The organism is Nocardiopsis sp. NPDC050513, assembly GCF_044457925.1.
GTDB lineage: Bacteria > Actinomycetota > Actinomycetes > Streptosporangiales > Streptosporangiaceae > Nocardiopsis.
On sequence record NZ_JBITHK010000002.1, the window covers coordinates 435,870 to 599,498 of the forward strand.

The 163,629-nt window shown below is 72.1% G+C and carries 130 protein-coding genes, 2 tRNA genes and 1 riboswitch; of the genes, 58 read left to right on the plus strand and 74 right to left on the minus strand.

Features of this window, described 5'->3' with window-relative positions; genetic code table 11:
- Window positions 1-203 precede the first annotated feature (203 nt).
- The gene (locus tag ACIBFB_RS04525) at window positions 204-1,379 is read right to left on the minus strand and encodes a pyridoxal-phosphate-dependent aminotransferase family protein (protein ID WP_397226130.1); all 1,176 of its coding nucleotides are present in this window, start codon (window positions 1,377-1,379) and stop codon (window positions 204-206) included.
- Between the two features lie 190 nt (window positions 1,380-1,569).
- Between ACIBFB_RS04525 and ACIBFB_RS04530 the strand changes: the two genes are divergently transcribed.
- Entirely contained in the window at window positions 1,570-4,491 is a 2,922-nt protein-coding gene (locus tag ACIBFB_RS04530; protein ID WP_397226132.1) for an FAD-binding and (Fe-S)-binding domain-containing protein, read from the plus strand.
- Between the two features lie 353 nt (window positions 4,492-4,844).
- Window positions 4,845-6,941 (plus strand): acyltransferase family protein, encoded by a 2,097-nt coding sequence (locus ACIBFB_RS04535; RefSeq protein ID WP_397226134.1) that lies wholly within the window; start codon window positions 4,845-4,847, stop codon window positions 6,939-6,941.
- 18 nt (window positions 6,942-6,959) lie between these two features.
- On the opposite strand, the gene ACIBFB_RS04540 is transcribed toward ACIBFB_RS04535, so the two are convergent.
- The 4 genes from ACIBFB_RS04540 to ACIBFB_RS04555 form a co-directional block, all read right to left on the minus strand.
- Entirely contained in the window at window positions 6,960-7,979 is a 1,020-nt protein-coding gene (locus tag ACIBFB_RS04540; RefSeq protein WP_397226136.1) for a hypothetical protein, read from the minus strand.
- Window positions 7,980-8,147: 168 nt separating this feature from the next.
- Window positions 8,148-8,570, minus strand: coding sequence for a VOC family protein (locus ACIBFB_RS04545; RefSeq protein ID WP_397226138.1), 423 nt, complete (start codon window positions 8,568-8,570; stop codon window positions 8,148-8,150).
- Window positions 8,571-8,706: 136 nt separating this feature from the next.
- A complete protein-coding gene (locus ACIBFB_RS04550; protein WP_397226140.1) occupies window positions 8,707-9,084 on the minus strand; it encodes a YkvA family protein in 378 nt (125 codons plus the stop codon).
- 92 nt (window positions 9,085-9,176) lie between these two features.
- Window positions 9,177-10,682 carry an MFS transporter gene (locus ACIBFB_RS04555; RefSeq protein ID WP_397226143.1) on the minus strand — a complete coding sequence of 502 codons (1,506 nt, stop codon included), beginning with the start codon at window positions 10,680-10,682 and terminating at the stop codon, window positions 9,177-9,179.
- Between the two features lie 87 nt (window positions 10,683-10,769).
- Here ACIBFB_RS04555 and ACIBFB_RS04560 point away from each other — a divergent pair, with 87 nt between their 5' ends.
- The 9 genes from ACIBFB_RS04560 (at window position 10,770) to ACIBFB_RS04600 (ending at window position 19,230) form a co-directional block, all read left to right on the plus strand.
- Window positions 10,770-11,165, plus strand: a complete 396-nt coding sequence (locus ACIBFB_RS04560; protein ID WP_397226145.1) for a MarR family winged helix-turn-helix transcriptional regulator — start codon at window positions 10,770-10,772, stop codon at window positions 11,163-11,165.
- 488 nt (window positions 11,166-11,653) lie between these two features.
- Window positions 11,654-12,646, plus strand: coding sequence for a hypothetical protein (locus tag ACIBFB_RS04565; RefSeq protein ID WP_397226147.1), 993 nt, complete (start codon window positions 11,654-11,656; stop codon window positions 12,644-12,646).
- 57 nt (window positions 12,647-12,703) lie between these two features.
- Entirely contained in the window at window positions 12,704-13,480 is a 777-nt protein-coding gene (gene cpaB, locus ACIBFB_RS04570; RefSeq protein ID WP_397226149.1) for a Flp pilus assembly protein CpaB, read from the plus strand.
- A gap of 3 nt (window positions 13,481-13,483) precedes the next feature.
- Window positions 13,484-14,899: a CpaE family protein gene (locus tag ACIBFB_RS04575; RefSeq protein ID WP_397226151.1), complete on the plus strand. Its 1,416-nt coding sequence runs from the start codon at window positions 13,484-13,486 to the stop codon at window positions 14,897-14,899.
- Window positions 14,900-15,173: 274 nt separating this feature from the next.
- The gene (locus tag ACIBFB_RS04580; RefSeq protein WP_397226153.1) at window positions 15,174-15,530 is read left to right on the plus strand and encodes a pilus assembly protein; all 357 of its coding nucleotides are present in this window, start codon (window positions 15,174-15,176) and stop codon (window positions 15,528-15,530) included.
- A complete protein-coding gene (locus ACIBFB_RS04585; RefSeq protein ID WP_397226155.1) occupies window positions 15,527-15,928 on the plus strand; it encodes a TadE/TadG family type IV pilus assembly protein in 402 nt (133 codons plus the stop codon). The genes ACIBFB_RS04580 and ACIBFB_RS04585 overlap by 4 nt, the downstream gene beginning before the upstream one ends.
- A 60-nt stretch (window positions 15,929-15,988) precedes the next feature.
- Complete coding sequence (locus tag ACIBFB_RS04590; RefSeq protein ID WP_397226157.1) at window positions 15,989-17,314, plus strand: CpaF family protein; 1,326 nt, start codon at window positions 15,989-15,991, stop codon at window positions 17,312-17,314.
- A 58-nt stretch (window positions 17,315-17,372) separates the two neighbouring features.
- Complete coding sequence (locus tag ACIBFB_RS04595; RefSeq protein WP_397226159.1) at window positions 17,373-18,305, plus strand: type II secretion system F family protein; 933 nt, start codon at window positions 17,373-17,375, stop codon at window positions 18,303-18,305.
- A gap of 13 nt (window positions 18,306-18,318) precedes the next feature.
- Window positions 18,319-19,230 (plus strand): type II secretion system F family protein, encoded by a 912-nt coding sequence (locus tag ACIBFB_RS04600; RefSeq protein ID WP_397226161.1) that lies wholly within the window; start codon window positions 18,319-18,321, stop codon window positions 19,228-19,230.
- Window positions 19,231-19,287: 57 nt separating this feature from the next.
- On the opposite strand, the gene ACIBFB_RS04605 is transcribed toward ACIBFB_RS04600, so the two are convergent.
- A complete protein-coding gene (locus tag ACIBFB_RS04605; RefSeq protein ID WP_397226163.1) occupies window positions 19,288-20,205 on the minus strand; it encodes a nitroreductase/quinone reductase family protein in 918 nt (305 codons plus the stop codon).
- 455 nt (window positions 20,206-20,660) lie between these two features.
- Here ACIBFB_RS04605 and ACIBFB_RS04610 point away from each other — a divergent pair, with 455 nt between their 5' ends.
- The gene (locus ACIBFB_RS04610) at window positions 20,661-21,836 is read left to right on the plus strand and encodes a DUF418 domain-containing protein (RefSeq protein WP_397226165.1); all 1,176 of its coding nucleotides are present in this window, start codon (window positions 20,661-20,663) and stop codon (window positions 21,834-21,836) included.
- Window positions 21,837-21,891: 55 nt separating this feature from the next.
- On the opposite strand, the gene ACIBFB_RS04615 is transcribed toward ACIBFB_RS04610, so the two are convergent.
- The gene (locus ACIBFB_RS04615; RefSeq protein WP_397226167.1) at window positions 21,892-23,370 is read right to left on the minus strand and encodes a sodium/glutamate symporter; all 1,479 of its coding nucleotides are present in this window, start codon (window positions 23,368-23,370) and stop codon (window positions 21,892-21,894) included.
- A gap of 457 nt (window positions 23,371-23,827) precedes the next feature.
- Between ACIBFB_RS04615 and ACIBFB_RS04620 the strand changes: the two genes are divergently transcribed.
- Window positions 23,828-24,532, plus strand: a complete 705-nt coding sequence (locus ACIBFB_RS04620; protein ID WP_397226169.1) for a hypothetical protein — start codon at window positions 23,828-23,830, stop codon at window positions 24,530-24,532.
- Here the strand turns inward: ACIBFB_RS04620 and ACIBFB_RS04625 are convergent.
- Window positions 24,517-24,855 (minus strand): ArsR/SmtB family transcription factor, encoded by a 339-nt coding sequence (locus tag ACIBFB_RS04625; RefSeq protein WP_397226171.1) that lies wholly within the window; start codon window positions 24,853-24,855, stop codon window positions 24,517-24,519. The two genes, ACIBFB_RS04620 and ACIBFB_RS04625, sit on opposite strands and share 16 nt — an antisense overlap.
- 189 nt (window positions 24,856-25,044) lie before the next feature.
- Between ACIBFB_RS04625 and ACIBFB_RS04630 the strand changes: the two genes are divergently transcribed.
- Window positions 25,045-26,058 carry an LLM class flavin-dependent oxidoreductase gene (locus tag ACIBFB_RS04630; protein WP_397226173.1) on the plus strand — a complete coding sequence of 338 codons (1,014 nt, stop codon included), beginning with the start codon at window positions 25,045-25,047 and terminating at the stop codon, window positions 26,056-26,058.
- Between the two features lie 43 nt (window positions 26,059-26,101).
- Here ACIBFB_RS04630 and ACIBFB_RS04635 read toward each other — a convergent pair whose 3' ends face one another.
- Complete coding sequence (locus tag ACIBFB_RS04635) at window positions 26,102-27,250, minus strand: TIGR04222 domain-containing membrane protein (protein WP_397226175.1); 1,149 nt, start codon at window positions 27,248-27,250, stop codon at window positions 26,102-26,104.
- Window positions 27,251-27,798: 548 nt separating this feature from the next.
- On the opposite strand from ACIBFB_RS04635, the gene ACIBFB_RS04640 reads away from it, so the two are divergent.
- The 8 genes from ACIBFB_RS04640 (at window position 27,799) to ACIBFB_RS04675 (ending at window position 36,756) form a co-directional block, all read left to right on the plus strand.
- Window positions 27,799-27,963, plus strand: a complete 165-nt coding sequence (locus tag ACIBFB_RS04640) for a hypothetical protein (protein WP_397226177.1) — start codon at window positions 27,799-27,801, stop codon at window positions 27,961-27,963.
- A gap of 109 nt (window positions 27,964-28,072) precedes the next feature.
- Window positions 28,073-29,065, plus strand: a complete 993-nt coding sequence (locus tag ACIBFB_RS04645; protein WP_397226179.1) for an OmpA family protein — start codon at window positions 28,073-28,075, stop codon at window positions 29,063-29,065.
- Window positions 29,066-29,082: 17 nt separating this feature from the next.
- Entirely contained in the window at window positions 29,083-29,604 is a 522-nt protein-coding gene (locus ACIBFB_RS04650; protein ID WP_397226181.1) for a hypothetical protein, read from the plus strand.
- Between the two features lie 41 nt (window positions 29,605-29,645).
- Window positions 29,646-30,320, plus strand: coding sequence for a hypothetical protein (locus tag ACIBFB_RS04655; RefSeq protein ID WP_397226183.1), 675 nt, complete (start codon window positions 29,646-29,648; stop codon window positions 30,318-30,320).
- A gap of 270 nt (window positions 30,321-30,590) precedes the next feature.
- Window positions 30,591-33,011, plus strand: coding sequence for a glycosyltransferase (locus tag ACIBFB_RS04660; protein WP_397226437.1), 2,421 nt, complete (start codon window positions 30,591-30,593; stop codon window positions 33,009-33,011).
- A gap of 233 nt (window positions 33,012-33,244) precedes the next feature.
- Window positions 33,245-34,342, plus strand: coding sequence for a pilus assembly protein TadG-related protein (locus tag ACIBFB_RS04665; protein ID WP_397226185.1), 1,098 nt, complete (start codon window positions 33,245-33,247; stop codon window positions 34,340-34,342).
- A gap of 66 nt (window positions 34,343-34,408) precedes the next feature.
- A complete protein-coding gene (locus tag ACIBFB_RS04670) occupies window positions 34,409-35,281 on the plus strand; it encodes an endonuclease domain-containing protein (RefSeq protein WP_397226187.1) in 873 nt (290 codons plus the stop codon).
- Window positions 35,282-35,829: 548 nt separating this feature from the next.
- Window positions 35,830-36,756 (plus strand): hypothetical protein, encoded by a 927-nt coding sequence (locus ACIBFB_RS04675; protein WP_397226189.1) that lies wholly within the window; start codon window positions 35,830-35,832, stop codon window positions 36,754-36,756.
- 108 nt (window positions 36,757-36,864) lie between these two features.
- Here ACIBFB_RS04675 and ACIBFB_RS04680 read toward each other — a convergent pair whose 3' ends face one another.
- The 6 genes from ACIBFB_RS04680 to ACIBFB_RS04705 form a co-directional block, all read right to left on the minus strand.
- Window positions 36,865-37,926 (minus strand): polysaccharide lyase family 1 protein, encoded by a 1,062-nt coding sequence (locus ACIBFB_RS04680; RefSeq protein ID WP_397226191.1) that lies wholly within the window; start codon window positions 37,924-37,926, stop codon window positions 36,865-36,867.
- Window positions 37,927-38,273: 347 nt separating this feature from the next.
- Window positions 38,274-40,001: an ABC transporter family substrate-binding protein gene (locus tag ACIBFB_RS04685; RefSeq protein WP_397226193.1), complete on the minus strand. Its 1,728-nt coding sequence runs from the start codon at window positions 39,999-40,001 to the stop codon at window positions 38,274-38,276.
- A gap of 71 nt (window positions 40,002-40,072) precedes the next feature.
- On the minus strand, window positions 40,073-42,274 hold the full coding sequence (locus ACIBFB_RS04690; protein ID WP_397226195.1) for a dipeptide ABC transporter ATP-binding protein: 2,202 nt from the start codon (window positions 42,272-42,274) through the stop codon (window positions 40,073-40,075).
- Between the two features lie 16 nt (window positions 42,275-42,290).
- Entirely contained in the window at window positions 42,291-43,202 is a 912-nt protein-coding gene (locus tag ACIBFB_RS04695) for an ABC transporter permease (RefSeq protein WP_397226197.1), read from the minus strand.
- A gap of 79 nt (window positions 43,203-43,281) precedes the next feature.
- Window positions 43,282-44,262, minus strand: a complete 981-nt coding sequence (locus tag ACIBFB_RS04700; protein ID WP_397226199.1) for an ABC transporter permease — start codon at window positions 44,260-44,262, stop codon at window positions 43,282-43,284.
- Window positions 44,263-44,839: 577 nt separating this feature from the next.
- Entirely contained in the window at window positions 44,840-46,642 is a 1,803-nt protein-coding gene (locus ACIBFB_RS04705; protein ID WP_397226201.1) for a family 2 glycosyl transferase, read from the minus strand.
- Between the two features lie 679 nt (window positions 46,643-47,321).
- Here ACIBFB_RS04705 and ACIBFB_RS04710 point away from each other — a divergent pair.
- Window positions 47,322-47,771: an ATP-binding protein gene (locus ACIBFB_RS04710; RefSeq protein ID WP_397226203.1), complete on the plus strand. Its 450-nt coding sequence runs from the start codon at window positions 47,322-47,324 to the stop codon at window positions 47,769-47,771.
- A gap of 64 nt (window positions 47,772-47,835) precedes the next feature.
- Here the strand turns inward: ACIBFB_RS04710 and ACIBFB_RS04715 are convergent, their stop codons facing one another.
- The 3 genes from ACIBFB_RS04715 to ACIBFB_RS04725 all read right to left on the minus strand — a co-directional run bounded on the left by ACIBFB_RS04715 (window position 47,836) and on the right by ACIBFB_RS04725 (window position 52,325).
- Entirely contained in the window at window positions 47,836-47,994 is a 159-nt protein-coding gene (locus ACIBFB_RS04715; protein ID WP_397226205.1) for a hypothetical protein, read from the minus strand.
- A gap of 175 nt (window positions 47,995-48,169) precedes the next feature.
- The gene (locus ACIBFB_RS04720; protein WP_397226207.1) at window positions 48,170-51,412 is read right to left on the minus strand and encodes an efflux RND transporter permease subunit; all 3,243 of its coding nucleotides are present in this window, start codon (window positions 51,410-51,412) and stop codon (window positions 48,170-48,172) included.
- 580 nt (window positions 51,413-51,992) lie between these two features.
- Entirely contained in the window at window positions 51,993-52,325 is a 333-nt protein-coding gene (locus ACIBFB_RS04725) for an ArsR/SmtB family transcription factor (RefSeq protein ID WP_397226209.1), read from the minus strand.
- A gap of 118 nt (window positions 52,326-52,443) precedes the next feature.
- On the opposite strand from ACIBFB_RS04725, the gene ACIBFB_RS04730 reads away from it, so the two are divergent.
- The 5 genes from ACIBFB_RS04730 (at window position 52,444) to ACIBFB_RS04750 (ending at window position 57,361) form a co-directional block, all read left to right on the plus strand.
- A complete protein-coding gene (locus tag ACIBFB_RS04730; RefSeq protein ID WP_397226211.1) occupies window positions 52,444-53,361 on the plus strand; it encodes a cation diffusion facilitator family transporter in 918 nt (305 codons plus the stop codon).
- Between the two features lie 106 nt (window positions 53,362-53,467).
- Window positions 53,468-54,937 carry a TrkH family potassium uptake protein gene (locus tag ACIBFB_RS04735; RefSeq protein ID WP_397226213.1) on the plus strand — a complete coding sequence of 490 codons (1,470 nt, stop codon included), beginning with the start codon at window positions 53,468-53,470 and terminating at the stop codon, window positions 54,935-54,937.
- A 34-nt stretch (window positions 54,938-54,971) separates the two neighbouring features.
- The gene (locus ACIBFB_RS04740; protein ID WP_397226215.1) at window positions 54,972-55,643 is read left to right on the plus strand and encodes a potassium channel family protein; all 672 of its coding nucleotides are present in this window, start codon (window positions 54,972-54,974) and stop codon (window positions 55,641-55,643) included.
- Window positions 55,644-55,744: 101 nt separating this feature from the next.
- Window positions 55,745-56,812 carry a metal ABC transporter substrate-binding protein gene (locus ACIBFB_RS04745; protein ID WP_397226217.1) on the plus strand — a complete coding sequence of 356 codons (1,068 nt, stop codon included), beginning with the start codon at window positions 55,745-55,747 and terminating at the stop codon, window positions 56,810-56,812.
- Between the two features lie 315 nt (window positions 56,813-57,127).
- The gene (locus tag ACIBFB_RS04750) at window positions 57,128-57,361 is read left to right on the plus strand and encodes a DUF397 domain-containing protein (protein ID WP_358571008.1); all 234 of its coding nucleotides are present in this window, start codon (window positions 57,128-57,130) and stop codon (window positions 57,359-57,361) included.
- 207 nt (window positions 57,362-57,568) lie between these two features.
- Here ACIBFB_RS04750 and ACIBFB_RS04755 read toward each other — a convergent pair whose 3' ends face one another.
- Together ACIBFB_RS04755 and ACIBFB_RS04760 are read right to left on the minus strand one after the other, a co-directional pair.
- The gene (locus ACIBFB_RS04755) at window positions 57,569-58,411 is read right to left on the minus strand and encodes a helix-turn-helix domain-containing protein (protein WP_397226220.1); all 843 of its coding nucleotides are present in this window, start codon (window positions 58,409-58,411) and stop codon (window positions 57,569-57,571) included.
- A 260-nt stretch (window positions 58,412-58,671) separates the two neighbouring features.
- Entirely contained in the window at window positions 58,672-59,169 is a 498-nt protein-coding gene (locus ACIBFB_RS04760; protein WP_397226222.1) for an ATP-binding protein, read from the minus strand.
- Between the two features lie 345 nt (window positions 59,170-59,514).
- Here ACIBFB_RS04760 and ACIBFB_RS04765 point away from each other — a divergent pair, with 345 nt between their 5' ends.
- Complete coding sequence (locus ACIBFB_RS04765; RefSeq protein WP_397226224.1) at window positions 59,515-60,273, plus strand: SDR family oxidoreductase; 759 nt, start codon at window positions 59,515-59,517, stop codon at window positions 60,271-60,273.
- A 41-nt stretch (window positions 60,274-60,314) separates the two neighbouring features.
- On the opposite strand, the gene ACIBFB_RS04770 is transcribed toward ACIBFB_RS04765, so the two are convergent.
- The 4 genes from ACIBFB_RS04770 to ACIBFB_RS04785 all read right to left on the minus strand — a co-directional run bounded on the left by ACIBFB_RS04770 (window position 60,315) and on the right by ACIBFB_RS04785 (window position 62,338).
- Window positions 60,315-60,623, minus strand: a complete 309-nt coding sequence (locus ACIBFB_RS04770; RefSeq protein WP_397226226.1) for a helix-turn-helix domain-containing protein — start codon at window positions 60,621-60,623, stop codon at window positions 60,315-60,317.
- Window positions 60,623-60,988 carry a type II toxin-antitoxin system RelE/ParE family toxin gene (locus tag ACIBFB_RS04775; RefSeq protein WP_397226228.1) on the minus strand — a complete coding sequence of 122 codons (366 nt, stop codon included), beginning with the start codon at window positions 60,986-60,988 and terminating at the stop codon, window positions 60,623-60,625. The genes ACIBFB_RS04770 and ACIBFB_RS04775 overlap by 1 nt, the downstream gene beginning before the upstream one ends.
- 218 nt (window positions 60,989-61,206) lie before the next feature.
- Window positions 61,207-61,359 carry a hypothetical protein gene (locus ACIBFB_RS04780; protein WP_397226230.1) on the minus strand — a complete coding sequence of 51 codons (153 nt, stop codon included), beginning with the start codon at window positions 61,357-61,359 and terminating at the stop codon, window positions 61,207-61,209.
- A 67-nt stretch (window positions 61,360-61,426) separates the two neighbouring features.
- Window positions 61,427-62,338 (minus strand): serine hydrolase, encoded by a 912-nt coding sequence (locus ACIBFB_RS04785; protein ID WP_397226232.1) that lies wholly within the window; start codon window positions 62,336-62,338, stop codon window positions 61,427-61,429.
- Between ACIBFB_RS04785 and ACIBFB_RS04790 the strand changes: the two genes are divergently transcribed.
- On the plus strand, window positions 62,337-62,480 hold the full coding sequence (locus ACIBFB_RS04790; RefSeq protein WP_397226234.1) for a hypothetical protein: 144 nt from the start codon (window positions 62,337-62,339) through the stop codon (window positions 62,478-62,480). The two genes, ACIBFB_RS04785 and ACIBFB_RS04790, sit on opposite strands and share 2 nt — an antisense overlap.
- 29 nt (window positions 62,481-62,509) lie before the next feature.
- Here the strand turns inward: ACIBFB_RS04790 and ACIBFB_RS04795 are convergent, their stop codons facing one another.
- From ACIBFB_RS04795 to ACIBFB_RS04805, 3 genes are read right to left on the minus strand one after another with little or no spacing between them, the layout of a single operon-like run.
- Complete coding sequence (locus tag ACIBFB_RS04795) at window positions 62,510-63,148, minus strand: energy-coupling factor transporter transmembrane component T family protein (RefSeq protein ID WP_397226236.1); 639 nt, start codon at window positions 63,146-63,148, stop codon at window positions 62,510-62,512.
- Window positions 63,145-63,834: an energy-coupling factor ABC transporter ATP-binding protein gene (locus tag ACIBFB_RS04800; RefSeq protein WP_397226238.1), complete on the minus strand. Its 690-nt coding sequence runs from the start codon at window positions 63,832-63,834 to the stop codon at window positions 63,145-63,147. Before ACIBFB_RS04800 ends, ACIBFB_RS04795 begins: the two co-directional genes overlap by 4 nt.
- On the minus strand, window positions 63,834-64,448 hold the full coding sequence (locus tag ACIBFB_RS04805; protein WP_397226240.1) for a biotin transporter BioY: 615 nt from the start codon (window positions 64,446-64,448) through the stop codon (window positions 63,834-63,836). The genes ACIBFB_RS04800 and ACIBFB_RS04805 overlap by 1 nt, the downstream gene beginning before the upstream one ends.
- Window positions 64,449-64,683: 235 nt before the next feature.
- Between ACIBFB_RS04805 and ACIBFB_RS04810 the strand changes: the two genes are divergently transcribed.
- Window positions 64,684-64,815 carry a hypothetical protein gene (locus tag ACIBFB_RS04810; RefSeq protein WP_397226242.1) on the plus strand — a complete coding sequence of 44 codons (132 nt, stop codon included), beginning with the start codon at window positions 64,684-64,686 and terminating at the stop codon, window positions 64,813-64,815.
- Window positions 64,816-64,884: 69 nt separating this feature from the next.
- Here the strand turns inward: ACIBFB_RS04810 and ACIBFB_RS04815 are convergent, their stop codons facing one another.
- The 4 genes from ACIBFB_RS04815 to ACIBFB_RS04830 all read right to left on the minus strand — a co-directional run bounded on the left by ACIBFB_RS04815 (window position 64,885) and on the right by ACIBFB_RS04830 (window position 69,851).
- Window positions 64,885-66,549 carry a glycoside hydrolase family 13 protein gene (locus ACIBFB_RS04815; protein WP_397226244.1) on the minus strand — a complete coding sequence of 555 codons (1,665 nt, stop codon included), beginning with the start codon at window positions 66,547-66,549 and terminating at the stop codon, window positions 64,885-64,887.
- Window positions 66,550-66,578: 29 nt separating this feature from the next.
- Window positions 66,579-67,355 (minus strand): carbohydrate ABC transporter permease, encoded by a 777-nt coding sequence (locus tag ACIBFB_RS04820; protein WP_397226246.1) that lies wholly within the window; start codon window positions 67,353-67,355, stop codon window positions 66,579-66,581.
- Between the two features lie 161 nt (window positions 67,356-67,516).
- Entirely contained in the window at window positions 67,517-68,533 is a 1,017-nt protein-coding gene (locus ACIBFB_RS04825; RefSeq protein ID WP_397226249.1) for a carbohydrate ABC transporter permease, read from the minus strand.
- A 28-nt stretch (window positions 68,534-68,561) separates the two neighbouring features.
- On the minus strand, window positions 68,562-69,851 hold the full coding sequence (locus ACIBFB_RS04830; RefSeq protein WP_397226251.1) for an ABC transporter substrate-binding protein: 1,290 nt from the start codon (window positions 69,849-69,851) through the stop codon (window positions 68,562-68,564).
- 318 nt (window positions 69,852-70,169) lie between these two features.
- Between ACIBFB_RS04830 and ACIBFB_RS04835 the strand changes: the two genes are divergently transcribed.
- Entirely contained in the window at window positions 70,170-71,237 is a 1,068-nt protein-coding gene (locus tag ACIBFB_RS04835) for a LacI family DNA-binding transcriptional regulator (protein WP_397226253.1), read from the plus strand.
- Here the strand turns inward: ACIBFB_RS04835 and ACIBFB_RS04840 are convergent.
- A complete protein-coding gene (locus ACIBFB_RS04840) occupies window positions 71,212-72,375 on the minus strand; it encodes a lactonase family protein (RefSeq protein WP_397226255.1) in 1,164 nt (387 codons plus the stop codon). The two genes, ACIBFB_RS04835 and ACIBFB_RS04840, sit on opposite strands and share 26 nt — an antisense overlap.
- 67 nt (window positions 72,376-72,442) lie before the next feature.
- A complete protein-coding gene (hrpA, locus tag ACIBFB_RS04845) occupies window positions 72,443-76,390 on the minus strand; it encodes an ATP-dependent RNA helicase HrpA (protein ID WP_397226257.1) in 3,948 nt (1,315 codons plus the stop codon).
- Window positions 76,391-76,717: 327 nt separating this feature from the next.
- Here hrpA and ACIBFB_RS04850 point away from each other — a divergent pair, with 327 nt between their 5' ends.
- Window positions 76,718-77,293: a TetR/AcrR family transcriptional regulator gene (locus tag ACIBFB_RS04850; protein ID WP_397226259.1), complete on the plus strand. Its 576-nt coding sequence runs from the start codon at window positions 76,718-76,720 to the stop codon at window positions 77,291-77,293.
- Between the two features lie 92 nt (window positions 77,294-77,385).
- Entirely contained in the window at window positions 77,386-77,757 is a 372-nt protein-coding gene (locus tag ACIBFB_RS04855; RefSeq protein WP_397226261.1) for a cupin domain-containing protein, read from the plus strand.
- On the opposite strand, the gene ACIBFB_RS04860 is transcribed toward ACIBFB_RS04855, so the two are convergent.
- Entirely contained in the window at window positions 77,738-78,706 is a 969-nt protein-coding gene (locus ACIBFB_RS04860; protein ID WP_397226263.1) for a helix-turn-helix domain-containing protein, read from the minus strand. The genes ACIBFB_RS04855 and ACIBFB_RS04860 overlap by 20 nt on opposite strands.
- A gap of 173 nt (window positions 78,707-78,879) precedes the next feature.
- Between ACIBFB_RS04860 and ACIBFB_RS04865 the strand changes: the two genes are divergently transcribed.
- Window positions 78,880-79,920 carry an NAD(P)-dependent alcohol dehydrogenase gene (locus ACIBFB_RS04865; RefSeq protein ID WP_397226265.1) on the plus strand — a complete coding sequence of 347 codons (1,041 nt, stop codon included), beginning with the start codon at window positions 78,880-78,882 and terminating at the stop codon, window positions 79,918-79,920.
- Here the strand turns inward: ACIBFB_RS04865 and ACIBFB_RS04870 are convergent.
- From ACIBFB_RS04870 to ACIBFB_RS04935, 14 genes are all read right to left on the minus strand, one after another.
- A complete protein-coding gene (locus ACIBFB_RS04870; protein WP_397226267.1) occupies window positions 79,887-87,032 on the minus strand; it encodes an SDR family NAD(P)-dependent oxidoreductase in 7,146 nt (2,381 codons plus the stop codon). The two genes, ACIBFB_RS04865 and ACIBFB_RS04870, sit on opposite strands and share 34 nt — an antisense overlap.
- Window positions 87,033-87,123: 91 nt before the next feature.
- Window positions 87,124-91,884, minus strand: a complete 4,761-nt coding sequence (locus ACIBFB_RS04875; RefSeq protein WP_397226269.1) for a type I polyketide synthase — start codon at window positions 91,882-91,884, stop codon at window positions 87,124-87,126.
- Window positions 91,871-99,895, minus strand: a complete 8,025-nt coding sequence (locus ACIBFB_RS04880) for a type I polyketide synthase (protein ID WP_397226271.1) — start codon at window positions 99,893-99,895, stop codon at window positions 91,871-91,873. The genes ACIBFB_RS04875 and ACIBFB_RS04880 overlap by 14 nt, the downstream gene beginning before the upstream one ends.
- 529 nt (window positions 99,896-100,424) lie before the next feature.
- Window positions 100,425-101,690, minus strand: a complete 1,266-nt coding sequence (locus ACIBFB_RS04885) for a styrene monooxygenase/indole monooxygenase family protein (protein ID WP_397226273.1) — start codon at window positions 101,688-101,690, stop codon at window positions 100,425-100,427.
- A gap of 63 nt (window positions 101,691-101,753) precedes the next feature.
- Entirely contained in the window at window positions 101,754-102,311 is a 558-nt protein-coding gene (locus ACIBFB_RS04890; RefSeq protein ID WP_397226275.1) for a GTP-binding protein, read from the minus strand.
- A gap of 22 nt (window positions 102,312-102,333) precedes the next feature.
- Window positions 102,334-102,693: a DUF742 domain-containing protein gene (locus ACIBFB_RS04895; RefSeq protein ID WP_397226277.1), complete on the minus strand. Its 360-nt coding sequence runs from the start codon at window positions 102,691-102,693 to the stop codon at window positions 102,334-102,336.
- 52 nt (window positions 102,694-102,745) lie between these two features.
- On the minus strand, window positions 102,746-103,171 hold the full coding sequence (locus ACIBFB_RS04900; protein WP_397226279.1) for a roadblock/LC7 domain-containing protein: 426 nt from the start codon (window positions 103,169-103,171) through the stop codon (window positions 102,746-102,748).
- 87 nt (window positions 103,172-103,258) lie between these two features.
- Entirely contained in the window at window positions 103,259-106,387 is a 3,129-nt protein-coding gene (locus ACIBFB_RS04905; protein ID WP_397226281.1) for an ATP-binding protein, read from the minus strand.
- A 700-nt stretch (window positions 106,388-107,087) separates the two neighbouring features.
- Window positions 107,088-108,896, minus strand: a complete 1,809-nt coding sequence (locus ACIBFB_RS04910; protein WP_397226283.1) for an ABC transporter substrate-binding protein — start codon at window positions 108,894-108,896, stop codon at window positions 107,088-107,090.
- Window positions 108,893-109,081 carry a hypothetical protein gene (locus tag ACIBFB_RS04915; protein ID WP_397226285.1) on the minus strand — a complete coding sequence of 63 codons (189 nt, stop codon included), beginning with the start codon at window positions 109,079-109,081 and terminating at the stop codon, window positions 108,893-108,895. Before ACIBFB_RS04915 ends, ACIBFB_RS04910 begins: the two co-directional genes overlap by 4 nt.
- Window positions 109,082-109,085: 4 nt before the next feature.
- Window positions 109,086-110,048, minus strand: a complete 963-nt coding sequence (locus ACIBFB_RS04920) for an ABC transporter ATP-binding protein (RefSeq protein ID WP_397226439.1) — start codon at window positions 110,046-110,048, stop codon at window positions 109,086-109,088.
- Window positions 110,049-110,181: 133 nt separating this feature from the next.
- Window positions 110,182-111,246, minus strand: a complete 1,065-nt coding sequence (locus ACIBFB_RS04925; RefSeq protein ID WP_397226287.1) for an ABC transporter ATP-binding protein — start codon at window positions 111,244-111,246, stop codon at window positions 110,182-110,184.
- Window positions 111,247-111,251: 5 nt separating this feature from the next.
- A complete protein-coding gene (locus ACIBFB_RS04930) occupies window positions 111,252-112,133 on the minus strand; it encodes an ABC transporter permease (RefSeq protein ID WP_397226289.1) in 882 nt (293 codons plus the stop codon).
- A 38-nt stretch (window positions 112,134-112,171) separates the two neighbouring features.
- Window positions 112,172-113,260 carry an ABC transporter permease gene (locus ACIBFB_RS04935; protein WP_397226291.1) on the minus strand — a complete coding sequence of 363 codons (1,089 nt, stop codon included), beginning with the start codon at window positions 113,258-113,260 and terminating at the stop codon, window positions 112,172-112,174.
- Between the two features lie 235 nt (window positions 113,261-113,495).
- Here ACIBFB_RS04935 and ACIBFB_RS04940 point away from each other — a divergent pair, with 235 nt between their 5' ends.
- The gene (locus ACIBFB_RS04940) at window positions 113,496-113,663 is read left to right on the plus strand and encodes a hypothetical protein (RefSeq protein ID WP_397226293.1); all 168 of its coding nucleotides are present in this window, start codon (window positions 113,496-113,498) and stop codon (window positions 113,661-113,663) included.
- Window positions 113,664-113,730: 67 nt separating this feature from the next.
- Here the strand turns inward: ACIBFB_RS04940 and ACIBFB_RS04945 are convergent, their stop codons facing one another.
- The 7 genes from ACIBFB_RS04945 to ACIBFB_RS04975 all read right to left on the minus strand — a co-directional run bounded on the left by ACIBFB_RS04945 (window position 113,731) and on the right by ACIBFB_RS04975 (window position 118,962).
- Window positions 113,731-114,324, minus strand: coding sequence for a septum formation family protein (locus tag ACIBFB_RS04945; RefSeq protein WP_397226295.1), 594 nt, complete (start codon window positions 114,322-114,324; stop codon window positions 113,731-113,733).
- A 207-nt stretch (window positions 114,325-114,531) separates the two neighbouring features.
- Window positions 114,532-115,110, minus strand: a complete 579-nt coding sequence (locus tag ACIBFB_RS04950) for a septum formation family protein (protein ID WP_397226297.1) — start codon at window positions 115,108-115,110, stop codon at window positions 114,532-114,534.
- A 267-nt stretch (window positions 115,111-115,377) separates the two neighbouring features.
- Window positions 115,378-115,860 carry a septum formation family protein gene (locus ACIBFB_RS04955; RefSeq protein ID WP_397226299.1) on the minus strand — a complete coding sequence of 161 codons (483 nt, stop codon included), beginning with the start codon at window positions 115,858-115,860 and terminating at the stop codon, window positions 115,378-115,380.
- Between the two features lie 435 nt (window positions 115,861-116,295).
- Window positions 116,296-116,368: transfer RNA gene (locus tag ACIBFB_RS04960), tRNA-Lys, on the minus strand.
- Between the two features lie 213 nt (window positions 116,369-116,581).
- Window positions 116,582-116,654: transfer RNA gene (locus ACIBFB_RS04965), tRNA-Lys, on the minus strand.
- A 180-nt stretch (window positions 116,655-116,834) separates the two neighbouring features.
- Window positions 116,835-117,020 carry a hypothetical protein gene (locus ACIBFB_RS04970; RefSeq protein ID WP_397226301.1) on the minus strand — a complete coding sequence of 62 codons (186 nt, stop codon included), beginning with the start codon at window positions 117,018-117,020 and terminating at the stop codon, window positions 116,835-116,837.
- A 127-nt stretch (window positions 117,021-117,147) separates the two neighbouring features.
- On the minus strand, window positions 117,148-118,962 hold the full coding sequence (locus ACIBFB_RS04975) for a BTAD domain-containing putative transcriptional regulator (RefSeq protein ID WP_397226303.1): 1,815 nt from the start codon (window positions 118,960-118,962) through the stop codon (window positions 117,148-117,150).
- A gap of 199 nt (window positions 118,963-119,161) precedes the next feature.
- Here ACIBFB_RS04975 and ACIBFB_RS04980 point away from each other — a divergent pair, with 199 nt between their 5' ends.
- Window positions 119,162-120,142 carry a MurR/RpiR family transcriptional regulator gene (locus ACIBFB_RS04980; protein WP_397226305.1) on the plus strand — a complete coding sequence of 327 codons (981 nt, stop codon included), beginning with the start codon at window positions 119,162-119,164 and terminating at the stop codon, window positions 120,140-120,142.
- 89 nt (window positions 120,143-120,231) lie between these two features.
- On the plus strand, window positions 120,232-121,212 hold the full coding sequence (locus ACIBFB_RS04985; RefSeq protein ID WP_397226308.1) for an N-acetylmuramic acid 6-phosphate etherase: 981 nt from the start codon (window positions 120,232-120,234) through the stop codon (window positions 121,210-121,212).
- A 54-nt stretch (window positions 121,213-121,266) separates the two neighbouring features.
- Here the strand turns inward: ACIBFB_RS04985 and ACIBFB_RS04990 are convergent, their stop codons facing one another.
- A complete protein-coding gene (locus ACIBFB_RS04990; RefSeq protein ID WP_397226310.1) occupies window positions 121,267-122,823 on the minus strand; it encodes a DUF885 family protein in 1,557 nt (518 codons plus the stop codon).
- A 114-nt stretch (window positions 122,824-122,937) separates the two neighbouring features.
- Between ACIBFB_RS04990 and ACIBFB_RS04995 the strand changes: the two genes are divergently transcribed.
- Window positions 122,938-123,702, plus strand: a complete 765-nt coding sequence (locus ACIBFB_RS04995) for a vancomycin high temperature exclusion protein (protein ID WP_397226312.1) — start codon at window positions 122,938-122,940, stop codon at window positions 123,700-123,702.
- A 14-nt stretch (window positions 123,703-123,716) separates the two neighbouring features.
- Here the strand turns inward: ACIBFB_RS04995 and ACIBFB_RS05000 are convergent, their stop codons facing one another.
- A complete protein-coding gene (locus tag ACIBFB_RS05000; protein ID WP_397226441.1) occupies window positions 123,717-125,147 on the minus strand; it encodes a hypothetical protein in 1,431 nt (476 codons plus the stop codon).
- Between the two features lie 110 nt (window positions 125,148-125,257).
- Window positions 125,258-125,863 (minus strand): vancomycin high temperature exclusion protein, encoded by a 606-nt coding sequence (locus ACIBFB_RS05005; protein ID WP_397226314.1) that lies wholly within the window; start codon window positions 125,861-125,863, stop codon window positions 125,258-125,260.
- Between the two features lie 1,010 nt (window positions 125,864-126,873).
- On the opposite strand from ACIBFB_RS05005, the gene ACIBFB_RS05010 reads away from it, so the two are divergent.
- On the plus strand, window positions 126,874-128,688 hold the full coding sequence (locus ACIBFB_RS05010; RefSeq protein WP_397226316.1) for a UvrD-helicase domain-containing protein: 1,815 nt from the start codon (window positions 126,874-126,876) through the stop codon (window positions 128,686-128,688).
- 88 nt (window positions 128,689-128,776) lie between these two features.
- Here ACIBFB_RS05010 and ACIBFB_RS05015 read toward each other — a convergent pair whose 3' ends face one another.
- Window positions 128,777-130,030 (minus strand): DUF6114 domain-containing protein, encoded by a 1,254-nt coding sequence (locus ACIBFB_RS05015; protein WP_397226318.1) that lies wholly within the window; start codon window positions 130,028-130,030, stop codon window positions 128,777-128,779.
- Between the two features lie 4 nt (window positions 130,031-130,034).
- Entirely contained in the window at window positions 130,035-130,682 is a 648-nt protein-coding gene (locus tag ACIBFB_RS05020) for a DUF6230 family protein (RefSeq protein ID WP_397226320.1), read from the minus strand.
- 213 nt (window positions 130,683-130,895) lie between these two features.
- On the opposite strand from ACIBFB_RS05020, the gene ACIBFB_RS05025 reads away from it, so the two are divergent.
- Window positions 130,896-132,758, plus strand: a complete 1,863-nt coding sequence (locus tag ACIBFB_RS05025) for a GMC oxidoreductase (RefSeq protein ID WP_397226322.1) — start codon at window positions 130,896-130,898, stop codon at window positions 132,756-132,758.
- A 35-nt stretch (window positions 132,759-132,793) separates the two neighbouring features.
- Here the strand turns inward: ACIBFB_RS05025 and ACIBFB_RS05030 are convergent, their stop codons facing one another.
- A complete protein-coding gene (locus tag ACIBFB_RS05030) occupies window positions 132,794-133,585 on the minus strand; it encodes a MerR family transcriptional regulator (RefSeq protein ID WP_397226324.1) in 792 nt (263 codons plus the stop codon).
- A 172-nt stretch (window positions 133,586-133,757) separates the two neighbouring features.
- On the opposite strand from ACIBFB_RS05030, the gene ACIBFB_RS05035 reads away from it, so the two are divergent.
- The 5 genes from ACIBFB_RS05035 to ACIBFB_RS05055 all read left to right on the plus strand — a co-directional run bounded on the left by ACIBFB_RS05035 (window position 133,758) and on the right by ACIBFB_RS05055 (window position 138,414).
- The gene (locus ACIBFB_RS05035; protein WP_397226326.1) at window positions 133,758-134,627 is read left to right on the plus strand and encodes an SDR family NAD(P)-dependent oxidoreductase; all 870 of its coding nucleotides are present in this window, start codon (window positions 133,758-133,760) and stop codon (window positions 134,625-134,627) included.
- The gene (locus ACIBFB_RS05040) at window positions 134,624-135,538 is read left to right on the plus strand and encodes a diiron oxygenase (RefSeq protein ID WP_397226328.1); all 915 of its coding nucleotides are present in this window, start codon (window positions 134,624-134,626) and stop codon (window positions 135,536-135,538) included. Before ACIBFB_RS05035 ends, ACIBFB_RS05040 begins: the two co-directional genes overlap by 4 nt.
- Before the next feature lie 134 nt (window positions 135,539-135,672).
- A complete protein-coding gene (locus ACIBFB_RS05045; protein WP_397226330.1) occupies window positions 135,673-137,172 on the plus strand; it encodes a flavin-containing monooxygenase in 1,500 nt (499 codons plus the stop codon).
- Window positions 137,169-137,486, plus strand: a complete 318-nt coding sequence (locus ACIBFB_RS05050) for a DUF4873 domain-containing protein (RefSeq protein ID WP_397226332.1) — start codon at window positions 137,169-137,171, stop codon at window positions 137,484-137,486. Before ACIBFB_RS05045 ends, ACIBFB_RS05050 begins: the two co-directional genes overlap by 4 nt.
- Window positions 137,487-137,514: 28 nt before the next feature.
- Complete coding sequence (locus ACIBFB_RS05055; RefSeq protein WP_397226334.1) at window positions 137,515-138,414, plus strand: alpha/beta fold hydrolase; 900 nt, start codon at window positions 137,515-137,517, stop codon at window positions 138,412-138,414.
- Window positions 138,415-138,465: 51 nt separating this feature from the next.
- Here the strand turns inward: ACIBFB_RS05055 and ACIBFB_RS05060 are convergent, their stop codons facing one another.
- A complete protein-coding gene (locus ACIBFB_RS05060) occupies window positions 138,466-139,302 on the minus strand; it encodes an alpha/beta fold hydrolase (protein ID WP_397226336.1) in 837 nt (278 codons plus the stop codon).
- A gap of 120 nt (window positions 139,303-139,422) precedes the next feature.
- Between ACIBFB_RS05060 and ACIBFB_RS05065 the strand changes: the two genes are divergently transcribed.
- Window positions 139,423-140,031, plus strand: coding sequence for a TetR/AcrR family transcriptional regulator (locus ACIBFB_RS05065; RefSeq protein ID WP_397226338.1), 609 nt, complete (start codon window positions 139,423-139,425; stop codon window positions 140,029-140,031).
- A gap of 17 nt (window positions 140,032-140,048) precedes the next feature.
- Here the strand turns inward: ACIBFB_RS05065 and ACIBFB_RS05070 are convergent, their stop codons facing one another.
- Window positions 140,049-141,410 carry a four-carbon acid sugar kinase family protein gene (locus tag ACIBFB_RS05070; RefSeq protein ID WP_397226340.1) on the minus strand — a complete coding sequence of 454 codons (1,362 nt, stop codon included), beginning with the start codon at window positions 141,408-141,410 and terminating at the stop codon, window positions 140,049-140,051.
- Between the two features lie 140 nt (window positions 141,411-141,550).
- On the opposite strand from ACIBFB_RS05070, the gene ACIBFB_RS05075 reads away from it, so the two are divergent.
- Window positions 141,551-142,177: a TetR/AcrR family transcriptional regulator gene (locus tag ACIBFB_RS05075; RefSeq protein ID WP_397226342.1), complete on the plus strand. Its 627-nt coding sequence runs from the start codon at window positions 141,551-141,553 to the stop codon at window positions 142,175-142,177.
- A 7-nt stretch (window positions 142,178-142,184) separates the two neighbouring features.
- Here the strand turns inward: ACIBFB_RS05075 and ACIBFB_RS05080 are convergent, their stop codons facing one another.
- From ACIBFB_RS05080 to ACIBFB_RS05105, 6 genes are all read right to left on the minus strand, one after another.
- Window positions 142,185-143,285 carry a Gfo/Idh/MocA family oxidoreductase gene (locus ACIBFB_RS05080; RefSeq protein ID WP_397226344.1) on the minus strand — a complete coding sequence of 367 codons (1,101 nt, stop codon included), beginning with the start codon at window positions 143,283-143,285 and terminating at the stop codon, window positions 142,185-142,187.
- 68 nt (window positions 143,286-143,353) lie between these two features.
- Window positions 143,354-144,289, minus strand: a complete 936-nt coding sequence (locus ACIBFB_RS05085) for a fructosamine kinase family protein (RefSeq protein WP_397226346.1) — start codon at window positions 144,287-144,289, stop codon at window positions 143,354-143,356.
- Between the two features lie 5 nt (window positions 144,290-144,294).
- A complete protein-coding gene (locus ACIBFB_RS05090; RefSeq protein WP_397226349.1) occupies window positions 144,295-144,822 on the minus strand; it encodes a low molecular weight protein-tyrosine-phosphatase in 528 nt (175 codons plus the stop codon).
- A 139-nt stretch (window positions 144,823-144,961) separates the two neighbouring features.
- Window positions 144,962-145,396, minus strand: a complete 435-nt coding sequence (locus tag ACIBFB_RS05095; protein WP_075925808.1) for a response regulator — start codon at window positions 145,394-145,396, stop codon at window positions 144,962-144,964.
- Window positions 145,397-145,426: 30 nt separating this feature from the next.
- Window positions 145,427-147,334, minus strand: a complete 1,908-nt coding sequence (locus ACIBFB_RS05100) for an ATP-binding protein (protein ID WP_397226351.1) — start codon at window positions 147,332-147,334, stop codon at window positions 145,427-145,429.
- Window positions 147,331-148,605 (minus strand): PP2C family protein-serine/threonine phosphatase, encoded by a 1,275-nt coding sequence (locus tag ACIBFB_RS05105; RefSeq protein WP_397226354.1) that lies wholly within the window; start codon window positions 148,603-148,605, stop codon window positions 147,331-147,333. The genes ACIBFB_RS05100 and ACIBFB_RS05105 overlap by 4 nt, the downstream gene beginning before the upstream one ends.
- 447 nt (window positions 148,606-149,052) lie before the next feature.
- Here ACIBFB_RS05105 and ACIBFB_RS05110 point away from each other — a divergent pair, with 447 nt between their 5' ends.
- The 3 genes from ACIBFB_RS05110 to ACIBFB_RS05120 all read left to right on the plus strand — a co-directional run bounded on the left by ACIBFB_RS05110 (window position 149,053) and on the right by ACIBFB_RS05120 (window position 151,000).
- A complete protein-coding gene (locus tag ACIBFB_RS05110; protein WP_397226356.1) occupies window positions 149,053-149,739 on the plus strand; it encodes a heme oxygenase (biliverdin-producing) in 687 nt (228 codons plus the stop codon).
- Between the two features lie 143 nt (window positions 149,740-149,882).
- The gene (locus tag ACIBFB_RS05115) at window positions 149,883-150,551 is read left to right on the plus strand and encodes a TetR/AcrR family transcriptional regulator (protein ID WP_397226359.1); all 669 of its coding nucleotides are present in this window, start codon (window positions 149,883-149,885) and stop codon (window positions 150,549-150,551) included.
- Window positions 150,552-150,694: 143 nt separating this feature from the next.
- Window positions 150,695-151,000, plus strand: coding sequence for a hypothetical protein (locus tag ACIBFB_RS05120; RefSeq protein WP_397226361.1), 306 nt, complete (start codon window positions 150,695-150,697; stop codon window positions 150,998-151,000).
- On the opposite strand, the gene ACIBFB_RS05125 is transcribed toward ACIBFB_RS05120, so the two are convergent.
- Window positions 150,981-151,895 carry a PolC-type DNA polymerase III gene (locus tag ACIBFB_RS05125; protein WP_397226363.1) on the minus strand — a complete coding sequence of 305 codons (915 nt, stop codon included), beginning with the start codon at window positions 151,893-151,895 and terminating at the stop codon, window positions 150,981-150,983. The two genes, ACIBFB_RS05120 and ACIBFB_RS05125, sit on opposite strands and share 20 nt — an antisense overlap.
- A gap of 234 nt (window positions 151,896-152,129) precedes the next feature.
- Between ACIBFB_RS05125 and ACIBFB_RS05130 the strand changes: the two genes are divergently transcribed.
- Window positions 152,130-153,110, plus strand: coding sequence for an asparaginase (locus ACIBFB_RS05130; RefSeq protein WP_397226365.1), 981 nt, complete (start codon window positions 152,130-152,132; stop codon window positions 153,108-153,110).
- A 56-nt stretch (window positions 153,111-153,166) separates the two neighbouring features.
- Window positions 153,167-154,432: an NAD(P)/FAD-dependent oxidoreductase gene (locus ACIBFB_RS05135; protein WP_397226367.1), complete on the plus strand. Its 1,266-nt coding sequence runs from the start codon at window positions 153,167-153,169 to the stop codon at window positions 154,430-154,432.
- Here ACIBFB_RS05135 and ACIBFB_RS05140 read toward each other — a convergent pair.
- The 3 genes from ACIBFB_RS05140 to ACIBFB_RS05150 form a co-directional block, all read right to left on the minus strand.
- A complete protein-coding gene (locus tag ACIBFB_RS05140) occupies window positions 154,416-154,607 on the minus strand; it encodes a ferredoxin (RefSeq protein WP_397226369.1) in 192 nt (63 codons plus the stop codon). The genes ACIBFB_RS05135 and ACIBFB_RS05140 overlap by 17 nt on opposite strands.
- Before the next feature lie 113 nt (window positions 154,608-154,720).
- A complete protein-coding gene (pip, locus tag ACIBFB_RS05145; RefSeq protein WP_397226371.1) occupies window positions 154,721-155,677 on the minus strand; it encodes a prolyl aminopeptidase in 957 nt (318 codons plus the stop codon).
- An 83-nt stretch (window positions 155,678-155,760) separates the two neighbouring features.
- Window positions 155,761-156,657 (minus strand): DUF4429 domain-containing protein, encoded by an 897-nt coding sequence (locus tag ACIBFB_RS05150; RefSeq protein ID WP_397226373.1) that lies wholly within the window; start codon window positions 156,655-156,657, stop codon window positions 155,761-155,763.
- A 151-nt stretch (window positions 156,658-156,808) separates the two neighbouring features.
- On the opposite strand from ACIBFB_RS05150, the gene ACIBFB_RS05155 reads away from it, so the two are divergent.
- Both ACIBFB_RS05155 and ACIBFB_RS05160 read left to right on the plus strand, forming a co-directional pair.
- Window positions 156,809-158,527, plus strand: coding sequence for an AMP-binding protein (locus ACIBFB_RS05155; protein WP_397226375.1), 1,719 nt, complete (start codon window positions 156,809-156,811; stop codon window positions 158,525-158,527).
- 202 nt (window positions 158,528-158,729) lie between these two features.
- Complete coding sequence (locus tag ACIBFB_RS05160; RefSeq protein ID WP_397226377.1) at window positions 158,730-159,791, plus strand: 3-deoxy-7-phosphoheptulonate synthase; 1,062 nt, start codon at window positions 158,730-158,732, stop codon at window positions 159,789-159,791.
- A 170-nt stretch (window positions 159,792-159,961) separates the two neighbouring features.
- On the opposite strand, the gene ACIBFB_RS05165 is transcribed toward ACIBFB_RS05160, so the two are convergent.
- Window positions 159,962-160,894 (minus strand): penicillin-binding transpeptidase domain-containing protein, encoded by a 933-nt coding sequence (locus ACIBFB_RS05165; protein ID WP_397226379.1) that lies wholly within the window; start codon window positions 160,892-160,894, stop codon window positions 159,962-159,964.
- A 147-nt stretch (window positions 160,895-161,041) separates the two neighbouring features.
- Window positions 161,042-161,143: riboswitch (glycine riboswitch) on the plus strand.
- A gap of 142 nt (window positions 161,144-161,285) precedes the next feature.
- On the opposite strand from ACIBFB_RS05165, the gene gcvT reads away from it, so the two are divergent.
- From gcvT to ACIBFB_RS05180, 3 genes are all read left to right on the plus strand, one after another.
- Entirely contained in the window at window positions 161,286-162,401 is a 1,116-nt protein-coding gene (gcvT, locus tag ACIBFB_RS05170; RefSeq protein ID WP_397226381.1) for a glycine cleavage system aminomethyltransferase GcvT, read from the plus strand.
- A 152-nt stretch (window positions 162,402-162,553) separates the two neighbouring features.
- Window positions 162,554-162,931: a glycine cleavage system protein GcvH gene (gene gcvH / locus ACIBFB_RS05175; RefSeq protein WP_397226383.1), complete on the plus strand. Its 378-nt coding sequence runs from the start codon at window positions 162,554-162,556 to the stop codon at window positions 162,929-162,931.
- Between the two features lie 7 nt (window positions 162,932-162,938).
- Window positions 162,939-163,629 (plus strand): serine hydroxymethyltransferase (locus ACIBFB_RS05180; protein WP_397226386.1); only part of this gene is annotated, 691 nt, incomplete at its 3' end.

A 163,629-nucleotide genomic window follows, 5' to 3' on the forward strand; every position in this document is an offset into this window, starting at 1 on the left:
GCGGGGCCGCGCGCGGGGGGGGGGCGGGGCGGGGCGGGGCGCGCGCCCCCCCCCCCCCCCCCCCCCCCCCCCCCCCCCCCCCCCCCCACGCCTCCTTACCGCTCCCTCGACAGGCCCGGGACCCCGGCCCGCGTGTCCGACGACGCCCTCACGCATCGACCGGGGGCGCCCCCGCGGCCCCGGACGCCGACGGCTCACCGCTCTCAGGCGGTGCGGGGCGCGGTGTCGGCCAGGTACTCGATGGCGACCGACGTGCCGCCGGGCTTGTGGGGGACGCCCGCCATCCGCAGGCCGGCCTCCACACCGCCCAGGGTTCCCAGAAGGGTGAGGTCGTTGAGGTCCCCCAGGTGCCCGATGCGGAACACACGGTCGCTGAGCTTGGTCAGTCCGGCGCCCAGGGACATGTCGAACGCGTCCAGGACCACGTTCCGGAAGGCGTCGGCGCTGTGTCCGTCGGGCATCAGCACGGCGGTGAGGACCGGGCTGTGCTCCTCGGGGACTCGGCAGAGCACCTCCAGGTCCCAGGCCTCCACCGCCCGCCGGGTCGCCTCGGCGTGCCGCTGGTGCCGCGCGAAGACGTTGTCGAGCCCCTCCTCGTGCAGCATGGCCACGGCCTCGCGCAACCCGTAGAGCAGGTTGGTCGGAGGTGTGTAGGGGAAGAAGCCGCCGGCGTTCGCGGCGATGATCGGCTCCCAGTCCCAGTACGCGCGGCGCAGCTGGGCGGACTCGGCCGCCTCACGCGCCTTGGCGCTGATCGCGTTGAAGGACAGGCCGGGCGGGAGCATCAGCCCCTTCTGGGAGCAACCGACGGTGACGTCCACGCCCCAGGCGTCGTGCGCGTACTCGGCGGACCCGAGCGAGGAGATGGTGTCCACGAGCAGCAGCGCCGGGTGCTGGGCCCGGTCCATGGCGGCGCGGATCTGCGGGATCCGGCTCGTCACGCCGGTGGAGGTCTCGTTGTGCACCACGGCGACGGCCTTGATCGTGTGGCCGACGTCGGCCCTGAGGTGCTCCTCCACGACCGCCGGGTCGACGCCGCTGCGCCAGTCGCCGGGCACGAAGGTGACGTCCAGGCCGACGTCCCGGGCCAGGCGTGCCCACAGGGTGCCGAAGTGGCCGGTCTCGAACATCAGCACGCGGTCACCGGGCGAGAGGGTGTTGACCAGGGCCGCCTCCCAGGCGCCGGTCCCCGAGGCGGGGTAGATGACCGCGTCGGCCTCGGTCCGCACCACCGACTTCAGGCCGTCGATGACCTCGCGTCCCAGTCGGGCGAACTCCGGTCCGCGGTGGTCGATGGTGGGGAAGCTGATCGCGTTGAGCACCCGGTCGGGAACGTTCGTCGGACCGGGGATCTGGAGGAAGTGACGTCCGCTGGTCATGGTGATCCACTCAGCTTTCGCATGTCGAAAGAATCTTGTCGATATACGGAATTGTTCGCTCCCCGCTCGCCCGTGTCAAGCATGTCAACGTACGAATCCACATTTCGCATAGCGGATACTTGCTACTGCACTGTGGAATCATCTAGGGTCCGTGTTATCTGGCACACACCTTGACTCTGGGAGGCCGACCGTGGCCGCGACATCGCAGGTGAACACCGGAGAGCGTGGAGCCCGCAAGGAGCTCGAACACGCGCTCGGCAAGGTGGTCGGCGGGGAGATCCGCTTCGACGCGTACACACGCCACATGTTCGCCACCGACGCGAGCATGTACCAGATCACCCCCGTGGGAGTGGTCTTCCCCCGGGACGCCGACGACGTCGTGGCGGTCGTGGAGACCGCCCGCGAGCACGGCGTCCCGGTGCTGCCCCGGGGGGCCGGCACCAGCCACTGTGGCCAGACCGTCGGCAAGGCCGTCGTCCTGGACTTCTCCCGCCACATGAACAAGGTGGTCGAGCTGCGCCCCGAGGAGGGGTACGCACGCGTCCAACCCGGCCTGGTCCAGGACGAGCTCAACCAGGCGGCGGCTCCGCACGGGCTGTTCTTCGCCCCGGACACCTCGACGAGCAACCGGGCCACCCTCGGCGGGATGATCGGCAACAACTCCTGCGGATCCCGCTCGGCCGCCTACGGGATGACCATCGACCACGTGCGCTCGCTGCGCACCGTTCTGGCCGACGGGACCCTGACCGCCTTCGGCGTGGCCGACGACCGGGAGATCGCCGCCGCGGCCACCCGGCCCGGGATCGAGGGCGCCATCTACCGGGAGCTCCCGGGGATCGTCGACGGCTGCCGCGACGCGCTCGCCCGTCAGCCCCAGACCTTCTGGCGGCGGGCCGGGGGCTACCGCCTCGACCGGCTGGCCGAGGGCCCCTTCGACCTCGCCAGGTTCGTGGTCGGCTCCGAGGGCACCCTGTCCGTGCTGACCGAGGCCGAGGTCACGCTCACGACCAAGCCCGCGGCCACCGTGATGGTGGTCGGGCACTTCGCCTCCACCGAGGCGGCGATCGGCGCCACCGACGCGGCCATGGCCGCCGGCGCCGCCGCGATCGAACTCGTGGACAACTTCATCCTGGACCTGGCGCGGCGCTCACCCGAGCACTCCCACCTGATGCGCCGCCTGGAGGGCGAGCCGTCGGCGCTGCTGTTCGCCGAGTTCTACGCCTCCGACCTGGCGGAGGCCGACGCCGGGGCGGCCGCCCTGCGCAAGCTCTGGCGGTCCGAGGGGCACGGCTACGCCGCCGTCCAGGCGACCACCGCGGCCGAGCAGAAACCGTTCCGCGCCCTGCGCAAGGCGGGACTGGGCCTGCTGATGGCGGCAGGCAAGCCCTCCGAGCGCTCCGTCGCCTTCGTCGAGGACACCGCGGTACCGCCGGAGCACCTCGCGGAGTACACCCAGCGCTTCGCCGCCGTCCTGGACCGGCACGGGCTGCGCGCGGGGTTCTACGGCCACGCCTCCGCGGGTTGCCTGCACGTCCGGCCCTTCATGGACCTGAGCCGGCCCGACCAGGTCGAGACCATGCGAGCCGTCGCCGAGGAGATCTGCGAACTCGCCCTGTCCTACGGCGGCGTCAACTCCAGCGAGCACGGCGACGGTCTGGCCCGCAGCGAGTTCAACCGCAGGATCTTCGGTGACGAGGTCTACGAGGCGATGCGCGCGGTCAAGCGCCTCTTCGATCCCGAGAACCTGATGAACCCGGGCAAGGTCGTGGACGCGCCGCCGATGACGGAGAACCTGCGCGCGCCCCAGCAACGGACACCGCTGCCCCTGGTCACCCACTTCGACTTCTCCGCGACCGGCGGGATGCACGCCTCCGCGGACCGGTGCGGCCGGATCGGCGCCTGCCGCAAGCCCGCGGAGTCCGGCGGGGTGATGTGCCCGTCGTTCATGGCCACCCGCGACGAGGAGCACTCCACACGCGGGCGCGCCAACACCCTGGCCAAGGCCCTGTCCTCGAACGACCCGCGGGCCGCCCTGGCGGACGAGCGGGTCCAGGAGGTCCTGGACCTGTGCCTGGAGTGCAAGGCGTGCAAGAGCGAGTGCCCCATGTCCGTGGACATGGCCACGTTCAAGAGCGAGTCCCTGTCCGCCCACTACGAGCAGCACGGGACGCCCCTCCGCGCGCGGATCTTCGGCGGGATCCGCACACTCAACACCCTGGGATCGTGGGCCGCCCCGCTGTCCAACCTCCCCGGTCGCATCGCTCCGCTGCGCGCCCTCGCGCAGAGCGTGGTGGGGATCGACCGCAGGAGACCGCTGCCGCAGTTCAGGCGCCGCAACCTCGTCCGATGGTTCCGTCGGCACACACCCGCGACGTCCGCGGGCTCCGCCGGGGAGGTGATCTTCCTGGCCGACTCCTTCACCAGCTTCACCGAGCCGCACATCGGCGCCGCGGCGATCGAACTGCTCGAGCACGCCGGGTACCGGGTGCGCATGGAGCCGGACCTGTGCTGCGGGCGGTCCAAGATCTCCAAGGGACTGCTCGACAGCGCCAAGAAGGACGCCTCCCGCCTGGTCGCCCGTCTGGCCGACGACGCCGCGCGGGGAACCGCCATCGTCGGATGCGAGCCCTCGTGCGTGACCACCCTCATGGACGAGCACCCGCAACTCCTGCGGGACGAACGCGCCTCGGTCGTCGGCGGCCGGGCCGCCCTGGTCGAGGACCTCCTCGCCGACGCCCTCGACGACGGGCGGCTGCGCGTGCGCGAGGACGCCGAACCGGTCGGTGACCTGCTGTTCCACGGGCACTGCCACCAGAAGGCGGTGACCGGCACCGCCTCGACCGTGCGCCTGCTGCGGCACCTGCCCGGCGTCGACCTCACCGAGCTGGACGCCGGCTGCTGCGGCATGGCCGGGTCGTTCGGCTTCGAGACGGAGCACTACGACCTGTCCCTGAAGATCGGCGGGCAGCGGTTGTTCCCCGCCATCGAGGCCGCGCCCGAGGCGGCGGTCTGCGCCACCGGCGTCTCCTGCCGCCAGCAGATCGCGCAGGGGACCGGGCGCACCGCCCGGCACCCGGTCGAACTCCTCCACGAGGCGGTGTTCGGCCGCTGAGAGGGGCCTGAGCCGCGTCCCCGAGGAGGGGGAGGAAGGGCCGTGTGCGCGAGCATCGCCAGTGTCGCGCGCCATCCTCCTCGGGGACGCACCCCTTTCCCCGAGCGCCTCCCGGGCGATCAGCGCCGTTCTCACCCGAGACGCCGGTCCACCGCGGCAGGCTCCCGCGGGCCTTCCGCGCAGGGCGCGGCCCGGCGGGATCGGGTCGCCGCTGGGACGCGGGGTCCGCTCGGACACGCCGGGGGAAGGGAACACGGCGCCTGGGAGACCACGGGATGAACTCCGGGCTGAGGTTGCGCCAACGGCCCACTTGTCGGCCTTGTCCACCCTCCAGGCAACGGCAACATAACGGAATGCGCCCGAATCTCGTGTGGCGTGCGACGCCACCAACGACCCCCCGACCGGGAGACGGAGCCGAACACCCGCATTCCGCGTCCCGGGGCGACCGCCGGTTCCGCCCCGAGGTGCAGGGACTGCGCGCCGTGGCCGTGCTGCTGGTCCTCGTCTACCACCTGGACCCGCGACTGCTCCCGGGCGGCTACGTCGGCGTCGACGTGTTCTTCGTGATCTCCGGCTTCCTCATCACCTCGCTCCTTCTCCGCGAGGCCACGGAGCACGGCCGCGTGGGACTGCGCCGCTTCTACGTGCGGCGCGTGCGGCGGCTCCTGCCCGCCTCGACCGTGGTACTGGTGGCCACGGGCGCCGCCGCGCTCGTCCTCCTCCCCGTCACCCGTCTGACCGACACCGCGTGGCAGCTGGTGGCCTCCGCCGCCTACGTCGAGAACCTCTACCTGGCCGACCAGGCCGTGGACTACCTGGCCGCCGAGACGCCGCCCAGCCCGGTGCAGCACTTCTGGTCGCTGTCGGTGGAGGAGCAGTTCTACGTCGTCTGGCCGTTGCTGTTCATGGTGTGGGCGCTGGCCAGGCGGCGGCTGCGCGCCTCCACGGGACTGCTGGCCGCGATCCTCGGCGCACTGTTCGTCCTGTCCCTGGCGACGTCGGTCCTGCTGGCCCTGGAGGGGACCGCGGCGGCCTACTTCCTTCCCACGACCCGGGCCTGGGAGCTGGCGGCCGGAGGACTGCTCGCGGTCGCCCTGGCCAGAGGGAGCCTTCCGGTCCGGCTGCGGCTTCCGCTGGGCTGGCTGGGCCTGGTCGCGATCGCGGCGGCCGCCGCGTTCTACGACGAGGGCACGGTCTTCCCCGGGTGGGCCGCGGCCCTGCCCGTCCTCGGAGCGGTGGCCGTGATCGCCGCCGAGGACTCCCCCGGTCTGCCCGCCGCGTCGGCGGTGCTGGGGACGGCCCCTGCCAGGTTCGTCGGCGACATCTCCTACTCGCTGTACCTGTGGCACTGGCCGCTCATCATCCTCACCCTCGCGGTGACCGGGCGCGAACGGTTGGGCGTGCTCGACGTCGTGCTCGTCGCCGCGCTGTCCCTGCTGCTGGCGTGGGGGACGAAGGTCTGGGTGGAGGACCCGGTACGCGAGCGCGGCCTGGTCCCGGACGGGCGCAGGGCGCTCGCCGTCGCCCTGGCCGGCCTGCTGGCGGTGAGCGCCGTGGCCGCGGTGGGTCTGGTGCGCGTGGAGCGCTCCGGTTCGGTGTCCTTCGACCCCGACGTGCACACGGGTCCGGCCGGGATCGACCGGTCGTCGCCCTCGTCCGGCGCACTGATGTACCCGGCGCCGCTGGACGCCGCCGAGGACCTGCCCGCGGTCTACGACGACGGCTGCCAGGCCTCCCAGGACGCGACGTCACCGGACGCCTCGTGCGTGTACGGCGTCGAGGACGCCGAGCGGACGGTCGCGGTCGTGGGCGACTCGCACAGCGCCCAGTGGATCCCGGCCCTGGAGGAACTGGCGCTGGAGCGGGACTGGCGGCTCGTCGTCTTCACCAAGTCCGCGTGCGCGTTCACGGACACGATGACCGCCCAGGGGGATTCGGGTCCGTACGAGGAGTGCCGGACGTGGAACCGCGCGGTCGTCGAGGAGCTGCTCGACCTGCGTCCCGACCTGGTGTTCACCAGCTCGTCCGCCATGGCCGACCCGGCCGAGGACGTGTCCGGCAGGGACGCGGAGGCCCTGATGGCCGAGGGCATGAGCCGGTTGTGGGACCGGGTGGGCGAGACGGGGATCGACGTGGTCATGATCCGCGACACCCCCCGCACGCGGGAGGACGTCCTCGAGTGTCTGGCGGCCAACGTGGACGATGTGTCCCAGTGCGACCAGTCCGAGGACGAGGCGCTGCGGCTCCCCGACCCCCAGGAGACGGCCGTCCGGATGATCGACGGCGACGCCGCCCTCATCGACCTCAGCGACCGCTTCTGCGCGCGGGGCACGTGCCCGGCCGTGGTCGGGAACGTGGTCGTCTACCGGGACTCCCACCACATGACAGGAACGTACTCCCGGATGCTCAGCACGGTCCTGGGCGAGCGGGTGGACGCGGCGCTGGGCTGAGGCGGGCGGCGGGCCGCACTATCCCGGACCGGGCGGACCGTGCGGGTCGCCGTCGACCTCCGCGACCTCGGGGAACAGGCCGCGCAGACGGCTCGCGACCTGTGTGAACCCTCTCTGTTCGAGGACGCGCACCTGGTCCCGTGCGAAGGCCGTGCGCCCGCCCGCGTCCGGCGCGGAGTCGATGAGACCGCGGAGGATGGCCACCTGGACGTCCTGTTCGGCGGCGTGGGAGCCCGTGCGTTCCTCGGCCGGCCACCAGTAGCTCTCGTATCCCTCGCCGTCGACGTCGCTGCCCGGCCCGGGCGGCAGGGACGCGTCGGGGCCGTCGAAGGGCGTGAGCTCCTCGAAGTCGGGGTCGTCGCCGGTCGGACCGGGCTCGGCGCGGCCCGGCGACGGTATCGGCGGGGGCAGCAGCGCGGAGAGGTCCTCCTCGGCGTCGCGGATCGCCTCCCGCAACGCGCGGTCCTTGCGCAGGGCCGCCATGCCGCGCAGACGCCCGGCGTCCTCGTCCGGCAGGCGCAGGCGCACGTCCTCCGCCCACACGACGATTCCGGCGCCGGTGACCGCCCGCTCGACGGCGAGCAGCGCCCCCAGTTCGGCCTCGGCCAGGCCGTGGTCGACGGGGTCGACGCCCCGGGCGAGTTCGGCCGCCCTGGTCACGACGGCGTGCACGGCCGGACCCGCCGGGTTGCGCAGCCGCAGGTCCACGTGGCCCTCCCAACGCCAGTGCACCACCGCGGAGAAGTCGAGACGGTGGTCCTCGGCGGCGCACGCCAGCGCGACCGTGCGCACCCGGGTGCCCGTCGACCGCGCGTCCTCCGCCCCCGGGGACATCCGTCCGTGGGCGTCGGCGCCGTCCGTGCCCGCCTCGCCGGGCACGTCCGCGCCCGCCGGGGGACCCGCCAGGACGGCGACGGCCAGGAGGACCGCCGGTACCCACAGCACGGCCCACACGGGTGGGAGGAGGTACACGGCGCAGGGGACGGCGAGGGTGGCCGCGGCGACCGCCATGACACGCGGACGGAGGACGGGGGACACGTGGTGCGTCTCCTCTCGCGGTGCGGCGCCGGGAAGCGGGGCCGCACCGAAGGGATCGGTGCGGTACCGCCTCACGACAGTGTGCCCGAGTCGGCGAGTGGTGGGGCACGAAACGCCCCTGAGCGACCGCGGCGATGTCGCCGCGGGTCGCACACGCGCCCGTGACCGTCAGTCCTCCGTGAAGCCGTTGTCCTTGAGCCACTGGGGGTCGGGGGCGACCGCCTGGAGGATCTCCACGTGGATCCCCTCGGGACCTGCGACCTGGAAACGGCGCTGCCCCCAGGGCTCGGTGACCAGGTCGAGGACGAACTCCGCTCCGGCCTCGCGCAGCCGCGCCGCCTCGGCGTCCACGTCCGGGACGAGGAAGGCCAGGAGCGCACCGGCGGCGTGCTGGCCGCGCAGACCCTCGGGCGAGGACGCGTGGCCCCGGTCGACGAAGTCCAGGGACAGGTTCTTGTGCTGTGCGTGCTGGGTGCTGACGTACCAGCCGATGTCGACGCCGACCTCGAAGCCGATGTGCTCGGCGAACCAGTCGGCGCAGGCGCGCGGGTCGTCGCAGAACAGGGCGGTGCCGACGAGTTCGATGTTCACGGGGCCTCCAGGGGTCGCCTCTTTTCACTACGATCAAAGTACTACATCAATAGTTGATCGGCAACGGCGAACCCCTCCCGACGCGAACGCGCCCGAGGGGAGCGGAGTCCCCTCGGGCGCGCGGTGGTCGGTCGGCTCAGTGGCTCGTGGCCGCCTGCGGGTTGGCGCGGTGGAACGCCTGCTGGGCCTCGTTGTCCCGCTCCCAGCGGACGAAGCGCTCGCTCTCGCCGAGCAGCATCGTGGTCAGCCAGACCGCGACACCGACGTCGTCGGCCACTCCGATCACCGGGATCATCAGCTCGGGCAGGAAGTCGATCGGGGAGATGACGTACAGGAACAGGGCCAGCATCCCCGCCAGCTTGGCGCCGCTCAGTTCGGGGTACCGGCCGCTGAGCCTGGCCCCGACCATTCTCGGAACCGCACCGGCCCGCCTCCACACGGAGATGCGGCTGTCGGTGTTCTGGATGACCTGCCAGGCGGCCGCTCCGGCCGCGGCGCGGTTTTCCTTGCGCATCGCTCGTCTCCTCCGGCAAGGGGGCTTCTCACGATATGACGCGAACCTCGACCGATTCGTTCCCCGTGACCCCGACCACGAACCCCTGGCCCTCAGACGCCCGCCGTCTGCGGCTCCGGTTCCTCGGTCTCCACGACCGACGCCGGCCGGGACGCCTGGCGCCGGGCACGCCGCCCGAACATCGGGGACACGGCGACCAGCACACCGGCCAGGGCCACCGAGGTGACGAAGATCAGGCCGGGCTGGAACTGATCGAGCATCTGGGCGGCTCCGCCGCCGGTGCCCTCGCCGGTCGCGTGGTCCACCGCGATGATGGCGGTCGTGACGGCGAGGACGAGCGCTCCGCCTACCTGGGCCGAGGTCTGCACGAGTCCGGCGGCCAGCCCCTGCTCGTCGTCCGCTACACCCGCGGTGGCCTGCACGTTGATCGCGGGGAAGGCCAGCGCGAAGCCGACGCCGAGCAGCAGCGCGGTCGGCAGGAGCATCGGCAGGTAGGAGAACTCGGCCTCGACCCGCAGGAACAGCAGGTAGCCGACGGACAGGGCGACCAGGCCTCCGACGATGAGCACGGGGGTGCCGAAGCGGTCGATGAGGCGGTCGGCGAACGGCGCGCTGAAGGCGACGAGCAGCCCGGCGGGAAGCAGGGACAGCGCCATCTGGAGCGGGCTCTGCTGCAGGGCCTGCTGGAGGAAGAGCGTCAGCAGGAACTGGAAGCTGATGAAGGAGCCCATCAGCGCCACCGCGCCGACGTTGGCGCGGACGAGCGTGCCGCTGCGCAGGATGCCGAGGCGGACCAGGGGGAAGCGGACCCGGCGCTCGACCCACACGAACAGGGACAGCAGTGCCGCGACGCCGGCGAACGACGCCAGGGTGATCGGGTGCGCCCATCCGGTCTCGGGCGCGGTGACCACGGTGTACACGAGCAGCAGCATGGTCGCGGTGAGGGTGGCCGCGCCCACGAGGTCGTAGCCGCCGCGGGCGCCGGGGCGGTCCTTGGGGATGAGGGCGAACCCGGCGACCAGGGCCAGCAGGGCGAAGGGGGCCCCGAAGAAGAACGTCCAGCGCCAGCCGAGGGACATGAGCAGTCCGCCGAACAGCAGACCGGAGGAGAAGCCGCTCGCGCCGAAGACGGTGTAGACGGACAGGGCGCGGTTGCGCTGACGGCCCTCGGCGAAGGTCGTGGTGAGGATGGACAACCCGGTGGGAGCGGTGAAGGCGGCCGCGATGCCCTTGACGAACCGGCTGGCGACGAGCAGGGCGCCGCTGTCCACCAGGCCCCCGATGACGGAGGCGAGGGCGAAGACGCCCAGGGCGACGAGGAACACCCTGCGGCGGCCGAGGAGGTCGGCCGTGCGGCCGCCGAGCAGGAGGAAGCCGCCGAAGCCGAGGACGTAGCCGCTGATCACCCACTGGAGAGTGGCGGTGGACAGGCCGAGTTCGGTCCCGATGGAGGGAAGCGCCACGGCGACCATCGAGACGTCGAGGCCGTCGAGGAAGAGGGCGAGCGAGAGGACGATGAGCAGCGCCCACAGCCGGGGCGACCACCGTTCGTCGTCCCGTGTGGTTCGGGAGGTGCTGCGGGTCTGTGGAGAGGTCATGCGCCGAAACATTACATGCACACGCATCTAATGTCTACGCATTAAATGTCCTTGCATAAAGTGTCACCGCGTGTTAGGATCCCGACCATGCCCCTGACACCGGACGGCGATCTGTGTGAGCGGTGGCGGCAGCTGATGGCCCGCTACCACGACGTCTCGTGCGCGCTGGAGCGGGCACTGAACCAACAGCACGACCTGGGGGTCAGCGAGTTCGAGGCACTCGACCTCCTCGTCAAATCCCCCCTGGGCAAGCAGTTCGTCCACGAACTCCGCGCGGGCATGCACCTGAGCCAGAGCGCGCTCTCCCGCACCGTCGCCCGCCTGGAGAAGCGCGGCCTGGTCGCCCGGGCGATGTGCACCGACGACCGGCGCGCGGTGTGCGTCACACCCACCGAGGAGGGCCGCCGCGTCCACGCCGAGGCCTCCCCCACGCACGCGGCCGTCCTCGCCGAACACCTCGGCGAACTCCAGCCACTGGCGTAACATCCGCCTCCACGGCCGCACCCACGGTGGGCGGTGTGGGAGCGGAGTTGTCCACAGTTCGCGGTAGGCCGTTGAGAGGGCCACCGACGTGCGGCATCCTCGAAGGTGAACCTTCTCCGACCTCCACACCGCCAGGATCCGCCCCGCGCGGGCCCACCCCGTGAACAGTTAGCGGCCGCCCACGCTCTTGTCTACGCTGTGGCCACATGCGGTCACCCCGCGTGTGGCTCGCGGCGGCACACGACCCCATCAGCCACGACGCGATCCACATCGGCCAGCGACGGAGCACCGTCCACCGACCGACGCCCCTCCGACATCCTCCCTCCCGTCTCCGGACCCGCCGCCGCCCCGGTTCCCACGGACCGGAACGCGAGGGCTCCCCCACCCGCCCACACATTCGTTACGATGCGACCGAGTGGCACCTTCGGCGCGGGACGCCGCTCCCGTCCCGAAAGACCCACATGCGCAGAACCAATGGAGCTTGCCCCGTGTCCCATGCCCCACCTCGGTCGACCACGACCGTCGCCCTGTTGGCGGACATCCCGAGTACGGGCCACGTGGGCGAGGTCCAGGCACGACGGTTCCCGATGCACGGCGACGGCATCGGCGAGCGCAGCGCGGCGTTCGTCGACTTCGCCCGCGAGGAGGTCACGGCGGGCCGCAAGGTCGTCGCGCTCCTGCCCGCCTGGCAGTCCGCGGACGCCGAGCGGGCGGTCAACTTCGCCCGCGCGTCCCTGCGCACCGACCACGTCGCCGGGGTCACCGTCGACCTCTCTCCCCTCGCGCTGTCCCTGGTCGCCGACCAGCTCGCCTACCTCGCCCCCTACCTCCCTCCGGGGATGGTCGCCGCGCTCTGCGAGGAGCTGCCCCGGCACGTGCTGGCCGGGGCGTGGCTGCGCACGGTCGCGGGCCTGTCCGCCATCCCCACGTCCTTACGGCAGCACGTGGGGTCCTTCGCCCCGTCGGTGTCCTTCCTCGCCTACTGCGCTCCCACCCCCCAGGTAGGACGCCTACGCCCCGCCGACATCGCGGGCAGTCTCCCCTTCCGGCCCGTCCCGCCGGTCCAGCTGCTGTACTCCACCCCCGACCCCGGTATCACCGGAGTCTTCGACGACCACCTCCCCCAGGCCATCCAGCCGGTGGCCACCCGGTCCCTGCCCGCCCAACCGCTCGGCCCCGCCTACTGGGGCACCGGCAAGTACGTCGAGTTCGTCGCGTTGAGCGCCCACCCGCAGGCCCTTGCCTACGCGGCCAGCGCGATCCGCGCCAGCGCCTGCTCGTGGTGCGGCGAACCCATGGCCGCGGAGCGCTGCCCCTTCTGCTCCGCGACCGCGGCCCGTGTCCCCTCGCCCCAGACCTCCCCCGGGCCCTCCGCCCCGCACGCGCACCACGCCCCGCCGCCGGAGGACCCGACCACCGGTGAGCCCGCGCCCGAGGGCCGGGCGCCCCAACCCGACGCCCCGCGCACCTACTCCCGCTAGCGGCCTCCCCCACACGCGCGGACCGCCCACGACCACACAGGAAACGGAACGACCTCTATGAACCCCCGGCAGCGACGAGGTGTCCTCCTCATGATCGTGGCGGCGATCGGCGCCGTCGCCGTGTTCGCCTCCGTGTTCACCTACCTCACCTCCCAACAGGAGCGGCTGGGCGAGACCGCGACCGTGCTGCGGCTGGCGGAGGACGTGGACGCCTACCAGCCGATCGGCGAGGACTCCGTCGAACGTGTCCAGGTGCCCCGCGTCTACTTCGATCCGGAGGTCTTCATCACCGACCTCAGCGAGATCGAGACCCCCTCCGACCAGCAACTGGTCGCGGCCTCGTTCATGGAGGCGGGCGTCTACCTCCAGCGCGGCATGGTCATGCCCCAGCCGACCCTGACCACGGGCGAGCGCGAGATCGCCATCATGGTCGACGCCGAGACGGGCGTGGCGGGCAAGGTCCAGCGCGGCTCCATCGTGGACATCTACGGCACGTTCGAGGCTCGCGACCACGGGGAGGCGTGCGCGGTGCGCGTCATCACCGAGGTCGAGGTCCTCGACATCGGCGAGCTGCGCACCCAGGAGAACGCCGCCGGCGGCGTCGCCGGGGTCGTCCCGGTGACCTTCCGGCTGGAACCCCAGGACGCGCTCCAACTCGCCTACGCCGAGGACTTCTCGGCCAAGCTGCGCCTGGCCCTGGTCAGCCCCGACGGCGGTGGCTCACCGGGCGAAGCCGAGTTCTGCAGCGGCGACTTCGCCGACATCGTCGGCACCCGGGAGCAGGAGGACGACACCACCACGACGGACCAGCGGCGCGCGCCGCGGGGGGAGTAGACGTTGAGCTTCCGAGTCCTGGCCGGGATGCCCAACTCCGAGGCGGAGATGGTCCTGGCCGCACGCTTCGAGGAACTGGGCACCGCCCAACTGGTGGCCACCCGGCCCACCACGTCCGCTCTGATGGACGCGGCCGGCGAGTTCCCCGAACTCGACGTCGTGCTGGTCCACCAGGACCTGGGCCCGGCGCCGGTGTTCGACGCGATACGGGACCTGTCCCACCGCCACCCCCAGCTGGCGATCCTGCTCGTGTCCACCACCATGGACCCCGACACGTTCACCGGCGCCATGGAGGCCGGAGCGCGCGGCGTGCTCTCCGAGGACGCCGGCATCGCCGAGCTGGAGTCCCGCGTGGCCAAGGCCGCCGAGTGGTCGCGGACGCTCCGCCGGCACCTGGAGTCGGCCTCCCTCGACCTGCCCGCCTCGGGCGTGCGCGGCCGCATCGTCACGGTCAGCGGAGCCAAGGGCGGGGTGGGCACGACCACGTGCGCGGTGCACCTGGCGATGGCCGCCGCAGGAGCGGGGCGGGTGGTCTGCCTGGTCGACCTCGACCTCCAGACCGGTGACCTGCCCGCGTTCCTCAATCTGCGGCACCGGCGCTCGATCAGCGACCTGGTGGACGCCGGGGACGACATCAGCCCGGGCATGCTGGCGGAGACCCTGTACGTCGACCCGCGCGGCCCGCACGTGCTGCTCGCTCCCGAGCACGGGGAGCGCGGCGAGGACGTCGACGCCCGGGCCACCCGACGGATCCTGTCGGCTCTGCGCTCCCGCTACGAGCTGGTGATCGTGGACTGCGGGTCGACCATGAACGAGGCCACGGCCATGGCGGTGGAGTTGGCCGACACCGCCGTGGTCGCCGTCACCCCGGACGTCCCGGCGATGCGCGGCGCCCAGCGACTGATGGCGATGTGGGACCGCCTGCAGATCCGCACCCAGGACTCCGTGTTCTCCCTCGTCACCCGGCACAGCCGTAGGAACGAGGTGCAGCCGGACTTCCTGCGGCAGATCATGGGCACGCGGGTCCTGCGCACCCCCGTCCCGGCCAACTACCGCGCGCTGGAACCGGGCGAGAACAACGGCGACCCGACCAAGGTCACCGACGAGGCGCTGCGCAAGGCCTTCGCGCGCCTGGCCGGGGAACTGAACCTGCTCAACGCGCCCGACCAAGGCGCCGGCGGCAAGGGCACGGTTCCCGCCGTCCAGCCCGGCGGTGTGGGAGCCGCCGCGCGTTCGGCGGCCACCCCCCGGAACGGCTCCCCGTCCACGCGCGACGTGTCCGGCTTCCTCAACGCCGCCACGCCCGAGAGCGCGCACTCCTCGTCCGACGGACACCCGGGAGCACCGCCGGGAACGTCGGGGAACGGCTACCGACCCAGCTCCGGGGTGCCCGGAGGATCAGGTGGGTTCCGTGCGTGACCGGTCCGCGGCCCGTCGGGGCCGGCGTCGGGAGCCCGCCGACCGCCCCCCGCGGAACCACTCGTTCGGCCACCGAGGCCGCCTACGGGCACAGGCCCGTGCGCTGCCGTCCGAAGGCTCGGAGGGCCGCGGGGGCGGGTGCCGAACGCATGCCGTCGCGCCACCATGCCGCGGCGCGGACGGCCGCGGAGGCGGCTGTCGCACGGATGCCGGTGCGCCTCCTCGCCACGGCGCGGACGGTCGCCCGCACCGTGGCGATCGCGGCGGCGTCATCGTGGAGTTCGCCGCCGTCGTGCCGTTCCTCATGCTGGCCCTGGCCCTGGTGTGGCAGGTGCTGCTGCTCGGGATCACCTCCATGTACGCCTCACACGGCGCGGCCGAGGCCGCCCGCCAGGCGGCGGTGACCCCCGACGACCTCGAACGCATCGACGCGGAGGCCCGACGGCGGGTCCAGTCCCCGTGGAACGGGGAGGACGTGCTCACCGTGGCCGTCGTCGAGCGGGACGGCGCCCGGTACGCCCAGGTCACCATGGCGATGCCGGTGTTCCTGCCGGGGACGGACGGGCCTTGGGACATCACCGCCGAGTCCCAGGTCGTCACCGAGGTCGAGCCCATGGGGGTGACACCGTGAACCGGGCGTCCGCGCGGGCACAGCGACTCCTGCTCGGGGGCCGCCCCCTCCGCGACTCCGACCGGGGAGGACCGCTCCTGGAGTTCGCCGCGATGTTCCCGATCCTCCTCCTGGTCTGCGTCATGGCGATCGAGGCCTTCCTCGCCTTCGTCGCGGTCGAGCGTCTGGAGTCGGCGGCCCGTGCCGGGGCACGCGTGGCCGGCGCCGAACAGTTGGCCGGGGCCGAACAGGCGGCCCGCTCGGCGCTGCCGACGTGGCTGGACGACGCGACGATCACGAGCGGCACCAACGACAGCGACGGTTACTACGTGGAGGTCTCGCACCCGGTCCCGATCGTGTTCTCGTCCGTGGGGTTCGACCTGATGCTCACCCGCCGCGTGGACATGCCCCATGTCTGACTCGAACCCGGCACGCGGCTTCCCCGTCGCACGGGACCCCCAGGGAAGGAGTGGAGAGCCATGGGTCTGAAGGACCGGCTCGAGGAGGACCGCGCCAACGAGGGGCGCGGCGACCGCGGGAGCGTGACGCACTGGCGGCGGCGCCTGCTCGAGGAGATCAACCTCGAGGACCTCACCCGCCTGACCCTGGCGCAGCGCCGCGTGCGGCTGGAGAAGGTCGTCGGACACATCCTCTCCCGCGAGGGGCCGGTGCTGTCCGACCGCGAGCGGTCGCTGCTCATCCGGCGGGTGGTCGACGAGGCGCTCGGGCTGGGCGTGCTCGAACCGCTGCTGGCCGACGAGACCGTGACCGAGATCATGGTCAACGGCCCGGACCACGTGTTCATCGAGCGCGGGGGCAGGATGCAGCGGGTCGACGCCGCGTTCAACGGCGAGGAGCAGCTGTACCAGACCATCGACCGGATCGTCTCCCTGGTCAACCGGAGGGTGGACGAGTCCTCTCCGATGGTGGACGCGCGTCTGCCCACCGGCGAGCGGGTGAACGTCATCATCCCTCCGTTGTCGCTCTCCGGCCCCATCCTGACCATCCGCCGGTTCCCCAAGCCCTACCCCATCGACGAACTGGTCCGGATGGGGAGCCTGGACGCGGCCACCGGCATCCTGCTGTCCGCGATGGTCCGGGCGCGGTTCAACATCGTGGTGTCGGGGGGCACCGGAACCGGCAAGACCACCTTCCTCAACGCCATGTCGGCGTTCGTGCCGACCAGCGAGCGCATCGTCACCATCGAGGACTCGGCCGAACTCCAGCTGATGCAGGACCACGTCGTGCGTCTGGAGTCGCGTCCGGCCAACATCGAGGGCAGGGGCGAGATCAGCATCCGCGACCTGGTCCGCAACGCGCTGCGGATGCGACCGGACCGGATCATCGTGGGCGAGGTGCGCGGCGCGGAGACCATCGACATGCTCCAGGCGATGAACACCGGCCACGACGGGTCGCTGGTCACCGTGCACGCCAACTCCGCCGACGACGCGATCCACCGCCTCCAGACCCTGGCGACCCTGGGTGAGGGTCTGGTCCCCTACGACGCGATCCGCGACCAGATCAACAACGCCGTGGACGCCATCGTGCATCTGGGCCGGTGGCCGGACGGATCGCGCCGGGTCAACGAGGTGTCCGTGGTCTCCTCCCGTAGGCGCGAGGAGTTCCGGCTGGACACCGTCATGAAGTTCGAGGCGCTGCCGATGGCCGCCAACCGGGCGGTCGAGGGCGATTTCCGGCACCTGCCGCTGCCCCGGCACGTCGCCGGGCGGATCTACCAGGTGGGCGAGAGCGTCCCGGCAGCGTTCGGCGTGGTACCCGACGACCGTCCCCGAGGTGAGCGGTGAGCCGCCCCGCGCTGCCCGACCGGGCACGCGCGTCCCGTCCACTCCGAAGGGAGCCCCGGTGACCTGGCAGTTCCTGGCCATTCTCGGTGGCCTGGTCGTCGTGCTCGCACTGGCGCTGTGGGCGCTGTGGGAGTTCGTGGCCAGCGCCGAGACACGCCGGCTGATCGCCGCGCGCAGCGCGCTGGCCCAGGCCGAGTACGAGGCGTCGACGCTGTCGGCACGGTTGGATCTGGCGATCCACCGCACCCAGTGGGGCGCCCGGCTGTACCGGCGGATCAACCGCTCCGGCGCGCAGGTGCGGCTGTCGACCTTCGTGGTCGCCCTCGTGGGGGGTTCGCTGCTCGCCGTGATCGTGGTCTGGCAGGTGCTGGCCCCCGTTCTGGGGCTGCTCGCCGCGGGCGGGGTGGCCTTCCTGTTCTTCTCCTACCTGAACCGGGCCGAGGCCAAGCGGCGCGAGGAGTTCACCGCGCAGCTGCCGGACGTGGCGCGGGTGCTGGGCAACGCCACCTCGGCGGGGCTGGCGCTGCCGACCGCGGTGTCGATGGCCGCCGAGGAGCTGGACGGCCCCGCGGGTGAGGAGCTGGGCCGTATGGCCGAGTCGATGAAGGTGGGCGCGAGCTTCGAGGAGGCGGTCGCCGAGCTGCGCGAGCGGATGCCGTCGCGGGAGCTCGGGGTGCTGCTGTCGACGCTGGTCGTGGCGTCCCGCTCCGGTGGCTCCCTGGTCACAGCGCTGCGCAACATCTCCAGCACGTTGGAGAACCGCAAGGAGACGCGGCGCGAGGTGCAGACCATCCTCAGCGAGACGACGAGCACCGTCTGGGCGCTGGGGTTCATGTCGGTGGGTGCCCTGTTCATGATCAACGCCATCGAACCCGGCATCCTGCGGACGATGACCACCTCCGCCTCGGGGGTGGCCGTGCTGCTGGTGGTGGCCGCTCTGTACGCCGTGGGCTTCCTCCTGGTCGCCCGGATCACCAGATTCGACCTGTAGAGGGGCCTGTCCGATGAGTGGCGTGTACTCCCTGGTGCCCTTCGCCGCGGCGCTGGCGTCGACGCTGGTGGCGCTGACGGCCTGCTACGGCGCGTACCTCACGCTGTCCCGCACCAGAGTCCGGGTGGACGACCCCACCGCGCTGCCACCGCGCACCCGGTCGGACCGGACGTTCGTGCTGCACCGGATCACCGAGGCGATCGGGCGGCCGTTCTCGCGCTCGGTCCTGGCCTCGCTGGGTGAGCGGCGGCGCGCGTCGATCAACGAGCGCATCGACGCGGCGGGCCGTCCCGAGGGCCTCACGGCGGAACGCTACGTTCGGCGCAAGATCGGCGAAGTGGCGCTGTACGGCGGACTCGGCCTGCTGATGCTGGTGTCGGGCAACGCCCTCATGGCCGTGATCGTGTTGGCGTTCGCCGGGTTGACCGACCTCAACCTGTATCTGGAGGGCCAGGAGCGCTCGGACCGGGTGCAGTCCCAGCTACCGGACTTCCTGGACGTGCTCGCGGTCACGGTCAGCGCGGGCATGTCCTTCCGCGCCGCGGTGGCGCGGGTGGCCGAGTCGATGCCGGGTGTGCTGTCCGACGAGTTCTCGCTGGCGCTCCAGCAGATGGAGCTGGGCACCTCGCGCCGGGAGGCGTTCGAGGCCCTGCGCAAACGCAACCGCAACGAATCGCTGAGCAAGTTCGTGACCGCGATCCAGCAGGCGGAGGAGCTGGGCGCACCGCTCAGCGACACCTTGGTGGACATCAGCCAGGACATGCGCCGGGCCGACGCCCAGTACATGCGGCGCAAGGCCCAGCGGATGAACCCCAGGGTGACGATGGTGACCGCGGTGACGCTGTTGCCGGGCCTGCTGATCCTCGTCGTGGGGTCCATGTTCCTGGGCACCGAGGTCGACCTCGGAGCGATCCTCGGCGGGTGACCGCGTCTTCCGCGCGGGAGTCGCGCGGAGGACGCGGTCACCGGGCCCTGCCCCGGCTTATCCCCGGGCGGGGGCCGGCGGCGGGAACGGGATGGCCGCCAGGGTCGGGAAGAGCTCGGACTCCTCGTAGTCCAGGTGCGCCTCCAGCTCCCCGGCCATCCGGTCCAGGTCGGCGCGGAACCGCACGGGATCGGCCGTGGACAGGTCCCCGAGCAGTGACTCCAGCTCTCCTCGGAGCCGTTCGACCGTACGGTGCTCGGCGCGCAGCCGCTCCAGAGTCTCCTTCAGCCCGGGGTCGTTCCGCTCCAGGTGGGGGAACACCGTCTCCTCACCGTCGTGGTGGAAACGCAGGGATTCGCAGAAGGCCAGGCAGTGCTGGCGCAGCTGGAGGCTGAGCCCCGGCGTCGCCGGCCCCCCGTTCGCCCGGTCGGCCAGGTACGCCCCGGCCTCGGTCCTCACGTGGGCGAGTTGGGAGCGCAGCCAGGTGTGCACCTCGACGAGTTTGTCGGCGAGGGTGGCCGCCTCGCCGTCGACGAACGGGCGTTCCAGGACCACGACCGGGATCACACGGTCCGTTCCGGCCTGGTAGTCGCCGTAGCCGGGCACCCGGGCGACGATCTCGGCGAACGCCCGGTCCCGTTCCCGCCCCTCCAGGGGCACGGCCACGACACCGAACTCCTCGGTGCCCAGTTCCACGCGCACCATCGGGTGGGCGAGCACGTTGTGGTACCAGTCGGGATGGCGGTCGGCTCCGGCCGCCGAGGCGACGACGAGCAGGCGGTCGCCGAGACGCACGTATCCCAGCGGGGTGGTGTGCTCGCGACCGGAGTGTGCGCCGACGGTGGTGAGGAGCAGCAGATCGCCGCCCTCGAACATGCCGCCGACCCGGCCGCCGCCCGCGCGGAACTCCTCCACGACGGGAACGTTGAAGTCGCTGACGTGGGGTTCGGTTCGGACAAGGGGGTTCTGTGACATACGGATCTCCTTCGACGATGGTGGTGTGGGGCGACCATCCCCGAAGGCGCACGCGGCGGCGCCGGGCTCGCGGGGGGCGGGCGGGGCCGTCCACGGCCGGAGCGCGCGGCGGGTCCGGGTGGCGGCGCCAGGGATCCGGGCGTGCCGGTGACGGTTCGGGGAGGTCGCGAAGGTCGACGTCATGGGCGTGGCGATGGCCTACGCCGACGGGACGGACCTCAGACGTCAAACGCGCTGTGTGCTCTGCTCACGGCTGGCTCCCCAGAACTCAAGGCGCCTCCATACCGCCCGACCGGCCCACTTCTCGTGGTCGGGGGCACGCGGCACCGCGGGCAGCCTACCGGAGGCGGAGGGGTGGGGCCAGCCCCACCGGAATCCGACCGCCCAGCGGGATGGGATGCCGTCGCTGCGCTCCGTAGCGTTCCCCGGGAACGGTTCGAGCGGAAGGACGACACATGGACCGCACCCCTCCGGACGTCCGGACGGCACCCCCACCGACCCGCGCGCTCGCCCCCGACCTGGCCCGGGGGTTCATGCTGTTGTTCATCGCGTTGGCGAACGCCCAGTTCTTCCTGACCGGCTCCGACCTGGTGCGGTCGGCCGCCGACCAGGCGGTGGCGCTCGTGCAGGGTCTGGCGGTGAACGCACGGGCGATCCCCCTCTTCGCGTTCGTGTTCGGGTACGGCATGACGCAGATCCTGGCCCGGGTGCGCGGCGGCGGTGGCGGCTGGGTCCAGGCGCGGGTCCTGCTGCGGCGGCGCGGCTGGGTGATGCTGGCGATCGGTTGCGCGCACGCCGCCCTGTTCCTGCCCGTGGACATCGTCGGAACGTACGGACTGACGGCGCTCGTCTTCGTCGGGATGCTCCGGGTGAGGGACTCTGTCCTCCTCTGGACCGCGGGACTGGTCGCCGCCCTCTCGACCGCCGCCACGGCGATGTTGGCCCTCCTGGTGTCGTCGGGCGGAGAGGGAACGTCGGTCGCTCCCCCGTCCCTGACCCAGGAATCGTTCTGGATCGCCGCCGGTGATCGGGTCCAGGAGTGGCTGCTCTACACACCGGTCACGATGCTGCTGGACACCCTGCCGATGGTCCTGGTCGGCATGTGGGCGGCGCGGCGCCGCGTGCTGGAGGAGCCCGGCGCACACCTCGGCGCGTTGGCGCGCACGGCCGCGGCCGGGCTCGGGACCGCGGTGGCCGTCGGGCTCCCGGACACCCTGGTGACCGCACGGCTGCTCCCGGCTCCGTCGCCGGTCACCACGGTGGTGTTCGCGGTGGCCCATGACGCCGCCGGTTGGGCCGGCGGGCTGGGGTGGGCGTCCGTGATCGCCCTGGTCGCGTGGCGGATCGGCGAGCGGCGCGGCCCGGTCGTGTCCGCCGTGGCCGCCGTCGGCCAGCGCTCACTCACCTGCTACCTGCTCCAGTCCGTGGCGTTCACGCTCGTGTTCGCGCCCTACGGTCTGGGCCTGGGCGCGACGCTGAACTACACGGGAGCCGCGGTGGTGGCCGTCGGCACGTGGCTCGGAACCGTGGTCCTGGCGGGGGCACTGCACCGGTCGGGCTGGCGGGGTCCGGCCGAGGTGCTGCTCCGGCGTCTCGTCTACGCGCGGACCGCGCACGTCCCGAGTCGATGATCGAACGGGTGCGGCACTCCCGCGGGCGCCGCACCCGTGGCGCCGGGGCCCTGAGCTAGGACGCCGTCCCGGTGGCTGCCTCAGGGGCCCGTGCGGCCTCACGGCGGCGCTTCCGGAGAACCACGAGGCCGACGTAGAGGCCGGCCAGCATGACGACGCCCATGAAGGCGAGCATGCCCAACGCGCCCACCTGCGGGCTGACGATCAACGGGATCGCCGCCGCGGTGATCAGACCACCGCCGAAGAACGGCTCGAAGATCAGCTGCTTGTAGCCGAACGCCGGGTAGGCGGGGGTGCGCATCTCCGGGTCCACCACGCGCATGAGCACGAGCCCGGTCGCGGTGACGCCGAGCGACTGGCCGAACTCGCCGATGCCCCGCTCGAACCAGTGGGTGGGCATCATCCGCGGGGCCAGCACCAGGAAGGCGAACAGGCACCACAGCAGACCGGCGACCGTGAGCAGGGCGAAGGCGAGGAAGTTCTCGGCGATGGCGCTGAGCGAGAGCGTGGCCATGGCCGCGATGACGAGGATGTCGAGGGACAGCCCCTGGATCCGTTCGATCGTGTGGTGGTCGACGATGTCGTCGCGGTCGAACCGGTCGATGAACAGCTGGAGCACGATGCCGCCGATCATCGCCATCGGGAAGAGCGGAACGTAGGCCATGATCTCGATCCGCTCCGCCCACAGGGCCTGTTCCAGGGCTTGCAGGCCCATGAGGAGCAGTTGGCCGATGAGCACGGCGAGGGCGACGAGGCCGAAGTGCAGGGTGAGGGGGTCCATGGAGGACGGGTGGATCGTCATGACCGATCCTGAGGTGCGCTTGTCCCGCTCGACCAGACCGGCCTGCTCGTTGCCGGTCCTCTTGGCGTCCGCGCTGATCACGGTGGTCTTGCCGCGCCGGACGCCCCAGTTGATCAGGACGATGCCGACGATGATGCCGGACAGGAGGCCGACCGTCGCCATGCCCAGGGCGAGGTCCTGGCCCTCGGCCCAGCCGACCTCCGCGAAGGTGTTCCCGAGCCCGGCCGCGGTGCCGTGTCCGCCGATGAAGCCGATCTCGATCAGCGCTCCGGCGACCGCGGGCACGTCGAGGAAGGGCACGAGGACCAGCAGGGCGAGCGCGATGCCGATGACGTACTGGCCGCTGGCGACGGTGATCCCGAAGGCGAGGTTGGGACCGGCGAGACTGGCCGCCTCACGCAGCCGGGGCATGCGTTTGCCCAGGAAGAGCCCGGCGAAGACCACGGAGATCAGCAGTCCGGGCAGGGACGACCACACCGCCGTCACGTCGACGCCGAACAGCCCGCCTTCGGCCGCCCGCTCCGTGAGGCCGACCGCGACGCCGCGGTCGGCGAGCAGCCCCATGAGACGCCCGAAGACGTCCGGACCGAGGAGCAGAGCGATGCCGCCGCCGATGATCGACCCGGGAAGGTAGAGCCTCTGCGTCAGCTTCCACGTGACCCGGACGAGTTTCGAGACCAGCAGCAGCACCCCCAGCAGGAGGAGTGCGAGGCCAACGGTGCCAGGGGACATCTCTACCTCTCATGGTTGCACGTGCCGCGCGAGGGCGTGGGAGTCCGACGCCTCCGCACGGAACGGAAGACGGGTCGGCGCGAGGCCCGCGGGGAGACGACGATCGCATGCGGGGTGACAGGGTCACGGCGAACGCCCGGGGCAGCCTATACGCCGTGACCATATGGTGAGCACAGAGTGAACATACCGTCGAATATCGGCACCGAGTACCGAAAGCGGTCCACCACGGGACTCCGACCGCGGACGGGCCGGTGCGGGGCCCGGCGAGCGGGCGTCGGTTGTGGCGGGTCTCACGGGGGAGGGCGGCGGCCACGCCGGCGATCGTGGCGAATCGGCCCCGCGCCCGCCCCCTCCTTCCGCATAATGGCGAACGTACGTGGAACCGCGGCGGTCCTCCCCCGGCGGGGCCGTGCACCGCGCCCCGGACCGGCCCGCCCGCACCACGAGAGGAGCGCGCGTGAGGAGAGTCACGTCGGACCGGACGGGTGTGGACGAACACGGAATCATCACGCACGAGGGCGTGCCCTTCACCGGTGAGTCGGTCTGTACCGGCGCGGACGGCCGGCTGGAGGAACTGGTCACCTATCTCGACGGACGCGAGCACGGGCCGTGGCTGGAGTGGTACCCGGACGGCACGCCGCGCGCGCAGGGTGAGTGCGACCACGAGCGCGGGGTGGTCAACCTGTGGCGTGAGTGGCACGCGAGCGGTCGGATCTCGCTGGAGGAGGTCCGCACCCCCGAGGGGCGCCTGGCCACCAGCCGGGAGTGGGACGAGGAGGGCTCCCTGGTCCGGGACTCGTTCTCCGCCCGCTCGCCCGGCGGTGTGGCCAGGGTGCCCCGCGGCGACCTGGACCAGGGACCGGACGGTGTGCTCCTCGCTGGCGTCCCGTTCACCGGCGAGGCGTTCGCGACCGACGCCTCCGGACTGGTCGTGGCCCTGACGTGCTACGTCGACGGCGCGGAGCGGGGCCCGCGGTACACCTGGCATCCCAACGGCCTGATCCGGTCCGAGGAGCACGTGCACGCGGGGTCGGCGGTCAGCGGGCGGCGGCGCTGGGAGCCCGATGGGCGGCGCGTGTCCGAGGGGGAGTCCGACGGCCCGGCGGACCCGGACCCGCGGCGGGACCGGTACTCGACCGGCACTCCTCACGGCGCTCGGTAGTCGCCGCTCCACGCGTCCCGGCAGGCGAGGACACACTCCAGCAACCCGGGGAACCTGCCCTCCAGCTCCTCGTCCCGCAACGAGACGAAGCACCGCGTGCCCTCGGTCCGGCTCTGGACGACCCCGGCGTTGCGCAGGATCTTCAGGTGATGGCTCAACGTCGACTGGGCGATCGGCAGGTCGATGTCCTTCCACGCCCGTTCGCCCTCCATCGCCGCGAGCATGCGCACGATCCGCAGGCGGGTCGGCTCCGCGAGCGCTGACAGGACCGTGACCAGCTCCACGTCCTCGACGGCGGGATGCGTGTGCTCCCTGGGGGCCAAGGCACACCTCCTCGTGCTGGCCCGGCGGCGGCCGGACGGGATTTGGAACGCGGTCAGGGATGAGTGTAGCTTCGATATTCGATATTCGTCGAACATCGAACGTGCACGCCCGTCGAGCTCGGACCGCAGGGTCCCCCTCCCGGGCGCCCGCCGCGGGAACCGCTCGTTCGCCGGGGGAAGGGGCCCACCATGTCCAGAGTCGCGCTGTCCGTGCTCGACCACGCAACGATCGTCGAGGGCTCCGACCCCGGGAACTCGCTGCGCTCCGCCCGGGAACTCGCCCAACACCTGGAGACCTGGGGGTACACCCGCTTCTGGCTGTCCGAGCACCACAACATGCGCGCCATCGCGAGCGCGGCCACCTCGGTCGCACTCGGGTTCATCGCCGAGGGCACGTCCACGATCCGCGTCGGTGCGGGCGGGGTCATGCTCCCCAACCACTCCCCGTTGGTGATCGCCGAGCAGTTCGGAACCCTGGAGTCCCTGTACCCCGGGCGGATCGACCTCGGCCTGGGCCGGGCTCCGGGAACCGACCCCCGCACCATGCGCGCGCTGCGACGTGACCGGACCGCCTCGTCGACCTTCCCCGACGACGTCCAGGAGCTGCGCGCCTACTTCGAACCGGCCGAGCCGGGCCAGCCCGTCCGAGCGGTCCCGGGCGAGGGGTTGCGCGTGCCGCTGTGGATCCTGGGCTCGAGCCTCTTCGGCGCCCAGCTCGCCGCGCAGCTCGGCCTGCCCTACGCGTTCGCGTCGCACTTCGCGCCGGACGCCCTGTACGACGCGCTCAAGGCCTACCGGACGGACTTCTGTCCCTCCGAGCAGGCGCGTGAGCCGTACGCGATGGCGGGGGTGAACGTGGTCGTCGCCGACACCGACGCGGAGGCCCGGCGCCTGTTCACCTCGATGCAGCAGCAGTTCCTCGGCATCGTGCGCGGCGACCGCGGCCTGCTCCGCCCGCCGGTGGAGAGCCTGGACACGCTCTGGCGACCGGGCGAGAAGGAACGCGTCGACGGGACTCTGCGCTACTCGTTCGTGGGATCACCGGAGACCGTGCGCGCGGGACTGGAGCGGTTCCTGTCCGACACCGGGGTGGACGAACTGATGGTGTCGACGATGATCCACGACCCGAAGGCGCGACTGCGGTCCTACGAGGCGCTGGCGGACATGTTCGACCTGGAGGGGCCCGCCGTGGACCTGGCCTGACCGGAGGGGCGGGCGCGGGCGATCGGTCCGAGGGGGAAACGGATCAGTCGCCCCCGCCGCCTCCCCCGCCGTCGCCGCCACCGCCGCCACTGTCACCACCGCCGAAGCCGCCCCAACCGCCGCCACCGCCGTCACCCCCGGATCCGAACCCGCCGCCACCACCGGAACCGGTCTCGAATCCGCCTCCCCATCCGTCGCCGGAGGAGGAGCCGCCCGCCGAGCTCGACGACCCCTGGCACAGTTCCGCGAACGAGCACAGAACGTGGAGGTCGTAGGTCTGCGAGGACGCGTCCGCGCTCACGGTCGGGACAGCGTCGCCGGAGGAGGACCGGTCGGCCGCGGGGCGCTTCAGGCTGGTCCGCGCGCGGCCCGGGGACGAGGTCGCCGCGCGCAGGGAACGGAATCCGGTGACGGCGGTGTGCCGCAGCGCACGGTCGCGGCTCATCGCGCCCGAGGCCGTGTAGCGCCGCCGCGCCTCCGCCGCCACCGCGGTCCCGGCCGGTGTGGTGGTCGACGGGTTCGCCCCTCCGGTCGCGGCGACCACGACTCGGACGGCGAGCGCGCCGCCGACGGCGCCCATGCAGCCGACGGCCGTCAACCAGGCCACACCCAGCGTGGCCGCGGAGCCGAGGACCAGGAGGACGACGGCGAGGGTGAAGGCGCCGCCGATGACCACGTTGGCGGAGCGCGCTCTCCGTCTCCTGTGCGCGAGGAGCTCGCGGATCTCGGGCGAGTCCACGATGAGGCCGCGTCGCACGAGGCCGTCGCGGAGACCGTCGACGGCGCGACCGGTGACCACGCGACGGACCATCTCGCGCGCGCCGACCCCCACACGGTCCCGGAAGGCCCTGAGGATGGCGCGCCGGAGCGGATCCTTCTCACTGAGGTAGCTCTGTCGGGGACCGACGAGCGTGAAGAATCCGCCCGCCGACTGCTGCCGCACGCGCCCGCTGAGGAAGGCGTCCGTGACCGCGACCTCCGCCGCGCGGACGGCTCCCCCCAGGAGGTAGCCGAGTTCGGCGGGTGTGAGTTCGTCCGGGTCGGGCGGCGTTCCGGGGCCCGGACCGCGCCTGATCGCCGATCTGATCGCGGCACGGCTGCGCAGGACGGCCACGAGGGGGGATCCCCCGACGACCGCACCCGCGACGACGGCCGCCGCCGCCATCAGGAAGAGTTCGACACCGTCAACCACGTCACTGCCTTCCTCACCCGGAACGGGCCCACCGCGGGGGGCGGGAGCCAGCCAGGACATCCAACACCATGAACGTGGTCGTGCCCACGGGTGGGGTGGTTGCTCACCCCCGGCCATGGCGTTCGGCGAGACCGCGTGCGATCATGGTCACCCGCTGAGCACTCATCGTCACCCCGAACGGCAGGAACGTGATCGAGTCCCGACACGCGCACCGGCGCGCCACCAGGCGTCACCCGGCCTGTGGACGGTGTGTGCCCGTGGCTGGCCGGGGGAATCATGAAGCTACGTGGCCACATCCGGCCAGGGGACGCGCCCGCTCCCGGTCATGTGCCGGATAGTGGGACCGGGTGAGTGAGCATCCCCCACGCTCGAACCCCCGGTGGCCCCGCGCGAGCCGTCGTTCCCCGACCAGCAAGAGACCACGCCGACGTGGTGCAGAAGACCCTCTCCCCCTAGGAGCCACCTCCATGAGCAGTCTGACGAAGCTCTGGGTAGTCCTCAGTACCCGAGCCTCCCCATCCCCCCGGAGGGACGACCGGGGAGGCGGAATGGTCGAGTACGCCGCCATCATCATCCTCGTCGCGGCGATCGCGTTCGCGGTGTACCAGTTGGGACTCGCGGAGAGCATCAGCGGTGGGATTCGAGGGGCGATCGACGGGGTTCTCCGGGGTCCCTCCGAGGTGGTCAGCCCTCAAGTTCCCGCAGCGGAATGAGGTAGCTGAAGGATTCAGGGAATCGCACTCTCAGAAAACCAGAGAATTGCAAGAAAGAGACACCCCTCCAGCAGGGACGAAAACGCGGAGACGCGAACTCGCCGCGTCCATGGCAGTCGTCGCTCTTCTTCTCACCGCTGGCTGCGTGGTCAGCCCGGAGTCATCCAACTCCCCAGATGAAGACCTCCCGAGGCAATCCGGCAACACTGACGGCAACTCCACGGATTCCCAAATCGAGAGCGAGGTCGAGATCCTCGCCAGCAGCTCGACTTCCTCCACCGCAATCGGCGCCGACTACCAGATCGACATCCACGCTCTCGAAAGAGTTGGCAACAGCCTAATTCGTCTCAAAATCGGGGTCACCAACAACTCGACCTCCAGCTATTTTCTCCAGGATGGGTTAAGCGACTTCAACAACCCCTACACAGCGAACAGAATCACTCTCCTCGATCCAACAAACCAGACGAGGCATCTGAGCATAAACCAGGCCGATGGCTCATGTTTCTGCTCTTCTCTCGAGGAGAACATCCCTGCCGGCGGCACCGCGGACATGTGGGTGATCTTCCCTGAACCACCACCCAACGTCGAGCTGATGACCGTTACAACTCCCCTCACGCCACCAATACTCGATGTCCCCGTGACTGAGTCCACTGAATCGGTGGAGAACTCCGACCTCGCAGATCCGGAGATCATCCCTCTGACCACGATCTCCGACAACATTGAGGACAGCACAGCCCGCACTGAGAGCAACGAGGAGGTCAGCATCATCCTGGCCTCTGATGTCCTCTTCGAGAGCGGGAGCGCCGACCTGAACTCCGATGCCCTCGAGATCCTCGAACAGGTCGCGATCGAGATCGATGACGCGAGCTCCGCAGCTGTCAACATCGACGGATACGCAGACAACACCGGGAATGAATCCGTTAACGTCCCGCTGTCACAGGAACGCGCAGAGGCCGTTGAAGATCAGCTCGTAGACCTTGTCTCGAGAGACGGGGTTTCTTTCGAGGTTGCAGGTCATGGTTCCGCTGAACCCATCGCAGACAATGACACCGATGAAGGACGCGAAAGAAACCGTCGGGTTACGGTCACCTTCGCCAAGTAAAGGAGGTCGCAACAAGCATGAGCCATCGCCGACTTTGGACCTTCTCACTGGCAATCATCGTTGCCCTCTCGACGTCAACTGGCATCAGTGCCGCGCATCCGACGCCACGGACCGGAGATCTCGAGTCCCTCGGAACCTCCCAGAGCAGTGCACCAGTTTCATCCAGCTTGGCAGCCGAAGTCCACCAGGTGGAGCGCGATGAAACCGGATCATTTCTCTCCGTAACCTGGAGCATCGAGAACATCGGCAATGGGCAAGAAGGAATTGCGTGGCTCCGAGACGGAGCATACTTGTATGATGGTCAGGGTTTTTCCGGTGTCAGCACACTAGACCCCGCGGAGGGGACGAGATATCACCCCGTCATGGACGGCACCGGATCCTGCCTCTGCTCGGGGGAGAGAAACAACGAATTCATCGCGGCGCTGAACCCTGGCGAACAGGTCGCCTACTGGTCGCTCTTCTCGGTTCCCGCCGACCTCGAGACAGTGACGGTGGAGATCCCGAACTTCGATCCGATCGAGGACGTCCCCATCTCCTGACCCCCTTCCCCACGGCTCCCACCCCACGACTGGAGACGGCGTTGCCCACCCCCCACGGCCCCGCGCTCGGGGACACCCGGCGGCCCACCCCCACCAGACCGCCCAGGCGCTCCGGTGACCGCAACGGCCCACCGCGTGTGCGGAGCCGTCTGCGTGCCCTCCTCCGTGCGGCGCGCCCGCCGCACGGACCCGGCGGCGATCGGGGAGCCGCGTTCGTGGAGGTCGCGGCGGTCACCCTCCTGGTCGCGGCGATCATCCTCGCCGTCTACCAGCTGGAGCTGAGCCGGACCTTCAACGAGTCCGTCCGGCAGATGGTGTGTCTCGTCGAGGGTCCCGGCTGCGGTGGCGCGACCTGGGTGGAGGACCAACGCCCGGAGGAACCGAGCCAGTACGAGTGGACCGGCGACTCCTCCAACTCCGTCGACAACCAGGCGATCGGCCTGAGCCAGGCCGAGGGCCGGGGGTGGACCGGCCAGGAGTGGGACTGCCTGGACAACCTGTGGTCCAACGTCTCCGGTTGGGACCACACGTTCGTCCACCCCGACACCGGCGCCGTCGGCGTCCCCGGGTTCCTCGCCGGTCAGCACGGCGCGATGCCGCCGGAGTTCGCCGAGAGCGCGTCCGCGCAGATCGCGTGGGGCATCGACCACATCGACCAGGCCCACGGGACCCCCTGCAACGCGTGGAGCTACTGGCAGGGCACCGGCTCGTACTGACACCGGCCGCGCGTCCCACCTCGTGCCCCTCGTGTCACGCGCCTCCGCCGCCATGGTGAGAGTGGCGTGAAAGGGCCGCAAAGGGCCCACAGTGCCCGGCAAACCTTTCGGCACGACTGCCGAAAACACTTATTTCGCCACAAATACCCCCATAACCTGAACTTTCACCCGCCCGTCGACCGCGGTCGGGTCCTGTTCACGCTGTCCATGGAAGCGGCCGACACCGCCACGGCGGAGAACGGTGGGGACACGGAGACCTCGGGGGAAGCGGTGAAGATCGCCTATCTGATCAACGACATGTACGGCATCGGCGGCACCGTCCGCACGGTCGCCAACCAGGCGGCGGCGCTGTCCGTGCGGCACGAGGTCGAGATCGTCTCGGTGTTCCGGCACCGCGCCGAACCCGTGCTCCCGGTCCCGGCCCAGGTGCGCCTGCGGCCCCTCGTCGACGTGCGCCAGCACTCCGGCGCCACGGGAGTCGGCGGGCGTCCGCTGTACGAGGGATCGGAGAGGGCCGGGCTGCCGCCGTTGCTGTTCCCCCCGGAGGACGCCCGCGGAGCCACGCACAGCCGTCTCACCGACGACCGGCTCGAGGAGTTCCTCGCCACCACCGACGCCGACGTCGTGGTGGGCACCCGCCCCGGACTCAACGTCGCGATCGCCCGTGCGGCCCCCTCGCACGTCGTCAAGGTCGGCCAGGAGCACCTGACCTACGAACAGCACTCGCTTCCGCTGCGCCGGGTCATGGAGCTCGCGTACCCGAGCCTGGACGCGTTCGTGACCGTCACCGAGGCCGACGCGCGCACCTACCTCGCCCACATGCCGCTTCCCGGAGTGGAGATCCTGTCCATCCCCAACGCCGTGCCCGCCCCGCACTTCACCGCCGACGGCCACGACTCGCGCACGATCGTCGCCGCGGGCCGGCTGGCCCCCAGCAAGCGCCACGACCTGCTGGTGCAGGCCTTCTCCATGGTGTGCGACGATTTTCCCGGCTGGACGCTGCGCATCTACGGGCGCGGCGGTCTGCGCGACACCCTGGTCCGGCTCGTGGGTTCGTTGGGCCTGCAGGACCGGGTGTGGCTGATGGGACCGCACCCGAGGGTCGAGGAGGCGTGGGCCCAGGGGGCTTTCGCCGCGGCGACCTCCAGCGAGGAGCCGTTCGGGATGACGATCGTCGAGGCGATGCGGTCCGGGCTTCCGGTCGTGAGCACCGACTGCCCGCACGGTCCGGCGGCCATCATCCGCCACGGCGAGGACGGGATCCTGGTGCCGAACAAGTCCGTCCAGGGCATCGCGCAGGGCCTGGCGGAGCTCATGGCCGACGACGGGCTGCGCGACCGGATGTCGCGCGCCGCGCTGGCCGACTCGGTCCGGTTCGATCCGGCCAACGTGGTGCGTGAGCACGAACGCCTGTTCGCCCACCTGTCCGGGGAGCGGCTGCCCGCCGCGTCCCTGGTGCCCGCGTCCCGCCCCGAGCCCCCCGCCGCGTGCCGTGTGCGGGCGTCCTCGGCGGACGGGCGGGCGGTGCTGTCCTTCCACCACCCGCCGGAGCAGCTCGTGTTGGAGCGGCCCGGCGAACGCGTGACGCTGGCCCCCGACGAGGACGGGAACGTCGTGGTGGACGCCGACGCGGACCGCCTGGCGGCGTCCACCTGGGACGTACTCCGCGTGGACGGCGGGAAGGAGGCGCCGATCCTCGAGCTGGAGATCCGCCAGGACGGGTACCCGGTGTCCGCCGGTGACGTCGAACGCCCGTGCCTGGTGCTCCCCGACCGGTCGTCGAGGGGACGGCTCGTCCTCCATGTGCGGCGGGCGGCGCGGCACGCCGAGGTCGAGCACGTGGAGGTCGCCGACGGGCTGATCACCGTGCAGGGAAGGGTCGTCGGACGCAGGGGGGCGGACGCCCGGGCCCGGCTCGCGGTGCGCAACCGGGCGGCGCCCAGGATCCTGCGCGAGTTCTCGGCCCCGGTGGCGGCCGACGGGCACTTCACCGGTGTCATCGACCCGGAGACGGTGGTACGCGGGAGGCACGGCGAGTCGGAGAAGTGGGAGCTGCGCCTGGTCCTGTCGGACGGGTCCGAGCACACGGTGGGGCGCCACCTGACGGGTGTGGCGGGCTACCGGAGGATCATCGGGTACCCCGCGCACCACGTGGCGGCCCGTCGCGGCTACGGCTCCCGGGTACGGCCCTACTACACGGTCAACGACCGCCTGGGGCTGCGCACGTCGCCCGCGGCGCCGACCCTGGGCGTGGACGAGGTCCGGGTGCGGCCGGCGGGACGCCGCCGGGACCGGTTGCGGTTCGACGTCCGCCTGGACACGTCGCCTCCCGAGGGCATGGAGTACGCGGTGGAGGTCGTGCGCGGCACCGACGCGGGCCAGCGGTTCCCTCTGTACGAGACGGCCTCCTCGTCCGGGGCCAGGCTCGTCGGGAGCCTGCCGCTGTTGGACCGTGCCGAGTACGGCGCGGCGTCGGTGTACCGGGCCGTCTGGCAGCTCAGGCTGCTGATGGGTCCGCCAGGAGCGCTGGGACGCGTGGGGGCGCGGTCGGTTCCGCAGCGGACCGCGCGCCGCTGGTACCGCGGACCGTTCGTCCGCTCGGCGACCGTAGGGCCCCAAGGCGGCGGAGACCTCACCGTCACCGTGGCCGACGTGCACGTCATGGAGGCGGTCAACCGCCGTCTGCGCTGAGCGGCCGCCCGTCCGCCCCCCGGGCCGCCGCTCGGCGCGGGGGCGGACGGGCGTGCGCGCACCCCCCGTGCCCGTACGGGACGGTTCACGGCTGTCCACAGACCCTACCGATCACGGACAGGGGTGGATAAGCTACGCGGGAGGACCGCCCACCCCCGGGGCGCCTCCGCAACCGAACCGCCCCGGTCTCACCGCGCCCGCGGTGCGGGACCCCTCCCCCACGGAAACCAGTCATGCGACTGCGACGGACCTCCCCCAGCGCGGCGCCCCCCGTGCGACGCTCCCGCCACCTCCAGGGCCGTGATGACCGCGGTCAGGCCAACATCCTGCTCATCTTCGGCCTCACACTGGCCCTGCTCGCCCTGACCGTGCTGTTCGTGCGGGTCGGCGCCGCCAACGACTCGCGCTCCCAGACCCAGACCGCCGCGGACGCGGCGGCGCTCGCGGCCGCCAGCGCGCTCCAGGACGCCGCGGCCGAGGACCTCCTGGCGGGTGAGTACCCGATGCCGTGGTTCGACGAGGAGATCGCCGAGGCTCGCGCCGACGAGTACGCGCGTGCCAACGGGGCCGTGCTCACCGACATCCGGGCCAGCGACAACTCCATGGGGCGCAGCGGCAACATCATCCGGGTGGAGGTGCGCGGCGCCCTGTGCCAACGGGAGTTGGAGGAGGACGGCTCCAGGGCGTGGAACGACGTGGTGTGCGACGGCTCGGAGGAGGAGGCCGAGACGACCGCGGGCAACGCCGCCGCCGTCGCGATCGTCGAGCCGCCCTACGAGTGCTCCCGGGACGGCGGTGGGGTCTCGTGCGGAGGGAACTCCCCGGGGGACATCGACGAGGCCCGGGCCCTGATCGACGTCCACCTCGTCGACCAGGAGGGCCAGTTCAGGTTCGACCCCACCATCGCCTACTCCGGAGGAGCCATCGTGGACTGCCCCTCGCTGGGCCAACTGCATCCGACCATGTGCGCCGTGCACGAGACGCTCCAGGAGGAGTTCGGCGGCTTCTACCTGACGGCGGGGGGCAGGCGCAACGAGCCCGGCAGCGACCACGGCCAGGGAATGGCGGTCGACTACATGATGGCCGGGCTCGGCTCGACGCCCACACCCGAGATGCACGCCTCGGCGGTCACGGTGATCGACTGGGTCATCCAGAACGCTCGGGCCCTCGGGGTCAAGGGACTCATCTACGACCACCACATCTGGAACGCCTCGCGGGACCCGGTGGGACCGTGGGAGCAGGTCAGGCGGTTCCACCAGGACACGGGGAACAACACCCAGGACCACGTCGACCACATCCACCTGGCCGCGGGTCCGGGGCGCATGCTCTGAGGCCCGTTCGTCCACAGGTTCGAATGGGGTCTTGTCCGCCACGGACACACCCCGGAACCTGGAGGTATGACACGACGTGATGAGCCCCTCCCCGACCGTTCCCTCCTCCTGCGCACCCTCCGCTGTGTCCTGGGGCTGATCTCCGCGGACGCGGTGACCTGCGATGTCACGGCCGCCTACGTGTGGGGGGTCGACCTCCTTCCGAGCGGGGCCAGGGTCACCGGGTCCCGCCTGCACGTGGCCGTGCCCCAGGGCGTCGCGGAGGTCGGACGCCAGGCCGTCATCCCCCACCGGGAACTGGTCCCGGTCGGGGACCGCGGCCTGGTGGACGGCGTCAGGATCACCACGCCGGTCCGCACCGCCTGCGACGTCGCGGCCCGCGCACCCTCGCTGTTCGTGGCCACGGCGCGGCTGGACGCCTTCCTCACGCGTGGTCTGGTCGGCCGCGCCGAGCTGCGCGAGGCCGTGCGCCGCCCCAGACCCCGGGTACATCGCGACCGCCTCCTATCGGCGTTCCGACTGTGTTCCGAGCGCAGCCAATCCCCCGCGGAGACCTTCCTCCGGGTGCTCCTGGGCCTGGCCCGGTTGCCCGCCGCGACGCCGCAGTGCCCGGTCCCGACCGTCGAGGGGACGTTCCGCGCCGACCTGGGCTGGCCCGAGTACCGGGTGGCCCTGGAGTACGACAGCGCCGAGCACCACTCCGACCGGACCGCCCTGCTCCAGGACGAGTGGCGGTACGCGGTGATGCGCGACCAGGGCTGGCGGGTGCTCTCGGTCCGCGCCCACGACCTGCGCCGGTGCCCGGACGGCCTGCTCTGCCGGATCGCGGGTGAACTCGCCGCGCGCGGTTGGCGCTGCACGGAGGAGCAGAGACGTCACGTCCAACGGACCATCCGCCGGTACGGGCGCAGGTCCCCGCCCCTGTTCGAGGGAGGGTGATTCCGTGCGGCGCGCACGGCCCGGCGACAGTCCGGCCCGTGCGTCCGGTGCAGGCCTCCGGCCGCGGACACCCGGCACGGCCGGGCACCGAGCGTTCCCGTCCGGTGGTCGAGGGTGCGTCCCGCACCCGTGCTCCGCCGACCACGGCTCAGGACGGCTGGCCGAAATCCCGGACCGAAACGCGGCCACAATCGGCCAGAACCCCGACACCGAGAGCGATCGACCACCGGGGGTGACGGCCGGACCCGTGCCGACCCGGAGGCGGACCAGGGGCTCGGACGTGCACGGAAACGCCACGGGAGCGTGTCCGGACCCGTATCTTCGGAGTTCTCGGTCGCCTACCCAGAGCTCGCCCCGGTCACGGAACGTCGCGTTTCGCGGCAGCGGGAGGTCTCCCCATCCGTGCCACCATCGAACAGAACAACGGGTCACCACATCGAACACCACGTACACACGACCCCGGCGTCAGGCGACGACGGTCCGCAGCAACCCCCCGCGGCCGCACCGGCCGTTCACCGAACCGCAGAAACGAGGCCGAGCCCGTGTCGATGTCGATACCGGACACCTCACCCGTCGAGGACGTTCCAGAGCAGGAACCGCCCCCGGCCGGGGCGCGCCCGAACTGGTGGGTGTCCCTGGCCGTGGTCCTGGTGTGCCTCGCGGTGGTGGCGACCGGTTGGGTGGTCACCAAGCTCGCCGTGGGCGACGGGGCGCGTCCCCGCGACCTCGCCGACGGCTCGGGACCCGTGACCGTCGCGTCGGCGCCGTCCGTCGAGGGCGTGGACCCCGAGGAGGCCGCTGCCTTCGTCGGTGTGTCCGCGGACCTCGTGGAGAGCGCGTCCACGTTCCGGATCACCTTCTCCGTGTACGAGATCGAGGACGCGGGGCGGCCGGGCGACGGGGATGCCGCGGAGGAGGACGAGGCGGGGAGCCCCGCGTCCGGCTCGGATCCCGGCGCCGACGTGGCCGAGTCCCCCCTGGGCGAGGGGCACGTGGCCTACGACACCGGGAAGAACCCGAAGTTCGAGCACGTCTTCCGCACCCCGGACGGCGCGCGGGTCGACCGCTACCAGATGAGCGCCGGCCAGCTGGTGATGACCGCGGACGTCGGGGTGCCCGGTCTGGTCGTCCTGGATCCGGCCGACGAGGCCGACCGCTACCTGTGTTCCAGCGAGTTCGCCACCGCTCACCTGCGCGCGGTGCTGTCCACCTCCACCGACCTCGCGTTCGTCGGGCGCGAGCGGGTGGTGCTGAACGGCGCGGAGGAGACGGTCACCCACGACTCCTATCTGTACACCGGCACCTTCACCTCCCTGCGGGGCGGCTATGACACCGCGACGGGCGACAACACGCTCACCTCGGTGGCGGGTACGGAGTTCAGCCTGTGGATCGACGAGCTGGGGTACCCGCGAAGACTCGTCCTGCGGTCAGGGGACGGGATCGGTGAGACCCACGAGTTCCACTCGTTCGGCTGACAGTCCGCACCGGTACGGCCCTCGGGCCCCGAGCGTTCGACGGACACCCCGCACGGCCTGCGTCACCGCGGCGGGCCGGGACCCCGGCGACGCACGCGTTCGCCCCCGTCAGCCGACGCCCGCGCCTTCGACCACCAGATCGGGGACGGTGACGGTGTCGTCCGGCTCGTACGCGTAGGGCGGATCCGGCACCTCACCGCGCAGTTCGGGCTGTTCGGAGTCCACGAGCAGGTTGTCCCTGGTGACCAGGTTGCCGGGCTCCTCTCCCCCGCTCGACGCCGACAGGGTCGTGCCCTCGAAGTAGTTGCCCTCCACCAGGACGTTGGCGTCGAGGAGCGAGGTCACCCCCTGCCCACCGTCACGGAAGTAGTTGTTGAACACGTGCACGTGTTCGGCGTTGCGGGCGCGCGGGTTCCGGGCGGAGGTTCCGTCGAAGAAGTTGTGGTGCAGCGTGACGCGGAGCGCCCCCCGTTCGTCGTCCTCGCTCCCGATGTCCACGGCCGCCTCCGCGTCGCGGAAGTGGTTCCAGGACAGCGTGACGTGGTCGGCCCCTCCGGTGAGCGACACCAGCGCGTCTCCGCCGCCGTCCGTGAAGGTGGAGTTGTCCACCCACACGTGCCGGGCCCCGCCCGAAACGGTGACGGCGGTCCCGTCGACGGCCATCTCCAGGTTGGACAGGACGACGTTGGCGGACCCGTCGACGACCAGTCGCCCGCCGGTGAGCTCGGCGCCTCCGTCGACGCCGACGAGTGTCTTGTCCGAACCGACCCGCATCGGTCCGTCCAGGTCGATCTCCCCGGTCACCTCGATCGTCAGGGGTTCCTCGACCGTGAGGAGATCGGCGAGTTCGTCCGCGTCGGAGGCGGTGACCGTCTCTCCGTCGGCGCCCCCGGTGACGCCCGGCAGCCCGTCGCCGCCCGCGGCCAGGGGCTGGGCGGCCCAGCCCACGGCGGTGCGGACCGGTTCCGCCTCCGCGGTCTCCCGCGGTGAGCTGGACTCGTCCGCCTCGCCGGTCCCGGGCGCTCCGGACGCGGACTCGCCGGCGTCCGCGTCCGCGCCGACGGGGGGTTCGGAGGCGTCCTGGGCGGGCTCCTCGTCGCTCGCGCAGGAGGTGAGCACAGCGCACATCAGCGCCGCCGCACACGCGGCGGCCAAGGGGTGAAGTCTCATCGAGGGCTTTCCAACGAACGGAACCGGGGGGTGTCTCGGACGTGAAGAGACTGTCACAGCCAGCCCGGGAGTCCCAACCCGAGGGCCCCTTGGGCTTGGAAGCACGAGGTCGGCACCGGGCACCGCCCGGCGGGCCGGTGCCGTTCGGAGCACACCCCCGCCCCACACGGGCCCGCACCACCGCCTGGTGTCTGCCGGGTCCGACTCCGCGCGCCCGCGACACCCCACCCGCGCCAGAAGCCGCACACCGCCGCCGGGCGCCCGGTCGGCTCTCACACGACGGCGGGCGCCGACCCCCTCGCGGGGGCCGGCGCCCGGGTGTTCACCGTGTCTCGTCGGTCACGTGCCTACTCGGCGGCCCAGCCGATGTCCTCGTACACGTAGCCGGAGGCCAGACCGAACTCGCCCCAGTTGTGCAGGGTCTCGTCCAGGACGTACAGCCCGGGACGCTCGAACATGGGGATGGTCAGGACCTCCTCCCAGATGGCGGCGTCGAGCTCGTTGGCGATCTCGGCGTAGCGGTCCGGGTCGGTCGCGGCCTGGAGCTCGCCGAACATCTCGTTGATCTCCGGGGTGGAGTGGAAGCTGAGGTTGTTGCCCCAGTCCGCGTCCTCGCCCTCACCGCTCACCGGGCCGCCGTAGTTGCCCGAGGCGTCACCGGCGTAGGGGTTGGAGCCGACGAGCACGAAGGTGGCCAGCTCGTAGTTGCCGGGAACGATGTACTCGGGGAACAGGGCGTTGCCCGGCACCTGCTGGACGTCGACCTCGACGCCGATCTCGGCGAGCATCTCGCGGCCGATGTCGGCCTCGTTCTGCGCCAGGGTGAAGTCGTCGGAGGCGACCCAGGTCAGCGTCAGCGTGTCGCCGTCCTCGTTGGTGCGGTACTCCGCGCCCTCCTCCAGGGTCCACCCGGCCTCGTCCAGCAGCTCGCGGGCGCGGTCGGGGTCGTAGCCGCCGAGCTCACCGCTGTTGTCCTCGAAGCCGTACTGGGTCGACCGGAGCAGTCGGTTGACCTGGCCGGTGATCGGCCACTCGATCGGGCCGAGCGCGGCCTCGGCGAGCGTGTTGGTGTTGATGCCCAGAGCCAGTGCCTGGCGGACGCGCACGTCCTCCAGCTCCGGGCTGCCCGCGTTGACCGAGACGAAGCGGTGGCCGTGGTTGACGGCGCGGGTGAAGTAGGCGCCGTTGCCCTCGCGGTCGCGCAGCAGTTCGTAGCCCGCGGCGTCGTAGCCCAGGTAGAAGCCGTCGATCTCACCGTTGTCGAAGGCGGTCGGCGCGGCGTCGATCGCCATGGAGTCGAAGATGATCCGGTCCAGCTTGGCGGGCTCGCCCCACCAGTCCTCGTTCCGGTTCACGGTGATGCGCTCGGTGGTGGCGTCGAACTCCACGTCGCCGAACGGGCCCGCGGTGACCGGGTAGTCGTTGAAGTAGCCCTCCTCGAAGAGCTCCTCGTCCTCCATGTACTCCGCCGGGTACAGCGGGGAGAACAGGGACGGCCACTCCGCGTAGGGCTCGGAGAAGACCAGGGTGAACGAGTACTCGTCGTCACCCTCCACGAACTCCTCAACCAGCTCGTACCCCGTGGTGGAACCGAGCTCGAACTCACCCTCGCGCTCGCCCGACCAGGTGAGGTACTGGGCCTCGTAGTCGGCCGAGGTGATCGGCTCGCCGTCGGACCACACCGCGTCCGGGTTCAGCTCGTAGGTGACCTCGAGGCCGTCCTCGCTGACCTGGGCGTCCTGGACGAACTCGGCGATCGGCTCGGGCAGACCCTCGGCGTCCCATCGGAACGCGTTCGGCAGAACGGCGGCGGAGATCCGGCGCACGTCGGCCAGGTTGCCCTGGGTGTGCGCCATGTTGTGCTGCTCGTAGTACCCGCTGATGGCCCAGACGAAGTCGCCGCCGTCCTCCAGGTCCTCTCTGGGGGCGGGGTTGAGGTCCTGGGCGGGCAGTGCCGCCAGCTCCTCCTGGGCCTGCTCGGTGTCGTTCTCGTCGTCGCCGCCTCCGCTGCACGCGCTGGCGACCATCACCAGGGCGGCGACGGGGGCGAGATAACGCGCCTTCCCGATTCGCATGGGGATCTTCCTCTCAGGGGTGATAGGGCCAGCGCGCGGGGCGGCGCTGGCCGTGCCGTGTCGGACCGTCGTCAGACGACCTGCCGCCCCTCGGCGAAGTGGCAGGCAGCACCCTGGTCGCCACCGTTGGTGGGCAGGATCTGCGGCTCGACCGTCATGCACTGCTCCCGTTCGTTCGCGGAGAGAGCGATGAACTTCTGGCACCTGGTCCGGAACCTGCAACCCGAAGGAGGGTTGGCGGGGCTGGGCAGGTCTCCGTCCAAGACGATGTGCGTGCGTGCCCGTTCCTTCTCCGGGTCGGGGATGGGGATGGCGGACAGCAGCGCCTGGGTGTAGGGGTGCGAGGGCCGGGTGTAGATCGAGTGCGTGTCGCCGATCTCCACGATCCGGCCCAGGTACATGACGGCGACCCGGTCGGCGATGTGCCGCACCACGGACAGGTCGTGCGCCACGAACAGGTAGGCCAGACCGAGCCGGGCCTGGAGCTCCTCCAGGAGATTCACCACGCCCGCCTGGATGGACACGTCCAGGGCGGAGACCGGCTCGTCCAGGACCAGGAGCTTGGGCTCCAGGGCCAGGGCGCGGGCGATGCCGATGCGCTGGCGCTGGCCGCCGGAGAACTCGGCGGGGAAGCGCGTGGCGTGCTCGGTGTTGAGTCCGACCAGGTCGATGAGTTCGAACACCCGCCGGGTGACCTCGGAGGGCGACCTGCCGTGCGTGCGCAGCGGCTCGGCGATGATGTCGAACACCGGCATGCGCGGGTCGAGCGAGCTCATCGGGTCCTGGAACACGATCTGCATGTCCCGCCGCAGGGCGAACCGGGTGGACCGGCTCAGTCCGGCCGTGTTCCGGCCCATGACCTCGATCGTGCCGCCCTGGGGGCGCTCCAGCCCCATGATCTCCATGAGGGTGGAGGACTTGCCGCAGCCCGACTCGCCGACCAGGGCGAGGGTCTCGCCCTCGCGGATGTCGAAGTCGATCCCGTCGACGGCGTAGACCGTGCCCACACGGCGCCGGAACACGGTGCCCTTGGTGAGCGGGTGGTGCTTGGTCAGACCTTCGACGCGCAGCATCTCGGCCCGGTCGTCGCGGCGCACGGAGGAGACCGGGGTGTCGGGGATCTCCGGCACCGGGTAGATGTCCCGGGCCGTCCACGCGTTCTCGGCGATCTCGCCCGAACGCACGCACGCCGACCGCTGTACCCCGGTGTCGTGGACGCCCTCCGCGGCGGGGGCCGGCGTTCCGGCGTGGACGGCTCGGATGACCTCCGCGGAGGGCTGGTCGCCGATCGGCAGCAGGTCGGGCTCGGCGAGCTCGCACTCGGGCTGGGCGATCGGGCACCGGGGCGCGAAGGGGCAGCCCGGCGGCAGGTCCGACAGGGACGGCGGGGTCCCCTTGATCGGGACGAGCGCGCCCTGACGGTCGAGGTCCATCCGCGGCACGGCGCCCAGGAGGCCCATGGTGTACGGCATCCGGCTGCCGTAGTAGATCTCGTCGACCGTGCCCATCTCCACCGGGCGGCCCGCGTACATGACCAGGACGCGGTCGACGAACCCGGCGACGACGCCCAGGTCGTGCGTGATCATCACGATGGCCGCGCCGGTCTCCCGCTGGGCCGTGCGCAGCAGTTCCAGGATCTGCGCCTGGATGGTGACGTCCAGGGCGGTCGTGGGCTCGTCGCAGATGATCACGTCGGGGTCGTTGGCCATCGCCATGGCGATCATGACGCGCTGGCGCATGCCTCCGGAGAACTCGTGCGGGAACGAGCGGTACCGCTGCTCGGGGTTGGGGATGCCGACGAGTTCGAGGAGTTCGACCGCCCGTGCCCTCGCCTTGTCCTTGGACGTCCTGGGGTCGTGGACCAGCACGGCCTCGGCGAGCTGGTCGCCGACCGTGTACACGGGCGTGAGGCCGGACAGCGGGTCCTGGAAGACCATGGAGATGACCCGGCCGCGCTTGCGCGCCATGAGCCGGTCGTCCAGGCCCAGGATCTCCTCGCCGTGCAGGCGGACCGACCCGGTGATCCTCGCGTGGTCGGGCAGCAGCCCCATCGCGGCCATGGAGGACACGGACTTGCCGGAGCCGGACTCGCCGACGATGCCCAGCACCTCGCCGCGGCGGATCGCGTAGCTGACGCCGCGGACGGCGTACACGTCGGGGTTGTTGTTCAGGCCCGGGAAGGTGACGGTGAGGTCGGTGACCTCCAGGACGGGGGCGTCGTCGCCGCGCCCGGCGCTCGTGGCGTCGGTGGTCGTCACGGTGTCGGTGCTCATGTGCTCTCGTCTCCCCCTAGGACCGGCGCGACTTGGACGACGGGTCGAGGGCGTCGCGCAGCCCGTCCCCGATCATGTTCACGGCCAGCACCATCACGACCAGCAGCAGCGCGGGGAACGCGAACATCCACCAGGCGGTGGTGGCGAACCGCGAACCGGCGGCGATCACGACGCCGAGGCTGACGTCGGGCGCCTGGACGCCCAGGCCGAAGTAGCTGAGCGCGGTCTCCCCGATGATCGCGGCGCTGACCATGATCGTGGCGTCCGCGATGAGCAGGGAGGACATGTTCGGCAGGATGTGGCGCAGGATGATCCGGTGCGGGGGGACGCCCATGAATCGGGCCGCGTGGATGTACTCGCGTTCGCGCAGCGAGATGGTCATGCCCCGGACCATCTTGGAGGTGACCATCCAGCTGAACACCGCCAGGAGGATGACCAGGACGAACCAGCCGCCGTTGCCCGCGAAGTGGGTGGACAGGATGGCGAGGATGACGAAGTTGGGCAGGACCAGGGCCAGGTCCGCGACCCACATCAGGCCCTTGTCGACGAGACCGCCGAAGTAGCCCGCGAAGGAGCCGACCAGGGCGGCGAACCCGGTCGTGAGCACGGCGACGAGCAGACCGATCAGCAGGGACTTGCGCAGACCGGCCGTGGTCCGGGTGAAGATGTCCTGGCCCGTCTCGTTGGTCCCCATCCAGTGCTCGGGGGACGGCGCGCTGAGCATGTCGGTGAAGTCGCGCTCGCCGACCTCCCATCCGCTGAGCAGCGGGCCGACGAAGGCGAACAGCGCGAGGAGCGCGAGCAGGACGAGGCCGACGATGACGCGCCGGGTCCCGAGGAGCTGGCGGCCCAGGTCCTTGAGCCGGTTGGGGGCCGGGGGCACGGTCGGCGCCTCCAGGGGCTCCTTGCTGACGTGGGTCGTGCTCATGGCGTGGTCTCCAGCAGGGATGCCGCGTGGGTGCGGGGTGGTACGTGGCTGATGGGCGTGTGCGGGGTCGGTGGCACGGTCACACCCGCACCCTCGGGTCGAGCCAGGCGTAGAGGATGTCCGAGAGGAAGGACGCCGCCATGATCGTGATCGCCATGAACCAGGAGACGGCCGCCACGACGTGGACGTCCTGGCTGAAGATGGAGTCGATCAGCCAGGCGCCCATGCCGTGCCAGCCGTAGATCTTCTCGGTGAAGGTCGCACCGGACACCAGGGCGCCGAAGGTGAACGTGAAGTAGGTGATGGTGGGGATCAGCGCGGTGCGCAGGGCGTGCTTGAACAGGGCCGCTCTGCGGGTGAGCCCCTTGGCCATCGCCGTGCGGACGAAGTCGGAGCCGAGCACGTCCAGCATCATGTTCCGCTGGTACCGGGCGAAGGCGGCGAACAGCGCGACCGCCAGCACGAACGTGGGCAGGATCGCGTGGTGGATCCGGTTGAGCAGCAGCTCCCACCCGTTGCCCTGGAAGCCCGCCGAATACTCGCCGGAGTAGCGCAGCAGCTGGAACCCGAGGAGGTCGTTGACGCCGTTGGCCCCGACCTGCACGGCGAGCGCGATCACGACGGTGGGCACCGACAGCACGAAGAACGCGGCCGCCGTCGACGCCTTGTCGAACCTGCGGTACTGGCGGACGGCGGCGTAGGCGCCCACGGCGATGCCGACGGCGCTGCCGAGGATGGTGGCGACGGTGATCAGGCGCAGGGTGACCCCGGCCTTCATCCACATCTCCTCGGTGACGTCACCGCCCTGGATGGTCTGGCCGAAGTCTCCGACGACGACACCGCTCATCCAGGTGACGTAGCGCTGGGCGATGGGCGTCTGGTCGTTGAGGTTGAGCGCGTCGAGCTGGGCGTTGACCGCCTCCGGGGAGGGCGGTGGCTGCATCTGCTCGAAGTAGCCGCGCGGATACAGGTTGGTGGCCGCCAGGAGGTAGGCGAAACTCGTCGCGAGAAAGATCAACACGACGTAGTTCAGCAGCCGCCTGGCCAGGAACTTGCCCAAAACTATCTCCGAACCTCACACCGAGCCCGGCGCTCGTCACCAGTTCCGCCGTTGACCACCGGGGTGTCCGCGGCACCGGGGGCGCGCCGCTCGGGTGGGTCCCACCGTCAAGCGTTCGCGATCCCGGGACCACGGGCGAGGTAACACCCAGTGACCGGCGAAACACGCTTCTTTCCGATTCACGGTCCGTGACCGGAATGTCAAGAGTCTGCGGGATCGCTAGACACTCGGAGGTCACCACTCCATCAAGAAAAGACAACGGTGCCCCCTTGGGTGGCAACCACGAACCGAATTGTCAAGGCTTGTACCCACAGTAGGAGACACACGGCGCAACGCCACCATGCACCACACTGACCTGCGAAAACTTCCTCCTACCCCAGGGGGCGGACGGCGCCGACCCCCCGTATCGGCCAAACTTCACAAAACAGTGCAATGACGAAAAAAGCGCGAAAAATCTCCGAAACATGCACGTCACAGGCACCGCCCGGCACGCACCACAGGCACTGCGGGCACCCCAGGGAGCGTCACTAATCGCGCTTATACCGCAACCGAATCCCGTGACTGAGAGTAGCCATAGTTAACGACTACTAACGAGCGAGAGCGACTTCTCCTTCATGTTCGGGGCCCCACCCGAGCGGCCGGCCGAGGGCCGCACCGCCACCGCCCGCACGCCCGGCGTCAGGGGAGCCGACGAACCCGACCGCGCCACGCCCCACCAGGCGCCCAGGGCACGGGCGGCGTCCCCGGCCACCGCCAGGGCGGTCCAGCCCACCGGGTCCACCAGGGCCACCCCGCGGCCCCGGTGCCAGGCCCCCAGGTGCGGCAGCGTCAGCACCGCGCCCGCGGCCGCCGCGATCCACCGCGCGCGCCCGGACGGGCCCGCGGCCCGGAGGGTCCGGAGACCCGCGTCGGACGAGGAGGACGGGGACACCGTCCGGCTCACCGGTGTCGGCCCCGTCCCGGGCCCCGGCCCGCGGAACGCGACCGCGCCCGCCCCGACCGCCACCGCCGCCAGCACCGGCCACCACGTCCCCCGCACCCACCGCCCGCCCACCCTGGCCGTGTGCGCCAGGTCGCGCGCGGCCAGCCGCAGCGCCTCGGGCAGCGTTCCCGGCGACACCCGGGACAGCCTCCAGGCCGTGTCCGCCGCCCCCAGCGCGACCGCGCCCGCGGCCAGCGCCGGATGTCCGGCCGCGACCAGCGCGAGCCCGACCGCGCTCGGCCACGGAAGGTCCGGTCCGGCCGCGCGCGTGTGCCGGCTCCGCGCGAGCGGACCGGCCGCCGCGCCGCGCGCGAAGCACGCGCGCAGGTACCCGCCCAGGTCCGTGACCGGGGGGTTCCACACCCGCGACCTGGGTTCGTAGCGCACCGACCACCCGTCCTCCGCCAGCCGCCAGAGCGCGTCGGTCTCGGCTCCCGCGCCCGGACCGGGGTCGAGGCGCCCGACGGCCGCCCGGCGCAGGACCAGGGTGTTCACCGGGTTGAGGGGGTCGGCCCCGGTGTGCTCGTTGGCCGTGCCCGGCAGCCCCGGTCCACCCGTTCCGCGGCCCCACGGCAGGACCGGGGCCGGGTCGGCCCCGCGGTCGGCCCCGGCCCGGTCGGCGGCGACGGCGGCGATCGTCATCTCCCCGTACGAGGGGGCGTTCGGGCGCGCGGTCAGCACGCGGGGCAGGACGGCCGCCACACCAGGGTCGGCGAAGTGGCCCAGCGCCGTCTCCAGCCAACCGGGCCCGGGGCGCGCACCCGCCACCAGCAACGCCAGGAGCGGCGCGGAGCACGCGTCGAGCGCGGCGGCCCGGGCCTCCGCTCCCCCGGGAGGGCCCGGGACGACCCGGGCGCCACGGGCGCGCGCGACCCACGCGCACGCACCGGTCGCGCCGACCACGACGGGGCGCAGCGCGGGGTGGTCGGCGGCGAGGTCGTCCAGGGTCCGGGCCAGGCCCGCGGATCCGGCCTGGCCGACGACGGCCACCTCCACCGTGCCCGGCTCGACGGGGACGGCGTCGCGCTCGGGTCGCGGATGGGCGAGTCCGGAGTCGACCAGGCGCCGCGCGAGCAGACGTTCGGCGCGGCCGGCGGGCGAGGCCCCGCTCGACCAGCGGATCAGCGCGCTGGCCTGGTCGGTCGTGAGGCGGACGGCGCGCGGGGGACATCCGCCCACCAGGACCGTGCCCTCGTCGAAGAGGCGGACGGCGCGATCGATCTCGACACCCAGGCCGGGAGGCAGCGGGGACGGCCGGGGATTCCGCGCCGCGGGCGTCCGCCGGGGGCGACCCGCCTCCGCGCGGAGCCGCACCTGGGCGCTGGAGGGTGACGCGGAGGGGTGGGGCTCGAGCCGGAGGCCCTCGTTCGAGGGCGGTGGGGGGCGACGGAAGGCCATGCGACATACCCTGTCGCTTCGGACATACAGGGCGCAAGACCGCGCGAAGCGCCAGAATTCAGACGAGCTTCATCGAATCGTTACTCAACCCCGCGCGTCCCATCAGTCACGAAACGCTGTCGTCGCCCATCCGAGATCCTCGTCACGACCTGACCGGAACCCCCCTTTTTCCAGTTCAGAGCTGGATATCCTGTCCAGGCCAGGCCGACCGGGTTTCGGGGGAGGTACAGAGCGTATGCTGAGCGCGAATACGCCCTCCAGTGTCGTAGGGCACATCCCTCACCAGATATGACCATCCATCACGGGCCACCCCTCGGCCCCACCCTCTCCCAGCGGGGAGCCGCACGGCTCCTCCCACCGCACTCGCCGATCCCCGCACACCGCGCGCCCCGTGGCACCAGACCACTTCCCTCCCTGACCCAGGGGGCACCGATCCGTGTGTCCATTCCGCGCCGTGACCCGCCTCGTCGGGCATGGACGCCACGAGGGCCCGGCGCACCTTGCCCCGCCCGCCGCGCACACACGTCATCGGGAAGTGAAACCCACCATGTGTGACATCGCAGCCCAGGGTCCCCTGGTCATCCGACACGCCCTCGGCCCGGGGGCCGTTCCCCCACCGCCGGACCCGTTTCCCAGCTCGCCCCCCATGTCCCGTCCGTCCCAACGTCCGGCGAAAACCATGGAAGAGCCCACCCCGACCAGTACCTCCACCGCCACGAGACCGGTCAGACGCCGGTTCCCGGGTCTGCCGAGCCAGATCGCCTACGCACGCCGATTCGTCGCGCGCCAGCTCTCGGCCTGCCCTGAGCTGACCACGGCGACCCTGCTCACCAGCGAGCTCGCCACCAACGCCATCACCCACAGCGCGTCCGGCCGCGCGACGGGGAAGTTCGAGGTCTGCGTCCGCCAGGCGCCCGGCTGGGCCCGGGTCGAGGTGCGCGACCTGGGCAATCTCTCCGAGTCGCCGCAGCCCCAGCACCGGGACCCCTACGACACCGAAGAACACGGTCGGGGCCTGGATCTGGTCGAGGCGCTCTCCAGCGCGTGGGGCACCGAGCCCCGCGGCGACGGAATGGGGCGCAGGGTGTGGTTCGAGTTGGTGTGGGAGCGCGACGGCGACCCGCTCTGAGTCCGGGACGAGGGTCCCCGACGGTCTCGGCGGTACGCCGCCGCGCCTGGTCCGTGCGTCGCCGTCACTCCGTCGTGGGCGCGTCCGCGCCGCCCGTGTCGGAGGCCACGGGCAGGCGGAAGCGTTCGTACAGTCGTCGGGCGTAGTCCTTGGCCTCCTGGGACGGTTCCTCGCCCAGCTCGTCGCGGACCAGGTCGTCGAGGCTCTTGTTCGATTCGTCCATGTGACGCAGACTGCCTGGAGTGCCCGGAGAGCACAAATCAACGCCCCGGTGACCATGTGAAACACCCGCACGGCACACCGCCCGACGGACCGCCGCGACGGCGAGGGGGCGCCCCGCACCGTGTGCGGAACGCCCCCACCCGACGGGCTCCGGTCACCCGGAAGGGCCGGCGCCGTCAGCGTCCGACGGGCTCGCCCGTGGGCTCGGCCGAACCGCTGGTTCCGTTCGGCCCGGAAGCCCCGTTCATCGCCGGTACGGACCGGTCGACGCCGTCGGTGCCCCGCTTGGCGTGACGGCGCTCCCGACGGGCCGCCCGCCTGCGCGCGCGCCGCTCCTTGCCCGCCTCGACCAGCTGGTAGAGCACGGGGACCAGGATGAGCGTCAGCAGGGTGGACGAGACCAGGCCGCCGATCACCACGATCGCGACCGGGCCGGAGACGAACGCCCCGCCGCCGGTGAGACCGGTGGCCAGCGGCACGAGCGCCGCGATGGTGCCCGCCGCCGTCATGAGGATCGGCCGCAGGCGGTGCCGGGTGCCCTCGACGATCGCCTCGCCCAGCGGCATGCCGTTGGCCCTGTTCTGGTTGATCAGGTCCATGAGCACGATGGCGTTGGTGATCACCACGCCGATGAGCATGAGCATGCCGATCATGGCCGCCGCGCCGAGCGGGGTGCCGGTCAGCATGAGCAGGCCCAGCGAACCGGTCGCCGCGAAGGGCACCGACACCAGCAGCAGGAGCGGCTGGATCAGGCTCTTGAACGTCGCCACCATGATCAGGTAGCAGATGACGATCGCGGCGAGCAGCGCCATGGCCAGCTGGAGGAGGCCCTCCGTCTGGTCCTCGCTGACCCCGGCCAGCGTGGCGGTGGCGCCGGAGGGCAGGTCGAGCCCGTCCAGGGCCTGGCCGATCTCGGCGCTCACCGCGCCCAGGTCCGAGGCGGTCGGGCTGGCCGACACCGTGGTGCTGGTCACGCCGTCGATCCGGGTCAGCTCCGGAGGCTGCACGACCTCCTCCACGTCGGCGACGCGGTCCAGGCCCACCTCCTGCCCGGTGGGCGTGGTGAGGGTCAGGTCCTCCAGCTCCTCACGGGACTCCGGTGCCTCGTCGACCAGCACGACCACGTCGCGCCGGACGTCGTCGACGGTCGCGGTGCCCGCGCGCTGGCCGTTGAAGGCCGCGGCGACGGCCTGGCCGACCGCCGCCTCGCTCAGGCCCAGTTCGGCCGCCTCCTCGGCGTCGACGTGCACCTCCAGCGCCGTCTGGGAGGCGGACACGCCGTTGACGACGTCGTCGGCGCCGTCGATGCCGCGCAAGGCGTCCTCCACCATGCCCGCCGCCTCGGACAGGGCCTCCTGGTCCTCGGCCGTGACCCGGACCTCCAGGGCCGATCCGCCCATGCCTCCCGAGGCGTCGAGCCGGGGCTCGTACGCGGTGTCGAGGGCGGCGAACTCGTCCCGCAGCACCTCGCGGTTGCGCAGCTGGTCGGTGTCCGGGTCGGCGGTGATGGTGTAGCTGATCCGGTCGGCGCCGGCGGCCATCATCGGGTTGCCGCTGCCGCCGACGCTGACCTGGTAGTCGTCCACCCACGCCATGCCCTCGAGCAGGTCCTCGACCTTGGCGGCCTCGGTGTCGGCGGTCGCCAGGGAGGTGCCGGGCTCCAGGTCCTGCACCGCCATGTAGGTGTTCTGCTCCGCCTCGCCGAGCCAGTCCGTCTCCATGGTGGTCGCCATGACCACCGTGCCGCCGAAGACGAAGGTCGCGCCCGCCAGGACGACGGCGGTGGCGCTCCTCCGCCTGGTGGTGATCCACCGGATGATCGGGACGTACGCCCGCTGGAGCGGCGAACGCAGCTCGGCCCGGCTCTGTCGGCGCTCGATCTCCTCCTGCGTGGCGTCGCCGACCTCCTTGGGCCGCATGAACCAGTAGCACAGGACCGGGGTGAGGGTCAGCGCGACCAGCAGCGAGGCACCGAGCGCGATCGAGCTGGTCACGGCGAACGGCGTGAAGATCTCGCCGACCTCGCCGCCGACGAAGGCCATCGGCAGGAACACGGCGATGGTGGCGAACGAGGAGGACGCCACGGCGGTGGCGACCTCGCGGACGCCGTCCCGGACCGCCGCCATGCGCTCCTTGCCGTAGCCCATGTGGCGGCGGATGTTCTCCAGGACCACGATCGAGTCGTCGACCACCCGGCCGATCGCGATGGTCAGGGCCGCCAGGGTCAGCATGTTCAGGGTGAAGCCGAACGCCTGCATGCCCAGGAAGGTGGCCAGGATCGACACCGGGATCGACACCGCGACCACGAGCGTGGAGCGGATCGACAGGAGGAAGACCAGGATCACGACGACCGCCGCGACCAGGCCGAAACCGCCCGCCTCGAACATGTCGGCGATCGACTCGTTGATGAACGGAGCCTGGTCGAAGACGGGGGTGATGCTGATGTCGTCCCCGAGCAGGTCGGCCTGGTCGTCCAGGACCGACTCCACACCCTCCGAGATGTCGACGGTGTTGCCGTCGGGGGTGGCCATGACCATGAGCATGACGGCCGGTTCGCCGTTCACGCGGGAGATCTCGCTGGACTCCCGCGGGACCAGCGCCACGTCGGCGACCTCGGACAGCCGGACCGGCTCGGCCGCGGCGACCGGGGCGCCGGGCATCGCGGCACCGCTCTGGGCGGGCCGGATCCACACGTCCTCGATCTGTTCGAGGCTGGTGCGCTGCTCGCCTGTGGTGACGCTGAGCGTACGGTCGTCCTCGTCGATCGTGCCGCCGGCCTGGAGCAGACCGCTGCCCTCCAGCGCCTGGGCGATGTCCTGCGCGGTGAGGCCGGCCGACTCCAGGTCGTCCTCGTCCGGGGTGATCTCGACCCGCTCCTCCCCGACTCCCATGAGGACGGCGGAGCGCACCCCGGAGACCGACTCGATCTCCGGGATGAGGACGGTCTCCACGGTGGAGGCCATGTCCCGCTGTTCCAGGGTGTCGCTGCTGACCGCGAGGACCTGCGCGGGCAGCATGCTCGAGCCCATGGACGAGACGCTGGTGTCCACGCCCTCGGGCAGGAAGCCCTCCACCTGGTCGATCGCGACCTGGGTCTCGCGGACGAGTGCGGCCTGCTCGATCCCGTAGTCGAACTCGGCCTGGATCGTCGCGGTGCCGGTGCCGCTGGTGGACGTGACGGCGGTGATTCCCTCGACGCCCTGGACGGCCTGCTCCAGGGTTTCGGTGACCTGGCCCTCCACGACCTGGGGCGTGGCCCCCTCGTAGGTCGCGGTGACCGTGACCATCGGCAGCGAGAACTCGGGGAAGAGCTCGCGCTTGGCGCTCACGGCGGCGAGCGCGCCGAAGACCATGACCGCGAGGGTGATGAGGAGGATGAGCGCCCGGTTCCCGAGGGAGACGTTCGACAGGCGGTTCACGTGTGCGTCCCTTCCGTTCCGTGGGCCGGGGTCCCCGTGGGGGGTCGACCCGCGGCACGGATCGTTGTCGCCGATCTGGACATGAGGGGTTGTCGCTCCTAGTTCGCTGCCGTGTGGTGGTCTGGTCGCCCCGCCTGGCCGCGCGGGCGCACACCGATGACACCGGCCGTTCGGGCCGGTCGCCGGGTGTCACGGGGGTCGTGGTGGTCTTCCGAGGGCGGGCCCGGTGTTCGGGCTTCCGCGTCCGTCGGGCGCACCACTCACCATACGTCGCGTTATATCGGGACTTACGCTTCCCCGGCCCACTTCAGGGATCTCTCAGGGAGACGTCAGCCTTACGTCAGGGTCGGCACACGACCAAAGTCGGGGACGCCGTACGGCGGTCGGAGTACCGCGGGCCGACGTGGGTCCCCACGGACCGCACCGTGCCGCCGGAGTGCGGCGGGCGGTTCACCGGGGATGCACGGACCACCGGAACGGGGCCCGTGGGACCACCGCGGGCCCGGGTCCGGACGGGGCCGGGAAGACACGCGAGGACGCCCCTCCCCGCGCGTGGGCACGGCGCGGTGCCCCCCGCGGCTCAGGCCACGGAGGACCGCTCGTCGACCGGCGCGTGCGGCTGCGTCGTCCCCCACACGACACGGAGCAGGTCGTCCAGGGCGTGCGCGAGGGAGGCGTCGACCAGTTCGTAGCTGACCTGGCGCCCCCGGGCCTGGGTGCGGACCAGGCCGCAGTCGCGCAGGCACGCCAGGTGGTTGGAGACGTTCTGGCGGGTGAGCCCGAGCTGGTCGGCCAGGCCCGCCGGATAGTTGGGGCCGTCCAGGAGGGCCAGCAGCAGGCGGCAGCGGGTGGGGTCGGACAGGGCGCGCCCCAGGCGGTGGATGGCGGACAGGCGCTGCTCGGAGGTCAACATGAAAATCATTGTACATAGGTTGCTGTATAGACAGTTCCGACTGTATAAACAGTGGTGACTGAATCATGTGCCGGCGCCGGGACGGAGCCGGGACACGTCCGTCCGAGAGGGGTGCGCGATGGGTGCCGGACACGGGCACGGGCACGGCACGACGACCGCCGGGGCGGCCCACAGCAGGCGGTTGGCGCTCGCGCTGGGGCTGATGCTCGCCGTCGCCGTCATCCAGGTGGGCGGCGCCCTCGTCAGCGGCAGCCTCGCGCTCCTCGCCGACGCCGGGCACACCGCCACCGACTCCTTCGGGGTGGCTCTGGCCCTGGCCGCCGTGTGGCTCGCCGCCCGGCCCGCCACCACCAGGCGGACCTTCGGCTTCCAGCGCGCCGAGATCCTCGCCGCCGCCGTCAACGCGCTCGCGCTCTTCGCCCTGTGCGGCTTCATCGTCATCGAGGCGGTCGACCGGCTGCGGTCACCGGCCGAGGTGTCCGGCCCCGGAGTCGTGCTCGTGGCCGGTGTCGGCCTGGTCGCCAACGTCGTCGCGCTGCTCGTCCTGCGCTCGGGGGCCGAGGAGAGCCTCAACGTCCGGGGCGCCTACGTCGAGGTGATGAGCGACGCCCTGGCCTCGGTCGGCGTCATCGTGGGCGGCGTCGTGCTCTGGATGACCGGGTGGAGCCGCATCGACACGCTCATCTCCCTCGCCATCGCCGCCATCATCGTCCCCCGCGCGTGGTCGCTGCTCAAGGACGCCGTGCACATCCTGCTGGAGGCCACCCCGCGCGGGATGGACCTCGGCGAGGTCCGCGAACACCTGCTCGGCCACCCCTCCGTCGTCGACGTCCACGACCTGCACGCGTGGACCATCACCTCGGGCGTGCCCGTGATGTCGGCGCACGTGGTGGTGGACGAGGAACGGCTCCGGGACAGCGGGCGGATGCTCGACGAACTCCACGCCTGCCTGACCGGACACTTCGACGTGGAGCACTCGACCCTGCAGCTGGAGCCGCCCGGCCACGCCGACCACGAAGGCGCCAGACACGCCTGAGCACCGACGACGACCCGCGTTCCGTGACGCGTTCGGTCCGGACCTGATGGCAGAATCGTTCAGGTCCGGACAAGGCGTATGTGGAAACTCGGGTGGAAACGGGATCATGGGGTGGGTTCCCGATGGGGCGCGCGCGAACGCCGCGCAGACGGCCAGCGCGACCCGGCGGCTCCTGGGCCGTGTCCTGAGCCGGATCCCCCTGGGCGCGCGCCGCCCCTCCTCCGACCAGCGCTCGCCCTACCGGCCGCGCACAGCATGGGGCAAGCCCGCCCGCGCCTTCCTGTTGATGTTCGTGGCCGCCGACCTTCTGGGCGCCGGTCTGCTGATGACGCCCGCGGCCTCGACCGACGGTGAGGGGCTGGACTTCGTCGCGGCGGTCTTCACCTCGACCAGCGCGCTCGCCGTGTGCGGCCTGTCGGTGATCTCGATCGGCGGTCAGCTGTCCGTCTTCGGCCAGTCGGTGGTCCTCGTGCTGATCCAGGTCGGCGGCATCGGCATCATGACCCTGGCCTCCCTGCTCGGCTCCGCGCTCGTACAGCGGTTCAGCCTGCGCATGCAGCTCAACGTGCAGGCCGAGAACCGGGCACTGGCGGTCGGGGACGTCCGCGGGATCGTCAGCCGCGTGGCGCTGGTCTGCCTGGTGATCGAGGCGGGGACGTTCGCGGTCGTCATGCCCGCCATGTGGCTCGGGCACGGCATGGGCTTCGGCGAGGCCGCCTACTCGGCCTTCTTCCACTCGGTGTCGGCGTTCAACAACGCCGGTCTGTCCCTGTACGACGACAGCCTCACGCGCTTCTCCGGGGACGCGGTCATCCTCGGCGCCGTGGCCGTGGCCGTCGTCCTCGGCGGCATCGGCTTCCCCGTGCTCCTGGAACTGCACCGCCACTGGCGCGTCCCGAAGCACTGGAGCCTGCACACCCGGCTGACCATCGTCACGAGTTCCCTCCTGTTCGGGGTCTCGGCGGTCCTCGTGATCGCGATGGAGTGGGGCAACCCGGACACCCTGGGCGGTCTGCACTGGTGGGCGCGGATCACCGACGGATTCTTCCACGGGGTCATGCCGCGCAGCGGCGGTTTCAACGTCACCGACACCGGGGCGATGAACGACTCCACGCTCCTGCTCACCATCATGATGATGTTCGTGGGCAACGGAAGCGCCGGAACGGCGGGCGGCATCAAGGTCGCCACACTGGCGGTGCTCTTCCTCGTGCTGTGGTCGGAGGTGCGCGCGCACGACCGGGTCCACGTCTACGGCCGGCGCCTCCCCTCGGACATCATCCGGCAGGCCCTGAGCCTGACCTTCCTGTCCATGACGGTGGTGGCGGTGACGACCGTGTTCTTCCTGCACACCACCGCGTTCACCTTCATGGAGACCCTGTTCGAGGTGGTCTCGGCCGTGGGCGTGGTCGGTCTGTCGATGGGGATCACTCCCGAGCTGCCGCCGTGGGCCCAACTGCTGCTGGTCGTGCTGATGATCGCGGGACGCATCGGTCCGGTCACGTTCGTCACCGCCATCGCCTTCCGGGAGCGCAAGCGCCGCTACGACCTGGCCGAGGGCCGGACGATGATCGGTTGAACACCCGTACACGTAGTCACCGGAGGAAGGCCCCGTGCCGTACACCAAGAAGGAATCCGACAAACGCATCCTGGTCATCGGCCTGGGCCGGTTCGGCAGCTCCATGGCACTGGAGCTGGTCAACCACGGCTGGGAGGTGCTGGGGATGGACTCCAGCCCTCGCCTGGTGCAGATGTTCGCCGACGCGCTGACGCACACCGTCATCGCGGACGCCACCGACGACGAGGCGCTCCGGCAGATCGGCGCCGCGCAGTTCACCCACGCGGTCGTCGCGATCGGCTCGCACCTGGAGGAGAGCATCCTCGCCACGTCGCAGCTGGTCGACCTCGGCGTTCCCGACATCTGGGCCAAGGCGGTCAGCCGTCGGCACGGCCGCATCCTCGAACAGGTCGGAGCGCACCACGTGGTCCTGCCCGAGCACGACATGGGCGAGCGGGTCGCGCACCTGGTGTCGGGGCGGATGCTGGACTACGTCGAGTTGGAGGAGGGGTTCTCCCTCGGCAAGACGAAGGCGCCCAAGGAGCTCATCGGCAGGCCCCTGGCCGAGACCAGGGTCCGCCAGAAGTACGGGATCACGGTGGTGTCGGTCAAGCACCGGGGCGCGGCGTTCACCTACGCCAGCCGGGAGACCGTACTGAGCAAGGGGGACGTGATCGTGGTCGCGGGCCGCACCGAGGACGTGGAGCGGTTCGCCGAGGCGGACTGACGGGACGGGCGCGCCGCCGCACGTCGGGGACCGCCGGATCGGGATCTTCCTCACCACGGAGACAAATTGACAACCGTTTTCATTGTCCTCATGATGGTCCCATGCGAACTGGGACAACCGTGCGGGCCGCAGCCCTCGGCGCCGCGACACTCATGATGATCACCGCGTGCGGCGGCGGCGAGGGCGGGGCCGACGGCACGGAGGACGCCGGGCTGAGCCTCGTCACCGGCGTCTACCCCCTGGAGTGGCTCGCCGAGCAGGTCGGCGGCGACCGCGTCTCCGTCACCCAGCTCACCGAGCCCGGCAGCGAACCCCACGACCTCGAACTGACCGGCCGCCAGGTCGGCGAGGTCAGCGAGGCGGACGTCGCCTTCTACGTCTCGGGTCTCCAGCCCGCCGTCGACGAGGCCGTCGAACAGGAGGCGGCGGACGCCGCGCTCGACGTCGCCGACGTGGTCGAACTCCACGCCGTCGGGGACGGCGGAGGACACGACCACGAGGGCGAGGAGGAGCACGCCCACGAGGAGGAGGGACACGAGGACGGGGCCCACTCCGAGGAGGACGCACACGAGGAGGAGGGGCACTCCGAGGAGGAGGGGCACTCCGAGGAGGAGGGGCACGAGGAGGGCGACGGGCACGACCACGGCGACCTCGACCCCCACTTCTGGCTCGACGTCGACCTGATGGCGGAGGCCGCCCACGCCCTCGCGGACCGGATGGGCGAACTCGACCCGGACGGCGCACAGGCCTACGAGGACAACGCCGAGGCCGTCACCGCCGAACTGGAGGCGATCGGCCAGGAGTACGACTCGGGTCTCGCCGAGTGCGCGAGCCGCGAGGTGGTCGTCGGGCACACCGCGTTCTCCTACCTCACCGAGGCCCACGGCCTGGAGCAGATCGGCGTCAGCGGCGTCGACCCCGACACCGAACCCTCTCCCTCGCAGATCGCGGCGATCACGGACATCGTCTCCGAGCGCGGTGTCACGACGGTGTTCACCGAGCCGCTGATGCCCGCCGCGACCGCGGAGACCATCGCCGCGGAGACCGGCGCCGAGGTGGCGGTCCTCGACCCGCTCGAGGGCGTGACCGACCAGTCCCCCGGTGACGACTACCCGTCGATCATGCGGGGCAACCTCGCCGCGCTGACCACGGCCCTGGACTGCGGCTGACCGAACAGGACCATCTCCCTCCCCCTCCCGAGCCCCACCGGCCCCCCTGCCGGTGGGGCTCACCCGTCCGCGCGCTCCCCTGCTCGGGAAACGCCCCTTCGTCCGCGTGCTCTGTCGTCTTGTCGGGGCGTTTGTCCGGCCCCCCGTCGCTCCGCGGCGGGGGGCCGATTACATGGCGCTTACATCGCGCGAAAGCCCGGGACAAGTGGCCGCCGTCACGCTAGTCTTGTGAATCGCGACAGTGCTGATGCACGTGCATATGTCAGTGCATCAGCACGGCACTTCCCCTCAAGCGACAAAGGAGCAGCAGAGCACATGACCGCACACAACGGCATCACCGCGACCGAGCTCACCGGTGTGGCCTGGCAGAAGGCGAAGCGCAGCAACTCCCAGGGCGCCTGCGTGGAGATGGCACGGCTGGGCGACGGCTCGATCGCCGTGCGCAACTCCCGCTTCCCGTCCGGGCCCGCGCTGGTCTACACCCAGGAGGAGATCGACTGCCTCATCCTGGGCGCCAAGGACGGTGACTTCGACAACCTGCTGAGCTGACGTCCGAACGATCCGACGGCACGGTCCGGACTTCCCTTCGGACGGCCGTCCACCCGAGCGGCCGCGCCGGGACTCTCTCACCCTGGTCGGGCGGCCGCGACACCTGGGGGCTCCGCCGTCGTGACGGAGCCCCCAGGACCGCCGGGTCGGCGCGCGACCCGCGCCGGATCAGGGCACGCGCGTGTCCCCCGGTCGAACGCGTGGACCTCAGTCCCTCTCCAGGTCCGCCAGCATCTCCTCGAGCATCTCCAGCGTCTCGTCCGGCGTGGCCGCCGCGACGCTCAGCCTGGTCATCGCCTTGGTGTAGGCCTCAACCACGCTGCGGCGGTCGACGATCTCACCGTCGGTCAGCTGTTCCAGGTAGAGCAGGTCCGCGAGCTCGAAGTCGGAGTAGCGCAGGAGGGTGAACGACCCCGCCTCGGCGGCGTGCGCGCCCACCTCGAAGGGGACGATCTGGAGGGTGATGTTGTCGTAGTCCCGGCAGAACTCGATCAGCCGCCGGATCTGCCCGCGCATGATCTCCCGGCCGCGCGTCTTGCCGCCGATGGGCCGACGGACGGCCGCCTCGTCGAGGATGACCCACATGCGCATGTCCTTGTCGCGGTCGAGCCGCTGCTGTCTGCGCAGTCTGGCCTCGATCCGCTGCTCGGTGACCATGTCGGTCTCGACGCCGCCGGAGATGATCTCGCGCGCGTACTCCTCGGTCTGGAGCAGACCGGGCACGAACTGGGACTCGTAGATCCGGATGTGGTCGGCGGCCTCCTCGAATCCGACGTAGCGGACGAACCACTTGTGCAGGGAGTCGCCGTACTCCTTCCACCAGCCCGGCTTGTTCGATTCACGGGCCACTTCGAGGAATTGCCTGACGACCTTACGGTCGGTGACCCCGTACATCTTGAGGAGGTCCTCGATATCCCGGAGCTTGAAACCGACCCGGCCGAGTTCCATCCGGCTGATCTTGGACGCGGACGCGCGAATCCGGTTGCCCGCGTCCTCGCGGGTGATACCACGCTGTTCGCGGTACTGCCGAAGCTCGTGCCCGAGGAGCATGCGACGCACGGTGGGGCCACTCCCCTTGCGCAATCGAGCGATATCCACCTTCGCCGCCTCTCTGTCATTCCCCGAACAAGGGTATCCTGACCGATCGGACACCTTTGCCGCGCGGCCAGGACACCACACGTACACGATATAGCCAATGCGTCCGTACGCACGGAGCCACATCCGGTCACCGGACCGCCACGGAGCCCCTCGACCGGTCGCGGGCACGGAGGGCGGCGGGGCCGGTCGTCCACCGGGCCCCGGGGCGCGCCTCACACGAATTGCGCCCAAACGAACTTTCCGCTGGGAGGTGTCGGAATCACTCCCCACTCTCGCGCGAAAGCACTCACCAGTGCAAGCCCCCGCCCACCTTCGAGGGTCAGGTCCGGCTGCCTTCTGCGCGGCCACCGTTCTCCGCCGTCGCGAACCGCGCAGATGAATTCGCGGCCGCTGCGCATCAGGGAGAGCTGAATACCGCCCTCGCCGCTCCTGGCCACCGGCAGCGGCGCGCCGTGGCGGACCGCATTGGTGACCAATTCGGAAACGACGACCGAGACATCGTCGGACAAGTACCCCATCTCCCATTCGCGGAGAAGGGCCCCGGATATCTCCCGTGCGGCGCCCACCGCGTCCGGCCGGGGCTCGAAGGCCCACGTGACGGCGTCGTGGCGGTCACCGCACACGGGCGTGTTCCACCGGCTGGAACCGTGCTTCAGGACTCTGAACCACCAGCCGCCGGCCGGTTCCGCCACCGCCTCCGCACATTCCATGCCTTCCACTCCTCCCCGGCGCCCGTGCCCCGAACACGTCCCTGCCGTCGTACGCTTTCGGAAAACGACGAGAAGTCCGCGCTCCGCGTTGAGGATCGGCGCGACGACCCCTCAGCGCGTGCCACTGCACGGTTCGAATGCACGTGCACCCTGGCCTTGGAGGCAATCGTAGGCCAAGGCATGACAATGTGCAGGGAAACCGGGACACCCATCGTGCACGAGGATTACGGCGCACGTCAGGGGGCCGCGGAGAACTTCCGTATTCACCACCCCGGCGACCTACCGACCGGTAGGCATGACGGTAGGATTCCCCCGCGCCCACCCGTGAACCTTGGAGGTAACACCATGTCCCCCACACCCCGTGTGGCCATCGTGACCGGCGCGGCCCGAGGAATCGGCGCCGCCACCGCCGAGCGGTTGGCGCGAGAGGGCCGGGCCGTGGCCGTGCTGGACCTGAAGGAGACCGACGCCCAGGAGGTCGTGGACCGGATCACGGCCGAGGGAGGTCGGGCGGTCGCGGTCGGCTGCGACGTGTCCGACGCCGACCAGGTGGCGGCCGCAGTCGACACGGTCGCCGAGCGGCTGGGCCCGCCGCAGATCCTGGTGAACAACGCCGGGGTCCTCCGCGACAACCTGCTGTTCAAGATGTCGGTGGAGGACTGGGACACCGTGATGAACGTGCACCTGCGGGGCGCGTTCCTCATGAGCCGGGCCGCCCAGGCGCACATGACCGAACACGGCTGGGGCCGGATCGTCAACCTGTCCAGCTCCTCCGCGCAGGGCAACCGCGGGCAGGCCAACTACTCCGCGGCCAAGGCGGGCCTCCAGGGGTTCACCAAGACCCTCGCCATCGAGCTGGGCAAGTTCGGCGTCACGTGCAACGCGGTCGCGCCGGGGTTCGTCGAGACGGACATGACACGGGCGACCGCCGAGCGGATCGGCGTCGACTACGCGGCCATGAAGGAGTTCAAGGCCGCCGAGATCCCGGTGCGGCGCGTGGGCGTGCCGGAGGACATCGCCAACACGATCGCCTTCCTCACGGGTGAGGGCGCGGGCTTCGTGTCCGGTCAGGTCATCTACGTCGCGGGCGGCCCGCTCGACTGACAGCCGTGCGGGAGGGCGCCTGAGGCGCCCTCCCGCGCCGTTCAGGCGGCGTGCGGCTCGAACCACACCGAGTCGATGTCGTGCCCGGCCGTCAGCCGGACATCCGCGTCGAGCGCTGCCGCGAGTCGGCGCAGCAGGTCGACCGTCGGTGCTGTCCCGCCTTCCTCGATGCACTCGATCTCGTCAGTAATCATGGCCGCCCGTTCAGCCAGCTCGTCCACGGAGAGCCCCAGAGCCGTCCGCCGGTCGTAGAGTGCCTTACCGAAGGCTAGGGCCTCCCGAATCGCGATCCGCTCCGGGTCTTCGGGCCGAGGATCCGGACGCACCCAACGCGTGTGGTAACCAGCCATCACACCCGCCTCTCGTAGCTCTCAACGACCGGCCCGTCATGCTCGTTCGCGCAGATCTTCTGCGCCCGAACCGCCCTGTCGATCTGCCGTTGATCATGCTGCTTCGTTTTGCGGAAGACCGTGAGCAGCACGATCCTGCCGTCGGGTCTGCACCAGTACGTTACACGGGCGGCCACTCCTCGCAAGCGAACGCGTAGCTCCCATACCGGCCCCTCCAGATGGTCTGACCAGGGGCCACCCAGTCCACTTCCTCGCTCGGCCAGCATCCCGGCGACCTCGTCCACGCGTTTGAAGTCACTGTCGCTCAGACTGTCAAGCCAGTCACGTACCTCTGGCTCCATCTCGAAGTCGTGCAGTTCACGCACTCTGGGCTCCCACCTTGTCAGAACTGCGCCAACAGTAGTGTCCCATCACCCACGGTGACATGCGTTTCGCGGGATCTCCGGGCCCACCGGGGTCAGCTCAGAGAAGTCCGAGGGCGGTAGGAAACACCGCGGTTCCAGGTCAGTACATAGCGCGCAACCAGCGGTCCGCTCGACTGACAGCCGGGCGGGAGGGCGCCTGAGGCGCCCTCCCGCACCGTTCAGGCGGCGTGCGGCTCGAACCACACCGAGTCGATGTCGTGCCCGGCCGTCAGCCGGACATCCGCGTCGAGCGCTGCCGCGAGTCGGCGCAGCAGGTCGACCGTCGGTGCGGTCCCGCCTTCCTCGATGCACGCGATCCCGTCGGTGGTCATGGCTGGCCGCCGATCGTACGGTGCCCTGCCGAAGGCCGGGGCCTCTCGGACCGCGATCCGCTCCGGGTCATCGGACCGAGGTTCCGGACGCACCCGGCGCGTGCCCTCCGGGGGCCTCGATCTCCCCGATCACGACGGACACCAGTTCCTCGACCATGCCCACACCCGAGACGTAGTCGGGGTGGTCGTCGGAGAGCACGGCGACCAGGTACTCCCGGTCCGGGCCGACCACGTAGCCCACGCTGTTGATGTTCCACAGGCCGCCGTTGCTCCGGCGCGGGACCCAGCCGTTCTTCAGGCCCACGGTGTCCACCGGACCGGCCGCGGCGCTGACCCCCCACGCCTGTTCGGGGGCGACCGACTCCATCAGGGCGCGCACGTAGGCGCGGTCCGCCTCCGACAGAGGGCTGTCGTCGGTGTACAGGGCGCGCAGCAGGCGGATCTGGTCGGAGGCGGTGGTGAGCGTGGCTCCCCACCTCCCGCGCGGATGCGGTTCGGTTCCGGTGAATCCGAGCCTCCGGGCGCCCCGCTCGAAGCCCTCGGTGAAGCCGGCGCGCAGGTAGAGGCCGTCGGTGACCACGTTGTCGCTGTAGCGGATCATCCGCTCGGCCTGGGCGCGCTCAGCGGCGGTCAGGTCACGCCCCTCCTCGGCGGCGCGCAGGAGCAGCAGGGTGAGGACGGTCAGCTTGACCGTGCTGGCCGTGTAGAAGGGGTCCTGCGGCGCGTGGCTGAACGTGGTGCCCGTGCGCAGGTCCTGCACGGCGATGCCGCAGCGCACACCGCGGTCCTCGATGACCGCCGCGACCCGCGCCGCGAGCTCGTCCTTCCGCTCCGGCGTGAGCACGGAGCCGCCCGCGGGGTGTTCGCCGTCCTGGGGCTCGGGCGCGGTCAGCACAGGGGGAGCGTCTCCCACCGCGACACCCACCGGGCCGGGGTTCCCGCGCACGGCCGAGCCCGCCCCGGGCAGGACGAGGGCCATGGCCACAGCCACCGTGACCGCCGCGAGCGCGCGCGGCCAGGTGCGCGAGTCGGCAAAAGAACGCCGCGGCACGCTATCACCGGTCCGTGAGCGGGTGGATTGGGCTGTTTTGCCCATTATCAACCCACAGACCGGAATCTGATCCAGCCGATATGCAATCGGAATGGCCGATTACGGACCTTTTCCGGACGTTCCTTCCCGTGGACCGTGCGTCTCCTCGTCGATACCGCGGGCCACGAGGGCCTCGCCGGTCGCGTCGGCCATCCGCAGCAGCTGGACGATCACCGGCACCACGAGCAGGTAGGGGCGCCCGGACAGGCCCCGGGCCTGGTACCCCTCCCGGGCGGACCGCCAGGCCACCTGGACCATCGGCACGGAGCGGACGGTCAGGGCGAGGACCAGGGCGACGCGGTCGGGGTTGACCCCCACACGGGCCAGGGGCCGGGCCGTGCGCTCGAAGAGGTCGAGCATGGCGTGCACCCGTGTGGTCAGCGTGACGGCGTTGGCCAGCAGCACGAGCGCGGCCAGCTGCGCGCAGAGCCGCAGGGCCGTCTGCCAGTCCCCGAACAGGGTCTGGAAGACCCCGATGACCAGAAGGAACGGCCACAGGACGCGCAGTGCGCCCAAGGCGTGGCGCGGGGGGAGGCCGACCGCCGGATACAGGACGAGGGCAGCGGCCAGGACGCCCACCGCGAGCCAGTGGTGGGAGGCGACGATCAGGGCGACGCCGACCAGCAGCAGGACCAGCAGTTTGGGCCCGGCCGGGACCCGGTGCAGCGGCCCCGCCCCCGGCACGTAGAGGCCGATCACCGGTCGGCCCCCTCGACCATGCGGTCGGTGTAGAACGTGACCGCCGCATCGGGGGCGCCGTCGAAGACCACGCGGCCGTCGTCGATCACCAGGACGCGGTCGAAGTCCGCGAGCAGGTCCAGGTCGTGGGTGAAGAGGACGACCTGTTGGTCGAGGCCGTCCAGCGTGCGGTGCACCATACGGGTGTTGCGCAGGTCGAGCAGGGTGGTGGGCTCGTCGCAGACCAGCACGTCGGGTTCGGTGACCAGGACCGACGCCAGGGCCAGGAGCTGCTTCTGGCCTCCCGAGAGCAGGTGCCCGGGGTGGTCCCGGTGCCCGTCCAGGCCGAACCGCTTCAGGATCCGGTCGACCCGGCGGGCGGTCTCGTCGGCGCCCAGCCGCAGGGCGCGCAGCCCGATCTCCACGTCCTCGACGACGGTCGGCATGATGATCTGGTGCGCCGCGTCGGAGAAGACGAACCCGACCCTGCGGCGGATCCGCCTGGCGTGGCGCCGGGTGTCCCACTCCCCCAGCGACACCGTGCCCCGGTCCGGGACGACGAGGCCGTTGAGGGTCCGGGCCAGCGTGGACTTGCCGGACCCGTTGGCCCCGATCACGCCGATGCGGTGCTCGGCGAGATCGAGGGTGACGTCGCGCAGCACGGCGCGGCCGTCGTAGGAGTGGGACACCCCCTCCAGGCAGAGCATCAGGCGGCCTCGTCGGGGAGCGGGCGTCCGGCGGGCGGGATCGGGTAGGCGCGGTACACGGTGGCCGCGATCAGGGCGGTGACCACGGCCTTGGCCGCGTCACCGGGCAGGAAGGCGAGCATCGAGTACCCGGCGGCGAGGACGCCGTCGCCGAGGACCACGGCCATCCACGGCACGCCGATCGCGTAGATGACGAGGATGCCGCCGACCAGGTTGATCCCCAGGCCCTTGACGAAGGAGTACCTGCCGCCGCGGACCATGAGGTCGGTGAGCACGCCGATCACCAGGGCGGCGAAGATCCAGCTGACGATGAAGCCCGCGGAGGGTCCGGCCAGGACGGCCAGACCGCCGCGGCCGCCCGCGAAGAGGGGGAGCCCGGCGAGGCCGAGCGCCAGGAAGGCGGCGACGGCGAGGGTGCCGCGCTTCCAGCCGAGGAGGCTGGGGGCGAGCATGATGCCGAGGGTCTGGAGGGTGATCGGCACGGGGGAGAAGGGGATGGGGATCGCCACGGCGACGCTCAGCGCCGCGATGAGGGCGGCGAAGACGGCGATGAGCGACAGGTCGCGGGCGGTGAGGCCCTTGTAGCGAACGCGGGCGGTCGTCGGGGTGGACATTGGGGACTTCCTCGGGGAGATGTCGGGGGTGGACCAGACACCATTGTCCGTTATGTCCATTACGCCGAGGTAGACCGGGACACACAGAACGGCACGCCCCGGTGTTGTGGGAGTCCGCCTGAGACGCGCGTCACTCCGCGCGGGAGGCGGAGTCCGTGCGGAGGGAGGTCAGCAGGGCGGTCCAGTCGGCTCCCGGAAGGGTCAGGTGGCCGAATGCTGCCGGGGCCTCGCACTGGTGAACGCGCTCGCCGCGCGCTGCGGGCGCTCCCGGTCGGTGTTCGGCTCCGGCGTGTTCTTCGAGCTGTGTCGGGACGTCCCCGAACTCCTGTCCCCCGTGGTTCCGCTTCCCCTGCCGCGCCAGCCCTGACGTGCTCGGCCCCGTCACCGGCGCGGCCCGCCGCCGACGGGGACCGTCGGCGGCGGGCCGCGTCAGGCGTCACACCAGGCGCAGCCACACCGCCGCGTCCGTGGGGAGCAGGCCGTCCTCGACCGGCTCACTGGCCAGGACCACGTCGGCATCCCCGGGCAGCGGGTACGGCGCGTCCGCGAAGTTGACCACGCACCGCACGCCCTCGCCCCGGTCGAAGGAGAGGACCCCTTCCGGTGAGGAGGTCCAGGACATCTCCGCCGAGACCAGGCCCGGCTCACTCCGGCGCACGCGCAGCGCCTCCCGGTACAGGTTCAGCATCGAGTCCGACCGTGCGGCCTCAGCCTCGGCGGTCAGCTCGCGCCAGGCCGCCGGTTGGGGCAGCCACGGCTCCGCGCCGCCGAATCCGAACGGCGGCTCCTCCCCCGCCCAGGGCAGCGGCACGCGACACCCGTCGCGGCCGGGGTCGGTGTGCCCCGACCGCTCCCACGTGGGGTCCTGGAGCACCTCGGGCGGCAGGTCCTCGACCTCCCACAGCCCCAGTTCCTCGCCCTGGTAGAGGTAGACGCTTCCGGGCAGGGCCAACGACAGCAGCGCGGCGGCCCGCGCCCGGCGGGTGCCCGACTCCAGGTCGACCGGGACGTCCGAGACCAGTCCCAGGTTCTTGTTCTGGGCGTGGAGGGGGCGGCCGAAGCGCGAGACGTGGCGCACCACGTCGTGATTGGACAGTACCCACGTCACCGGGGCGCCGATCGGACTCAGGGCCGCGAAGGAGTCGTCGATCGCCCCGCGCATGGCCTTGGCCTCCCAGGACGCCTCCAGGAAGTGGAAGTTGAACGCGGTGTGCAGCTCGTCGGGGCGCAGGTAGCGCGCCAGGCGCTCGGGACTGGGCACCCACGCCTCGGCGGCGAAAACCCGGTCCCCGTCGTACTCGTCGGCGATCGCGCGCCAGGCCCGGTAGATCTCGTGCACGCCGTCGCGGTCGGCGTGGGGGTGCTCGGCCCCGTCCCGGGTCAGATGCTGGTCGTGCTCGTGCCGGGGGAAGTCGGGCAGGTCGGGGTGCTTGACCAGACCGTGCGCGACGTCGATGCGGAACCCGTCCACGCCCTTGTCGAACCAGAAGCGCAGGATCGACTCGAACTCGGCGCGCACCTCCGGGTGCTCCCAGTTCAGGTCCGGCTGCTCGGGAGCGAACAGGTGCAGGTACCACTGGCCCGGCGTGCCGTCGGCATTGGTGGTGCGCGTCCAGGCCGGACCGCCGAAGGCCGCGCGCCAGTCGTTGGGCGGCTGGTCCCCGCCGGGGCCCTTGCCGTCGCGGAACAGGAACCGCTCGCGCGCGGGCGAGCCGGGGGCCGCCGCGAGCGCCTCCTGGAACCAGGCGTGCTGGTCGGAGACGTGGTTGGGCACGATGTCGAGGATGACGCGGATGCCGTGGTCGTGCGCCTCGGCGATGAACTCGATCCCCTCCTCCAGGGTGCCCAGGACGGGATCGATCCGGCGGAAATCGGCGACGTCGTAGCCGCCGTCGGCCATGGGCGACAGGTACCAGGGGTTGATCCATACGGCGTCCACGCCCAGGTCGCGTAGGTAGGGCAGGCGTGCGCGCAGTCCGGCGACGTCACCGACCCCGTCGCCGTTCCCGTCCGCGAAGCTCCGGATGTAGATCTGGTAGACGGCGGCGGTACGCCACCACTCACCGCCTCCGGCGGGGCGGGGCGCGAGGATGTCGGTCATGGAGGCTCCGTTTCGGTGGGTCTGGGACGTCATTTGACCGCCCCGGCGGTCAGTCCGTCGACGATCCTGCGCTGGAAGAACAGCACCAGGAGAACCAACGGGATCGTGACGATCACGCCGGCGGCCATCTGGGTGCCGAACGGCGTCTCGAACTGGGTCGCGCCCGTGAACCGGGACAGCGCGACGGGCGCGGTCTGCATCGCGGCGTCGTTGGTCATGGTCAGCGCGATGAGGAACTCGTTCCACGCGGCGATGAAGGTGATGATCGCCGTGGTGAAGATGCCCGGCGCCGCCAACGGCAGGATGACCTTGCGGAACGCCTGCCCCTGGGTGCAGCCGTCCATCATGGCCGCCTCCTCCAGCGCCATGGGCATCTGGCGGAAGAACGCCGTGAGGATCCACACCGCCAGCGGCAGCGCGAACGACATGCTGGGGACGATCATCGCCTGGTAGGTGTTGATCCACCCGATGTCGGCGAAGAGCCGCAGCAGCGGGACCACGAGGGAGACCACGGGGAACATCGACGTGGCGATGATCGTGGTCAGCACCAGGCGTTTGAACGGGAAGTTGAGCCGAGCCACCGCGTAGGCGGTGAGGATCGCGATGAACAGGGCGCACGCCGTCGTGATACCTGCGACGACGATGCTGTTCAGCAGCGCGCGTCCGAACCCCATCTGCGGGTCGACCACCGCGACGTAGTTCTCGGCGGACACCACCGACGGCAGCGGCGAGTTCTCGAAGATGTCGGAGGTGCGGCGCAGGCTGGAGACGACCATCCAGTAGAAGGGCGCCAGGCAGAACACCACGATGCCCAGGATTCCGATCGAGGTCAGCCACTCGGAGGGCCGGTACCGGCGGCGCCGGACCGAGGACCGTGGGTCATCCGTGCGACGCGTACCCCCCTGGGGCCGCCGCGGGTGCGCCGGTGCCTCGGACGCTCGTGCCTGTCTGGAGGCGGTGGCCGGGTTCATCGGGCGTCCCCCTTGGCGGTGCGGTGCAGCAGTCGGGCACCGAGCGGACGGCGCGGCCGCTCCTTGGCGCCGTCCTCGCCGACGACGTCGGCGCCGAGCAGTTTGACGAAGGTGAAGGCGATCAGGAAGACGAGCAGGAAGAGGAGCACCGCATAGGCCGAGGCCGGTCCGAAACGCACGTTGGCGGCCTCGTCCTGGGCCAACATCGACAGTGTCTCCACCGAGCTCTTGCGGGGTCCGATGAGGACGTAGGGCATGTCGAACATGCGCATGGTGTCCAGGACACGGAAGAGGACGGCGACCAGGAGCGCGGGGCGGACCATGGGCAGGGTGATGTGCCAGAACCGCGCCCAGGCCGAGGCCCCGTCCACCCTGGCCGCCTCGTACACCTCCCCCGGGATCATCTGCAGTCCGGCCAGGACCAGCAGCCCGATGAAGGGCGAGGTCTTCCACACCTCTGCGATGATGACGGCCATCTGGGCCTGGACACCCTCGGCGGTCCACAGGACCTGTCCCGGTAGCAGGGCGTTGGCGACGCCGTCCGCGTTGAAGATCCATCGCCACAGCAGCGCGGCCACCGCCGTGGGGACCGCCCAGGGGATGAGGATGCTGGCCCTGACCACGGCTCGACCGCGCAGCGCCCTGGCCATGACCAGCGCCATCAGCACACCCAGGACGGTCTCCAGGGACACGGCGGTCACGGTGAAGAAGAGGGTGTTGGCGAACGCGTTCCAGAAGCGGGCGCCGTTCTCGGTGAAGACGGCCAGGTAGTTCTCCAGGCCGACGAACGGGTCGGTGTCGCTGACGAAGCCGGTGTCGGGGTCCAGGCCCGGCGCGCCGTACAGCGATTGCCGTACGGCGGACAGGGCCGGATAGAGGACGACGACGGCCAGAACGATGAACGTGGGCGCGGTCAGCAGGGCGCCGAGGGAGCCTGAGCTCCACGTGCGCCGATGGGCGCGCGCGTCTTGGGAACGCGGTCGTGGCCCGGGGCGGGTCTGTGTCTGTGCCATGGGTGGTCCCTTGTCGGATCCGCGCCGGTCAGGACGTGAGGCCTTCGAGGCGGGCCTGGAGGTCGCTCAGGGCCTGCTCGGCGGTCTTGTCACCGGTGAGGGCGGCGTAGGCCTCGTCCTGGATGGCGGCGGTGGTGTCGCCGTAGCGGACCACGCGCGGGCGCGGCACCCCGTTGAGGATGGACTCCCTCAGGACGGGCAGGTACGGGTACTCCTCGACCAGTGAGGGGTCGTCGTACAGGTGCGCGTAGGCGGGGGCGAGGGAGGCCTCACGGAGCGCACGCAGCTGCTTCTCCTCGCTGGTGAAGTACTCGATGAAGTCCAGGGCGGTCGCCCTGTTCTCGGCGAAGGCGGAGACGGCGAGGTTGTGACCGCCCAGGCTGGAGGTGCCGGGGCCGTTCAGGCCCGGCAGGGGGGCCACGTCGAAGAGCCCGGCGACCTCGCTGGATCCGTCCTCGGCATTGGCCAGGGCGTACTGGTAGGGCCACTGGCGGTGGAAGACGAGTTCGCCGTCCTGGAAGGCCTGACGGCCCTGCTCCTCCTGGTAGGTGACGGCCTCGCGGGGGATGAGCCCGTCGTCGAAGGCACCGACGAGGAAGTCCAGTCCCTCACGGGCCTCGGGCGAGTCCACGGTCACCGTGCCGCCCTCGTCCACGATCGAGCCCCCGGCCGAGCCCACGGCCTCGGCGAAGTTGACGGTGAGGCCCTCGTACTTCTCGAACTGGCCCGCGTAGCAGGACATGTCCGCGGCCTCGGGGAGGGCCAGAACGGCCTCGCAGACCGCCGTCATCTCCGCCCAGGTCTCGGGCGGACCGTCGATCCCGGCGGCCTCCAGCAGGTCGGTGCGGTAGTAGAGCATCGCTCCGTCGGAACTCTCGGGAACCGAGAACAGGCGCCCCTGGTACTCGCCCGTGGCCACGACGGGCTCCATCATGGCGTCGAGGTCGAAGCGGTCACGGGGCAGCTCGTCGATCCACCCGTTGGCGGCGAACTCCGCCGTCCACACCACGTCCACCGAGAGCACGGTGAAGGTGTCGGCCTGGGTCTGGGCGTTCTGGATCATCTGCTGACGCTGGGCGTCGGGCTGCTCGGGCAGCTCGATGAAGGTGACCTGCTCGTCAGGGTGGTCCTGGTTCCAGTCGTCGATGATGAGCGGGACGAGACCGGTGGAGTCGGCTCCCGCGACGTAGGTGATGGGGCCGCGCCCCTCGAAGCCGTCCGGACCCGAGGCCTCGCCGTCGGTGGCGCAGGAGGTCGTCACCACGACCAGGGTCGAGGCCAGTGCCGCGCCCGTCAGGGCTCTCTTGGGGCTCTTCATGTCGTCACTCCTCGTGGAGTCGGCGGAGGGGAACGTGGTCGGGTGGCACGGCCCTGTCGGCCATGCCTCCCCAGCGCCGCCTGACAACGTTGTCTCGGCGCGTCGGAGGACGGGGGTGGATCGCCCCTGGATCCCAACCTGAACTTCGCCACGCGCCCACCTGGGGGAACGCCGGGCGAAGCTTTAGCTAAATCGAATTAGCATGAGTATGTGCGACACGTCACTCCACTGTCAACAGGTAACTTGCCAGTAATGACCTTGACGCAATCGGGATCCGGGGCCAGCCTGGACGCTTCCAGCCCCTGAAGGAAGCCACGCATGCCCAAGCGACGCGTCACCCTCGCCCAGGTGGCCGAGGAAGCGGGCGTCTCCTCCACCACCGCCTCGTTCGTGCTCTCCGGACGCACGGACATGCGGATCTCCGTCGACGCGCAACGGCGCGTCCGCGAGGCGGCCGACCGCCTGCGCTACCGCCCCAACCTCACCGCGCGGGGCCTGCGCACCAACGTCACGCACACGCTCGGCCTGGTCTCGGACACCATCGCGACCAGCCAGTTCACCGGTGAGATCATCCAGGGGGCCGTGGACGAGGCGACCGCGCACCAGCGCATGTTGTTCGTGGGCGAGACCCAGGGGAACCTCGACCTGGAGTCGCGGCTGATCCAGGAACTGCTCGACCGGCAGGTGGACGGCTTCGTCTACGCGGTCATGGGCCCGCGCCCCTGCGCTCCACCCGACCTGCTGCGGACCCGTCCCACCGTCCTGTTGCAGTGCATCGCCGACTCCTTCGACGTCCCCAACGTCATGCCCGACGACGTGGGGGCCGGGCGCGAGGCCGCGCTCGCCCTCATGGCCGCGGGCCACCGCGAGGGCGTCTACGCCGTCGGAGCCCACCACCGAAGTGAGCGGCTGCCCGAGGGCATTCCGGCGGGCCGGGCGCGCATGCGGGGTGTGGAGGAGGTCCTCGATGAGTACGGCGTCCGTCTCGCCGGGACCTTCCAGTGCCGATGGGAGCCCGCCGAGAGCTACGAGGCGGTGAGCTCGCTCCTGGACTCCGGCATCCGGCCGCGCGCGCTGATCTGCGCCAACGACCGCGTGGCCATGGGCGCCTACCAGGCATTGCAGGGCCGGGGTCTACGAATCCCCGAGGACACCTCCGTGGTGTCCTTCGACGACTCCGACCTCGCCGTCTGGCTGCGCCCGGCCCTGAGTTCGGTGGACCTGCCCTACTACGAGATGGGCCGACTGGCGGTCCGGCTCCTGGTGGACCCCGACCGGAAGGCGGGGGTCCACCAGGTACCCATGCGGATGGTGGCGCGCGACTCCGTGGCCCCGCCCGCAGGCCGGACCGACCCGGCGGCTACTCGCTCCGGCGGACGCGCTTGATCGGCACTGGAAGCACGCAGACCGGGTCGGGCACCGCCATGCGGTGACCCGTGTCGTCGGGCACGCCGGTGTCGGGGTCGATCCGCAGGGCGAGCAGGCAGTCCCCGTTCTGCGCGGCGACGACGACGTGGTCGGGATCGCCGTGGTGACCCCGTACGACGGCGAAGTGGCGGGGCCACGCGCCGACGGGTGTGTCGGCCAGGTGCTCCAGGCGGGCCCCGGCGTCGCGGACGGCGAAGGTGGACAGCACGTCCGCGCCCCGGTTGGCCACGTACACGCGATCGTGGTGCACGGCGATCTCGGCGGGGAAGTTGGTCCCGGCGGCCTCGTGCGCGGTGGCGGGGACCGAGCCCACGTGCTCACCCTTGTCCGAGGTGTGGTCCCACCGCACGACGTGCACGCGCGAGTCCAGCTCACCGGTGACGTACAGGTGGGCGACGAACTCGTCCGCCCGGTACACGGCGGCGTGGCGGGGCCCCGCCCCCGACGGCAGCGCGACCACGGAGGGTGAGCCCTGCCCCGGGTGGAGCCGGCGTGGACCGCGGTCGAGCGGCGCCGCCGCCATCGCGGACCGGTGGACGCGCAGTTCGTCGGTACCGAGGTCGGCCACCAGCCAGGTGGTGACGACCTCGTGCTGCTCCAGCAGGGTCAGGGCGGTGGCGCTGTGCGCGTGCGGCCCGTCCTGGCGGTCGGCGACCGGCCCGGCGCCGGTGTGCCCGAACCGCGCGGTGCGCTCGCCCAGGGAGCCGTCCCGGGCCAGGCCGTGGAAGGTCACGACCCCGTCGAGGTAGTTGCTCACCGCGAGTTCCGAACGCGTGGCGCGCACGTGGCACGGCGCACCCCCGCCGGACGGCACGGAGCCGAGTTCGGTGAGCGTCGCGTCCCCCGACACGCGGAAGGCGGTGACCGTTCCCTCGACACGCTCGTTGACCGCGTACACCGCGTACCCCTCGGCGCCCTCGCCCGTGGTGTTGAGCGCCAGGAAGGAGGGCCCTGGGGTGCGGGCGGCGGTACCGCCGTCGGTCATCTCCCCGGTGGCGGGGTCGAACCAGACCCGGTGGATGCCCTCGCCCCGGCCGGGCGGGTCGGAGTCGGGCGTGTAGGTGCCCACGAAGAGGAGACGCCGCCGCTGGTCCACCGAGCAACCTCGTTTCGTCGATTCGGGAGCATGCTACCTTCCATTGGAAAGATTGTTTCCAGTGAGGTCAGGAACGGCCCGCCTTGACCGCCTCCACGGCCTTCATGATCCGCTTGTCCGAGACCGGGTAGGCGGTCCGGAGCTCCTGGGCGAACAGGCTGACCCGGTACTCCTCCAGCATCCAGCGCAGCTCGACCACGTCCGCGTCGGCCGCCCGCCCCGCCGGGAGCGCGCCGACCGCCGTGCGCACGGCCTGGCGCATCTGCTCGACCTTGGACATGTTCACCTGGTCGCGGCGCGGGTTGTCGGGCAGCTTGGTCAGCCGGTACTCCACGCCCCGCAGGTAGCGGTGCAGGTCGTCGACGCGGGACACGCCCGTGCGGGTGACGAACCCGTCCAGGACCAGGTCGCCGAGCTGCCCCTGCACGTCGTTGAGCGACGGCAGCACGGCGAGGGACGTGGTGCCCTTGACCTTCTTGGACACCGTGCGCCACAGCACGAGCACACGGGCCACCCGGCCGAGGAGGTCGGCGAGGGTGTCCCCCAGGTCGGCGCGGACCCGGTCGGCGAGCGTGCCGAAGTCGTCCGCGTTCCAGACCGGGCCGCCCTCGCGGGCGAGCAGGTGGTCGACGGCGGCGGACTCGCAGTCGGCCATGAGCTTCCTGACCGACCCGTGCGGGTTGTCCGCGAGGGCGAGCTTGTCCGGGTTGTTCAGGCCCTTGCTCACCACGGGCGCCGGGGAGGGGACGGTGAGCAGGAGGAGTCTGCGGGTGCCCGCCCACATGGCGGCGCGCTGCTCGGCCCGGGTGTCGAAGATCCGCACGGCCACGCTGTCGCCCTCGTCCACCAGGGCCGGATACCCCTTGACCTGCGGGCCGAGCGCCTTGCGTTCCAGGGTCCGCTCCAGCGGACCGAAGTCCCAGGAGGTGATCCCCTTCTTCTCCACGCCCTTGGCCTCGGCCGAGATCGCCTCGCGGAGACGGGGTTTGAGCTTGGCGCGCAGCCGCTCCAGGTCCTTGTCCTCGGCCAGCGACCGGTTTTTCCCGTCCACCGCGCGGAAGGTGATGCGCAGGTGGTCGGGGACCCTGTCCAGATCGAAGGCGCTCGCGGGCACCTTCTCCCCCGCCATGCGGGTGAGTTCGGCGGCCAGGGCGTCCAGGAGCGTGCCCTGGTGGGGGACCAGCCCGGCGAGCGCCCGGGCGGCGTTGTCCGGGACCGGCACGAAGTTGCGGCGCAGGGGCTTGGGCAGGGAACGGATCAGCGCGGTGACCAGGTCGTCGCGCAGACCGGGGATCTGCCAGTCGAACCCGTCGGCCTCGACCTGGTTGAGCACCTTGAGCGGGATGTGCGCGGTGACGCCGTCGGCGGCGCTGCCCGGCTCGAACTGGTAGGTCAGCGGGAACGTGAACGGGCCCTGGCGCCACACGTCGGGGTAGTCGTCCTCGCTGACGTCGCCCGCCCCGTCGTTGATCAGCTCGTCGCGGGTGAAGTCGAGCAGCGCGGGGTCGGTGCGGCGCTCCTGCTTCCACCAGGAGTCGAAGTGCGCGGCGGAGACGACGGTCTCCGGGACGCGGCGGTCGTAGAAGGCGAACAGGGCCTCGTCGTCGACGACGATGTCGCGCCGGCGGGCGCGGTGTTCGAGGTCCTCGACCTCCTCCAGGAGCTTGCGGTTGTCGTGGAAGAAGTGGTGGCGGGTGTCCCAGTCCCCCTCGACGAGCGCCCGCCGGATGAACAGCTCACGCGAGAGCGCCGGGTCGATCCGCCCGTACTGCACCTTGCGCTGCACGACGATCGGCACGCCGTAGAGGGTGACGCGCTCGAACGCCATCACCGCGCCGCGCTTGCGCTCCCAGTGCGGCTCGCTGTGGTGGCGCTTGACGATGTCCCCGGCGAGCTCCTCCGCCCACTCCGGTTCGATCCTGCCGACCATCCGCCCCCAGAGCTTGGAGGTCTCCACGAGCTCGGCGGCCATGACGAAGCGCGGCTGCTTCTTGAACAGCGACGACCCCGGGAAGATCGCGAACCGCGCCCCGCGCCCGCCCAGGTACTCGTGCTTGTCGGGGTCCTTGAGACCGATGTGCGACAGCAGCCCCGCCAGCAGCGACATGTGCACGGAGCGGGTGTCGACGGCGTCCTCCGGGAGCCGGGGCACCTCGACGTCCATGGACCGCAGCACCTGCTTGAGCTGTCCGTGGATGTCCTGCCACTCGCGGACGCGCAGGTAGTTGAGGAACTCCTCGCGGCACAGCTTGCGGAACTGGTTGCCCGACAGCTCCCGCTGCCGCTCGCGCAGGTACCGCCAGAGGTTGAGGAAGGCCAGGAAGTCCGACTCCTTGTCGGCGAACCTGGCGTGCGCGGCCTGCGCCTGCTGCTGCTTGTCGGTGGGCCGCTCGCGCGGGTCCTGGATGGACAGCGCCGACGTGATCACCAGGACCTCGGCCAGGCAGCCGCGTTCCTCGGCCTCCAGGACCATGCGGCCCAGACGGGGGTCGATCGGCAGCTGGGCGAGGCGGCGGCCCATGGGGGTGAGGCGGCGTCTGCTCCCGGAGGGGTCCGGATGGAGGGCGCCGAGTTCGGTGAGGAGGTTGACGCCGTCCTTGATCTGGCGGTGGTCGGGTCCGTCGACGAACGGGAACGCGGCCACGTCGCCCAGACCGAGCGCGGCCATCTGCAGGATGACCGAGGCGAGGTTGGTGCGCAGGATCTCGGGGTCGGTGTACTCGGGGCGGGAGAGGAAGTCCTCCTCCGAGTACAGCCGGATGCAGATGCCCTCGGACACGCGGCCGCAGCGGCCCTTGCGCTGGTTGGCCGACGCCTGGGAGACCGCCTCGATCGGCAGCCGCTGCACCTTGGTGCGATGGCTGTACCTGGAGATGCGGGCGGTTCCGGGGTCGATGACGTACTTGATGCCGGGAACGGTCAGCGACGTCTCGGCGACGTTGGTGGCCAGCACGATCCGGCGCCCGCGGTGGGAGGCCCACACGCGTTTCTGCTCGGCCACCGACAGGCGCGCGTAGAGCGGGAGGACCTCGGTGCCGGGGAGCCTCTTCCTCTCCAGGGCCTCGGCGGTGTCGCGGATCTCGCGTTCGCCGCTGAGGAAGACGAGCACGTCGCCGGGGTCCTCGCGGCTCAGCTCGTCGACGGCGTCGAGGATCGCCTGGGTCTGGTCGCGGTCGGTCCCGCCGCCCGGGTTCCTCTCCTCGGGGTCGAGGATCTCGTCGGAGATCGGCCGGTAGCGGACCTCGACGGGGTAGGTGCGGCCGGAGACCTCGACGATGGGGGCGTCGTCGAAGTGGCGGGAGAAGCGTTCGGGGTCGATGGTCGCCGAGGTGATGACGACCTTGAGGTCGGGGCGCTTGGGCAGCAGCTGCCTGAGGTACCCCAGGAGGAAGTCGATGTTGAGGCTGCGCTCGTGGGCCTCGTCGATGATGAGCGTGTCGTAGGCGCGCAGCATCCGGTCGTGCTGGATCTCGGCGAGCAGGATGCCGTCGGTCATCAGCTTGACCAGCGTGCTGTCGCCGGAGGAGTCGGTGAAGCGCACCTTGTAGCCGACGGTCTCGCCGAGCGGGGTGCCGACCTCGTCCGCGATGCGTTCGGCGACCGTGCGCGCGGCGAGGCGGCGCGGTTGGGTGTGGCCGATGGTGCCCATGACGCCGCGGCCCAGTTCGAGGCAGATCTTGGGCAGCTGCGTGGTCTTCCCGGAACCGGTCTCACCGGCGACGATCACGACCTGGTGGTCGCGGATGGCCGCGGCGATGTCCTCGCGCCGGGCGCTGACCGGGAGGTCCTCGGGGTAGGCGAGGTCGGGCACGGCCTCGCGGCGCAGGTCCACGCGCAGCACGGCCTCGTCGATGTCCCGGCCGATCTGCTCGGTCACCGAGGCGCGGCGGCGCTCGTCACGGATCTTGGCCAGGCCGTCGATGCGGCGGCGGATCCGGTGCCGGTCCGTCGGCATGAGGTCGCGCAGCCGGGATCGCAGTGTGTCCGCGCCGGGCGCGGGCGTGGTGGTGCTCATCAACTCTCAAGGTTATGAGGGCGGGCAACCGGTTTTCTCCGCGCGGTGGCGGCGACGCCACCGGTGCGCGGGGCCGCGGAGCCGGACGCGGAGGCGCGGGCGGGCCGTTGGGGCCAACACCGGTCCTTCCGCGATTGTTCCGTGGCCGCGCCGTCCCCGCGCGTCCGGGCCACCGCTCCCGGGGGTTCCCGTACGGGGCGGCCGGTCCGGTTCACGCGGCAGACCTCGCCGCGCGGGCCGCGTCGCACGGGCGGTCGTCCGGTGCGGGCGAGCGCGCTCACCGGGCCCCACCGGACCGGCGCCGCGCGCTGTGCCAGGATGGTCCGCATGCCCAAGGACACGCGCACCGCCCTGGTGGCCTCGGCCAGCGCCCTCCTGGACGCGGGCGGGACCGACGCGGTCACGCTCCGGGAGGCCGGCCGGTTGGGCGGGGTGTCCCATACGGACGCCTGCAAGCACTTCGCCGACGAGGAGGCGCTGCTCGCCGCCGTCGCCGCGCGGGAGCTCGAACGGCTGGGCGAGGTCGTCGACGACGCCGCCCGCCAGTCCCGAACCTCCCAGGAGGCCCTGCGCACGGTGCTGCGCTCCCACACCGCCTGGGCCCTCGACCACCCGGTCCGGTTCCGGCTGGTGTTCGGCGCCTGGACCCGCCCGCATGCCGACCTGGACCGGTCGGCCGGTCGCGCCCGGTCGGCGCTGACGGCCGTGGTGGGCCAGTGCCAGCGCGACGGGGTGATCCCCGGGGGCGAACCGGAGCGGCGCACCGCGCTGCTGCTCGCCGTGGTGCACGGCGCCCTCGACCTGCACCTGGCCGGACACACGGCACGCGGCGGCAAGGGCCGGACGGACCCGGACGACGTCGTCGACGACCTGCTCGACCTGCTGCGCACCGCCGCCGGATGATCCCGGACCTTGACGGGGTGTCCCGCACCACACCGGATCGTTGACATCCTGTCCGCCTCCGCGCGGCCACCACCGGGCTAGGGTTGCGTCCCATGACGACGAACGACCAGGCCAGCGCCCCCTTCGCCCTCCACATCGCCGACGCCGAGCTGGAACCCGAGCCGCTCGACCCCGAGCAGATCGTCTCCGGCGACCCCGTGGTGACCGGGAAGGTGCTGTGGGAGTCCGCCGACGGCGCCCAGATCCGCGGCCTGTGGCAGATCACGCCCGGCGTGGTCACCGACACCGAGGCCGACGAGCTCTTCGTCGTGGTGGGCGGGCGCGCCACGATCGAGGTGGACGGCGGCCCCACCCTGGAGGTCGGCCCCGGCGACGCCTGTGTCCTCCGTGAGGGCGACCGGACGACCTGGACCGTGCACGAGACGCTGCGCAAGGCCTACCAGATCAGCCTTCCCCGGTCCTGAGTCCGACCGCGCCCCAGCTGCCGATCAGCCGCAGGGCCTCCTCCGACGGCGACCCCGGTTCGGCGTGGTAGGCGACGAGGGACTGGTAGGCGTCGTGCGGAAGGGTGAGCGTCTCGTAGGACAGGGTCAGTTGCCCGACCACCGGATGCCGGATCCGCTTGACCCCGTACCCCTTGTCCTTGACGTCGTGCGCCGCCCACAGCCGCCGGAAGGCGTCGCTCTTCATCGACAACTCGCCGACCAGGGCCGCCAACTGGGGGTCGTCCACGTGGCAACCGGCGTCCATACGCAGGTGGCTGACGATGTCGGCCGCCTTGGTGTCCCACTCCACGAACAGGTCGCGGTAGTCCGGGCGCAGGAACACCAGCCGCGCCCAGTTGCGCTCCTGCGGCGGCAGCGCCCCCCAGTCCCCGAACAGCGCCGTGGCCATCCCGTTCCAGGCGAGGATGTCGGAGCGGCGGCCGACCACGTACGCGGGCACGCCGGTCAGCGTGTCCAGCAGCTGGCGCAGGGAGGTCCGGACCTGCTGGGTGGGCGCGGCCGACTTCTTCCTGTGCCGTTTCGGCTGCGCCAGATGGGTCAGATGCGCGTGTTCGGCGGCCGTCAGCCGCAGGGCGTGCGCGATCGAGTCCAGTACCTCCGTGGACACGCCCTGGCCCCGCCCCTGCTCCAGGCGGGTGTAGTAGGCGACCGAGACCCCCGCCAGCTGGGCGAGCTCCTCCCTGCGCAGTCCCGGCACCCGCCGGTAGCGCCCGAACTCGGGCAGGCCGACGTCCTCGGGCTTGATCCGCGCGCGCCGGGTGCGCAGGAACTCGCTGAGCTCCGCACGCCGGTCGAGCGGCGGTTCGGTCTGGGCGGCAGGGGCGGTCTCGGCACGGGACTCGCGGTCGGTGCGCGGGGCCGTCTCCGTCCGGGGGGCGGTGCTCCCCTCGCCTGGGTGCTCGTCCATGCTCCCAGTATGTCCGATCCACCGCGGGTGAGGCTGACCCTGCCAGTGGTAGGTACGCCCGACGTACGTCGAACGCAGGGCTGGGTGGGGCGCTCGCCGCTCGGCACACTCGGTGGTGCGTCCGCCCGTGAAGGAGGGCAGGACGGCTGAACGACTCCGAGGAGAACCCTCCGATGACCACCGTTGCCGCCTACGCCGCACCCGCCGCCAAGGCACCGCTGGAGCGCACCACGATCGAGCGACGCCCCGTCGGCGCGTCCGACGTCCGGATCGACATCAAGTTCGCGGGCATCTGCCACTCCGACATCCACCAGGCCGAGGAGGGGTGGGGCGAGTCGATCTTCCCCATGGTCCCGGGCCACGAGATCGCGGGCGTGGTCGCCGAGGTCGGCTCCGGGGTGACCCGCTACAGGGTCGGCGACCGGGTGGGGGTCGGCTGTTTCGTCGACTCCTGCCGCGTGTGCGAGTACTGCGAGAAGGGCCTGGAGCAGTACTGCGCCGAGGGCATGACCGCGACCTACAACGGCCTCGACCGCCAGGGCCGGCCCACCCACGGCGGCTACTCCACCGGCATCGTGGTGGACGAGCGCTACGTCCTGCGGATCCCGGACTCCCTGCCGCTGGACACGGCCGCGCCGCTGCTGTGCGCGGGCATCACGTCCTACTCGCCGCTGCGCCGGTTCAAGGTCGGCCCCGGCTCGAAGGTCGCCGTCCTGGGTCTGGGCGGCCTGGGCCACATGGGCGTGAAGCTGGCGCACGCCATGGGCGCGGAGGTGACCGTGCTCAGCCAGTCCCTGCGCAAGCGCGACGACGGCCTGGGCATGGGCGCCGACCACTACTACGCGACCAGCGACCCCGCCACGTTCGAGACCCTGGCCGGGAGCTTCGACGTGATCCTGTCGACGGTGTCGGTGGCGCTGGACTTCGACCGGTACCTCGGCCTGCTCAAGCCGGAGGGCGCGTTGGCCAACGTCGGCGCCCCGGACGACCCGATCGCGCTGAACCTGTTCTCCCTGATCATGGGAGGCCGCAGCCTCACCGGGTCGATGATCGGCGGCATCCCCGAGACCCAGGAGATGCTGGACTTCTGCGCCGAGCACGGCCTCGGCGCGGAGATCGAGGTCATCCGCGCCGAGGAGGTCAACGAGGCGTGGAAGCGCGTCGTGGCCAGCGACGTGCGCTACCGGTTCGTCATCGACACCGCCACGATCTGAGCGACCGCGGCCTCGACCGCGTCGGCCGTGGTCCCGGCGTGCTCCTCCAGCATGGTGAGGTGGTCGCCGGGCACCTCGACCCGGATGTGGTCCCCCGGCCAGTCCCATCCGGCCCCGAGTTCCTCGCCGGACGCGGCGAGGAACGGGGCCCGGGGGCGGACCTGGGTGGTCGGACAGGGCAGGGGGGCGGGACGCCAGTCGGCGAACATGGTGAGGTAGCCGCCCATGGCGGTCAGCCGCACCGTGTCCAGGAGGGCGAACTCGTCGGCGCGGGCCGTCACCGCCTCCGTGACGATCGGCAGCAGGCCCGGTTCGTCGGGTAGGGGTGTGTCCAGGAGGACGAGGCCCTGGGGAGCGTGCCCGCGCCGGTGCAGTTCCTCGGCGACGGCGTGCGCCACCCATCCGCCCGACGACCGCCCCACGAGGACGAACGGCGCGCCGTCGGCCGACCGGAGCACGGCGTCGGCCTGACCGTTGACCAGGGCCGGGCGACCGGCGGGAAGACGCTCCCCGTCCGCGAAGCCGGGCGCGGGGAGAACATGGACCGGGCGCCTTCCGCGTGCCGGCGCCGCGAACCGCGCGAACTCCTGCGCGCCCGAGGTCATGACGAGGGACGGAAAGCAGATCAGGACCGGCCGCTCGGGGCCGGTGGCGAGCCGCACGGGCACGACCGGCCACGCGTCGTCCGCGTCGAGCACCGGCCGGTTCCGCGCCTCGGCGCGCACCGCGGCGACCGCCTCCTCCGACCGCCCTTCCCGGCACGCGGTTCGGAACCGCGCCGCCAGTCCGTCCGCGGTGCGGTGCCCGTCGGCGCCCATCTCGGTTTCCACGTGCACGGCCAGCAGCGCGGGGGTCCGGTGCGCGAACACCACCGCGGACGGTAGCCGCACCCCGGTGACCTCGCGCAGGTGGTTGCGGAGTTCGACGGCGGTGAGGGAGTCGAACCCCGCCTCCAGGAAGTCATGGTCGGCCGCCACGCGGTGACCGGCCGGGTGACCGAGGATCTCGGCGGCGCGCACCCCGATGAGGTCCAGGAGCAGGGTCCGGCGCTCGGTTCCGGGAGCGCTGTCCCTCAGTCGCTCAGCGTCGGCCGCGCCGGGGGCGGACCGCCGAGGTTCCCCGCCCCGTACGAGCCCGCGAAGCAGCGGCGGCACGTCCTCGGGCGTGCTCGCACGCGTGCGCAGACCGGCCAGGTCCATCGGGACGGGCACCAGGTGGGCGCGGTCGGTCGCCGCGGCGGCGTCCATGAGCGCGCGACCCTCGTCGGAGCCGATCGCCGTCAACCCCCACGTACGGGCCATGCGAGCGGTGTCGGCCCCGCCGAGACGACCGGTCATGGCGCTGGCGTCGGCCCACCGGCCCCAGGACAGGGACTGGGCAGGCAGTCCGAGGGAGCGGCGGTGCTGGGCGAGGGCGTCCAGGAAGGCGTTGGCCGCCGCGTACCCGGCCTGACCGGCGGCCCCGAACACCCCTGCCGCGGAGGAGAACAGGACGAAGGAGTCCAGGTCGAGGTCGGCGGTCGCCCGGTGCAGGTTCCACGCCCCGTCGACCTTGGGCCGCAGGACCCGCTCCAACGCGGCGGCGTCGAGCCCGGTGACGGTGGCGTCGTCGAGTACACCCGCCGCGTGGACCACTCCTGTGAGCGGATGGTCGGGGGACACCCCGTCCAGGAGGTCCCGTACCTGGTCGGGGTCGGCGACGTCACAGGCCGCGACCGTCACTTGGGCGCCCAGGGCACCGAGTTCGTCGGCGAGCGCGGCGGCACCCGGGGCCCCTGTCCCCCGTCGGCCGGCCAGGAGCAGGTGCGTGACGCCGTGCCGGACCACCAGGTGCCGGGCGACGAGTGCACCGAGCGTGCCGGTGCCGCCGGTGATCAGGACGGTGCCGCCCGGCCGTGCGCGCGTGGCGAGTTCGAGGACGGCCTTGCCGACGTTGTGGCCCCGCTGCATGAGCCGGAAGGCGTCCGCCGCCCGTTCGACGGGGTAGCGGGTCACCTGGAGGCCGGGGAGTTCCGCCTTCTCCAGCAGGGGCAGGACAGCGGCGAAGGCGCGTCGGACGCGCTCCTCCGGCAGTGTGGACAGGTCGAACGGCAGGTAGGCGACACCGTGGTGGTCGGTCGCCACGCGCGAGGGGTCGCGCGGATCGTTGCGTCCCAGTTCGACGAAGCGGCCACCGGGGGCCATCAGCCGCATTGACGCGTCGATCGCGGGTCCGGTGAGCGAGTTGAGGACCACGTCGACGTGCGGCGCCGACGCGCGGAAGCGGTCCTCGAAGTCGAGTCGGCGTGAGTGGGCCAGGTGGTCGTCGGCGATCCCCGCGCGCCTGAGCAGGTCCCATTTCTGCGGGCTCGCGGTCGCCAGGACCGTGGCACCCAGGTGGCGGGCGACGTGGACGGCGGCCTGCCCCACACCGCCGGCCGCGGAGTGGATGAGCACCGTCTCACCGGCGGTGAGACCGGCGTCCTCGACGAGGGCGAGGTGAGCGGTCAGGTAGGCGGCGGGTACGGAGGCGGCGGTGGCGTCGTCCCACTCCGCCGGAACCCGGGCGACCAACGCGCGGCGGGCGACGGCGACCGGCGCGAAGGCGCCGGGGAACAGGCCCGTGACCCGGTCGCCCGGACCGAGGTCGGCCACGTCCGCACCGACCTCCAGGACCACCCCGGCGCCCTCGTTGCCGATGTCTCCGGAGCCGGGGTACATCCCCACGGCCATGAGCACGTCGCGGAAGTTGACCCCGGCCGCGCGGACGGCGACCCGGATCTCTCCGGATGCGAGCGGCCGCCACTGGTCGGGGTCCGGGACCGGGGCGATGCCGTCGATCCGCCCTGACTCGCGCACGCGCAGACGCCAGTCGGTCCTGCGGCGGGGCGGTGAGGGACGGTCGCGTTCGCGGGCGGTCTCGGCGAGGCGCGGGACGTGCGGGCGGCCGTCGCGCAGGGCCACCCGGGGTTCGTGGGTCGCGAGAGCCGTCCGCACCCCGGACACGTCGAGCCGATCGGAGTCGAGCAGCAGGAAGCGGCCGGGGTTCTCGGTCTCGGCGGCGGAGACCATCCCCCACACAGCCGCACCCGCGAGGTCGACGTCCGCGTCGGCGTCACCGGGAAGGCGGACGGCACCGCGGGTGACCACCGCGATCCTGGCCCCACCGAGCCGCTTGTCGTCCACCCACGCCTGGACGAGAGTCAGCACACGGCGGAGTGCGGTGCGAACACGGGCGGGGGCGTCCCCCTCCCCGCCCGCGACGGGCACGAGGATCAGCTCCGGCCCGGGCGCGCCCGACGCCAGTGCGGCTTCGAGCGCGGTGGCGTCGGCGTGGTGCGCCACCCCCTCCAGTTCCTCGGTTCCGACCGTCGCCCACGTTCGGGGCTCCGGCACCGGGGCGTCGTGGCGGGAGGTCTCCGGTTCCGTCCAGTCCACGTGGAAGAGGGCGGGCGGCTCGGTGCCGTGCGGGGCGTCGCGGACGGTGAGCCGGTCGATGGTGAGGACCGGTGTCCCGTCCTCAGCCGCGTGGACGACCGTGAACGTGTCCCGACCCGTCGGCGTGATCCGCGTGCGCAGTCGTGTCGGCGGGTGGCAGGTGTGCGACCGGACACCGCTCCAGGAGAACGGTAGGAGCGCGCGTGGAACGCCCTCCCCGCCCAGGTGGTCGAGCAGGAGCGCGTGCAGCCCCGCGTCGGCCAGTGCCGGGTGCGGACCCACCATCCGCGGCGCGTCCTCCGGCGCGGTGTCGGCACCGACGTCCGCGACCAGGCCGCCCCCGTCCCTCCACGCGGCGCGCAGGCCCCGGAAGGTCGGCCCGTAGTCGTAGCCGTGGGAGGCGAGGAGGCCGTGGGCGTCCTCCAGCGGCAAGGGTTCCGCGTCCTCGGCCAGGTCCGTCGTGCGCTCCGGCGGCCGTCCGGTGTCCGGGCACAACTCGCCCTCGGCGTGCGCGGTCCACTCGCCGTCGGGCCTCTGGGACCGCAGCCGCACGGTTCGGCGCCCCTCCTCGTCCGGGGCGTCGACCATGACCTGGATCGGAAGGCCGTCCCCGTCCGGCGGCAGTTCCAGGGGGACGCCGAGTGTCAGGTCGGCGATCTCCGGGCACCCGCACTCGCGTCCCGCGTGCAGGAGGAGCTCCACCACGGCCGTCCCAGGAAGCAGCGTCCGACCGTGGATCGTGTGTTCGGCGAGCCAGGTCCTGCGGCCGGGGTGGAGCATCCCGGTGAAGAGGGTCCGTCCCGTGTCCCCGATCGGAATCCGCGCGCCGAGGAGGGGATGGCCCGCCGGGGACACACCCAGTGCGGCGGGGTCGCCGTCGACATGCCGCGGTGCGAGCCAGTGGCGCTGGTGCTGGAAGGGGTAGGTGGGCAGGTCGAACCTGGCACGGTCGGCGTCGCCGAGGGCTCGCGCCCAGTCGACGGCCACACCCTGGCAGTGGGCCTCGGCCAGGGCGGTCCACAGGCGGGTGGTCCCGTCCTCGCCGCGCCGCAGTGTGCCGAGGACCGCCCGGTCCGACCGTCCGGCCTCTTCCAGTGTCTGGTCGATCGCCGCCGTGAGCAGGGGGTGCGGGCTGATCTCGACGAAGACTCCGCCGTGCTCCGCCAGGTCCGCGACGACGGGCGCGAGCAGCACGGGGTGGCGGAGGTTGCGGTACCAGTGGTCGGCGTCGAGGTCGACGCCCTCCACGGGCGAGCGCCCGGGCCCGGGTGCCGCCGCCGACCAGGTCGGGGAGGGTGCGACGGTGGTGTGGAGGGGGATTTCGCCCGCTCGTGGCCGGAGTCGGGCGAGCCCGGCGAGAAGTTCGTCACGCACCCGTTCGACATGGGCGGAGTGCGAGGCGTAGTCGACGTCGATCCGGCGGACGTGGACGCCGTCCCGCTCGGCGGCGGCGAGGAGTTCCCCGATCGCGTCCGCCTCGCCGGACACCACGGTCGACTCCGGGCCGTTGACCGCCGCGACGCCGATCCGACCCGCCCAGGGCGCGACGATCCCGGCCGTGCGGTCGGCGTCGGCCGCGACCACGGCCATGCCTCCGTACCCGGCCAGTTCGCGGAGGAGTCGGGAGCGCAGCGCGACCACCCGCGCCCCGTCCTCCAGAGTGAGCACACCGGCGACGCACGCGGCGGCGATCTCCCCCTGGGAGTGGCCGACCACGGCGGAGGGTTCGACCCCCGCCGACCGCCACACTCGCGCGAGCGAGACCATGACCGCCCACAGTGCGGGCTGGACCAGGTCCACGCGGGCGTCCTCCCCGAAGACCGCCGGGGCGCCGGGGCGACCGGCCAGCACCGCGCTGAGCGACCAGTCCACGAACGGGTTCAGCGCGCGTTCGCACTCGGCCACGGCCTCGGCGAACACGGGCGAGGAGTCCAGCAGGCCCTGGGCCATCCCCGCCCACTGGCCGCCCTGACCGGGGAAGACGAAGACGGGTGCGGTGCGGCGCCCGGAGCCGAACGCCGTGCCCGTCACGACTCCGTCGGCGCGCCGCCCCTCAGCGATCGCCCGTAGCCCGGACAGGACCTGGGCGCCGTCCGCCCCGACGACGGCCGCGCGACGCGTGAACGCGGTGCGGGTGGTGGCGAGTGACCGGGCGACGCCGACGATGTCCGGGTTGTTTCCCTCCAGGTACGCGCTCAGGCGCGCGGCCTGGTCCGCCAGCGCCGGTGCGGTACGGGCCGACAGGACCCACGGCGCCGGACCCGCCGTCAGCGCGGGCGTCCGGGGCGCCTCGGGGACGCCGGTCCCCCCGGGCGCCTCCTCCACGATCACGTGAGCGTTGGTGCCGCTGATGCCGAACGAGGACACACCCGCTCGACGCGGGCGCTCCCCGCGCGGCCAGGGCCGCGCGGACGAACGTACCCGCACGCGCCCCGTCTCCCAGTCCACCAGCGGCGAGGGGCGGTCCGCGTGCAGCGTGGCCGGAAGGGCGCCGTGGCCCAACGCGAGGACCATCGACATCAGACCCGCCACGCCCGCGGCCGCCTGGGTGTGCCCGATGTTGGACTTGACCGAGCCGACGTCCACCGGCCGCGAGCCCGTCCCCCCCTGACCCGCGGGTCCGAACACCTCCAGCAGCGCCTGCGCCTCGATCGGATCGCCCAGCTCCGTGCCCGTGCCGTGCGCCTCCACCGCGTCGATGTCGTCCGCGGTCAGTCCGGCGTCGGCCAGGGCGGCCCGCACAACGCGGACCTGGGCCGGGCCGCTCGGCGCGGTCAGTCCGTTGGACGCGCCGTCCTGGTTGGTGGCGGTGCCCCGGATCACGGCGAGCACCTGGTGACCGTTGCGGCGGGCGTCCGACAGCCGCTCCAGGACGACCATCCCCACGCCCTCGGAGAATCCGGTTCCGTCCGCCCCCGCACCGAAGGCCTTGCACCGGCCGTCGGGAGCCAGCCCGCCCTGGCGGGCGAACTCCTCGAAGAGCATCGGCCCCGTCATCACCGTGGCGCCGCCCGCCAGGGCGAGGGAGCACTCCCCCGCCCGCAGAGCGCGCACGGCCAGGTGAACCGCCACCAGCGACGACGAACACGCCGTGTCCACCGTCAGCGCCGGCCCCGTCAACCCCAGCGTGTACGACAACCGCCCGGACGCCACGCTCGAGGCCGTACCGGTGACCAGGTACCCCGCCGCCTCCTCGGGTACCGGTACGTCACCGGCGACCGAGCCCCCCGCGTAGTCGTTCAGACTGAGCCCCGTGAACACGGCTGTGGGACTGTCCGCCAGGGACGTGGGATCGATTCCGGACCGTTCGAGCGCCTCCCACGACACCTCCAGCAGGAGTCGCTGCTGGGGGTCCATGGCCGCCGCCTCACGCGGGGAGATCCCGAAGAACTCCGCGTCGAAGCCCGCGACGTCGTCGAGGAAGCCTCCCGCGCTCGTCGCACCCGGTCGTGCGCGCAGCGATTCCAGGTCCCATCCGCGGTCTGCGGGCAGGGCACCGATCGCGTCCGTGCCCGTCTCCAGCAGACGCCAGAGCGCCTCCGGTGAGTCGGCTCCCCCGGGTAGTCGGCAGCCCATCCCCACGACGGCGACGGGTTCACGGTCGCGGGAGCGCAGTTCGTCGAGTTCGGCTCGGGCGCGGCGCAGGTCGGCGGTCACCCGTTTGAGGTAGTCGAGGAGCTTGGCGTCATCGGACATGGGTGTGGCCTCACCGGTTCGTGTGGTCCGCGACCGGGGACTCGGGCGCGGGGCGGGATGCGGGACGGGGCGGCTGCGTCTTGGGTTCCGGTCAGTCGCGCAGGGCGTCGTCGATGAACGCGAACAGCTCCTCCTTGGTCGCGGATTCCAGGTCCCGATCCGTCTCGCCGGTGTGCGAGGAGTGCGTACTCGGCGGGGACAGCCGGTCCAGCAACCCGCGCAGGCGCCGGGCGACGGCCTCACGGTCCAGACCGTCCCCCTCGTGCTCGGCGAGGGCGGTCTCGATTCCGTCGAGCCGCGCCATGACGATCCGCTCGGTGTCCCCGAACATCCACGCCTCCAGCCGGTGTCCGAGCGCCGCGCAGGTCGGGTGGGCGTAGGCCAGCCCGGAGGGCAGTCGCAACCCGGTGAGCACTGCCAGGCGGTTGCGCAGTTCGATCGCGGTCACCGAGTCCAGCCCCAGGTCCTTCAGGCCCCGGTCGGCGTCGAGCGCGCCGCCGGACCGGTAGCCGAGGAGGGCGGCCACCTCGTCGCAGACACGGTCGGTGAGCACTCTCCGGCGCTCCGCGCGCCCCAGACCGGACAGCCGCGACTCCAGGTCGTCCGCCCGGGTCACGCCCGCACCGGTCCCCTCGGCGGCCGTTCGGCCGAAGTCGCCGATGAAGGGGCTCGGGCGGTTGGCGGTCAGGGCGGCGCGGAAGCGCGGCCAGTCGACGTCGGCGATCGCCAGCGCGGTCAGATCGCGGTCGAGCGCATGCCCGAGCGCGGCGACGGCGGCGTCGGGGTCCATGGTCGGCAGACCGTGGCGGCGCAGGAGGTGGGCGACCGCTCCGTCCTCGGCCATGCCCCGTCCCGACCACGCACCCCAGGCCACCGATGTGGCGGGCAGCCCCAGGGCGCGGCGGTGATGCGCCAGCGCCTCGCAGAACGCGTTGCCCGGAGCGTAGTTCCCCTGCCCCGACACCCCGAACACGGCGGAGACGGAGGAGTACAGGACGAAGGCCGACAGATCCAGGTCACGCGTGAGCTCGTGCAGATGCACCGCCCCGTCCGCCTTGGCGCGCAGGGCGCACGCCACCTGATCAGGGGTGAGCGCGTGGACGGGACCGTCGTCCAGTGCCGCGGCCGTGTGCACGACCGCGCGGAGCGGGTACTCCTCGGGCACGGCGGCGAGGACCTCGGCCAGGGCGGCGCGGTCAGCGACGTCGCACGCGGCGAGCGTCACCTTCGCTCCGACCGCGCGGAGTTCCTCCGCCAGTTCCCGGGCCCCGGGAGAGTCCGCTCCCCTGCGGCTGACCAGGAGCAGGTGGTCGGCGCCGCGCCGGGCCAGCCAACGGGCGGTGTGCGCTCCCAGCGCACCCGTTCCCCCTGTGACCAGGACGGTTCCGGACGGCTGCCAGTGTCGGGTGGCTCTGAGACTGCGCATCGGGGCCCGGTCGAGCCGTCTGGCGAGGACTCGCCCGGCCCGGAGCGCCACCTGGTCCTCGCCGTCGGCCGTCTCGCCCGTGAGGACACGGGCGAGCAGTTCCCCGGTCCCGTCGGTGCTCTCGGCGGGCACGTCGACGAGGCCGCCCCAACGGTTGGCGTGCTCGTGGGCGACGACACGTCCGAGGCCCCAGACGAGCGCGGCGGTCGGTTCGGTCACCGGGCCGTCAGCCGGGACCGCACCCCGGGTGAGGCACCACAAAGGGGCGCTGACCCCGGCGTCACCGAGTGCCTGCAGGAGCAGAACCGTGTTCCGGTGCCCCGCCGCACAGGTCGGTCGGGTGACCCTCCCTCCCGGACTCGTCAGGGCGGTCAGGGACAGCACCCCGGCGACCGGTTCGGCTCCACGACGGGCGTCGGCGACCAGGGCGGTCAGCATCCGCCGGTCGAGGGTCCTCGGCAGGTCCACGAACCGAGTCTGGTGGCCCCGGGCGTTCAACGCGGCGACGCAGTCCGCGAGGCTGCCGTCCGGTGCGCCGTGGCCGAACACCAGCCAGGTTCCAGAGGGAGCGGTACGGGCCCGCCACGTCTCCACGGGTACCCACGTCTCACGGTAGGACCAGTCGTCCGGCGAGGGGGCCACGGCTCCGGTACGTCCCGAAACACTGGGGCCCGTTCCTCCGCCCCCGCCCGTGCGCCAGTAGCGCTGGTGCTGGAACGGGTACGTCGGCAGGTCGACGAGGCGACGGCGAACGCCGAAGACCCGTTCCCAGTCGAGCCCGATTCCGTGCGCGTGCGCTTCGGCCAGAGCGGTCGCGAACCGGCGGGGACCGCCCTCGCGCCGGCGGAGGGTACCCAGGACGACGGTGTCGCGCGCGCCCACCGCCTCGGTGGTCTCCCGCAGGGCCGCTCCCAGTACCGGGTGCGGACCGACCTCCAGGAACGCACCGTGACCGGCCGCCAGCAGTGCGCGGGCGGCAGTCTCGAACTCCACTGTGCGTGCCAGCCCCCGGTACCAGTACTCGGCGTCGAGATCGGCACCGGTCAGGTAGTCACCCGTGACGGTGGACAGCATCGGGATTTCCGGCACCCGGGGGGTGATCCCGGCGAGAGCGCCGGCGATCCGCGACCGCAACCGGGCGACGTGCGGGGTGTGCGACGCGTAGTCCACGGGGATCATCCGCGCTTGGACGCCCTCGGTCTCGTACTCCTTGACCAGCGTACGGACCGCCTCGGGATCGCCGGCGACCACCGTGGACTCCGGGGAGTTGACCACGGCCACGTGGAGCGCCTCCCCGTGCGCCGCCAGGCGACCGCGCACCTCAGCGGCCGGTCGCCCGACCGAGGCCATCGCCCCCGTACCCGACAGTTCCCGGATCGCCCTGCTGCGCAGGGCCACGACTCTGGCGGCGTCGTCCAGGGAGAGCGCACCGGCGACGCAGGCGGCGGCGATCTCCCCCTGGGAGTGGCCCACGACGGCGGCGGGGTGCACGCCGTGCGCACGCCACAGCTCCGCGAGCGAGACCATGACCGCCCACAGCGTCGGTTGAACCACGTCCACCCGGTCCAGGCCGGTGGCTCCCTCGCGCAGGACGTCGGTCAGCGACCAGTCGACGTACGGCGCCAGCGCCGCCTCGCACTCGGCCATCCTTCGCGCGAACACGGGGGCGGAGTCCAGAAGTTCCACGGCCATTCCGGGCCACTGGCCGCCCTGACCCGGGAAGACGAACACGGGTCGGTGGTCGCTCCGGGCCGTGCCGGTGACCGCGCCCGGGTGGGTCCGCCCCCGCGCCAACGCGTCGAGCGCCTCCAGGAACCCGGCACGGTCGTCAGCGACGACCACCGCCCGGTGCTCCAACGCGGACCGGGCGGTGGCCAGGGACCAACCGACGTCGGCGGGATCGGCGTCGGGTCGGTCGCGCAGGTGTTCGGCGAGACGCTCCGCCTGGGCGCGCAGGGCGGCCTCGCCGCGCCCCGAGAGGACCCAGGGCAGGGGGCCGGACGGCCGGTCCGAACGCGGCGCCTCCTCAGCGGCGGCCGACGCGCGGTCGTCGCTGGGGGCCTGCTCGACGATGAGGTGGGCGTTGGTCCCACTCATGCCGAACGACGACACCGCCGCCCGCCGAGGCCGATCCGTCCGCGACCAGTCCCGCTGCCCGGTCAACAGCCGCACGGCCCCCGAGGACCAGTCCACATGCGGTGTGGGATCGTCGGCGTGCAGCGTTCTGGGCAACGTCCCGTGCCGCAGGGACAGAACGAGCTTGATGAGCCCGGCGACCCCGGCCGCCGCCTGCGTGTGGCCCACGTTGGACTTGAGGGATCCCAGCCACAGCGGCCGGTCCGCGGGCCGCTCCCGACCATAGGTGGACAACAGCGCCTGGGCCTCGATCGGATCGCCCAGGGTGGTACCCGTGCCGTGCGCCTCCACGACGTCGACGTCCCCGGCGGACAGACCCGCGTCGGCCAGCGCGCGGCGGATCACCCGTTCCTGGGAGGGACCGTTGGGCGCCGTGAGGCCGTTGGACGCCCCGTCCTGGTTCACCGCGCCGCCCCGGATCACCGCCAGGACTCGGCGGCCGTTGCGGCGGGCGTCGGACAGCCGCTCCAGGACGACCATCCCCACGCCCTCGGCGAAGGCGGCGCCGTCCGCCCCCGCACCGAAGGCCTTGGACCGACCGTCGGGAGCCAGCCCACCCAACCGGGTGAACTCGGTGAGCGGCCCCGGCGAGGACATGACGGTGACCCCGCCCGCCAGGGCGAGGGAGCACTCCCCCGCCCGCAGAGCGCGCACGGCCAGGTGAACCGCCACCAGCGACGACGAACACGCCGTGTCCACCGTCAGCGCCGGCCCCGTCAACCCCAGCGTGTACGACAACCGCCCGGACGCCACGCTCAGCGACGTCCCCGTCATCGCCAGCCCGTCCGCCGGCGCCTCGGTCAGTCTCGGACCGTACTCGGGAGCGAGCGCGCCGACGTAGACACCGGTGTCCGAGCCCGCGAGCGAGGAGGGCGCGATCCCGGAGCGCTCCAGGGACTCCCACGCCACCTCCAGCAGCAACCGCTGTTGCGGGTCCATCGCCTCGGCTTCGCGCGGGGAGATACCGAACAGGTCGGCGTCGAAGTCTCCGGCGGCGTCGAGGAAGGAGCCCCGCCTCATCGCCGACCGGGGCTCTCGGCCGCCCTCGCCGAGGAGCGACGCGAGGTCCCACCCCCGGTCGTCCGGCAGCGGGCCCACCGTCTCACGCCCTTGGACGAGCAGGTCCCACAGGTCCTCCGGGGAGTCGATCCCGCCCGGGAGACGGCACCCCGTCCCCACGACGGCGACCGCTTCCCGGGAGCCGGTGTCGTCGAGCTGTTCGCGCAGTCGCGCGTTCTCCTTGAGCGCGGACCTGAGTGCCGCCACCACTCGGTGGTCATCGGACGTCATCTGCTGTCTCCTGTCCACGTGGGGATCGGTGGGCCTCTCCTTGCAGGGCGAGATTCACGAGGTCGTCGACGCCCATCGCGTCGATCCCCGCTCCTTCGGCGTCCAGGGTGAGGTCCTGCTCGTCGATGCTCCTGGGCTGGGGTGTCTCCGGTTCCGCGGGAGACAGCTGGTCGGCCAGGAACCGCGCGAGAGCGTGCGGGGTGGGGTGGTCGAAGACGGCGGTGCCGGGGACCCGGATGCCGAGTGCGGTGCCCAACCGGTTGCGCAGCTCCAGACCGGTGAGGGAGTCGATGCCGAATTCTGTGAAGGGCCGGTGTGCGTCCAGTCGGGACTCACCCGGTTCGTGGCCCAGGGCGACGGCGAGGTGGGTACGCACCTCGACCAGGAGCACACGCTCGCGTTCGGTGTCCGGCAGTGCCGCGACGCGTGCGGCCACGTCCGTGGGCGCCGGCCCAGCCGGAGAGGGCTCGGTGCCCGGCGTCTTCGGGGACGTTGCGCGCCGGGTGGCCAGATCGCGCAGCACGGCGACGTCGGCGCCCATGTCGGCGTCGAACCAGGCGGGCACGGCGTGGACCGTGTCCAGCAGCAGCGCCGCGTCGAGCAGGCGCAGGGCCGCGTCGGGCGGCATGGCCAGCACGCCGCCCCTGCCCATGGCCCTCACCTGCGCCTCGGACATGTGTGCGGTCATGCCGGTGGGACCCGCCCACAGCCCCCACGCGAGGGATGTCGCGGGCAGTCCGCGCTCACGGCGGTGGTGGGCCAGGGCATCGCAGAAGACGTTGCCCGCCGCGTAGCTGGCCTGGCCGCAGTTGCCCAGCACCCCGACGGCCGAGGAGAACAGGACGAAGGATCCCAGGTCCGCGTCCGCGGTGAGTTCGTGCAGGTTCCACGCGGAATCCACCTTGGAGCGCAGGACGCGGTCGATCCGTTCCGGGGTGAGTTCGGTGACCGGGGCGTCGTCGAGCAGACCGGTGGCCTGGACCACCGCGCCCAGGGGCCGGTCCAGGTCCGCGAGCACGTGAGCGAGTTCGGTGCGATCGGCGGCGTCGCAGGCCACGACGCGCACGCGGGCGCCCATGGCGGTCAGTTCGGCGGTGCGGTCGTCCTGCCCGTCCGCGGCGGGCCCGCTCCGGCTGATCAGCAGTAGGTCGCGCACCCCGTAACCGGAGACCAGGTGGCGGGCCAACCGGTGGCCCAGGGTTCCGGTTCCGCCGGTGACCAGGACCGTGCGGTCCTGCGGGAAGGGCGCGGGGACGGTGAGGACCACCTTGCCGACGGTCTCGCCGCGTTGCAGGGCGCGCAGGGCCCGCCCCGCCTCCCGTAGGTCGTAGGTGCTGGTCGGCGGCGCCTGGAGGACACCGCAGCCGAACAGTTCCAGCACCCGGCCGAGCATCTGCCCGATCCGTTCGGGCGCCACGTCGGGGAGGTTGAAGGCCTGGTAGTCGCGTCCGGGATGGGTGGCGGCGACCTCCTCCTGGGAACGGACGTCGGTCTTGCCCATCTCCACGAAGCGTCCGCCGGGCCCTTCCCCGTCCCCGGGGGAGCGCAGGAGCCGCAACGACGCGTCGACGAACTCGCCGCTGAGTGCGTTGAGGACCACGTCCATGCCACGCCCCTCGTTGGCGGCGTGCAGCCGTTTCTCGAACTCCAGGGAGCGGGAGGAGGCCAGCCGCTCCGCGGTGAGTCCGAACTCCTCCAGGACCGCCCACTTGTGCGGGCTGGCGGTGCCGAACACCCGCGCGCCCATGTGGCGGGCGAGCTGGACGGCCGCGGTACCCACTCCGCCCGCCGCCGCGTGCACCAGGACGCTCTCGCCGGGACGTACGGCGGCCAGGTCCACCAACGCGTGGTAGGCGGTGAGGAAGGCGACGGGGACCGCCGCGGCCTGCTCGAAGGTCCAGTCCGCGGGTACGGGGGCCAGGCGGCGCGCGTCGGCGACCGCGACCGGACCGAACGCTCCGTCGAACATGCCGAGAACGCGGTCGCCGAGCGCCAGGTCGCGGACCTCGGAGCCGACCTCCAGGACGATCCCCGCGCCCTCGATGCCCATGCCGGTCTCGCCCTCGACCATGCCGAGCGCCACCACCACGTCACGGAAGTTCACTCCGGCCGCGCGCACGGCCAGACGCACCTCCTGGGGGCCGAGCTCGCGGACGGCCTCACGCGCCGGCAACGGTTCGAGGTCGGCGAGGGAACCGGGGTGACGGGTGTCCAGCCGCCACACCGGCCCCGGAGGGGTGAGACCCCGCGCGCTCTCCACTCGGGCGAGTCGGGGTACCAGCACCGTCCCCGACCGGAGGGCCAGCTGGGGTTCGTCGAGGGCGACGGCCGAGGCCAGCATCCGATGGGAGTCCTCCGACCCGTCCGAGTCGACGAGCACGAGGCGACCGGGATGTTCCCGCTGTGCCGCGCGCAACAGGCCCCACACGGGGGCCGCCGCCAACCCGCTCAGCCGGGTCCCCGGGCCGGTGGGGACCGCCCGCCAGGTCACCACGGCCAACCGGGCGCGGGCGAACCTTCCGTCGGCCAGCCACTCACGGATGGTCTCCAGGACGGAGTCCAGGCCTTCGCGCACGGCGTCGGGAACGGGGGCGTCCTCGGTGTAGACGACCGCGGCGGGAAGTTCGGTGGACACGACCGGCGGTACCGGGGCGTCGGGCCCGAGCGAGGCCATGTCGGGCAGTCCGGCGGGAGCCGACACGTCAGGGTCGGGCACGTCCAGTCGGCGCCATACGACCTCGTACAGTTCCGGGAGGTCGCCTGGTTCCGGAGCCGGGAGGGCGGCCTCGTCCATGGGACGCAGGACCAGTTCCTCGACGCTGAGGACGAGCGTGCCGTGCTCGTCCTCGGCCGCGATCCGGTAGCGCCAAGGGCCGAGTTCGGTGCACCGCACACGGAGCGAGCGTGGCGCGTGGTCGGATCCGCGGGCGGCCACGCGCACTCCAGACCAGGTGAACGGCACCATCGGGCTGTGGTCGTCGGCACCGCCGCGCAGGAGGAGCGCGTGCAGCGCGGCGTCCGTCAGAGCGGGGTGCGGACCGTGCGGGGGAGCGGCCTTGTCCAGGGCGTCGGGGGCGACCACCTCGGCGATGATCTCCCCCTCCCGCGACCGCGCGGAGCGCAGCCCCCGGAAGGCGGGGCCGTAGGAGTGGCCTCGCTGTTCCAGTCGGTCGTAGTCGACCTCCATCGCCGCGGCGCGCTCGTCGGGGACGGCCGGCGTCCGCGCCGGCTCCGGCGTCGGGGGATCGAGCGCGCCCGAGACGTGGCGCGTCCACGCGGCGTCGTCGTCGCCTTCCGGGCGCGCGTGGACGCCCACCTCCCGACGACCGCTCTCGTCGCGGGGCCCGACGATGACCTGGAGGTCGGCGGCACGGTCCCGGCCCAGCACCAGCGGCGTCTCCAACACCAGCTCGGCCAGTGTCTGCGCGCCGACCCGGTGGGCGGCACGCGCGACCAGGTCGACGAAGGTCGTCCCGGAGAGGACGACCCGCCCGAGCAGCCCGTGATCGCGTACCCACGGGTGGTCGGCGGGATCGATCCTGCCCGTGAACACCGTACGCCCGTCCGCGAGGGCCAGGCCGTCGTCGAGCAGGGGGGGTGTCACGGTCGCCGGTTCGGCGGCCGGTGCAGGTTCCGGCACCACCCAGTGGCGCCTGCGTCGGAAGGGCTGGTCCGGGACGGTGACGGGAGCACCCTCGTCGGCGACGCCCTCCAGTACGACGTGGGCGTTGGTCCCGCTGATGCCGAAGGAGGACACCGCGGCCCGGCGCGGCCGGTCCGTGTCCGGCCACGGCTCCGCCTCCCGGAGCAGCCGCAGGCCGCAGTCCTTCCAGTCGATGCCGTCCGTGGGCTCGTCGACGTGCAGGGTGCGGGGCAGTCTCCCGTGCCGCAGCGCCTCCACCGTCTTGATCACTCCGGCCACGCCGGCAGCGGCCTGGGTGTGGCCGATGTTGGACTTGAGCGACCCCAACCGCAGGTCACGACCGTCCACACGTCCCGTGCCGTACACGGTGCTCAGCGCGCGCGCCTCGATCGGGTCACCCAGCCGGGTCCCGGTCCCGTGCGCCTCCACCGCGTCGACCTCGTCAGGCGCCAGCCCCGCCGACTCGAGCGCCTGCCGGATCACCGCCTCCTGAGCCTCGCGGTTGGGTGCGGTCAACCCGTTGCTGGCCCCGTCGGAGTTGATGGCGCTGCCCCTGACCAGTGCCAGCACGGGCCGCCCGTGGCGGCGCGCCTGGGAGGCGCGCTCCAGCAGGAGCATGCCCGCACCCTCGGCCCACGCGGTCCCGTCCGCGCCGGTGCCGAACGCGCGGCAGCGCCCGTCGGGGGACAGACCGCGCTGGGCGGAGAACTCGAGGAACATCCCGGGGGTGGCCATCACCGTGGCCCCTCCGGCCAGGGCCATCGTGCACTCGCCGCGCCGGATGGCCGCGGCCGCCTGGTGCAGCGCCACCAGGGACGCCGAGCAGGCGGTGTCGATGGTGAGCGCTGGACCACGCAGGCCCAGGACGTAGGAGATCCGTCCCGATGCCACACTCAGCGTGCTCCCCGTGAGCCGGTAGCCGCCGTCGCCGCCGACCCCGGGATCGGCCAGGCGCGGCCCGTAGTCGGCGGGCATGGCGCCGACGAACACACCCACACGCTGGTCGCGCAGGTCGTCGGTGGACAGGCCCGCACGGCGGATCGCCTCCCATGACGTCTCCAGCAGCAGGCGCTGCTGGGGGTCCATCGCGTCGGCCTCGCGGGGGCTGATGCCGAAGAAGTCGGCGTCGAACATGTCGGCGTCGTAGAGGAACCCGCCCGAGCGCGTGTAGGTACGCCCCGGGGTGCCTGGTTCGGGGTCGTAGAGGGCGTCGAGGTCCCAGCCCCGGTTGTCCGGGAAGTCCCCGATCGCGTCCACTCCGTCGTCGACCAGGCGCCACAGCTCTTCGGGTGATGTGACGCCGCCTGGCAGTCGGCACGCCATCGCGGTGATCGCGATGGGATCGACGTCGGTCGGAGCGCTCCCGCCGACGGGGGCGGCCGGGATCGGGGATGGCGTGCCGGACGACGCACGGTCGCCGTGGTCTCCGGCCAGGCGGTCCGCGAGCGCCGCGGGGGTCGGCAGGTCGAACAGGACCGTGTCGTCCAGGTGAACGCCGGTCTCCTCCTCCACCAGCTCGGCGAGTTCGACCAGCATGATCGAGTCGAATCCCAGATCACGGAAGGCCCTGCCCTCGTCCGCCTCGGAGAGCTCGCCCCGTTCGAGGATCCTCGCGCACAGTGACGCGACCAGGGCGCGGGTGTCCTCGGGGGCGGCGACCACCGCCCCCGACCGCCCGGCGGTTGCGTCCGCCGTGGCCCGGGAGGCGTGCGCCGGATCCGCCTCGGGCCAGAACCGGGTGCGTTGGAACGGGTAGGTGGGCAGGTCGACGGGACGCGCGTTGGTGCGTGCGAACAGTGCGCCCCAGTCCACGTCCACGCCGCGGGTGAACGCCTGCGCCGCGGCCGTGAGCAGTTGGGCCTGGTCCCCGCGGTCCCTGCGGAGGGTCTCCAGAGCGGTGCCCCGGATGCCCTGCGCTTCCAGGGTGCGCTCGATCGCGTAGGACAGGACCGGGTGCGGACCGACCTCGACGAATGTGGTGTACCCGGCGGCGATGGCGGCTTCGGTCGCCTCGGCGAAGCGGACCGTTCGGCTCAGGTTGCGGTACCAGTACCCGGCGTCGAGGACGGCCTCGCCCTCGGCCAGAGCGGCTCCGGTCAGGGTCGAGAAGAACGGCACACGGGCGGGCCGCGGCGCGATCCCGGCCAGCCGTTCGGCCAGGACGTCGCGGGTCCGCTCGACGTGCGCGGAGTGCGAGGCGTAGTCGACGTCGATCAGGGCGCCGTGCACCCCGTTGTCGACGCAGTCGTCCACGGCGCGGCGCACCGCGACGGAACCTCCGGAGACCACCACGGAGTCCGGACCGTTGACCGCGGCCAGGTACAGGTCGTCCGCTCCCGCGACCACCTCTCGAGCGCGCTCCGGGGTCAGGCCGAGCGAGGCCATGCTCCCGCTGCCCACGAGGGCGGTCAGCGCCCGGCTGCGCAGCGCCACGACCTGTGCGGCGTCGTCCAGCGAGAGTGCTCCCGACACGCATGCGGCGGCGATCTCACCCTGGGAGTGTCCGATGACGGCGGCCGGTCGCACTCCCAGTGCGGCCCACACCCCCGCCAGACCGACCATGACGGCCCACAGGACTGGCTGCACCACGTCCACCCGTGCCCCGGGGCCGATGAAGGAGGGAGCGTGCGGGTCCCCGCGCAGGACCTGGACAAGCGACCAGTCCACGTGCGGGTCCAGGGCGCGCTCGCACTCCAGCACGCGCTTGGTGAACACCTGGGCGAGTGGGCCGTCACCGTCGAGCAGGTCACGGACCATGCCCGCCCACTGGCCGCCCTGACCGGGGAAGACCAGGACCGGCCCCGCACCGTCGGCGGCGGTCCCGGGTTCCCGTTCGGGGCGCACCGACTCCAGTTCGCGCGCGCCGCTGCCTCCGGAGGCGAGGATCACGGCCCGGTGCTCGAACACCGTCCGGGTCGTGGCCAGGGACCGGCCCACGTCCTCGGCACGCAGGCCGGGCCGGGCCGACACGTGTGCGTGCAGGGACGAGGCCTGGGCCCGCAGCGCCGCCTCGGAACGGGCGGACAGCACCCACGGAACCGGGTCGAGGGCACTCTCACCCGTGCCGCCGCTGACCGGCTCCGGCTGGTGCGCGGGCGGGGGGCCGACGATCAGGTGGCAGTTGGTCCCGCCCATGCCGAAGGAGGAAACCCCGGCCAGGGGTGCGTCCGCGGGCCAGGGTTCGCGGCGCAACTGGGGGGCCAGCCGCAGCCGTTCGAGGTCGATGGCGGGGTGGGGGCTGGCGAAGTTGCGGGTGGGCGGCACCTGGCCGTGCGCCACGCTCAGCACGGTCTTGACCAGGCCGACGATGCCCGCCGCACCCTCGAGGTGACCGACGTTGGTCTTGGCCGAACCCACCCGCAGCGCCTCCTCCCGGTCCGGACCGTAGACCGCGCCCAGGGCAGCCGCCTCGACCGGGTCCCCCGTCGGGGTGCCCGTCCCGTGCATCTCGACGTAGGCCACCTGGCCGGGTTCGGCGGAGGCCCGCCGGAGGGCGGCGCGCAGCACCGCTTCCTGCCCGTCGGTGCCGGGTCGAGCCAGGTAGGAGGTGTCCCCCGAGTTGTTGACCGCGCTCCCGCGCAGAACCGCGTGGACGCGGTCGCCGTCGGCCAGGGCCCGGTGCAGGGTCTTCAGCACGACCACGGCACCGCCCTCGCCCCGCGCGTAGCCGTTGGCGCGCGCGTCGAGGGTGTAGCAGTGGGCGTCCGGCGAGAGCCCGCCGAACAGCTCGACGCTCTCGGTGCTCTCCGGCGCCAGGATGAGGTTGACGCCGCCCGCCAGAGCGATACCGCACTCGCCGCGACGCAGGCTCTCCATGGCGATGTGCACGCTGACCAGCGACGAGGACTGGCCGCTGTCGACGGTCAGGCTCGGCCCGGACAGACCGAGCGCGTAGGAGACGCGATTGGCGATCATGCCGCGCTGGGTCCCGGTCAGCGTGTGGTGTCCGATGGCCGGGCCGCCGCCGCGTCCGTGGAGCAGCGCGTAGTCGGAGGCGATCGCGCCGGTGAACACGCCGGTGTCGGAGCCGCGGAGGGAGTCGGGAGCGGTGCGGGCGTTCTCCACCGCCTCCCAGCTCAGTTCGAGCATGAGCCGCTGTTGGGGATCCATCGCCAGCGCCTCGCGGGGGGAGACGCCGAAGAAGGCGGCGTCGAAGTCCTCGGCCCGGTCCAGGAACCCGCCCCACCGGCGGTCGCGCTCGGGCGAGGAGCCGCCCAGCCGCTCCGGAGGCGCGGTGATGGCCTCGCGGCCCTCGCAGAGCAGCCGCCAGAACGCTTCCGGAGTCGACGCTCCGGGCAGTCGGCAGGACAGGCCCACGACGGCGACGGGGGAACCCGAGCTGTCGGCTGTCGAACGGTCACTGATCATCGCGTTTCCTCCGATCGCGTTCCCCGGTCACGCCCTGGGCGGACGGGGACTCCTACGGCACGCGGAGACGGGCGTCCCGTCCCGTGCATATGCACGCGCCCAGCAACCTTTTGCGCAGTTCAGAATGGATGAGGGAGATGGGTGTCACCACGTTCGCGGCCAGTGCGATTCAGCCGCGGTTCCGAGCGGTCGCAACGTACTGGGCAAGACGAAAGGGACACACGCAGGGGTACATGGAACACCCTTCCAGGGCGGCCCGTCTCCGGGGGACAGGAGACCGATCCGCGAATGACAGACACTTAGCACCCAAGCGGTACAGAAGTCTCACTCTCGGCCATGTGTCACTTACAGACACCAACACGAAGGATCGTAACCGCCGCTCATGATGCATGACAACGGCTTCCTCGATTTCGGTCCACCATCGAGAACATTCGGTCAGCGACGTAATCGGATATTCATCTCACTGGTCGGACACCAAGGAGCCCGATGTCCGCCGGGACATCGGGCTCGCGCGCAGGTGGGACGGCAGTCAGTCCCCGTGCCTGTCACGGACCTCCTTGAGGTACTCCGCAGCCAGATCCGGGTCCAGGAGCCAGTTCGCGTAATCCGGCGGATAGTCCCAGCCCCGGATCCACCGGTCCGCCACCTCCGGGTACGCCCTGGCGCCGTCGAGCAGGTCGTAGAAGAACGGCGCCAGGTCGCCCGCGTCCCACAATGTGGAATTCATCTCAGCCCACATCTGGTTGTGCAGTCCGAATTCCCAGAACCGGTCAAAGGCCCTGACCAGGAATTCCTCGTCGAAGGGTCGGTCACCGTGTTGGAGGATGGCCTCCAGGTACGCCCTCGCGCACCGGGTGGAGTTGTTCCAGCTCTGGCCGACGTAGGGGTCCATCGTCACGACCACGTCGGCCATGCCAAGGACACGGCCGCCGGAGGGCAGGACGCCCACGGGGTTGCGCACCTGGGGCGTCAGCTCGTCGATGAGCGCGCTGCGGTGTCCGTCGACCAGGACGGAGTCCTTGACGCGCTCGAAGTAGTCGGGAGCGTACTGCCTGAGCAGATCCTTCATCCGCCGCAGCTGCTCCTCGGGACCGGGGCGGTCCGGCCACGCGTCCATCGGGCCGCCGCGCTTGTCGACCAGGAGCAGGTTGTGGCAGGGGCCGTCCTGTGCCAGGACGGGAATGAACATGATGTTGCCGGCCTCCGCCGCGGAGGCCGCCCAACCGACGTTCTCCTCGCCGTCCTCGTCGGGCCAGACGTCGTAGATCTGCGCCTGCGCGATCGAGCGGGGACGGGCGCCGCTGAACCGGGACTCGTCTGAGTCGAAGAGCTGGCCCAGCTCCCCGTGACCCACGGCGATGATGATGAGCTCGAACATCCGGGAGAAGTAGTCGAGGTCGGTGACGGTGACCCCGTGGATGACCACCTTGCCGCCGCGGTCCTCGAAGTACTCCAGCCAGTCGGCCATCTTGACCCTGCGGTCGACCGCGACGATGTAGTCGTTGTCCATGCCCGTCTTACCCTTGAAAGTCAGCACGGGCCGGTCCCGTCCCGGGTACAGATGCACTCTCTGTTCCCTGATCTGGGGTGACAGGGCACTCCAGAGATCGAGGTCGTGCTCGCGCTCGTAGTTCAGGGCCGTCGGGAAGGTGAACTGGGAGACCGACGCCTTGCCGGTGCGGATCTCCATCGACGACTGCCCCGTGATCACCGTGACGTCGTAGCCTTCGGTCAGCAGCCCATGGGCCAGGTGCAGTCCGGCATGGCCCGCGCCGACGATAAGGATCTTGCGCATCTGTCGCTAACTTTCCTGGGGAATCTACGGGGGCGGTGGGGTCGCCGGGCGGCTCCCCGCCCGTCAGCCGACGGGCTCGCTCGCACGGTTGTGCTGGAGCGCGTACCGGAGCAACGTCTTGAGGACGTCGCCGCCGGAGTTGCGCTGGCGGGCGTCGAAGTCGATGATCGGCACCTCCGGGCTCACCTCCAACGCCTCGCGGACCTGCTCGGCCGAGTAGTCGAGCCGTCCCTCGAACTTGTTCAGCGCGACGATGTAGGGGATGCGCCGGTTCGTCTCGAAGTAGTCCACGGCGTCGAAGGAGTCCGCGAGCCTCCGGCAGTCGACCACGACGACGGCGCCCACCGCGCCGCGGACGAGATCGTCCCACATGAACCAGAAGCGCGCCTGTCCGGGCGTGCCGAACATGTACATGACCAGCTCGTCGTCGATGGTGATGCGACCGAAGTCCATCGCGACGGTGGTCGTCGTCTTGTCGGGTGTGATCGAGGTGTCGTCATGGCCGATGCTCGCCTCGGTCATGATCGCCTCGGTGGTGACCGGTGGAATCTCCGAGACCGAGCTCACCAAGGTCGTCTTGCCGGCGCCGAAGCCACCGGCGATGACGATCTTGCTCGACATCTTCTTGCGATTCGACCTGTTGTCACTGGAAAAGTCGTTCGAGACCACGAAGAGCCCTCTCCAGAACCTGGTTTTCCGATGGACTACTGCCGGTGATGGTCGGGTGGATGTACACCAGGTCCTGCTCGGCCAGGTCGCTGACCAGGACCTGGGTGACACCCAGAGGGATGTTCAGCTCCGCCGACACCTCGGCGAGAGACCGAGTCTCCCGGCACAGTCTGTAGATGTTGATCGACTCCGGCATGAGGGTGCTCGGAGGTTCGTTCCCGGGCTCGGACGTCGAGACCAGGGTCTGCACCATCAGCGGATGCCGCGACCGCGTCCGCCCGCCCGTGAAGGTGAACGGGCGGACGCGGTTACTCCTTCGCCTGCGGAAGCTCATGTCAGTGGCAACCTTCTCGTGATCCCTGTCGAACCGCTACGGGTCGCCGTGCTCAGTTCTGGATGACTTCGCGCAGTTGCGATCGCAGCTGGGGGGTGAGCACGTGCGCGACGTTCTCCACGAGCTTGGTCATCTGGAACCCGATGAGCTTGAGTTCGCTGCCCGGGGAGGTGAGGACGGCCATGCACGAGCCGTCGCTGATGGCCATGATGAACAGGTGGCCCTTGTTGAACCGGACGAGGAGCTGCTCGCACTCACCGCGCTGGAAGAGCGACGCGCCGCCGACGGCCAGACTGTGCAGACCGCTGGCGATCGCCGCGAGCTGTTCGGCGTGTTCCTCGGGGAAGTCGGCGGAGTGGGTCAGCACGAGACCGTCGGACGAGACGACCACGGCGTGCTCGACTCCGCGGACGTCCCGGACGAACCGGTCGATGAGCCAGGAGAAGTTCTCAACGCTTTCGTTCACGTGTTCGGTCATCGCTCTACCTGCCTGGGCCGAGGGTCGTTACGGGGGTTCGGGGGGTGCGTGTCGGCACCCGGGGGACGTGTCGGGGAGAGAGGGGGATCACGTGGCCTCTCCGTCCGACGTGTCCTCGAGGGCTTCCCGTTCACCCTCGAGGAAGTCTCCGAGCTCGTCGCGGATCTGCTCGGCCCGCGCCTCTCCCGTCAGCCTGGGCGGGGCGTCGGTCGGCGGCTCGGCCTTCGCGACGTGGTCCGGGGGAGGCATCATCCGCAGGGGTGAGCCGTGCGGCGTGGCGCTGCGGCGGGGCAGTCCCGCGGAGGTGACGGCGGAGTTGCCGCCGCCGAGGGGCTTGTGGGCGGAGCCGCCGTTCACGCCGTTGGTACCGGTCACGGGCGGGGTGGCCATGGGGGTCCTGGGAGCCGCCACCGGCGGCACCGGCGGCACTGTCGAGGTGCGGGCCTGGCCCGGGATCGGGGGCGTGGCCACGCGCAGGAGGTCGTTGGGGATGATCGCGTAGGCGTTGACGCCCCGGAAGGAACGCGACTCCAGGCGGGCCTCCAGACCGTGCCTGCGCGCGATCCGGCTGGCGACGTACAGGCCCATGTGCCGGGGGACCTCCTCGTCGAGGACGGGCGCGCCGGCGAGCCTGCGGTTGAGGTCCGCGAGCTGGGACTCGGGGATGCCCACGCCCTCGTCCTCGACCACGATCATGAGCCGGCCGTCGTCGAGCTCCCGGGCGCTGACCACGACCTGGGAGTGCTCGGGCGAGTTGGCGGTGGCGTTGTCCAGCAGCTCGGCCAACAGGTGGCTGATGTCGTCGGCGGCCATACCGGTGATGGACGTCTGCGGGAGCTTGCCGAGGCGGACCCTCGGGTAGTCCTTGATCTCGGAGGTCGCGGCACGGGCGACGTCCAGCAGCGGCACGATCTCGTCGTGGGCGTCGGACTCGCCGCCGTCGTGGCCGGTCAGCACCAGGAAGTTCTCCCCGTTGCGTCGCATACGGGTCGCGAGGTTGTCGATCTGGAAGAGCTTGTCGAGCAGGTCGGGGTCCTGGGCGTCGGTCTCCAGTTCCTCGACCGTCTCCAGCAGGGTGTCGACCAGCGACAGGTCGCGCATGGCCAGACCGGCGAGCGCCTCGTTGAGCAGGCCCTCGCGGTCCGAGGAACCGACCGGCTCCTCCGGGTCGTCGGAGGTGTCCGCGGCCGTCGTGGACTCGGGAGCCTCCTCCGCGGCCGGAGCGTCCTCCGCGGCGGCCTCCAGGGGGTCGGGGTCCGCCGCTTCGGGGACGTCCGCGGGCTGGTCCCCGTCCTCGTCCCCGTCCGGGACGGGGAGGCGCGTGGCGCGGTCCACGGTGTCGGGCCGTTCGGCGTACGTGGCCGGCTCGGCGGTGATCACCTGCGGCGCCTGGCCCGAGGTGAGCACGATGACGTGCTGGACGGGCTGGCCGTAGGCCGGGAAGTGTCCGGGAACGACCATCGGCTGCCCCGGGTACACGTAACCGGGCGGCTGGTAGGGCGCCGGGTAGGCGACCACCGGCGGCGCGTAGGCGTACGCCTGGTACCCGGGCTCGGCCGGGTAGCCGTACGCTCCGTGGACGGCGATCTGGTGCCCGGGGCGCGGCTGGGAACCCTGTTCGTAGCTCTGGGGTGCGTGCTGTCCCGGGTACCCGGCGTACGCCTGGGGAACGAGTTGGCCCTGGTACGGCGTGTGTCCGAGGGCGGCCGGGGGTCCCACGTGGCCCGGGTTCGTCTGGGGGACGGGGTGGCCGTGTCGCGCGTCGGCGGCGGACTGGCCCGGCACCTGCGCCTCGGAGCCCTGGACCGCCCACGGCCCCGGGTGCGGTGCGAGCCCGAAGGCGTCACGGGACGCCGTGTGCCCGGGGTGGGCGGAGTGTCCCTGGGGACCGGGGTGGGCGAGGTACGCCGCGCTTCCGTACCCGGACGGGTACCCGGGGTGCCCCTGCGCTCCGAGGTGCGCCGCGGAACCCTGATCCGCCAGCTGCGCGGGATTCCCCTGGTACCCGACGTGGCCGTGGTCGGCGGCGGGCCACTGATCGGCCTGGGCTCCGGCGTGGGCGGTCCGGCCCTGGTACCCCGGGTGCACCGGGGCGCCGTGAACCGGTGGGTGAACGGGGTTTCCCTGCTGCGCCGGTACCGCCTGCCCGGTCGCGTACCCGAGGTGCGCCGCGGAACCCTGATCCGCCAGCTGCTCAGGATTCACCTGGTACGCCGGGGCCCCCTGCGCGGTCTGGTGGCCGGGGTGGCCACCGTGGGCTGGGGAGTCCTGTTCCGCCCGGACCCCCTGGCCCAGGTCTCTTCCGGTGTGGGGCCGCGACGGGGCCTCCCGGCCCGGGGAGGCCGGGTCCGGGGGCACGTCCCCGTGCGGCGCGGGCGCCGGAACGCCCCCGCCCGAGGCCTGGGCTCCCTCGGTCGCGGCGGGCGCCTGGTGCGCGCCCTCCCGCACTCCGGCTGGGTCGGGCACCGCCCCCGCCGACGGGCCGGGAACCTCGGCCTCGGGCAGGACGGCCTGTTGGCCTGTGGTCGGATCCGGGGTTCGGGATCGCGCTGTCCCGTACGGGTTCGGCTGGTCGTCCATGCGCGAACCTCCCTCCAGGGGGTCGGCCCCGTGCTGCCCGGTCGCTGGCGCCTGCCGGTCCGGTGCGCCCGAGGGGTCGGGGGTCGCGGATGCGGTCTGGCCGGTCTCACCGGTGCGCGGGGGGTGGTCGGCACGCGTGTCGTCGGACCCTTGGCGGGGGGTCCGGTGGGCGGGGGACTCCGAGGTGTGCCGTGATGGGTGGGTGTCGCGTTCTGCGTCGGTCGCGGAACGCGCCGGGGCGGTCGGTTCTCGCCGCTCCTCGGCGGCGGAGTCCGGCGCCCCGGGCTCGGAGCCGGGGGCGGGGCGCGGCGTGGCGCCCGCGGTGGAATCGTTCATGAGAGGGGAGTTCGGGGTCCTGGGCCGGCCGCGCGGGTCGGGCTCGTCGAGGCCCACACCGCGCCACTGACCGACCGGGTGGGCGCCGGGATCGACGTCGTCGACCTCCAGGCGCCGGGTGGTGTACGGGTTCGGGACGCTCGTGCGCGTCGCGGGACGGTACCCCTTCTCCGCCGAGGCGGAGAACGGACCGACGGGCCGTTCGGACGGTTCGTCCCTGCCCCTGGAGGGGGAACCGGACGGGTCCGGGCCGCCCTCCCGGTCGGCAGGCCGCGAGTGCGGATGCACGGGCTGATGCACGGGATGTCCTCGCTCGGTCTCCGATGACGGGGGGTCCTGGGACTTGACCATCCGGGAGATGGCCCGGCGGAACCGTCCTCCTCGCCCATCCTCCGTCGACTTCATCTCGGCCAGGGGGTTGCCATCGCGCTCGTGCGGCGACGGGGCCTGTGCCACAGTCTCGTCTCCTCGCATCAGGTGGGCGGATCGGCGGTGGCCCCGCACCACCACCCTGACCAGGGAGGTGCCGCCTCGTGGACCGCGCCGGGACCCCGTGGCGACGGGTGTCCCGTACGCCGGGGGAACGCCGGAACGGGTCCCGCGGCGGATGGGGCACGCACGATCGGATACCCGGACAAGGAGAGTAACGCCCTATCCGGAGACAAGTATCCACGTCCGACACAATTCCTGTACATCCACCGAGAACCGTCGTTCGGATCGTCAGACTAACAAAGGCCCTGCCGCTTGGCAGGAGAATCCGAGAAGCACCCGAAAGGACCTCCGCGCACCCGCCGCGACGTGCGACAACGCGAACCAAGTCGGTTTATCCCATAAGTCTTGATTGTCCCAATTGTCACGCTCAAGACCTTCGCCACCGGCAATGATCCGTGTGCCCCAAGTCACACAACAAACCGTGGTCGCCTGACTCACATCCGGCACACACGGGTGGCGGGCGGGGCCGCGCGGCCCCGCCCGCCACCGGCCTCCGACGGCGCCCGGGTCACCCCGAGCCGGGAGTCAGGTCGCCCTTGATCAGCGCGAGCATGATGTGGTTGTCCTGGTACATCTGGTTGGCGTCCATGGGCAGCTCGGCGCCGAACCCCCTGACCCGTTCGCCCTCCAATGCCGGGGCCAGGTAGCGGAAGGTCCAGATCGGGATCCGCGGGAGGAGCTCGTTGAAGGCGGTGGCCATCGTCAGCAGCGTCTCGCGCTGGTCCTCCGACGAGTCGGCCTGCTTGGCCTCCTCGACGAGCGCGGCCAGGTCCAGCTCCCCCAGCGACGGGCTCTCCACGTCGAGGTCGAAGGACTGCCCCGGCGCGTCCTCGGTCCCGGCGTTCTCCAACAGGAAGTTCATCTGGAAGGCACCCCAGTAGTCGGGGATCTCGGGGTTCCCCCAGTGGCGCACCGCCACCTCGAAATCGCCCGCGCCCCAGATGCCCCACGGGTTGTCCGAGGGCACGTTGGTCGCCGTGGTCGGGATCCCGAAGCTGTTCCAGGCCTCCTCGACCTGCGCGGCGGTCAGCTCGAAGTCACTCCAACCGGAGACACCGATCACCTCGAATCCGGCCTCCTCACCGCCCGGCAGCCGCCAGGTCCCGCCCTCCAGGGTCCATCCGGCCTCCTCCAGCAGCTCGGTGGCGCGGTCGGGGTCGTACCCGTAGTGGGTGAACCGCCCCAGTTCCTCCTCGGTGAAGATCTCCTCCGCCTGGACGTCGACCAGCCCCGCGTAGTACTGGACACCGCTGTAGGCCTCCCCGCGCGCCACCCTGCCGATCGTGTCGGAGTCGAGGATGTGCGCCAGCGCCTGCCGCACGCGGACGTCCCGGAGCTCGGGCTTGGCCGCGTAGTTGAACATCAGCCCGCAGCCGTCGTAGCCGGTGTGCTCCACCCAGCGGAACCCGTCCACGCTCTGGAAGGCCTGCTGGTCGGCGGCGGAGGGGGCCAGCGAGGAGTAGTCGATCTCGCCCTGCTGGAACAGCAGCGCCGCCTGGCGGTTGTCCCCCCGGTGGATGACCACCTCGTCGAAACCGACCTCCGCGCCCCGGAAGCCGTTCTCGTTGCGTACCAGCGTGATGCGGGCGTCCGACATCTGGGCCCGGTCGAACATGTACGGCCCGCTGCACACGATCTCGTCCGGGTCGAACTCGATGAACTCGGCGTTGAACTCGGCGTGCGCGTCGTCGCCCTGGCGGACTCCGGAGTTGACCAGCTCGACCGCGCGCGGACCGAAGTCGGCGTAGGTCGCCTTGCTCACGAACCGGCGCTTGAGGATGCTCCGCTCGATGTTGACGAAGGGGTCGTCGAAGGCCAGCCGGACACTGCGGGAGTCGAGCTGTTCGAGCTCGGTGACCTGGGGGAAGCCGACGGACCACGGAGGCGTCTCCAGGATCGCCATCGCGTAGGTCTGGATCACGTCCTCGGCGTCGAGGTCGTTGCCGTCGCTCCACCGGAGCCCGGGGCGCAGCGACACGATGAGGTCGTCCCCGTCCCACTCCGAGCCCTCCAGCAGGAGGTACTCCCACGTGTGCTCACGCCAGTCGTACATGGCGCCGGTGGTGAGGAACAGGTCCTCGTAGACGGAGTTGAGCAGGAGCGCGCCGTCCTCGACCGCCATGTTGCGGGTGTTGGAGTCCAGGTCGTAGTCGTAGACCCCGGTGAACTGGGTGGCGCCCGACGCCTCGCCGCCTCCGGAACAGGCGGTCAGGGCGCCGGCGCCCGCCGCTCCGGCCGCGCCGAACCCGACCGCCTTGAGCAGTCGGCGGCGGCTGAGGTCTCGCATGGGGGTCTCCCGTGAGGGGGTGGGGCTCATTCGTGTCGCTTCCTTTCCAGTAGGACGGCGAGCAGACCGAGGGCGACGACGAGCAGACCGACACCGACGGTGACGACGCTGATCACGAACTCGGCCGTGCCGGGGGGGTTGAGGAAGGCCGTGAGGGTGCTGGCCAGGGCGAGGAAGGCGCCGACGGCCAGGCCGGGGCGGCCGATGGACGGCACCCGCTCACCCCCTCGTGACGACGTGGCAGGACAGCAGCCGGCCCTCGTGGCGGACCAGCGGCGGGCGGGCGGAGTCGCAGCCGCCCGCCTCGTGGAGCGGGCAACGCGGATGGAAGTCGCAGCCGGGCGGCGGATCGGTCAGGTCGGGGACGTCGGCCGACCGCAGTCCGAACCGCTCCCTGCCGTGGGCCAGATCGGGGTCGGGCTCGCACACCGCCGAGATCAGCGCCCGGGTGTAGGGGTGGCGCGGATCGTCGACGACGCGCGGAGCGGGCCCGTGCTCGACGACCCTGCCCAGGTACATGACGGCGATCTCGCCCTCCCAGGCGAAGTACTTGGCCACGGCCAGGTCGTGGGTGATGAACAGGAAGCCCACCCCGAGTTCGTCCCGGAGCCGCCCGAGGGTGGTGAGCAGGCTGACCCGGATCGACACGTCCAGCATCGACGTGGACTCGTCGGCGATGACCACCTCCGGCCCCATCGCCAGGGCGCGGGCGACGGCGACGCGCTGCCGCTGCCCGCCGGACAACTGGTGCGGGTACGTGTCCAGGTAGTCCTCGGCCGGGGAGAGGTCGACCCGTTCCAGCAGTGCGGCGGCGGCCGCGCGGGCCTCTCCCCGGCCGCGGACCATCCGGTGCCGGCGGAGTCCCGCCGTGACCGTCGACCAGACCGTGCGCACCGGGTTGAGCGAGGCGTAGGGGTCCTGGTGGATGTACTGGACGGAGCGGCGGAACGCGGCGCGTTCCTCCCCGTCCATCTCCGCGACGTCGCGTCCCCGGAAGAGCACGGACCCCCCGGAGGGAGCGGTCAGCCCGGCGGCGGCCCGGGCGGTGGTGGTCTTGCCGCAGCCCGACTCACCGACCAGGCACACCACCGACCCGGGGCGCACGTCCAGGTCGACGCCGGACACGGCGCTGATCCGGCCCCGGGGGGTGTCGAACTCCTGCCGCACGCCGCGCAGGCTCAGGAGGGGAGGGGCGGTCCCCTGGGCGGCGGTGGGCGACGAAGAGGGAGGAACAGCGCCGAAGGCATCCCTTGAGGGTGTCCCGCTCTGCCGCGAAGCGGCCTCTCGGGCGGTGGTGGGCGACGGGTGGGAAAGGTCAGTCACGGACGACCCCCTCGGCGTACAGTGCGGTGTCGGTCGAGCGCAGGCAGGCCGCGGTGTGGCTGCGTCCCCGGTCGCGTTCCTGGAGCAGCTCCGGTTCGGGGAGCTCCCGGGAGCACCGGTCGAGCGCGTGGGCGCAGCGGGGCGCGAACGCGCACCCGGGCGGCAGGGCGGCCAGGCTGGGCGGGCCGCCGGGCAGGGAGCGCGGGACGGTGCGGGCGCCCGAGACGGGGGGCACGGAGTCGATCAGCCCCGCGGTGTAGGGGTGGCGCGGCCGGTGGAAGATGTCGCGCGTCGTCCCGGACTCGATCAGCCGCCCGGCGTACATGGTCGCGACGCGGTCGGAGAGCTCCGCGGCCAGTCCGAGGTCGTGGGTGATGAAGACCATCGCGAAGCCCAGCCGCTCCCGCAGCTCCGTCAGGCGCTCGACGATGGCGCGCTGGGTGAGCACGTCCAGCGCCGTGGTGGGTTCGTCGAGGATGAGCAGCTGCGGCTCCAGGGCCAGCGCCAGCGCGATGAGCGCGCGCTGGCGCATGCCGCCCGAGAGTTCGTGCGGGTGGGAGCGCAGGACGCGGGCGGGGTCGAGCTGGAGCATGTCCAGGAGTCCGGCGGAGCGCTCCAGGATCCGCGCCCGGGGCCTCCGGCCGCGCCCGTGCTCGTGGGCGCGGAAGGTGTCGGTGAAGTGGTCCTCGATCCGCAGGACGGGGTTGAAGGCGTTCATCGCGCCCTGGAAGACCATCGCGGCCTCGTCCCAGCGGAACCGGCGCAGGTCCTCCCTGCCGAGGGAGCGGACGTCCACGCGCTCGCCGTCCTTGCGGCGGAAGAGGATCCGCCCGGCGCGGACCCGCCCGGCGCGCGGGAGCAGGCGCAGGAGCCCGAGGCCGAGGGTGGTCTTGCCGCAGCCCGACTCCCCCACCAGGGCCAGGGACTGCCCGGGGTACAGGTCGAAGGAAACGTCGCGGACGATCGTGGTCGCGGTCCGCCTGCCGGTGCGGTAGCCGATGTCGACTCCGCTGACGGACAGCAGGGGCCCGGCCGGGTCGGCGCGGTGGTCGTTCACAGGGGTCACCTGTCCCGGAGTCGTGGGTTGAGCGCCTGCTCCAGGGACCGGGTCATGGTGACCAGGCCGATCTGGAAGAGCGTGATCATCACCATCGGCGCGACGAGGAAGGGCATGGCGGTGGGCAGCAGGAAGGCGTTGTTGTTCCAGGCCTGCTGGATCATCAGGCCCCAGTTGTCGGCGGTGCTGGGAAGCAGGCCGAGCAGGTACATGCCTACGACCGCGTAGATCGCGTTGGTGATCGCGATGATGAAGTTGACGAAGATGTAGCCCGCCATGTTGGGCACGACCTCGACGAAGAGGATGCGGGCGGTCCCCAGGTCCTGGAGGCGGGCCGCCTCGACGAACTCGCGTTCGCGCAGGGTGAGCACCTGGGCGCGGATGGAGCGCATGAGGTGGGGCCAGGTGACCAGTCCGATGATGAGCGCGACGACGGCCGGCGAGGCGGTGCGGTAGAAGGACGCGATGACCAGCATGAGCACGATGAACGGGATGGTCATCGTGATGTCGGTGAGTTGGAGCAGGGCGTGGTCGACCCGGCCGCGTACGTACCCGGCGGTCCCGCCGAGGACGACGGCGACGGCCACGGTGATGACGGCGGCGAGGACGCCGACCCAGATCGGTTCGCGTCCGCCCAGCACGAGTTGGACGAAGGTGTCCTTGCCCTCGTGGTTGGTGCCGAGCCAGTGCTCGGCGGTCATCGGCCCCCAGATGAGGGTGATGTCCGTGGGGTTGTCCGTGTCGACGACCAGCGGTCCGACGAAGGAGAACAGCAGGACGCCGACGACGAGGCAGAGGCCGACGAACCCGCTCGTGCTGTGGGTCAGGCCCCGCCAGATACTGCCCCAGACGCCGGCGGCCGGGTTCGGCGTGGTGACGGTGGTCATGGTCGTGGCCCTCCCGGGCGTGTGTCGCGGCGCACGCCCTAGTTCCGGATGCGCGGGTCGAGGCGGCTGTAGAGGAGGTCCGCGACGAGGTTGGCGAGGACCACGCACGAGGTGATGATGACCAGCAGCCCCTGGAGCAGCGGGTAGTCGCGGTAGTTCACGGCGTCCAGGAGGAGGCCGCCCACCCCCTTGTAGACCAGGACCTCCTCGACGAAGATCGCTCCGCCGACGAGGACGCCGAACGAGATCGCGATCTGGGCCACCAGCGGCAGGACGGCGTTGCGGCCGACATAGGCGGAGGCGATGCGGGTGTCCCGCAACCCGCGCGCCCGGGCGACGGTCACGTAGTCCTCGCCCAGGACCTCGGTGGTGGAGGCCTTCATGATGAGCATCCAGACGCCGACAACGGCCAGGACGTAGGTGAGGATCGGCAGCAGCGCGTGGAGGAGGGCGTCGCCGACGAACTCCGCGGTGAACCCCGGCTCGACCCCGGGGCTGAGCGTCCCGCGCAGGGTGATCGGGTCGAACCAGCCGAGGTACATGCCGCCCCCGGCGACGAGCACCATCGCGATGAGGTAGTTGGGGACGGCGCCGAGCACGGAGGCGGCGACGCTGAGCACGTGGTCCAGGAACCGGTTGCGCCAGTAGGCCATGACCATGCCCAGGACGAGACCCAGGACGATGGCGACGAGGGTTCCGGTCCCGATGCTGAACAGCGTCCAGGGCAGGTAGGCGGCGACGGCCTCCGTCACGGTGACGCCGGGCCGGTTGATGGTGTCGCCCAGGTCCAGGGTGACCAGGCCGACGAGGAAGTCCCACCACTGCTCGTACAGGGGCGCGTCCACGTCGTAGGCCAGGGAGTACGTGGCGATCGCCCGGGCCTCCTCCATGCTCATCCCGCCCTGGGTGAGCCGTCCGGCCATGACGTCGACCGGGTCGCCGGGCATGGCGCGTCCGAGGAAGAAGGTCACGTTGGCGACCACGAACACGACGGTCACGGCCTTGCGGACCTTGACGACGGCGTAGTGGCGCCAGATCCGGCGCCAGAGGGGGGCGCCTCCCGTCCGGGCGCGCGCGACCCCGGCGGGCGGCGACGGCGGCGGGGAGGCCGCGATGTCCGTGGTCACGGGGCTCCTTCGAGCGGTGGGTGGACCGTGCGGTGGAAACCGTCCATGAATTATTAGGAAAGTTTCCTAATAGAAGATCACCGTAATGGCCCGTGTGTGTCGCGCGCCACCCTTGTGACCAAACGGCGTCTTCCGCGCGACCCGATCAGGCCCACAAACAACCCCAGAAGTGGACGTTCGCCCATGAATCAGGCTGGCCGCATCCGGCCAACCCGCGAGCCCACAACGTTGGTCGGTGTCGCCCCGCGCCGTCCGCTTCGTACGGTGGCGGCTCCGACGCCATCCACCCGAGCACCCCCACGGCTCGGACGGCATCTGGCGCGACGCGTTCACCCGGATGGCCCCGGCCGGCATGCGGCAGGCCATGACGGACGCCTACGCCCTGTCGGCCGTCCGCCGGTAGGACGCCCCCGGAGCGCGACGCGGCCCGCACCGGAGACCTCCGGTGCGGGCCGTGCGCGCGGACGCGGTCAGCGGCGGGCGCCCTCCAGGCTGCCGGTGGCCTGCTCACCGCTCATCTCGTAGATCAGGCAGAGGATCTCGCGGTCGTCCGCGTCGTTCCAGCCGCTCTCGGTCGGGAACAGCAGGGTGAAGTCCAGTTCGGACTCCATGTAGGGGATCCCGACGAAGGCGTCGAACTCCTCCCGGCACCGGTCGGTGGTCATGTCGATGACCTCCTCCCGCCCGGGGAACTCGTCACCCTCGAGGTCGCCGACGTAGTAGACCTCGTAGTCGTGCGGTTCGCCGCAGTCGATGACGGGCACCTCGGAGACCGCGTCGTCGGCCCCGTAGTCGTTGAGGCAGTCCCCCAGGCCGAGCGCGAAGACGTTCACGTCCGTGGGCCCCTCGGGCTCGGTGGGCTGCGGTTCGGGGGTCAGGGTGGGAGCGGGCTCGGGGCTGGGTGCGGGATCGGGGTCGATGGGCTCGGGCTCGACCGACCCGCCGTCGGTGAGGGCGGGCGGCAGCAGTGGGAGGGGGCCGCACGCCGACAGCGCCAGGGCTGCGCCGACGGTCAGGAGGCCCAGGGCGGTTCGGCCGGGGATCGGACGACGCGTCTCGGACACCACGGTGACTCCACGGGATCGTCGTTGTCGCACGGCGGTCGGCGACACTGGTGCAGACGCGCGCGAGGCACGGAACGTTCGGTATGTCACCGGATCGATAGGTTCCGGGGCGACTGCCCGCACACCGGGCACGGGAGCACCACCGGACACGGCGAGGGGCGGGGCCCGTGCCGGGCCCCGCCCCGGGGATCGCGCGTAGGCGTGCTCCTAGCGGTTGGCGCCCTCGAAGGTGCCGGTCACCAGCTCGCCGTTGAGCGTCTTGGCGTAGCAGATGACCTCGCGGTCACCGCTGGCCCAGGAACCGGAGGTCGGGACCAGGTAGCTGACGTAGATCTCCGACGTCGCGTACTCGACACCGATGAAGTCGGTGAAGATCTGCCCCTGGCAGGTCGACGTGGCCTCGGTCTGGACGGCGTCCTCACCGGGGAACGTGTCGCTCGCGATGTCGTACGCGTAGAAGATCTCCGAGTCGTGCTGCTCCTCGCAGGAGAGGATCGGGATCTCGGAGACGCCGCCGCTCATGAAGGCGGTGTTCATGTCCGCCTCGATGAAGCAGTCGCCGACGTTGAGGTCGAACACCCCGGTGTCCGTGGGGCCCTGGGCGGTGGTGTCCTCGCCCTCGGCCGGGGTCTCCAACTCCACCTCGGGAACCTCGGGCACCTCGACGGAACCGCCGCCCAGGATGTTGGCGATGGGGGCACAGGCGGACAGCGCCAGGGCGGCGCCGACGGCAATACCACCGAGAGCGGCTCGGCCGAGGATCGTGTGACGCTTTTCGGACAGCATCAATACTCCAGAAGATCGTGATTCACGTCCCGACCCCGTGCGGGTCGAGGGTGGGCGCACCTAGACAAGACGCGCTCGACTGGGGGTTGGTTTTGGCCGATCCTGAGTTTTTCGGACCGTATTCGTCCCGTGACAGGCAGTACGCGGCGACGATTGCGGGGCGGTCGGCCGGGTGGGGGTGACGGATCGGGTCCGGGGAACCGTCACGGGGGACGCGCGGGCCCTCGGCCTCGGGGACAGGGTACGGAGGGGGGCGCGACCCGGGGGCTAGCGGTTGGCGCCCTGGAGGGAGCCGGTGACCATCTCTTCGGTGAACACGTAGCAGACGATCTCGCGGTCGCTGAGCTGGTCCCAGGACTCCTGGGTCGGGGTCAGCGAGCCGGTGTAGATCTCCGAGTCCGGGTAGGCGACGCCGACGAAGTCGGTGAAGGCCTGCCCCTGGCAGGTCTCGTCGGCCTCGGCCCAGGCGGCCTCCTGACCGGGGTAGGCGTCACCCTCCATGTCGTACAGGTAGTAGATCTCGGAGTCGTGCGGCTCCGCGCAGTCGACCAGGGGGACGTCGGAGACCTCGGAGTCCGAGCCCGCGCCGAACATCTCGTCCTCGACGAAGCAGTCGCCGACGGCGAGTTCGAAGGCGTTGCCGCCGCCGAGCGCGGAGATCAGCGCGCCGCAGCCGCTGAGGCTGAGCACGGCGCCGGCGGCCGTCGCGGACACCAGGGCGGCACGGACAACGGGGGAGACGGATGGCATGAGGGTACTCCGGGGTCTTTTCAGGGATGGTCCCGCACAGAGGGGGTGGCGGGAATCGTAGAGTTCCCCACCGAGCATGGATATGTCAATCCGACTTAAAGAAAACAGCGAATTGCGAAACTATGACTACTCTTCGTGGTTATCACTGGTCACGGCGGAAGAAGATTCCATGCTCAGGGGTATGGCAACTCTAAACCACGGCTACGACAGAACCGGGCGCCAGGGCGTGGGAGGAACAGACACCCGGTCCCAGAAGGAATTCACCGCACGGAAAAGCCGGAAGCCGTTGTCCCGTGGGACTTCCGGCGTTCACCGCGCGGGCGCCCCGGGAAGCGCGGCAGCCGCGCCCGGGGACGGCGCCGAGTGCGGCGGTGGCGCGAATCACAACCCCCGACACCACAAAAGCCCTGGCCGACCGACCAGGGCTTTGTTCTGTGCGTCGTCAGGGACTCGAACCCCGGACCCGCTGATTAAGAGTCAGCTGCTCTGCCAACTGAGCTAACGACGCTCGTCGTCCCGCGGGCCCTCCCGGCCCGCCGTTCCGACGGAGCCAACTCTACCGGAACTCCACGGCGCCCCGAACCACGTGCGGCCGTCTGTGCGCCACGCCACCAGGCCGAACGCGCGCGGCATCCGTGCGGCCCCGGAGCCGAGGAGAACCCGGACACGCGAACGGCCCCGGACCGGAGGCGTGCGCCTCCCGACCGGGGCCGTCCCGCTGTGCGTCATCAGGGACTCGAACCCCGGACCCGCTGATTAAGAGTCAGCTGCTCTGCCAACTGAGCTAATGACGCGCGCCGTTTCCCAGGGCGGCCGAACGGCCGTGCTCCCTGGCGACAACGACAACCTTAGCAGGACCTCGGAGCGGCCGCGAACCGGTTCTCCGGCCGCCCCGGCGAGGCCCGCGCCCGACGCGGGGTCGGTGGCGTCGCCGCGCGCCGCTGCGGGCGCCGTCCACCGGAGGAGCCCTAGTTCTAGGTCAGGGCGAGGAAGAGCGTGACGGCGACGGCGACGACGAGCACCACGCCGACACCGGCCAGGACGAGCGGGAGGATCGGGCGGCGCGCGGGCTCGTCCGTCACGGGGTTCTCATCGACGAAACGGCGGAAGTGCTGGGTGTTCCCCGCCGGGTCGAGGTTGGATTCGTTGTTCTGTGTCATGTGATCGACACTAGCGACTCGATTGCCCCGTGAGCACCCCTGGGAACCGATCCAGCCGAGATCACAACCACCACTTGGGTTTCTCACGCCACAAAGAGGCGCTCTTCTCCCCCCTGGTCGCCGAATCTCACCTGCGCGAAAGCCGGGCGTAAGGCCGCGGCCCGACACTCGTCTCCGGTGGGCCGGGTCCGGCCGGTACTTCCCCGCGGCCGAGGCGGCCCTCCTCGGGCCCGGCGCGCAACACCGCGGCCATCCGGGCCGTGGGCGTCGTCCCGCGTGCCGGGTCCACCTCCTCCACGATCCGCAGCAGGTCCGCCGCCGTCCTGTCCGGGTGGGTGTCCAACCACGCGACGGCCATGCGCAAGGGGAGCGGCAGGTACCCCGCCAGACCGGCGAGGCGCTCCAGCTCCGGGCGCGAACAGCGGGCGGGGTCGGTGAGGGAGTCCAGGAGCCCGACCGCCTCGTCCGGCTCCAGCGCCCCGACCGACAGCACCCTCAGCCCGTCGCGCACGAGCAGATCGGTCAACCAGAACCGGCTGGTGACGACCGCCGCGCAACCGGTGCCGCCGGGCAGCAGCGGACGCACCTGCCGCGCGGAGGCCGCGTTGTCGAGGACGAGCAGGACGCGTCGGCGGGCCGTGAGGGTGCGGGCCCGCGCGGCCGCCTCGTCCGCCCCCAGGCCGGGAGGGACCTCGCCGCCCCCGGGCAGGGAGCGCAGCAGGCGGCGCAGCACCTCGGCCGGTTCGCGCGGCCTGCCGTCCTCGCCGCGGAGGTTGACGTAGAGCTGTCCGTCCGGGAAGTGCGAGGCGGCGGTGTGCGCCCACCGCACGGCGAGGGCGCTGCCGCCCGCCCCGGCCGGTCCGCGCACGAGCACGCTGCCCGGGGCGAGGCCGCACGGGTCGACCATCCGGTCCAGTTCGGCCAGGGCCCGCTGCCGGCCCACGAGCGGCGTGACCGCGGCGGGCAGCTCGGCGGGAACGACCGCCGCGCCGGCCCGGTCGGCGGGCGGCTCGGCGCCCCGGTCCGGGCCCGCCGCACCGCGCCGCCCAGCGGGGGCCGGGCCCGCCGTGTCCGGGCCGGAGCGGGCACGGGGTCGGGGAACGCGCGGCACCGGGTCGAGGTCGCCGCGCAGGACGGCGTGGAAGGTCTCCCGGAGATCGCGGCCGGGCTCCACCCCCAGGCGTTCTGCCAGGACGGCGCGCGTGCGCGCGTACACGCGCAGCGCCTCGCTGGGGCGGCCGCTCCGGTAGAGGGCGACCATGTGGATCCGGGTGAGGGGTTCGCGCTCGGGGTGGGCGGCGGTGACTGAGGCGATCCGGCGCGCGACGTCCTCGGGGCGGCCGCGGTCCAGGGCGGCCCCGAACCCGTCCTCCGCGACACGCAGCAGCTCGTCGTGCAGGGGCACGACGTCGTGTTCGTGCAGGGCCGGGCTGGCGACGTCGCCCAGGACGGGGCCGCGCCACAGGGCCAACGCGTCGGTCAGCAGGTCGACGCGGGCGTCCGGGGCGTCGGCGGCGTCCGCGCGGCGCACCAGGGCGCGGAACGCGAGCAGGTCCGACTCGGACTCGGCGAGGTCGATCCGGTATCCGCCGTCGCCGCCCCGGATGAGCGGACGGCCGCAGTGCGCGTCGAGCAGGGCGCGGGCGCGGGCGACGTGGACTTGGAGGGCGCTGCGGTTGGCCGGGTCCGGAGACACCCCCCACACCCGTTCGACGAGGTCCTCGACGGACAGGGTGCGGCCCGCGCCGAGCAGGAGGGCCGCGAGGAGGGCGCGCCGTTTGCCGCCGCGCAACGGGAGGGCGGTCCCGTCGACCTCGACGCCGAACCGGCCGAGGACGGTGACCCGCAGCCCCCCGGGACGGTGCTCCTCCGGGGACGGGTCCGGAGATCGGATGTCGGCGGTCGTGGCGTGCCGGCCTACCGCCGGGTCGCGTGGCGGCACAGCACCATCCCCCCTGCCTGGCGGCGCCGACGTGAGCGGGTGGCCGTGGCGCCCCGCCCCCAGAGTGCCCGCTGAGCTGGGATTTCGCAATCGCCATCCCGGTACTTGCCGCCGGCGGGGTCCCTTGTCATCCTTGATTCTCCCGCTTTTTCCCTTCCTCGCGTTGACTCTGCACCACGACCGAAAGAAACTTTCCTCCATGGCGCAAATTCCGAAGCCCAACGGTGACCAGGTTGCTGGGGACACCGTCGCCTCCGCCGTTCCGACCACGGTCCTGCGCATCCGGTCGCTGATCCCCTCCCTGGCCCCGGCCGAGCGGCGGGTCGCCCAGCGGGTCGTGGACGATCCCGAACGGGCCGCGGCGTCGTCCATCACCCAGCTGGCCAAGGACTGCGCCACCTCCGAGGCCACCGTGATCCGGTTCTGCCGGACCATCGACTTCAGCGGCTACCGCGAGCTGCGCCTGGCCCTGGCCACGGAGGCCGGCCAGGCGCGCGGCGCCCGGTCCGCGGCCCCCGAACTGGCCAGCGACATCGACCCGGACGACACCCTGGTCACCGTGGTCCAGAAGATCGCCTACACCGACGCGCGCGCGGTGGAGGAGACCGGCGCCGCACTCGACGTCGACGCCCTGCGCACCGTCATCGACGCGATGGCCGCCGCCCGCCGGATCGACGTCTACGGGGTGGGGGCGAGCGCCTTCGTCGGCGCCGACCTCCAGCAGAAGCTGCACCGGATCGGGATGACGTCCTTCGCGTGGGCGGACGCGCACGTCATGCTGACCAGCGCCGCGCTGCTCGACGAGCGCGACGTGGCGATCGGCATCTCGCACAGCGGCACCACGATCGACACCGTGCAGGCGCTGGCCGAGGCGGGACGGCGCGGTGCGCGGACGGTGGCGATCACCAACTTCCCCCGCTCCGCCATCGGCTTCGCCGACCACGTGCTCACCACGGCGGCGCGCGAGACCACGTTCCGCTCGGGCGCGACGGCCAGCAGACTCGCGCAGTTGACGGTCGTGGACTGCCTCTTCGTGGGGCTCGCCCAGAGCCGGTACACCGAGAGCCGCACCGCCCTGGAGACCACCTTCGAGGCCGTGCGCGGCCTGCGCATCAACGACGACCGCAGACGCAGACGGGGCGGCGGGGCCCTCGACGACAAGGGCGCGGGCGACGACTGATCCGAGCCTCCCCGGCCGCCGCGGCGGCGCCGGGGCGACCTACCGACGGAAGGGAACGGCTGCCGGTGCGGACCGAACAGGAGAGCGCTGTGCACAGCGGTACGGACGACGGCTCCACGGGCGCGGGCCCCGCCGCCCGACCACCCGCGGGCGGTGACACCGTCATCGTCCGCGCCCCGACGGAGGCCCGCAACTCGGGGACGCACGACATCGATCTGCTTCCGTCGCTGGACGTCCTGCGGCAGATCAACGCGGAGGACATGACCGTCCCCTCGGCCGTGGCCGCCGTCCTGCCGGAGCTGGCGCGCGCCGTCGACCTGGGTGTGGCGGCCCTGGAGGCGGACGCGGCCATCCACTACTTCGGCGCCGGGACCTCGGGCCGTATCGCCGCCCAGGACGCGGCGGAGCTGCCGCCCACCTACGGCGTGCCCGCCGAGTGGGTGGTGGCGCACCACGCCGGAGGCGGCGAGGCCCTGGTCCGCGCGGTGGAGGGGATCGAGGACGACTGGGAGTCCGGCCGGATCGACGCCGCGGGGGTGGCCCCGGGGTCGCTCGCCGTGGGGCTGGCCGCGAGCGGCCGCACCCCGTACGTGGGCGGCGCGCTGGAGGCGGCCCGGGAGCGGGGGGCGTCCACGGTGCTGATCAGCGCCAACCCGGCCGCGCCCCTGGCCGGGGACGTGGACGTGCACGTGGGGGTGGACACCGGAGCCGAGGTGATCGCCGGGTCCACTCGGATGAAGGCGGGGACGGCGCAGAAGCTGGCGTTGAACGCGTTCTCCACGGCCGTCATGGTGCGGATGGGGCGGACCTACTCGAACCTGATGGTCGGCGTCGACGCGTCCAACAGCAAGCTGCGGGGACGCGTCGTCACCATCCTCACCCAGGCGACCGGGGTGACCGAGCGGCTGTGCGAGGAGGCGCTGACGGCGGCGGACGGCGACACGCGCGTGGCACTGGTGGCGCTGCTGGCCGAGGTCGATCCGGACCGGGCGGCGCGGGCGCTGTCCGCCGGGAGGGGCCGCGTCCGCGCCGCACTGGCCGAGCTGGGGACTCCCGGCCGGTCCGTGTGACCGTGCTTCCCCGGGCCCACGCGGCGCGTTCCCGGGCGCCGCGGCGGCGCCCGGCTAGCCGTCGAGGGCCTTGCCGATGAGGCCGAGCGGCGGCGATCCCAGGTCGAGCAGGGCCCGGTGGAACCGTGCGAGGGAGAACCCGTCGCCCCACCGGTCCCGGGCCCGCTCGCGCAGCGCGAGGATCTCCAGCTTGCCCCAGGTGTACCGGCCGTACGTGGGGTCGAAGGTGGCCCGGTTGGCCTCGGACAGGGCGGCCGGGCCCTGGAGCGGGGTGTCCGCCGAGAAACGGGCGGCCGCCCGCTCCACGGTCATCCCCCCGGTGTGCACGCCGATGGCGACGGACAGGCGGGTGACGCGGATCAGCGCCTCCAGCCACACGCCGATCTCGTAGTGCGTCGCGGTCCACTCCGGATCGCCCAGCCGTTCGGCCGCGTACGCGCCGAAACCCTCCTCCAGGCACATCTCCTCGGCGTAGTGCGCCCAGCCCTCCGCGAAGGTCATCGAGTGCAGGGCCCGGCGGACCGCGCTGGGCGCCCGGCGCAGGGCCCGGCCGTGGGAGTAGTGGCCGGGCGCCACCTCGTGGACGCTGACGGCGGGCAGGGTGGTGTGGCTGAACATCTCCAGCCACTCGGCCGCCTCCTCCTCCGACCACTCGGCGTCCGGCGGGGTGATGAAGTAGAAGGACGGGGTGTCCGCCTCCCACGGGCCCGACCAGGCCATCATGGCCGTGGCCCACCGTTGGGACGGCGGCGAGACGTCCACGCTGCACTCGCCGTCGCCGTACGGGGCCAGGCCGCGCTCGGCGGTGAAGTCCAGGGCGAGCCGGGTCCAGCGGCGCGCGGCGTCGAGGACGCCCTCGGCGTCCGGGTGCCGCCGGGTCAGCTCCCGGCTGACCTCCATCGGGTCGCGGCCGGGCGCCAGGCGGCCGGTGGCCTCGGCCAGCCGGTCGCGCAGGCGGTCGCGTTCGGCGTCGGCCCGGGCGGCCAGGGCGGCGAGGTCGACCGCGGCGGACTCGGGCACCCCCATGAGCCTGCTGAGGTCCTGCGCCCCGAGCGCGGCGCTCGCGGGCCCGGACTCGGCGGCCTCCTCGACGTGCGCGACCATCCGGGCGTGCGCCGCCAGGGCGGCGGTGCGCACGTCGTCCGGGACGGTCGCGGGCAGCCCCTCGGCGGCGCCCCTGACGGCGCCGAGGAGCGAACGGGCGACGGGCGCGGAGAGGCGGTCCAGGGCGGCGACCGCGTGGTCCACGACCTCGGGCCACCGTCTGAGGTGGTCCGCCCGGGCGCGGTCCCGTACCTCCCGGGGGGCGTAGGCACGGTCGTAGCAGGACACGTCCAGCTCGCCGAGGTGGTACAGGGGGTTGGCGCGGTGCAGTCGGAGCTCGCCCAGCTCCACGCGGAGGCCGTCCTCGAACGCGGACAGGTGGGCCTCGTCGTGGGGGTCGTCCAGGGGCTCGCCGCCGAGGGTGGACAGGCCCGCGCGGACGCCCTCCGGAGACAGGTCGGCGACGACGCCGTCGTACTCGTGCATTCCGGCGCCCTCGCGCATCCCGGCGGGGAGGAGGTCGGTCAGGGCGCGCAGGCGCGGCGTGAGTTCGTGTTCGTCTGGCATCCGGTGACTCTAGCCACCGTCCGGCGTCCTCGCGAGGCGAGCTCCGTGAACAGCGCGGACACGGTCACGCGGTGAATCCGGAACCTGACGGCCCGCCGACTCGTCTCCCCGGGTGTGACGACTTCCGACACCACGCCCCCGGACTCCACCGCCGCCGAGGACCACCGCGACTCCCCCGACGCCCGCGCCACCGGTTCCGGACGCGGAGCGCTCCCCTGGCGCCGGATCCTCGGCGCCCTGGCCGCGGCCGCCGTCCTGGCGGGCTGCGCGCCGTTCGCGTGGTCGCTCGCGTCCACCGCCGACGACCGCCACACCGCCGCGACCGTGCCCGACCGCCCGGTGGCCCTGGTGCTCGGCGCGGGCGTGCGGCCGGACGGCATCCCGACCCTGCTGCTGGCCCGCCGCCTCGACACCGCCGCCGACCTCTACTTCGACGGCCGCGTACGGGCGATCCTGGTCAGCGGGGACAACAGCGTCGACCACTACAACGAACCCGACACCATGCGGGAGTACCTCATCGGCGCCGGGGTCCCCGAGAACCGCGTCGTCGCCGACTACGCGGGCTTCTCCACCTGGGACTCCTGCGCGCGCGCCCGTGAGGTGTTCGGGGTCGAGGAGGCCACCGTCGTCACCCAGGACTTCCACCTGCCGCGCGCCGTGGGGCTGTGCCGGACGGCGGGGATCGACGCGGTCGGCGTGGCCGACTCCAGTCTGCGGGAGCGCACCACCGCGACCGTCTACGGCTGGATCCGGGAGGTCCCGGCGACCGCGGCCGCCTTCCTCACGTCGGTGTTCCGCCCCGATCCCGTGTTCCTCGGCGAGTACGAGTCCGGGGTGGACGACGCCCTGGCCGCCTCCGAAGCGGACGACCAGGGCTGATCCGTCGCGGTTGGCTACCGGCCGCCGAACAGCCGTCCGAACAGGCCGCCGCGCTCGGTGTCGGGGCCCCGCGTCCCGGGCGACGGGGCCGCGGGGGCCTCCGGTTCCTCGGGCTCGGGCTCCGCGCCGACCAGCTCGCAGAACTCGGCGGGGTCCTCCGGCAGCGCCCACGCGCGCAGGGTGGCGGTGAACTCCTCGTCCTCCCAGGCCCCGGCGGGGAGTTCGGCGATCGCCCACAGGACCTTGAGCGTGTCCTCGCCGTACTCGGCGTGGGCGTGCTCCTCGGCGGTGAACCCCCGCGAGCGGGGGCCGAGGACCATCTCCAGCCCGACCCCGGTGACCAGGGCGCGCGAGGCGTCCTCGCCCTTGATCAGGCCCGGCAGCATGTCCAGGCGCAGGCGGCGGGCCCGCGCACCGGCGCGGCCGAGCGCCAGGAAGCCGAGGACCTGGGGGGAGCGCGTGCCGCAGTGCGGCCAGGACTCGTTGAACAGGCCCTCGTACCCCAGGCGGGTGCCGCCGCCGCGGCCGATGCGGCGCAGCCCCTCGCGCGGGGTGTTCTCGCCGTGGATGAGCACCATGGCCACGGAGGCGGCGAACGAGTTGTAGAGGTTCCCGCCGCCCATCTCGTGGGCGAGCGCGACGGTGGTGTCGACGTCCTCGGGGCTGGCCAGCAGCCCGAGGGCGAACAGTTCGGCGGGCAGCGGTTCCCCGCTGTCGTGTCCGCCGCTCATCACCTCGGTCAGGGACGCGGGAGCCTGGGGCGCGCCGCGCAGGTCCTTGGCGAGCAGGAACTGGGAGGCGCCGGTGATCTCGGCGGTGATCAGTTCGGCGTCGTCGTGGAGGAAGGCGAGCACGTAGCTCACCCACTCCCCGGCCCGGTCCAGCCCGCCCCGGTTGCCGCCGCCCCGCAGGAGGGCGACCAGGTCGGGCACGCGGGCGCGGATCGCTTCGTAGGTGTCGAGTTCGGCCTGGAGGAGGGCCGCCCCGTCCGGGGAGTCCATGACGGCCAGCCGGTGGAGCATGCGCGTGCGGTGCTGTTCGTCCGGGGCCTCCTCGGTCCAGGTCCGGTACTGCTCGCGCACCTTCTCGGCGTCGTTGGAGGCCGCCCAGGCCACCTCGTCCCGCCACTGCTGGAGGTCGCGCGGCTCGGGGAAGCGGTCCTCGGCGTTCCCGCTGACCAGTTCGAGGAGGAGGCTGAGCGGCCGCCAGCGGTCGGTGACCGGTGTGTCCGGGGAGCAGGCGATGTCGACGAGGACGTCGACGGCCCTGGGCGCGGCGAGGTGTCCCGGCGCGGGGAAGTGGATGATGTCGTGGAGTTCGGAGAGAGCGGCGTCGCTTCCGGCCAGCGTCTCCAGGAGTTCGGGAATCCGCTCGCCCCCCTCCGGGGCCAGTGCGGCCCAGTCCACGTCCCGCGCGCCGTCGTGTGTGCTGTTGGTCGCGTTCATCTGCATTCGTGGGTGTGGACCGCCCGTCCTTGGCGGGGAGGCAGCACCCACCTCCTTCCTTTCTGGAGACTACAAAGAAGCTGCTGGAGGGTGGGACACGGCGGGACGCGTCACGGCTGCGCGCGGGCGGGGGCGGGGCGCAGAGCGGCGTCGCGCAGTGCCTTGAACGCGGCGCCGACCTCCCGCGCGTAGCCGACGACGGTGGAGCGCTGCCGGGCGCCCAGGCTCGGGTCGCCGACGCCCACGGCGTCGATCCCGGCGGCCCGTGCGAGCGCGACGGTGCGCGGCAGGTGGAAGGACTGGGTGACCATGGTGGCCGCCTGGACCCCGAAGAGGTCGCGGACACGCACACAGGTGTCCCAGGTCCGGTAGCCGTAGCGGTCGGCCTCGATCCGCTCGGCGGGGACCCCGCGGGCGACGAGGTAGTCGGTCATCGTGTCGGTCTCGCGGCGGGAGACCTCGCGGTTGTCGCCCGAGACGATGATCCGGTCGACCCGGCCGTCCTCGAACAGGCGCGCCGCGACGTCGAGTCTGCGGGCGAGCAGGGGCGAGGGCCCGTCGTTCCACGCGGCGGCGCCCAGGACGACCGCGACCGGCCGGTGGGGCACGGTCTGGAGGGTTCTGCGCCGTCCCGCGCTGGCCAGGTACGTCCACGCGAACGGCGCGAGCGCCAGGAGGGGTACGCCGGCCCCGACCGCCACGATCCACACAGCCACCCGGCCGCCTTCCTCTTCCGACGCGCGTGCGCACCCCATCATGGCGTACCGGCGGAGCGCGGCGGCCGGGGCGGCCGGCCGGGCCGACCGGTGCGGCGGCGCGCCGGGCGCGGAACCGATCGAGGGCACCGACCGTCGGTCTGTCGTACCCCTCAGCGAGGATGGGCTCGCCCGGCCGCGCGCAGCGGTCGGCGCGGGACTCGCCGCCGGCACGAGGTTCCCGGGCTCGGCGCGCTTTGACGGCGCCCGGGACTGGGTACCGCTTCTCTAGGGTGGTTGAGGACTCTGCCGGGGTAGGACGGACCCCGGCAGAGTCCTGAACCACGCGCCGGCCGCGTGCTCCGTGCCGTACACGATCTCGCGCGAGGTCCCCGTCCGCACAGAGAGTGTCCGGATCCGGCCACATCGTCAGCGGCGCGGCCGCTTGCGTCGGCGCCTCCCGGGCCCCACGGGCCCCGGTCCCCCCTCCGGCTCCGGTGCGACCCGGGAGGCCGCGTGTCCCGGAGGGCCGGATGTCCTGGCGGTGACGTGATCGGGGGCCGGTCGGGGCTGTTCCGCCGCTCGCGCCGTCACTCCGCGTCCCCGGTTTCGGACGTTCCTCCCACACCGTCCCGTAACCCCGCACGCTCACCACCACCCTCGCTCGGAACAGCGCCGAGAACGCCAAGGAACCGAATTTCGGTCATGCATGTAATCGGCTTTCGGACACTGGCGCCGCGCGAAGAACCGCAGGTCACGGACCCCGACGGAACGGAGTCGGGAAACGGTGGTCGAACGCGTCGAACTGACTTCCGCAATCAACGGTGTGACCTGCGCGGACAGAGCGGTCTCCCTGCTCCTCGAACATGCCGAGAATCGCCTCGCGAGCGGCGTTTGCCGGAATTCCGGCGCGAGCATCACTTACGGAGAGCGACGGCCATCCGGCCGACGTCCCCCTACCGCCGCCATCCGTTCCGACCACCCCCGTACCACCCCAAGACACCTGGTCGACGACCGGAGGAAAACACGACGTGTCCGCCCTTGCGATCGCCCCGACGTTTCTCAGCGACTTCTCCCGCCTCACGCCCGACGTCCAGCTCCTCGCGCTGACCGCGATGCGTGCCTACCAGGCAGGCGACCACCCCGCGCTGGAGTCCGTCGAGGGCGCCGCCGACCCGGGTGTCCGGGTCGTCAGCATCGCCCCCGACTGGTCCGGCGTGGTCCTGCCCGACTCCGCCGCCGAGGAGCCCGCCCGCACCGACGGCCCCGAGGACGTCACCCCGCAGTACCGGCTCATCGCGGTGCGCCCCCACGACGAGGCCCTGCGCCTCGCCCGCGATCTGCGCCCGGGGAGCCCTACCGTCGCCGGTCCCGGCGGCGTCGACCCCACACCCACCGGTCCGCCCGAGCTGACCGGGGCCCTGCGCGCGCCCTTCGACCAGTGGCAGATCACGCTCCACCCCGACCAGCACGCGCTGGCCGAAGCGCACTTCAACGGGTCCACCCAGATCACCGGGGGTCCGGGCACCGGCAAGACGGTCCTCGCCCTGCACCGCGCCGCCCATCTGGCCCAGCGCGACGCCGCCGCGCGCCCCGACGACCCCCGTGAGTCGGTCCTGCTCACCACCTACAACCGCGCTCTCGCCCAGACCCTGTCCGAGCGGCTCGACCAGCTGCTCCCCGACCCCGACACGCGCGCCCGGGTCCGGGTGGCCACCATCGACAGCCTCGCCCGGTCCGTCGTCCAGGCGCACGCGAGCGTCGCGCCCCGCCTGATCGGCGAGGACGAGCTGGCACGGCGCTGGCGCGCGGTGGCGGTCGCCGACGGGCTCCCGTTCTCCGGCCGGTTCCTGGTCGACGAGTGGGAGCAGGTCATCCTCGCCCAGGACCTGGAGCTGCTCCCGCAGTACATCCGCTGCGAGCGCAGCGGACGGGTCCAGCACCTGGCGCCCGAGCACCGCCGTCAGGTGTGGGAGACCGTCCGCAGGTACGTCGGGGCGATGCGCGTCGAGGGACTGTGGTCGTACCCGCAGCTCGCGGCGGAGGCCGCGCGCGTGCTGGGGCGCAGCGGTCCGCTGTTCCGCCACGCCGTGGTCGACGAGGCCCAGGATCTGCACCCGGCCCAGTGGCGCATGCTGCGCGCCGCCGTTCCGGAGGGTCCGGACGACCTGTTCATCGTCGCCGACCCGCACCAGCGGGTGTCCGACAACCGGGTGTCGCTGGCCTCGCTCGGCATCAACGTGCGCGGGCGCGGGCACCGGCTGCGGGTCAGCTACCGGGTCACCCAGGAGATCCTGGACTGGACCATGCCCGTCCTGGGCCGCCGGGCCGCCCTCGGGATGGACGACGACGCCGACACCCTGGCGGGCTACCGCTCCCTCCTGCGCGGTCCGGCTCCGGTGGTGCGCGAGTGCGCCAACCGGGCCGAGGAGCTGTCCGCCCTGGGCGACTGGGTCCGGGTGTGGTTGGAGGCCGGGGTCAACCCGAGCGAGATCGCGGTGGCCGGGCGCAACCACTGGGTGGCGCGCGGGGTCGCCAAGGAGTTGGAGGCCCGCGGCGTGCGCACCGCACCGCTGGAGGGTCCCGGCGGGGGCGAGGCGGTGCGGGTGGGCACGATGCACCGGCTCAAGGGCCAGGAGTTCCGCTGCGTGGCGCTGGTCGGACTGGGCGACCACCTGCTCCCGCCCAAGGCCGCCATCGAGGCGGCCGACGGCGACCAGGTGGCGCTGGAGCACACCCTCCAGCGGGAGCGGACGCTCCTGTTCGTCGCCGCGACCCGGGCCAGGGACGCGCTGTACGTGTCGCACGTGGGACGGCCGAGCCGTCTGATCGCGGACTCGTGGTGACCGCCGCCCGGCCGTGAGACCGGTCGGCGGGTGCGCCCGCCGGCCGGTTCGTCGGCGTCTGGCGCCTCCGCACGGGCGTGCGCCGCCCTCAGGCCCCGCGGTACCGGCCGTCGAAGCCGGGGATGGACATGCTGTCGGTGCCGGCCATGGGGTCGGCCACGTCGACGTCGGTGACGACCATGTACGGCAGCAGCAGCGGGGGCGGGAAGTCGGGTGTGAAGGTGAGCGGGATGCCGAGGACGCGCACGTGCATGCGGGTGACGTGCATCTCCACGTCGCCGTCCATGATCAGGGTCGGCAGCCCGAGGCTCATCCTGGCCCCGGCGTCCTCGAACCACAGTTCCGCGCCGCGCAGGTCGGCTTCGCGCATGGTGAGGCGGAGGTAGCGGCGGGGACCGTCCTCGGTGGGGCACTCCACGACGCCGCCGAAGCCCGCGCCGCTCATCGTGAGCCGGTCCGCCGTCAGGCCGGAGGTGCGGACCGAGCCCCGGAAGCAGTCGTGGCCTCCGACGACCGCGACCTCCGGGAGCCGGCCCTCCGCGTCGGCGGCCTCGCAGGCACGGACGGCCGCCAGGAGTTCCTCCTCGGTTCCGGCCGTGCCCGTCCCGCCCGTCAGCAGGGGGCAGTCCGCTGGATCGGCGGCGCCCTCGTCGGCGCCCGTCCCGGCCGCGCCCTCCGCGTCGTCCCCGTCCCCCGGTGCGGCGGGGTCCTCGCGGTCACCGGGGTCCGTGGGCCCGCCGCCGGGGTCGCTCGGCCCGGCGGTCGGGTCCGGCGAGGGGCGGGGGTCGGCGCCGTCCGAGGGCGGGTCGAAGGGGTGCCCCTCCCCGTCCCCCGGCGGGAACAGCCAGTCCCAGGGCCAGTCGGCGGGCGCGTGGACGGCCTGGACGGTCAGGGCGAGGGCGAGCGGCAGCGCCACCGCGGCCATCGGCCGGGCGCGGCGGCGGGGAGCGCGCCGCCGCACCCGGCGGCACCACGCGAAGACGAGCGAGCCGCCGACGATCCCGAGCAGCATCCCGACGACGAACCCGCCGAAGTTGGACGTGACGAACGACGCCAGCGCCAACAGGAGCCCGACCAGACCGAAGAACGCGTGCTGGTCCGGCTGGAGCCAGGCGAGCACGCCGACCGCGATCAACAGGATCCCGATGAGCGTGCCCGACACTCCGGCGATCCCGGCGTAGACGATCAGGTCGATCGGCAGGATCAGGCTCTGCGCCGAGGGGGCGGCCAGGAGCTCGGCTCCGGATGCGGCGAGCAGCAGACCGCCCCAGAACGGCCGGGTCCGCCGCCAGGAGCGGAACCCGCCCCGGGCCGAGCGGAGGGCGTCGAGTGCGTGGGACATCGACTCAGAAGCACTCGTGGTCGCCCGGGCGCACCGCGAGGCGCAGACCGCTGAGCCGCAGGCTGCCGGAGGTGACCGCCCAGGTGGTCAGCTCCGCGTCCGAGACGGTGATCGTGTCGGCCTGGAGGCCGAAGCCGCCCGCCGGTCCCCGACCGCCCCCGGCCCTGTCCAGGGTGCTGGCGTCGCGGCCGATCTCGATCTCGCCGAACTCGGCGTCGCCGCTCAGCTGCTCCAGGTCGAGCACCAGGTCCGTGCCCTCGACCGGGTCCGCCTCACCAGCCGTGATCACCAGCGTGGCCTCGCCGATGCCCAGGTCCCACAGCGACGACATGCACAGGTTGTCGAGGGTGGCGGTGTCGACCGTGGACAGTCCGACCGGGCGGCCCGTGCCGTCGACGGACTCGGCCACGTCGCCGTACTGCGTGAAGCCCTGGCCGACGAGTCGGTCGGCGGACATCGTGAAGCTGTCGCCGGAGACGGCGAACGACGCGGCCAGCAACCCCTGCGTCGTCATGGCTCCGAGGACGGCGGCGGCCGTCAGCCCGGGGACGGCGATGAGCGCGAACCGCCGCCAGCGCGTACCGCCGACGCCCTCGTGGGGTTCGGGCGCGTCCTGGGACGTCTGGGCGGTCTCGTCGGAAGGCTCGGGCATCTGCGACCTCCAGGTTTCGCCACCCGCGGGGGCGAGGGGGAACGTGTGTTGCGCCGACGCGCGCCTCGCGTGTTACATGGAACACACCTACTCGGCGGTAGGGATGAACGTTACAATAGAAAATGTCACATTTCTAGATGGCATATTCCATGTCGTCGACCCGTATCCGGCGCACTACGGGATCGCGGCACCTGACCTGGAAAAGAGACCCCCGTGTCCGCAGAGCGCAACGCACCCCCGTCCGCCGCCTCCCCGGCGGAGCCCGCCGACCGGCACGACTACGACGTCGTCGTGGTCGGATCCGGCTTCGGCGGCTCGGTCAGCGCCCTCCGCCTCAGCGAGAAGGGGTACCGCGTCGGCGTCCTGGAGGCCGGACGCCGCTTCACCCCCGAAACCCTGCCCTCGTCCTCGTGGGACCTGCGCAACTTCCTCTGGGCGCCGCACCTGGGCATGTACGGCATCCAACGGATCCACCTCCTGCGCGACGTCGTGATCCTCGCCGGAGCCGGGGTCGGAGGCGGTTCGCTCAACTACGCGAACACGCTCTACCACCCCATGGACCCGTTCTTCGAGGACCCCCAGTGGCGGCACATCACCGACTGGAAGTCGGAGCTGGCCCCCTTCTACGACCAGGCCCGACGCATGCTCGGCGTGCGCACCAACCCGACCCTCACCCCCTCCGACGTCCACCTGAGAGCGGTCGCGGAGGACATGGGCGTGGGCCACACCTTCCGTCTGACCCCCGTCGGCGTGTGCTTCGGCGACGGCGAGGACGGCGAGGGGCACCGGGGCGCGCCCGGGGAGTCCGTCGGCGACCCCTACTTCGGCGGCGCGGGCCCCGAGCGGCGGGCCTGCCTGGAGTGCGGCGAATGCATGACCGGCTGCCGCCACGGCGCCAAGAACACGCTCACCGAGAACTACCTGTACTTCGCCGAGCGCGCGGGCGCCGACGTCCACCCGCTGACCACCGTCGAGCGCCTGCGCGAGCTCCCCGGCGGCGGTTTCGCGGTCGACACCGTGCGCACCGACGCCCCGCGGCGCAGGGAGAACGCCCGCACGTTCACGGCCGGTCAGGTCGTCGTGGCCGCCGGGACGTACAACACCCAGACCCTCCTGCACCGGATGCGCGACACCGGGCTGCTGCCCCGGCTGTCCCCCCGCCTCGGGACGCTCACCCGGACCAACTCCGAGGCGCTCGTGGGCGCGATGAGCCGCCACGTGCCGCCGCCCGAGGACCTGACCCGGGGCGTGGCGATCACCTCCTCCATCCATCCCGACGAGAACACCCACATCGAACCGGTCCGCTACGGCAAGGGCTCCAACGCGATGGGGCTGCTCACCACGATCCAGGTTCCGGGCGGCGGGAAGGCGCCGCGCTGGCTGCGCTTCCTGGGGCGGGCCGTGCGCCACCCGCGCGTCTTCGCGCGCAGCCTCTCCAACCGGCGCTGGTCGGAGCGGATCATCATCGGGCTGGTCATGCAGTCCCTGGACAACTCGCTGACCACGTCGGTGCGGCGCGGACCGTTCGGCGGCCGCAAGCGGCTGACGTCGCGCCAGGGCCACGGGGAGCCGAACCCGACCTGGATCCCCGAGGGCCAGGAGGCCGCGACGCGGCTCGCCGAGCGGATCGACGGCTACCCGGGCGGCACCGTCGGCGACGTGTTCGACATCCCGATGACCGCGCACTTCCTGGGCGGGTGCCCGATCGGCGACGGGCCGGACACCGGGGTGGTCGACCCCTACCACCGGCTGTACGGGCACCCGGGGATCCACGTGGTGGACGGCGCCGCGGTCACCGCCAACCTGGGCGTGAACCCGTCGCTGACGATCACCGCCCAGGCCGAGCGCGCGATGTCGCTGTGGCCGAACAAGGGCGAGGCGGACACCCGGCCCGAGCAGGGCGCGCCCTACCAGCGGCTGAAGCCGGTGTTCCCGCACTCCCCCGCCGTGCCCGCCGGAGCCTTCGCCGAGCTGCGCCACACCGCCCCGCTGCCGCTGTCGGTGGTCGGGGGCGAGGGGCAGGGGAAGGACGCGACCGCCCGAGCCGACACGGACTCCGCCGGGCGGGGCGGCTGACCGTCCCCGCGGCCCGGGACCGGTCCGCGCCCGGGTCAGGCGGGCCCCGTGGGGCCGTCCTCCTCGGGGTGGGAGCCCGACTCCCCGCGCAGGTGCTCCATCGCCACGGCGAAGTGCTCGCCCATCACGTCGTTGATGTGCTCCGCCATGGCCTGGGCCAGGACCGCGTCCACGGCCTGCTGCGCGAGCGGGCGGACGCGGCGGATCAGCTCGGCGATCTCGGCGACCTCCTCGCTGTTGGTCTGTATCACCGTCAGCGGCGCGTACGTCGCGAGGATGTGCTCGGCGACCACGCGGACCATGTGTTCGGCGACGTCGCCCACCTTGTCGCGCAGGTTCTCCGCGATGTCGAGGACCGCGTCCACGCTCATGCCCATGCGGACCAGCTCGGCCCCGGCGTGCAGCAGGCGGGGGCTGGGGACGCGGAAGCGCAGCCCGTCGCGCTCGATGAACCTCAGGTCGACGGCGCGTTTTATGGTTCTGGGCGTCACCTCCTTGCCGAAGAGGTCGCGCAGCTCGCCGATCGTGGCGTAGTCGGCGATCTCGTCGCTCCAGGCGTCCCCGATGGCCGACTCGAAGCCGAGGATGTCGGAGAGGTCGCCGCCGCGCTCCCACACCTGGAACATCTCGCCGATGTTGGCGAAGGTGTACCCGCGCCGCAGCAGCTGGCCGATCAACCGCAGACGCGCCAGATGCGCCTCCGAGTAGATGCCCACACGCCCCTGCTTGCGCGGCGGGGCGAGCAGCCCCCGGTCCTGGTAGACCCGGACGTTGCGCACAGTCGTGTCCGCGAGCCTGGCGAGTTCGTCAATGCGGTATTCGGCCATGGCACAAGCCTAGAGACCGCCGCACGCGCTGTCGGCCGGTTACCGAGGCGCGGGGCCTCCTGAGCGTCCCTTCACGCCTCGAAGCTACCCGCAAGTAGATTCTCCTCTCCACCTCATTGCATTGTGACAATGCTCGTTGTAACGTTCTGGCAATGACTGTGGAGGAGATCACATGAGGACCCCCCTGCCGCGCCGTCTGCGGCGGCTCCCCGGCCGGAACGCCATCGTCACCGGTGCGTCCGGCGCGTTCGGCAGCTCCACCGTGGCCGTCCTCCGGCACCTCGGGGCGAACGTCGTCGGCCTCGACCGCAAGCCCGCCCCCGGTGTCCTCGGCTGCGACGTCACCGACGACGCCCAGGTCCGCTCCAACGTCGCCGACGCCGTCGACCGGCTCGGCGGACGGCTCGACCTGCTCGTCCACTACGCGGGGATCGGCCCGGCGGTCGACATCGGCGCGGAACCCGACGTCCACGTCCACGAGGCGCTGGAGGTCAACCTCCTGGGCGCCTGGCGGGTCACCTCGGCCGCCGTGCCCGCACTGCTGGAGAGCCGGGGCCGGGTCGTGCTCACCTCGTCACTGCTGGCCAACCTCCCACTCCCCTTCGCCGGGGCGTACACCGTCTCCAAACGCGCCCTGGTCGCCTACGCCGACGGCCTGCGCGCCGAGTACGGCACCCACGTCGGGGTGACCACCGTCTACCCCGGCTACGCCGACACCCCCATCCACGAGAGTTCCCGGGCCACCGGGGTCGCCCTCGACGGCCTCGTGCCCGCCGAACGCGAACGGGACACCGTCATGGCGGTGGTCCGTGCCGCGGCGGCCCGCAGGGCGCCGCGCGACGTGGCCTCCACCGGCCCGGGCACGGTGGCGCTGCACCTGACACGGCACTTCCCCCGCACGACGGAGCGGATCGTGTCGCTCCAGGTGGGCCTGCTCCTCGCGGACGGCGCCTTCGGCGAAGCGGAGATCGCCCAGGGGCTCCACGCCCGACACGCCGACGTCGGCCTCCGGCCGCACGTTTCCCGAGGAGGGACGAGATGACCGTTCGGACCACCGCCAAACCCAAGCTCACCGACCGTGAGGACATCGCCGGGCGCCTGCTGCGCGGTTCGGCCAAGGCCTCCTTCGACCCCCTCGTCGAGATCGACTGGGACGCCCCCGTGGACCCCGGCATGTGGGCCCTGCGACCCGAGCGGATCTCCCTCTACGGCACCCGCCTGTGGGACCGGCTGAGCGAGGAGAAGCGCAAGGAGCTGAGCCGCCTGGAGGTCGCCTCGATCGCCACCGTCGGCATCTGGTTCGAGACCATCCTCATGCAGATGCTGGTGCGGCACGCCTACCGCAACGACCCCGCGACCAACCACGTCCAGTACGCCTACACCGAGATCGCCGACGAGTGCCGCCACACGATCATGTTCGCCAGGATGGTCGGCAAGCTCGGCTGGCACACGCACCGCCTCGACCCCGTCGCCTACCACCTGGGGCGGGTGTTCAAGGCAATCGCGCACGGACCGCTGATCTTCGCGGGCGCGCTGTTCGTCGAGGAGGTCCTCGACCAGATCCAGCGCGAGGCGGTGCCCGACGAGCGGATCCTGCCCCTGGTCCGCTCCGTCTCCCGCATCCACGTGGTGGAGGAGGCGCGGCACATGCGCTACGCCCGCGAGGAGTTCGCCCGCGACTGGGAGCGGCGCGGCGCCCTGAACAAGGCCTACAGCCGCCTCGTCCTCGGCCTGGTCACGTACTACTCGACCACCAGGCTGATCGACCCGAAGGTCTACGAGCGGGTCGGGCTGGACCCCAGGGAGGCCCGCCGGGTCGCCCGGGCCAACCCGCACTGGACCGACACGAAGACCTGGGCGGCCCGCAAGGTCGTCGGGACCCTGACCACCGCCGGCGCGATCTCCGGCCCGGGTAGGCACTTCTGGAGGAAGGCCGGACTGCTCGGCCGCTGAGGCCGGGCCCGTGAACGCCGTCGTCGGCGGGCGGAACGCGCCACGCCCGCCGACAACGGCTCCCCCCGGGGGGCCGCTCCCCCGACTCCCCCGGCCCCACGGGGCCGGTCCGGTCCGCACGAAGGGATCCCGCCTTGACCGAGGAACCACCGCACTTCAGGGTCGCCGTCATCGGGACCGGTTTCGCCGGGATCGGCATGGCCGTCCGGCTCCTCCAGGCCGGTCTGGAGGACTTCGTGGTCCTGGAACGCGCCGACGACGTGGGCGGCACGTGGCGGGACAACTCCTATCCCGGCGCCGCCTGCGACGTCCCCTCGCACCTGTACTCGTTCTCGTTCGCGCCCAACCCCGGGTGGAGCCGCTCGTTCTCCCCCCAGTCCGAGATCTGGGAGTACCTCAGGCGCGTCGCGGGCGAGTACGGCGTCGACCGCCGCGTCCGCCTCCGCCACGACGTGACCGCCGCGCGCTGGGAGCCCCGGCGCAACCGGTGGCGGATCCAGACCACCGGCGGCACGGTGACCGCCCAGTTCCTGGTCAGCGCGGCGGGGCCGCTCGCCGACCCGTCCTTCCCGGACATCAAGGGACGGGACGCGTTCGAGGGGACGATGTTCCACTCGGCCGCCTGGGACCACGGCCACGACCTGACGGGCCGCCGGGTGGCCGTGATCGGCACCGGGGCGTCGGCGGTCCAGTTCGTCCCCCGGATCCAGCCGAAGGTCGGATCGCTCAGCCTGTTCCAGCGCACCGCGCCCTGGGTGATGTTCCGCCACGACCGCGACATCACCAGGGTGGAGAGCTGGCTGTTCCGCAACCTTCCCCTCACCCAGCGGATCGCCCGCACGGGCATCTACTGGGGGCGGGAGAACTACGTGTTCGGCTTCGCCAAGAACCCGCGGCTGCTCTCCGTCGTCGAACGCCTCGGTCGGGCCAACATCGACCGCGGCGTCAAGGACCCCGAGCTGCGCGCCAAGCTCACCCCGGACTTCCGCGCGGGCTGCAAGCGCGTCCTCATGTCCAACGACTACTATCCGGCGCTCGCACAGCCCAACGTCGACGTCGTCACCGACGGCATCGTCGAGATCCGCCCGCACGCGGTCGTCACCCGCGACGCCTCGGGCCGCGAGGTCGAGCACGCCGTCGACACGGTCGTCCTCGGCACCGGCTTCCACGTGACCGACCCGCCGATCGCCCAGCGGATCCTCGACGCCGACGGGGTGTCCCTGGCCCGGCACTGGGGCCCCACGGCGCAGGCCTTCCGCGGCACCACGGTCGCCGGGTACCCCAACGCCTTCCTCCTCGCGGGACCCAACACCGGCCTGGGGCACTCCTCGCAGGTGTTCATGATCGAGGCGCAGATCCGGTACACGATGCAGGCGCTCAGGTACGCGTGCCGCAACCGGGTCGACCGCCTCGACGTCAGACCCGAGGCCCAGCGCGCCTACAACCGGATGGTCGCGGCGTCCATGGAGGGCACCGTGTGGGTGTCCGGGGGCTGCGACAGCTGGTACCTGAACGAGGAGGGCCGCAACACCACCCTGTGGCCCTCGTTCACCTGGAGCTACGCGCTGCGGACCCGCTGGTTCGACCCGCACGCCTACGACCTGCGCCCCCACCGCGCGGGGGCGGCGCGGTGAGCGGGTCCGACGGCGAGGAGGGGTACCGGGGGGCGGTGACCGTCGTCCTGCCCGACGGGGAGGTCGAGGCCGACGCCCACCTCGCGGGACGCTTCTCGCCCCTGACCGGCGACTACCGGTGGAAGGGGCGGCTCGCGGCCCACCCCTCCCTGAGCGCGGCCTTCGCCCGGGGCGTGCGCACCGTGCGGATCCGGACCCCCGGTGGCCACGAGGGCACCGGCGACCTGGACGGACCCGACCTCTGGGGAGGACACCCGGTCAGCGGAGCGGGTGCCCCGCCCTTCGCGGTCCCCCGAGTCACCCTCGACGACTGAGCGTTCCCCCGACCGAGAGGCACCCCCGATGGCAACCCGACACCTGGGCCCGGCCCGGGAACTCACCGTGCGTTCCGCCGACCGCACCCGGCTCCACGTCGAGGTGCGCGGCCCCGAGGACGGTCCGACCGTGGTCCTCGCCCACTGCTGGGCCACGTCCCTGGCCTCCTGGGGACCCGTCGTCCGGGCCCTGGAGCCGAGCCTGCGCGTGGTCCTGTACGACCAGCGCGGGCACGGGCGCAGCCAGACCCCGATCACGAGGGCCGGGTACGGCACGGACAAGCTCGCCGACGATCTGTGCGCCGTCCTGGAGGCGACCGTCCCCGACGGGCGGCGAGCCGTCATCGCCGGGCACAGCATCGGCGGGATGACCGTGATGGCGGCCGGGCCGCGCCCGGCGTTCGCCGACCGGGCCGCCGCCGTACTGCTGGCCAACACCGGCTGCACGCGGCTGGTGGAGAAGTCGACGGCCCTCCCCCTGCCCGGCGCGCTCGGGCGCCTCGGCGGGCAGGCGTTCCTGCGCGCCACGCTGCCGATGGGCCCGGCCAACCCGGTCTCCGCCGCCGCGCTGCGGTACCTGGTCCTGGGCAGGACGGCGGACCGGCGCGCCCGGCGGCTCACGACGCGCATGGTGCACGCGTGCGAGCCCGTGGCGCGCGGCCGTTGGGGAGCGGTGCTGGCGTCCCTGGAACTGGCCGGCCCGGCGGGTCGGATCACCGCCCCGACCGTGGTCGTCGCCGGCGCCGAGGACCGGTTCACGCCGCCCTGGCACGCGCACCACATCGCGTCGCTGCTCCCCCGGTGCGAGGGGGTGCGGGAGGTACCGGGGATCGGGCACATGGGGCCGTTGGAGGCACCCGGTGTGTTGGCCGAACTGCTGGAGAAGCTGGCCGCCGACCACCTGGGCGCGGCCCCGGCCGGCGCGTGAGCCCGGTCCCGGGGGAACGCGGGGTTCCTCCCGGGACCGCCGCCGCACCCGCTACCGCGCGAGGAAGGCGAGCAGGGCCTCGTTGACCTCCGCGGCGTGGGTCCAGAGCAGACCGTGCGGCGCCCCCTCGATCTCGACGTACTCCGCCGACGGCAGCAGTGCGGAGAACGGACGCCCGGTCGCCTCGACCGGCAGGATGCCGTCCGCCGTGCCGTGCACGATGAGCGCGGGAACGTCGACCTTGGGGATGTCCGCGCGGAAGTCGGTGAACCACGTCAGCGGAGCGGCGGCCGCGGCGACCGCGCCCGAGCCCGCCGCGACGTCCCAGCTGGCCTGGACGGCCTCCTGGCTGATCCGCGTGCCCAGGAACTCGTCCAGGTTGTAGAAGTTCTGGAAGAAGTCGCTGAAGTAGGCGTAGCGGTCGGCCTTGACCGTGGCGACGATGCCCTCGAAGAACTCGCGGGGCGCGGCGCCTCCCGGGTTGTCCTCGGTCTTGAGCAGGAACGGCTCCAGGGCGGCCAGGAAGACGGCCTTGGCGACCCGCCCGGATCCGTGGGTGCCCAGGTAGCGGGCGACCTCGCCGGTGCCCATCGAGAACCCGACGAGTACGGCGTCGGTGATGTCGAGGGTCTCCAGGACGGTCTTCAGGTCGGCGGCGAAGGTGTCGTAGTCGTAGCCCGTCGAGGGCTGGGAGGACTGCCCGAAGCCGCGCCGGTCGTAGGTGATGACCCGGTATCCGGCGTCCAGCAGGGCGGCGGTCTGCTTCTCCCACGAACGGCCGCTCAGGGGGTAGCCGTGGATGAGCACGACCGGCTGGCCGGCGCCCTGGTCCTCGTAGTGCAGCTCGATCGGGTCGCTGTTCTCGGTGCCGACGGTGATGCGCCCCATGACGGGCCCCTTCCTGTGCGAGAACGGTCGTTCTCAACTGAGCCATGAGCGAGAACGGTCGTTCTCACTTACGTGGCAGTGTAGAGAACGTTCGTTCTCATGGCAAGTAGACTGTGCGGCATGAACGACGAGGAGTACCGCCGACGGATCATCGACGCGGCCGACCGGCTCTACTACACGCGGGGCTTCTCAGCGGTGGGCATGGACCAGCTCAGGGACGCGGCCGGGGTGTCCCTGCGCCGCCTCTACCGGCTCTTCCCCTCCAAGGACGACATCGTCCTGGCGGTGCTGCGCGAACGGCGCCGCGTCTGGGCCCAGGGCCTCGGGGAACACGTGGACGCCGCGCCCACGGCCGGGGAGAAGCTGCTCGCGGTCTACGACTTCCTCGCCGACTGGTTCTGCGACGAGGACTTCCGGGGGTGCGGATTCATCAACGCCTTCGCCGAACTGGGGGCGGTCAACTCCGACGTCGCGGACATCGCGCGCGAGCACAAGACCGCCTTCCAGCGCTACCTGGGCGGACTCGTGGAGGGGATCGGCGCCGACCCCTCCCTCGCCGCACAGCTCGCGCTCCTGGCCGAGGGAGCGCAGACCACCGCGGCGATCACCGGTGACCCGGGGACGGCCGACCAGGCCCGCGCGGCAGCGCGGGTCCTCATCGACGCGGCGCTGGCACGCTCCGACCAGGACGCGGGCGCCGCACGGGACGGCACGGCGGTCGAGGTCTGAACGGTCCCGCGCGTGCGTCAGGCAGGATCCCTGGTCAGCGTCGGCACGACGTGCTCCGACACCTCGGAGTGCACCTGGTGCAGCCGCGTCTGCACGGCCCTGCGCAGCTTCGCCAGGCACTCGACCAGCGTGATGTCGTCGCCGACCAGACCCCCCTTGGCCACCACCGGCGTACCGTCCAGCGGCCCGCCGCTCAGATGCCCGTGCACGGCGAGCGGCACGACCTCGCCGCCGACGTCCACCGCGTGCACGTCCAGTTCGTCCAGGAGGCTCGCGGTGAGGTCTCCCCCGGTCAGGTACAACCCGCTCGGCAGAGCCTGGGGCCCGGTCGTGTCCGCGATGTCGTTGATGACGTCCGCCACCAGGCGCGCGATCCGCCCGGGCAGCTCCGCCCTGGCCTGGACCGGCAGCTCCCGCACGTGCTCGGCGGTGGTCACCACGCGTACCACGCACAGCTCCGGGAAGCCCGTCGACGTCAACTGCTCGGTCAGGTCCTCGGCGACCTTGTCCGCGTGGTCGCCGTCCGGGTCGCTGAGCGCCACCGCGTCGACATCGACGAACCGCACCGCACCCGTGCGCGCCACCGTCGCCAACTGGCGGCGCGTCAGGTCGGTCGTACTGCCCGCGACCCCGAGCAGCGCGCCGCGCGAACCGGCCTGGCCGCGCAGGCGCAGGGCGTAGGCGAGCAGAGCCCCCGTGGGCCCCGGGTCGACCGACACCCACACGACCCCCGCCTCGTGGTGCGCCTCGGCCGCCGCCTCCGCGATGTCGTTCAGGTGCTGCTCCGAGCTCGCGTCGCACACCACCACGGGTTCGTCGCCCGCGAGCAGCTCCGCGGTGAGCATCTTCTGCGTGATCTGCCGGACGGGCACGTGCCGCACCGGCAGGTCGGTCTGCGCGGCGAGGATGTCCGCCACCACACTGGTGGTCATCGGGTTCAGGGGATCGAGCGCCAGGTCGGTGCGCTCCAGCGGCTGCCCGTTGAGCAGCTGCACGCCGTCCTCCGTGATCCGCCCGGAGCCGGGGAAGGCCGGGGTGAACAAGACCCTGACCCGTGTCCCCGACGGCACCCGCTCGCGCACGGCGTCGTAGGTGGCCTCCAGCTCGGCCCCGACGTTCCCCCGCAGCGTGCTGTCGGTCCGTTTGACCACCAGACCCACCGGCCACACCGCCTCGACCACGTCGGTCACCAGGTCGGCCGCCTGCTCGGGGGGCACGTGGCGGCTGTCCAGGTTGGCCACGACGACGTCGTAGTCGGCCTCCACCCGGCTCACGTGCTCAGGGGTCACCGTGGCCACGCGCATGCCGGTGCGCGCGAACCGGGCACCGGTGGCGTTGGCTCCGGTGAGGTCGTCCGCCACGACGAGGACCTGGGCCACGGCACTGCTCCTTCGGACGAAACGCTGGAGTAACCTCCCTCCAACATAGAGCCAAAGGCCGGTGCACGGGGCCCGCCTCGGGCGTCGCGTCCGTGCCGTCCCGGATTCCTGCAACCAACCGGTTGGCCTAATCTGTCACCATGCGCAACGCCACCCGCACCGAGACCACCCGTGCCCTCCTGCTGCAGGCCGCCAGGCACGAGTTCGCCGAGCACGGCATCGCCGGGGCGCGCGTGGACCGGATCGCCGAGCGCGCCGGGGTCAACAAGCAGCGCATCTACGCGCACTTCGGCGACAAGGAACAGCTCTTCCGCTACGTCGTCGTCCAGGCCCTCAACGAACTCTCCCAGGCCGTCACGGTCACCGACGACCACGACCCCGCCGCCTACGTCGCCCGCTGCTTCGACTACCACCGCGAGCACCCCGACCTGCTTCGGCTGCTGCTGTGGGAGTCCCTGCACTACGGCAACGCCCGCCTGCCCGCCGAGGAGGAGCGCGCCGAACTCTACGACGCCAAGGTCGCCTCCCTCTCCGACGCCCTCGGCGACACCGCCCCGGTGCCCGACTCCCGGCAGCTGCTCCTCACCCTGATCGGCCTGGCGGTCTGGCCCCAGATCACCCCGCAGATCGCCCGCCTGGTCCTGGGCCCCGACGCCGCCACGGACACCGAGCAGGAACGCCTGCGCGCGTTCCTCGTCGACTTCACCCGCACGGCCCTGGGCCACCCGCCGGCCGTCGCCGGGTGCCCCTCGGCCACCGACTCCTGACGCCGGCTCAGCCCCTGCGCAGCGGAACCACCGCGCCCGTTCCGGCGCTGCGCCGGGCGGCCTCGATGATCTCCAGCCCGTGGATCACCTCGTGCGGATCGACCGGCAGCGGTTCACCCTCGCCGACCGCGTCCCGCACCGCCGCGTAGAACTCCGGATAGGCTCCGCGCGCGCTGGGGACCCGGCGGACGTCGCCGTCCGCCCCGAGCGTCCCCCACGCCTCCTCCGGCACCACGCCCCAGTCCCGCGCGTCCGGCCGCTCGCCCGCTCCCAACCGGTCCTCCTGACCGTCCAGACCGTGGCTGGTGTAGGCCGCCGCGTCCCCCAGCACCCGGAACCGCGGTCCGTTCTGGGCCGAGAGCGCGCTCATCCACAGGTGCGACCGCGTCCCCCGCTCGTGCGTCAGCGCGAGGAACACGTCGTCGTCCGCCCGCACCCCGGGGCGCAGCGCGTCCACCTCGGCGTAGACGGAGACCACCGGGCCGAACAGGTTGACCGCCTGGTCGATCAGGTGCGGCCCCAGGTCGTACAGGACCCCCGCCCCGTCGGCCGCCGATCCGCTGTCGCGCCACGTCCCCTTGGCCTCCGGACGCCAGCGCTCGAACCGCGACTCGAAGCGGTGCACCCGCCCCAACGCGCCCTCCTCCACCAGCCGCCACAGCGTCAGGTAGTCCGCGTCCCAGCGCCGGTTCTGGTACACGGTGAGCACCCGCTCCAACCGCTCCGCGGTCTCGGTGAGCTCCCGCGCCTCGTCCGCGGTGAGTGCGAACGGCTTGTCCACGACCACCGACAGCCCCGCCTCCAGTGCGGCCCTCGCGAGCGGCGCGTGCGTGTGGTTGGGGGTGGTCACGACCGCGATCTCGTACCGGCCGGCGTCGGCCCACAGGTCGGCCGGCGTCGGGTAGACGGTGACGCCGGGATAGCGCGCCTCGGCCGCCGCCCGCCGCCCGGGGTCGCTCGTGACCACGGCGGACAGCCGCAGGCCCGGCACGGCGTCGATGATCGGGGCGTGGAAGACCTCGCCGCCCTTCCCGTAGCCGACCAGCGCGACGTGCAGCTCGGGTCCGGCGTGGGGGCCCGGCTCAGCATGGTGGGGTGCGTCAGACATGCGCCCAATCTACGGCCCCCGGGCCACCGGGCGACCCGCCCGCCCCGAGCCCGGGCGGCCCCTGCCGCTCACCCGCCCCGCAGCGCGGTGCGCGCGGCCTCCAGCGTCGTCGTCCGGTACGCGGCCCCGAACAGGCACACGTGCACCAGCAGTGGATGCAGCTGGTGCAGCGCCACCCGCGAGCGCCATCCGTCCGCCAGCGGCGCCACCTCGTTGTAGGCGTCCCGCACGCGGTCCAGGAACGGCAGGCCGAACAGCGCGAGCATCGCCAGGTCGGCCTCCCGGTGCCCGCCGTGCGCGGCCGGGTCCACCAGCACGGCGTCCCGGGCCCGCCAGATCACGTTGCCGTTCCACAGGTCGCCGTGCACGCGCGACGGGGGTTCGGACGCCCCGGCCAGGTCGGGCACCGCGTCGACCACCCGCTCGACGATCCGGCCGTCGGAGGGGGTGAGCGCGCCCTGGTCGACGGCCTGGCGCAGGTAGGGACGGAGCCGCTGTTCGGCGTAGAAGCGCGCCCAGTCCCGCGAGGGCGTGTGGTCCATGGGCAGCGGACCGATGTAGCCGGGCCAGTCCGCGCCGAAGTGGTCGGCGCCGGTCAGGTGCATCCCGGCGAGCTGGCGGCCCAGCCGTTCGGCGGCGGGCGCCGACGGTTCGCGTTCCCCGACCCACGGCAGGACCAGGATGCGCTCGTCCCAGGCCACGACGTCGATCGCGGGGGACCCGCGGCCGAGCCAGTCGAGCCCGCGCGCCTCGGCGGTGAGCACCCCGCTCGCCGGGGCGCCCCGGGGCAGCGACTTGACGAACAGGCGCGTGCCGTCGGTCAACTCGGCGTAGGAGATCTCCCAGTCGTGGCTGGTCCCGGCCCGGGCGGCGCGGCGGACGCCCTCTCCGAGCAGCGCGGTGAGGCGCTCGGCCATGGTTCCGGTGACGGGGTCCCGACGGCGGCCCTGGCGGGTCCCGTCGTCGTCACCGCCGACCGGACACACGGTCGGGTCTCCGTCCACCGGCGCTACCCACGCAGCCGCACGACGAGTTCGCCGGTCAGCCCCTTGGCGGCGGCCTCCACCATGTTGAGGACGGCCGTGAAGCCGTCGTCCCCGCCGTAGTAGGGGTCCGGCACCTCGGGGTTGGGCCCCGCGCCCGGTGCGAACGACCGGAACAGCCGCAGGCGGTCGGCGGAGAAGCCGAACTCCGCGCCGTGCCCGTCCACGACGGCGCGCAGGTCGGCGAGGTTGTCGAGGTCCAGGGCCAGGACCAGGTCCCGCTCGGCGAGCAGGGAGGCCTCGAACTGCCTGGCCGTGTGGTCGGTGAGGTACCCGTGGACGCGCAGGGTGGAGGCGGCGCGCGGGTCCATGCCGCCGCCGACGTGCCAGTCGCCCGTGCCGAAACTGTCCACCGCCACGAGGTCGCCCAGCCCCGCCCGTTCCAGGTCGGCGGCCAGGACCTTCTCGGCCATGGGTGAGCGGCAGATGTTGCCCAGGCACACGAGGCTGACGCGGTACGGCCCGGCGGGGTCACGCGGTTCCGGCAAGCTCATGCCCCCTACGGTAGCCAAAAACCGCGCAGCTCACGCGCTCCACCTGCCGGGAGAGACCGAACGGGTACACGGGCCGACCGCACGGGCGGACGCCGCCCGCGGGCTCCGCCCGAGGACGGCCCGTGCGGGGGCGGGCCGGTCAGCCCTTGGGCAGGCGCACCACGGTGACGAAGAAGTCGTCGATCTGCCGGACCACCTTGATGAACTGCTCGAAGTCCACCGGTTTGGGCACGTAGGCGTTGGCGTGCAGGCGGTAGCTGCGCAGCACGTCCTCCTCGGCCTCGGAGGTCGTCAGCACCACGATCGGGATGTGGGCGAGCTCGTCGTCCGCCTTGACCTCCTCCAGGACCTCCCGGCCGTCCTTACGCGGCAGGTTGAGGTCGAGCAGGATCAGGTGCGGACGGGGAGCCTCGGTGTACTCGCCCTCGCGGCGCAGGAACCGCAGGGCCTCCACACCGTCCGAGACCACGTGCAGGCGGTTGCCCAGCTTGTGTTCCTCGAACGCCTCCTTGGTCATGAGGACGTCTCCGGGGTCGTCCTCGACCAGCAGCACCTCGATGGGATGCACCAACATGACCTCGCTCAAGCTTCCAGACCCCTGGTATCAGGGCCCCGCCCCGTCACCGGGGGGAACCGTACCGCCTTCGGTGACGGACCGGGAGGAGGGCACCGTGTCGGGCCGTTCGTCCGGTTCGGCGCCGTCCCCTCCGAGAGCGTCGGCATCCGTCGACCGCGTCGCGGTCTCCGGCGTCGTGTCCGCGTGCGCGGTGGCGTCCGCGGAGTCCTCCGCCCCCTCGTCCCCGATATCGCCGCCGACGTCCGCCACGGTTTCCGTGTCGGCCGTCACGTCCTCTTCGGGGTCCGCGGGCAGTGACCAGCATATGCGCGTTCCGGCCCGGACGGCGTCCTCCGAACCGTCGTCGGTGTCCAGCCAGATCCGGCCGCCGTGGAACTCCACGATCTTCTTGCACATCGCCAGGCCGATGCCCGTTCCCGTGTACTTGTCGCGAGTATGCAACCGCTGGAAGATCACGAAGATGCGCTCGGCGTACTGCGGTTCGATCCCGATCCCGTTGTCCGCGCAGCAGAACACCCACTCGTCACCGCGGCGCTCGACGCTGATGTGGACCCGCGGGTCCTCCTCGGCGCGGAACTTCACGGCGTTGCCCACCAGGTTGAAGAACACCTGGGTGAGCAGGGTGCGGTCGCCCTGGACGGTGGGCATGGGGTCGTTCGCGACCTCGGCGCCCGCCTCCTCCAGGCGGGTCGACAGGCTGCTCAGCGCGTCGCCGAGCGCCACGTCCAGGTCGACGGACGCGAAGTCCTTGGTCCGGCCGACGCGGGAGAAGGCGAGGAGGTCGTTGATGAGGGTCTGCATGCGCTTGGCCCCCTCGACCGCGAAGTCGATGTAGGAGTCGGCGCGCTCGTCCAGCTGCCCGTGGTAGCGGCGTTGCAGCAGCTGGCAGAAGCTCGCCACCTTGCGCAGCGGCTCCTGGAGGTCGTGGGAGGCGACGTAGGCGAACTGCTCCAGCTCCAGGTTCGAGCGGCGCAGCTCCTCGGTCTGGTGCTCCAACAGGGTGGACTGCTCCTGGAGCGTGCGGCGCGCGTTGGCCACCTCGTCCAGGTCGTGCACGATCCGCTCGCGCATGGCGTCCACGTCCTGGCCGAGCCGCACGATCTCCGGCGGGCCCTGGAGGGTGATGCGGTGGGCGTAGTAGCCCTCCGACACCTGGCGCATGTGCCCGGCCAGGTCCTCCAGGGGGCGCAGGACCCACTGCTGGAGCATGACCCACAGGAACACCGACAGGAACACCACGACCAGGCCGACCAGGACGAGCAGCGCGACGACCTGCTGCGTCGCCAGGGTCAGCCCCGTGCGGGCCTGCTCGATCTCGCTCTGGAGCTGCTGGTTGGTGGCGTCGCTGACCCGGTTGAGCTCCAGGAACAGCACGCGGCCGCGCTGGAGGTCCTCCTGGGAGGGGTTCTCGCCGTTGCTCACCTGTTCCAGGACGGGCTCGGCGAACTCGTCCGTCCAGACCTCCCCGGCGATGAGCAGGTCCTCGACGTTGGAGGCGACCTCCGGGTTGTTCTGGGCCAGCCGTTCGAGGTCGGCGCGGTTGTCCAGCAGGGTCACGTTGCCCTCGACGTAGGGCTCCAGGAACTCCCGGTCCTGCGTGAGGATGTATCCGCGCAGGGCGTGGTCCTGGCTGAGATAGGCCGCGCGCGTCTGCTCGACGGCGTTCACCGCCGGGGTGAGGGAGTCCACCTGCAACGTGAGCGAGTCGCGCGCGTTGAGCGCGGCCAGGGTGATCACCGACACCGCGGTCACGAGCACGACCGCGACGACGGTCAACAGGCTGGTGACGCGGCGGCGCAGGCTCCAGGGCGCCCGCGGACCGGCGAGTCCGCGCGGTACGCCGTCCGTGAACAGGATCCCGCCGACCGGGCTGCCCGCGGTCCGGCGGGGTTCGGCCTCCTCGGACTGCGTGACCGCCTCCTCCGCACGGCTCACGTGGCGTCCCCGTTCGCGCCGTGCGCGATGAGCAGCATCGCCACGTCGTCCTGGAGCGGGCCGCCGTTGCTGCGCTCGGCCTCGTCCACCACGTGTTCGGGCAGGCGCCCCAGGGAGACGCCCTGGTCCAGGACGCCGCTGACCATGCGGCGCAGCCCGGCGACCTCCAGCCGCGCGGGCGGGCCGCCGTCGTAGGCGTCGACGAGACCGTCGGTGTAGAAGAGCATGCTCGCGCCCACCGGCAGGACGACCTCGTCCGCGTCGGCGTCCTCGACGGGGAACACGCCCAGCGGCGGCTGCGGGGACGCCTGGGCCTCCACGACCGCTCCGTCCTGGATGACCAGGGGCGGCGGGTGGCCGAGGACGCGGACGCGCACGCGGTCGGTTCCGGTGTCCAGGCTGGCCATGCACAGCGTGGCGTACATCTCCTCCTGGGCCCGCTCGCTGACCAGGATCTCCTCGAGGTTGGGCAGCACGCGGTCCTCGGCGACCCCCGCCATGACGAGGGTCCGCCAGGCGATGCGCAGGCTCACACCGAGCGCGGCCTCGTCGGGGCCGTGGCCGCTGACGTCGCCGATGATGACGTGCGTGGTGCCGTTCTTCTCCACGGCGTCGTAGAAGTCGCCGCCGACCACCGCGCGCTTGCGGCCGGGGCGGTAGTAGGCGCGGTGGCTCAGCGGTGAGCTCTGGAGGAGGACCTGGGGCAGGAGGCCGCGTTCGAGGCGCGTGTTCTCGCGTGCGCGCATGCGGGCCTCGTGCAACTGGCGGGCGTTGTCGTCGGCACGGCGGCGCTCCAGCGAGTAGCGCAGGCTCCGGCCGAGGAGCGAGCCGTCGACCTGGCCCTTGACGAGGTAGTCCTGGGCTCCGGCGGCGACCGCGGCCACGCCCTCGTGTTCGTCGTCGAGGCCGGTGAGGACGACGACGGCCGCCGAGGGCGCGCTCTGGAGCACCTCGCGCAGGAGGTCCAGGCCCTGCGCGTCGGGGAGGTTGAGGTCGAGGAGGACGCACCCGCGGAAGCCCTCCAGGGCCGCACGGGCGTCCGCGAGCGTGGGCACCCACGTGATGCGGGTCGTCAGAGGGGTGTCGGCGAGCAGTTCCTCGGCGAGGAGGGCGTCGCCCGGGTCGTCTTCGACAAGCAGGACGTCGACCGATTCGACGGCGGCGTCCACGCGGTGGGGCGCGGCGACGTCGTCACCGAGGACGGCGCCGTCATGCGCGGCGGCGCCGTGTGTGGTGACGGCACCGGCCGTCTCGTCGCCGATCACCGTCACGGGATCGTGCCCTGTTCTCCTGGTATCCACTCATCGCCTTTGGTCTGCTGGGCCGTGGAGCGCTGCCGCGCCGCGTGCCCCGAGGATGGACACCTCGGGTCTTCCCGGCGGTTCGGACCCGCACGACACCCAAACGATAAACGCCATGGCGACCTGTTGACCAGCGCGCGTGACGAGACACATCCAACGCGGGGGGCGGCGGCGGGCGTTCCTCCGCCGCACGTGGGAGCCGCCCCGACCGCCCGGTGGTGCACGTGCAGGGCCGCTGCGACCGCTTTCCGCACGCGCAGCCGCTCATGCATGGGCACGCGCGGAATGTGATGTTCGGCTCGGTTCCCGGGTGTGTCGGCAATTTTTGCGACAATGTGTCATATAGATCTTGACACCGGATCCCGTGTTGATGACATCATGTCATGAAATACCCGAAGTGGAAGGCGGACAGCTCGGATGAGCGCGACGGCCCAGGCCCCCACACCCCAGCACGCCGAGGTCCCGTTCTCCGAACGACTCAGAGCGGCCACGTGGGGCGACCACGAGGCGGCGGAGCACCACGGCTTCACCCAGGCGCTCCTGGAGGGCGCCCTCCCCCTCGACGGCTACACGGCGATGGTCGCCCAGCACTACTTCGCCTACGTCGCCCTGGAGAACCTGGGCCGGGCCCTGATCGACGACCCCGTGGCGGGCCGCTTCCACCGGCCCGAGCTCCTGCGCGTGCCCGCGCTCGTCCGCGACCTGGAGCACCTCCTGGGGCCCGGCTTCCGGGACCGCATCTCCCCCAGCCCTGCCACGCGCACCTACGTGGCGCGCATCGAGCAGATGGCCGACCACCCCGAGGGGTTCGTCGCCCACCACTACACGCGCTACATGGGCGACGTGTCCGGCGGCCAGTTCATCCGCCAGGTCGCTGCCAGGACCTACGGCCTCACGCACGAGGGCCTGTCCTTCTACGTCTTCGACGAGCTCGGCAGCCTGCCGCGGTTCCGCTCCGACTACCGCGCACGGCTCGACTCCCTGGACCTGACCCAGGCCGCCGCCGACCGGCTCGTCCGCGAGACCCGTCTCGCCTACCAGCTCAACACCGAGGTCCTCGCCGACCTCGGACGCCACCACACCCCCGGCGTCCAGGGCGGCTGACCGGGCCGGCCCCCGCTCCGCCCGCCCGCGGCGGGGCGGGGATCCGCCCCGACACCGCCGACCGTGTCACTCCGTGTCCCAGCTCGGTGACCCGGGGCCACGGGCCGGTGCCGCCCGGTCGGTCGGCGTGCCACCATAGGAGGATGCCCAAGATCACGGCACCGACCATCGCCGCGCACCGTGCCCGCACGCGGGAGCGCATCATGGCGGCCGTCGACGAGCTGATCCGGTCACAGGGGATCGACCGCGTCTCCATGACCCACGTGGCCAACGCCGCGGGCATCACCCGCACGGCCCTGTACAACTACTTCCCCGACAAGGCGACGCTGCTGCTGGCCTTCACCGAGGAGGTCAGCAGCGCGTTCGTCGACCAGTACAGGCGAGAACTCCCCTCGGGCGTGTCCGCCGCGCGCAGGGTCTCCGCGTTCGTCCGTCTCCAGCTCGAAGGCATCGTCGCCCATCCGCACCCGCCCGCCGCCGAACTCGGGGCCAGCCTCGGCCCCGACGCCTACCAGGCGCTCGCCGCGCACGTCGCGCCCATGCAACGCCTGCTCACCGAGATCCTGGAGGAGGGTACGGCCGCGGGCGAGTTCGACCCGCTGCCCGCCGAGGCGACCGCGCGGCTCACCCTGTCCATGGTGGGCTCCCAGCGCATCCCGCTCGTGAGCGGGGAGATCGACCTCGACGAGACCCACGCGCTGGTGACGCGGTTCGTCCTCCGCGCTCTGGGCGTGGCGGCCGAAACCGTGGACACCATCCTGCCGAAATCCACCCGGACCGTGACCCACGGTGCGAGTGTGCGAACGGGGTGAGATAAGGGCGGGCCCGTAACCCGCGCGGTGGGCCCGTCCGGGGCCGACGGAGTCGCGGTGTGTCGGCGGCGTCGGTGAGAATCGGGCTGCCCGCCCCTCCCGGGCAGCCGACCACCCGACCGAGTCGTGAGGCCCTCCCCGACGTGTCCCTCGTCCTGATCCTGCTCGGCGCCGCGCTGGTGTCGCTCGCCCTGTTCAACAAGGTGCCCCGCTACGTTCCGGCGGGCCGCCTCCCCACCAGGCGTCGTGGCGCCGCGGCGCGCTCCGGAGCCGCCGCCTCGCGCGGCGGCGCGTCCGCGCGCCCGAGAGCGGCCGCCGCCGCGGCCGGCACGCGCGCACGCGTCGAGCTGACCTCCGCGCGGCTCACCGAGCAGGGGCGCGCCCTGTGCACGGCGGTCGGCGGGAGCGCGCTGATCGTGGCCTTCTTCCTCACGCTCTCCGGCCTCTGAGGCCGCCGGACTCGCCCGCCATGCGCACCAGCAGACCGCCGACCGCCGTGGCCGCCGCCGCGCCCGTCACCGCGGCGACCGCGGCCATCCGCGCGCGCAGGCGGGTGTCGCGGTGGGCGGCCAGCTCCGCCTCGGCACGCGATCGGTCGTCGAACGCGCCGCCGCACAGGTCGGGGTCCAGCTCCGCCTTTCGCCAGCACGACGGCCAGGGGCGGAGCGGCCCGAGGCCCCCGGGCCCCCCTCCCGTGCGCGGCTTCCACCGCACGGAGGAGGCCGCGACCCGGGCCCCGGAGACGGGGAGGATCCTCGGCTCGGGGCCGTCGTAGCGGAGTTCGCCGGGGGCGTTGGCCAGCAGTTCGGCGAGGAGCTTGGCGCAGGCCCGGGCGTCGCCGAGCGCGGTGTGCTGCCCGGTGGGCCAGTCCCCGCTCAGGGCGTGGGAGGCCCGGGCGAGGGAGTAGCGGCGCAGGTCGAGCTGGGAGCGCAGGGCGCGCAGCGTGCACAGGCCGGACTGCCCCGGGGGCAGGCCGGCGGGGACCAGCTCGGAGGCCAGGAAGCGCTGTTCGAAGTCCAGGTTGTGGCTGACCACCACCGCGCCGGAGACGAGTTCGGTCAGTGCGGGCACCAGCTGGGCGGAGGTGGGTGCGCCCACGGTGTCGCTGTCGCCGATGCCGTGGAACTCGCGTCCGCGGACCTCGGTACGCGGGTCCACCAGGGTGTTGAACTCCTCGACCACCGTGCCGTCGCCGCGCAGCCGCACCACGGCGACCTCGACGACGCGGGCGCCCGTGCCCGGATCCAGCCCGGTCGTCTCCGTGTCGAGCACCGCGTACTCCAGGTCCGCCGCCCGCGGGCCGACCCGCCTCCGGGTCAGCGAGCCCAACCGCAGCGTTCCCATCGCCTGCTCCACTCCCTCGTCACCGCCGGCCCGCCGGTGTCCGGCCCGGTCCGTACTCGAACCGACCTTACTCCCCGTGCGCGACACCGGACCGCCGCGCGCGTGAGCGGTGCCCGGGTGGCGGATCCCACCCCGGCACCGGAAGAAAGGTGCATTATGTAACGTTCTTAGTCGTGTCCATAGAAAAATGGACACTCCCCGCGCACCCGAACCTCAACGGCGAGGAGAGCCCGCATGCCCGACACCCCGCAGCCGACGCTGAGCCCGCACCCGGAATACGTGCCCCTCGCCGAGGTCACCCGTTCCGGCATGCGGGAGAGCGTCCACTACGGCGCGGTGGTCGCCCTGTCCCCCACCGGGCGGATCGCCCTCGCGCGCGGACCCGTCCACCAGCCCATGTTCCCCCGCTCGGCCGCCAAGCCCTTCCAGGCCCTGGCCATGCTGCGCGCGGGCGCCCCGCTGGAGGGCAGCTCCCTCGCCATCGCCGCGGGCAGCCACGGCGGAGAGGACATCCACGCCGCCGAGGCCGAGCGCATCCTCGCCAAGGCCGGGCTCACCCCCGACGCCCTGCGGTGCCCCGCGGACATCCCCGGCGGGCGGGCGGCACGCCGTGCGTTCCTGCGCGCGGGCCGCGCACCCGAGCGCCTCCTCATGAACTGCTCCGGCAAGCACGCGGGCATGCTCTCCGCCTGCGTCCAGCGGGGCTGGAGCACCGGCGACTACCTCGACCCCGAGCACCCCCTCCAGGTCCTGGTCCGCGAGACCATCGAGGAGCTGACCGGCGAACGCGTCGCCCACACCGCCGTCGACGGATGCGGAGCGCCCCAGCTCGCCGTCTCCCTGGTCGGACTCGCCCGGGGACTGTGGCGCATGCGCACCGCCCCCGAGGGCAGTCCCGAGCGCGCCGTCACCGACGCGATGAGCGCCCACCCGGAGTACGTGTCGGGTAGCGACCGGATCGACACCGAGCTCATGACCCGGGTTCCGGGAATGGTGGCCAAGATCGGTGCGGACGGAGTGCACCTCATCGGCGCGCCCACCGGTGAGACCGTCGCGGTCAAGATCAGCGACGGCGACGCCGAGGAGCGGGCGCGTACCCTGGTCGCACTCGACGCCCTGCGCACCATCGGTGTGGACGTCTCCCCCGTCCAGGACCGCCTGCGCGTCGAGATCCACGGCGGCGGCGCGCCCGTCGGGGAAGTCCGCGCGCTGTAGTTCGGGCCCCTGACCCAGGTGGACACGACCTGACCCGACACCGGAAGGGCACCACAGTGCCGGACACCCTCAGCGACATCGTCATCGCCGGCGCCGGAATGGCGGGGCTGCAGGCGGCGGAGTCCCTGCGCGAGCAGGGCTTCGACGGGCGGATCACGCTGCTCGGCGAGGAACCGTACCGCCCCTACTCGCGGCCCCCGCTGTCCAAGGAGGTCCTCACCGGGGCGGGGATGGACCCGTCGAACGGCGCCCCCGGCTGGCTCGTGGGGCACCGCGCCCTGCGGCTGCGCGACGACGCCGCGGTGGACGCCCTGGATCTGGACTTCCGTCCGAACACCCGCGCCGTCGGGCTCGACACCCGGGCGCGCGAGGTCGGTGTGTCGGGTCCCGCGGGCCCGGGGACCGTGCGCTACGACGGCCTCGTCATCGCCAGCGGCGCCCGGGCGCGACGGCCGGGCACGGCGCTCGCGGGCGTCCACGTGCTGCGCACCCTGGACGACGCCGAGGCCGTGCGCGCCGCTTTCGACTCCGCTGGCCGCCTCGTGGTCGTGGGGGCGGGCTTCGTCGGCGCCGAGGTGGCGGCCAGCGCCCGTGCCGTGGGCATGGACGTGACGCTGGTGGAGGCGGCGGCCACGCCGCTGACGCGGGTGATCGACCCCAGGATCGGGCGGATCCTCACCGAACTGCACCGGGAGAACGGTGTCGACGTGCGCCTCGGGGCGGGCGTGACCGGGTTCGAGGGCGCCGACCGGGTGGAGCGTGTCCGGCTGGCCGACGGGTCCGCGATCGAGGCGTCCCTGGTGGTGGCCGGACTGGGCGTGCGCCTGAACACCGAGTGGCTGCGCGGCTCCGGCGTGGAACTGCTCCCCGACGGCGCGGTGGCCTGCGACGCGTTCTCGGCGACGTCCGTGCCCGACGTCTACGCCGTCGGCGACCTGGCGAACTGGCCGCACCCGCGCTACGGCGGACGGATCCGGCTGGAGCACTGGACGAACGCCAGCCAGCAGGGGGAGGCGGCGGCCCGCAACCTCCTCGCGGGCTCGGGGCGGGCCCCCTTCACCCCGGTGCCCTATTTCTGGTCGGACCAATACAAGATGAAGATCCAGCTCCTGGGGCAGGGCGCACCCGCCGATGAGGTCGCGTTCGTGCACGGGTCCCCGGAGGACCGGAAGTTCGTGGCCTTCCTGGGGCGCGGCGGGATGCTCACCGGGGTGCTGGGGTTGCGGTCAACGCCGCGGACCATGCGGTACCGGGGTCTGCTGGAGGAGCCCACGACATGGGACGAGGCGCTGACCGCCGCGGGAGCTACCCCTTCAGGGTGATGGCCTGCTTGGGGCACAGGCGCGCGGCCTCGCGCACCTTCTCGTGCAGGTCGGCCGACGGCTCCTCGGTCAGGACGTAGAGGAAGTCGTCGTCGCGGACCTCGAAGACCTCGGGGGCCGCTCCCATGCACAGGGCGTTGCTCTCGCACTGGTCGAAGTCGACCTCGACTCGCATGGCTGTCCCTTCGTCGCGCGGATCACGGGTGTCTCGACTCTAGTGCGCCGTGCCGTGGGTCCGCGGGCTCGTCCGGGTTCCGGGAGGCGTGCGTCCCGGAACCCGGACGGCCGCTACCGCGCGAAGCGGTCGGTGGCCTCGATGAGCCGGTCGAGGATGCCGGGCTCGTTGAACGCGTGCCCGGCGTCGTCGACGACGTGGAACTCCGCCTCCGGCCACGCCCTGTGCAGGTCGTAGGCGGTGTGGACGGGCGTGCAGACGTCGTAGCGCCCCTGCACGATCACGCCCGGGATGTCGCGGATCTTCACGGCCCCGTCGATGAGCTGGTTCGGGGTCAGGAAGCCGCGGTTGGTGAAGTAGTGGTTCTCGATCCGCGCGAACGCCAGCGCGTAGTCCTCGTCGGCGTGCTGGGAGCGGATCTCGTCGTTGGGCAGCAGCGTCACCGTCGACCCCTCCCACACGCTCCACGCGCGGGCGGCCGCCAGGCGCACGGCGCGGTCCGGATCGCCCAGCCGCCGGGCGTAGGCGGCGATGAGGTCGTCGCGCTCCTCGACCGGGATCGGCGCGAGGTAGGACTCCCACAGGTCCGGGAAGAGCATCGACGCGCCCTGCTGGTAGAACCAGCGCAGCTCCTCGTCGCGCAGGGTGAAGATGCCGCGCAGGATCAGTTCGCTGACCCGCTCCGGGTGGCGCTGCGCGTAGGCCAGCGCCAGGCAGCTGCCCCAGGACCCGCCGAACACCTGCCACCGCGGCACACCGATCATCTCGCGCAGCCGCTCGATGTCCTCGACCAGCGTCCACGTCGTGTTCGTGGACAGGTCGGAGTCCATCCGGCTGGCGTGCGGCGTCGACCGGCCGCAGTTGCGCTGGTCGAAGAGCAGGACGCGGTACCGCTCGGGGTCGAAGAGCCGGCGGTGGGTCGGGGTGCAGCCGCCACCGGGCCCACCGTGCAGGAACACCGCGGGCTTGCCCGCGGGGTTGCCGCACAGCTCCCAGTAGACACGGTGTCCGTCGCCGACGTCGAGCATCCCGGAGTCGTACGGCTCGATGTGCGGGTACAGGGTGCGCAAGGCGGATGGCCTTTCCAGTCACGAACCGCCGGGCGGTCACCCGGCGGCGGGAACGGACGCGCGGCGCGGGACGATCGCCCCGGTCACAGGCGTCCGAGGAGCTCGGCCTTCTTGGCACTGAACTCCTCATCGGTGAGCAGCCCCTCCGCGTGGAGTCTGCCCAGCTCACGAATGGTGGCGAAGATCGTCTCCGCGTCCTGCTCGGCCGACGCGGCCGAACCCGCGCCGGGCAGCGCCGCCACCGGCGCGTCCCGTTCGTCGGCCGAGGCGCGATGGGCGTTGATCGTCGCCGCCATGAGCAGGGTCTCCTCACTGCCCTTGGCGCCGTGGGAGGCGAGGGTGGAGAAGTCGTGTTCGAGGTCGGTGGCCTCCGAGACGCTCACGCCGCGCAGATCGATCCGCAGCAGGCCCTCGGTCAGGTCGACCGGCGGGAACCACCGGGCCTCGGCGATCTCGGTGAGGCGGAACTCCCGCGCCTTCGCCTTCTCCTTGGCCGAACTGGCCATCAGACCGTCCCACTGGAGCCGGACGCGGGTGCCGTCGAAGGTGGCCGTGCCCTCGGCGGTGCGGGCCTGGAAGGGAGGGCGGACGACCAGCGACCGGGCCACCTCGCGCGGGTCGACGGCGCCGTCGGCGGTCTCCCGGGCCAGGCCGGCCGCGGAGGAGAGCCTGTCCGCGACGTACTCGGCGACGAGCTCCTTGTCGTGCGGGCCGGTGAGCAGCAGCGGGGTCGTCCCGCCCCGGCCCGGCACACCCAGCCCCGCGTACGGGTCCGCGCCCTCGACCAGCCACAGCCGCACCCGCCACCCGCGCTTGCGGTCGCCGCGGTCGAACTCGACCTCGCGCACCGCCGCCAGCGGAACCGCGCACTCGCCCAGATGCTTGAGCAGGGTGGGAACCTTGCGCCCCGAGTCGAACCTGATCCGTACCGCCTCTTCGTCGATTCGCCAGGTTCCGTGGTGTCCGCGCAGTTCCTCCATGCGCCCCATAGTAGGGCTCGCGGACCGGAGGCGTCGCCCGCACGCATCCCGGGTAGGACCTGCTGCGCACACCCGTATCCACCGCCCCGCGCGGGCCAAGCACGCGGACGGTCCGGCCCGGCCGCCGTCCCCGACCCGGAGGTCGCCGAGGATGTCGAAAGAGAGGGCCGCGGAGGGCGCGGCGGAGTTCCGTGCCGCGCGCGACCTGCTGCTCCGGCTCCGTGAGGACCAGCCCAGAGCGCACCGGGAGTTCACCTGGCCCCGGCCCGAGCGGTTCAACTGGGCGTTGGACCACTTCGACGCGTTGGCGGAGTCCGTCCCCGACCGGACGGCGCTGTGGATCGTGGAGGAGGACGGGAGCGAGGCCAAGTACACCTACCGCCACCTGTCCGAGCGCTCCAACCAGGTGGCCAACTGGCTGATCGGCCAGGGCGTGCACGCCGGCGACCGGATCATGCTCATGCTCGGCAACCAGGTCGAGCTGTGGGAGACCACCCTCGCGGCGATCAAGCTCGGCGCCGTGGTCAGCCCCGCCTCGCCCATGCTGACCGAGAGCGACCTGGTCGACCGGCTGGACCGGGGGGAGGTCGCGCACGTGGTGTGCGCCCCCACCGAGACGGAGAAGTTCGCGAGCCTGCGCGGCCACTGGACGCGGATCTGCGTCGGGTACATGGACGGCTGGCTCAGCTACCCCGACTCCGAGCACGCGGCCCTGGACTTCGCTCCCCCGCACGTGCCCGCCGCCGACGACCCGCTCCTGCTCTACTTCACCTCCGGCACGACCTCCCGGCCCAAGCTCGTCTCCCACTCCCAGCGCTCCTACCCGGTCGGCCACCTGTCGACGATGTACTGGCTGGGCGTCCAACCGGCCGACATCCACCTGAACATCTCCTCCCCCGGATGGGGCAAGCACGCCTACAGCAGCGTGTTCGCCCCGTGGAACGCGGAGGCGACCGTCCTGGTGGTCAACCAGGCCAGGTTCGACGCCGAACACCTGCTGGACCAGGTCGTGCGCTGCGGGGTGACGACCATGTGCGCGCCGCCCACGGTGTGGCGGATGCTCATCCAGACCGACCTGCGCTCCTGGCGCGTGTCGCTGCGCGAGGCGGTGGCCGCGGGAGAGCCGCTCAACCCGGAGGTGGTGGACCGGGTACGCGACGCCTGGGGGATCACCGTCCGCGACGGCTTCGGCCAGACCGAGACCACCATGCTCGTCGGCAACGCGCCCGGCCAGACCGTCGTGCCGGGGTCGATGGGCCGCCCCCTGCCCGGGTACGACATCGTGCTCGCCGACCCGACCACGGACGAGCCCGCCGACACCGGGGAGATCTGCGTGGACCTGTCCGGGGACCCGGTGGGGGTGATGACGGGGTACGCCGACGGCACGGACCTGACCCGCGAGGTGACCCGGCGCGGGCTCTACCACACCGGCGACATCGCCACCCGCGATGCACGCGACCACATCACCTATATCGGCCGGATCGACGACGTGTTCAAGGCGTCAGATTACCGCATCTCACCATTTGAACTCGAAAGCGTGCTCGTCGAGCACGAATTCGTCGCGGAGGCGGCGGTGGTCCCCTCACCCGATCCACTGCGGCTGTCGGTCGCCAAGGCCTACGTGGCCCTGGCCGAGGGCGTACCGCCGGACGCGGACACCGCCCTCGCCATCCTCGCCTACGCCCGCGAGCGCCTCTCGCCCTACAAGAGGGTGCGCCGCCTGGAGTTCACCGAGCTTCCGAAGACCGTCTCGGGTAAGATCCGACGTGTACAACTGCGCCGGGCCGAGGCCGAACGCGGCACGGTCACCGAGGGCGAACGCAACCCGCGCGAGTTCTGGGAAGAGGACCTTCCGGGGCTGAAGGACTGATCTCCGACGCCCCGAAGCGGTAGAGGCCCTGAAATTGTCGTTCCACATGTTGAGACGATTCTTTCGGCATCCCGCCCGTTGTGGTGTTTCCCATCCCGTGACCCATGCCCGAACCCCGCGCGACCGCGTCCGACCAGCCCGGACCGCGCTACTGTCAGTCGCGGCGACAGCCAGCACCGACCGAGGGACCGAGGGAATCACGATGCCGAGCACCAACGACACACGGGTGGCGAGTTACCAGCCGCTCATCGCCCCTCAGGACCTGCTCAGGGAACTTCCCCTGGGCCATGACCGCAACGTCCTGGTGGAACAGTCGCGCGCCGAGGTCAAGCGCGTGCTCGACGGGGACGACGACCGCCTGCTCGTCGTCGTCGGCCCCTGCTCGGTCCACGACCCCGAGTCGGCCATGGACTACGCGCGGCGCCTGCTCGGCCTCGTCCCGTCCCTGCGCGACGACCTGTGCGTCGTCATGCGCGTGTACTTCGAGAAGCCGCGCACCACCGTGGGGTGGAAGGGTCTGATCAACGACCCCCACCTGAACGACACCTACGACGTCCACCACGGCCTGCGCATCGCCCGCCAACTGCTGCTGGACATCAACTCCCTCGGGCTGCCCGCGGGAACCGAGTTCCTCGACCCGATCACGCCCCAGTACATCGCCGACGCCGTGACCTGGGGCGCCATCGGCGCCCGCACCACGGAGAGCCAGGTCCACCGCCAGCTGAGCAGCGGCCTGAGCACCCCGGTCGGCTTCAAGAACGGCACCGACGGCGACGTCCAGGTCGCCGTGGACGCCGTCGGCGCGGCCGCCGCCTCGCACACCTTCTTCGGCGTCGACCCGGCCGGCGCCGGATCCGTCGTGGTCACCGACGGGAACCCCGACTGCCACGTCATCCTGCGCGGTGGCCGGGTCGGCCCGAACTTCGACGCCGAGTCGGTGAACACCGCGCTGGACGTCATCGGCAAGGCGGGGCTGCCGCGCCGTCTGATGATCGACGCCAGCCACGCCAACAGCGGCAAGGACCACACCCGCCAGCCCGGCGTCGCGTCCGCCATCGCCGAGCAGATCGCCGAGGGCCAGGCGGGCATCATCGGCGTCATGCTGGAGAGCTTCATCGTGGAGGGCGCCCAGAAGCTCGGCGACCCGGCCGCGCTCACGTACGGCCAGTCGATCACCGACAAGTGCATGGGCTGGGAGACCACCGAGCACGTGCTGGCCCAGCTGGCCGAGTCCGTGCGCACGCGACGCAAGAGCGCCGTCTGAGCCCGGTCCGACGACGACCGCACCCGGTCACCGCGACGACTCCACGTGGGACCCGGCAAAGAGCCGGGCCCCACGCCGCGTTCGCCGAGCGGTGACGCCCGCGCTCGGCCAGCGCCTCCCCGGCTCCGACCCGGCGGACTCCGACGGCGGCCGCCCGCCCGCCGCCAGGTTCAGCGAGCGGCCTCCGGCGGCAGCACACCCAGCTCGACCAGCAACTCCCGACCGAGCCGCTCACGCAACTCCAACTGCGACTCGTCCTCGATGTACACCCGCAGGGCGAAGGTGTGCACGTCCTCCCCGTGCTCGACCCAGCCGACCCACCAGCCCGGCGAGGGGTCCACGGTTCCGCCCCACCCGGTCTTGGCGAACAGGGCGTGGTCCCCGATCCGGTCGACCCGTGCGATCTCGCGCACGGCTCGCAGATGCCGGTCCTCCACCGGCAGCTCCGCGCGGGCGAGGCTCGCCAGGAACGCGGTCTGCTCCATCGGGGAGACCTCCAGCGGCCCCTCCAGCCAGAACCGGTCCACCCGCTCCTCGCCGCCGATCGCGCGGTTGCCGTAGTCGAACCGGTCCACCCACGCCGCCATCCGGTCGTGGCCGACCCGGCGCGCGATCTCCTGGTACACCGGCACGTTGGACGCGGGCAGCGCCTCGCGCATGCTCATGTCCCGCTCCCACCCCGGGACGGGCTGGGGCCCACCGCGGTGGGGCACCACCTCGTCGACGTCGGCGACCGCACCCGTCTGGAGCGCGATCACCGAGTTGACCAGCTTGAACGTGGAAGCCGGGACGGTGCGCCGACGGGCCTCCTCGGGGGCGACGACGGTCGCCGTGCGCCCACCGGTGTCGAAGAGGACGAAGGTTCCCTCCACACCCGCCTCCTCGAAGACCGCCTCCAGGTCCTCGCGTTCCTCCGAGGGGACGTCACCGCCGACCCGGTCGACGAGGCGCGCGTCGCCCCGGACGTTGCCGACCACCTCCGGCGCGGTGCCCGTGCACGCGGCCCCGACGAGCACGGCCAGCACCGCGGCCACGAGGGCCCACGCCGCCGTCCCGCGGCCCGGCGCCGCCGATCGTCTCCCCCGCCTGTCACCGGTGACCACTCGTGCCCCCTCCGCACGTCGCCCCGTCCGTCGCATCCACGCTAACGGTTCGTCACCGTCCGTACGGCGTTTTCCACAGGCGCGCCGGGTGGGAGCCCGACCACCCTTGGGAGCCGCCGACGGCCGCTGCTAGTCTGATCGTGTTGCTGACCCCGTACGGGAGAGCGCCCGCGTAGCCAATGCGGGCCGCCGAAGGAGCAATCCCTCCCCGATGACAACCTCTCAGGCACACTGGACCGTACGGGCGAGACCACTCTGGAAAGCAGGGACCGCCGTCCCTCGCCGAAGGTGCAAACCACGCCGAGCGCGCGGTGAAGCTCTCAGGCACAGATGACAGAGGGGGAGGATGGCAACGCCACGCACGAAGACGCCCATCCTCTCGGGAGTGCCCATGTCAGAGCCCGCGTCCGCGCCACGCGCGACAGCGCTGCGCGAGATCCACGAACAGTCCGGGGCCACACTGGTCGACTTCGCCGGGTGGCTCATGCCCCTGCGCTACGGCAGTGAGACCGCCGAGCACACGGCGGTCCGCGAGGCCGCCGGGCTCTTCGACCTCTCCCACATGGGTGAGATCCGCCTGTCCGGGCCGCAGTCGGCCGAGGCCCTCGACCACGCCCTGGTCGGTCACCTGTCCCGGGTGAGGGTCGGCCGCGCCCGCTACACCATGATCACCGCCGCCGACGGCGGCGTCCTGGACGACCTCGTCGTCTACCGGCTCGGCGAGGGGGAGTACCTCGTCGTGGCCAACGCGGCGAACGTGTCCGTGGTCGCCGACGCCCTCGCCGAACGGTCCCGGGGCTTCGACACCGAGGTTGCCGACGAGTCCGCCGAGTACGCGCTCATCGCCCTCCAGGGCCCGCGCGCGGTGGAGATCCTGGCTCCGCTGACCGACGCCAAGCTCGACGAGATCCGCTACTACGCGGGCTACGAGCACACCGTGGCCGGGGAGCCCGTGCTGCTCGCCCGGACCGGGTACACCGGCGAGGACGGCTTCGAGATCTTCGTCCGCCCCGCCGAGCGCGCCCCGCACGTGTGGAAGACCCTCATGGAGGCGGGCGCCGAGCACGGCCTGGTACCCGCCGGACTGTCCGCGCGCGACACCCTGCGCATGGAGGCGGGGATGCCGCTGTACGGGCAGGAGCTCACCGCCGACCTCACCCCCTTCGACGCCGGGCTCGGCCGCGTGGTCAAGCTCGACAAACCGGGTGACTTCGTCGGCCGCGCCGCCCTGGAGGAGGCCGCGCGCACCGCGCGCGAACGCCGCCTGATCGGCCTCGTCGGCCGCGGTCGCCGCCCGCTGCGCAAGGGCCAGAACGTCCTGCGCGACGGCGCCGTCGTCGGCACCCTCACCAGCGGCGCGCCCTCGCCCACCCTGGGCCGCCCCATCGCCATGGCCTACGTGGACGGCGACCTCGACACCGCGACCGGCGCGTTCACCGTGGACGTGCGCGGGCGCGGCGAGGACGTCGACGTGGTCGAGCTGCCGTTCTACCAGCGGCAGTCGTGACAGCGGGCCCCACACCCCGGGGCCCACGCGCCCCCACGGCGGGATCCCCGATCCGGGGACCGGCACGGACGGGGCGTGACCAGGCGTAGGTCGGGCCGGGGCGCCGTACCGGCGCACGGCAGGATGCACGAATATCTCCAAGGAGAGTCGAAGTGAGCGTTCCCACGGAGCTGGGTTACACCGATAAACACGAGTGGGTCCGGATCGAGGACGGCGTCGCGACCGTCGGGATCACGGCGTACGCCGTCGAATCGCTGGGCGACATCGTGTTCGTCGAGCCTCCCGCGGTCGGCACCGAGGTGACCGCCGGGGAGACGTGCGGCGAGGTGGAGTCCACCAAGGCCGTCAGTGACGTCTACTCGCCGGTGAGCGGTGAGGTCGTCGAGGTCAACGGCGCGCTGGAGGACGAGCCGGAGTCGGTCAGCTCCGACCCCTACGACGCGTGGCTGTTCCGGGTGCGGGTCTCCGGGGAACCCTCCGACCTGCTCTCCGCCGAGGAGTACAAGGCTCTGACCAAGGAAGAGGAGTAGCCGACCGATGGCGACCGACAAGACCCTGCTCAACCAGAGCCTCAGTGAACTCGACCCGGAGGTGGCGGCCGCGGTCGACGCCGAACTGGGGCGCCAGCGTGACACCCTGGAGATGATCGCCTCGGAGAACTTCGCTCCGCAGGCGGTCCTGGAGGCCCAGGGCACCGTGCTGACCAACAAGTACGCGGAGGGCTACCCCGGCCGCCGCTACTACGGCGGCTGCGAGCACGTCGACGTCGTCGAGCAGCTGGCCATCGACCGCGCCAAGGAGCTGTTCGGCGCCGAGCACGCCAACGTGCAGCCGCACTCGGGCGCCCAGGCCAACACCGCCGTGTACTTCGCCCTGCTCAAGCCCGGCGACACCATCCTGGGCCTGGACCTGGCCCACGGCGGCCACCTCACCCACGGCATGCGGATCAACTACTCCGGCAAGATCCTCGACGCCGTGGCCTACCACGTGCGCGACTCCGACGGCACCGTCGACTACGACGAGGTCGCGGCCCTGGCCAAGGAGCACCGTCCCAAGATGATCGTGGCGGGCTGGTCGGCCTACCCGCGCCAGCTGGACTTCGCGCGGTTCCGCCAGATCGCCGACGAGGCCGACGCGCTGCTCATGGTCGACATGGCGCACTTCGCGGGCCTGGTCGCCGCGGGCGAGCACCCCAACCCGGTGCCGCACGCGGACGTGGTCACCACCA

Excerpts from the sequence above, each read along its gene's own strand:
- ACIBFB_RS05115 (WP_397226359.1), top strand. The coding sequence starts at position 149,883 with ATGCCCAAGATCACGGCACCGACCATCGCCGCGCACCGTGCCCGCACG.
- ACIBFB_RS04685 (WP_397226193.1), bottom strand. The coding sequence starts at position 40,001 with ATGCGAATCGGGAAGGCGCGTTATCTCGCCCCCGTCGCCGCCCTGGTG.
- ACIBFB_RS04605 (WP_397226163.1), bottom strand. The coding sequence starts at position 20,205 with ATGTCACAGAACCCCCTTGTCCGAACCGAACCCCACGTCAGCGACTTC.
- ACIBFB_RS04790 (WP_397226234.1), top strand. The coding sequence starts at position 62,337 with ATGGCCACAGCCACCGTGACCGCCGCGAGCGCGCGCGGCCAGGTGCGC.
- ACIBFB_RS04835 (WP_397226253.1), top strand. The coding sequence starts at position 70,170 with ATGCCCAAGCGACGCGTCACCCTCGCCCAGGTGGCCGAGGAAGCGGGC.
- ACIBFB_RS05140 (WP_397226369.1), bottom strand. The coding sequence starts at position 154,607 with ATGCGAGTCGAGGTCGACTTCGACCAGTGCGAGAGCAACGCCCTGTGC.
- ACIBFB_RS04870 (WP_397226267.1), bottom strand. The coding sequence starts at position 87,032 with ATGTCCGATGACGCCAAGCTCCTCGACTACCTCAAACGGGTGACCGCC.
- ACIBFB_RS04880 (WP_397226271.1), bottom strand. The coding sequence starts at position 99,895 with ATGATCAGTGACCGTTCGACAGCCGACAGCTCGGGTTCCCCCGTCGCC.
- ACIBFB_RS04670 (WP_397226187.1), top strand. The coding sequence starts at position 34,409 with ATGACACGACGTGATGAGCCCCTCCCCGACCGTTCCCTCCTCCTGCGC.
- ACIBFB_RS05130 (WP_397226365.1), top strand. The coding sequence starts at position 152,130 with ATGCCCGACACCCCGCAGCCGACGCTGAGCCCGCACCCGGAATACGTG.
- ACIBFB_RS04715 (WP_397226205.1), bottom strand. The coding sequence starts at position 47,994 with ATGGACGAATCGAACAAGAGCCTCGACGACCTGGTCCGCGACGAGCTG.
- ACIBFB_RS05030 (WP_397226324.1), bottom strand. The coding sequence starts at position 133,585 with ATGGCCGAATACCGCATTGACGAACTCGCCAGGCTCGCGGACACGACT.
- ACIBFB_RS05110 (WP_397226356.1), top strand. The coding sequence starts at position 149,053 with ATGAGCGCGACGGCCCAGGCCCCCACACCCCAGCACGCCGAGGTCCCG.
- ACIBFB_RS04735 (WP_397226213.1), top strand. The coding sequence starts at position 53,468 with ATGGGGTGGGTTCCCGATGGGGCGCGCGCGAACGCCGCGCAGACGGCC.
- ACIBFB_RS04745 (WP_397226217.1), top strand. The coding sequence starts at position 55,745 with ATGCGAACTGGGACAACCGTGCGGGCCGCAGCCCTCGGCGCCGCGACA.
- ACIBFB_RS05090 (WP_397226349.1), bottom strand. The coding sequence starts at position 144,822 with ATGAGCTTGCCGGAACCGCGTGACCCCGCCGGGCCGTACCGCGTCAGC.
- ACIBFB_RS04770 (WP_397226226.1), bottom strand. The coding sequence starts at position 60,623 with ATGGCTGGTTACCACACGCGTTGGGTGCGTCCGGATCCTCGGCCCGAA.
- ACIBFB_RS04750 (WP_358571008.1), top strand. The coding sequence starts at position 57,128 with ATGACCGCACACAACGGCATCACCGCGACCGAGCTCACCGGTGTGGCC.
- ACIBFB_RS05160 (WP_397226377.1), top strand. The coding sequence starts at position 158,730 with ATGCCGAGCACCAACGACACACGGGTGGCGAGTTACCAGCCGCTCATC.
- ACIBFB_RS04930 (WP_397226289.1), bottom strand. The coding sequence starts at position 112,133 with ATGACCACCGTCACCACGCCGAACCCGGCCGCCGGCGTCTGGGGCAGT.
- ACIBFB_RS04760 (WP_397226222.1), bottom strand. The coding sequence starts at position 59,169 with ATGGAATGTGCGGAGGCGGTGGCGGAACCGGCCGGCGGCTGGTGGTTC.
- ACIBFB_RS04645 (WP_397226179.1), top strand. The coding sequence starts at position 28,073 with ATGGCAGTCGTCGCTCTTCTTCTCACCGCTGGCTGCGTGGTCAGCCCG.
- ACIBFB_RS05095 (WP_075925808.1), bottom strand. The coding sequence starts at position 145,396 with ATGTTGGTGCATCCCATCGAGGTGCTGCTGGTCGAGGACGACCCCGGA.
- ACIBFB_RS04765 (WP_397226224.1), top strand. The coding sequence starts at position 59,515 with ATGTCCCCCACACCCCGTGTGGCCATCGTGACCGGCGCGGCCCGAGGA.
- ACIBFB_RS05040 (WP_397226328.1), top strand. The coding sequence starts at position 134,624 with ATGACCGTTCGGACCACCGCCAAACCCAAGCTCACCGACCGTGAGGAC.
- ACIBFB_RS05065 (WP_397226338.1), top strand. The coding sequence starts at position 139,423 with ATGAACGACGAGGAGTACCGCCGACGGATCATCGACGCGGCCGACCGG.
- hrpA (WP_397226257.1), bottom strand. The coding sequence starts at position 76,390 with ATGAGCACCACCACGCCCGCGCCCGGCGCGGACACACTGCGATCCCGG.
- ACIBFB_RS04950 (WP_397226297.1), bottom strand. The coding sequence starts at position 115,110 with ATGCTGTCCGAAAAGCGTCACACGATCCTCGGCCGAGCCGCTCTCGGT.
- ACIBFB_RS04990 (WP_397226310.1), bottom strand. The coding sequence starts at position 122,823 with ATGCCAGACGAACACGAACTCACGCCGCGCCTGCGCGCCCTGACCGAC.
- ACIBFB_RS04725 (WP_397226209.1), bottom strand. The coding sequence starts at position 52,325 with ATGTTGACCTCCGAGCAGCGCCTGTCCGCCATCCACCGCCTGGGGCGC.
- ACIBFB_RS04970 (WP_397226301.1), bottom strand. The coding sequence starts at position 117,020 with ATGACACAGAACAACGAATCCAACCTCGACCCGGCGGGGAACACCCAG.
- ACIBFB_RS04535 (WP_397226134.1), top strand. The coding sequence starts at position 4,845 with ATGCGCCCGAATCTCGTGTGGCGTGCGACGCCACCAACGACCCCCCGA.
- ACIBFB_RS04640 (WP_397226177.1), top strand. The coding sequence starts at position 27,799 with ATGGTCGAGTACGCCGCCATCATCATCCTCGTCGCGGCGATCGCGTTC.
- ACIBFB_RS05060 (WP_397226336.1), bottom strand. The coding sequence starts at position 139,302 with ATGGGGCGCATCACCGTCGGCACCGAGAACAGCGACCCGATCGAGCTG.
- ACIBFB_RS04630 (WP_397226173.1), top strand. The coding sequence starts at position 25,045 with ATGTCCAGAGTCGCGCTGTCCGTGCTCGACCACGCAACGATCGTCGAG.
- ACIBFB_RS04890 (WP_397226275.1), bottom strand. The coding sequence starts at position 102,311 with ATGTCGAGCAAGATCGTCATCGCCGGTGGCTTCGGCGCCGGCAAGACG.
- gcvT (WP_397226381.1), top strand. The coding sequence starts at position 161,286 with ATGTCAGAGCCCGCGTCCGCGCCACGCGCGACAGCGCTGCGCGAGATC.
- ACIBFB_RS04910 (WP_397226283.1), bottom strand. The coding sequence starts at position 108,896 with ATGAGCCCCACCCCCTCACGGGAGACCCCCATGCGAGACCTCAGCCGC.
- ACIBFB_RS05000 (WP_397226441.1), bottom strand. The coding sequence starts at position 125,147 with ATGAACGCGACCAACAGCACACACGACGGCGCGCGGGACGTGGACTGG.
- ACIBFB_RS04980 (WP_397226305.1), top strand. The coding sequence starts at position 119,162 with ATGGCGCAAATTCCGAAGCCCAACGGTGACCAGGTTGCTGGGGACACC.
- ACIBFB_RS04825 (WP_397226249.1), bottom strand. The coding sequence starts at position 68,533 with ATGGCACAGACACAGACCCGCCCCGGGCCACGACCGCGTTCCCAAGAC.
- ACIBFB_RS04560 (WP_397226145.1), top strand. The coding sequence starts at position 10,770 with ATGCCCCTGACACCGGACGGCGATCTGTGTGAGCGGTGGCGGCAGCTG.
- ACIBFB_RS04675 (WP_397226189.1), top strand. The coding sequence starts at position 35,830 with ATGTCGATACCGGACACCTCACCCGTCGAGGACGTTCCAGAGCAGGAA.
- ACIBFB_RS04695 (WP_397226197.1), bottom strand. The coding sequence starts at position 43,202 with ATGAGCACGACCCACGTCAGCAAGGAGCCCCTGGAGGCGCCGACCGTG.
- ACIBFB_RS05075 (WP_397226342.1), top strand. The coding sequence starts at position 141,551 with ATGCGCAACGCCACCCGCACCGAGACCACCCGTGCCCTCCTGCTGCAG.
- ACIBFB_RS05055 (WP_397226334.1), top strand. The coding sequence starts at position 137,515 with ATGGCAACCCGACACCTGGGCCCGGCCCGGGAACTCACCGTGCGTTCC.
- ACIBFB_RS04875 (WP_397226269.1), bottom strand. The coding sequence starts at position 91,884 with ATGACGTCCGATGACCACCGAGTGGTGGCGGCACTCAGGTCCGCGCTC.
- ACIBFB_RS04525 (WP_397226130.1), bottom strand. The coding sequence starts at position 1,379 with ATGACCAGCGGACGTCACTTCCTCCAGATCCCCGGTCCGACGAACGTT.
- ACIBFB_RS04780 (WP_397226230.1), bottom strand. The coding sequence starts at position 61,359 with ATGACCACCGACGGGATCGCGTGCATCGAGGAAGGCGGGACCGCACCG.
- ACIBFB_RS04815 (WP_397226244.1), bottom strand. The coding sequence starts at position 66,549 with ATGACCGACATCCTCGCGCCCCGCCCCGCCGGAGGCGGTGAGTGGTGG.
- ACIBFB_RS05155 (WP_397226375.1), top strand. The coding sequence starts at position 156,809 with ATGTCGAAAGAGAGGGCCGCGGAGGGCGCGGCGGAGTTCCGTGCCGCG.
- cpaB (WP_397226149.1), top strand. The coding sequence starts at position 12,704 with ATGAACCCCCGGCAGCGACGAGGTGTCCTCCTCATGATCGTGGCGGCG.
- ACIBFB_RS05080 (WP_397226344.1), bottom strand. The coding sequence starts at position 143,285 with ATGTCTGACGCACCCCACCATGCTGAGCCGGGCCCCCACGCCGGACCC.
- ACIBFB_RS04690 (WP_397226195.1), bottom strand. The coding sequence starts at position 42,274 with ATGAGCACCGACACCGTGACGACCACCGACGCCACGAGCGCCGGGCGC.
- ACIBFB_RS05125 (WP_397226363.1), bottom strand. The coding sequence starts at position 151,895 with ATGGGAACGCTGCGGTTGGGCTCGCTGACCCGGAGGCGGGTCGGCCCG.
- ACIBFB_RS04885 (WP_397226273.1), bottom strand. The coding sequence starts at position 101,690 with ATGCGCAAGATCCTTATCGTCGGCGCGGGCCATGCCGGACTGCACCTG.
- ACIBFB_RS04805 (WP_397226240.1), bottom strand. The coding sequence starts at position 64,448 with ATGTCCACCCCGACGACCGCCCGCGTTCGCTACAAGGGCCTCACCGCC.
- ACIBFB_RS04610 (WP_397226165.1), top strand. The coding sequence starts at position 20,661 with ATGGACCGCACCCCTCCGGACGTCCGGACGGCACCCCCACCGACCCGC.
- ACIBFB_RS04755 (WP_397226220.1), bottom strand. The coding sequence starts at position 58,411 with ATGCTCCTCGGGCACGAGCTTCGGCAGTACCGCGAACAGCGTGGTATC.
- ACIBFB_RS04555 (WP_397226143.1), bottom strand. The coding sequence starts at position 10,682 with ATGACCTCTCCACAGACCCGCAGCACCTCCCGAACCACACGGGACGAC.
- ACIBFB_RS04600 (WP_397226161.1), top strand. The coding sequence starts at position 18,319 with ATGAGTGGCGTGTACTCCCTGGTGCCCTTCGCCGCGGCGCTGGCGTCG.
- ACIBFB_RS04800 (WP_397226238.1), bottom strand. The coding sequence starts at position 63,834 with ATGCTCTGCCTGGAGGGGGTGTCCCACTCCTACGACGGCCGCGCCGTG.
- ACIBFB_RS04680 (WP_397226191.1), bottom strand. The coding sequence starts at position 37,926 with ATGAGACTTCACCCCTTGGCCGCCGCGTGTGCGGCGGCGCTGATGTGC.
- ACIBFB_RS04955 (WP_397226299.1), bottom strand. The coding sequence starts at position 115,860 with ATGCCATCCGTCTCCCCCGTTGTCCGTGCCGCCCTGGTGTCCGCGACG.
- ACIBFB_RS04850 (WP_397226259.1), top strand. The coding sequence starts at position 76,718 with ATGCCCAAGGACACGCGCACCGCCCTGGTGGCCTCGGCCAGCGCCCTC.
- ACIBFB_RS04650 (WP_397226181.1), top strand. The coding sequence starts at position 29,083 with ATGAGCCATCGCCGACTTTGGACCTTCTCACTGGCAATCATCGTTGCC.
- ACIBFB_RS05035 (WP_397226326.1), top strand. The coding sequence starts at position 133,758 with ATGAGGACCCCCCTGCCGCGCCGTCTGCGGCGGCTCCCCGGCCGGAAC.
- ACIBFB_RS04895 (WP_397226277.1), bottom strand. The coding sequence starts at position 102,693 with ATGAGCTTCCGCAGGCGAAGGAGTAACCGCGTCCGCCCGTTCACCTTC.
- ACIBFB_RS04900 (WP_397226279.1), bottom strand. The coding sequence starts at position 103,171 with ATGACCGAACACGTGAACGAAAGCGTTGAGAACTTCTCCTGGCTCATC.
- ACIBFB_RS04590 (WP_397226157.1), top strand. The coding sequence starts at position 15,989 with ATGGGTCTGAAGGACCGGCTCGAGGAGGACCGCGCCAACGAGGGGCGC.
- ACIBFB_RS04785 (WP_397226232.1), bottom strand. The coding sequence starts at position 62,338 with ATGGCCCTCGTCCTGCCCGGGGCGGGCTCGGCCGTGCGCGGGAACCCC.
- ACIBFB_RS04865 (WP_397226265.1), top strand. The coding sequence starts at position 78,880 with ATGACCACCGTTGCCGCCTACGCCGCACCCGCCGCCAAGGCACCGCTG.
- ACIBFB_RS04855 (WP_397226261.1), top strand. The coding sequence starts at position 77,386 with ATGACGACGAACGACCAGGCCAGCGCCCCCTTCGCCCTCCACATCGCC.
- ACIBFB_RS04860 (WP_397226263.1), bottom strand. The coding sequence starts at position 78,706 with ATGGACGAGCACCCAGGCGAGGGGAGCACCGCCCCCCGGACGGAGACG.
- ACIBFB_RS04665 (WP_397226185.1), top strand. The coding sequence starts at position 33,245 with ATGCGACTGCGACGGACCTCCCCCAGCGCGGCGCCCCCCGTGCGACGC.
- ACIBFB_RS04730 (WP_397226211.1), top strand. The coding sequence starts at position 52,444 with ATGGGTGCCGGACACGGGCACGGGCACGGCACGACGACCGCCGGGGCG.
- ACIBFB_RS04710 (WP_397226203.1), top strand. The coding sequence starts at position 47,322 with ATGGAAGAGCCCACCCCGACCAGTACCTCCACCGCCACGAGACCGGTC.
- ACIBFB_RS04550 (WP_397226140.1), bottom strand. The coding sequence starts at position 9,084 with ATGCGCAAGGAAAACCGCGCCGCGGCCGGAGCGGCCGCCTGGCAGGTC.
- ACIBFB_RS05020 (WP_397226320.1), bottom strand. The coding sequence starts at position 130,682 with ATGCCCGAGCCTTCCGACGAGACCGCCCAGACGTCCCAGGACGCGCCC.
- ACIBFB_RS04705 (WP_397226201.1), bottom strand. The coding sequence starts at position 46,642 with ATGGCCTTCCGTCGCCCCCCACCGCCCTCGAACGAGGGCCTCCGGCTC.
- ACIBFB_RS04615 (WP_397226167.1), bottom strand. The coding sequence starts at position 23,370 with ATGTCCCCTGGCACCGTTGGCCTCGCACTCCTCCTGCTGGGGGTGCTG.
- ACIBFB_RS04830 (WP_397226251.1), bottom strand. The coding sequence starts at position 69,851 with ATGAAGAGCCCCAAGAGAGCCCTGACGGGCGCGGCACTGGCCTCGACC.
- ACIBFB_RS05015 (WP_397226318.1), bottom strand. The coding sequence starts at position 130,030 with ATGTCCCACGCACTCGACGCCCTCCGCTCGGCCCGGGGCGGGTTCCGC.
- ACIBFB_RS05150 (WP_397226373.1), bottom strand. The coding sequence starts at position 156,657 with ATGGAGGAACTGCGCGGACACCACGGAACCTGGCGAATCGACGAAGAG.